The sequence below is a fragment of the Gordonia sp. LUNF6 genome (genome assembly GCF_047041125.1).
GTDB lineage: Bacteria > Actinomycetota > Actinomycetes > Mycobacteriales > Mycobacteriaceae > Gordonia > Gordonia sihwensis.
This window is the reverse complement of sequence record NZ_CP178181.1, coordinates 344,708-572,748: the sequence shown is the minus strand read 5'-3', so window position 1 is coordinate 572,748 and position 228,041 is coordinate 344,708. Positions and strand designations below refer to the sequence as shown.

The following is a 228,041-nucleotide window of genomic DNA, read 5'->3' as shown; positions in this document are numbered from 1 at the left end:
TCGGGGCGTTGCCGACGATCAGACGCTGCGTGTTCCAGGCGAGTTCGAGTGCGACGGCCGCGCCCACCACGGGCAGTCGCATCCGCGACGGCATGCACACGAGCGCGAGCAGCATGCCCGCGATCTTGATCTCACCGATCTGCGGCCGTCCCACCAGATCGGTGGCGAGGAGATCCAGCGGTCCGCGCAGGTGGTTCACCCGAGCGACGACCTCGATCAGGATGACGAACCCGACCAGGATTCCGACGACGAGCGCCCAGACACGGCCCGAGAACTCGAGACGGCGCCCCGAACGCAGCTGCGCCCACATCGACCGCAAGGAATCCTCAGCAAACATTCCTTACACGTTAGTAAACGAATACTTAACAGTAGGAATCAGAGTGACGCAATCGTCATTCAACCGAACGAACGACGTGACCCGCAGCACTCAGCCGACGCGGCGTTGCCTGGCGAACTCCGCCAGGACCACACCTGCCGCGACTGAGGCGTTGAGGCTCTCCACCTCGCCCGCGATCGGGATCGACAGGATCGAGTCGCAGTTCTCGCGAACCAGACGCGACAGCCCCTTGCCCTCCGAACCGACGACGATCACCGTGGGGCCCGTGCCGTCGTAGTCGTCGAGCGAGACGTCGCCGCCCGCGTCGAGTCCGACGATCTGGGCGCCCTTCTTGGCCCAGTCGAGCAGGGTGCGGTTCAGATTCGGCGTGGCCGCCACCGACATCCGGGCCGCAGCACCCGCGCTGGTGCGCCACGCGACGGCGGTCATCCCCGCGCTGCGCCGCTGCGGGATCACCACACCGTGTCCGCCGAACGCGGCCACACTGCGGATCACCGCACCGAGGTTGCGCGGGTCGGTGATGTTGTCGAGCGCCACCAGCAACGGCGCCTGCGGCGCGGCGAGGGCATCCGCCATGAGATCGTCCGGGTGCGCGTACTGGTACTCCGGCACCTGCAGTGCGAGCCCCTGATGCAGCCCGTTCGGCGACATCCGGTCCAGTTCCGGCTTCGCGACCTCGAGGATCGAGATCCCGCGGTCTCCCGCGGTGTGCACCGCCTCCTTGACGCGCTCGTCGGCGTCCACTGTCGTCATCACATACAGCGCGGTGGCGGGCACCCCGGCACGCAGACATTCGACGACCGGGTTGCGGCCCACGACGTACTCCGGACCGCCGTCCTCGGACTTGCGGTGATTTCGACGCCCCGCGGCCTTGGCCGCGGCCTTCGCCTTCTTGTGAGCGGGGTGGTAGGTGCGGTCGACGGCCTTCGGAGTGGCTCCGCGGCCTTCGAGACCGCGCCGGCGCTGCCCGCCGGACCCGACGACCTGGCCCTTCTTGCTTCCGGCCTTCCTGGTCGCCCCGCGACGCTGTGAGTTTCCGGCCATCAGTGTTCCTTCGATTTGAGCGCCCACTGGGCGCCGTCTGGGGTGTCGGTCACTTCGACGCCGGCTGCGGCGAGCCGGTCGCGGACCTCGTCCGCGGTGGTCCAGTCCTTGGCGGCGCGGGCCTGCGCCCGCCGGTCCAATTCTGCCTTGACGAGCACGTCGAGCGCAGCGTGAGCGTCGTCATCGACGCCCTCGGCGGCCCAGTGCGGGTCGAGCGGATCGGTCCCGAGGACCGCGGTCATGGCCCTCACCTGCGCCGCGATCTGCCTCGCGCGGCCACCGTCGCCCGACTCCAGGGCGGTGTTGCCGTCGCGGACGGCGTTGTGCACGGCCGCGAGCGCGGCCGGAACTCCGAGGTCGTCGTCCAGGGCGGCGGCGAAGTCGTCGTTCACCTCGCCGACCTCGACGTCGCCGACGCGTTCGGCGACGCGATGCACGAACGACTCGATACGCCGATAGCCGGCCGCGGCCTCGGCCAGCGCGCCGTCGGAGTACTCGAGCATGGACCGGTAGTGCGCGCTCCCGAGGTAGTAGCGCAGTTCCACGGCCCGGGCCCGCTCCAGCATCGCCGGGATGGCGACCACGTTGCCGAGCGATTTGCTCATCTTCTCGCCGCTCATCGTGACCCAGCCGTTGTGCAGCCAGTACCGAGCGAAGCCGTCGCCGGCACCGTGGCTCTGAGCGATCTCGTTCTCGTGATGCGGAAAGATCAAATCCATTCCGCCGCAATGAATGTCGAACTCGGCACCGAGCAGCGAGGTCGCCATCGCCGAGCACTCGAGGTGCCAGCCGGGACGCCCGTCGCCCCACGGCGTCGGCCACGACGGCTCCCCGGGCTTGGTGGCCTTCCACAGCGTGAAGTCACGGGGATCGCGCTTGCCGGTGCCCGCGCTCTCACCCTGGTGTACGTCCTCGAGCCGGTGGCCGGAGAGGCTTCCGTAGTCGGGCAGACTGCGCACGTCGAAGTAGACGTTGCCGTCGGCGGCGTACGCGTGACCGCGCTCGATGAGACGCTCCATGTACTGCACCATCTGGGTGATGAAGCCCGTGGCACGCGGCTCCGCCGAGGGCGGCAGCACACCGAGGGCGTCGTAGGCCCGGGTGAACTCCCTCTCGTGCGTGGCCGCCCATTCCCACCACGGACGGCCCGCTTCGGCGGCCTTGTTCAAGATCTTGTCGTCGATGTCGGTGACGTTGCGGACGAAGAGCACGTCCAACCCGCGGTAGGCGAGCCACCGCCGCAGCACGTCGAACGCGATGCCGCTCCGGACGTGACCGATGTGGGGAACGCCCTGAACCGTCGCACCGCACAGGTACACCGATGCCGTTCCGGGACGAAGGGGAACGAAGTCGCGAACCTCGCGGGCAGCCGAGTCGTAGAGGCGTAGAGTCACGGCCTGCGATTCTACTTGAGGGCCAGCAGTGCGGTGGCCACCGCCGCGATGCCCTCGCCGCGTCCTGTCAGACCCAGTCCGTCGCTGGTGGTGCCGGAGACCGAGACCGGTGCCCCCAGCAGATCGGACAGCACCCGCTGGGCCTCCGCACGACGCGGCCCGACCTTCGGCCGCTCCCCGATGATCTGCACCGAGGCGTTCACCAGAGCGAAGCCCGCCTCGTCGAGAAGGCCGCGGACGTGGCCGAGCATCGCCGCGCCGGTGACCCCGGACCACTCCGGTCGCCCCACGCCGAAGACCGCGCCGACATCGCCCAGCCCGGCGGCCGAGAGCAGTGCGTCGCAGAGTGCGTGAACGCCGACGTCGCCGTCGGAGTGCCCCGAGCAGCCGTCGGCGTCGTCGAAGAGCAGCCCCAGCATCCAGCAGGGTCGGCCGGCCTCGATCGGGTGGACGTCGGTCCCGACGCCGACGCGCATGTCCATCGCAGACACTCAGTGCTCCTGTGCGGTGATGAGCCTGGCCAGTGCCAGGTCGAACTGGGTGGTCACCTTGAACGCCATCGCGTCACCCTGGATCACTCGAACCGGGATGCCCAGGGCTTCGACCAGTCCGGCGTCGTCGGTGGCGTCTGCCTGTGCGTCGTGCGCCCGGCGCAGTACCTGTGCGGTGAAACCCTGCGGGGTCTGCACGGCACGCAACTCCGACCGGTCGGGAGTGTCCCGCACCAAGCCGTCGGCGTCGACCCGTTTGAGGGTGTCGGCGACCGCGATTCCCGGGACCACCGCGTCGGCGCCGCCCCGGAGCGCGGTGACCACCGAGGCGAAGAGTGCCGGCGGGGTTAGAGCCCGGGCCGCATCGTGCACCAGGATCAGTTCCGCGTCGGGCACGGCCGCCAGACCGGCCCGGACCGAATCGCTCCGCTCGGCTCCGCCCGGCACCACGACGGCGTCCGGGACGAGCGCCGCGGCGCGGTCGAGCAGTTCCGGAGGTGCGGCCACGACGATGACGTCGACGACGCCGGACCTGCGTGCCGCCGAGGCGCTCAGCTCGAGCAGCGTGACGCCGTCGAGCTCGACGAACGCCTTCGGCACGGTCTCACCGAGACGTGTACCTCTTCCCGCTGCCGGGATCAGTGCGGCTACCGGGCCACTGCCTGCTGTCAGGACGCCGCAGCCAGGATCTCGTCGAGCATGCTGTCGGCCTTGGCGTCGTTGGTGTGCTGTGCGAGCGAGAGCTCGTCGACCAGCACGCGCCGGGCCCGGGTCAGCATGCGCTTCTCGCCTGCCGACAGACCGCGGTCCTGCTCGCGGCGCCACAGATCGCGGACGATCTCGGCCACCTTGATGATGTCGCCGGAGATCAGCTTCTCCTGATTGGCTTTGAATCGGCGGGCCCAGTTGGTGGGCTCCTCCGTGTGCGGTGCGCGCAGCACCTGAAAGACCTGATCCAGACCCTCCTGGCCGACCACGTCGCGCACACCGACGTAATCGAGCTTGCTGGACGGGATCTGAACTGTCATGTCACCGTCGGCAACCTTCAGGACCAGGTACTCGATCTCTTCACCCTTGATGGTCCGAATGACGATGTCTTCGACTCGAGCAGCACCGTGATGGGGGTATACAACGGTGTCGCCAACTTTGAAATTCAATGTCCACTGCCCCTTTCGAATGTAACCAGTCTAACACGCGAGGGCCGACAGCCTTCTCCAACGGTGCAGGTCAACCGAGGTGCAAGCAGGTGAACGACGGTATTTGCGCCCCGCCTGCCACCTTCGGGAAGCACAGTTGCACGCCTGAACCGAACGGCCCGGCGCTAATATCATCGGGACAATCTGGCGACCCGGGCGAACTTTTCCCGGCCTCGCCAACTACGCTGCGTAGTGAGAGTTCGCATCACCGGCGGACAACGCGACGACCACCCCGGAGGAAATGGTGTCAGTGCTCAATCGGTCCACCCGCCGTCTGGCCTCGGCCGCCGCTGTCGGCGCGCTCGGCATCGCGATCGCCCTCGGCACCACGGCCTGCGGTGCGGGAAAGATCTCGCAGACCGCGAATCAGGAGCCGGCGGTCAACGGCGCGAGCGGATCCATCACTCTGACCCCGTCCGAGTACGACGGCCAGGAGATGTCGAACGGATCGATCGCGATCCGCAATGCGCATGTGCTGTACCCGGTCTCGAAGGCCGACCAGATCTTCGGCGACGGCGGACCGTTCGCCCTCGCGTTCAACATCGCCAACGACAGCCCCACTCGCGTGGTCAAGCTGCAGAGCGTCTCGGCGAAGACCGGCAACATCAAGCTGACGCCGCCGACCTCGACCACCGGCGGCGACCCCGCCTCCATCGCCCCCGGAAAGGCCCTGCTGGCCGGACAGCCGTCCGGCTCGGATCCGGATCTGGCCGCCGGAGCGGACAGCCGCTGGACGGTGGAGCTCACCAACGCCGGCGACACCGTCGCCGCCGGTCTGACCGTCCCGATCACCTTCAACTTCGCCGTCTACGACCTGGGCGGCAAGCAGGTCGAGACCGTGTCGACCACCGTCGACACCCCGGTCGACGGCGGCACGCTCAACGAGCGCCAGGACGTAGTCCGCGACGTGCAGGGCGAGAGCGAGCACTGAGCCGCACCGAACTCCTCACAGCGGCGCCCCGGTCACTCGACCCGGGGCGCCGCTCTTGTCGTACCGGTCGCCTACAGTGTCTGCGTGGCCGGACGGACCGGGTGACGAGCGCGTCGGCGGACAGGGGAAGACATGGCTAAGACCCGATCGGTGTTCCGCTGCTCCGCATGCGGTCACCAGGTGGCGAAGTGGTTCGGCAGATGCCCCGAGTGCGGCGAATGGGGAACCATCGCCGAATCGGCGCCGGCGGCCGCCGCCTCACGCACCGGCACCACGTCGGTGGCACCGTCCAGTCCGGCCGTCCGCATCACCGAGGTGGTCTCCGGAGCGGTGGGCTCATGCCCCACCGGCATCGCCGAGTTCGACCGCGTGCTCGGCCGCGGAGTGGTCCCCGGTTCGGTGATCCTGCTCGCGGGCGAGCCCGGGGTCGGCAAATCGACACTCCTGCTCGAAACCGTGAAACACTGGGCGGCGCAAGGCAAGACGGCCCTGTACGTCACCGGGGAGGAGTCGGCCGGCCAGGTCCGGCTTCGCGCCGAACGCACCGACGCGGTGCACGAGAACATCTACCTGGCGTCGGAGACCGACCTCGCGACGGTGCTCGGACACGTCGAGGCGGTGGCGCCCACCCTGCTGATCGTCGACTCCGTGCAGACGATGGTCGCGACGGGCACCGACGGCGTCACCGGCGGTGTCACGCAGATCCGGGCGGTCACCACCGCACTGGTCTCGCTCGCCAAGACGAGCGGAATCGCCGTGATCCTGGTCGGTCACGTCACCAAGGACGGCACCGTGGCCGGTCCCCGCTCACTGGAGCATCTGGTGGACGTGGTGCTGGCCTTCGAAGGCGACCGCCACTCGTCGCTGCGGATGATCCGGGGCATCAAGAACCGATTCGGCCCCTCCGACGAAGTCGGCTGCTTCGAGCAGCGGTCCGACGGCATCCATCAGGTCAGCGACCCGTCGGGCATCTTCGTACACCACCACGAGTCCGATGTCGCGGGCAGCGCCGCCCTGGTCGCGATGGACGGCCGCCGCGCCCTCGTCGGCCAGATCCAGGCGCTGCTCAACGACACCCAGATGACCTCGCCCAGGCGCGCGGTCTCCGGTCTGGACTCGGCGCGTGTGGCGATGATGCTCGCCGTCGCCGAGAAGCACGCGGGCATCAAGGCCAGCACCAAGGAGGTCTACGCCTCCACCGTCGGCGGGATGAAAGTCACCGAGCCGGCCGCCGACCTGGCGATCTTCCTGGCGCTCTACTCGTCGCACCACAACGTCGCGGTACCGTCGTCGACCGTCGCGATCGGCGAGGTCGGCCTCGCCGGCGAGGTCCGCCGTGTGTCGTCGGTGGGCCGCCGAGTCGCCGAGGCCAAACGGCTCGGGTTCGGGCACGCGATCATTCCCGCCGGAACGCAGGACGAGGATCTGCCGCGCGGAATCCGCATCAGCCGGGTCAACAACCTCCTGGAGGCACAGTCGGCGGCGACGGCGCGGTCGGACTACGCTCAGGCCCCGTTCTGATGCCCTGAGGGATGCACCGCGCGATCGCGGTATCCGGCGAAGTGCTTCTCGAGATCGATGGCGATGAACAGCCCGTGCGCCGCGGCGACGGGCTCCTGGGGATCGCCGAGATGGGCGACGGCGCGCGTGTAGACCTTGCGGCGCACGCCCCCGAGGATCTCACCGGTGAACTGCACGGTGGAGCCCAGCGGAATCGGCTTGGCGTAGTCGATCTCCAGGTGCCCGGTCACCACCGGCATGCGGAGCAGCAGCGGCGAGGTTCCCATCACCTCGTCGAAGGCGGTGGAGAGGAGTCCGCCGTGGATCACGCCGGGACCGCCCTGCATCCAGTCCTCCACCTTCATCGATGCGGACACCGTGAGCCCCTCGCCCGCGATCACGTCGATTCGCAGGCCCACCGGCGCGTCGGCGCCGCATCCGAAACACATACTGTGATGCAGGTTGATTCGACGGCCGGGCGACGTCGCCTTCGGGTCGCGGGACAGTGGCTCGATGTCTGCGGGCAGCACGAATGAGGTCTTCACGTACCGCTACCCTAGTTCAGGTGACCGACACCGTTATCCCCGAGTCCAGCCGCGCCGAGCAGATCCGTTCCGCGCTCCGCCGCGTGGCTCCGGGGACCGGGCTTCGCGACGGACTCGAACGCATCCTCCGCGGCGGCACCGGCGCGCTGATCGTCCTCGGATACGACGACGACACCGAGCGGCTCTGCGACGGCGGTTTCCACCTCGACATCGAGTTCGCCCCCACCCGTCTGCGCGAACTGTCGAAGATGGACGGCGCCGTGGTGCTCTCCGACGACGGCAAACGGATCGTGCGCGCCAACGTCCAGCTGATGCCCGATCCCACCATCCCCACCGAGGAGTCGGGCACACGGCACCGCGCCGCCGAGCGGACCGCCATCCAGACCGGGGTCCCGGTGATCTCGGTGAGTGCGTCGATGTCGATCGTGAGCGTGTACGTGGGCGGGCAGCGTCGCGTCGTCGAGAACCCGGACGCCATCCTCTCGCGCGCCAACGTCGCGCTCACCACGCTCGAACGCTACAAGTCTCGCCTCGACGAGGTCAGCAGCCAGCTCTCGCGCGCGGAGATCGAGGACTACGTGCTGCTGCGCGATGCGATGAGTGCCGCCCAGCGGATGGAGATGGTCCGACGCGTCTCGGTCGAGATCGACGAGTACGTCCTCGAACTCGGAGTCAACGGCAGGCAGGTGTCGCTGCAGTTGGAGGAGTTGATCAACGACAACGACACGATGCGCGAACTGCTGGTGCGCGACTACCACGCGAGCCCGGAGCCGGCCAGCACCGAACAGGTGCGCCAGATACTCGAAGCGGTGGAGTCGCTCTCGGACGCCGATCTGCTCGATCTGACGATGGTGGCCGGGGCCTTCGGCTACCCGACCTCGCTCGAGGCCCAGGACACCGCGATGAGCCCCCGCGGCTACCGTCTGCTGGCCCGCATCTCCCGCCTGCAGTTCGGCCACATCGACCGGCTCGTCCGTCATTTCGGCACCCTGCAGTCGCTGCTCGCGAGCAGCGCAGCCGATCTTCAGTCGGTCGAGGGCATCGGGAGCATCTGGGCCCGGCACATCCGGGAGGGGCTCTCGCGGCTCGCCGAGAGCAGCCTCGAACGGTTCGACTGACGTCGGATCGCTACTGCTGTGCGGGTGCCTGCGCCGGAGCGACGAAGTTGAACGTGATCGGCGCCGACTCGCGCTCGGCCAGCTTCGCGGTGGCCTGGTAGCCGCCCGCCGCCACCTGGACGCGCTTCTTGGTGCATCCGGGATTGCTGGTGGTGCCCGACCAGGTGATGGTGTCGGTGACCTGCTGGCCCGGCGCAAGAACCTGGATGTTCACGCCTTTGTCCGGCGCGCAGTCCTGCGCCGACCACAGCGTCCGGCTTCCGTCCAGCGTGCGGACGATGACGTTCTGGGCGGCCTTGCCCACGTCGCGCGAACAGGCGGCGAGTCCGCCGTTGGTGGTGACGATCGTGAAGACCGGCTGGTCGCCGACGGTGTATGTGGGCTTGTCCGTGTAGAGCACCACCGACAGGCTCTGGTCGGAGCATCCGGGAGCACCGGCGTCCGCGGCGGGTGCGTCGGACTGCTGCGCGGGCGCGGGGGCGGGAGCCGAGGGCGTGGCACTCGGATCGCCGCCCTGGCCGTGCTCGCCTCCGCCGCTTGGCGCCTCACTGCTCGGCGGGGCGCTCTCCACTGCGGTCGAAGGCGCCGCGGGCTCGGTCGAGGACTTCGCCGCGGCGTTCTTCGAGTCGGGGGTGCTGTCGGAACCGCCGCTGAGCCAGACGATCAGGAGGATGACCACAACGATCGCGACGACCGCCCCGACGCCGGCGACGAGGCGCCGGCGCCAATACACCTCGGGCGGCAGTGGTCCTTGCGGTTCAATCACGCCCTCAACGGTATCGCCGCTCCCCTGTCAAGAGCAGCGAGGCCGTCCGGCGTGTCGTCGATTCCGCCGACCGAGGGCTCACTCGCCGATGTCGCCGATCACCTCGACCATCTCGACCTGACCGTCTTCGAGACGGTACGTGAGGCCGACGACGGCGAGCGTCCCCTTCTCGACCCGGTCGGCGATGATCTGGCTGCGGTCCATCAGCAGATGCACCGTCTCCTTCACGTGCCTGCCGATGAACCCGTAGTAGTCGTCGATGCCCTCGGCGCGTCCGGCCAGAATGCTCGGCATCACCTTCTCGACGATCGTCCGCACGTAGCCGTTCGGGAGGGTGTTGTTGTCGAGGGACTCGAGCGTCGAGCCGACGGCACCGCAGCTGCTGTGGCCGAGCACCACGATCAGCGGAACATTCAGAACGTCGGGGCCGAACTCGATGGTTCCGAGAACCGCTTCGTCGAGCACATGGCCGGCGGTGCGGACCACGAACATGTCGCCGAGCCCCTGGTCGAAGATGATCTCCGCGGCCAGCCGCGAGTCGCCGCAGCCGAACAGAACCACGTGCGGCTTCTGGCCGGAGACCAGAGCGGCCCGCTGGTCGCTACTCTGGTTCGGATGAATCGACCCCCCACCGACGAAACGCTCGTTGCCTTCTTTGATGACCTGCCATGCTTGCGCGGGGGTTAAGTTCTCCATGAGCGCAAGTATGCCACCGCGCGATGTACTCGATTGGTTCACCCGTGCCCGTCGACCGCTGCCGTGGCGCGAACCGGGCATACCCGGCTGGCACATTCTGATCAGCGAGATCATGCTCCAGCAGACTCCAGTCGCGCGCGTCCTCGAGCCCTGGCAGGAATGGGTGCGGCGGTGGCCGGTTCCGTCCGCGATGGCCGCCGAGACCACCGGAGAAGTGGTCCGCGCGTGGGGCCGGCTGGGGTATCCCCGGCGCGCGATGCGGCTCCACGAATGCGCGGGCGTCCTGGCCGCCGAGCACGGCGACGTGGTCCCCGACGACGTCGACACCCTGCTCGCGCTGCCGGGGATCGGCGACTACACCGCCCGCGCCGTCGCGTGCTTCGCCTACGGCCGATCGGTCCCGGTGGTCGACACCAACGTGCGCAGGGTGATAGCCCGCGCGGTGCACGGCCGGGCGCAGGCCGGAAATCCCGCCAAGCGCGATCTGGCGGAGGCCGCGGCACTGTTGCCCGACGACGGCACCGCGCCGACGTTCTCGGCCGCGGTGATGGAGCTCGGGGCGCTCGTGTGCACTGCGCGCAACCCGCGGTGCGAGGAATGCCCCCTGCTCGGCAGCTGCCGCTGGGTGGCGCGCGGACGACCCGCCCACGACGGTCCCCCGCGTCGCACCCAGAAGTTCGAGGGCACCGACCGCCAGGCCCGCGGACGGCTCCTCGATGTGCTGCGCAGCGGTCGCGGCCCCGTCGAACGCGCCCGCCTCGACCTCGCGTGGACCGCCGACCCCGCCCAGCGCGACCGCGCGCTCGACTCACTGCTCGTCGACGGGCTCATCGAGGTCAACGACGACGGATTGTTCTGCCTAGCCGGCGAGGCCTGACAGGAAGGCCTCCACCGCGCCCCGGTACACGCCGGGGCGGTCGTCGTGAACCAGGTGCCCGGCGCCGGGAACTCGCAGATAGGCCGACTGCGGGTACCGCGCCTGACCGCCGCGGACGGCCATGTCTGCCATCTGCCCGGGCGGCGTCACGGAGTGCTCCGCCTCCACCAGCAGCGCGGGCACGTCGACCGCCTCCCACTGCGCCCAGAAGTCTCTGGTGCCCCACTCCTCGGCTATCGCTGCCCAGACGGGGATGCTGCCGTGGAGGCGACCGTCGTCGAAGGCCTCGTAGAAGTACCGGCCGGCGACGTCTCCGAACATCGCGACCGCCTCGTCGAGCCCGGCGAATCGTTCGGGCCAGCTGTCGAACCACGGGGCCCAGTCGCCGGTGGTGCGGCCGCGGAAATCCGGCGCCATGTCCTCGACCACGATCGCGCTCACCAGTTCGGGGAACTCGGCTGCCGCGCACCACGCGTGCAGCCCGCCCATCGAGTGACCCACGAGTACGGCGGGTCCGCGGTCGATCCAGGTGATCACCTCTCCGACGTCCGCGACGAACCGCTCGGTGGCGATGTCCTCGGGCGCGGGCGGGCGCGAATCGTCGAACCGGCCCTGATGGTAGGCGGCGTCGAAGGTGAACACTCGTCCGTAGCGGCGCAGCCAGGGAATCTGACGGCTCCAGGTGCGTCCGCGGCCCATCAGTCCGTGCAGCAGAACGATCGCCCCGAGCCCGCCCTCGTCCCTGTCGAGGCCGCCGTAGTCCAGGAGTCCATTCACGACTCTCGACCCTAATCCGGCGGGCGGTTCGTCAGTAGGCTGGACGGCATGGCAATTGTGAAGATCAACGCGATCAAGATCCCCGAAGGCGCCGGCCCCGAACTGGAGAAGCGCTTCGCCGCGCGTGCGGGAGTGGTGGACGAGGCCGAGGGATTCCTCGGTTTCCATCTGCTGCGTCCGGTCAAGGGCGAGGACCGGTACTTCGTCGTCACGCATTGGAAGGACGACGCGAGCTACCAGGCGTGGGCCGGTGGCGATGCCCGCGCCGCGCACAAGAGCGACCGCAAACCCGTCGCCACCGGAGCCGACCTCCTCGAGTTCGAGGTCGTGATCGAGGTCGAGCCGAAGTCCTGACGGATCGTCACGCACACGTCTTTCGCGCCAAGACGCTGGCAGTGATTTAGAACGTGTTCTAGTATCGAGGAAATAAGGTTTCCCGATACTAGGAGCACGTATGACCGAGCCCATCGAGACCACCCAGCTCTACATCGGCGGGAAGTGGGTCGCACCGCATTCCTCGCAGATTCTCGAGGTGTTCTCGCCCGCCACCGGCGAGAAGGTGGGCTCGGTCCCGCTGGCCGACGAGGTCGACGTTGACAACGCCGTCCGCGCCGCCCGCGAAGCGTTCGACTCCGGCGTGTGGCGCAACACGCCGCCGGCCCAGCGAGCTGCGGTGATCCGTCGGGCAGCGGAGCTGATCAATGAGCGCGGCGGCGAGATCTGCGCCCTCGTCTCGGCCGAGATGGGCGCCACTCCCGGCGACGTCGCGACCCTGCAGCAGCTGGCCGGGACCGGGGTCCTGAACGCCTATGCGGACGCCGCCGACGCATACGAATGGGAGGAGAAGCGGACCGGCCTGTTCGGCGAGAGCCTCGTGGTCCGCGAGCCCGTCGGGGTGGTCGGTGCGATCATCGCGTGGAACGTCCCGCTGTTCCTTTTCTGCAACAAGTTCGGCCCCGCTCTGGCGGCCGGCTGCTCCATCGTGCTCAAGCCCGCCCCCGAGACGCCACTGAACGCGAATCTCCTGGCTGAGATCTTCACCGAGGCGGGCATTCCGGAGGGCGTGATCTCCGTGGTACCCGGCGGCATCGAGACCGGCCAGGCGCTCGTCGATCACCCCGACGTCGACAAGATCACGTTCACCGGCTCCACCGCGGCGGGCCGCGCCATCGCCGGACGCTGCGGTGACCAGCTCAAGCGCTGCTCGCTGGAACTTGGAGGCAAGTCCGCGGCCATCGTCCTCGAAGACGCCGACATCGCCGCCAGCGCGCCGATGCTCGTCTTCTCGGGCATCCTGAACTCCGGCCAGGCCTGCGTCGCACAGACGCGCGTGCTGGTCCCCCGCAGCAAGCACGACGAGGTGGTCGACGCGATGGTCGCGGTTGCCTCCACCTTCACCCCGGGACTGCCCGACGACCCGGAGACGAAGGTCGGCCCGATCATCAACGACAAGCAGCACGCCAAGGTCACCGGCTACATCGCCAAGGGCAAGTCGGAGGGGGCCACCGCCGTTCTCGAGGTGCCCGCACCGGAGATCGGCACCGGCAACTTCGTCGGTCCCACCATCTTCACCGGCGTCACCAACGACATGACGATCGCCCGCGAAGAGATCTTCGGTCCGGTGATCAGCGTGATCGCCTACGACGATCTCGACGAGGCCATCGCCATCGCCAACGACTCCGACTACGGCCTCGCGGGCTCGGTCTGGACCACCGACATCGACAAGGGTGTCGAGGTCGCCAAGCAGATCCGCACCGGAACGATGGGCATCAACTGGTACGCGATCGACCCGTCGTCGCCCTTCGGCGGCTACAAGAAGTCCGGCATCGGCCGAGAGAACGGCCGCGAAGGACTCGAGAGCTACCTCGAGCACAAGGCCATCCTCATGCCGATGGGTTACACCTCGTAGCGCTCCCTCCCAAGAGCCGGCGCCCGCCTCCGAATCACCCCGGAGGCGGGCGCCATTTCATTCAGCGCCTGCGGCTCACACCCCGGCGAACGCCCGGACAGTCCGCTCCGCCACAGCCGCGACGTACGCGGCATCGGCGACGTCGTCAGTCATCAGGATCCGGAAGTAGAGCGGACTCGCGGCGGTCTCCAGAAACTCCCGCACATCGGTAGTCGACGGGAGTTCCCCTCGAGCGACAGCGCGCTCGACGATGACACCGCTGCGCAGGAACCGCTCATCCCAGAAGGCGGCGCGAGCGCGGCGTACGTCGTCCTCTGCCACGTCCACCATCACCGCCGCCTCCACGACCGCGCGAATCGCGCGGTCCCCCAGCGCCTCGACGATGCCCGACAGGAGCAGTTCGAGGTCGCCTCGCAACGAGCCGGTGTCGGGCGTCGCGACGTTCGTGCGAGCGAACCGAGTCAGGATGTCGCCGATGAGTGCCGCTTTCGTCGACCATCGGCGGTAGACGGTCGTCTTGTTGACACCAGCGCGATCCGCCACGTCGGTGAGTTGCAGTCCCGCGTACCCGACTTCCGCGAGGATCTCGAGCGTCGCCTGGTGAACCGCTGCGACCACCCGGGCGGAACGACCGCCCGGACGTCGACGTTCGGATACCGCATCGCCGGTCATCTCCGCTCAGTCCCTTTCATCGCCGCACTCGTCGAACCCAGACAAACGCAACTATAGTTGCTTTAGACTCCAGTGGCGACCGACGGACGGAGCTTTCGAGTGAACGAGAACGATGTGACGATCACAGCCGTGATCGATGGCCGCAGAGTCGGCCGCGACGAAGTGCTCGCCTGGGAGGCGCGCCGGATCCCGCGAGCCTCAAGGAAACTCGGCATGAAGGCTCCCTCGGGTCCGGTCGAAGATATGCGGCGCGCGTTCTGCGATGGCAAGTTCGAGCTGGGGGTCGATGAGATCCGGCGCCGCCTGGCCCGCGACATCCGACTGTCGGATGCGGTCGCACGCGTCACCGGCGGGCTGTCGGGAGGTCGCAGAGCCACCAGCGTCTGTGATCTGTATGTAGAGGGCGGGGACGCTCAGGGGTTCGTGGACTGGTTCTCGGATGCGGGCCGCGACGATTATGCGTGGAGCATGGTCGTCGCGAGTCCGGACCACTTCATCATCGACAGCACGGCGGACGGCAGGCAGGAGGTGATCGAGACGACCGGTGGCAGTCCCTTCGCAACCCGGTTCTTCGTCGACTACGACGACACCTCCCGGCTGACCACCGCGCGGGATCCGGCGTTCGCACTCGAACTCGCCGGAGTCGCTCGGACCGGCGCGGATACGGCAGTCGGCGGCGTACGTCATCAGCTTCGCGACGACAGGTACGGCTTTCACCTCCGCGCGTGCGTGGAGTTCCCGAAACTCATGGCACCGCAGATGGTTAAAGAACACCGCTGGCATCTCGCGTGCGAGTTCAGCAATTGGATCGAAGGAGCCTTCTCCGCCTGACCGGTTGGACGGGCTCGAGTGAGTGCCGCGGTGGCGGTTCGCGGATCAGCGGATGTCACGCGGTTTCGACTCGCTTCGCTCGCTCAACCAGCCTGGGGGAAAGACCGCTCAACCAGCCTGGGAAGAGCCACTGGACCAGCCTGGGATGGACCCGCTCAACCAGCCTGGGACCAGCCTGCCGAGGGCTTCAACCAGACCGGAGCCGCTCGGAGAGCGGCGCGAGGCTCAGCCCGCGGGCGTCGACTGCGGTGCCGGAGAGCTCGGGGCGCTCGGAATGGGCACGGCGTTCGACGGCGGCGTCTCGCCACCGGACTGCACGTTCTTCTGCAGACTGTCGTCGGTGAGGATGTCGATCTCGTTGATCTTCCAGTCGTCGCCCTGCTTCTCCATGCCGAAGATCAGGCGGCTCTTGTCGACCTGAACGTCTTCGGCATTGTTCCGGGTCGACGACTGGTTGATGAACAGCAGCACCTTCGCGGTGTCGCGGGTGTTCTCCATGACGCCGGAGTCCTGAACCGTCACGACGGTCGAGACCCCCTCCTGCTTGACGCCCTCGGCCACCTTCGACTCGACGATGTGCTTCTGATAGTCCTTCTGGGCCCCGCCCGTGAGCCGGCCCATCGTGGTGTTGATGTGCGCGTCGACGGTCTTCGAGTTCCACGAGAACATGTCCACGACGTACGTCTGCGCAGCCGACAGCGCGGAGTCACGCGCCCGCTCCTGCGCGGCCGCGTTCGCGTAGACGATGCCCAGCGCGATCGTCACGCCGACGACGATCACCACGATCAATCCCAGTACCGGCAGCAGCCAGCGCTGCACTCGACTCATCACGCCACCCAATCGAAGTACGTCATCTTCAGCTCACCATTGATGCGTGTCATGTCCACGCGGGCGCGGAAGGTCGTCGACTCGCTGCTCTTCGGGTCGTTCTTCGGGTGGCCCTCCCAGCCGTACACGATGAGCACCGAGCCCTCGTCCTCGTCGGCCTTCGACACCGCGTCGGCGAGAATCGTCGTCTTGGTGACCAGGTCGCCCTTGCGGACCATGTCCGCGACCTGCTTCATGTTCTCCTGGAACATCTGCTTCGCGCGGCCACTGGTCTTGTCGATCGCGTTCTTGTACATCTGGTCGGCGTTCTGCGGGTCGAGCGTGGTCATCGACACCACCATCTGCTGGGCGAAGGTGGAGTATTCGGCCCGCCACTGCCGCTGCTGCTCGATCTGGTGGTACTGGTAGCCGAACACGCCCGACAGCACCGCGCCGATCACCAGGACGAGCGACGTGAGCACCACCGCGACGATCATCAGCTTCGAGCCGTCGCCGGCCTTCTGCCGCGTGGACTTGCGCACCACACCGCGGCTGCGCCGACGCTCACGGTATCCGGCGCTGCGCTCCACCTCTTCGGGGTCGGGCTCCGGTTCCGGTTCGGCGGCCGGGGCCTCGTCGACCGGCTCGGCCGGCTGCTCGGTCTCGGTCTCCACGGCCGGTTCGGCCTCGGACTTCTTCGGCTTCTTGCGTCGTCGGCTCAGCGGACTGGAGCGGCGGACAACGTCGTCTTCGGGCGAGTTCAGGACTCCACCGTCTTCGTGATCAGGTCGTACCATTTCTGCTTCTTGCCCTGCGCCTGCTGATTCTCAGCGGTCACATAGGTCTTTCCGTCGGGTCCGATGAATTGTCCCGTCTGCGGATCGTAGGTGGTCGCGTAGACCGCCGGCGACGGATCGTAGTCGCTCGGGGTTCCCGGCACCACGCGCCCGGCCGGCTGCTTCGGCAGGTCGGTGCCCGGCAGGCCGTTCGGGAAGGCGACGTTGTCGCGCTTGGAGGGAACGAAACCGGTCTTGCACTCCTCGGGTGTCGGAGCACGGCGGCCCGGATACTCGACGCACGGGAAGTTTCGTGCGCCTCGGACCGCGGCCTGAGCGTCTTGCGGAAGCCGGCAGAGCAGGCCCGGCGGCAGGTCGCGGGCATCCTGCTCTGACGGGAAACGCCATTGGTCGGTCGGCATGAACCCGACAGTACAGGTCGGCGGATCCTGGAAGCCGAGCGTGAAGTTCACGTTGGGACCGTGCCGGTTGGAGCCGGAGTTGATCGCGGTGATCAGCGCGGAGAGCACGCGCGGATACAACACGATCGTCTGCCGCAGATTCGGCAGATACACCGCCTGCGTGTGCGCGGCCACCGACAGATTCGAGATCGCCAGCGGGAACGAGTCACTCATGTCCTCGAACAGTTTCTGCGCCTGCGACGCCACACCGGGACCCTTGGCGAGGATGTCGGTGATGTCGGGGCGGCTGGCGCGGAGCTGATCGGTCACCTTCGTCAGATCCTTGGTCCACGAGCGGATCTGGTCGGCGGTGCGGTTCTGGGTCGCCAGTATCGGCCCGGCCTGATCGACCAGATCGATGGTGGCGTCCACGTTCTTGTTCAACGCGCCGACGAAGAGCACCATCGAGTCCATCAATCGCTGAAGATCCTCACCGGTGCCGTTGAACGCGGTGAAAGCCTCGTCCATCACCGAGCGGAGCTTGGTGTCGCTGACCTGGTTGAGCAGCGCGTCGGCTTGGTCGAGCATCGAGGAGATCTCCACCGGGACATCGCTGCTCGTGACCGTCGCACCATTGCCCAGGTTGTCGCTCGACGGGTTCTTGGGCGGCTCGAAGTTCACGAACTGCTCGCCGACCGCCGAGACGCTGCGGACCGAGGCCGCGGAGTTCGCAGGGATGTCGGTGCCGGAGTCGATCGTCAGCGTCGCCGAGACGCCCGTCGGCGTCAGACGGACGCCGGTGACCTTGCCGACGTCCACCCCGCGGTAGCTGACGTTGGCGTTCTCGTAGAGGCCACCGGTCGACGGCAGTTCCAGCGTCATCGTGTAGGTGCCGATCCCGAACATCTGCGGGAGCCGGATGTAGAACACCGCCATCGCGACCATCGAGATGACCGTGACGATGCTGAAGATGATCAGCTGCACACGGACGAAATGCGTGATCTTCATCAGTTGCCGCCCTGGATCTTCGGAAGCAGGTCGAGCGGCGAGGGATTCGCCGAATTCTGCTGCTTACGCTCTGTCGGCCCCTTCTTCAAGGGCGCCGAGTACGGATTCGCACCCTGCTTGGCCCCACCCGCCGGCTTGCCGACGACGGTCTCCGGCCCGGCCGCGGTCACCGAGGCGACCATCGTCTTGCCCAGTCGGTTCCAGGTCAGGTCGAGCACGAGATCGGAGTTGACGTAGTCGCCCTTCACGATCGTCGGAATCAGATCCTCGACGAACGGGAAGGTCAGCAGGATCCGCAGTGAGTTGGTGAGCGCCGGACCCGTCATCGACAGCTGATCGAGCAACTCGCGCACATTCGGCACGATCGTCTTGATGTCGTCGCTGTTCTCGCGGAGCACCTCGTTGGCGGTGGCCGAGAGCTTGCCGACCCCGTCCATCGCGCTGGTCAGATTCTTGCGCTGATCCACGAGCAGTTGCAGAATCCTCGGGCCGCTCTCCAGCGCACGCTGGACGGTCGGCGTCTGGCGGTTGATCGTCTCCGCCAGCCGATCGAGGCCGGACATGGCGTCGATGATGTTGTCCGTCTGCGTGTTCAAGTCGGAGACCAGGGTGTTCAGCCGCGGGATGAGGCTCTTGAGCGTCCCCTCGTTACCTCCGACGATCTGGTCCAATTCGTGGACCACGTCGCCCATCTGCGACAGTCCGCCGCCGTTGAGGACCACCGACAGCGAGCTCAGCACCTGTTCGGTGGTCGGATACATGCACGGATCGACCGTCTGCGCCGAGGTGATGTCGGGGATCTTCTTGGGATCGGTCTGGGCCAGGTTCTGCTGCTCCGGGCAGTTCGGCAGCGCCAACGAGCCGCCTTCACGGAGATACTGCCCGCTCGGGTGGTCGGGCGGAACGATCGCGATGTGCGACGAGCCGAGCACGCTGGTCATCCCGATCATCGCGTGCGAACCGACCGGCACCTTGACGTCCCCGTTCAGTCGGAGCGTCACCTTCGCGGTCCAGTCGTCGATCGTGATGTCGCCGACGCTGCCGACGGTCGCGTCGTTCATCATCACCGGCGCGTTGCGCACCAGGCCCGCGGCCGACGGGATGCGAGCGGTGATCCGGTAGGCGTCCGAACCCGTTCCCGCGGCACCGACGGCCGACACCGTGGAGATGGTGCCGCTGCTGCAGCCCGCCATGACGGGGACGACGATGAGGCCCGCACACGCCACGGCGGCGACCAATTTCTTCGACCTCATCAGCCCTCACCTCCGAACGGCACCAGCAGCTTCCCCAGCGGATCGGGATTGGCGTTGCGGCTGGCCGCATCGCGCTCACGCACGCCGGCCTGGGCGCGCTGCTTCACGCTCTCGTTCTGGTAGGTGATCTGGTCCGGATTCGCCGTACGCCCGATCACCGGGTTCGCCATGAAGGGCGGGTAGTTGACCACGACGTCCTTCATCACCGGACCGATGATGTCGACGCACTGCTCGATGTCCTTCTCGGTGTCGCCGGGGCGAGCGGTGGACGCCATCGATCCGCACAGCAGCGTGATCAGGTTGTTGCCCATGCCGAGACCGAAGACGCCGTCGAGCGACCCGGTCAGCGGGTTGTAGATGTTGAAGAAGTTGGCGAGCTGGTTGGGTGCGGAGTGCAGCAGGCCGCGCAGTTGCTCGTCCTTGCGCTTGAGCGTGCCGGTCAGCTGCGCCAACTTGCTCATTGTGGAGGTGACGACGCCGCTGTTGGTCCCGAGGAAGCCTTCGAGCTCACCGACCGCCTCGTTCAGATTCGTCATCGCATCGCCGAGATCGTCGCTGCTGCCTTCGAGCACGCTGCTGACGCTGGCCATCCGCCCGTTGAACTGCACCAACTGCTCGTGGCTCGTCGAGAGTGCGTCGGTCAGCTTCTGCAGGCTCTTGATGGTGGCGAAGACATCGTCGCGGTTGTCCGACAGCGTGCCCATGACCGTCGACATCTGCTTGATCGAGTCGGCGATCGCCTGGCCGTTGCCCGACAGGTTCTTATCCATCACGTTGATGGCGTCGGCGGCGGTGCCCGGCTCGGCGCCGTGCGGGCCGACGGCCTTGGTGAGCTCGTCGAGTTGCTTCTTGACGTCGTCCCACTCCATCGGCACGGCCGTCCGCTCCATCGGGATCGAGTCGCCGTCCTGCAGCTTCGCGCCCTTGTCGTACACCGGAGTCAGCTGGATGAACCGGCCGGACACGAGCGACTGCGCGACGATCACGGCACGCGCATCGGCCGGGATCGGGGTGTCGTCGTCGATGCGCATCGTGACCTTGACATCGCCGCGACGGGTCTCGATGGACGAGACCTTGCCGATATTGACGCCGATCACGCGCACCGGGTCGCCGCTGTAGAGGCCGCTCACCGACGGGAAATAGGCGGTGATGGTCCGCGTGGTCGCCTTCTGGACGCCGAGAAACACCCCGACGGCCAGCAGCACCAGTACGACGACTCCGGCGATGATCGCCCACACTCGTTTCGAGATGCCCACGTCAGCCTCCCGTTCCGTGACGCTGGCTGGGGTTCAGGTCATTGTTGTTCTGCGGTTGCTGCGGGATGGGCGTCGGGTACTGACGCTTGGGCGAGGGACGTCCCACGTCCGGGGCGCCCGCATCCGGCCCCTGGTTCCAGTTCTTCGGGAACAGCGGGTTACCCGAGTACTGGTAGAAGTACTTCGCCGCCTCGGGGTACTTGCGCTGCAGGACCTTCAGGAACGTGCCGAAGTAGTCGCCCCACGTCGGCAGTCCGACGAGCGAGGAGAAGTACGGTCCCGAGCTGACCGCCTCACCGAGGATGTTGGCGTACGGACCGAGGTTGTCGATCGCCTTGCCGAAGTTCTCCTCGTTGTCGTTGAGGATGTCGAGCACGCCGTTGAACTTGTCGAGCACCGGCTTCAGCTGAGCGTTGTTGTCTTCGACGAACCCGGTGATCTCGGCGGTGACGTCCTTGGTCCCCTTGATCACCTGACGCAGCGCTTCGCGGCGGATGTTGAGCTCGCCGAGCAGTGCATTGGCGTCGATCAACATGTCGCGGATCTGGTTGCTGCGCTGACCGACGATCTGGGTCACCCCGCGGGCCTGCCGCAGCAGGTCGCTGAGCGCGTTGTCGCGATCCGCGATCGCCTTCGACAGCCGGCTCACCCCCTCGACGGCCCCGCTGACATTGGCCGGTGTCTTCGAGAACGTCTCGGTGAGGGTTTCCAGCGCCTTGTTGAGCTGATCGGTGTCGGTGGTCGCCAGGGTGGAGGTCGCATCCTCCAGAGCGTCCGACAGCGAGTACGGCGACACGGTCGAGTCCACCGGGATCGACCCGCCGGGCTTGATCCGGCCGGTGCCGATCGGTGTGATCGTCAGATTGCGCCGTCCCAGGACGGTCTCGGTCTTGATCGCCGCGCGGGTGCGATCGCCCATGACGACCGTGTCGTTGAGCCGGAACCTGATCTTGGCCTTGAGTCCCTGATCGGTCTCGGCCAGGCTGATGCCCTCGACGGTGCCGACGTTGACGCCGGCCACCAGCACCACGTCCCCGGTGACCAGACCACCCGCGTCGTCGAAGTAGACGTCGTAGGTGCTGATCTGCGAGAGATACGGCAGCCGGTCCATCTGCATGGCCATGATCACGACCATCGCGGTGATGAGTGCGCCGATGATTCCGACCTGATACTTGGGCCGCCCCGCACGGTGGAAGGGCTTGGTCTCGGCCTGTGTGACGTCGACGTCCGGATCCTGCGACTCTGCGGGCTCGGGATTCACGTTCTCACTCAACTCGCGCACCTCCCGCCCGCTCTGGTCTGATCGCCCATCGCGTCGATCGCCGTGAAGTAGTACTGGGTGTTGCCCGGACCGGGCAGCAGCAGCCGGATACGGCAGAAGTAGATCTGCAGCCAGGCCCCGTAACTGCCGAGGTTGGAGAGCATCTTGAAGTCGCCGGGCAGGCGACCGAGCAGATTGCGGATGAAGGGCTCGGCCTTGAGCGCCTGCTCGCTGGTCCGCCCGAGCGCCGACACCGTCTCCTTGAGATCCGGGCGGGTGGCGTTCATCAGGCTCGCCAATCCGGTGGTGGCCTGGCTCGCCTGGCTGATCGCCTCGCCGTACACACCGCGGTCCTGGGCGAGTCCGGAGATCAGCTTCTGCATCCGGTCCACGCTCTGGTCCAGGCCCTTGTGGTCGGCCTCGAGCGTGGAGAGCGTCTTGTTGAGGTTGTCGATGACGCTGCCGATCAGCTGGTCGCGGTCGGCGATCTTGTTCGTGAACTCCGAGGTGCTGGCCAGCAGCGTGTTCAGTCCCGCGCCCTGCCCCTGGAAGATCGCGATCAGCGAGGAGGTCAGCTGATTGACCTCATCGGGGTCCAGCGTCCGGAACAGCGGCTTGAATCCGCCGAGCAGGTTGTCGAGGTCCAGAGCGGGCTCGGTCTGCTTCAGCGGGATCTGATCGCCCGCCGACAGCGTCTGGCTCATGTCGCCGGTGCCCGGCTGCAGCTCCAGATAGCGGTCGCCGGTCAGATTCTGGTACCGGATCCGGGCCTGCACCGACTTCGGCAGCCGGTAGTTGTCGTTGACCGTGAACGTGACCTCGGCCTGGTTGTCGCGATTCAGTTCCACCGAACTCACGGCTCCGACGTCGACGCCCGCGATCTTGACGACGCTGCCGGACTTCATGGCGGAGGCGCTGGCGAAGACGGCGCTGTACTTGTCACTGCTTCCGCCCTGGTAACGGCTGAACACCAGCACCAGGCCGACGAGCACCAGGATCATGGCGAGGGCGAAGGCGCCGAGCTTGATGACGGTCGCACGGAATGCGCGTGCGCGACTATCCACGGGGGGTACCTCCGAACAGCAACTGGAAGAGCTTGCGCGACTCCACCTTCGGGGTGGTGCGCGGCTGATACGGCTGCGGCGCGTTGTCGATGACGTAGAACGGGATGTGTTCCTTGGACTGCACATCGGTCAGTCCGGCCTGGCAGGTCGGCGGGCCGTCGCCGTGGACCTCGGGCAGGTCCTGCGGGTAGCGGTACGGGTCCTGACCGGGGATCAGTCCGGCGTCGAGCAGCAGCATGCCGTTGCGCCCGCCGAGCAGCGGCGTGGCGATGTCGGTGGCGTCCGACGCCGCGGTGATGAAGCACCGCAGTCCCGGCGCCTGCCTGCCGAGCAGCCGGCTGACCGGGTTGAGATCGGTCAGAGTGGAGATGAGGTTCTTCTTCGACGCCGTCAGCACGCCGTTGACGGTGTTGGTCATGCCGGTGACGTTGATGAGCAGCGCGTCGAGGTTCGCCGCGTTGTCGACCAGGGTGTTCCCGACGACGGTCGCGTTGTCGAGCACGCGCATCAGATCGGGCATCGCGTCGGCGTAGACGTTGGTGGCGCCTGCACCCTCGCGGAGCAGCCGGTTGAGCTCGGGCAGGTGCGGGTTGGTCTTGCCGAGCACGTCCGTGAGCTGGACCAGCGCGTCGCCGATCTGCTTGCCGCGTCCCGAGAGGGCCTCGTCGACGGCGCCGATGGTGACGTTGAGCTTGTCCGGCTGCAGCTCGGCGAGCACGTTGACCAGCTGCTGGTACACCGTGTTCAGCTCCACGACCACGTGGTCGGCGGTGATGACCGAGCCCGCCCGCAACTGTCCCTCCGGTCCGGACTCCGGCACCACGAGGTTCACGGCCTTGGCCCCGAAGATCGTGTTCGACTTGATGTCGGCCTTGACGTTGGCCGGAACCATGCCGATCTGGTCGGAGGCCATGTCGAGCTTGAGTTCGGCTCGGTCACCGAGGGTGGTCACCGATGCGACGCGCCCGACCTCCACCCCGCGGAGCTTGACCTTCGCGTCGGGATTCATCACCAGTCCCGCGCGCGGCGCGAAGAGGGTGACCGTCTCGGTGCTGGCGAACCATCCGAGGAACTGCCCGGACGCCAGCGCGACGATGCCGGCGAGCACGCCGACCATGACGACGGCTGCGAGCTTCCGGGTGCGGTCGCTGTAGCCTCTGCTGTTCTTCTTCGCCATCCGTTCAGCCCGCCAGATTGAACTTGCCGTCGGCGCCGTAGATCGCGAGCGACGTCAGAAGGGTGATGACCACGACCACGACCAGCGAGGCGCGGACCGCGTTGCCGACCGCCACACCGACGCCGACCGGACCGCCGGACGCGTTGAATCCGTAATAGGTGTGGATGAGCATGACCGCGACGGCCATGCAGATCGCCTGTACGAACGACCACAGGATGTCCGACGGGATCAGGAACGTGGAGAAGTAGTGGTCGTACACGCCGGAGGACTGGCCGTAGAGCACCACGGTCGCGAACCGGCTGGCCAGGAACGACGCCAGCGCCGCGAGGGAGTACAGCGGAATGATCGCGACCAGTCCCGCGACGATGCGCGTGCTCACCAGGTAGGGCACGGACGCGATCGCCATCACTTCCAGGGCGTCGATCTCCTCGGACACTCGCATCGCGCCGAGCTGAGCGGTGGCCCCCGCGCCGATCGTCGCCGCCAGTGCGATGCCGGCGATCACCGGGACGGCGATTCGCACGTTGATGAACGCGGAGAAGAAGCCGGTGAGGGCCTCGACGCCGATGTTCGCGAGCGAGTTGTACCCCTGGACGGCGATCGTGCCGCCGGTGAACAGGGTCAGGAAGCCGACCACGACCACCGTGCCGCCGATCATCGCGAGCGCACCGGTACCCATGGAGATCTCCGCGATGAGGCGGAGCGTCTCCTTCTTGTAGAGCCGGACGGCACGCGGAATCGAGGCGATCGCGTCCCAGTAGAAGAGGGCCTGATCACCGATCTTGTTCCAGTCCTCGCCGGCGCGCTTGAGCGCGACACGGGCAGTGAGCAGACGGGTAGTACCTGGCAGAACCATCAATTATCCCATCGTCGCCTTGAGACCGACCGCGGTGACGACCACGTTCACGACGAACAGCGCCATGAACGAGTAGACGACGGTCTCATTGACGGCGTCACCGACGCCCTTCGCTCCGCCCTTGACGTTGAGGCCGCGGTAGCAGCCCACCAGTCCGGCGAACAGGCCGAAGAGCGCGGCCTTGATCATGGAGATCACCAGTTCCCCGAGACCGGTGAGCAGCGTGAGGTTGGCGATGAAGGCGCCGGGATTCACGTCCTGCAGATATACGGAGAAGATGAAGCCGCCCGCGATGCCGATGGTGCACACCAGGCTGTTGAGCAGCAGCGCCACCCCGGTCGAGGCGATGATGCGCGGCACCACCAGCCGGTGGACGGGGTTGATGCCGAGCACCTCGAGCGCGTCGATCTCCTCACGGATCGTGCGCGCACCGAGGTCGGCGCAGATCGCGGTGGCGCCGGCACCGGCGACGATGAGCACCGTGACGATCGGGCCGATCTGGGTGATCGTTCCGAGCGCGGCACCGGCGCCGGAGAGGTCCTGCGCACCGATCTCCCGGAGCAGGATGTTGAGCGTGAAGCTCACCAGCACCGTGAACGGGATCGCGACCAGCAGGGTGGGCACGAGTGAGACGCGGGCGATGGCCCACGACTGCTCGACGGTCTCACGCCACTGAAAAGGACGTCGAAAAAGCTCACGGGCGGATTCCACACCCAGGGAGACGAACTCTCCCACGCCGTTCATCGGGGCAGCGAGTCTGCTCGTCAAGGCCCCTCCTCCCGCTCCGATGCTGGCAACCTATCACGTACGAAAATTGTGCTCTGCGTTACAAGCCGAGCCGACACACTCTAAAGAGAGGTGTGCTAGTCCATCAAATCCGAGGCCGAGAATGTGCCGACCTTCTCCGGCTCGGCGAAGTACGCCGAGACGACGTCGCCGAGCGCCTCGGGCGACCACTGGTCGCCGTCCGCGGCGAAGACCTCTTGCACTTTGGGAGCGGCCATCAGACTGACCTTGGGGCCGTAGACCACGAAGACCTGTCCGGAGACATTCTGCGCCGAGGGACCGGCGAGGTAGCGGACCAGGGTCACCACATGCTCGGGCGACAGCGGGTCGACGGCGTCCTCGGGGGCTGCACCGAAGACGTCCGCGGTCATCGCCGTGCGCGCACGGGGACAGATCGCATTGGCGGTGGCGCCGTAGCGGGCCAGTGCGCGGCTCGCGGAGACCGTCAGCATCGAGATGCCGGCCTTCGCCGCGGAGTAGTTCGCCTGGCCGGCGCCACCGAGTAGCGCCGCTTCCGACGATGTGTTGATCAGGCGGCCGTACACGGGCGCACCGGAGGCCTTGGACTCGGCGCGCCAGTGTGCGGCGGCGTTCCGGTTGAGCAGGAAGTGACCCCGCAGGTGGACGCGCTGCACCAGATCCCACTGCTCATCGGTCATGTTGAAGAGCATGGCGTCGCGGGTGATGCCCGCGTTGTTCATGACGACGTGCAGACCGCCGAGGTCCTGCGTCGCGACACGCATGATCTCGGCCGCGGTGGCCGAGTCGGCGATGTCGCCTGCCACCGGAACCGCCTTGCCGCCCACACCGGCGATCTCGTCGAAGACGTCGCTGGAGTCGAGCGCCGACTGAAGGTCGTTCACGATGACGGTGGCCCCGTCGCGCGCGAGACCGATCGCCTCCGCACGCCCCAGACCCGCACCCGCACCGGTGACGACTGCTACCCGACCGTCCAACGACTGACTCACTTCTATCCCTTCGACGCGAAAACTAGAACTTGTTCTAACACAGATCCCTTCGAGCATCCACTCGCTCGGGAAATGAGTGTTGTCAGTCGTCGACGATGGACAGTGCCGAGCGGGGGCAGCTGGCGACCACCTGACGCATCTCCTCGCGCCGGGTCTCGGCCACGTCGTCCTGCAGAATCACCAGGTAGTCGTTGTCGTCGAGCTCGAAGACGTCGGGTGCCATACCGACGCAGACAGCGTTCGACTCGCACAGATCGAAGTCGCATTTGATGTGCATCTATTCCTCCTCCGCTTGCAGCCCGAACAGTTGACGGGCTCGCGTCCTACACGTTAGAACGTGTTTCAATACTAGGGAAGCAGTATTGCGCCCCGATTGGGAAACAGCAACGGCGGGAGAGCCATGCGGATCGCCTACACGCAGGAACAAGAGCAGCTCAGGAGCGAACTTCGCGCCTACTTCGACGCCTTGATGACGCCGGAGCGCCGAGCCGCACTCACCGGCGGTGACGGAGAACTCGGAGAAGGCGATGCCTACCGGGACGTCGTCCGCCAGATGGGGCGGGACGGCTGGCTCGCGCTGGGCTGGCCCACCGAGTACGGCGGAGCCGACCGCTCGATGATGGATCAGCTGATCTTCACCGACGAGGCGGCAATCGCGGGCGCCCCCGTCCCGTTCTTGACGATCAATTCGGTGGCGCCGACGATCATGCACTTCGGCACCGACGAACAGAAGAAGTTCTTTCTGCCGAAGATCGCGGCCGGCGACCTGCACTTCTCGATCGGCTACTCCGAGCCCGGTGCGGGCACCGACCTGGCAGCGCTGCGCACCACCGCGGTCCGGGACGGCGACGAGTACGTCATCAACGGGCAGAAGATGTGGACCTCGCTGATCCCCTACGCCGATTACGTCTGGCTGGCCTGCCGCACCGATCCGGAGGCGAGCAAGCACAAGGGGATCTCGATGGTGATCGTGCCGACCACCGCCGAGGGCTTCTCGTACACCCCGGTCCACACGATGGCGGGCGTCGACACCAGCGCCACCTATTACCAGGACGTACGCGTTCCGGTCACGAATCGCGTCGGCGAAGAGGGCGGCGGATGGAGCCTGGTGACCAACCAGCTCAACCATGAGCGGGTGGCGCTGTGCAGTGCCGCCCCCATCCAGACCGCACTGCGGGAGACGCTGGCGTTCGCCACCGCGGAGACCGACGGTCGGCGGCCGGCCGATCAAGCCTGGGTCCGGGCCAACCTCGCACGTGTCCACGCCAAGGTCGAGTTCCTCAAGCTCGTGAACTGGAAGATCGCGTCGATCGCCGCCTCGGGCGGCTCGCCGTCGCCCGCCGACGCCTCGGCGACGAAGGTGTTCGGCACCGAGTTCGCCACCGAGGCCTACCGGTTGCTGATGGAGGTGGTCGGACCCGCCGCCACACTGCGGCAGGGCAGTCCGGGAGCACATCTGCTCGGCCGGCTGGAGCGCTTCGCGCGCACCTCCCTGATCCTCACCTTCGGCGGCGGCACCAACGAGATCCAGCGCGACATCATCGGCATGCTCGCATTGAAGCTCCCGCCGGCCCGCCGCTGAACCGCCGCCGTACTCAAAGGACGAACCCATGGACTTCAACCCCACCGAAGCTGCGACCGACCTCGCCAAGCTGACGTCCGACATCGTCGACCGGCTCAGCCCCGCCGAGCGGGTCGCCGAACTCGAGAGCGATCGCGCGCCGATCGACCGGCGGCTCTGGACCGAGATCGCCGCGGCCGGCCTCCTCGGCCTGGCCGCACCCGAGGCCGTCGACGGCGCCGGTCTCACCACGTTGGAGACCACCGCGGTGGCCACCGAACTGGGCCGCGGCCTGGCCCGAGTGCCGTTCGGTCCGCACGCGGTGGCCGGCGTTCCGCTGCTCTGCGCGCACGCGAGCGACCGGCTCCGATCCGAACTGCTGCCGCGGGCCGTCTCCGGCGAGCAGGTGCTGACCGCCGCGGTCGAGGAGGACGGCGCCTACGGACCCGTCGACGGGCTCACCGCATTCGACGGCTCGGCTCTCACCGGTTCCAAAGTCAACGTCCCCTACGCGGCGGCCGCGGACACCCTCCTCGTCACCGCCGCGAGCGCGGGCGGGCCGCTGATCGCCGTCGTACCCGCGGACCGGTCCGGCGTGCGCATCACCGAGACCGTCACGACCGGTCTCACCCCGACCTATCTCGTCGAGTTCGACGCGGTGGAGGTGGCGGCCGACGAGATCCTCGACGGCGGCGCCGCCACCGTCGATCGAGCACTCGACCTGCTGCGGCTGGCCGTCAGCGCGGACCAGGCCGGCGTGATCGCCGGAGCCCTCGACGCCACCGCCCGTTACGCACGCGAACGAGAGCAGTTCGGAAGGCCGATCGGTTCGTTCCAGGCCGTGGCCGCGCGCCTCGCCGACGGTTACATCGATGTCCAGGCACTCACGCTGAGCGTGCTGCAGGCCGCCTGGCTGCTGTCGGGACTCGCCGACACCGACGCCGACGGGGCCACCGCCGCGGTCGACACCGCCAAGTTCTGGGCGGCCGAAGCCGGACACCGCGTCGCCCACACCACGGTTCACGTGCACGGTGGCGTCGGTCTGGACACCAGCCACCCGGTGCACCGGTACTTCCTGCGCGCCAAGCAGAACGAATTCACGCTGGGCAGCGCCCCGGTGGTGCTCGCCGAACTCGGCGACCTGCTGACGGCGACGCGGTGATTCGGTGACCGCGCCGCCCGCCGCCGTCACCGACGCCCGCTGCCTGTCGGACCTCTACGCCTCGCTGTCGGAGGTCACCGACCGCGGGATGCATTTCGAGGGCGGGTTCACCCCGTGGCGCGATCACTTCACTGCGACCAGGAAACGTGCTGCGGCGCTGCGCGAACGACTCGATCCCGTCCGTCCTCCGCACGTCGGCGTGCTGCTGCCGAACGTCCCCGAGTTCAGCTTCCTGTTCGGAGCGGCCGCACTAGGCGCGTTCGTCCTCGTCGGGCTCAACAGCACGCGCCGGGGTGCGGCGCTGGCCGCGGACGTGGCCCGGGCGGACTGTCAGATCGTGATCGTCTCGGACGAGACGGCCGAGCTGATTCCGGCGGATCTCCCGGTCCCGGTGCTCAACGTCGACGGCGCCGAGTGGGCCGAGACGGTCTCCGCGGCGTCGTCCGACGGGTTCGCACCGGCGCCCGTGCGACCCGACGATCTGGTGATGCTCATCTTCACCTCCGGCACTACGGGCGACCCCAAGGCCGTGCGCTGCAGTCAGCGCAAGTTCGGTGCGCCGGGAGTGATGCTGGCGCAGCGTTTCGGACTCGGACCCGACGACGTCGCCTACCTGTCGATGCCGATGTTCCACTCCAATTCGCTGATCGCCGGATGGTCGGTGGCGGTGGCCGCCGGCGCGTCGATCGTCCTTCGCAGGAAGTTCTCGGCGACCGGGTTCTGCGAGGACGTGCGTCGGTACGGTGTCACCTACGCGAACTACGTCGGCAAGCCGCTGCGCTATGTCCTGGCCACGCCCGAGCGCGACGACGACGCCCGCAGCACCCTCCGCCTGGTGTACGGAAACGAGGCCGGGGCCGCCGATCGCACCGAGTTCGCGCGCCGGTTCGGCGCGCGCGTGGTCGACGGTTTCGGGTCCACCGAGGGCGGTGTCTCGATCACCCGCACCGCGGACACCCCGGACGATGCGCTCGGGCCGCTCACCGCCCCGAACGCCGTCGTCGACCCGGACACACTCGAACCCGTCGCCGCCGGACGGATCGGCGAGATCGTCAACACCGCCGGTGCCGGACTCTTCGACGGCTATTACGGCGATGAGGAGGCGACGGCGCAGCGCCTGCGCGGCGGCGTGTACCGCACCGGAGATCTGGGATGGGTGGATGACGACGGGTACGTGCACTTCGCCGGCCGTCTCGGCGACTGGCTGCGGGTGGACGGCGAGAATCTCGGTACCCGTCCCATCGAGCAGATCCTGCTGCGCCATCGGTTGATAGCCGACGCCACCGTGCTGGGCGTCCCCGACGACATCGGCGACGCCGTCGGTGCCGTGCTGGTGGCACCGGGACTGACGCGGGAGTCGCTGGTGGAGTTCTTGAAGGCGCAGACCGATCTCGGGCCGAAGCAGTGGCCGACCCTGGTCTGGCTCACCGATTCGCAGCCCGAGACCGCGACCTTCAAGACCGCCCGCGCCGCCCTCGCCGCGTCGCTCGGCGAGCCGACCTGGCGCCTGGCCGGCTGAGCGTCAGGGCAGCAGCGCCATCTCCCGCGCATTCCGCACCGCGACCGCGAGGCGGCGTTGCTGCTGCACGGACAAGCCGGTGACCGATCGCTTCCGGATGCGGCCGCGGTCGGTCAGGAAGCGCCTGAGCGTCTGCGTGTCCTTGTAGTCGAAGGTCAGGTTCGGACCGGCGGTACGCCGTTTCACCTCACGCATCACCAGCTCGCCTTCTGAATGCCGGGCAGCTCGCCGCGGTGCGCCATCTCACGGAATCTGATGCGCGACACTCCCGCTTTGCGGAGGTAGCCGCGCGGCCGGCCGTCGACCGCGTCACGATTGCGCAGCCGGGTGGCGCTGGCGTCGCGCGGCTGCTTCGACAACTCCGCCTGAGCCGCCCGGCGGGCCGCGGGCTCGGCGCTCGCATCGACGACGATCCGCTTCAGCTCGGCCCGCCGCTCGGCGTACCGCTCGACCACCGCGCGCCGCTGCCCGTCACGGACGATCTTCGACTTCTTCGCCATCAGCGGTCCTCCTTGAAATCCACGTGCCGCCGCACGATCGGGTCGTATTTGCGCAGGACGAGACGATCGGGGTCGTTCCTGCGGTTCTTGCGCGTCACGTACGTGTATCCGGTACCGGCCGTCGACCGGAGCTTGATCACCGGCCGCAGATCAGTGCTGCTCGCCATCAGACCCGCTCCCCTCGCCGCCGGATGCGACCGACGACCGCATCGATCCCGTCCCGATCGATCTCCTTGATCCCCTTGGCGCTGACCCGCAACGTCACCCGGCGACCCAGACTGGGCACCCAGTACGTCTTCCGGAACAGATTGGGCTGCCATTGACGCGACGTCCGACGGTGCGAGTGAGACACCGACTTCCCGAATCCGGGTACCGCCCCCGTCACCTGGCATCTCGCTGACATGAAGCCTCCTTACTGACAACGATTCGCATTAATTTCGCCGATGACGGTACAGTGAAATCCGAAATTAATGAAAACCATTACAAGTAAGGAATGAGTCGAGATGCCGCAGGAACGTTCGCACAGAACACCGTTGACCCTGGTCACCGGCCTCGATCGCACTATCTCCGCCAGAATCGCCCACACCCTGGCCACTCCCGGGACCGCGGTGGTGAGCCACGATCTGCGTGACGTCGAGCGCGGCCGCGTCACGCGAACCGTGCATCGGATCGACACCGACGGCCACGACGAGTTCAGTCTCGACGACATCGACCTGGAACACGGATGCGTGTCGTGCACACTCCGACTCGATCTCCTCCCGCTCCTGCGCACCCTGCACCGCGAGACGCAGGTGTCCCGGATCGTGGTGGTTCTCGATCCGGTGGCGGAACCGGAGAACGTCGCGCTCGAGGTCCACCAGACGGTCGTGCACGTGCCGGGGCTGCCACCCGCCCCCGCGGGCGACGACGTGTGCCTGAGCCACACCGTCTGCGGCGTCGACGCGGCACGGTGGCTCGCCGACGCCACCGGCGATCTCACGCTCGCTGAGGCGGGACTCTCGGCCGCCGAGGACGAGCGCACCCTCGCACAGGTGGCCGTCGGGCAGGTGCGATTCGCCGACACCGTGATCGTGGAGCGCGCCGACTCGGCCGCGGGTGCATGGGAGCTCGCACGACTGCACGCCGTGCTCGTCCGGTTGGCGCCGGCCGCGGGAATGCGCACGCTCAACAGCAGGCAGCCGCTCGACGCCGCACTGATGGCGCGGGCGCTCGCCTCCGGCACGGCGGAGTCACCTCACGGACGCCCGCGCCGCCCGTTCGATCCCCTGCTGTCGGGACGACCGGACCTCACCGCCGACTGCGGCGTGGAGCTGATGACGATCGAAGCGACGCGCCCGTTCCACCCTGAGCGGCTGCACGTGGCGCTCGACGCCTTGCTCGACGGCGTCGTGACCGCGCAGGGTCGGCTGTGGATCGCGGCGAATCCGAACGACGTGCTGTGGCTCGACTCGGCCGGCGGCGCCCTGGGCATCCGCCGCGTCGGCACCTGGCTGGCCACCGATCCCGCGGCCGCCGCGGATCCGCAGCAGTCCGCGACGGCGGCGTTCTACTGGGACGACGTGCACGGTGATCGCCACACCAGCATCGTCGTCCTGTGCCATCGGGCCGCGCCCGACGAGATCCGCGCCGCCTTCGACGCGGCGCTCGTCACCGATGACGAACTGGCCGCTGGGCCGCGGGCCCTGGCGAACCTGCCGTCCCCGTTCGGCACCGACCATCGCGACCCGTGCGACGACCTCGAGACCACCGACCGGTCCGCCACCGTGGACCAGACCGAAGGAGAGAACCGATGAAGCCCGGAATCCACCCCGAGTACCGCCACGTCGTATTCCGCGACGCGACCACCGGCACGAGTTTCCTCACCCGATCGACGGCCGCCTCGGACGCGACCGTCGAGTGGGAGGACGGCGAGGTCTACCCGCTGATCACCGTCGATGTGACGAGCGATTCCCATCCGTTCTGGACCGGCACCCAGCGTCTGGTGGACGCCGAGGGCCGCGTCGAACGGTTCAAGCGGCGGTACGGGCTGTAGAGCCGACCCGGACGCTCAGTCCAGGGTGGCGTTCATCCTCGCGACCGCTTCGCGGTACTCCGAGACCAGTCCGTCGATCAGTTTCTCCACCGGGGTGATCTCGTTGCAGCGCCCGACGATCTGTCCGGCCGGCATCGCCACCACCTTCGGGTCGTCGGATGCCGAGATCCGCGCGTGCGCCTCGCCCACCAGGAGATTCTGCAGCGGCATCGGCAGCGGTTCCGGGGCGCCGGGAGCGTCCCACGCGTCGGTCCACGCCGTCTTGAGCAGGCGCGCCGGCTTGCCCGAGTAGATCCGACGCCGGACGGTGTCGCGCGAGGTCGCGGCCAGCAGTGCCTGCTGAACGGTCGACGGTTCGCCCGGCTTGTGCGCGCCGAGGTTGTACTCGGCGGCGGTGAGCCAATAGGTGCCCATCCACACGCCCTGCGCACCGAGCGCGATGGCGGCGGCGATCTGCCTGCCGCTGCCCACACCGCCCGCGGCGAGCACCGGAGCCTCACCGGCGGCGTCGACCAACTCCGGCCAGAGGACCATCGACGTGACCTCGCCGGTGTGCCCGCCGCCCTCATAGCCCTGCGCGATGACGATGTCGACGCCGGCGTCGAGGTGGTGCAGCGCATGCTCCCGCGCTCCCGCGAGCGCCGCGACCGCCACACCGTTGTCGTGCGCGATGCCGATGACGTCCTCGGGAGGCGAGCCGAGCGCATTGGCGATCAGCTTGATCTGCCCGTACTTGCGCGTGTGCTCCATCGCGATGTCGACATGCGAGCGTGCGACCGAGTGCAGCCAGCCGAGCACGCCGGTGTTCACCCGATCGCCGCCGTCCGGCAGCTGCGGCACTCCGAGATCGTCGAGCGTCCGCTCGACGAACGCACGGTGCTCGGGCGGGATCATCGCGTCGAGGTCCATCTTGGATCCCTCGGTGGGGATCTTGGCGGGCATCACGACGTCGACGCCGAAGGGCTTCCCGTCGGTGTTCTCGTGCATCCATTCCAGGACCGCGTCGAGTTCATCCGGCTCGTTGAACCGCACGCATCCCAGGACGCCGAGGCCGCCCGCGCGGCTGATCGCGGCGGCCACCTCCTCGCTGGGGGTGAAGCCGAAGATCGGGTATTCGATCCCGAACCGCTCGCACAATGGGGTTTTCATCGATGTCCTTGTCGTAGAAGAGATTGTGTAAAGGAGATGGTCGTAGAGGCGATGGTCGTAGAAGGGATGGGAGTCACGGGTTCAGAGAGCGTGGTCGGCTTCGCGGGAGCCGGTCACCTCGCGCGCCCACCGATAGTCGGGTTTGCCCGCGGGTGAGCGCTTCACCTCGTCGACGAACCAGACGCTCCGCGGGCACTTGTACCCCGCGAGTTCGGCGCGGACGGCCTCGTTGAGGGTCACCAGGTCCGGCCGGACCCCGTCGCGGGTCTGCAGCACGGCCGCGACCCGCTGACCGAAGCGATCGTCCGCCACGCCCACCACGACTGCGTCGAAGACGTCCGGATGACCCTTGAGCGCGGCCTCGACCTCCTCGGGGAAGACCTTCTCGCCGCCGGTGTTGATCGACATCGACCCGCGGCCGAGCATCGTGATCGTGCCGTCGGCCTCGATGGTCGCGAAGTCGCCCGGCATGGAGTAGCGGACACCGTCGTAGACGACGAAGGTCTCGGCCGATTTGACCGGATCGTTGTGGTAGCGCAGCGGAATGTGACCCGACCGCGCCAGGCGCCCCACCTCCCCGCTGCCCGGCTCCAGACGGCGACCGTCCTCGGCGAGGACGTGAGCGCTCGGGTCGGCCTTCACCGTCGGCGCACCTACCCGGCTCTGACCCTTCACCGCCACTCCCATGCCGCCGAAGCCGGTCTCCGACGATCCGATCGCGTCGACGATGACCGCGTTCGGCAGACACTCCAGGTAGCGGTCCTTGATCGACGCCGAGAACAGGGCCGCCGACGAGGCCACCGACACCACCGTCGAGGTGTCGTAGCCACCCTTCTCGAGTTCTTCGATCATCGGCCGGCCCATCGCGTCACCAGTGATGAACACGACGTTCACACCGTGCCGTTGCACCGCCTTCCACACCTCGGCGGCGTCGAAATCCGGGTAGACCACCGCCTTCCCGCCGGCGAACAGGGACTGGAACACCGCCCACTGGCTGCCGCCGTGGATGAACGGCGGAATCGGGAAGCGCACCAGCTGGCCGCCCTGCGATCCGGTCCGCGCGTGCTCCCATTCGTCCTCGACAGGCCGTCCGGTGTACCAGTCGATCCCGCCCCCGAGCACCCGCCACACGTCCTCCTGACGCCAGACGACGCCCTTCGGCTTTCCCGTCGTGCCGCCCGTGTAGAGCAGGTAGAGATCGTCGTCCGACCGCTCCTCGAAATCGCGTTCCGACGACGACTCGGCGATCGCCGCCTCGTATCCGACGACCGAGACGCCGGCCGCGTCCGAACACTCGGCAGGCGCGTCGGATCCGTCTTCGACGACGATGCGCGCGGTGATGTCGGTGGTCGCATTCGATAACACGTTGCAGACCTTCGCGGCGTACTGGCGCTCATGGATCAGCACCGTCATCTGCGAATCGGTGAAGATGTGCTTCAGCTCGTTCTCCACGTAGCGGTAGTTGACGTTCACCATCACTGCCCGCGCCTTGAAGATCGCGATCATCGACTCGACTGCTTCGATGGTGTTTCTGCTGTACAGGCCCACCGCGTCGCCGGGTGCCACGCCGAGCGACCGCAGCCGGTGCGCTAGCGCGTTGGCCCGGCGATCGAGCTCGGCGTAGGTCAGCGAGCGGTCGCCCGATTCCAGCGCCACGCGGTCGGGCATGAGGTCCACAGCGTGCTCGAAGAGGTCCGCGACAGTGAAGGCCATGCGTCAAAACTAGAACGTGTTACTGTTCGCGGCAAGGAAAACGTCGGGCCAGGAGGAAACATGTCCCCAGAAAGCGCTGCCGCCACCACCGCCGCCGCACCGGAGTGCCTCGTCGAGAAGCGCGGCCACGTGCTGATCGTGACGATGAACCGACCCGAGGCGCGCAACGCACTGTCGGGTCCGATGATGCGGATCATGGAGCAGGCGTGGGACCAGGTGGACGACGATCCGGACATCCGGGTCGCGATCCTGACCGGAGCGGGCGGCTACTTCTGCGCGGGCGCCGACCTCAAGGCCATGAACCAGTCGGCACCTGGCGACTCCTTCGCGAAAGGCGGATGGGACCTCACGCGGCTCCCCGCACTGCTCAAGGGACGCCGGCTGTCGAAGCCGTTGATCGCCGCGGTCGAGGGCCCGGCGATCGCCGGCGGAACCGAGATCCTCCAGGGCACCGACATCCGCGTCGCCGCCGAGAGCGCGAAGTTCGGCGTCTCCGAAGCCAAGTGGGGCCTGTTCCCGCTCGGCGGCAGCGCCGTCCGGCTGGTCCGCCAGATCCCCTACACCGTGGCGGCCGACATCCTCCTGACCGGCCGTCACATCACCGCCGCCGAGGCCAAGGAGTACGGACTCGTGGGCCACGTGGTTCCGGACGGCACGGCGCTGGACAAGGCTCTCGAGATCGCCGACCAGATCGCGGCCAACGGCCCGCTCGCAGTCCAGGCCATCCTCAAGACCATTCGCGACAGCGAGGGCCTGCACGAGGAGGAGGCCTTCAAGATCGACGCCGAACTCGGCGCCAAGGTCTTCGCGTCCAAGGACGCCAAGATCGGCCCGCGCGCCTTCGCCAACCGCGAGAAGCCGGTGTTCACCGGCGAGTAGGAGCGGCTGCGTTGCCCATCGGTCCGTCCCGGCCTACGGTCGTTGCCATGCCGAAAGCGAGCCGCACCGCCGTCCTGGTCTGCCAGGCGCGCGCCGTCGCGGACGGGCGCATCGCGATCGGACGGTTCAGCGATCCCATCGCCATCGACCTGCTCGACGACGACGAGCGCAGAGAGGTCGAGACGGCACGCGGGCCGGCCCCGAGACACTGGCGTGACCGTCCGGCCTATGAACTGCTGACGGCGACCGTGGAGATCCTGGCGGCGCGCACCGTCGCGATCGACGACGCCGTGCGCCAGCGGCGGCACAGCCAACTCGTCGTCCTCGGAGCGGGCCTGGACGCCCGGGCCTGGCGGATGCGAAAGCTGCCGCAGACCACCGTCTTCGAGGTGGACCGCCCCGCATCGCAGGCCGACAAGCGCAGGCGCGTCCGGAATCTGGAGCCGGTCACCGAGGAACTCACCTTCGTCCCGGTCGAGTTCGGCACCGACAGTCTCACCGGCGCCCTGGAATCAGCCGGCCATCGCTCCGAACTCCCCACCACGTGGATCTGGGAGGGCGTGCTGCCGTATCTCACGACGGACCAGGTCCGTGCCACCCTCGCGGACGTCGCCGAATGCTCGGCTCCGGGATCTCAGCTGATAGCGACCTATCCGCAACGCCACACGGTGAGCCGTCCGGCGCACTATGCGCTCAAGACGGTCTTCGCGATCGCCGGGCGGCCCGATCCGATGGGCGAGGAACGCCATGTCTCGGCCTGGAGACCGGCGGCGATGCGCGACCTGCTGGAGGATTTCGGGTTCACCGTCGTCTCCGATCGCGATCTGAAATCGATCGCCGACGACGTCGGCGTCCGGACTCGGCACCCGCGCAGACTGGCGAACGGCCACGTCGTGGTGGCCGAGGTCTCGTTCCCGTCCGACCGCGAGACCTGACGCCCGGGGCTCACCGATTCTGTGATCCGGCTAACAGATCGCCCCCTCGGCGTCGACATACCGGGTACGAAGCCACGCGACGAGCCCGCCGAGGAGAAGCTCATGCCCACCCTGCCGACACATCGTCGTTCACTCCGGACCCGTGTCCTCGCCGCGGCGGTCGCCGCCGCTGCCGTCGTCTCGTCGCTTCTCGCCGGAGCGGGAAGCGCCGGCGCCGTGACACGCGAGTACCCGCTCCACGGCTGCCTCAACGTCAGTCCGAACATCGTCGACATGCCCTACCGGCCCTTCCGCGCGATCGTCGCCGAGTACGCCGGGACCACGTATATCCAGATCGACTACGGCAGCCTCTGGATCGGGGTCGGATACGACTCGGTGGCCCGCCTGGACTGGCACAACCTGCAGACCGGGCGGAAGGGCACGATGATCGACCACAGCCAGGTGCGGCCGCCGAACACCGGGGTGCACAACTTCAGCCTCCCCCGCAGCACCTTCGGGCCCGGCAGAGTGCAGTTGCGGCTGAGCACGGTGAACCGCAACGCACTCTGGGCGATACCCGCGCGCAGCTGCGGCGGCGTGGTGGTCGCGCCCTGAACCGCTCGCCGCTGCGTCGCTAGACCAGTTCGCCGAGTGCTCGCACGGTCTGCACATCGCGCGCGGTCACCATCAGCGTGGTGACCCCTGCGGCCTCCCACAACCCGATCTGTTCGCGCACCTCGTCGGCGGTGCCGACCAGCATCGTCTCGCGGACCATCTCGTCGGGCACCGCAGCCAGAGCCTCCTCCTTGCGGCCGGACCGGAACAGCCGGCCGATGTCGTCGACCGCCTGGCCGTACCCCATACGCCGATAGAGGTCGGCGTGAAAGTTCTTCTCCGCCGCCCCCATCCCGCCGACGTAGAGCGCGGTCGACGGCCGATAGCGGTCGATCGCCGCGGCGACGTCGTCGGTGATCACACACTGAACGGTCGCCGAGATCTCGAAGTCGGCACGCGATCGGCGCGCGCCGGGACGGGCGAAGCCCTCGTCGAGCCACTCGTCGTACATGCCCGCGAGCCGCGGCGTGTAGAAGATCGCGAGCCAGCCGTCGGCGATCTCGGCGGTCTGCGCGACGTTCTTGGGACCTTCGGCTCCCAGCCAGATCGGGATGTCCGCGCGCAGCGGATGGGTGATCGGCTTGAGCGACTTCCCCAGACCGGTGACCCCCTCGCCCTCCCGCCGCGGCAGCGGGTAGTGGGGTCCGTCGCTGACCACGGCGCCCTCGCGCGCCAGCACGTCGCGGACGATCCGCACGTATTCGCGGGTGCGCGCCAACGGCTTGCCGAACGACTGCCCGTACCAGCCCTCCACCACCTGCGGCCCGGAGACGCCGAGACCGATGATGTGCCTGCCGCCCGAGAGATGGTCGAGGGTCAAGGCCGCCATGGCCAGGGTGGTGGGCGGCCGGGCCGACAGCTGGGCCACCGCCGTGCCGAGCCGCAGGGTCGCGGTGGCCGCTCCCCACCAGGCCAGCGGGGTGTACGCATCCGATCCCCAGGACTCCGCGGTGAACACCGAGTCGAATCCCGACTCCTCCGCGGCCACCAACATCTCCGGGACGCCCAGCGGCGGTTGCGCACTCCAATACCCCAGTTGTAGGCCAAGTTTCACGCGAGAACCCTTCCGTCGAACCCTTGCGACACATACTAGAACGTGTTCTACTTTGGTGGTGTCCAATAGTGCAACCCACCCGACTCCCGAGGTGCAGGTCCCCGCACCCGAGTCACGAATCCTGTCCGCGAAGCTGACCAACACCTTCGCCTACACACGCTCGCTCGGACCGGTCCTGTCGCAGTTCGCCCTCGCCCTGCGCGACGGCCGCATCGTCGGAAGCCGCGGCTCCGACGGCCGCGTCACGGTTCCTCCCGCCGAGTTCGACCCCACCTCCGGGGAGCCGACGACCTCGCTGGTGGAGGTCGCGCCGGTCGGCACGGTCGAGAGCTGGTCCTGGCAGCCGGAGCCGCTCGACGGCCAGATCCTCGACCGGCCGTTCGCCTTCGCCCTCATCAGGCTCGACGGCGCCGACACCGCGCTGCTGCACGTGGTGGACGCCGACGAGCCGTCGCAGATGAGCGTCGGCGCACGCGTCCACGCCGTGTGGCATGCGGCGCGCAGCGGAGCGATCACCGACATCGCCCACTTCAGCCTGGGTGAGACACCGGAGACCGCACCGGAGGCGACCGGCGAGATGATCGTCGACGACGCGGGCGACGTCATCATCACCACGCCGATCACCACCGACATCATGCATTCGGCCGCGGAGTCCGAGAGCTGGTACCTCGAGGGCCTCAAGGCGGGCCGTCTCATCGGCGGTCGGGTGCGTACCGGCGAGGTGTACTTCCCACCCCGGTACGTGAGCCCGGCCGACGGCAGCCCGACCGTCGAGCGGGTGGAGCTGCCCGACACCGGCACCGTCACCACTTTCTGCATCGTGAACGTGCCCTTCCTGGGGCAGCAGATCAAGCCGCCCTACGTCGCCGCCTACGTGCTGCTCGACGGCGCCGACATTCCGTTCCTGCACCTGATCCTCGACTGCCCCGCGGAAGAGGTACGCATGGGCATGCGGGTCAAGGCCGTGTGGCGTCCCGAGGGCGAATGGGACTACACCATGCGCAATATCAGCCACTTCGCCCCGAGCGGCGAACCGGACGCCGACTTCGACGCGTACCGGAATCACCTCTGAGCGGGAAGGAGCTATTCACATGAGCAACAGCACACTCCCGCGCATCGCAGTCGTGGGATTCGCGCACAGTACCAACGACCCCGCATCGACCGGCACCACCAACGGCGTCGAGATGCTGATCCCCTGTTTCCAGAAGCTGTACGCCGATCTGGGCATCAGCCGCACCGACATCGACTTCTGGTGCAGTGGATCGTCGGACTACCTGGCCGGCCGCGCGTTCTCCTTCATCTCCGCGATCGACGCCATCGGCGCCGTTCCGCCGATCAACGAGTCGCACGTCGAGATGGACGGAGCCTGGGCTCTGTACGAGGCGTGGGTCAAGATCGCGACCGGCGAGGTCGACATCGCACTGGCCTACGGATTCGGCAAGGCCTCGGCCGGCGACTCCGACCGTACGCTCGCGATGCAGACCGACCCCTACACGGTGGCTCCGCTGTGGCCGGACGCCCGGTCGCTCGCGGGCCTGCAGGCTCGCGCAGGCCTGGAGTCGGGCGCCTGGACCGAGGCCGACATGGCGGCGGTCGCCGCGCGCACCACCGGAGCCTCGGTCGAGGAACTGCTGGCCGCCGACTACGTCGCCGATCCGCTACGCGCTCACGACATCGCGCCGTACGCCGATGCCGGTGCCGCCGTGGTGTTGGCCTCCGAGGCCCGCGCCCGTGAGCTGGTCGCGAACCCGGCGTGGGTGACCGGCTGGGATCACCGCATCGACACACCCAATTTCGGTGCACGCGACCTGACGCGGTCGCCGTCCACCGAACTCGCCGCGAACACCGCGTTCGGCGACCGCTCGCGCGATGTGGACGTCGCCGAGATCCACGCCACCTACACGCATCAGGAACTGATCGTCGCGCGCGAACTCGGGCTCGGCGCCCGCACCAGAATCAACCCGTCGGGCGGCGCCCTGACCGGAAACGCCCTGTTCTCCGTGGGTCTTCAGCGCATCGGCTACGCCGCGCACGAGATCCTCGCGGGCAACGCGCGCACCGCGGTCGCTCACGCGACCAGCGGACCGCTGTTGCAGCAGAACATGGTCGTCACACTCGCAGGAGGAGAGAACTGATGGGCCGCAATCGCGTCGCCGTCCTCGGAACCGGCCAGACCAAGTACGTCGCCAAGCGCACCGACGTGACGATGGCGGGCATGGTCCGCGAGGCGATCGACCGTGCACTCGCCGACGCCCACGTCTCGATCGACGACATCGACGCCATCGTGATCGGCAAGGCACCCGATCTCTTCGAGGGCTCGATGATGCCGGAGCTGGCGATGGCCGAGGCCATCGGCGCGGTCGGCAAACGACTGATCCGCGTGCACACCGCGGGCTCGGTGGGAGCGTCCACCGCGATCGTGGGCTCCTCCCTGGTCAGCAGCGGCGTCCACGGACGCGTGCTGGCCGTCTCCTGGGAGAAGCAGTCGGAGTCGAACGCCATGTGGGCGCTCTCGATCCCGGTGCCGTTCACGATGCCGGTCGGTGCCGGCGCGGGCGGATTCTTCGCCCCGCACGTGCGCGCCTACATCAACAATTCGAAGGCGCCGGCGCACATCGGCGCGATGGTCGCCGCCAAGGACCGCCGCAACGGCGCGAAGAATCCGCTCGCGCATCTGCACCAGCCCGATATCACCGTCGAGAAGGTGATGGCCTCGCAGATGCTGTGGGATCCGATCCGTTTCGACGAGACGTGCCCGTCGTCCGACGGAGCGTGCGCGGTGGTGCTCGGCGACGAGCGATCCGCGGACGATGCGATCGCCGAAGGACGCCCCGTGGCGTGGGTGCACGCGACCGCCATGCGCACCGAGCCGCTCTCGTACTCGCACCGCAATGTGGTCAGCCCGCAGGCCGGACGCGACGCCTCGGCCGCGCTGTGGAAGGCCGCCGGGATCACCAATCCGCTGGAAGAGGTGGACACGGCCGAGATCTACGTGCCCTTCTCCTGGTTCGAGCCGATGTGGCTGGAGAACCTCGGCTTCATGCCGGAGTACGAGGGCTGGAAGCTCACCGAGGCGGGAGAGACCGAGATCGGCGGGAAGCTCCCCGTCAACGCGTCCGGCGGCGTGCTGTCGTCGAACCCGATCGGCGCCTCGGGCATGATCCGGTGCGCTGAGGCTGCGATCCAGGTGATGGGCAAGGGCGGCGATCACCAGGTGCCCGATGTCCGCAAGGCCTTCGGCCACGCCTATGGCGGCGGCTCACAGTACTTCTCGATGTGGCTTCTCGGCGCGGACAAGCCCTAGCCGCGCCGCGCGGGCGTCAGACGTACGCCTGCGCGGGCATGTTGTTCTGAACAGCCTCCACCAGGGCGCGCACCGCGCGCGCCACCTCCACCCCGGAGTCGGTCAGCGAGTACTCCGGGTGCGACGGCCTCTCGTCGGACATCGTCCGCACGACGAGGCCGTCGTTCGTCAGCGTCTTCAACGTCTGCGTCAGCATCCGGTCGCTGATGCCCTCCACCTGCTCACGCAATTCACAGAAACGCTGCGGAACGGTCTTCAGCTTGCCCAGCACGAGAGCTCCCCAGCGGCCGGTGACGTGCGAGAACACCTCCCGGGACGGGCACTGCTTCGCGAAGACGTCGAACGGGATCATACCTCGATACTAGCCCTGACCTTTTGCGCTTACGAAAAGTAAGTGATTGAATTCCGGTGACCCCACACATCTCGGTGGGCGAGAACAGAACGATCCCACAAGGAGTCACCTCGACCATGACCTACTTCAAGCAGGGCCAGGGCCTGGCCGTCAGCATCGCCCGGATCATCCTCGGCGTCATCTTCTTCGCCCACGGCTGGCAGAAGTTCTTCACGTTCGGCATGGACGGAGTCAAGGCCAACTTCGAGATGATGGGCGCGCCGGTCCCCGGTGTGAGCGCCTGGCTCGCCGCGCTGGCCGAATTGATCGGAGGCGGCCTGCTGATCGTGGGCCTCGCGGTTCCGGTGGTGTCGGTGATCCTGATCGTCGACATGATCGGCGCGATCTTCATCGCCCACATCGACGCGGGTTTCTGGGCCTCGGACGGCGGTTACGAACTGGTCCTGGCCCTGATCGCCGGCCTGCTGGCCGTCGGTTTCGTCAAGCAGGGAGTGCTGGCCGTCGACACCCACCTCCTCAAGGCGGTCTCCGCGGACAAGGCCCCCGAGAAGGTCGGCGCCGACAGCTGAACGGCCGTTGATTCCAGCAGCGCATCGAGGCGGCCTCGATACGTCCTCGGCTAGCGCCTCGTCCTACTCGGCTGCCCTGGGGCACCGCTAAGGCCAGTCGAGTAAGCGCAGGAGCGAAGCGACGAAGCGCATCGAGACGGCCCCGCGTCAGCCTCGATACGTCCTCGGCTAGCGCCTCGTCCTACTCGACTGCCCTGGGGGTCGCTCCGTCAAGCCAGCCGAGTAAGCGGGCCGTTCCGCCAGGGCAGTCGAGTAAGCGCAGGAGCGGAGCGACGGAGCGCATCGAGACGGGCGTCAGCCTCGATACGGCCTCGGCTAGCGCCTCGTCCTACTCGACTGCCCTGGGGCACCGCTCAGGGCCAGTCGAGTAAGCGCAGGAGCGGAGCGACGGAGCGCATCGAGACGGACGCGGGTCCGTCGGGCGCAGCCGCGAGGCTCGACATGAAGAAGTCCCGGCGACCATCTCGGTCGCCGGGACTTCTTCGCCCGTTACTGCATCCGCAGACCTACTGGGCCCGGAACGACTTCATCGTCGCTTCGACCTCCCAGAACGCGCGGAGCGCCTCCAGGTCTCCGTTCTCGTCCGCCTTGTAAGTGAACACGCCTTCGGCCTCGGAGATGTGGCCGCCGATCCGGGTGACGATGGTGCCGATGTAGGCCACCTCGCGACCACAGATGATCTCCTTCTCGAACTGGAAGTCGATGCTCTCGGTCGGTGCGATCGCCTTGTCCCAGAACGCCGACAGCCCGTCGGCGCCACGATGACCCCGCCCTTCCTCGTCGAACATCGACGGGCCGACCGGATCCTCGACGGATCCGTTCGCGGCGAAGTTCGCCAGCCATGCCGCCTTGTCACGAGCTTCGACGGCCTCCCGCGAGCGCCGCCCGGCGAGTACCGCCGGATGGTTCGCGCGGTCGATGTTCAGATACGCGGGAGAGTTCTGGGTGTCGGTCAAGACTTCGTCCCATAATCGACCTGCAGTTCCTTGATGCCGTTGATCCAGCCGTGACGCAGCCGGCGCGGCTGCTCGAGCTTGGTGATGTCGGGCACCAGGTCGGCGAGCGCGTTGAACATCAGGTTGATCTCCATGCGAGCCAGGTTGGCGCCGATGCAGAAGTGCGTGCCGTTGCCGCCGAAGCCGACGTGCGGGTTCGGATCGCGCAGGATGTTGAACGTGAACGGATCCTCGAAGACGTCCTCGTCGTAGTTCGCCGAACCGTAGAACATGCCCACGCGCTGACCGGCCTTGATGTCGACGCCGCCGACCTGGGTGTCGTGCTTGGCCGTGCGCTGGAAGACGTTGACCGGAGTCGCCCACCGGACGATCTCGTCCACCGCCGTGGCCGGACGCTCCTTCTTGAACAGCTCCCACTGATCCGGGTTGTCCAGGAAGGCGTTCATACCGTGCGTGATGGCGTTGCGGGTGGTCTCGTTGCCCGCGACCGTCAGCAGGATGAAGAAGAAGCCGAACTCCGCCTCGGTGAGACCGTGACCGTCGATGTCGGCCTCGATCAGCTGCGTGACGATGTCGTCGGCCGGGCACTTCTTGCGCTCCTCGGCCATGTTGTAGCCGTAGCCGAGGATCTCCATGTTCGCGGTGAGCGGGTCCGTGGTGAACTCCGGGTCATCGGCGTTCATCATCGAGTTCGACCAGTCGAATAGCTTCATCCGGTCCACTTCGGGCACGCCGAGCAGATCGGCGATCGCCAGCAGAGGCAGGTCGACGGCGACCTGGTGGACGAAGTCGCCCTTGCCCTCGTCCGCGGCCTTCTGAACGATCTCTCGCGCGGCGGCGTCGAGCTTCTCCTCCAGCGCGTGGACCGCCTTCGGCGTGAACGCACGGGAGACCACCTTGCGCAGGCGCGTGTGCTCGGGCGGATCGTGGTTGATCAGCAGGGTCTTCGTGACCTCGAGCTGCTCCGGGTCCATGTCGTCCTCGAAGCGGATGATCACGCCGTTCTCGTTCGCCGACCAGTCGTCGGCGTTCTTCGAGATCTCACGGATGTGCTCGTGCTTGGTGACGGCCCAGTAGCCGCCGTCATGGAAGCCGCCGCCCTTGCCGGGCAGCTGAGCGTTCCACCACACCGGCGCGGTCTTGCGGAGCTCGGCGAACTCCTTGACGGGAATACCCTCGACCAGGAGGTCCGGGTTCGTGAAATCCCACCCCTCCTGATGCATGAACGGACACGTGCCGGACGCTTCAACGCTCTGCGCCTGAGTCACGTCATCACCTCAATTCTCTGGCCATGTTCTCCGGTCTCGATCGGAACGAGAACCCGTTACAATTTGCGTAACTCACACTCTGCCACACTGGATAGACGCGAACAAGAACTTGTTCTAGTTTTGACGGAGAAACGTTTCTCGAACAAGGAGTTGGCATGGGTGTACCGGTGATCGTCGAAGCGGTCCGTACTCCGATCGGCAAGCGCAACGGCTGGCTGTCGGGCCTGCATGCGGCGGAGATCCTCGGTGCGGCACAGCGCGGCGTCGTCGAACGCGCGGGAATCGATCCGGGCCTGGTGGAGCAAGTGGTCGGCGGCTGCGTCATGCAGGTCGGCGAGCAGGGCAACAATGTCACACGCACCGCGTGGCTGCACTCGGGCCTGCCGTGGCAGACCGGCGCCACCACCATCGACTGCCAGTGCGGATCCGCACAACAGGCCAATCACATGGTCGCCGGCCTGATCGCGACCGGCACCATCGACATCGGCATCGCTTGCGGCGTCGAATGCATGTCACATGTGCCGCTCGGCGCCAACGTCGGCACGGATGCGGGCCCCCGCCGCCCCGATTCGTGGGACATCGACATGCCCAACCAGTTCGACGCCGCCGAGCGGATCGCCAAGCGCCGGGGCATCACCCGCGCCGACGTCGACGCACTCGGGCTCGCCTCGCAGACCAAGGCCAAGCGTGCGTGGGACGAGGGCCGCTTCGACCGCGAGGTCCTCACGGTCAAGGCGCCCGAGCGCACCAAGGAGGGCGAGCTGACCGGTCAGATCCTCGAGGTGAACCGCGATCAGGGTCTGCGCGACACCACGGCCGAGTCGCTGAACGGACTCAAGGCGGTGATCGAGGGCGGCATCCACACCGCCGGCAACTCGTCGCAGATCTCCGACGGCGCGGCGGCCGTGCTGCTGATGGACGAGGACAAGGCCAAGGCCCTCGGCCTGCGTCCGCGGGCCCGGCTGGTGAGCCAGGCGCTCGTCGGAGCCGAACCGTACTACCACCTCGACGGACCCGTTCAGGCCACCGAACGAGTCCTCTCCCGCTCGGGGATGAATCTCAACGACATCGATCTGGTCGAGATCAACGAGGCTTTCGCCTCCGTCGTCCTCAGCTGGGCCCAGGTGCACGGTGCCGACATGGACAAGGTGAACGTCAACGGCGGCGCCATCGCCCTCGGGCACCCCGTGGGCAGCACCGGCTCCCGGCTGCTCACCACCGCGTTGCACGAACTCGAGCGCAGCGACCAGCAGACCGCGCTCGTCACGATGTGCGCCGGCGGCGCGCTGGCGACCGCGACCATCATCGAACGGATCTGATTTGGAGGCGAGCTCCCGACCGGCCCAACTCGATTCGCCGGTGGTCGCGCGGATCATCAGGATCGGTTCACGGCTCAACACCCGGCTGTACCGGCTCACGCGCGGACGGCTGGGCGGGACCTGGCGAGTCGGTGCCGCGCTGCGCCGCCCCACACCCGTCTGCCTGCTCACCACGACGGGGCGCAAGTCGGGACAGGAGCGCACCGTTCCGCTCCTGTTCCTGCGCGACGGCGAGTCGATCGTGCTCGTCGCCTCGCAGGGCGGACTGCCGAACAATCCGGCCTGGTACTACAACGTGCGCGATGAGCCGAACGTCCGGATCCAGATCGGCCGGGAAGAGCGCAACTATCTGGCGCGAATCGCGGGCGACGCCGAACGCGCCGAACTCTGGCCGCGGCTGGTCGAGATGTACGCGGACTTCGACACGTACGCCGCGTGGACCGACCGCGAGATCCCGGTCGTGATCTGCGAACCGGTGTGATCGCTCACGGCGTCATCGCGGCGATCGGGCCGTCGGACATGATCACGCCGGTGTCCACCTCCGGTCGGGACGTCCGGGAGAGCGACCCGTCGGCCCCGATCCGATAGGTGGTCACCCTCGAGGTCAGCCGTGCGGTCAGCACGTCGATGTCGTACAGGTAGCGCCCGTTCGGGTGCAGGAGCACCTGCCCGGGGAGGGTTCCGGCCGGCCCCGGGTAGGGCGAGCCCGCGATCGGCGTCAGCCGCCCGTCGGCGTGGGCGTTGTACGCGGCGATCGATGTGCCGACTGCGTTCGGAACGTACAGGCGCTTGCCGTCCGGCGTCATGACGATGCCGTGCGGGACGCCTCCGGTGGGGTACGGAGACCCCGGGGTCGGTGTCACGGAGCCGTCGTCGCCGATGCGGAATCCCGACAGTCCCATGGAGAACTCGTCGCTGACGTACAGGAACCGCCCGTCGGGCGAGTAACCGGGCGCGACCGGCCCGAGCCCCACCCGCGTCACACCGAGACGGCGGATGCCGCCGCCCGGGCCGAGGGCGTAATTCGTCATCGTGTTGCCGATGTAGCTGACCACGCGCATCCGGGTGCCGCTCGGGTCGATGCCGCCCATACCGACCATGCTGAACCCGTCGACCGGAGCGGTCGGCTTCCCCGTCGCGATCAGCGCGCCGCTGCCGGTGACGCGATACGACGTCACCCGGCCGGGGACACCGCCGAGAACCACGTACAGATACTTGCCGTCGGGCGTGAGCCGGGCGGCCGTCGGCGCGCCGCCCACCTTCACATCGGCACCGGGGATCGGAGTGAGCCGGCCGCTGGCGGAGATCCGGTAACCGCTGACTCCGCCGTCGAGTGCGTGCGGAACGTAGACCTTCTCTCCATCCGGACTCACCACGAGCGACAGCACCCCGAGACCGGTGGCGAAGGGACTGCCCGGGACCGGGGTGAGCGCACCGTCGTCGTGCACGCGCAGGACGCTGATCCCCTGGGACGCGGTACCCGCGGTCAGCAGGAAGCGCGGATGCGGGGTGCCGGCGTGTGCCGTGCCCGGCGCCCCGGCGGTCAGCAGGACGAGGCCGGTGAGAAGAGCCGTCAGCCGGACGCGGACACCGTTCGGGAGAATAGCCATGTCAGGACTTTCGCTGTCGGTGGCCCCGAGAGGCGAGGCCGGTTCGGGCTCATCGTCTCCCGGCCAGCGACGCCGGAACTGTCACGATTCCTGCACACTCGTCCGGCTCCTCTCCCGCCGAACTATCCGACGGCGCGGCCGGCACCCTCCCAGAACTGCGCGCGCAGGGCCTTCTTGTCCGGCTTGCCGAGCGCCGTCAACGGCAGCGATTCGGCGAACACGACCTGTTTGGGTGCCTGCACCGCACCCTTGCGCTCCTTGACCGCGGCCTGGATGTCCGCGGCGATCTGCGCTTGCGCCGCATCCCCGGCATCGGTGTCGGGGCGCAGGACCACCACCGCGGTCACCGCCTCTCCCCATTTCTCATCGGGCACGCCGATCACCCCGACCTGTGCGACCGCGGGATGCTCGGCGACCACGTCCTCCACCTCGCGGGGGAACACGTTGAATCCGCCGGAGACGATCATGTCCTTGGTGCGGTCGACGATGAACCAGAAGCCGTCCTCGTCCTCGCGGGCGACGTCGCCGGTGTGCAGCCAGCCGTCGACGAAGGTCTCGGCGGTCTGCTCGGGCAGCCCGAGATAACCGCCGGCCAGCAGCGGACCGGACACGCAGATCTCACCCGGCTCACCCCGCGCCACGCGGTTGCCCTCCGAATCGAGCAGGGCGGTGCGCAGGAACGCCGACGGGCGTCCGCAACTGCCTAGGCGGGCCTTGTCGTGTTCGTCTTTGCGCAGGTAGCTGATGACCATCGGCGCCTCGGACTGGCCGTAGTACTGCGCGAAGATCGGCCCGAACCGCTCGATCGCCTCCGCCAGCCGGACCGGATTCATCGGCGACGCGCCGTAATAGACGGTTTCAAGGGACGAGAGATCGCGGGTGCGGGAGTCCGGGTGGTCCATCAGGGCGTACAGCATCGACGGCACGAGCATGGTGGCGGTGATCCGCTCCCGCTCGATGGTCTCGAGGACCAGCGCCGGATCGAACTTGCTCAGGACCAGCATCGTGCCGCCCTTGATGAGGGTGGGCACGAAGAAGGCCGCGCCCGCATGCGAGAGCGGAGTGCACATCAGGAACTTCGGCCGCTCGGGCCATTCCCACTCGGCCAGCTGGATCTGCGTCATCGTCGACATCGCGCGGGCGGTCCCGATGACGCCCTTGGGCTTTCCGGTGGTGCCGCCGGTGTAGGTGATCGAGACGACGTGGTCGGGGTCGAGCACCGCGGCGGTCAACTCTCGGACGGGGTACTCCTGAGCGGCGGCGACGATGTCCACGCCGATGTCGGTGAGCTCAGCGGGCACCGGGCCGAGGGTGAGGACCCGGGTGAGCCCGTCGACCCGCTTCACCAGTTCCACCGCTCGCTCGACGAACATCGGATTCGGATCGATGACCAGCGTCGACACGCCCGCGTCCGCGAGGACGTAGGCGTGATCGTCGAGCGACCCGAGCGGGTGCAGCGCCGTTCGGCGCCAGCCCTGCGTCTGGCCCGCTCCGATCACGAACAGCACCTCGGGGCGGTTCAGTGCGAGCAGCCCGACGGCTGTTCCCGTGCCTGCACCGGCCGCCTCGAAGGCCTGGATGTAGCGACTGATCTGGTCGGCCATCTCACCGCCGGTGAGTTCGGCGTCGCCGAGCTTCAGAACCGGCTTGTCCCGGTGACGGCGCAGGGCCGCGACCATCAGGTCGCCGAGGTGGACGGGGTTGCGCAGCGCGTCGGCCGCAGTCATTTCGGATCCCATGTGCGCAAATACTAGAACGTGTTCTAGCTGACTGGAAGCGCTCGATCGAAAACTGTTGCCGCACAGACTCTCTCGAGACGTCTCCGATTCGGGATCCCGTCACGAAAAGAGCGCCGAGATCGCGACCGGCGAAAAGAAGTCCAACCGTTCGGCCGGGATCGGACCTAGTATCGAGATATGACGGATCTGGACCAGGCAGCAACCCGACGAGACATCACCGACGCGCTGTTGACCGCGATGGAGCGGCGGCACGAGGTACTCGACGCGATCGTCGACGCAGAGGATCGCGATGCCGCGGCGACTGCGATCGCCGACCTTCTCGGCAAGTCGAAACTGGGCGCGGAAGCGGTCCTGAACATGTCCTTCTACCAGCTCACCAAGACCGAGCGGCGCCACAACCAGGCCGAACTCGACAATCTCAACGAGGAGATCACCTTCACGCTCGCCGAGCGGCCGGCGAGTTCGGGCGACAGCCTCGACCTCCGTCCCTTCTCCGCCGACGACGACGCCGATCTGTTCGCCGAACGCACCGCCGAACAGGGTGTCGCGGGCGACGGGTCGGGCGCGCCGGCCGGGGACGTCGCAGACGAGATCACCAAGGGCGTCGACCGCGTCGACGCCGAAGACGCCGTCTGGCTGGTGGCCGTGGAAGGCGACCAGAAGGTGGGCATCGTCTTCGGCGAACTGAACGACGGAGAGGTCGACGTCCGCATCTGGATTCGCCCGGAATCACGCAAGCGCGGCTACGGCACTGCGGCGCTGCGCAAGTCGCGCTCGGAGATGGCAGCGCTGTTCCCCGGCGTCCCGATGGTGGTGCGGGCCCCCAGCGCCTGACGCGGCACCCTGCAGACCCTCAGGCGGGCCCGGTCCACGACGGACCGGGCCCGTCGCCCATTGCGCCGGCCAGCATGGACTCGAAACCGAACCGCAGCGCGTCCAGCGAATCGACCGTCCCCATCTGGTAGCCGATGAGCAGGTACATGGCCACCTGCGCGAACTTCTCCGCCTTGTCGGCATCACCGATGACCTCGGCCGACGTCTCGCGAATCACCTCCGCGCGCTCCCGGTCGACCTCCGCCAAGTGCGCCAGCACCCCGGAATCATAGGTCGACCAGACCCGGATCGCCGCTTCGGAGGCACGGTCGAGCCCGAGGCCGACGCCGATCAGGAAGTCGATCCGCTCCCTGGGGTCGTCTACGGCGATCGCGTCTCCGATCGGTCTGCGGCTGTGTTCCTCTCGCCAGTAGTCGATCAGCGCCGACTTGTACTCGGCCCAGTCCGCGAAGGCGTGATAGAAGCTGCCCGTCGTCGTGCCGGCGACCCGGCAGACCTGCGCCAGTTTGAGACCCGCGTGCCCGTGTTCCCCCAGCACCTCCAGGCCCGCGTCCAGAAACCGCCTGCGCGCATGCTCGGACGGCACCGATTGCTTCTTCACCATGCGAACCCGCCTCCCTCACCTGCGACGTGACCCCTTGCACAAAACTATAACTCAACTTACAGTGAGCTCACCGACAGGCAGGAGCCGACCGATGACACTCAAGACGCTGGTCCAGACACCGTCCCGGACCGCGGGCATGGATCCGGAGACCGAGTTCCACGAGATCTACCGTGCCCTGGCCACGTACGAGTTCCCCTGGGACATCAATCAAGCGCTGAGCTTCGCGCTGTTCCGGACGTACGCGGTCCCGAGCATCGGCGACCTCCTTGACCGGACCGGCGAGTTCCGCGACCGACCGCAGAAGCGGTACGACGACACCGCCGTCCTGCTCGAGGTGCCGCTCCTGAAAGGCTTCGACAGCACCGACGGCAGGGCCGCGATTCGCCGGATCAACCAGATGCACAAGATGTTCGAGATCAGCAACGACGACATGCGGTATGTACTGGCCACCTTCGTCGTCGTGCCGGTCCGCTGGATCGGCGATTACGGCAGACGCCCGCTCACCGACGACGAGATCCGCGCGACCGTGCTGTACTACCGGCAACTCGGCAGACACATGGCGATCAAGGACGTACCGGAGACCTACGAGGAGTTCGCAGCTCTGATGGACTCGTACGAGGCCGCCCATTACCGGTCCGGCGGCACCGCGGGCGTCCGCCGCACCGGCGACGCCACGATCGACCTGTTCAAGACCTTCTACCCGGCGCCGCTGCGACCGTTGATCGGCGCCTTCAGTCTGTCGGTGATGGACGACGCACTGCTCGACGCCTTCGGCTACCGGCGTCCGCCCGCCGCGCTGCGGTTCGCGTCGAGGGCAGGCCTCCGAATCCGGGGCCGGCTGGTCTCACTGCTGCCCCGGCGTCGGCGGCCGCGACATGTTCACGATCTGCCCCGGATCAAGAGCTATCCGAACGGCTTCGACATCGAGCGGATGGGCACCTTCGCACCGCCCGGATGCCCGGTCAGGCACTGATCGGACCCCGATACCCGAGACCTACTCTCCGCGCCAGACCGGTTCGCGCTTCTCGGCGAACGCGCGCGGTCCCTCCCTCGCGTCAGCGGAGGCGAGGACCGTGAGCCCGGCCTCCTGATTGACGGCCCAGGGCTCTTCGGCGCCCCATTCGGGATCCCACTCCGACCGGCCCTGATGTGTCCGGTAGACGGCGCGTTTGCTGAGCTGTACCGCCAGCGGTGCGTTGGCCGCTATCCGGTGCGCCAACGCGAGCGCGGTGTCCAGGACCTCGGCGGCCGGGACGACGCGGTTGACCAGTCCCCACTCGCAGGCGGTCGCGGCGTCGACCCCGTCGCCGGTGAGGATCATCTCCAGGGCCCGCTTGAGCGGAAGCTGCCGCGCCAGGCGGATCACACCGCCGCCACCGGCGATCAGTCCGCGTTTCACCTCGGGCAGTCCGAAGACCGCGGAGTCGGCGGCGACCACGAGATCGCAGGCGAGAGCGAGTTCGGTCCCGCCGCCGAGCGCCGTTCCGTTGACCGCCGCGATGAGCGGCTTGTCGGTCCAGTGCCGCACCAGCCCCGCCAGCCCCCACTCCGGATGGGTGTCGTCGATGATCGGCTCACCGCGTGCGACGGCCTTGAGGTCGGCCCCCGCGCAGAAGGCCCGGCCCGCTCCGGTGAGCACCACCGCCCGCACCGCGCGATCGGCGGAGGCCCTCTCCAGCACCTCCCCCAGCCCGGTCGCGACGGCCCCGTCGATCGCGTTCAGCGCCTCGGGCCGGTTCAGCGTCACCACGGCGACGCCGTCGCACGCTTCGTAGCGGACCGATCCCTCCGCGGTCTCAGACATCTGCGAGCCCTCTCAGCGGGCGCCGTATGCCTTGACCTGGACCGGTGAAGCGTCGATCAGCTCGGCGACCACCGGAGTCAGCTCCGCGACCTCCCAGCGCGCGCCCTTGTCGCGCGAGGCCGCACGCTGCCAGCCGTCGAGCACCGTGACGCGGCCGCCCTCGACCTCGAAGAGCCGCCCGGTGACGGAGGCCGACGCCGGCGAGCCCAGCCACACCACCAGCGGCGAGATGTTCGCGGGATCCATCGCGTCGAAGGAGCCGTCCTCCGGCGCCGCCATCTGCGCGGCCATCGCCTCGCCCGCACCCATCGTCATCTGAGTGCGTGCGGCCGGGGCGATGCCGTTGACGGTGACCCCGTATCCGCCGAGTTCGGCGGCCGCTTGAATCGTCAGTTCGGCGATCGCGGCCTTGGCGGCGGCGTAGTTGCCCTGCCCCACCGAGCCGAAGATGCCGGCTCCCGAGCTGGTGTTGATGATCCGGGCCTGCACGCGTTCACCGGCTTTGGCCTGGGAGCGCCAGTGCGCTCCGGCATGACGCAGCATCACGAAGTGCCCCTTGAGGTGCACGCGGACCACCGAATCCCACTCGTCCTCACTCAGCGAGAGCAGCATCCGGTCCCGCAGGAATCCCGCGTTGTTGACCAGCGCGTCGAGACGGCCGAAGGCATCGATCGCAGTCGCGACGATCGCGGCGCCGGTGTCCCAGTCGGCGACGTCGCCCACCGCCGCGACGGCCTCGCCGCCGGCCGCCCTGATCTCGTCGACGACGGCCGCGGCCGATTCCGCCGCGTAGTCGTTGACCACCACCTTGGCGCCGTCGGCGGCGAAAGCGTGCGCGTGCGCACGCCCGATCCCCTGGCCGGCACCGGTGACGATGACGACGCGGCCCTCATTGGTCTTGTTGCTCAATGCTCTTCACTCTCTCTCGGAAGTCTGCGGCGGTACCCGACCGTCGCGGTTCTCAGGCGTCGTTGCCGGCGTTCGCGGCGGACAGGAAGGCCGGCTTCTCGCCGCCGCCGTGGACGGTGACGGTGGAACCGGTGATGTACTGCGACAGCGGCGACAGCAGAAAAGCCACCGCATTGCCGATGTCGGCGGGCCGGGCCATGCGGCCCATCGGGATGGTGGCGCCGACGGCGGCCACCCCCGCCTCGTCGCCGAAGTGCAGATGCGCCAGCTCGGTCTGCACCGGGCCGCAGACCACCGAGTTGACCCGCACCGACGGCGCCCATTCGACGGCGAGCGTCTCGGTGAGATTGTCCAGACCGGCCTTCGCCGCACCGTAGGCGGCGGTGCCCGGGGACGGCCGGTGCCCGCTGACGCTCGACACGTTGACGATGGCGCCGCCGCCGTCCTGGGTCGACATCACTCGGTGCGCGGCGCGCGCGACGATCAGCGGCGCGACGAGATTGAGTTCGACGATCTTCCGGGAGAAGTTGTCGGAGGCATCCGCGGCCGGCGCGAACGGCGAGCCGCCTGCGTTGTTCACCACGCCGTCGAGCCTGCCGTGCGCGGCGACGATCTGCTCGATCATCGAGGCCACCGCATCACCGTCGCGGACGTCGCAGGGATAGAACTCGCGGTCGTCGTCGCCCGGGCGTCGAGCGCAGACGACGGGCGTGGCGCCGAGGTCGTCGAGCACTTGCGCGATTCCCGCGCCCACCCCGCGGACACCGCCGGTGATCAGGACGATTCTCCCTGCCAGCCCCAGATTCACCGGGCCGTGCACTGCTTCGGTCATGGTGCTACTGTAACAAACAACCAAGCATTTGCTTGGGTGGCTCGTCAGAGCCCCACCCAGCCCAGACAAAGGAGTCGGTGTGCCGATCACCACCGCCCGCGCCGAGTCCGGCATCGTCACCGTGACGGTCGACTTTCCGCCGGTCAACGCGCTGCCCAGCGCCGCATGGTTCGAACTCGCCGACGCGATCAGTGCCGCGGGCGCCGATCCGGAGACCTCCGTGGTCATCCTGCGAGCAGAGGGACGCGGCTTCAATGCGGGCGTCGACATCAAAGAGATGCAGCAGACCACCGGTTTCGGTGCCCTGATCGACGCCAACCGCGGGTGCGCCGCGGCGTTCTCGGCCGTGTACGACTGCGAGGTCCCGGTGATCGTCGCGGTCAACGGCTTCTGCGTGGGCGGCGGCATCGGCCTGGTCGGCAACGCCGACGTGATCGTCGCCTCCGACGACGCCGTCTTCGGCCTGCCGGAGGTCGATCGCGGTGCGCTCGGCGCGGCCACGCATCTGGCACGCCTGGTGCCGCAGCACCTGATGCGGACGCTGTACTACACCGCGCAGAACGTGACCGCGCAGCAGCTGGTGCAGTTCGGCTCCTGCTACAAGGCCGTCCCGCGAGAGGAACTGCTGGAGACCGCGCTCGAGGTCGCCCGTCTGATCGACGCCAAGGACACGCGTGTCATCCGGGCGGCCAAGGCGGCGATCAACGGTATCGATCCGGTGGACGTCAAGACCAGCTATCTGCTCGAGCAGCGTTACACGTACGAACTGAATCTGGCCGGAGTGGCCGACGAGCACCGCGACGCGTTCGTCGAGACCGGTAAGACACTGAAGGGGAACTGACACCGAATGGCCACCAAGACTGACAAGACGTCGAGCCTCGACGACGTGGTCGCCGAACTGCGCGACGGCATGACGATCGGCATCGGCGGCTGGGGCTCCCGGCGCAAGCCGATGGCGCTGGTCCGCGCCATCGCCCGCTCGGATGTGAAGGATCTGACCGTGGTGACCTACGGCGGCGCCGACCTCGGGCTGCTGTGCGCGGCGGGCAAGGTGAAGCGCGCGTACTACGGCTTCGTCTCCCTCGACGCCGCACCGTTCTACGATCCCTGGTTCGCCAAGGCGCGTCTGTCCGGCGCCATCGAGGCCCGCGAGATGGACGAGGGCATGGTCAAGTGCGGCCTGGAGGCCGCCGCCGCACGCCTGCCCTTCCTGCCCATCCGCGCCGGACTCGGCTCCGCCGTCCCCGATTTCTGGGAAGGCGAGCTCAAAACCGTCGAATCCCCGTATCCGGATGCCGACGGACGCACCCAGACTCTCATCGCGATGCCCGCGCTCGAGCTCGACGCGGCATTCGTCCACCTCGACATCGCCGATCCTCACGGGAACGCCGCCTACACCGGAGTCGATCCGTACTTCGACGATCTGTACCTGGCCGCGGCGCGGCGCCGCTATCTGGAAGCCGACCAGGTGGTCCCCACCGAGGAACTGGTGGACTCCGTCGCCCGCGAACGTCTTCTGATCAACCGGATGAACGTCGACCGCGTGGTCCACACCCCGAACGGCGCACACTTCACCTTCGCGGGCGGATACGGCCGCGACAACGCGTTCCTGAAGCACTACGCGACCTCTGCGGCAGACGACGAGAGCTGGTCGGCGTTCAAGACCCGCTTCCTCGACGTCGACGAGGCCGGATACCAGACCGAGGTCGCCAAGTGGCAGGCCGAGCAGGAGGAAGCCAAGTGAGCAGTCCCGAGACCACCGCTGTCATCACCCGCGCCGAGTACTGCGTCGCGGCGTGTGCCGACATCTTCACCGGCGCGGGCGAGATCATGGCGTCGCCGATGGCCACCACTCCGCTGATCGGCGCCCGGCTGGCGCGACTGACCACCGAACCCGATCTGCTCATCACCGACGGCGAAGCGCTCATCCTGGCCGACACACCCGCGGTGGGCCAGTCGGGTCCGGTGGAAGGGTGGATGCCCTTCCGCAAGGTGTTCGACGTGGTCGCCTCCGGCCGGCGGCACGTGGTGATGGGCGCCAACCAGATCGACCGCTACGGAAACCAGAACCTCTCGGCGTTCGGTCCGCTGCAGCAGCCGACTCGCCAGATGTTCGGCGTGCGCGGCGCTCCCGGCAACACCATCAACCACCCGACCAGCTACTGGGTCGGGAACCATACGGCTCGGGTGTTCCCGGAGCGGGTCGACATCGTCTCCGGCGTCGGCTTCGACAAGGTGGACGAGCGCAATCCCGCCTTCGACGATCTGAACATCCACCGAGTGGTCACCAACCTCGGCGTTTTCGACTTCCGCGGACCCGGCCACACCATGCGGGCCCTGTCGCTGCATCCGGGCGTGACGCCGGAGGCGGTCGCCGACGCCACCGGCTTCCCGGTGGCCGACCTCGAATCGGCCCCGGCCACCGCGGACCCGACCGACGAACAGTTGCGGATCATCCGCGAGGTCCTCGACCCCAGGAATCTCCGCGACCGCGAGGTCCGGTCGTGACCGCGCCTCACAACGGACCGGCGCCCGCGGCTCCGCTGTCGACTCGCTTCACCGAACTGGTCGGCATCGACTATCCGATCGTGCAGACCGGCATGGGCTGGGTCTCCGGACCGTCACTGACGGCCGCCACCGCCGAAGCCGGCGGACTGGGCATCCTCGCATCGGCGACGATGACCTACGACGAACTCGAGTTCGCGATCAAGAAGACCAAGTCGCTGACCGACAAGCCCTTCGGGGTCAACCTGCGCGCGGACGCGACCGATGCGGCCGAGCGCGTGGATCTGATGATCCGCGAAGGCGTGAAGGTCGCCTCGTTCGCGCTGGCTCCGAAGAAGGAGCTGATCGCGAAGCTGAAGGACAACGGCCTGGTGGTGGTGCCGTCGATCGGCGCCGCCAAGCACGCGGTGAAGGTCGCGTCATGGGGCGCCGACGCCGTCATCGTGCAGGGCGGCGAGGGCGGCGGCCACACCGGCGGCGTGGCGACCACGCTGCTGCTGCCGTCGGTGATCGACGCCCTCGGCGGCGGCGACGGGCCGACGTCGATGCCGGTGATCGCCGCCGGCGGCTTCTTCGACGGTCGCGGTCTGGTGGCCGCACTCGCCTACGGCGCCGAAGGCATAGCGATGGGCACCCGGTTCCTCCTGACCAGTGACTCCGCCGTCCCGGACAGCGTCAAGCGCGAATACCTCAAACGCGGACTGAACGACACGGTGGTGTCGCTCAAGGTGGACGGCATGCCGCACCGCGTGCTGCGGACCGAGCTCGTCAACGCCCTCGAAAGCGGTTCCCGCGCGAAGGCGCTGCTGGCCGCGGCGCGCAACGCCAACGAGTTCAAGCAGCTCACCGGTATGAAGTGGACCACCATGCTGCGCGACGGTGCGTCGATGAAGAAGTCGGGCGAGCGGACCTGGCAGCAGATCATCATGGCAGGCAACACCCCGATGCTGCTCAAGGCCGGATTGGTCGACGGCAACACCGACGCCGGCGTGCTCGCGTCCGGCCAGGTGGTCGGCATGATCGACGATCTGCCGTCCTGCGCGGAACTGATCACCTCGATCATGACGCAAGCGCACGCGCGCCTGGCCGCGCTTCCCCGCTGAGCGTCTCCCACGCTCCGCAGACAACGAATCGGCCCCGGCACTCTCTCGAGTGTCGGGGCCGTTTCGGCGGACCGGAACTACTTCTCGGTCGGCGCAGCCTTCTTGGCGGGCGCGGCCTTCTTGGCCGGGGTGGCCTTCTTGGCCGGAGCCGGCTTGCGCGCGGCAGCGGTGCTCACCTTCTTGGCGGCGGCATCGGCGTCGGCCTTGGCCTTGGTGCCGGCCTTCTCGATGTCCGCCGCGGTCTCCTGCAGCTTCTCGGAGACCTCGTCGGCGGCGACAGCCGCATCCTCGACGCGGTCGGCGGCGCGGCCGGCGAGTGCGGCAGCGCGCTCGCCCACGGCACGGGTCTGGGTCGAGACGGCGCCCAGGGCGTCCTCGGTCAGGTCGACGGCGTCGTTGTAGACCTTCTCGACGCGAGCCAGGTTCTCCTCGACGTACGGGGTCTGGCGAAGACGCTCCACGGCGCTCTCGCCGCGCTCGGCGAGCGAGTTGTACAGGCCGGTGGTGGCCTCGATGTAGGGCTCGGCGACCTTGCGCAGTTCGTCAGCGGTCAGCTTGGCGCGCAGTTCCTCGATCGACGGGAACTCGGTCGGCAGATCGGTGATCCGGCTACGGGTCTCGTCCAGGCGGCTCTGGGTGCGCTCGCGCGAGGCCTGGGCGCGGTTCTTCAGCTCGGCGAGGGCGTCCTTGACTTCCTGGACGGCGACGTCGCCGGCGCCGACGACGGCGTAGACCGGGGTGGGCAGAGTACGTTCGGCGGTGCTCATGGCAACTCCTTGCTTGCTTTAACTTGCACCACCAGTGTGCGTCAATGTGCTAGCAAATGCTAGCGCTAGGAGCGTGTGAGTGGTCGATGTCACTGCTACTGAAAGTACTTCCGCCTGCAATAAACGTCGTGTTCACCGTGGTTTCTTGCGCAACTACCACCCGTCCGCTCCAGCGCAACCCTTTAGTTCGCTGCTAGCAGAATCTACGCCTTAGGCGCTTTGTCAGCGTCCATCCGACGCCGCAACCTGCGTGCTGCAGCAACCATGTTGCGGAGTGCCGGTTCCAGTTGCCAGTAGTGCCGCGTCTTCAATCCGCCGTCCGGGTTGGCCCAGAGCCGATCGATCGGAATCGCCGACGCGGCCCGGGTGAGACGGTCGTCGATCGTGTCGATGTCCGGGATCACCGCGCTGCGGCTCTCGTAAACCCCCGGCCCCACCCCGCGCTCGATGGCGGTGCCGTGCTCGGTCAGTTCGCTCAGCACCCAGTCGATGGACCGCGTCGCCACGATCGACGTGACGTCGGCGTCCATCGCGTTGAACGCCTCGACAACTTCGGCGATCGAGGAGTAGCCGAGGTGCGTGTGGATCTGCGTCTCGGGTTTCGCGCCGCCGACCGCCAGTTTGAACGCCGCGACCGCCCAGTCGAGATAGCCTTCGCGGCTCCGTTCGCGCAGAGGCAGCAACTCCCGGATCGACGGCTCGTCGACCTGGATGATCTTGATTCCCTCCCGCTCCAGATCCGCCACCTCGTCGCGGACGGCCAGCGCCAGTTGCTCGGCGGTCTCGTACAGCGGCTGGTCCTGCCGGACGAACGACCGTGCGAGCATCGTGACCGGGCCGGTGAGAATGCCCTTGACGGGCTTGTCGGTCAGCGACTGCGCGTAGGTGATCCATTCGATCGTCATCGGACCCCGCCGCTTCACATCGCCGTAGAGGATCGGCGGCCGGACGTATCGCGAGCCGTATACCTGGACCCAGCCCATGTGGGTGAAGGCGTAGCCCTCCATCAGTTCGGCGAAGTACTGGATCATGTCGTTGCGCTCGGGTTCACCGTGGACGAGGACGTCGAGCCCGATGTCCTCCTGCAACTCGATGACCCGCCGGATCTCCTCGCGGAGCCGCTCGGCGTACTCGTCCCAGGTGAGCCGACCCTGCCCGTAGTAGTACCGGGCGCGTCGGATGTCCGCGGTCTGCGGAAACGACCCCAGCGTGCACGTCGGCACCGGCGGCAGCCCGAGGACTGCGGCCTGGGCCCTCCGGCGTTCGGCGTACGGAGCTCGTTCGCGCTGGTCCGGTCGGATATTGGCGACTCGTTGACGGACCTCGTGCTTGAGCTTGAAGTGGACGGTCGCCGGACGCGTGTACCAGTGTTCGGGCGCCCCCTCGGAGATCGCCTTCGCCAGCGCGATCACCTCGGCGACCTTCTGCTTGGCGAACGAGAGCCGGTCGGCCACATCGCCGGGAAGGTCGGGTTCGATGAGCTTGTCGACCGGGACGTGCATCAGGGTGCACGACGTCGACACGACGAGATCGGGGATCACCTTCTTGATCTGGAGCAGGTAGTCGAGCTTCCCGCCCTTGGCCGCCTTCCAGACGTTGCGGCCGTCGATCACCCCCGCGTACAGCCGCTTGCGGCGGAGCCCGGCGATCTCCATCAGCATGCTCGGCGTCATGGGCGCGGACACGAGATCGAGACCGATCGCCTCGATCTTGGACGCCGCGAGAATCGGGAGCGCCGGGCCCAGATCGCCGTACTCGCCGGTGACGAGGATCCGCGGACGCAGCCCCGCGCCGCCGAGTCGGTCGTAGGCGCGGGCGAGCGCCGCGAGATCGGCGTCGGTGCGGTCGGAGGTGAAAGCGGGCTCGTCGAGCTGAACACACTTGGTGTTCTGCTTGGCCAGCTTCTCGAACAACTCGATGTACACCTCGAGCAGGTCGTCGAGCCGGTCGAGCGGACGGAACCCTTCCGGTGCGTCGGCCGCAGGCTTGCTCATCAGCAGCAGGCTGACCGGCCCCAGCATGATCGGTCGCAGTTCGATGCCCGCTTCCGCGGCGCGCGCATGCTCGTCGAGCAGGTTCTCGCTGAGCCAACTCGCTCGGCCGAGCGAGAACTCGGTGTCCGGGCCGACCTCCGGCTGCCGGTAGTAGTAGTTGGTGTCGAAGTACTTGATCAGCTCCAACGGCGGGAAGTCGGGCTTGCCGCGAGCCATCGCGAAGTAGAAGTCGATCGGATCGAGCTCGGCGTGCAGCGGCTCGAAGCGACGCGGCACCATCCCGAACGTCAGCGCGTTGTCGAGAACGTGGTCGTAGAACGAGAAGGTGTTGCCCGGAACCTGCTCGAGACCGGTGGCGGCGAGCTCACGCCACGTCGACTCGGCGAGCTCACGGCCGGCGGCGAGGAGCTTCCCGCGATCGCCGGAGCCGTGCCAGTAGTCCTCGAGCGCGAATTTCAGTTCGCGGCGCGCACCGATTCTCGGGTACCCGAGAATCGATGACCCGTACTCGATGCCGTCAGCGCGTGTCATGGCGCACGCCTACTTGGCCGCGCCGTCGCCGTACTGATAGAAACCGCGACCGGACTTCTTACCCAGACGCCCTGCCTCGACCATGCGCAGCAGCAGCGGCGGCGGCGAGTACAGCGGTTCCTTGAACTCCTCGTACATGCTGTCGGCGATCGCCTTGACGGTGTCGAGCCCGACGAGGTCCGTGAGCTTGAGCGGACCCATCGGATGTGCGCAGCCGAGCACCATCGCCTTGTCGATGTCCTCCACCGTGGCGAATCCGCTCTCCACCATGCGCACCGCCGACAGCAGGTACGGCACCAGCAGCGCGTTGACCACGAAGCCGGAACGGTCGGACGAGCGGACCACCTGCTTGCCGAGCACGTCGTGCGCGAAGGCCTCGGCGCGCTCGCTGACCTCGGTGGAGGTCATCAGCGTGGTCACCAGTTCCACGAGGGGCAGCACCGGGACCGGATTGAAGAAGTGCATGCCGATGACCCGGCTCGCGTTCTCGGTCGCCATGCCGAGCTTCATGATCGGGATCGACGAGGTATTGGAGGCCAGTACCGCGTTGGGGTCGGTCACCACCTTGTCGAGTTCCCGGAAGATCTGTGTCTTGACCTCCTCGTCCTCGATGATCGCCTCGACCACCAGCTGGCGGTCGGCGAAGTCTCCGAGGTCGGAGGTGAACCGCAGGCGCCACGAGGCCTGCTCGCGCTCGCGCTCGGTGAGTTTGCCGCTGCTGACGCCGCGGTCGAGGGAGCGGAGGATACGGGAGCGGCCGGCCGCGGCGAGTTCGCGCGTCGACTCGTAGACGAGGACGTCGGCGTTCGCGCGGGCACACACTTCGGCGATACCTGCACCCATCTGACCTGCGCCGATGATACCGACGCGTGAAATCTTCTCACCTGCCATTGTGAAGGCTCCTGAAGTGTTGTCTGACGTGTCGCGCCGCGCGAACGGCGGAGTACTACCTGTTTAGCAATGATCCCGGGGCAGTTGGGGTTCAATACCCCACTGCCCCGGGATCATCACGAGATCGTCAACCTTTCAAGCGAAGGTCGCGTCGGTTCCTAGTGGAACTGTCCCTCTTCGGTCGAGCCCTTCAGAGCCGCGGTCGAGGTGTTCGGGTCGACGGTGGTGGCGATCTTGTCGAAGTAGCCGGCACCGACCTCACGCTGGTGCTTGGTGGCGGTGTAACCGCGCTCCTCGGCAGCGAACTCGCGCTCCTGCAGGTCGACGTACGCCTTCATCTGCTCGCGAGCGTAGCCGTAGGCCAGATCGAACATCGAGTAGTTGAGGGCGTGGAAGCCGGCCAGCGTGATGAACTGGAACTTGAAGCCCATCGCGCCCAGCTCGTTCTGGAACTTGGCGATGGTGTCGTCGTCCAGGTGCTGCTTCCAGTTGAAGGAAGGCGAGCAGTTGTAGGCCAGGAGCTGGTCCGGGTACTCGGCCTTGACGGCCTCGGCGAACTGCTTCGCGAGGGCCAGGTCGGGCTTGCCGGTCTCCATCCAGATCAGGTCGGCGTACGGAGCGTAGGCCTTGGCGCGAGCGATGCAGGGCTCGATGCCGTTCTTGACGTTGTAGAAGCCCTCGGAGGTGCGCTCACCGGTGATGAACGGACGGTCGCGCTCGTCGACGTCCGAGGTGATCAGGGTGGCGGCCTCGGCGTCGGTGCGGGCGACGACGACGGTCGGGGTGTTGGCGACGTCGGCGGCCAGACGCGCCGAGGTCAGGGTGCGGATGTGCTGCTGGGTCGGGATCAGCACCTTGCCGCCGAGGTGGCCGCACTTCTTCTCCGAAGCCAGCTGATCCTCCCAGTGGGTGCCTGCGGCACCCGCGGCGATCATGGCCTTCTGCAGCTCGTAGACGTTGAGAGCGCCACCGAAGCCGGCCTCACCGTCGGCCACGATCGGCACGACCCAGTTGTCGACCGAGTCGTCGCCCTCGACGCGAGCGATCTCGTCGGCGCGCAGCATCGCATTGTTGATGCGGCGGACCACCGACGGCACCGAGTTGGCCGGGTACAGCGACTGGTCCGGGTAGGTGTGGCCCGAGAGGTTCGCGTCACCGGCGACCTGCCAGCCCGACAGGTAGATGGCCTTGAGGCCCGCGCGGACCTGCTGCACGGCCATGTTGCCGGTCAGTGCGCCGAGCGCGTTGATGTAGCTGTCGTCACCCTTGGTGACGCCTTCCCACAGGATCTCCGCGCCGCGGCGGGCGAGCGTGTGCTCCTCGACGACGTTGCCCTGGAGCTCAGCGACCTGCTCCGCGGTGTAATCGCGCTTGATGCCCTTCCAGCGGGGGTTGGTGTCCCAGTCCTGCTGGATCTCGGCGGCGGTACGCGGCTTTCCGACGTTGCTCATAGCCTTCGCTTTCGTTAGAACTGCTCGATCGCAGTGCTTTGAGGGTTTACGGCCCCATCCGATTCTTGCGAACCGGTTGACACCTTGAGGCGATGCCTGACATCAGGTTGCCATAGGGAAAACCTGCAGTTCAATCCCTACATGGATGCAAATAACGGGCATGTTACCGACGGGTTTTGCAAAGCTTGTAAATATTGATGTGTGAACCTCTCGGGCCGAATCTCAAAAAAGTACGCGCGTACTGGGAAAACTCGTCGCGGGACGCTCGGCCGCGCGACACCGACCGCGGCACTCGGCGGCGACGGGCACCGCGGCCGAAAGTGCGGCACTTCACAGACGGCGGCGGCGCGAAAGGACGGAAGATCAGCGTGCGGCACGCGTGACGGCGTCTCGAACGAGCCGCACGAACTCGTCGTCGGTCACCGGCGCCGCGACGAGCGCCGAACCCGGAACCACCGCCGCGCGCTCCTGCTCGCTGACGGCGCGTTCGTCGGTCGACAGACCCAGCTGCAGCGTGACGGTCTCGCCGCTGGGCCGCCGGACCAGGATGTTGCCCATCAGACCCGCGCGGGCGCGGACGGCGCCGCCGGGCAGCGTGGTCACCGAATCGCTGCGCACCAGGAACGACTGCTCCACGGCCGAGTCGCGGAGCGCGGGCAGTTCCACCGTCGTGGTCACGATGTGCGCCCCGGCCAGCGTGCCCTTGCTGGGAACCGCCGTCACGACCGCGCACGGGCCCGTCGTCGCACGACGGTCCGCATCGATGTCGCGGCGGACGCTAGAGAGCAGTTCACTGAAGACTCCGGTGTCCGAGCGCGCCACCAGCAGAGCCGAGTTGTCCTCGGTCAGTTGCGGATTGAACTCGGCATCAGCGGTGGGCGCGCACTCCGGCGGGGTGAAGGCCACCGTCTTCGACTGTTCCAGCGTGCTGCGATTCGACACGATCAGATCGTTGACCATCATCGGAACCGCGGTGAAGTCCGGCGGCAGCTGATCGCTGGTGAGCAGCAGGCTCGGCAACGTCGGCTCCTGCGCACTGCCGTCCCCGCATCCGGCGACGCCGATCAGACCAGCGCAGGCGGCCGCGAGTGCGGTGGTACGGGCGAGTGCGGAACGGGACAGAATGGAGCGAAGCACACCGGCACCGTACCCGGCGGAGAGCCGCGGGGAGGGAGGCACATCGCGTGAGCACTGAACACCCGGCCGGCCAGAAGATGTTCGTCGGCGGGCGGATCCGCGGGCTCCGCGCCGACCGCGGACTCTCGCAGCAGGCCCTGGCGGGCATGCTGGGCATCTCCGCGTCGTACCTGAACCAGATCGAGCACGACAACCGGCCGCTGACCGGCCCGGTCCTGGCGAAGATCACCGATCTGTTCGGACTCGACATCGACTTCTTCGACCCGCAGGACGACGTCCGGCTCGTCGCCGAACTGCGGGAGGCACTGCAGGACGAGGACCTCGACTTCGATCCCGCCGCCAGCGAGGCGGGTGAGGTGGCGTCGCTGGTCGGCAGCCACCGGGCGATCGCCGAAGCACTGGTCGGGATCTACCAGCGGTACCGCGTGGTCTCCGAGCAACTCGCGGCGGCGACGGCCGGTCGCGGCGACTCCGGCACGCGCGGAACCATCAGCGCCCCGCACGAGGAGGTCCGCAACTTCTTCTACCAACGTCGCAACTACGTGCACGAACTGGACGAGGCCGCCGAGGACCTGACCTCGCGGATGCGCATGCACTCGGCCGACATCCGCGCCGGCCTGGCCTCGCGCCTCGAGGACCGGCACGGCGTGCGGATCATCCGGCGCGTGGACCTGGGCGACGACGTGCTGCACCGGTTCGACCCCGAGCGGCGCCAGCTGGAATTCTCCGCGGCGCTCTCCGCCGGCCAGCGCACCTTCAAGATCGCCGCGGAACTGGCCTACCTCGAGCTCGGCGATCTGATCGACGAACTCGTGGCCGACGGCGGGTTCACCACAGACGACGCCTTGGCCCTCGGCCGACAGGGGCTGGCCAACTACTTCGCCGCCGCCGCGATGCTGCCCTACGGGCAGTTCCACGGTGCGGCCGAGGACTTCCGCTACGACATCGAACGGCTCTCGGCCTTCTACGCCGTCTCGTACGAGACCATCTGCCATCGGCTCTCGACGCTCCAGCGGCCGAGTCTGCGCGGAGTCCCGTGGACCTTCGTCCGCGTCGACCGCGCCGGGAACATGTCCAAGAGGCAGTCGGCCACCGGCTTCAACTTCTCCTCCAGCGGCGGCACCTGCCCGCTCTGGAACGTGTACGAGGCATTCGTCTCGCCGGGCAAGATCCTGACCCAGATCACCGAGATGCCGGACGGCCGCGAGTACTTCTGGGTGTCGCGCACCGTGGAGCGGCGCGCTGCGCGGTACGGGCAGCCCGGCAAGTCGTTCGCGATCGGCATGGGCTGCGAACTGCGCCACGCCGGACGCATCGTCTACTCCGACGGCACCGAGATCGGCACCGATGCGCGAACGACGCCGATCGGCGCCGGGTGCCGGGTCTGCGACCGTCTCAACTGCCCCCAGCGCGCCTTTCCACAACTCGGCGCCAATCTGGCGATCGACGAACACCGCAGCACGGTTTCTCCGTACATGCCGGGGTGAGCCGCGGCTGGACTACCTTGGGTCGACATGAACACACCTCGCGTCGCCCCCGGCACTCTGCTCGAACTCGGCCCGGTGAACTGGCTGGTGGTCCGCGCGATGGGCCTGGCCACCGGCACCGACGACCCGCACATCTTCGCCACGCTCGGCCGCAGCCGGGGCCTGTTCCGCGGTTGGTTGCACTACTCGTCGCGCATGATGCCGTTCGGCGAACTGTCGCGCAAAGAGACCGAGATGATCATCATCCGCGTCGCCCACCTGCGCTCCTGCGACTACGAGCTCGACCACCATCGACGTCTGGGGGCACGCGCGGGGATCACCGCTGAGGCGTTCGAGCAGATCCTCGAGGGACCCGACGCCGGCTGGGGAGACCGCGAGCGAACCCTGCTGTCGGCCGTGGACGAACTCGTCGCCGAGCGCGACCTGGGCGATCAGACCTGGCAGGCGCTGCGCCGGCACCTCGACGAGCGCCGCGCCGTCGCCTTCGTCCTGCTGGTGGAGCAGTACGACGGGCTCGCGACCACCATCACCGCGCTCCGCGTCCAGCGTGACGAGTTCCGGGGAAGCGGTCGCCGATGACCTCCGTGGCGCAACGACTCATGGGCAACCCGGCGTTCTCGCAGATCTACGAGCGCCTCTGGCGGCCGGTGTTCACCAGGGGCTTCAGCCTCGGCGGATCGCAGACTCTGGACTACGACCGCGCGCTGCGCGCCTACCTGGCCAGGCCCGGCGAACGGCTCGTCCTCGACGTCGCCTGCGGCCCCGGCAACTACAGCCGGGACGCCGCCTCGGGGCTCACGGGCGACGGCCGGTACGTCGGCCTCGACTTCTCCGCGAGCATGCTCGAACAGGCGCAGCGCGATCACCGCGACGACCGCATCGCCTACGTCCGCGGCGACGCCCACCGACTGCCGGTGCCGGACGCGTCGTTCGACACCGTGATGTGCCTCGCCGCGCTCTACCTGATCCCCGACCCGCTCCCTGTGCTCGACGAGATGGCCCGCGTGGTGAAGCCGGGCGGCGAACTGATCGTCTTCACCTCCGTGCGATCGTCGATCGCCGCAGTCCCCGGCGCCGATCTCGTCGCCGGGCTGTCGGGACTGCGGATCTTCGGGCGCCGGGAGTTGCTGGACCGGTTCGACGATCTCGGGATGACACACGTGGAGCAGACCATCACCGGCGTCGGCCAATACGTTCACGCGCGGCGACCTCGCGTCTGACCCCTAGGCAAGCGAACTAGCTTAGGCTAGCCTATTTAAAGGAAGTTATTCCGCTGAATAGGCAGGAGTGGTCATGTCCGATCCGCATACAGGAGAGCTCCCTCTGTCCGACCGCCGCGACGAGGATCTGCCCGGCCACTGGCTGCTCGCCAAGGTCGGCAAGCGCGTGCTGCGGCCCGGCGGCCGCGAGCTCACCGCCGCCTTGCTCGACGATGCCGCGCTCGCCGGCGCCGACGTGGTGGAACTGGCACCGGGCCTCGGCAAGACCGCGGTCGAGATCCTCGGCCGCCGGCCGCGGAGCTACCTCGGCGTGGAAGCCGATGAGCAGGCCGTCGCACTGACCGCGGCCGCGATCGGCGACCGCGGCCGAGTGGTTCACGCCGACGCCGACGACACCGGGCTCGATGCGGCGAGCGCCGACGTCGTGGTCGGCGAGGCGATGCTGACCATGCAGTCCGATCGAGGCAAATCCGCCATCATCGACGAGGCGTTCCGAGTGCTGCGTCCCGGAGGCCGATACGCCGTGCACGAGTTGTCGCTGCATCCCGACACCCTGCCGGACGACGCGAAGACCGAGATCCGCAAAGCGCTGGCACGCTCGATCAAGGTGAACGCCCGCCCGCTCACCGAGGCCGAGTGGCGCGAGGCTCTGGAGCGATCGGGGTTCGTCGTCGAGCGTGTGCGGTTCGCGCCGATGGCGCTCCTGGAACCCGCACGGATGATCGCCGACGAGGGTGTGGCCGGGACACTGAGGATCGCCTTCAACGTGGCCCGCAACCCGTCGGCGCGCAAGCGGATCCTGGGGATGCGCAAGGTGTTCGCGAAGTACCGTGACCAGATGGCCGCCATCGAAGTGATCGTGAGGAAACCCGATGTCGAGCAGTGAGACAGCGGGCAGAGAGACGGCGGCGGCGCCGTTCACCTATCTGACCGGACTGAACGCACCCAACACCGGGGACACCGGGTCGAAGCCGGCGGTGAAGCGGATCCACCGGAGCGATACCGAGACCGTCGTTCGGCTCTCCTTCCGCGCGGGACAGGAGATGCCCGACCACCTCGCCGCCCACCCGATCGTGGTGCTCGGCCAGTCGGGCGCCGTGGACTTCACGGTCGCGGGCGCCACCGTCCGGCTCGAACCCGGCACCGCGATCCGGGTCGACGCCCGGGTGACCCACTCGCTGCACGCGGTCACCGACGGTGCGGTAACACTGGTGATGATCCACGGAAGCTGACATCAGGAGGGGGTCGCCATGCCCGTGCGCCCTCGAGACCGAGCCCGCGCGCTCCTCGCCGACGCCCCGGACGGAATGGACGCGCATGAGGTGGCCGATGCGCTGGGCGTTCACGTCACGACCGCCCGGTTCCACCTGAACAACCTGGTCGACGAGGGTTCGGCCGTCACCGAGACCACCGAACCCCGCGGCGTCGGGCGGCCGCGCGTGGTCTACCGCATCGTGCCCGCCCCGTCCGCCGACGAACTCGTGCACCTGCTGCTGCGCCGCATCGGCGAGACCGAGGCCGAACGCGAACGGGTCGCCGCGGAGACCGGCCGACTCTGGGCACGCGGCCGGCGTGGCGCCGACATCGATGCGGTCGCTGTCCCCGACCCGGTGACGGTGGTCGAGGCGATGCTGACGCGGCTCGGCTTCCGGGTGACCGATGCGCTCAGCGCATTCGGCGAGCACCAGTTGTCGGTCTGCGGCTGCCCGCTGCAGAGCATCGCGTCACGTAACCCCGAGATCGCCCACGGCATCGTCCGCGGCGCGGTGGAGTTCGCACTCGAGCAGGCGTCGCCGGCACTGGGAGGCGCCTATGCCGTCGACGTCTCGCCCGATTCGGCCGGCGACTGCGAACTCGTGCTGCGGTTGTCCGGAGTTCACACTCCTGCAGTTCGCACCCCCTGAAGTTCGCACCCCTGCACGCTGACTCGGATGTCAGAACGAGCGGTAGTCGCGCACCGGCATCCGCGGTCCGCGACGGGCCGGCATCCCCGCACCCAGCTCGCACAACCGGATCACCCGATAGCGTTGGCCCGCATACGGTTCCAGCAACTCCAGCATCCCGTCGTCGTCGACCCGCTCGCCGATCAATGCGAGTCCGACGACCGACGGAGTGTGATAGTCGCCCACCGGGACCGCGTCCGGGTCACCGACCGCGCGTATCCGGGTGTGCGCGGCGGTCCACGGGCCGATGCCGCGAAGGGCGGTGAGGCGGTCCGCCTTCCGCTCCACGTCGACCGTCGCGGCGGCTCTGACGGTCCGAGCGCGCACCGGTTCGAGCCCGCTCCGGTGCCAGTCCGACTCGGTGATCTCCCGCCACCTCGGGCGCGGCGGCGGCACCCTCATGTCGGCCGGGACCGGACCGGGCGCGCGGTCGCCGTATCGGGTCAGCAGATAGCGCCAGGCCCGGTAGGCCTCGTCGCCCACCACCTTCTGTTCGAAGACCGCCGCCACCAGGGCCTCCCAGACGCGGTCGGTGCGCCCGATGCGGAGGTCGGGAACCCGTTCCGCCAGACGTGCGACCGCCCGATCGAGGGGGGTCAGCGCCGCGGGGTCGTCGTGCGCACCCAGCATCGCCGGCACGTTCTCGACGAGCCAGCCCGCGCCGGGCCCCCACGCCCGGGCGAGCACCGAACCGTCGGCGCGGCCCGCGACCGCGAGCGTGCCGGGACCGTCGGGCGTGTGGACCGCGCGCCACACGGATCCGTCGGTCGCCACCCGGTACGCCGGATCGGCCCGCCCCCGGCGGTGCAGTGAGAGCATCGCGCGCACCGGAACACGCCATCCGGGCGTCCACTCGCGCTGCAGCATGCCACCCATTGTGCGCGCGGACCGCAGACGCGAGGGCGCCGCACCGGGTGTCGGTGCGGCGCCCTCGCCGAGCGGATCTGAGCGGGTGTCGCTACAGGTTGATCATGTGACCGATCGCGCCGTGGAAGGTCTCCTGGAGAGCCTCGCTCATCGTCGGATGGGTGTGGACGTTGCGGGCCAGTTCACGAGCGGTGAGGTCCCACTTCTGCGCCAGCGTCAGTTCGGGCAGCATCTCGGAGACGTTGTCGCCGACCAGGTGGCCGCCGAGCAGTTCCTCGGTCTCGGCATCGGTGATGAGCTTCACGAAGCCGGCCGGGGCGGCCAGGCCCTGAGCCTTGCCGTTGGCGCTGAACGGGAACTTGGAGACGGTGATCCGGTAGCCCTCGGCCTCGGCCTGCTCCTCGGTGAGACCGAACGACGCGACCTGCGGCTGGCAGAACGTGGCGCGCGGCATCATCCGGTAGTCGCCCAGCGTCATCGTCTCGGCGCCGGCCATGGTCTCGGCGGCCACGACGCCCTGCGCCTCGGCCACGTGGGCCAGCTGCAGTTTGGCGGTCACGTCGCCGATCGCGTAGATGCCGGGAACGTTGGTGCGCATGTGGTCGTCGATCGCGATGGCGCCGCGGTCGGTGAGTGCGACACCGGTGTTCTCCAGGCCGTAGCCCTCCACCCGGGGAGCGAAGCCGACCGACATCAGGACCTTGTCGACGGTGATGCTTCCGTCGGCGCCCTTGGCGTCCTTGTACGTCACCGTGACGTTGTCGCCGTTGTCGTCGACGCTCTGCACACCGGTGCCGGTGAGAATCTTGACGCCGAGCTTCTTGTAGGCCTTCGCGATCTCCTTCGAGACGTCGGCGTCCTCGTTCGGCAGCACGCGCGGCATGAACTCGATGATGGTGACGTCGACGCCGTAGTTGGCGAGTACGTACCCGAACTCCATGCCGATGGCGCCGGCACCCACGATGACGATCGAGCCGGGCAGATCGCGGGTGAGGATCTGCGTCTCGTAGGTCACCACGTTGTCGCTCAGCGCGACGCCCGGGAGCAGCTTGACGGTGGAACCGGTGTCGATGATGACGTTGTCGAAGGTGATCTCCCGATCTCCGACGACGATCGTCTCAGCGTCGCGGAAGACGCCGTATCCGTCGATCTCGGTGATGCCGTTCTTCTTCATCAAGAAGTGAACGCCCTTCACGATGCCGTCGGACACCTTGCGGCTGCGGTCGAAGGCGGCTCCGAAGTCGAAGCTCACCTCACCGCTGATACCGAAGGTCTTGGCCTCGTGATTGAAGACGTGTGCGAGTTCGGCGTTGCGCAGCAACGCCTTCGAGGGGATGCACCCGACGTTGAGACAGACACCTCCCCACCACTTCTCTTCGATGACGGCGGTCTTCATGCCCAGCTGGGCGGACCGGATCGCGGCCACGTACCCACCGGGACCGGCTCCCAGGACAACTGTTTGAAAATGTTCAGCCACGCAGTTCAGCGTACTTCTCCCCTGTGTGCCACGCAGGTGTCCGGTCACGCTCAGTCACGCATCACAATTCAATCAGTGATTGAAACGCTGATTGAAATGTGATCTGCTCAACAGATGCCCGTCGACCCGACTGCCGCCACCACACGCTCGCGCCTGTTGGACGCGGCCGAACGACTCCTCACCGCCGTGCCCTACGACGACCTGTCGGTGCGCGCGGTGTGCGGCGAGGCCGGCGCCAACCCCGCGGCCGTGCACTACCACTTCGGATCGAAGGAGTCGCTGGTCGCCGCGCTGCTCCAAGACCGCCTCGAACCGGAATGGTCCGACCAGCTCGACACACTCCGAGCGGGTCCGCGCACCGTCACCGACATCGTCGAGGCGATTCTCGACCCGCTCATCGCGTTGCAGGCCGCCCCCGAGACCGCACCCCTGGTCCGCACCCTCGCCCAATTCGTGCTCACTCATCCGCGAGCGCCGTGGGACAGCCGGTGGTTCCAGCTCGACGTGTGGACCGAACTGCTCACCGCCACCGTGCCCGGCCTGGACCCCGACGTCGCACGACGCCGCTGGCGCTTCGCGTTCGGCCTGATGATGACCGAGTTCGCCGCACCCCGGGAGATCTCCCCCGACAACGTCGCAGCCCTGTCCGACTTCCTCATCGCCGGCCTCGCCGGCCTACCGAAAGGCATTCGATGACCACCAGCCCGAATCCGAAAGATCCCGCACCGAGAGCCGGGAACGACCCGCTGAGCCCAGCTGTGCTCGGACCGCTCACGCTCCGGAACCGGATCATCAAGTGCGCGACCTTCGAGGCCATGACGCCCGACGCACTGGTGACCGACGAGCTCATCGAGTTCCACCGCGAGGTGGCCGCGGGCGGCGCGGCGATGTCGACGGTCGCCTACTGCGCGATCGCGCCCGAAGGCCGCACCGACCGCCATCAGATCTGGATGCGGCCCGAGGCGGTCCCGGGCCTGCAGCGGCTCACCTCGGCGATCCACGCCGAAGGCGCTCTGGCCGCAGCTCAACTCGGGCACGCCGGGCCGGTCGCGAACGCCGTGTCCAACAGGCTTCCGGCGCTCGGTCCGGGCCGGATCCCCGCGCCGATGGGCATGTCGCTGACCGCGAAGGTCGCGCGCGACGACATCCCCGGACTGGTGCGCAAGTTCGCCACCGCCGCGCGGCTGGCCGTCGACAGCGGGTTCGACGGCTTGGAGATCCACTGCGGCCACAACTACCTGCTCAGCGCATTCATGTCACCGCTGCTGAACCACCGGCGCGACGAATACGGCGGCTCGGCCGTGAATCGCGCCCGGTTCGCCCGCGAAGTCCTCGAAGCGGTGCGCAACGAGGTCGGCGACGAGGCCGCTGTCTGGGCCAAGCTCAACATGTTCGACGGCCTCGGCAAACCCGCCCGCGGACGCGGTGGCAGACCTTGGAGCTGCACCAATCTCGACGATGCGATCAAATACGCCGAACTGTTCGAGAGCGACGGGTTCATCGACGCCATCGAGCCCACCGCGGGGAGTTCGCTGCTGAATCCGATGTACCTGTTCCACGGCGAGCCGCCGCTGGAATCGTTCGCCGAGGCGATGGCCGGACCGGTCAAGACCGGTATGAAGCTCGGCGGCCGTCTGTTCCTGAAGCACTATCCGTACACCGACACCTACCTGCTTCCGCTCGCCCGCGAACTCCGCAGGGCGGTGTCCCTGCCGCTGATCCTGCTCGGCGGCGTGACCGATCACGCATCGATGCGGACGGCGATGGACGAGGGCTTCGACTTCGTCGCGATGGGCCGCGCGCTGCTGCGCGAGCCGGATCTGCCGCACCTCATCGAGGCGGACCCGTCCACCCGCAGCAAGTGCGTGCATTGCAACCTCTGCATGCCGACCATCTACTCCCACACCCGCTGCCCGATCCGGACCGGAGAGGTCCCCGATCCGCTGACCGCCGCAGGCTGATTCCGGCCGTCGCGCGGACCGCGGGACCACCCGCCCCGCGGTCCGCGCGGTTTCCACTGGTCCGCGAAACGTGATAGGCAGGATTAGTCCGTTCGGGTCACTGACCCGAGAGTCGATGGGCCCTACCGGCCGGGGGAAGTGGTAGTCAGATCCGCGGCGCTCCACGTCGCCGCCGTCGAATGAATCCAGTTCGCCCGACCCGAGAAACGACTATCGACAATTCGGAGGTCAGATGACTGACTCGACCGTCTCCACCGACGCCACCTCCACGGCGACGCTCCGGAAGGCGATCGCGGCGTCCGCGATCGGCAACGCCACCGAGTGGTACGACTACGGCGTCTACGCCGCGACCACCACCTACCTCACCCAGGCGTTCTTCCCCGGCCACCTCGGCACCATCGGCACCATGCTCGGCTTCGCCGTCTCCTTCGTGCTCCGGCCGCTCGGCGGCTTCGTCTGGGGACCGATCGGCGACCGCCTCGGCCGCAAACACGTCCTGGCGCTGACGATCCTGCTGATCTCGCTGGCCACCGCGCTGATCGGCGTACTGCCGACCCACGCGTCGATCGGTATCTGGGCTCCGATCCTGCTGATCGCACTGCGAGTGGTGCAGGGCTTCTCGACCGGCGGCGAGTACGGCGGCGCGGCCACGTTCATGGCCGAGTACGCGCCGGCCGACAAGCGCGGACGGTACGGCAGCTTCCTCGAGTTCGGCACCATGGCCGGCTTCGCCTCGGGAACCGCCATCGTCCTGCTGATGAACCTCGGCCTGAGCGAGTCGCAGATGCAGGAATGGGGCTGGCGCATCCCGTTCCTGATCGCTCTCCCCCTGGGTCTGGCCGGCCTCTACCTGCGGTCGCAGCTCGACGATCCGCCGCTGTACACCGATGTGGAGAAGAAGGTCGCCGATCCGGGCGGAATCACCGGTCAGCTGCGTCAGACGCTGGTGCACTACTGGAAGCCGATCCTCATCATGTTCGGCATGGTGGTCGCGCTCAACATCGCGAACTACACCCTGCTGGCCTACCAGCCGCAGTACCTCAAGGGCACCATCGGCCTGAGCGAGGACACCGCCTCGGTGGTGGTCCTGATCGGCCAGGTGGTGATGATGCTGCTCATCCCGGTGTTCGGCATGTGGTCCGACAGCACCGGCCGCAAACCGATGTGGCGGGTCTCCCTCGTGGGTCTGTTCGTCTTCGCGCTGCCGATGTACTGGCTGATGGGCCAGGGTTTCGGATGGGCGATCGTCGGATTCGTCGTGCTCGGCGTCCTCTACATCCCGCAGCTGGCGACCATTTCGGCGACCTTCCCCGCGATGTTCCCCACTCACGTGCGCTATGCGGGCTTCGCGATCTCGTACAACCTGTCCACCGCCGCCTTCGGCGGTACGGCACCCCTGGTCAACGACGCCGTCGTCGACCAGACCGGCTGGAACCTTTTCCCGGCCGTGTACATGATGGCCGCGTGCGTGGTGGGCGGTATCGCCCTCAGCTTCCTGCGCGAGACCGCCGGTTGCTCGATCGCCGGAACCAAGACTCCGGGTGCCGAGCCGGTCGAGGACGCTGTCGAGACCTCGCGGGTGGGCGCGTAGCCCGCCACCGGAAGGCCGCCGCGCCGGCGCCGGTACGTTGGACACCGTGACCGACGACGATCCGTACCTGTGGCTCGAAGACGTGACCGGCGACGACGCCCTGCGGTGGGTGCGTGAGCACAACGCTCCCACCGTCGCCGAGCTGACCGGCTCGGAGCGCTTCGCCGAACTCGAAGCCGGCGCCCTCGAAGTGCTCGACAACGACGAACGCATTCCGTACGTGCGCCGGCGCGGCGGCTTCCTCTACAACTTCTGGCGCGATTCGGCGCACCCGAAAGGTCTCTGGCGGCGTACCACTCTCGACAGCTACCGCTCCGCCGAACCCGAATGGGACGTCCTGATCGACGTCGACGCCCTCGCCGCGGCGGAGGGTGAGAACTGGGTGTGGTCGGGCGCCACCATGAACCGGCCCGAGTACGACCGCGCGCTGATCTCGCTGTCTCGAGGCGGCGCCGACGCGGCAGTGGTGCGGGAGTTCGACGTACTCGCGCGGGACTGGGTGGACGACGGCTTCGTCCTGCCGGAGGCCAAGTCGTCCGTCAGCTGGATCGACCGCGACACGGTGTACGTCGGCACCGACTTCGTCGAGACGCCGGACGGGCTGCCCGCGCTGACCTCCTCCGGTTATCCGAGGACCGTCCGGCGCTGGTCGCGTGGCACCGACGTGGCGGACGCCCCGACGGTCTTCGCGGGCGAGGTGTCCGACGTCGCCGTCGGCGCAGCCTGCGACCGGACGCCCGGCCATGTGCGGCACTTCGTCTCCCGGTCGGTGGACTTCTTCAACGAGATCGCCTACGAACTGCGCGGCGACGAACTCCTCCGCATCGACGTGCCGACCGACTCGCACTTCGACGTCCGGCACGACTGGCTGACCGTCCTGACGCGGTCGCCGTGGACGGTCGACGGCCAGGAGCATCCGGCCGGAGCGCTGCTGCTCTTCGATTACCCCTCGTACCTGTCGGGCGACCGCACCCACCGCGTGCTGTTCACTCCCGACGCGCACACCAGCCTGCAGGACCTCGCGTACACCCGCTCGCACCTGGTGATGGTGACGCTGCACGACGTGGCCACCCGCGTCGAGCTTCTCCGCTTGGGCACCTGGGAGTCCGAGCCGCTGAACGGGCTGCCCGAACTCGCGACGATCGGCGTGCTCGACACCGACCCCGATCACAGTGACGAGATCTGGTTGTCGGCCAGCACCTTCGTCCAGGCCCCGAGCCTGCTCCAGGGTTCCACGTCCGAGGGGGTGTCGGTCATCAAATCGTCCCCCGAGTTCTACGACGCGTCCGCCGTGTCGGCGCAACAGTTCTTCGCCACGTCCGACGACGGCACGGCCATCCCCTATTTCGTCGTCAAACGCGACGACGTGGCGTCCGGTCCCACCCTGCTCTACGGATACGGCGGCTTCGAGAACTCGATGACGCCCAGCTATCTCGGTATCGCCGGGCGGAGCTGGATCAGCCGGGGCGGCATCTACGTGATCGCGAACATCCGCGGGGGCGGCGAGTACGGCCCGGCCTGGCACACGCAGGCGCAGAAGGCCGGCCGACACCTGGTGTACGAGGACTTCGCGGCGGTGGCCCGCGACCTCGTGGGGCGCGGACTGACCACCCCGGCCCGGTTGGCCGCGCAGGGTGGCTCCAACGGCGGTCTGCTGATGGGGGTCATGGCCACCACCTATCCGGACCTGTTCGGCGCGCTGGTGTGCCAGGTCCCCCTGCTCGACATGCGCCGGTACCACCTGTTGCTCGCCGGAGCGTCGTGGATGGCCGAGTACGGCGATCCGGACGATCCGGACGAGTGGGAGTTCATCTCGAGGTACTCGCCGTATCAGCGGCTGAGTGCCGACGCCGCCATGCCCGAGATGCTCGTGACCACCTCGACTCGGGACGACCGCGTGCACCCCGGCCACGCCCGGAAGTTCGCGGCGCGGATGGAGGAACAGGGTCACCCGGTCCGGTACTACGAGAACATCGAGGGAGGGCACGGCGGCGCGGCCGACAACCGCCAGGCGGCGTTCAAATCGGCGCTGGCCTACGAGTTCCTGTGGCGCACAGTCGGAGCCGCGGCTCCGGAGCGCTGACGGAGCCGGCGCACCGTCGCCTCGACGTCCAGCATCGGCCGTCCCCGGGCCATCGGATACCACGCGAAACCGATGAGCAGCGCGCTCGCGTGACCGATCGCCGTGAAGGTCACGGGAGCCACCGCCAGCGGTGCGCAGAAGGCGACCGTCGCCCCGGCGACGTACACCCACCGCCGCGGCCGCGGAAACCGGTAGGCCAGGATGCCGATCACCGATGCCATGAAGTAGCTGACCCCGACGTCGATGGCGTAAGTGAGCGACGGATTGGCGTCGCCGCGCGCGATCTCGGCGCCGACGAGCCCCTGGCTGACCAGGGTCGCGAGAATGTGTCCGCTCAGGCCGACGACGACGAACCGCCGACTGCCGAGCCAGCGTTCCGCGGGCACCAGGAAGACGGTGAATCCGACGACGTACGGAATCCAGTACGCGCCGTCGAGCCAGAACAGGCTGCCGAAGATCGCACGGACCGGATCGTGCAGCAGGTTGTCGATGTTCGTCGACCGTTTGCCCAGGATCCGGTCCAGCCGCTGCGGCGACACCCGGTGCGCCACGATGGTGGTGGCCAGCAGGATCACCAGCCACGCGTAGGTGACCGGCGCGCTCCGAATCCATCGCGCGACGGCGCCGAGGCCGCGGCGCCACCTGCTCCGAACGCTGGTCACCGTCTCACGGTAGGCCCGCCGACCACCGCGCGCCAGATCTGCCCGCGAACCGCGCGTGTTAGATTTGCGCCGTCCAGCACGCGATGCCAGACGAGGAAATCCGGTGCGATTCCGGTGCGGTCCCGCCACTGTGGTCTGCCCGGCAGGAGACGATCCCCGCGGGCGGCAGCCAGACCCTCCTGCGTCGCGCCACCGAGATCCCGGGGGCGGAGCCTCCCCGAGGGAGGTCTGCACGTGCGATCACCACGCATCGGCGCCCTGCTCGCGAGCATCGCCGTCCTCATTCCGCTCGGTGCGAGCGCTTGCTCGTCGCCGGCGCCCCGCTCCGCGGGAGCCGCACGCGACTGCATCACCGACTTCGACCCGTCGAAGGACTACTTCCCGGAGAAGTCGACGATCGAGGACGCCACCGGCCTGACCATCGAGTATCACCGCTCGTACCAGGTCGTTACCGTGGCGCATCCGGCGCAGGGAGCGCCGCCCGCGTCGTACGTTCTGGTGCGATGCGGCGCCCCCGCCCCGGAGCTGACCGGAGAACTCGCGGACGCGCCTCAGGTCGAGGTTCCCGTGCGGACCGTCTACGCGGGCTCGACGACGCATCTGCCGGGACTCGCCGCTCTCGGCGCGGCCGATGCGGTGACCGGGGTCGCGACCACCGGCTTCGTCTCCACTCCCGAGATCGTCGAGCGGATCGACGCAGGGAAGGTGCAGCAGTTCACCGACGCCGGCGCCGTCAACGCTGAGAAGGTGATCGCCGGACGCCCGGACGTGCTCGTGACCGACGGCAGCGACAGTCCGGCCTTCGGCAAGATCCGCGACGCGGGCATTCCCGTCCTCGCCGACGCCGACTGGCTGGAGGAGAGCCCACTCGGCCGCGCCGAATGGCTCAAGTTCTTCGCCGCCCTCACCGGCACCGAGAAGCAGGCCTCGAGCGTCTACCAGAACATCAAGTCCCAGTACCGCAGCGTGGCCGACCGGCTGTCGGGAGTGCCGAAGACGCCGGTCCTGCTCGGCTCGATCGCCAACGGCTCGTGGACCATGCCCTCCGGGGGCAGCTACTTCGGCAAGCTCGTCGCCGACGCCGGCGCCACCTATCCGTGGATCGACGATCGCGCCGCGGGCAGCCTGCAGTTGTCGATCGAATCGGTCATCGCCCGCGCCCGTGATTCCGCCGTGTGGCTGCTGAGCGACCCGACGGTGAACTCTGTGGCCGATCTCGACAAGCAGGATCCGCGGTACCGCGCCTTCGCCGGTCCGGCGAAACAAGCGTGGAACAGCACCAAGGCCGTCAATTCCGGTGGCGGCAACGACTACTGGGAGACTGGTGTGCTGCGCCCGGACCTCGTGTTGGCGGACATCGCCGCAATTGCGCACCCGGATCTCTTCCCGGGTCATGCCTTCGAGTTCTACCTCCATCTGCCGCAGCGATGACACCGGTCCGGACCTCGGCGGCAGCCCGGCGACCACGCGCCCGATCCGGGGTCTGGGTCGGACTCGCCGTCGCACTCCTCGCGTCGCTGCTGGTGGCCGCCGCGGTCGGATCGGTCGCGATCCCGCCCGCGGAGACGCTCCGGGTACTGACCGGCGGTCACGCGCTGGACGCGGGGAGCGACTTCATTCTGCGCGAGGTGCGGCTGCCGCGGATCGCGACTGCCGCGCTGGTCGGCGCCGCGCTCGGAGTGGCCGGGCTGCAGATGCAGACCCTGTTCCGGAACCCCCTCGCCGATCCCTATGTGCTCGGCGCCAACTCCGGCGCCAGCCTGGGCGTGGCGCTGGTCGCACTGGGCGGCGGAGTCACCGGCGCCGCGACCTTCGCCGGCGGCCTCGCGGGCTGGGGACGAGCGGGAAGCGTGGTGGCCGCCGCCTTCGGTGCCGCGGCGGTGCTGGGACTGATCCTGCTGTTCGCGGTCTGGGTCCGCAGCGCGGTGACCCTGCTGCTGATCGGCGTGATGATCGGTGCCGTCACCGGCTCGCTCGTCGCAGTCCTCATCGTCTACGCCGATCCCGACTCGGTCCAGAAGTACATGATCTGGGGCCTGGGGACCTTCTCCGCGACGTCGTGGTCCGACCTGCGCGTCGCCGCACCGGTGATCCTCGGTGCCGTCCTGCTGTCGTCGACCTCGATGCGAGCGCTCAACGCCCTGCTGCTCGGCGAGGAGTACGCGCGGTCGATGGGCGTCGACCTGCGTCTCACCCGCACCGTCACGCTGCTGTCGGCCGCGGTTCTCACCGGTGTGGTCACCGCGTACTGCGGACCCGTCGGATTCCTCGGTCTCGTGATTCCGCATCTCGCGCGCGGAGTGTTCCGCACCTCGAATCATCGGGTGATTCTGCCCGGATGCGTCCTCGTGGGAGCGCTGCTCGCGATCTGGTGCGGCATCGTCGCAGATCTGCCGGGTAAGGACAGTTCGCTGCCCCTCAACGCGGTCACCGCTCTGATCGGCGCGCCGGTGGTCATCACCGTTCTGCTGCGCGGTCGTGGGAACGGCGGTGCGGTATGACGGCCGGTCTCACCCTCGCCGGGCTGACCATCGGCTACCGGGGCCGACGGCCGGTCACCATCGCCTCCGATCTGACCGCCGAGGCGCAGGTGGGCCGGTTGACGACACTGATTGGTCCGAACGGCGCCGGAAAGTCGACACTGCTGCGGACCGTCTGCGGTCTGGAGCGACCACTGTCGGGATCGGCTCTCCTCGCCGACGGCACCGACGTCACACGCATGAGGCCGGCCCGGCTGGCTCGCCGGATCGCGACCGTCGGGACCCAGATCGTCGACCCGGGCCGGCTCACCGCGCGAGAAGTGGTGGAGCTGGGCCGGACTCCCTATCTGGGCGCCACCGGCCGGCTCGGCGCCCATGATCGCCTGCGCGTCGACTGGGCGCTGGAGGCCGTTCGCGCTGCGGCGCTGGCCGACCGCCCCTTCCACGACCTGTCCGACGGCGAGGCGCAGCGCGTCCTCGCCGCCCGCGCCCTCGCGCAGGATCCGGAACTCCTCGTGCTCGACGAGCCGACCTCACACCTGGACGCACCGTCGCGCGTCGAGTTCTTGGATCTGCTGAGTACGCTGGCCCGCGAGCAGCGTCTCACGGTCCTGGTGTCGTCCCACGAACTGGAACTGGCGATGCGCCTCTCGGACGCGATCTGGCTCCTCGCCCCCGGCGGCGTGATGCACACCGGCACCCCGCTCGACGTGGCCTCCTCCGGCGCCGTCTCCGCCGCCTTCGATCGAGGCCGGCTCCGCTTCGACCCGGAGAGGTTCGTCTTCGAGGTGAAGGACGGTTCGTCGCAGCGTCCGGCGGTCGAGCCTCCGCCCGCCGGCTGACCGAGCCTCCCGCCCGCCGGCCGAGCGAGCCTCCCACCCGCTGGTTGAGCGAGCCTCCCGCCCGCCGGCCGAGCGAGCCTCCCGCCCGCCGGCTGAGCGAGCTTCCCGCCCGCTGGTTGAGCGAGCGCAGCGAGTCGAAACCATCCGCACCCGCACGCCCACCCACCGTGACACACCCCGCCCCCTGCCCTCTCCTCCCGCCGCCTCACTCCGAATCACCACTGTTAGCCGCCCCACTCCCGACATACCGGGCTTGCCTCGCTTCCGACCCCTGCGTTTAACATCAGCAAGCACCGACGGTCACGATGTCATCGCAGATCGTCGGCATTCTTCTGCCGTTAATTCCTACGCTCCTGGATGAATCACGGGCGTTCGAACTCGTCCGACCGGAAAGGGATTGCATGCCGCCGCTCAGTCGTCTCGTGCGCACCCAGTTGATCGTCGTGCTGCTGATCGGATTGGTGGCGTCGGTCTACGGCGGCATCCGATACGCGCGCCTCGATCAGGCGGCAGGCGTCGGGGTGTACCACGTGACCGTGCGGATGCCCGACTCCGGCGGACTGTTCGAGCAAGCGCAGGTCACCTACCGCGGCGTCGAGATCGGCCGGGTGCAGAAGATGTCGATCGTCCCGGGCGGGATCGACGTCACTCTGGCCCTCGACTCGAGCGAGGCGAAGGTTCCGGCCTCGGCGGTCGCCGTCGTCGCCGACCGATCGGCGATCGGAGAACAGTTCCTGGATCTGCAGCCGCCCTCCGACGCGGGACCGTACCTGCGCGACGGCTCGGTGATCGACGAGAACCGGCTGCCGCCTCGGCTCGACGAAGTGGTGCGGTCGGCCATCGACCTGACCGACACGATCCCCGTCGATGCGCTGCGCAGAACCGTCACCGAACTGGGCGCGGCGTTCAACGGCCGCGGAGACGACACGAGCCGGCTCGTCGACTCCCTCGACCGTCTGTCGAAGGAGGGCGTCGAAAGCCTCGACGAGACGATCGGGCTCATCACCTCCGCCGACTCGGTTCTGGCGACCCAGAACGAGCAGTCCGACGAGATTCTGCGCTGGTCGAAGAATCTCGACGCGGTCACCGCGACGCTGGCGTCATCGGATCCGGCGGTCCGCCGGATCCTCACCGACGGTCCGCGCGCTGCGTCGGCGCTCTCCCGTCTCCTCGACGAGACCGGCGACGAGGCCACCGAACTGATCGGCCGGCTCGGCGGGACGGTCCACGCGATCGCTCCGGCGTCCTATGCCGCCGAGCCGACGTTCTGGATGCTCTCGGCACTGTCGGCGGGCAGCCATACGGCGGCCTCGCCCGACGGTTCGATCCGATTCGGAATCGTGCTCGAAACGGGGAACCCGCCGTCGTGCACGCGCGGCTACGAGAGCACCGCGAAGATGATCGCCGAGATCAAGCGCAAGAACCCGGATTTCGACCAGAGTTACGACGACTTCCCGTTCAACACCGATGTGCACTGCACGGTGCCGACCGGCAGCCCGACGGCGGTCCGCGGCGCGAACAACGCTGCACTCGCCGATCCCGCCTACGCGCAACCGTGGGATCACACGGCCAAGAAGGACCCGGACAAGTTGAACCTCAACCCCCTCGCCACTCAGCTCGCGCAACTCATGGGCGTGCGACCGCGATCGTGATGGGGGGTCGGGGGTTTCGACTCGCTCCGCTCGCTCAACAAGCCTGAAATAACAAAACACGACCCGCTCAACCCCATGGAAGGGATGCGGCTGGCTCGACTCGACTGACACGGGCTCGCCTTCCCGCTGGTTGAGCGAGCGGAGCGAGTCGAAACCGCCGGACCGGACCCCGGTACCGCTACGCGTAGCGTCGTCCCGCCGCGACGCGCGAGATGACGCCCACGACCGCCACCACCGCGCCGGCGACCCCGACGAACAACGACACCGTCGTGAGGTGATCGGCGATCACCCCGACCACCACCTCGATGGTGGAGCGCGCGGCCTGCTCGGTGTCGGCCAGCCGCTCGCTCACGATGTGCTTGGTGAATGCCGCCAGCCCCCAGCCGGCAACGCCCGCCAGGACCGCACCGACGCCGAGCCACGCGAGGACGGTGCTGCGGCGGTTGGCCACGAGCAGTGCGATGACCGCCGCGATCACGGCGCCGATCACCGTCACCCACGACACGACGTCGATGATCTTTCCACTGTCTTCGAGCGACCCCGCAGTGATCTGGCTCTGATCGATCGTCACGATCACCGGATGACCGATGGACACGGGCACCGGGATGGGGGCCGACGCGATCACCCGATTGATCATCGGACTGATGTCGAGTTCCATCATGTGCAGGTCGGCGTCCGGTGCCGGAGCGGTGAAGAGCCAACTGTGCTGCTGCCTCGCGACCTCGGAGAAGTCCTCGACGAAGCCGTCGCTGCGCGCGTAGTTCTTCGCGGCGGGCAGTACCAGGTCGCTCGCGACCTTGGATCCGGTGTTCTCCTCCACCGACGCCGCGACCTTCTGGGCGAAGTAGTCCTGCACTTCGGAGCTGTGCGCGGCTTCCGCCGCCGAAGAGGTGAACCCGTCCGACGACACGACTCTCTGTGACAGCCACATGCTCGGCACCGCGACGATCATGCAGATCATCGCGACCACGGTGAACAGGCCGGAAACTACGCTTCGCACGGTGCCGAGGCTACCGGGTGATCGCGGCGGACTGCCAAGCCGACGAGGCCGGGGTCATTCACCGATCACATCGCGCGCGCGGCCCACGATCGCCGGATCGGGGACTCCCACCAGCGCCTCGTCCTTGCCGTCGTACTCGTGCAGACTCAGCACGTACCGCATGGCGTTGATGCGGGCCCGCTTCTTGTCGTTGCTCTTCACGACGGTCCATGGCGCGAAATCGGTGTCGGTGTCGGCGAACATCTGCTCCTTGGCCTCGGTGTACGAGTCCCAGCGATCGAGCGACGCCAGATCCATCGGCGAGAGCTTCCACTGGCGCACCGGGTCGATCTGCCGGATCGCGAACCGGGTCCGCTGTTCCAGCGGCGTCACCGAGAACCAGAACTTCACCAGGTGGATGCCATCGTCGACCAGCATCTTCTCGAACGCGGGCGCCTGCTGCATGAACTGCGCGTACTGCGCGTCGGTGCAGAAGTTCATCACCCGCTCCACGCCGGCCCGGTTGTACCAGGAGCGGTCGAAGAAGACCATCTCTCCGGCTGCGGGCAGATGCTGGACGTACCGCTGGAAATACCACTCGGTGGCTTCGCGCTCGGTGGGCTTCTCCAGGGCGACGGTCCTGGCACCGCGGGGATTGAGGTGCTCGTTGAACCGCTTGATGGTGCCGCCCTTGCCCGCCGCGTCGCGCCCCTCGAAAACGAGCAGATGCCGCTGCCCGGTCTGCTTGGTCCACTTCTGCAGCTTCAGCAGTTCGATCTGCAGACGGCGTTTGGTGACCTCGTACTCGCGGCGGCTCATCCGCTCGTCGTACGGGTAGTCCTCGCGCCAGGTGTCCACCACGTTCCGGGTCGGGAGCGTCAGCAGGATGGGATCGTCGTCGTCATCGTCGACGACGGCGAACCCGGCGGTGTTCCGCAGGTCCACGAGGTGCTGCAGAGCCTCGCGCCCGGAGACCAGGCTGAGGTCGGGTCCCACGTGCTGAACGGGGTTGCTGTCGCCGGTGATTCCATCCACGTCCGTCAGATTAGCCCGGTTCGGCGGCTCCGGCACCAGCAGCGTGTCGGGGTCAGCCCGGCGCGCGGTGCACACCCGGCACGAAGCGGACGATCACCAGCAGGATCCAGGTGATCAGGACGTACGGCCACGTGAAGAGCGGCACCTGGGTTCCGAGCATGAGCCGCTCGAGCAGGACCGCCAGCAGTGCTCCGATCACCGCCATCACCCACGGCATCCACCGTCCAGAGAGGAACACGCACGCCATCGCGATCGCGACCAGCACCGACGAGTAGCCGTCGAGTCCGTGATAGTCGCGCAGCGGCGAGGACCCGATCGCGACGGCGAAACCGGCGGCCAGCGCGCTGCCCAGGAGCGCCGCCAGACCCACCCGCCAGCCCGCGACGGTCAGGCCGACGAGGATCAGCAGACCGGAGATCGGATCGTCGATCAGAACCACCTGCGAGATCCCGCTGAGGATCGCGTGCACGGCGACCTCGAAGCGGTTGCCGTCGATCTCCGCCAGCGCGCCCGCGGGCTCCTGCAGCGGCTCGGTGGCGTAGTGGACGGCCTCGGCCACCAGGCAGAACGGCGCCGTCGTCGCGGGCAGCGCGAACTGCGCGAATCCGCGGGCGGCGAACAGCGCGACGAAGGCGACGGTGATCGGACCGCACAGCAATCCGCCGACCACCGTGGCGATCACACCGGCCCAGCCCGCTCCGAGCATGGTGAAGGCCGCCGCACCCACGAGAACCCCGCAGAAGCCGTGCATTCCGGCGCGCAGCGCCGAACCGTCGGGCGACCCGGGTAAGCGGTCGCGCAGGGCGACCCCCGCGGCGGTCGAAGCCGCCAGCCCGATGACGCCCAGCAGCGCCATTCCCCAGTCCGCGACCGCGAATCCCGCCAGGATCAGCAGACCGCACCACACGTTCGGCTGGAAGTAGATCTGACCGATCCCGTTGAGTGCGGTGGCCGCCGCGTCGCGCGGCGACCCGAACGGTTCGGCCGGAGCGTCCGTCCGCGTCTCGACGTCACTCACTGCGGACCTCCTGCTTCCAGCGGTTCTCGATATCGCCGAAATGCCAGATCGCCAGTGCCGCGGCCCATGCGGCGACGAACACCCCGACGATCACGAATCCCGCGTAGTCCAAGTCGATTCCGGCGACCCACGCCAGCGGCCCGGACTCGACGTGAGTCTCGTCGGCGAGCACCCCGGCCAGTTCCACCGTGCCGATCCCGAGAGCCGCCGCCACGGAGATCGAGGTGATCGTGATGTTGTAGTAGACCTTCCGCACCGGCCGCGCGAAGGCCCAGCCGTATGCCGCGTTCATGAACACCCCGTCAGCGGTGTCCATCAGGCACATCCCGGCGGCGAACAGGATCGGCAGCACGAGGATCGCGTAGAACGGCAGGTAGAACGCCGCCGCACCGCCCGCGAGCACCAGCAGGCCCACCTCGGTGGCGGTGTCGAAGCCGAGACCGAACAGCACGCCGACGGGATAGATGTGCCACGGCTTGCGCACCGACTTCGCCAGCCCGCCGAGCAGCCGGTTCATGAAGCCGCGCTTGTTGAGCTGTTCCTCCAGTGCCTCCTCGTCGAACTCACCGCGCCGCATCTCGCGAAACACTCTGACGATGCCGATGAGCACCACGAGGTTGGCCGCCCCGAGGATCCACAGGAACACTCCCGACACCGACGCCCCGATCACACCGGTGATCGAATGCAGGGTCGACGAATCGTCCTCGATCTGCCCGGCGAGTGCCCGAACGCCCACCGCCAGCAGGACCGTCAGCCCGAAGACGATGGTCGAGTGCCCAGCGAGAACCAGAACCCGACCGAGAGGGGCTTCGGCCGGGCGGGCAGTCCGTCGGCCCGGCGATCGGCGTCGTCCGCCAGCAGTTTCCGGGTGGCGTTGTCGACCGCGGCGATGTGATCGGCGTCGAAGGCGTGCCGGAGGCCGAAGGTGTACGCCAGCATGCCCACGCCGACGGTGAACTCGGTGTGGGCACCCCCGAGTTGGAAGTGCTCGGGCGCCACCAGCCCCACGAGCATGCCGATGCCCACCACGTGCAGGAGCACCACCACCGCGGTCATACCGCCGAGTGACAGGCGGTCGCGCGCCGACAGTCCGCCCCAGAGGGTCTGCAGACGGCGCACCGGTCCCGGCCGGGAGTCCGTCGAGGCGGTCACGGCCGCGCCGCCGACGGATCATCCGCCCGCGCGGGCCTGAGCAGAGAGGAAGGGAGAGTGAAGGAACCGATCCGCACTACCGTCATTCGCGAAGCATAAGCCGGATCGGCCGACTTCGTCTCAGTGCACGTACAATTCGCCCCACCGGAAGCAGCCCCGGCCGGTGGTCGTGTCGTAGGTGGCGGCCATGCTGCCCAGGCACGCGACGCCGTCGCCGGTGGCGAACGCTCCGCCCGCCGCTCCGGACACCGCGACCGTGGTACCGCCGCTGCGGCCCTGCGCCACCGACGTGGAGTACGGGCCCATCGTGTACGCGTAACCGTTGCCCCGGTGGATGCCGCTCGCGAGCGCCGACGAATTGACGCCGTTGTTCTGCGCCGTCGCCGTCCCTCCGGTCGTCGCGACGGCGAGCGCCGCACCGTTGTTCGTGGTGTCCTGCGCCGAGGCGCGGCTGCCCGGACCGGCGTTCGCGATGCAATGACTCTGGCCGTTGGCGCGCTCGACGCGCTGGTTGTCGTTCGCGGTGCAGTTGGTCGACGCCGCGGCGTGACCACCGCCCAGCAACGACGTCAGTCCGAACGCCGCGGCGACGGCGGCGATCCCGAACACGACACGAAAGAACAACGACCCGATTCGCATGACTGTCCCTCTCAACAAGACGCGACTGTGCGGCCGCTCACCGGCGCACGATGCAGCCGCCACCCTACTCGCGAGTTTCGCGATTCCAGGTTCCTCACAGCCGATCGTGACCGGACTGATTCCTGCCGTGGCACCGGGCCGTGGTCGCCCCACCCGCAGGCGCGACGCGAGACGACAGAACCCCCGTCCGGGACGGGGGTTCTGTCGTCGAAGTTCGCGTCTACTGTGAGCGTCTCGAGTCCGAGTCGCGCTCAGCTGCGGCGCTTGACCTCCTCGGTGAGTCCCTTCTTGGCGGTGTCGACCGCCATTTTCTGGGCTCGCTTGACGATGAGTCCGGGGAGCTTGATCTTCAGGTCGACGGTGAGGTCGAACTTCACGTGTGTCGTATCGCCGTTCTCGGTGAGCGTGTAGACGCCGTGCTGTTCGCTGAGCTGATCGCTCTCGACCAGATCCCAGGTGCAGGTGTTGTCGGTCCAGGAGTAGTCGAGGGTCTGGTTGTCGGTCATGCCGACCGCACTCACCGAGACCTCCACGCGAGCGGGCCGCCCGTCGGCGTCCTCGGTGAGGATCTTCGCCGACTTGTGCGGGCCCGACCACTCCGGCAGGGACTCGACGTCGAGCAGCACCTCCATCACCAGCGCGAGCGGGGCCTTGAGGTCGAATTCTGTTGATGCAGAGACAGCCATGGACAGAACCTACCCCAGCCGGTGACGGTGGACCCGGCCGCCGCCGGAATCTTCACTATCCTCAGCGCGGTTCCGCATCGGTCACGGTTTCGGGAACGGGGCGTCGAACCAGCTCGTTCAGCGTGAGCACGACGCGGTCAAGCGGCTCGACGCTGCGCCGCGCTCGGCACAGAACCACCGCGCCTTCGATGCCCGACAGGACCGCATCGGCGAGTTCGTCCGCGCGCCGGTCGTCGAAGCCCTCCTCACGGAACCGGGCCGCCAGCAGATGCGTCCACTGCAGAAAGACCTCTTCGCCGGCCTGGGCCGCCTCGGGGTCGCGCTCGCGTGCCTGCGCACCCGCCGCCACCGGGCAGCCGACCTCGAAGTCGTCTTCGATCAGCCTCCGGCGCCAGATGCCGGCGACGGCGGCCACCGCGTCGGGAAGCGGCCGCCTACGGGCGCGATTCAGCTCCGCCCCGAGTACCTCGCCCGCGAAGTAGACGGCCTCGGCCATCAGCTGAGCGCGACCGCCCGGAAAGTGGTAGTAGACCGATCCGCGGGCGGCGTCGGCAGCTGCCAGTACGTCGCCGATCGAGGTACCCGCGACTCCGTGGCGGGCGATGAGGTCGGCCGCGCACCGAACCATCGCGGCCCGCGGCGAGTCCGGCTCCGGCGATCTCACAGCCTCAGGCCTCGAGGAACCGCTCTCGCAGTTCGGACTGCGCGGCGGAGTCGATTCCGAGAGCCTCGGCGAAATACGCCTCCATGCCGCCGTGAACCCGATCCACCTCGTCGAACGCCGCCTCGAGATACTCCGGCCGCACACCCAGGACCTGCCTCAGCGCATCTGCGTCGCCGCCCGCAGCCGTGAACTTCTCGAACACCGGAGCCAGGGCCGGAACCAGACGGTCGTTGGTGAGCAGATAGTCGCTGAAGACGTCGTCGCGGGCGACGCCCATCAGCGACAGGAAGGACGCCGAGGCCCAGCCGGTGCGGTCCTTGCCGGTGGTGCAGTGGAACAAGGCCGGCGATCGGTCCTCGCCGAGGAGCCCCTCGTAGAAGCGGCGGTAACCGGTCTTCGCACTGTCGAGGGTGATCATCTGGCGATACGTGCCCGCCATCGTCGAGATGGCGCCGCCGCTCTCGAGCACCCGATTGATCTCGGCGACACCCGCCGGATCGGTCAGGACGGTCGCCAGGTTGGCGGGTACGGCGGTCTGCGCATCGGCCAGGACGTCCAGGTGCACTTCGGCGACGTCGGCCCACACCGGGTCCGGCATCGCTTCGGTCTCGCCGGCCGACCGCAGATCGTAGACGGTGCGGAGGCCGAGAGTCGCGGCGATCTCGGCGACCGCCGACGAGTCGTGAACGATGGACCGGAAATCGGTGGACCGGAACAGCATTCCGTGGCGGACCGGCCGCCCGTCGACTCCGACCCATCCGCCGAGATCACGCAGATTGGGGAGCACGGGGAACGGACTGGGGGCGCCGGGGACCCGGGTCTGCTGGTCGGTCATGAAGTCTCATTATGCTCAGCCGAGGCTCGGCACGCTGTCTAACATGGCGGATGTGAGCACTCTCCCAGACGCCCACGACGGCGAGCCGCTGACCGATTCCCTCCCCGCAGACCTCGTCGCCGACGTCGACCGGATCATCGACGCCGACACCGACCGGCTGGTGGAGACGTTCAAGGACATCCACCGCAATCCCGAACTCGGATTCGCCGAAGTCCGGACCGCCCGCATCATCGAGCTGGCCCTGCAGAACCTCGGCTTCGACATCACGACCGGGATCGGTACCACGGGGGTGGCCGCCATCTACCGCAACGGCGACGGTCCGGTGGTGATGTACCGCGCCGACATGGACGCACTGGCGGTGCAGGAGGAGACGGGCGTCGAGTACGCGAGTGAGAAGCGGGTCACGCGCGAGGACGGCACCGAGGTGCCGGTGGCCCACGTCTGCGGCCACGACGCGCACGTCACCTGGATGCTGGGGATGGCGCACGCACTGATCGAACTCAAGAACCGCTGGTCCGGGACCCTGGTCCTGATCGGTCAACCCGCAGAGGAACCGATCACCGGAGCCAAGGCGATGGTGGACGACGGTCTGTACAACTTCATCCCCAAACCGGACGTGTTCATCGGCATGCACACCGCGCCCGCCCCGGTGGGGGTGGTCGTCTCGTCTCCGGGGCCGCGGCTCGCGGGCACCGATCAGCTCGACATCCTCTTCCACGGTGTCGGAGGCCACGGCTCGATGCCGCAGAAGGCGAAGGACCCGGTGCTGATGGCCGCGATGGCCATCGTGGAGTTCCAGACCATCGTGTCGCGGATGATCGATCCGCAGCAGACCGCCGTGCTCACCGTCGGCGCCGTCCACGCCGGCTCCGACAACAACGTGATCCCCACACAGGCCCTGCTCAAGGCGAATCTGCGCTGGTACGACCCCGCGGTCCGGGAGATCATGCTGTCAGCGGTCGAGTCGGTCGCCGACGGGATCGCCAGGACGTACGGGATGCCCGAGGACAAGCTGCCGGAGATCACCCTGAAGGGCGGGTCGAGTCCGCTGGTGAACGACCTCGAGTTGTCCGAACGCATGGCCCGAACGCTCGCGGCGGTCCTCGGCGACCAGCAGATCGTCACCGACATGCCGCGAGCCACCGGTTCGGAGGACGTCCAGCTGCTGAAGGGCCCGTACCCGGAGATGCCGTTCAACTACCTCCTGGTCGGCATCGCGAACCATGAGACCTTCGCGGCGGCTCAGGCGCAGGGCGAGCCGTTCCCGTTCGCTCCGCACAACCCGAACTATCTGGTGGACCTGTCGGCCATCCCCTTCGGCGCCAAGGTCGCCGCCTACTCGATGCTCGGCCTGTTGAACCGGAGCTGACCCCGCGACGCCGAAGGCCGGCCACCCTTCGGGTGACCGGCCTTCGTTCTGCGTGGAATCGCAGGGGGTTCTGAATCAGATCAGAAGCCCATGCCGCCCATCTCGTCGGCACCCGGCATGGCCGGAGCGGCCTTTTCGGGCTTGTCGGCGACGACGGCCTCGGTGGTGAGGAACAGACCGGCGATCGAAGCCGCGTTCTGCAGCGCCGAGCGGGTGACCTTGACCGGGTCGTTGATGCCCGCGGCGAGCAGGTCCTCGTAGGTGTTGGTCGACGCGTTCAGGCCGGTGCCGAGCGGCGAGTTGCGGACCTTGTCCGCGACGACGCCCGGCTCGAGGCCTGCGTTGACGGCGATCTGCTTGGCCGGAGCCTCCAGAGCGACCTTCACGATGTTGGCGCCGGTGGCCTCGTCGCCCTCGAGAGCGAGACCGTCGATGGCAGGCTCCGACTGCAGCAGGGCCACGCCGCCGCCGGCGACGATGCCCTCTTCGACGGCAGCCTTCGCGTTGCGGACGGCGTCCTCGATGCGGTGCTTGCGCTCCTTGAGCTCCACCTCGGTGGCAGCGCCGGCCTTGATGACTGCGACACCGCCGGCCAGCTTGGCCAGACGCTCCTGCAGCTTCTCACGGTCGTAGTCGCTGTCGCTGTTCTCGATCTCGCCGCGGATCTGTGCGACGCGACCCGAGATGGCGTCGGCATCGCCGGCACCGTCGACGATGGTGGTCTCGTCCTTGGTGACGACGACCTTGCGGGCGGTGCCCAGCAGCTCCAGGCCGGCGCTCTCCAGCGACAGGCCGACCTCTTCGCTGATGACCTCGCCACCGGTGAGGATGGCGATGTCGGCCAGCATGGCCTTGCGGCGGTCACCGAAGCCCGGGGCCTTGACGGCGACGGACTTGAAGGTGCCCTTGAGCTTGTTGACGATCAGGGTCGAGAGAGCCTCGCCCTCGACGTCCTCGGCGATGATCACCAGCGGCTTACCCGACTGAATGACCTTCTCCAGCAGCGGCAGGAGGTCCTTGATGGTCGACACCTTGCTCGAGACGAGCAGGATGTACGGATCCTCGAGGACGGCCTCCTGGCGGTCGGCGTCGGTGACGAAGTAGCCCGAGATGTAGCCCTTGTCGAAGCGCATGCCCTCGGTGAGCTCCAGCTGCAGACCGAAGGTCTGAGCCTCTTCGACGGTGATGACACCCTCGTTGCCGACCTTGTCCATCGCCTCGGCGATCAGGTCGCCGATCGACTGGTCGCCGGCGGAGATGCCCGCGGTGGCAGCGATCTGCTCCTTGGTCTCGACCTCCTTGGCCGACTTCAGCAGCGACTCGGTGACGGCCGCGACGGCCTTCTCGATGCCGCGCTTGAGGCCGAGCGGGTTCGCGCCGGCCGCGACGTTGCGCAGACCCTCGCGGACCAGCGCCTGTGCCAGAACGGTGGCGGTGGTGGTGCCGTCGCCGGCGATGTCGTCCGTCTTCTTCGCGACTTCCTTGACCAGCTCAGCGCCGATCTTCTCGTACGGGTCCTCGAGTTCGATCTCCTTGGCGATCGAGACACCGTCGTTGGTGATGGTGGGGGCGCCCCACTTCTTCTCCAGGACGACGTTGCGACCCTTCGGTCCAAGGGTGACCTTGACGGTGTCGGCGAGGCTGTTCAGGCCGCGCTCGAGTCCGCGACGGGCCTCTTCGTCGAAAGCAATCTGCTTTGCCATTGGTAAGTGATCCTCCGGTAGGGGGTGACACTAAGTCTTCTGGGCCGGACTCGATGCCCGCGACGGACGACCGGGGTGTCTGTTGGACCGATCTCACCGTTCCGACCTGGCACTCACACTCCGTGAGTGCCAGACTCCGTTTTAGCACTCGCATGGTGAGAGTGCAAGGTCTGGCCCCGGAGCTCGACGGCCGCCGCTTCGGCGCGTATAAGCAGGTCAGCAACCACGTCCCGGGCCGCTACCTCTTGGTGCGGTCGAGTCCCAGCTGGTCGGTGATGTAGAAGAACGGATCGGTCTGATCGCTGAGGCCGACGACGTTGGCCGCACCCGGACCGTACGCCGCGATCCGGACCTGCCCGCCGGTGTGCTGCTCCTCCCCCGGCTCGAGCGAGGTCCCGTAGTTGACCGCGATCGGGTCGCCGTCGCGACCGGTCAGCAGCCGGGTGAGTCCGGGCATCGGCAGCTCCGGATGCGGTTCCACCACCTGGCTGGTGTGCGCATGGTCGCCGGTGACGATCACCAGCGTGTTCTTGTCCTTCTTCGCGAAGTCGAGCGCCTTGCTCACCGCATCCGACAACTGCACCGTCTCGCCGATCTGACCGCACGGATCGGCGTCGTGGTTGGCCTTGTCGACCGACCCGGACTCCACCTGCAGGAAGAACCCCTTGTCGTTCTTCAGCAGGTCGATCGCCTTCTGAGTCATGTCTCCGAGCTTGGGCGTGGCCGAGGTGAACGCGGGATTGGGCGCGCACCGGACCGGCGGCTGCTCGATGCCGTCCTTGACGGCGGTCGCCTTGTCCCAGATGCGCGGCAGGTTGCCGTCGGCGAAGACACCGAGCACCGGCTTGTCCTGGTCCGCTACGGTCACATCGTGCATCTCGTCCGCCGAGCGGACGATCTGATAGCCGCGCTCCTTGGCCTGCGCCTCGAGCGTCTTCCCCTGGTATCGGCCCGCCGTGGCCGTCTGCGCGAAGGTGGCCCACCCGCCGCCGAACGTGACGTCGGGGCGGGCCGCCAGGAGCTGTTCGGTGATCGATCCCGCGCCGCCGTTCTCGAGCGCGTTCTCCGGGCACTTCTCGGTGGTCTCCTTCGGGCCGTAGCACTTGCGCTGAGTCACGTGGGCCACCTGCACGGCAGGCGTCGCATCCTGCAGCTCGGTGGTCGTGACGTCTCCGGTGCGCAGACCGTTGGCGCGGGCGATCTCCAGGATCGTGCGTTGCGGCACCCCGTTCACGTCGACGCCGACAGCGCCGTTGTACGTCTTCGTCCCCGTCGACCACGCCGTGCCGGAGGCCGCCGAGTCGGTCGTGTAATCGGGCTTGTGGGTGTCCCTGTTCAACGAGTACGTGGTGTAGTCACCGCTCAGCGGAAGCTCGTCGATACCGGGGATCGCGCCGGCCGCACCCCACTGGTAGTTGCGAGCCAGGGTCAGTTCCTGGTTCGCGGTGCCGTCACCGATGATCAGGATGACGTTCTTGGCTCCCGACTTCTGAATCGAATCGGCGATCGCCTGCGTCTGATCCTCCGCCAGCCGCCGGGCACCGCCGTGCACCGTGATGTCGCCGGTGGCCGCGCGCGAGATGTCGACGTCTGCGGCCTTGTCGCCGTCGACGCCGACCGAGCACGCGCCGAGCACTCCGGTGAGTCCGAGAGCTGCTGCCGCGAGTGCGCCCGCTCTGCGGGCCTTCTTCTCCAGGTTCTGAGCCATGAAAGGTATGCCAACAGTCGCATATGAACGGCCGTCGGCCTCGAACCGAACTCCATTCGACGAGCGGGTGCCCGCCCGAGTCGATCCGGCGTACCGGAGGCGAACGCCCGGTGAATCCGCCTGCGGCCCGGCGATCCGGCGTCGACCGCGAGACACGCTTGCTAGCGTCGATTCGTGATTGCGCATGTCGGGTGAGTTGATCGCGATCGCCGTTCTCGGCGTCGCGCTGGCGACGGTCCTGATCGTCGTCGCACTGCGCACGCGCCGAGTGGTGAGCACACCCCACGAGCGCGCCGTGCACGACACCCTGCACACGGCGGCGCTGGCCGCCCGGCCGCTCCGCCGCGGTCTCACCGCCGAGTCGGCGGCAGAGGCGGCCGGCCCGTTGCGGGCGCTCACCGGCGCCGACGGACTCGCGCTCTACGACGCCGAGGGATCGCTCCTGACCTTCGACGGCGACGAACAGCTGTGGACCCCGCCGATGCGCTCGGCGGCCGCCGCGCTGGCCGCCGACACGCTCGCGAACGGCCGCCACTGCGTGCAGCGAGATCCCGCGGACGGCGTCGGTCCCCTGCGCAGTCTCCTGGCCGCGCCGCTGATGGCCGACGGCATCGGCATCGGCGCACTGGTCGTGGCATCGGTGACCGAGCCCGGCCCCGGCCGTATCGGCGCCATCACCGAGGTCGCACGCTATGCGGCCAGCCAACTGCAGCTCGCCGAGCTCGACGCCTCCCGCGCGCGACTGGATCGCGCCGAGGTCCTCGCCCTCCGCGCACAGATCAGCCCGCATTTCATCTACAACGCACTGAACACGATCGCATCCTTCGTCCGCACCGATCCCGACCGCGCACGCGAGCTGATCCTCGACTTCGCCGACTTCACGCGCTACTCCTTCCGCGCCGCGGGCGAGTACACGGTACTGGCCGACGAACTCCGCAACATCGACCGCTACCTCACGCTCGAACGAGCGCGTTTCGGGCCCGGGCTGACGGTGAAGGTTCAGGTGGCACCCGAGGTCCTCGGCGTCGTCGTGCCCTTTCTCGCACTGCAGCCGCTGGTGGAGAACGCCGTGCGGCACGGCCTCGCCGGGCGCCGGGACGGAACCATCTCGATCGTCGCGCGCAACGCGGGACCCGACTGTCTGCTGAGCGTGGAGGACGACGGCGTCGGCATGGATCCGGAACTGCTGCGCACGGGTGCGATCGACGCGCTCGACCCGGCCGGACCGCGAGAGTCCGACGGCGCACACGTCGGACTGACGAACGTCGACCAGCGGCTGCGCGCGGCGTTCGGCAACGACTACGGCCTGGTCGTCGAGACGGCGGTGGGAGCGGGAACCAAAGTCAGCATGCGCATCCCGAAGTTCGCCGCGGGCATCCACGCCGGAGGCCCGGCCGCCGCGCTACGGTTTGACGGACGGGAGGAGAGCAGCCGATGACCGACCTCACCGTGCTCGCCGTGGACGACGAGATCCCCGCCCTCGACGAACTGACCTACCTGCTGAACCGTCACGACGCGGTGTCGGCGGTGCACAAGGCGTCCGACGCGACCCAGGCGCTGCGCGAACTCGCCGAGCGCCGGATCGACGCGGTGTTCCTCGACATCTCCATGCCGGGACTCTCGGGCATGGAGCTGGCGGCGGTCCTGGCCAACTACTCGGCGCCGCCGCCGATCGTCTTCGTCACCGCGCATGACGACCGCGCGGTCGAGGCCTTCGACGTCGGTGCCGTCGACTATCTGCTCAAACCACTGCGAGCCGAACGGCTCGATCAAGCGGTGGGCCGCATCCTCGCCTCCCTCGCCGGCGGCGAGGGTCCGGTCCGGACCGAGGAGCCGGACGAACCCGCCGACGATGTGATTCCGGTGGAGTCGGGCGGGATCACCTCGCTGGTGCAGCGCGACTCCATCTCGTGGATCGAGGCGGTCGGCGACTACGCCCGACTGCACACCGACACCGGCGCGTACCTCGTCCGAGTCACTCTCTCGACCCTCGAATCACGCTGGGGAGGAGCAGGTTTCGCACGCGTTCACCGTTCGTACCTGGTGGCGCTGCCAATGGTGACCGGCCTGCGGTCCACCGGGGCGTCGACCATGGTCCGGGTCCGGGCCAACGGCGCCTCGCCCGCGGTGGAACTGCCGGTGAGCCGCAGGCAGGTGCGCGAGTTGAAGGACCGATTGGTCCGTGACCCGATGCGGACCTTCCGTTCCGGGCGGGACGGCTGATCCGTGGCGCCCGACTCCGCCCGTGAACCGGCCCCACAGCGCGAACGCGTCGTCCTGTCCGAGCGGCGAGGCGCGCGCATGGTCCGCACCCGAGTGCAGGTGGCCGAGCAGACCGGCGTCGGCGAGCATCTGGTCCGCGGACTGGTCCGCGCCCAGTTGGCGCTGGCGCTGCGGCTCGGCGTGGCCGTCCTCGCGATCTTCGTCGCCATCCCGCTGATCGGCGCGACCGTCGAACCGTTCGCCGACGCGACGGTCTTCGGTCTGCGCCTGAACTGGCTGATCCTCGGCCTGCTGCCCCTTCCGCTCCTGTATCTGGCGGGTCGCCTGTACATCCGGCTGGCCGAGCAGGCCGAACGCGACTTCGTCCGGCTGGTGGACGCCGACTCCGACAGCGGCGACGACCCGGGCGGCGGTACGCGATGATAACCGAGCACGTCGCGGCACTGACGGTGGCCGCCGTCCTACTCGCGGCCCTCGGCACCGTCGCGGTCGGCGCCTACGGCGGACGCGGCTCGCGGTCGACGTCCGACTTCCTGGTCGCCTCGCGCAGCATCGGCGCGGGATGGAACGCCGCGGCGATCGCCGGCGAGTACCTGTCGGCGGCGTCGTTCCTCGGCGTGGCCGGATTGGTCGCCAAGTACGGTGCCGACGCGCTCTGGTATCCCATCGGATTCACCGCCGGCTACCTCTCGTTGCTGCTCTTCGCCGCCGCTCCGCTGCGCCGGTCGGGCGCGTACACCGTGCCCGACTTCGCCGAGTTCCGGCTGGCCTCGACTCGGGCGCGCAAGGCCGCGATGGTCGTGGTGATCGTGATCTGCGTGCTGTACCTGGTGCCGCAGTTGCAGGGCGCCGGGCTGACCCTGAACATCCTGCTGCACGTGCCGCCGTGGGTCGGGGTCACCGCGACCGGACTGCTGGTGATCGTGAACGTGGTCGGCGCTGGCATGCGATCGGTGACCTTCGCGCAGGCGATCCAGTACTGGCTCAAGCTCACCGCCGTCGCGATCCCCGCGCTGGTGCTGGCCGCGGTGTTTCTGAACAGCCCGCAGCGCCTCGGCGATCCGCTGCCACCGCGGGTGTCCGCGGACACCACCGTCCGGGTCGACACCCCGGTGGAGGTGACGGTGACCGACCCGGCGGGCGTTCGGGCGACCGGCGACGTGGACCGCGTCGCGGTCGTCGACCAGCCGTTGAGCGCGGGCACGCACCGTCTCGATCGCGGCGCGGTCATCGACCTCGCCGAGGGCGCCGCGACCCCGGTGGTGGCGAACGCGCCGCAGACCGGGTCGGCCTGGATGGAATCGGGCGGCGGCCTGGGCGGGGGCCATCCGCTCTATCAGGTGCTCTCGCTGATCGTGGCGACCTTCCTGGGCGCGATGGGCTTGCCGCACGTGCTCGTGCGGTTCTACACCAATCCCGACGGCCGTGCGGCGCGGCGGACGGCGTTGAACGTGATCGCGGCGCTGGCGGTCTTCTACCTCTTCCCGACCGTCCTCGGCGCACTCGCCCGCGCGTGGGTCCCGCAGGTCTTGGCGACCGGCACCGCCGACGCCGCCGTCCTGCTGCTGCCCGCCTCCGCGCTGCACGGGGCCTGGGCGATCGGGCTGTCGGCGCTCGTGGCCGCCGGCGCCATGGCCGCCTTCCTCGCCACCTCGTCCGGACTGCTGGTCAGCATCGCCGGCGTGATGTCGACCGACCTGATGCCCCCGGGAGTCCGCAGCTTCCGCATCTGCGCTCTGCTCGGCGGGGCGGTGCCGATCGTGATCGCCCTCAACGCCGGGACACTGGAGTTGTCACGGTCGGTGGGCCTGGTCTTCGCGGTCTCGGCGTCCACGCTGTGCCCACTGCTGGTGCTGGGAATCTGGTGGCGCGGACTCACCGCCGCCGGTGCGATCGCCGGACTCTGTGTGGGCGCGACCACGTCCGCGCTGGCGGTCGGAGTAGCGGTGACCGGGGCGATCGACGAGGGTGCGGGCGCCGGCTGGCTGTCGGTGATCGCCGGGTTCCCCGCGGCGGTCACCGTTCCCCTGACCTTCGCCACGATGGTCCTCGTCAGCCTGGCCACCAGGTCGCGGATCCCGGCGGTCACCGGCGCGGCCTTCGCTCGGATGCACGTGCCCGAACGGCTCGGGCTCGGGGTGGAACGGACCCCGTCGGCGCAGGACTGACCGCTACCGTTCATCGGGCGGCGGCGACCGTTCACCGCACGGCCGCCATGGCTCGTCGCTCAGGTCACAGACGACATTACCCGTGACTGTCGTCTCACTCATGCTTTGTGCAGCTACATCCCCGCAGCACACCAGCAAAGGAGTGATCGTGACCGTCACCGATCATGCCGCGCCGAAGGACGTCAGTCCTTCCCAGGACGAGTTCCTCGTCGCGCAGGCCAGCCCAGAGTTCCAGAGGTTGCGCACCGCGCTGCGCCGCTTCGTCTTCCCGATGACCGCCTTCTTCCTCCTCTGGTACGCGGGCTACGTCATCCTCGGAGCCTTCGCGCACGACTTCATGGCCACCCCGGTCTGGGGCAACATCAACGTGGGCCTCATCCTCGGACTGCTGCAGTTCGTCACCACGTTCGGCATCACATTCCTGTACGTCCGGTTCGCCAACCGCGATCTGGATCCGCAGTCGGAGGCCATCCGCGAGAACTTCGCGGACGGCACCTACTCGACGGCCGGAAAGGCGCAGCGATGAACCACGTGCTCGCCGCCGAGACCGTCGGCAACCCGGCCATCAACATCTCGATCTTCGTCGCATTCGTCGCGGTGACCATGATCGTCGTCATCCGCGCCAACCGGAAGAACGCCTCGGCCTCCGAGTTCTTCACCGCCGGCGGCGGGTTCTCCGGCCCGCAGAACGGCATCGCCATCTCGGGCGACTACCTCTCGGCCGCCAGCTTCCTCGGCATCGCCGGCGCGATCGCCGTCTACGGCTACGACGGATTCCTGTACTCCATCGGCTTCCTGGTGGCCTGGCTCGTCGCGCTGCTGCTGGTGGCCGAACTGCTGCGCAACACCGGCCGGTTCACGATGGCCGACGTGCTGAGCTTCCGGCTCAAAGAGCGGCCGGTCCGCATGGCCGCCGCACTCTCGACCCTGGTGGTGTCGCTGTTCTATCTGCTCGCGCAGATGGCGGGAGCCGGCGGCCTGGTCGCACTGCTCCTGGACATCCACGACCGCACCGGACAGTCCATCGTCATCGCCGTCGTCGGCGTGCTGATGATCGCCTACGTGCTGATCGGCGGCATGAAGGGCACCACCTGGGTGCAGATCATCAAGGCGGTCCTGTTGATCGCGGGTGCCGCGGTGATGACCTTCCTGGTCTTGGGCAAGTTCGGTTTCAACGTCTCGGAGATCCTCGGTCAGGCGCAGAACGCCATGGGCGATTCGGCGGACAAGGCCGTCGCCTCGCGCGACGTCCTCGCGCCCGGTGCCCAGTACGGCGGATCGACGATGTCGAAGGTCAACTTCCTGTCGCTGGGCCTGGCCCTCGTTCTCGGCACCGCCGGTCTGCCGCACGTGCTGATGCGCTTCTACACCGTTCCGACCGCCAAGGAGGCCCGCCGCTCGGTGGTCTGGGCGATCTCCCTCATCGGCGCCTTCTACCTGTTCACGTTGATCCTCGGCTACGGCGCCGCCGCGCTCGTGGGCCCGGACCGGATCCTGTCCGCCGCGGGCAAGGAGAACGCCGCCGCTCCGCTGCTGGCCCTCGAACTCGGCGGAACGGTGCTGCTGGGTGTGATCTCCGCCGTCGCGTTCGCGACCATCCTGGCCGTGGTGGCCGGGCTCGCGATCACCGCCTCGGCATCGTTCGCCCATGACATCTACGCGTCGGTCATCAAGCGCGGCAAGGCATCCGAGGACGATCAGGTGCGAGTCTCGCGTCGCTGCATCGTGGTGCTCGGCGTGGTCAGCATCATCCTCGGCATCCTCGCCAACGGTCAGAACATCGCCTTCCTCGTCGCGCTGGCGTTCGCGGTCGCGGCGTCGGCGAACCTGCCGACCATCGTGTACTCGCTCTACTGGAAGCGGTTCAACACCCGCGGCGCACTGTGGAGCATGTACGGCGGCCTGATCTCGTGCATCGTCCTGATCGTCTTCTCCCCCGCCGTCTCCGGCGGCGCCAAGGCGATGATCCCCGGAGCCGACTTCGCCTGGTTCCCGCTGTCGAATCCCGGCATCGTGTCGATCCCGCTGGCCTTCGTGCTCGGCATCGTCGGGACGCTGACGTCGCCCGACCGCGGCCGGCCCGGCCGCAACGCCGAGATGGAGGTCCGTTCGCTCACCGGAGTGGGCGCCGAAGGCGCACTCGCTCACTGACCCCCGATACGCACTGTGCCCCGTCCGCAAGGGCGGGGCACAGTGCGTTCGGCGTGGGCCGCGTTCGGCGTGGGCCGCGTTCGGCGTGGGCGGAGACATGGGCGGAGACGCCCGGTGGATCAGTCCTGGATGCGGGCGAACGGCCGGGCGGCCTCGAGTTCGAAGGCGAGTTCGAGCAGTGTGCGCTCGCCTCCGAGGTCGGCCGAGAAGTGCATCCCGAGCGGCAGACCGTTCGCACTCCGGCCGAGCGGCAGCGTGATGGCCGGGGTGCCGCTGCTGTTGTTCGCGGGGGTGAAGGCGACGTAGTCGACGAGCCGGGCGAAGATCTCGTCGAAGTCGCCGTCCGGCGCCAGGTAGCCGATCTCCGGCACGGCGTGCGCGAGCGTCGGCGAGAGGATGACGTCGTACCCCTCGAACGCGCTGCGGAATCTCGCCGTCGCCCGCTTGAGCCCCATCACCGACGCCGGCAGGCGGTAGAAGTGCTTGAGGAAGGCCGCCGACAACCCCTTGGTGAACGGGTCCAGTCGCGAGCGGTCGAATCCCTTGCCCACCGACCTGCCGCCCATGCGATCGATGCCGAACGCCAGCAGCGCCCAGTAGTCGGTGAACTGGGCGATGTACGAGCGGTCGACGGGCATCGGAACCGATTCCACGCGGTGCCCGAGCGATTCGAGCAGTTCGACGGTCGCCGCCAGCTCGCGATCGGTGTCGTCGTCCAGGAGCCGGCCGGTCAGAGGCGTGTTGATCAGTGCGACGCGGAGCCGCGCCCGGCCCGGACCTTCGACCAGGCCGATCGGCGGCAGCGAGGCGACCTCCCGCTGCCGTTCCAGATCCGCGTAGTAGTGCGCGGTGTCGCGAACCGACCGCGTGACGACGCCGTTGCTCACCAGGTCGATCGGCAGGCCGTGCATCTGCTTGGCCTGCGCCACCCGCCCCCGCGTGGGTTTGAGACCGACCAGCCCACACGCCGCCGCGGGGATGCGGATGGAGCCGCCGCCGTCGTTGGCGTGCGCGATCGGCACCGCCCCCGCCGCGACCAGCGCCGCGGCACCGCCCGACGACGCACCGCAGGAGTAGTCGGTGTCCCACGGATTGCGGGTCGGCGGCCGGTCGGCGAACTCGGTGGTCGCGGTGAGACCGAAGGCCGGCATCGTCGATGCACCGAGGATGTTCAGCCCCGTGCCGACGAGCTCACGCGTCACGGCCTCGTCCGCGCGCGCGGGGACGTTCGCCACCGCCGCCGAACCGTGGAGCGTCGGGATCCCTGCGAAATCGGTGTTGTTCTTGATCAGCGAGGGCACACCGGCGAACACGCCGGTGAAGTCGTCGGCCTCCGCCCGCGCCAACGCGCGTTCCCGATCGTCGACGGCCACCGCCGACAGTCGCGGCTCCACCGCGTCGATCCGGGCGAGCGCGGCACGCGCCGCCTCGGCGGCCGAGATCGCTCCGGAGGCGATGGACGCGGCCAGCCCGACCGCGTCGAGGTCACCGAGGCAGTCGTCGGCGAATGAGTGAACGTGTTTCATGCCGATCACGCTAGCCGAGGCCGCCCGCCTCCGGCCCCCGCCCGAGTCAACTCGCGCGAGCCCTTCTCCCGACCCGGCCGAGCGGGTAAGACTACAGAGATGCAGCTGCAATTCACTCCCGAGGAAGAAGCCTTCCGCCGAGAACTCCACCACTACTTCACCACCGAGATCCCCGCCGAGATCCGCCAGAGATGTGAGGCCGGTGCGCTGAACTACCCCGAAGACATCGTCACCACCACCCGGATTCTGAACAAGGCGGGCTACGCCGTGCCGCACTGGCCGGTGGAGTGGGGCGGTCGGGACTGGACGCCCATCCAGCATCACATCTGGCGCGAGGAGATGTCTCTCAACTTCGTGCCCGACCTGCTCCCCTTCAACGCGGGCATGGTGGGCCCGGTCATCGCGCAGTTCGGGTCGCAGGAGCAGAAGGAGAAGTTCCTGCCCGCCACCGCGAACCTCGACATCTGGTGGTGTCAGGGCTTCTCCGAACCCGAGGCCGGCTCCGACCTCGCATCGCTGAAGACCCGCGCGGTCCGGGACGGCGACCACTACGTCATCAACGGACAGAAGACGTGGACCACGCTGGGGCAGTACGCCGACTGGATCTTCGCTCTGGCCCGGACCGACCCGGACGTGAAGAAGCAGGCGGGCATCAGCTTCTTCCTCTTCCCCATGGACACGCCCGGTGTCGAGATCCGGCCGATCCAGTTGATCGACGGCAGCTACGAGGTCAACGAGGTCTTCTTCTCCGACGTCCGCGTCCCGGCGGAGAACCTGGTCGGCGAGGAGAACCTCGGCTGGACGATCGCGAAGTTCCTCCTCGGCAACGAGCGGTCGGGCATCGCCCGCGTCGGATGGACCAAGACCAAGGTCGCCAGGGCCAAGAAGCTCGCCGCCCGGACTCGCACCGCCGCCGGCACGCTGCTGGACGATCCGCTCTTCGCCGCGCGGCTCGCGAACCTGGAGAACGAGCTGCTGGCGCTGGAGATCACCCAGCTCCGGGTGGTCGCCGGATCGGCCGACGGGAAGCCGAATCCGGCGTCGTCGCTGCTGAAGCTCCGCGGCTCCCAGCTGCAGCAGGACGCCACCGAACTGCTCGCCGACATCGCCGGACCCGACTCGCTTCCGGTGTCGGCGATCGACTCCGCCGCGGAGGGCGACCCCGCGGAGATCCTGAGCCCCGACTGGGCCCAGCTGACCGTCCCGGCGTATCTCAACCACCGGAAGGTGACGATCTACGGCGGGTCCTCGGAGGTCCAGCGGCAGATCATCGACAAGGCCGTACTCGGCCTCTGATCGCGCAGACACCCCGACTCCGATACCACTTCACAAGGAAGACAATGGAATTCGAACTCTCTGAGGAACAGGTCCTGTTGCGCGACACCGTCCGCGACGTACTGGGCAGAAAATACGGCGACATCGAGAACCTGCGCGCGGTCACCGACACCGAACTGGGCTGGAGCCGCGACGTGTGGTCGGCGCTCGCCGAGATCGGCATCCTGGGTCTGGTATTCGACGAGGCCGACGGCGGCACCGGCGCCGGACCCGAGGAACTCGCACCGGTGATGGGCGAGTTCGGCGCGACGATCGCACCCGAACCGTTCCTCGACGCCGTCGTGGTACCCGGACTGCTGGTGACCCGCACCGCCGACCCCGAGACCCGAGCCGAACTCATCGGCGGCCTCTCGTCGGGCGAGCGGCTCTGCGCCTTCGCCCACCACGAGAACGGTGATCGCTGGCCGGCGTTCGCGATCGCCACGTCCTTCGCCGACGGCCGGTTGACGGGCACCAAGTCGCTGGTCGCCGCGGGCGACTGCGCCGACACCCTGGTGGTCTCGGCCCGCGACGAGGCCGGCCAGGTGGGTCTCTACCTGGTGGACGGGACGGCCGAGGGCCTGACGCGCACCGGCTACCGCACCCACGACCGCCGCCGTGGCGCACAGATCGAATTCGACGGTGCGCCGGCCACCCGCCTCGGTTCCGGCGACGCCACCGCCGTCATCGCCGAGGTGGAGGTGCTCGCCCAGACCGCCCTGTGCGCGGAGGCGGTCGGAGCCATGCGGGCGTCGCTGGAGATGACCACCGGATATCTGAAGACCCGCAAGCAGTTCGGAGTTCCGCTGGCGACCTTCCAGGCGCTGACCCACCGCGCCGCCGACATGTACGTCTCGCTCGAGTTGGCGACCAGCCTCAGCGTCTACGCGACGGCGGCGCTCGCGGAGGGCCGCGTGGACCCCGTCATCGCCTCCCGCGCCAAACTGCAGATCTGCCGTTCGGGCAGGCACATCGGGCAGGAGTCGATCCAGATGCACGGCGGCATCGGAATGACGGCCGAGTATCCGGTGGCGCACTACGTCAGCCGGCTCACCGCGATCGGGCACACCCTGGGCGACGCCGACAGTCATCTCCAGCGGCTTTCGGCGTCGATCGGCGAGTGGGACATGGTCACCGTGGGTTGAGCCTGCGCCCGGCCCGAACGGCGGGCCACCGAATCTGTGACCGTCGGTCACATGTACTAAGGTGACCGAAACCCCAGCGCCGAGCCGCTCGGCGCGATCGAAACGGAGGCAACAATGGCCGCACCCCTCATCGAGGACTCCATCGAGATCGACGCCAGCCCGGAGAAGGTCTGGTCCGTCGTCAGCGATCTGCGCCGCATGGGCGAATGGAGCCCCCAGTGCAAGAAGATGATCATCTTCGGCGGTGACGTGAAACTCGGCACCACCACGCTGAACGTGAACCGCCGCGGCCCGCTCGTGTGGCCCACGCGATCGAAGGTCGTCACCTTCGAGCCCAACAAGGAGCTGGCCTTCCGCGTGCTCGACAACCGGACCGTGTGGTCGTTCCGGATCGAGCCGACCGACTCGGGCGTGCGACTCACGGAGAGCCGCACGGTGCCGGGCGGGCAGACCACCAAGATCTCCTCCACCCTCGTCGACAAGGTGATGGGCGGCGAGAAGTCGTTCGAGGCGGAACTGGCCGCGGGAATCCGCGAGACCCTCGGCAAGATCAAGCGCGCTGCGCAGACCGCCTGACCACCGCCATCTGCGCGCATTCGGGCGCGCATGGACCGAACCCACAGATCCCCGCTCAGCCACCGCCCGCCGATCCCGGCGGCGGCCCGCTGAGCGGGGATCTGTGTGCGTGCTCGACGAGATGCGACCCGCGGCCCGCGGACGATTAAGCTGAAAGCACTTGCGCTGCGACCTGAACGACCCGACGCAGCGACCTCGAACTAGGAGCGCAGAACCGGTGGCCCGACGTCCCGCCCGACCCGACGACCGCGAAGGCCTCGCCCACATCGTGGACCTGATCCGCGAAACGGTTCCACCGCTGCATCCGGCGGGCGTGCCGTTCGTCGCCGCCCCGGCCGCCCTCGCGCTGCTGGGCCGCAGGCACCGCTGGATCGCGCGACCTGCGTGGGCCGCCGCGGGCGCCTCCGCGCTGTTCTTCCGGCACCCGAACCGTGTGCCTCCGACCGGCGACGGGCTGGTGGTCGCGCCCGCCGACGGCACCATCGCCCTCGTCGACGAGGCCGTGCCGCTGCCCGAACTGGGGCTCGGCGACCGGCCCGTACCGCGTGTGTGCACCTTCCTGTCGGTCTTCGACGTCCACGTCCAGCGGGTTCCGATCGCCGGCCGGGTGCTGTCCGTGCAGCACACCCCCGGCAAGTTCCTGTCCGCCGACCTCCCGGAGGCGAGCAGTGAGAACGAACGCACCGCGATGACCATCGCCACCGGCCCAGACGGAACCGGTCCGCGAGTCGGCGTGGTGCAGATCGCCGGACTTCTCGCCCGCCGCATCGTCTGCGAACCCGCCCCGGGCGAGGTCCTGAGTCTCGGCGACACCTACGGACTGATCCGGTTCGGCTCGCGTGTGGACGTCTACCTCCCCGAGGGCAGCGACGTCCGGGTCGCACTCGGCCAGCGCGCGGTCGGCGCCGAGACCGTTGTCGCGGAGCTGCCCTGATGGCCAGGAGCCGTCCGCACCGTAATCCCACCAACAAGTCCGGCAGACGACTGCGGCGCCGCACGTCGACGCCGTCGTCCGACCCCGAGGCCCGCTCGCGGGCCTCCCGTGCCGCCCGGTCGGCGCGCGCGGGACGCATGCTGGTCCCGTCCACGCTCACGATCCTCGCGATCTGCTCCGGCCTCACCGCCGTGCGTTCGGCCGATGCCGGCCAGGTCGACCTCGCGATGGGTCTGCTGGTCCTGGCCGCCGTCTTCGACGGACTCGACGGTCGCGTCGCCCGCATGATGGACGCCTCGACCAAGATCGGTGCCGAGGTCGATTCACTGGCCGACGCCATCAACTTCGGCGTCGCCCCCGCGCTGATCGTGTACTCGGTGGTCTTGCGCGACAACGCGGGCTCTGCGGCGCAGGATTTCGGCTGGGTGCTCGCGCTCCTGTTCTGCGTGGCGGTGGTCCTGCGACTGGCCCGGTTCAACACCCTTCTCGACGACGACAGCGCGCCCAGCTACACCAAGGACTACTTCGTCGGTGTGCCGGCGCCGGCGGCGGCGGTGATGGCGCTGCTGCCGATCGGGCTGCAGCAGCACTTCGGTCACGGATGGTGGGTGTCGGTGCCCGCGGTCGGCGCCTGGCTGCTGTTCATCGGGTTCCTCGCCGTCAGCCGCATCCCGACCCTGTCGCTCAAGTCGGTCAAGATCAGGCCGAGTTCACTGGCGGGTCTGCTGTTCCTGGTCGCAGCGGCCGGAGCGCTGCTGTTCACGTTCCCGTATCTGCTGATGGTGATCGGCGTGGCCGCCTACCTCATCCACATCCCGTTCGCCTGGCGCACGCAGCGCTGGGTGGCGGCGCACCCGGAGCACTGGGAGGCCCCCGCCCGCGACCGCAGGCTCCAGCGCCGAGACGAGCGCCGGCAGGCGGTCGCGGACGGCACCCGCAGGCGAGTGATCCCCGCGCGTTCCAATGCGCGGCTGGGTCTGCGCCGACCCCCGGCGCGGCGCGAGGACTGACGGTGAACCCGACGCTGACGCTCACCGCCCGGCTCAACACCTCCGCGGCCGACTCGCGCCGCGGCATCGTACGGGTGCATCCGGAGGTGCTCGCCGCCCTGTCGCTGCGTGAATGGGACGCTGTCTCGCTGGTCGGCGCGCGCACGAGCGCGGCGGTCGTCGCCGCCGCGCCGCCCGGTTCCCCCACCGGTCTGGTCCTGCTCGACGACCTGACGCTGTCGAATCTGGGGATCCGCGAGAACTCGGGGGTCGCGGTGGCACCGGTGGTGGTGCACGGCGCCGCGCGCGTGAGTGTCCGAGGCTCACGGCTGGCGAGTGCATCGGTGAGCGAGGCGACGCTGCGCCGGGCTCTGCTCGGCAAGGTCGTGAGCGTCGGCGACACCGTCTCGCTGCTGCCCCGCGATCTGGGTCCCGAACTCACCGCCGCCGAGGCCACCCGGTCCCTCGCGCGTTCGGTGGGGATCACCTGGACCAACGAGTTGCTGACCGTGACGGCCACCGCCCCCGCCGGCCCGGTGAGCGTGCAGACCAACACCGCGGTCCTGTGGGAGACGGACGCCCGGACTCCGGGCGCGGTGCCTCCGGCCCCGACCGCCGCGGCGACGCCGGCCACTCCGAGCACCCTCACTGCCCCGACCGCGACCGCCGCGGAGCCGGACGCGCACGTCCGACCGGTGTCGGAACTGGTCGGGGTCGACACGCAGGTCGCCAGGCTGAGCGAATGGCTCCAGGTGACTCTCGACAATCCGGACGTGCTGCGCGCCCTCGGCGCACAGCCTCGGCTCGGCGTCCTCGTCTCGGGGCCCGCCGGAGTCGGAAAGGCGACGGTGGTCCGGGCCGTGTGCGCCCGCCGCCCGCTGGTCGAGGTCGACGGGCCCTCCACCGGCGCTCTCGCCGCCGACGACCGACGCGCCGCCGTCACCGGCGCTCTGAGCCGGCTCACCGGCGGCGGTGTGCTGCTGGTGACCGACATCGACAAGCTCTTGCCCGCACAGGCCGACCCGGTGTCGACGCTGATCCTGCAGGACCTGCGCGCCGCCGTCGCCGACGGTGCCGTCGCGCTCGTCGCCACCACGTCCGACCCGTCCGGCCTCGACAGCCGGGTCCGCGAGCCCGATCTGTGCGACCGCGAACTCGCCATCGGTCTGCCCGACGCCGCCCAACGCGCCAAACTGCTCGGTGCGATCCTCTCGCAGGCACCCACCGACGGCCGCCTCGACCTCGACTCCGTCGCCGCACGCACTCCCGGTTTCGTGGCCGCAGACCTCGCCGCCCTGACCCGCGACGCCGCACTGCGGGCGGCCGCGCGCGCCACGCGCGACGGCTCTCCCGCCGCCTTGCGCACCGACGACCTCGATGCCGCGCTCGGCGTGATCCGCCCGGCGTCCCGACTCGAATCCCCCGACGTGGCACTCGGATCCATCACGCTCGACGACGTCGGCGACATGGTGGAGACCCGGCAGGCCCTCACCGAGGCGGTGCTCTGGCCGCTGCAGCATCCCGACACCTTCACCCGCCTGGGTGTGCAGCCGCCGCGCGGCGTCCTGCTGTACGGACCGCCCGGCTGCGGCAAGACCTTCGTCGTCCGGGCACTGGCCGCGTCGGGCCGGCTGTCGGTCCACAGCGTGAAGGGCGCCGAACTGCTCGACAAGTGGGTCGGATCGTCCGAGCGCGCCGTCCGCGACCTCTTCGACCGCGCCCGCGAGAGCGCGCCGTCGATGATCTTCCTCGACGAGGTCGACGCCCTCGCGCCCCGCCGCGGCGGGTCCACCGACTCCGGCGTCGCCGATCGGGTGGTGGCCGCGCTGCTCACCGAACTGGACGGGGCCGAGCCGCTCACCGACGTCGTCGTCCTCGGCGCCACCAATCGGCCGGACCTCGTCGACCCCGCACTGCTGCGGCCCGGACGCCTCGAACGCCTCGTCTTCGTGCCGCCGCCCGATGCCGCCGCCCGCGCCGACATCCTCCGCGCCGCCGCCCGCAGCATTCCGATGCCGGACGTCGACCTCGAGGCGCTCGCCGCCGAACTGGAGGGGTATTCGGCGGCCGATTGCGCCGCCGTCCTGCGGGAGTCGGCACTGGCCGCCATGCGCCGGGACATCGACGCGGCGACGGTGACCGCCGACGACGTCGCGACCGCCCGGCGAGCGGTCCGGCCGTCGCTGGATCCTCAGCAGGTCGCCGAACTCGAGGCCTACGCCGAGCGCCGCGATCGAGACAATTAGTAGGAAGCCCTAGTAATTCGTGTCACTTCTGGGCGACACTTACTGGGAATGCCCAGTAACCCTCCCGAGGAGTACACGTGACCACTGGTTTCAGCGTCGAGACCACGCGGGCGATCGACGTCGCCCGCTCGCACACCATCGGCGGACTGCTACGCCGCACCGCCCTGCGCAGCCCGGATAAGACCGCCGTCGTCAACGGCGACACCACGCTCACCTTCGCCGAGTTCGACGACGCGGTGAACCGCTGCGCCAACGCCCTCACCGCCCGCGGACTCGGCAAGGGCGACCGCCTCGCTCTGGTGAGTCACAATTGCTGGCAGTTCGCCGTGCTGAACTTCGCGGTGGCCCGGCTCGGCGCGATTCTGGTGCCGATCAATTTCGGCCTCGGCGTCGACGAGATCGCGTTCATCCTCTCGCACTCCGGATCCCGCATCGTCGTCTCCGAAGACGCGCTCACGGAGACCGTCGGCGCGGCGGTCGACGCCTCCTCCGGCGGCGACGCGGTGCGCGGCGTCATCAACCTCGCCGGCGGTACGACAGCCGGCTGGGAGGATGTCGCCTCCTGGATCGCCCACGACGACGCCTCGGTCCCCGACGTTCTCGTCGAAGACGATGATCCGGTGCGGATGATGTTCACCTCCGGGACCGAGTCTCGTCCCAAGGGCGTGCTCTTATCCTCGAAATCACTGGTGTCCCAGTACGTCTCGTGCATCATCGACGGCGGCATGTCCGCCGACGACATCGAGGTGCACTCCCTGCCCCTCTACCACTGCGCCCAGCTCGACTGCTTCCTGTCGGTGGACGTCTACCTCGGCGCCACGAGCATCATCCTGCCGAGCCCGGAGCCGGCGGCCCTGCTGGCCGCGATCGAGACGCACCGCGCCACCAAACTGTTCTGTCCGCCCACCGTGTGGATCTCACTGCTGCGCCATCCCGACTTCGACACCCGAGACCTCTCCTCGCTGAAGAAGGGTTACTACGGGGCCTCGCCGATGCCCGTCGAGGTCCTGCGGGAGATGAGCCGGCGCCTGCCCGACGTCCGGCTCTGGAACTTCTACGGCCAGACCGAGATGAGTCCGCTGGCCACCATCCTGCAACCACACGAGCAGATCGAGCGCGCCGGATCGGCCGGCCGCGCCTCGCTCAACGTGGAGACCCACGTGGTCGACGACGAGGACAATCCGGTGCCGACGGGCGAGGTCGGCGAGATCGTTCACCGCAGTCCGCACGCCTGTCTGGGCTACTTCAACGACGAGGAGAAGACCGCGGCCGCATTCCGAAACGGCTGGTTCCACTCCGGCGACCTCGGGATCATCGACGCCGACGGCTACCTCTCGGTGGTCGACCGCAAGAAGGACATGATCAAAACCGGCGGTGAGAACGTCGCCTCCCGCGAGGTGGAGGAGGCGATCTACCTGCTCGACGGCGTCGCCGAGGTCGCGGTGTTCGGTGTTCCCCATCCCAAGTGGATCGAGGCGGTGACGGCGGTGATCGTGAGCAAGGACGGCGTCGAGCTGACCGAGGACGACGTGAACGCCCACCTCGAAGGCGTCCTCGCCGGTTACAAGCGGCCGAAGTACGTCATCTTCGCCGACGCCCTGCCGAAGAACCCGTCGGGCAAGATCCTGAAGAAGGACCTCCGGACGGCGCATGCGGCGGTGGCCTCGCAGGACTGACGCGTCACGGCGCCGGCGTGTCGGTCTCAGGCCCGCCGCCGGTACCCGACCACCAGCGGCGCGTGATCCGACAGACGCTCATCCGGCGAGGGCTCCTTGTCGACCGTCACCCATCGCGCCCGGGACGCCAGCCCCGGTGACGCGAGTTGGTGGTCGATGCGCCATCCGACGTCCTTCACGAACGACTGCCCGGCCCAGCTCCACCAGGTGAGCGGGCCGGGCCGGTCGCCGTACAGTGTCCGGACCACGTCGATCAGCCTGCGCGGCGAGAGCTGCCGATCGAGCCACTCGCGCTCCTCCGGCAGAAACCCCTCCATCTTGCGTGCGGCGCGCCAGTTGGTGACGTCGTGCTCGCAGTGGGCGATGTTCAGGTCGCCGATCAGCAGGAACTCCCGACCGGCGCGGCGAGCGGCGAGTCGGTTGCGCTCCAGTTCGCGCGCGAAGCCGGCCAGGAACGCCATCTTGCGCCGGTACTTCGCACCGCCGTCGGGCTTCTCCCGGATGTTCCCGGGACGCTGCAGTTCCGCGGGCAAGCCGCCCTTCGGCAAGTACAGACAGGCCACCGTGATCGGCTCATCGGCGAGGTCGACTTCCAGATAGCGTCCGTGCGAGGCGTGCGCGGACAGCCCGCGGGCCCGCGGCGGGTCGGTGGCCCAGCTCCGCACCGACGCCGGCGGCTGCCGGGTCGCGATCGCCACGCCGTTGCGCCCCGGAATGGTCCCCGTGTCGAAAGACACCGTGTAGCCGGGGAATTCGCCGATCTCCTCGGGCGGGCAGCGGAGCTCCTGCAGTCCCACCACATCCGGTGCCCGATCTGCCAGCCACGTGTCGAAGCCGCGGCGTCGCGCCGCACGGATGCCGTTGACGTTGAACGAGACCACGGTCAGTTCCTCGGATGCCACGGCCCCAGAATGCCCGAGCTCTCCGCGGGCGGCATCCGCCGCCCCCGGGCGCGGAATTCTATTCGGTTGCCCGGGGCTGACAGAATGAGTCCATGAGCCGCCCCCACGTGTCGCACCAGAATCTGAACCTGCGCCCCTTGGAACAGTCCGAGAAGCTGCAGAACGTCTGTTATGAGATCCGCGGGCCAGTGCACGAGCACGCGTCCCGTCTGGAGTCCGAAGGACACCGGATCATGAAGCTGAACATCGGCAACCCCGCACTGTTCGGCTTCGAGGCGCCCGACGTCATCATGCGCGACATGATCCACGCCCTCCCGTTCTCGCAGGGCTACTCCGAATCGGCGGGCGTGCTGTCGGCACGGCGTGCGGTGGTCACGCGCTACGAGACCATTCCGGACTTCCCCTACTTCGACGTCGACGACGTCCTGCTCGGCAACGGCGTCTCCGAGCTCATCACCATGACCATGCAGGCGTTGCTCAACAACGGCGACGAGGTGCTCATCCCGGCACCGGACTATCCGCTGTGGACGGCGATGACGGCACTGTCCGGAGGCACGCCCGTGCACTACCGGTGCGACGAGGACAACGGCTGGAATCCGGACATCGAGGACATCGAGTCGAAGATCACGCCGAACACCAAGGCGATCGTCGTGATCAACCCGAACAATCCGACCGGCGCGGTCTACTCCAGAGAGGTCCTCGAGGGCCTCGTGGATCTGGCACGCCGTCATTCGCTGCTGATCCTGGCCGACGAGATCTACGACAAGATCCTGTACGACGACGCCGAGCACATCAACATCGCGAGCCTCGCCCCCGATCTGCTGGTGCTGACCTTCAACGGCCTGTCGAAGGCCTACCGGGTGTGCGGCTACCGCGCGGGATGGGTGGTTCGCACCGGCCCCAAGGACCACGCGAAGGGCTTCATCGAGGGTATGTCGATCCTCGCCTCCACCCGACTGTGCGCCAATGTCCCCGCACAGCACGCGATCCAGGTGGCGCTCGGCGGTTATCAGAGCATCGACGCGCTCACCGCCCCCGGAGGCCGGCTGTTCGAGCAGCGCAATGTGACGTGGGAGAAGCTCAACGAGATCCCGGGCGTCAGCTGCGTGAAGCCGATGGGGGCGCTGTACGCGTTCCCGCGCCTGGATCCGGAGGTGCACCAGATCCACGACGACGAGCAGTTCGTCCAGGATCTGCTGCTGCAGGAGAAGATCCTGGTGGTTCAGGGTTCGGGCTTCAATCTCCCCGACACCCATCACTTCCGAATCGTCACACTGCCGTGGGCCCAGGACCTGGCCGAGGCCATCGAACGGATCGGCAACTTCCTCTCGTCGTACCGACAATGACCGGCTCCGACGCCCTGACCAGCGGAAAAACAGACGCTAACTGCTGCTAGCAGTTAGATGTGACACCTGGTAACGTCAAATCTGTCACACCGACAGATGGAGACGCCCATGGCCGATTGGCACCGCTTCAACGTCACGAACGGCGACGTCGATCTCGCGACCTTCTCGTATGGCACGCCCGGCGAGAGCACGCCCGACAAGCCGGTCGTGCTGCTGGTGCACGGTTGGCCCGACACTCACCACCTGTGGGACCTGGTGGCGCCGCGGCTGGCGGAGCATTTCCGCGTCTACGCATACGACACGCGGGGGTTCGGCGACAGCACGCGTCCGGTAGCGGTGGAGTCGTACCGTCTCGACGCCCTGGCGCAGGACATGCTCGCGGTGTGCCACGCCGTGAACCCCGACGGCAAGACGCACATCGTCGCGCACGACTGGGGTTCGGTCCAGGCCTGGGAGACGGTCACCACCGCCGGCGCCGATGACGTGATCGCCTCGTTCACCTCCGTGTCGGGCCCGAACCTCGACTACCTCGGCGAGTGGGCTCGCGCGAAGATGGCACGGCCCACGCCGCGGGGCGTCGCACAGGCGCTCTCCCAGGTCGCCTCGTCGGCCTACACCGCGTTCTTCCAGGTCCCCGGCGCATCGGACCTGTTCTTCCGGACCTTCGGATCCGACCGCGTCTGGACGGAGTTCCTCCACCTCGTCGAGGGGACCCCGCGCGAGAACGCTCGGTTCGGCCCGACGCTGCGAGAGGACATGATCAGCGGGCTCAAGCTGTACCGAGCCAACATCCGCGGCAAGCTGGCGAATCCGGAGCCCCGGCCGACCCGAGTGCCGGTGCTGGAGGTCGTGAACGATCGCGACATCGCGCTGCGTCCGGCGATCTACGAACGCACGCACACCCACGCGGACAGGCTCTGGCGTAAGCGGACCGCCACCGGCCATTGGCTCCCGTACACCAACCCCGGTTACCTGGCGGACACGGCGATCGAGTTCATCGAGACCATCGCCGGCGGCGCACCGGTGTCCCCCAACACCATCGACCGTGCCCGCGTCGACGGGCCGGCGCGCGAACTGATCGGCAAACTCGCCGTCGTCACCGGCGCGGGCAGCGGCATCGGACGTGAGACGGCGTATGCCCTGGCCGATCTCGGCGCCGAACTGGTCCTCGCCGACATCGACCTGGATTCGGCCGAGGAGACCGCGATCGCGTGCAAGGCCAAGGGCGTCCCGGCCACCGCCTACCGGCTCGACGTCTCCGACACCGACGCGGTGACCCGCTTCGCCGACGATGTGCGCGCTGCCCACGGCGTCGCCGACATCGTCGTCAACAACGCGGGCGTGGCCCTCGCCGGATCGGCGCTGGCCGCGTCCGACGAACAGGTGGACCGGCTCCTCGCCATCAACCTGCGCGGGGTCATCAGCGGCAGCCGCGCCTTCGGCAGGCAGATGGCCGAGCGCGGCGTCGGCGGACACATCGTCAACCTGGCCTCCGCCGCGGCTTTCACCCTCTCCCGCGACCTCGGCCTGTACTCGGCGAGCAAGGCCGGTGTGCTGATGTTCTCCGAGTCGCTGCGCGCAGAACTCGCCGAGCACCGCGTCGGGGTCACCGCGATCTGCCCGGGCATCGTGCACACCAACATCACCGCGAACACCGAGTACGCCGGGGCCGCCGACGAGTCGGCGGCCCGCGAGAAGGTCGACAAGTTCTACCAGAAGCGGAACTTCACTCCCGACCGGGTCGCGCGCGACATCGTCGCCGCCATCGCGAAGAACAAGGCCGTGGTGCCGGTGACGCCCGAAGCCGAGTTCGGCTACCGCGTCTACCGCTTCTTCCCGTGGGCGGCGCGCATCGGCGCCCGTCAGAAGATCGCAGGCTGATCCACCTCGAACAGGACTCTTCTCTAGAACCGGAGGGACAGATGAACACCGGGCACACACACTCCACCGCCGACACCGATCCCGGCAAGATCGAACTCCACGCGCGCAACGTCGCATTCGATCTGTCGGAGACTCCGCTGCACTGGATCCCCGGCCACCCGATGTCGTCGAACATGATCACCGTCCTCAACCTGCTGCTGCCCGAGGGCGAACGGTGGTTCGTCGAGACCTTCAACGAGGCGCTGCCTCTGATCAAGGACGAGGCGCTCGCCGCCGACATGCGCGGATTCGTCGGGCAGGAGGCGATGCACGCCGAGGTTCACGACCGGGCCGTCGAGAACTGGCTGCGCGGACACGGCGTGGACCCCACCGGCTACCTGCAGCAGATGGAGTGGATCTTCCGGCGGGTGCTCGGACCTCGCGACGGGAACGCCGAGCAGAAGCGCAAGCACCTGATCGAACGCCTGTGGCTCATCGCCGCCATCGAGCACTACACCGCGATCCTCGGTGATTTCGCGCTGAACTGCACGTGGGCCGAGAACGGCGCCGACCCCGCGATGACCGACATGTTCACCTGGCACGGAGCCGAAGAGGTGGAGCACCGTGCGGTGGCGCACGACGCCGCCGCGTACTTCGCCGACAGTCCGCTCCGCCGCGCTCGCGCGATGGCGCTGGCCTTCCCCTTCCTGATCTGGCTGATGGCTCGCGGTTTCCGGTTCATCAACAGTCAGGATCCGACGGTCGCCGACAAGTCAGTCGTGACGAAGACCCGCCTGTACGTCCGGAGCTACGTGCGCGACTCACGCGCCGGAGTGTTCCCGAAGCTCTCGAAGCTCGCGCTCGCGACGCTCACCTACTTCAAACCGGGCTTCGCGCCGACCGACATCGGCGACACCGCCCAGGCGGTGGCCTTCCTGGCCTCCTCGCCCGGAGCTCGTCGAGCGGCATGACGATCATGACGCACGGCTCCGCACGCCCCATCTCCGACCTCTCCACCGAACCGCCGCACCTGTACGGCCGGTTCCGCCGCGACCCGCTGATGAGGCTGCTCACCGGGGTCGGCAAGGTCTGGTTCCCGTTCTGGCGGCCGATCTCGCCGCTGCGCGATCCGGCCGCGAACGACGGCGTCATGACCCTCGACATCGTCGACCGCGAGGTGGTGGCCGTCGACGAGAACGTGATCGCCTTGACCTTCGCCGCGCCGGATCGCTCGATCCTGCCCGAGTGGCATCCCGGCGCGCACCTGGATCTGCTCCTGCCGTCGGGCCGCATGCGCGAGTACTCGCTCTGCGGCGATCCCGGCGATCGGCGCACCTACCGCATCGCGGTCCGGCGCATCCCGGACGGCGGTGGCGGCTCCATCGAGGTGCACGACGGTCTGCGGGTCGGTGACTCGATCCAGATCAAGGGACCGCGCAACGCCTTCCCGCTGGTTCTGCCCGGCTACGGATCGCCGGCGCGCACGCTGCGCTTCGTCGCCGCGGGCATCGGCATCACCCCGATCCTCCCCATGATCGCGATGGCCGACCGTTACGGACTCGACTGGTCGATGATCTACTCCGGCCGCTCCGCCGACTCGATCCCGTTCATCGACGAGCTCAGCCGGTACGGCGACAAGGTGACGGTCCGGACCGACGACGTCGACGGGCTGCCGGGCATGGCCGAACTGGTGGGACCGGTCCCGGCCGGCGACGCGGGGCTGTCGGTGTACTGCTGCGGTCCGGTCCCGATGCTCGAGCGCCTGCGTACGCATCTGGCCGATCGCAGCGATATCGAGCTGCACTTCGAGCGCTTCTCGCCGCCGCCGATCCTCGACGGCACCGAGTTCACAGTCCGGATCGGTTCCACCGGACGCACAGAGACGGTCGCGGCCGACGAGTCGGTGCTCACCGCGCTGCGGCGGGTGGATCCGGCCGTCCCGTACTCCTGTCAGCAGGGATTCTGCGGCACCTGTCGGCTCAAGACGAGCGCGGGCGAGGTGGATCATCGTGACACGCTGCTGACCGGACCCGAACGGGAGGAGGGCTGGTTCCTCCCGTGCGTGTCCCGATGCCGTTCCGACTCCCTGACCGTCGAGATGTGAGGACGGCTCCGGCACCGGTCCGGGGTTTGGAACAATGCACCCCATGACCGAGTACCGAATCGATGATCTGGCACGGGCCGCGGGAACGACGACCCGCAACGTCCGCGGCTACCAGGATCGGGGACTCATCCCGCGTCCCATCCGCCGCGGCCGGATAGCGATCTACGGCGACGAGCACCTGGCGAAGCTGCGCGTCATCAACGATCTGCTGGCTCGCGGCTTCACGATGACGCACATCGGCGACTTCTTCAAGCGCGTGCAGACAGGCGACGACATCGCCGAGTCGCTCGGGCTGCGCGAGGTGGTGTCGCGGCCGTGGTCGCAGACCCCCACCGACACCGTGACCGCCGCCGAGTTGCACGCCAAGCTCAACACCAGCGATCCGAAGCTGCTGAGCCGGGTCCGCGAGTTCGGGCTCATCGAGCCGATCGGCGACGATGACCCGCCCCGCCAGTACATGATCAAGGACGTCGAGACCATCGACGCCTATCAGCGTCTGATGCAGATCGGCATACCGCTGCCGTACATCCTCGACCTGCAGCGACAGCTCGACGAGGACATGGACCGTGCCGCAAAGACGCTGATCAGCGCCGGCCGCCGCGCCATCACCGAAGGCCGCTTCGACGGCTGGATCCCGGAGAGCGGAGCAGAGTCGGACTGGGCGTCCACCTTCTTGGGCGAGCTGAAGGTCACCGGCCGGGTGGCGGCGCACAACACGCTCTACCGCGCGCTCGACCGCGAACTGGCACGACAGCTCGACGACTACCTGGCCGTCGCCCGCGAACGCCGGGACCAGCGCGAGAGCTGAAGGCGACCGTCTCGGATCGGGCCTCGTGAGACCGCGCTACCCGATCACGATCGGCGGGAGACCCGGTATCGGGTTCGGGATCGTCCGACGCCGGTTCTCCGGGGGCGGAGCCGGCGGCGCAGGGCCGGTCTGCGCCTCCGTCGGCGTGCGCAGGGTCGTCTTGGGCGGCGGTGGGGGCGGCGGAGGCGTGGTGTACCTGGCCAGCGGCGCCCGTGCCGCGGCGACGTCGCGCGGATCCACCGAGCCGGGCACCCGGACCGGCTCGGACGCGGTGTTCGAGGTCCGGGCAGTCGGCCGGGTCGCCGATTCCGCTGCGCTCCGGTCGGGCCCCGACGTCTCATGAGCATTCATCGCCAGCGCCACGCCGCCGCCCCCGATCGCGAGCAGCGCCAGCGCCGCCACCACGATCATCCGGCCCCTCATACCCGGCTGCGGTTCGACGGCCGCGTCCGCGGACGCCGGCTCCTCGGCAGGTGGTTCCTCGGCGCCCTCGGCATCGTCGTACACGTCCGGCAGCGCGTTGCCGAAGCGATCCAGTCCGTAGTCGGCCGGGTCGATCAGCCCGGGGTCGGCGGCGCCGGCATCCCACGCGCGGATCGGCGGCGGTGCGGGGACGGGAGCGAGCGTCTCGGTCGGCTCGTCGTCACCGCCGAAGGTCGCCGGGAAGTCGTCGCCCGGTGCGATCACCGAGAAGCCGCGTTCGGTGAGCGACTCGGACAACCCGGGCCAGGCGGTGTCGCCGGGCCCGAGCGCGATCGCATCGACCGGCAGGGCGCCCGCGAGCTCCACCACCATTCCGTGGGCGCGATTCGCCTCCGGGACGGTGGCCTCGACGACGTCGTCGAGCGTCAGCGTGAGCACCCGGATGTGCTCGTCTCCGAGGATGAGCGCACTGTCGCGTCCGGCGAGCGAGGCGCGGGCCCGGCCCACCAGGGTGACGAGCTCGGCGAAGACCTCCGGGGCCGCGGCGTCGACGCGACCGGTATCGCGCAGGTACGCGGCGATTCTGGCGTCGAGCACGTCGGGGTGGATGCGCTCCTCGACCTCGGACGCGATCACCGCACCGTTCTCGATGCGCGCGGCCCACAGTCCGGTGGGACGCAGATCGAGGGCGATCACCGCACCCGTCGGGTCGCCGGGCAGGTCGAAGTCCGCCAGCCAGGCCGGCGGTCGGCTGAGCGGACCCGTCACGACGACTCTCCTAGTGGTGATTCGAACCCGTCACCCGCACCGGTGCCGCCGGTGCCGGCTCCGGCTCATCTCTGGAAATTGAGGTACGCCTTCGACGGCGTCGGCCCGCGCTGCCCCTGATACTTCGACCCGACCGACGCGGAGCCGTACGGGCTCTCGGCGGGGCTGGTCAACCGGAACAGGCAGAGCTGGCCGATCTTCATTCCCGGCCACAGCGTGATCGGCAGATTCGCCACGTTCGACAGTTCGAGCGTGATGTGGCCGGAGAAGCCCGGGTCGATGAAGCCCGCGGTGGAGTGCGTGAGCAAGCCCAATCGGCCGAGCGACGACTTGCCCTCCAGACGGCCCGCGAGGAAGTCGGGCAGCGAGCACACCTCCAGGGTCGAGCCGAGGACGAACTCGCCCGGATGCAGCACGAAGGGCTCGCCCTCGGCGGGTTCGACCAAGGTGGTCAACTCGTCCTGCCGCTTCGCGGGATCGATGTGCGTGTACTTGGTGTTGTTGAAGACGCGAAACAGCGAGTCCAGTCGTACGTCCACACTCGACGGCTGGACCAGGCCCGGGTCGAACGGGTCGATGCCGAGGTTCCCGGCATCGATCTCGGCACGGATGTCGCGGTCTGATAGCAGCACGATTCCTCAGACTAGAGCATGAAGGCCGAGTTCATCGAGGGTCGGGAGTGCGGAGCGCACCGGGCGGCGGTGACGTCACTGCTCGTCCCGCTGCCGGCGCCGGTACTCGTCGAGCCGGCGACCGCCGGAGACTCGGTCGCGCACCAGGAGGCTGACGAAGCGGATACCGAGACCGAGCACGATCAAACTGCTCGCCATCTGAACCGATACGGCGATCCGCGCATTCTGCGATACCGCGACCAGGTCGCCGAATCCGGTGGTCGTGAAGACCGTCAGGCAGAAGTACAGGGCGTCGACTCTGCTCAGGGCCTCGTTGAACGAACCGGGCGCGTACTCGCTGAAGAGGTAGTAGGTCGCCGAGAACGAGACGATGTAGAAGCAGATCACGGCGGCGAGCATCTCGATCGCCGTCGCGACCGGGTGGTCGGACCGGAGGAAGTGCCGGACCTCCCATACGCAGAAGCCGCCGAGCAGCGCGACGCCGACGATCATCCCGGGCACCCGCCAGGTGCTGTCGCTGCCGATCGGCAGCAGGAAGTAGCCCGCGAGGAGGACCGCCGCGGCTCCGAGCGGCCGCAGCAACGCCGCGGCCACGTGGCTCGTTCGATGGGGCGCGGTGCCGGAATCGTTCATCGAATCAATCGCACCACGCGCGGCGGACCAGGCGCAGAGAATCGCCGAACCGCCCGGTGTCCGCGCCTGTCTCGCAGCAACTCACAGCAGCGTGACGCCCCAGAGCAGCGCCCAGATCACCGCCACCAGAGCGAAGTACACCAGCAGCGCACGCCGCGACTCCGCCGCGGTCGGCGTCGAATACAGTTGCACGCCACCGAACCGGGGGAACATGTAGGTCAGCTCCAGCAATTCGCCCGCACGGACCTCACCGGTGCACTCGGCGAGGTGCTTGCGTTCGGCGCCGCGTCGGATGAACACCCGGAAACGATGCGTTCCGGGAACCACGGGGACTTCGATCCGGCCCCACTTGACCGGTGCCAGTTCGTATCCGTCAACCTCGACGCTGATCGCCGAGGAGGCGAGCACGGGATTGAAGATCGCGAAGCCGCACATGATCGCCACCCCTTCGCCCAGGTACGGCCCCTGCGGCAGCATTCCGAATGCGAGCGGCCGCGGAAGCGGCGACGGGCCGGGTCCCCACGACGGGTGGCCGCCGGGCGGTGGTTCAGTCATCGAGTCTCCGGTGGGTAGCCGATCGCGGTGATCCGAACCTAATCGGGACGGACCTCTCGCCGCGAGAGCGACCATTCGGACGGCGTACCCGCTCGGGTTCTCCACCGTGGTCCCCACAGCCGAACGGTCAGCGGGTGAACGAGCCCTCCAGCCGATTGCGTGAGCCGGGATGGATCAGCCGGGCCACACTCACCAGTCCGTGCTCGGACCAGGTCCGGCGCCGGATAAGCAGGCACGGCTCGGACCGTTCGATCTGCAGCAGCCGGCATTCCTCGGGACTGGCCAGCACCGCCTCCACCACATGCTCTCCCCGGACCAGCGGAGCCACACGGCTGAGGTAATCGTTGGGCGTGAGTTCGGTGAAGTCCTGCGCGAGATAGTCGGGCGCCTCGGCAGGATTGACGAACCTGTCCTCGACCTGGATCGGCGTCTCGTCCTCGAAATGCACCAGCACCGAGTGGAACACCGTGGCGACCCCGACGGCTTCGCTCAACGGCGCGGACGCGGTAGTGGCCTTCTCTTCGCGCACCAGCACCACCTCGGTGCGGTGCCGGTGCCCGCGCTGCTGGATCTCGTCGGCGATGTTCTTCACCTCGAACAGCGGCGACGGCGCCTTCGTTCCCGCCACAAAGGTGCCCACGCCCATCATCCGGACGATCAGCCCCTCGCCGGTGAGTTCGCGCAGTGCCCGGTTGATCGTCATCCGGGAGAGCCCCAGCGCGTTGACGAACTGGTTCTCGGACGGCAGTTGATCGCCTTCGGACCACCGGCCCGACCGGATCTGAGCCGAGACCAACCGCTTGACGCGCTCGTAGGCGGGAAGCGACTCGCCGCCGGGCTCGTCGAACAGAGCCGCGAGGTCCGCGTCGAGTTCGACCACTGCCATCGACCGCCCCTGTTCCTCGAGATCTCACCGGCCCACGAAGTCTACCGACCTCAGCCGGCCATCCGTCGCAGTTGCCGCGACGCGACGGACAGCGCGGCCAGCCCGCGGTCGGCGGAGACCGGTATCCGGGCGACCTCGTCGAGCACGGCCCGCGCCCGGCTCAGCCGGGACCCGTTGCGCTCCTCCCAGTCCGCGATCATCCGTTCGGGGCCGTCGCCGGCCACCGAGTGCATGAGAACGTCGAGGGTCAGGACGCGCACGCTGTCGTACAACTCATCCCGCAGCGCCAGCCGCGCCAGCGTGTCCCACCGGCTCTCCGTCGGCAGCGCCGACACCCTGCCGAGCAGCGGAACCAGGCCCACGTGTTCGCACAGTCGGAAGTACAGTTCCCCCGCGACGGACAGTTCGCATCCGGACCGGTCGGCGATCTCGACGACGTCGAGCAGACCGAACCGATCCAGCACCAACTCCACGTCGCGCACCAGGTCTTCGTGCGCACCGCGGCGCGCGATCGCGCGCGTACGGTCGTGCAGGTTGGTGCGGTCGGCGCCCACCAGCCAGCCGCCGAGCAGTTCCGACGCCCTCGCGATCCGCTCGCGGAACCGCGCGATCTCGGCACCGACCGCCAGCGGCTGGGGACGACGATTCAGCATCCAGCGCGCCGCCCGGTCGAGCAGCCGCCGGGAGACCAGCACGAGTTCGTCGGCGACCGCGGCGGGGACATCGGCCGTACCGATGCGCGACCAGAGCTCCGGCAACCCGAACACCTCCGTCACCACGACGAACGCCCGCGCGGCGTCGTCCGTGGACGCCCCCACCTCCTCGGCGAGCCGGAAGACGTAGGCGAGGCCACCGCCCGCGACCACGCGGTTGGTCAGTTCGGTCGCGATGATCTCGCGGCGCAACCGATGCCGATCGATCGCGTCCGCGTGCGCGCGGTTCAGCGGCTGGGGGAAGTACTCGCGCAGGATCGGCACGCAGACGTCATGGTCGACGAGGTCGCCTGCCAGCAGTTGCTCTTTCAGTTCGAGTTTGACGTGCGCCATCAGCGTCGCGAGTTCGGGGGCGGCGAGGCCCTACCCCGCCCGCTTGCGGGCGGCGATCTCGGCACGGTCCGGCAGCACTTCCAATGCGCGGTCGAGCGCGCCTGCGGCCTCCAGTGCCGCGATCTGCCGGGCGTGCACTCCGAGTTGCGCCGGCGCCTCGGTGAGGGCGGTACCGATCACCGCGTTCTGGGAGACGTTGTCCGCCAGTACCAATGCCGCGACCTCGTCAGTCATGGCCGCGAGCAACCGCGCCCGCGCTTCGGCGTCGATCTCACCGGCGCCCACCAGGTCGTCCAGCAGGATCTTGATGTTCACCTCGTGGTCGGAGCAGTCCACGCCGGCGGAGTTGTCGAGGGCGTCGGTGCCGACCTTGCCGCCGCCGCGCGCGAACTCGATGCGGGCGGCCTGCGTCAGGCCGAGATTGCCGCCCTCCCCGATCACACGGGCGCGCAGGTCGCCGGCGTCCACGCGCACGGCGTCGGTGCCCTTGTCCCCCGCGTCGGCGTGAGACTCGGTGCCCGCCTTCACATAGGTGCCGATGCCGCCGTTCCACAGCAGGTCGACGGGTGCGCACAGGATCGCCCGGATCAGCTCCGGCGGGGTCAGTTCGGTGACGGACTCGTCGAGGCCGAGTGCCCGGCGCACCGGCGCACTGACCGGCACGGACTTCACGCCGCGCTCCCACACCCCGCCTCCCGCGCTGATGAGCGCACTGTCGTAGTCGGCCCACGACGACCGCGGCAGCTCGAACAGCCGCCGCCGCTCCGCGTACGATGACGCGGCGTCCGGGTCGGGATCGAGGAAGATGTGCCGGTGGTCGAAGGCCGCGACCAGCCGGATGTGTTCGCTGCACAGCATCCCGTTGCCGAAGACGTCGCCGCTCATGTCGCCGATCCCCGCGACCGTGAAGTCCTCGGCACCGACGTCGACGCCGAGTTCGCGGAATCGGCGGGTCACCGCCTGCCACGCCCCGCGGGCGGTGATGCCCATCTGTTTGTGGTCGTAGCCGACCGAGCCGCCGGAGGCGAAGGCGTCGCCGAGCCAGAAACCGTAGTCGGCGGCCACCTCGTTGGCGATGTCGGAGAACGACGCGGTGCCCTTGTCTGCGGCCACCACGAGGTAGGCGTCGTCACCGTCGTACCGGACCAGGCCGGCGGCCGGAATCACGGCACCGGTGGCACGGTCGACGTTGTCGGTGACGTCGAGCAGCGAGCGGATGAACAGGCGGTAACCGGAAACGCCCGCCGCGCGCAGCGCCGCACGATCGGCTTCGGCGTCACCGGTCGCGGCGGGCGGGCGGCGCAGCACGAACCCGCCTTTCGCTCCGACCGGAACGATCACCGCGTTCTTCACCGCCTGTGCCTTCACCAGACCGAGGACCTCGGTGCGGAAGTCCTCACGCCGGTCCGACCAGCGAAGCCCGCCGCGGGCGACCGCCCCGAACCGCATGTGCACACCCGCCATCGACGGTGAGTGAACGAAGATCTCGTGTCGCGGGCGCGGCTGCGGCAGTTCGGCGATGGCGCGCGGATCGAGTTTGAGTGCCAGCGCCTCGCGTTCGGGCGTGGCGAAGTAGTTGGTGCGCACGGTGTTCCGCACCACGTCGACCAATGCGCGCAGGATCCGGTCCTCGTCGAGACCGAGCACCGTCTCGATCAGCGCCGATACCTCGGCCGCCGCGGCCTCGCCCCCGTCGCCGGTCGCGGCGGCCGGGTCGAACCGGGCGGTGAAGTACCCGACGATCCCCGCGGCGATGTCCGGGTGACGGCGCAGGACGTCGGCGACGTAGGCGCTGCTGTACGGCAGTCCGCCCTGACGGAGGTATTCGGCGCAGGCGCGCAGCACGGTCACCTGTCGCCAGTGCAGTCCGGCGCGGGCCACCAGTTCGCCGAGCGCGTCCGGCTCGGTCCGTCCGTGCCACAGCGCCCGCACGGCGGCGGCGAAGCGCGCCGCGAAGGCCTCGAAACCGTCGGTCGGGGCGCTCGGGTAGCGGACCGTGAACTCGTACACCCAGCACGGCACCTCGGTCGGCGAGACCAGCGCGTACGGACGCTCGTCGAGCACTTCGACGCCGAGACTCTGCAGCAACGGCATCACGTCGCCCAGCGACGCCGGCTGTCCGCCGACGTACAGCGACAGCCGGTGCCGGTCCGCCGCGGCCGGGTCGGCGGCGAGGCGGACATCCAGGTCCCCGGCGGCGAGCCCGGCCAGAACGTCCAGGTCCACGCGAGCGCGCCGAGGCTCGAAGTCCTGCTTGTACCCGGCGGGCAGCCCGGAGACGAACCGTGCGAGTGAGTCGCGGATGTCGGTCTGTGCGCCGTCGAGGGCCGCCTCGTCCCATCGGCGGAAGACGCGGGCGAGGGCGTCGTCGATCCCGCCCGCGGCGGTGTCTCCGGCGTCCGTGTGGTCGGCGTCGGTGTGGACGAGGGCGGCGGTGTCGGTGGGAGATGCGGTGTCCATTTCAAGGGACCCTTCCGCCGGATACCACGCTGCATCCGGCTGATCGTCGTGTCCGTTCGGGTGGTCGAACTTCTCGCGTCCCGGGACCGGTTTCGGAACCGCCCCTTGACACGAATCTGTATAGACAGGAATATACAAGTCATACTTGCAGAACGTGAGCCAGTACACAACCACCGATAAACACGACGCAGAACACCAGGAGTTCTCATGGACATCACCTCGCCCGGCCACGAAGCCCGCCCCGTCCGCGCACCGCGCGGCTCCGAGCTGAACACCCTCGGGTGGCAGCAGGAGGGCGCGCTGCGGATGCTGATGAACAACCTCGACCCCGAGGTCGCCGAACGCCCGGACGACCTGGTCGTCTACGGCGGCACCGGTCGCGCCGCCCGCAGCTGGGCCGCGTTCGACGCGATGGTGGCCACGCTCAAGACCCTCAAGGACGACGAGACCATGCTGGTGCAGTCCGGCAGGCCGGTCGGCGTCTTCCGCACCAACGAGTGGGCGCCGCGCGTGCTGCTGGCCAACTCCAACCTCGTCGGCGACTGGGCCAACTGGGAGGAGTTCCGCAGGCTCGAGGAACTCGGGCTGACCATGTACGGCCAGATGACGGCCGGCTCGTGGATCTACATCGGCAGCCAGGGCATCCTGCAGGGCACCTACGAGACCTTCGGTGCCGTGGCCCGCAAGCGCTTCGGCGGCAGCTGGCCGGGACGATCACCCTCACCGCCGGCCTCGGCGGCATGGGCGGCGCGCAGCCGCTGGCGGTCACGATGAACGACGGCGTCGCGATCTGCGTGGAGTGCGACCCGGCCCGCATCGACCGCCGGATCGCGCATCGCTACCTCGACGCGAAGGCCGAGACCGTCGACGAGGCGCTCGATCTGGCGACCAGGGCCCGCGACGAGCGCCGACCGCTGTCGATCGGCCTGCTCGGCAACGCGGCCGAGATCTTCCCGCAGCTGCTGGAGATGAACGCCCCGATCGACATCGTCACCGACCAGACCTCCGCGCACGACCCGCTGTCGTACCTGCCCGTCGGGATCTCCCTCGAGGACTGGCACACGTACGCCCAGAAGGATCCGCAGTGGTTCACCACGGAGTCGCAGCGCTCGATGGCCGCGCACGTGGAGGCGATGGTCGGGTTCATGGATCGCGGCGCCGAGGTCTTCGACTACGGCAACTCGATCCGCGACGAGGCCCGCAAGGGCGGCTACGAGCGGGCGTTCGAGTTCCCGGGCTTCGTTCCGGCCTACATCCGCCCGCTGTTCGAGGAGGGCCTCGGCCCGTTCCGGTGGGCGGCGCTGTCGGGCGACCCGAAGGACATCGAGGCCACCGACAAGGCCATCCTCGAACTGTTCCCGGAGAACGAGCACCTGCGGCGCTGGATCACGATGGCCGGTGAGCGGGTGGAGTTCGAGGGACTGCCCGCCCGCATCTGCTGGCTCGGTTACGGAGAGCGGCACCGTGCCGGACTCAAGTTCAACGAGATGGTCGCCAGCGGCGAACTGTCGGCGCCGCTGGCCATCGGCCGCGACCACCTCGACTCCGGTTCGGTGGCCTCGCCCTACCGCGAGACCGAGGACATGGCCGACGGTTCGGACGCGATCGCCGACTGGCCGCTGCTCAACGCACTGGTCAACACGGCGTCCGGCGCCTCCTGGGTGTCGATCCACCACGGCGGCGGCGTCGGCATGGGACGCTCGATCCATGCCGGTCAGGTGTGCATCGCCGATGGAACCGAACTCGCCGCGCAGAAGATCGAACGGGTCCTCACCAACGACCCGGGCATGGGCGTCATCCGGCACGTGGACGCCGGCTACGACCACGCCACCGAGACCGCGCGCACCCGCGGCGTGCGCATCCCGATGGCCGAGAGCTGACCGATGACCTCAGACGGATCGGTTCTCATCACCGGCATCGGCACGTTGATCACCAACAGCCCGGAGCTCGGCGACGGTCCGCTGGGACTGCTCCACGACGCCGCGATGGTCTTCCGCGACGGCGTCGTGGAGTGGGTCGGCCCCGCCGCCCGGGTTCCGGACGGCGCCGCGCACCACCGCTACGACGTGGACGGACGCGCCGTGCTGCCGGGCGTCGTGGACAGTCACGCACATCTGGTGTTCGGCGGTGAACGCGCCGAGGAGTTCGCGGCCCGGATGACGGGCGAGCCGTACGGCGCGGGAGGTATCCGTACCACCATCGCCGCCACCCGCGGCGCCTCCGACGACCAGCTCGACGCCAACATGGCGCGGCTGGTGCGCGAGGCGCTCGCCGCCGGGAGCACCACGATCGAATGCAAGTCCGGTTACGGGCAGGACATCGACACCGAGATGCGCAGCCTTCGCGTCGCGGGCCGGCACACCGGTGAGACGACGCTGCTCGCCGCGCACGTGACGCCGCCCGAATACACCGGTCGCACCGACGATTACGTCGAGATGGTCTGCGAGCGGATGATCCCCGACTGCGCACCGCACGCGAAGTGGATCGACGTCTTCTGCGAGACCGGCGCGTTCGACCGCGACCAGTCCGAGGCGGTGCTGCGTGCCGGCATCGACGCCGGGCTGACCGCGCGAGTGCACGGCAACCAGCTCGGCCCCGGCCCCGGCGTGCAGTTGGCCGTCGAGCTCGGCGCCGCGTCGGTGGACCACGTCACGCACACCACCGCCGACGACGTCGAAGCGCTGGCCGCGAGCAGCACGGTCGCGACCCTGCTGCCCACCGCCGACTTCTGCACGCGCAGCAGCAGATACCCCGACGCTCGCGCGATGCTCGACGCCGGCGTCACCGTGGCGCTGGCCGCCGACTGCAATCCCGGCACCAGTTACACCACGAGCATCCCGCTGTGCATCGCGCTGGCCGTGCGGGAGATGCACATGAGTCCCGACGAGGCGGTCTGGGCCGCCACCGCCGGCGGAGCAGCGGCCTTGCAGCGCAACGACATCGGCCGTCTGACGGTGGGATCGCGCGCCGACGCGATCGCACTGGACGCACCGTCGCACATCCATCTGGCCTATCGGCCGGGAGTTCCGCTGGTCCGCGAGGTGTGGAAGAACGGGGCACCCGTCCCCGCCCGACACTGACAACCGAAGATTGAGAGGCACAAGCGATGTCGATGACCGGACTCGTGGATGTGACGCCCGAACCGTGGTCGGAGCGAGACGACGGCCCGGGTGCCGGGCATGTGCGGTGGCATCACGTGGTGCGCCCGCTCGTCGCCGACGATCCGCCCGCCGCCGACTCCCCCGCCCCCACCACGATCGTCGGCTTCGCCAGCGACGAAGGGGTACGCCGCAACAAGGGCCGCACCGGAGCGGCGACGGGGCCCGGTGCACTGCGGCGCGCGTTGGCGCCGATGGCCCTGTCCGGACCGATCAGCGTCTTCGACGCCGGCGACGTCGCTGTCACCGACGGCGAGCTGGAAGCCGGCCAGGAGCGGCTCGGCCGGTCCGCAATGAGCATCGTTGTAAGCGACACCCATCACGTTGTCTATACATGTATATACGTGTGCTCCCGCTCGGTCAAGACCGCCGTCGCCGCATCGCCATGTCCGTCCGTCCCATGAGGACGCGGAGGCGGGGCCGACGCTGGATGCTCGAGCCGTCACAGCAGACGGAATACTTTGCGGCGGGCGATGTACGGACCGTCCGAGGAATGGTCGGGGCAGCGGGTCGGCGCCGCGCCAGCTCGCCCGACGACGTGGCGTTGAGACCGTGCCTGATGCGCCGATCGCAGATGCACTCGTCGAGTGTCGCCATGCGGTGGACTCAGAGTCCGATCGAGACGTCCGGAGTCGGGTGCGGGCGAGCCCGCACCTACTCGCAGATGTTGACTCACAGTTGCCTCGCAACGCGAAATCCCCCGGCCAGAAATGCTCCGACCAGGGGATTTCGTGGAGCCGATGACGGGAATCGAACCCGCACTCTCAGCTTGGGAAGCTGATGTTCTACCACTAAACTACATCGGCACTGCGAGGCGATCTCGCGGCTCCAAGACTAGCAAACCGCCGTCGACTCGCAGTGACCGACGCTCCGGAAGCCGTCAGGTGTGACGGCTTCCGTCAGGCCGTCCAGTGCGGATCACGGCCCGACAACCCGACGAGCCTGTCGAGCGGCGGGGCGGTCTCAGGAACCGGCACGCTAGCCGCGAATGCCTTGCCCTCGCCCTGGAAGTCCGGGGTGAGCATCCCGGGCGCGAACTCGAGCGAAGCCTCCAGCGCGCTGTCGGCGGGCGCCCAGGGTCTCCCGGCCGCGCGAGCCAGGTCCCAACCGTGAACCTGGTACTCCCACAACATCATCGACAGAGCCATGTCTCCGGGCATCGCGGACTCTCCGATTCGGAGCGGTTCGGCGGCGGCCTCCGGCAGCACGACGTCGAGTCGTTCGGCGAGCTCCCGTACCTGGTCGCCGCCGGTGCCGGCCACAGACACCGCGCCCGGATCACTGCAGAGATGGTCGTCTGAGGTGAACCCGTCGGTGAACGCGGTCAACCACCCCACGACGTGGGCCCGCAACGTCTGAAAGTCGAACTCGCTGCATGGAGTCGGAGCGTCGAGCGGAGTGTCTGAGGCACCGTCGAGAACGTCGGCGAGGCTCTTCAGGGTCTGGTTCAGGGCAGTGGACGTTTCCATGATTCGACGGTACGACCACACACTCCCGAGGTCTTGAAGATTTCCGACATCTCCACCGCCCGCTCGCGGACCAGTTTTGTCGGACCTGAGTGATAGCGTTCAGGTAGTCAAGAAAACATGGCGTGACCAGCTGAAACACTCGGGGGAGGTGGCAGCGATGACCGATCCGATCACCGATTCGATCGCGACTGTCGTCGCCACCGGTGCGCTGCCGGAGCGGCCCGCCGAACTACTGGCACTGATCGATGCCGCGGCGGTCAAACTCGCCGAGACCTCCCTGTCGCCGGAGACCGAACCGGAACTGCTGGCCCACACGCAGACCGCCGAACGGATTCGCCGACGCTGGGACGGCATCTCCGCTGCGCTGCTGGTGGAGGTCTCCGACCGCAACGCCCACCGCACCGCGGGCTATCTGAATCCGCACCAATACCTCTCTCAAGGGCTGCGGCTCGGAACCCGCGAAGCCGGCCGGCGGCTGCGGATGGCCGAGACCATCGGCGAGTTCTCCAACTTCCAAGGGCAGACTCTGCCGCCGCGCAAGCCGGCGACCGCCGCCGCGGTCGGCAAGGGAACCATCGGCGCAGAACACGCACTGGTGATCTCGGCCGTTTTGGCGAAAGTGCCCGGCTGCATCTCGCCGGAGGTCAAAGCCCGCGCGGAGGCCGAACTCGCTCACGCTGCGGCCGGGTTGAACCCCGATGATCTGGGCAAGGTCGGTGACCGACTGCTCGCTCACCTGGACCCCGACGGGCAGGAAAGCGATCACGTCGACCGGCAACGCCAACGCGGAATCACCATCCTCCCGCAAGACCGACAACTCATGAGCAAAGTCCGCGGCGCGATGACTCCGGAGTTGCGGGCGAAGTTCGAGGTGATCTTGACCGCCTGGGCCGCACCCGGCATGAACAACCCCGCCGACCCCGACTCACCTACCGGAACCATCGACGCCGACGGCATCGACGCCGAGGCTCTGGCGGCGGCGCGGGGCCGGGATCTGCGCAGCGCCGCTCAGCGCACACACGACGCACTGCTGGCCCTGTGCGACTACGTTCTCGCCCACGGCGGACTCGGAGCACCGAACCGGATACCAGCCGAACTCGTCATCACCGTCACCGACCAGGAACTCGCCGCCCACGCCGGAATCGCCCTGACCGCCACCGGCACCCGCATCCCGATCGGTGAACTCGTCCGGCTCGCCGCCGAGGCTGTGCCGCATCTGGCCGTCTTCCGGAATCACACCAGCGAAGTCCTCTACCAGGGCCGCGCGGCACGGTTCGCCAGTAAAGCGCAGCGGTTGGCGTTGTTCGCCCGCGACCGCGGCTGCACCGCACCCGGCTGCGACCGACCCTTCGCCCAAACCCAAGCCCACCACGCACCGGACTGGATCACCCCAGCCGGACGCACCGACATCGACGCCCTCGGCGCCGCCTGCGGACGCCACAACCGCGCCGTCGGCACCAACCGCGGACAATGGGAAACCACCACCCTCACCGACGGGCCCGACGCCGGACGCACGGCCTGGCGACCAGCCACCACCGACCAACCCTGGCGCCTCAACCCCATCCACCACGCCGGACAAGCACGGCACCTGCACCCACGAGAACTCCCCCAGCCACCTCCGCAGACGCAACCCGCACAGCCGAGAGCCGGATCCCGTCCGCACCACGCGGCCTGATCGGGCGCGCGGGACCGCGAATGCAGCCACTTCCCCCGAAATGAGACTATCGTCACACTCATGGGAGGGGCTCCGTCGCGCCGTCGCGCCATGTCGGTCCGAGTCAATCCTGCTCTGCTCCTGGCTGCGGCTCTCGCCCTCGCGCTCGCGTTGAGTGCCGCACTGACCCCGGCGATTCCGTCCAGTCTCACCGCCTCCGCCGAGGCCAAGCCGGCCGGCTCACTGCCATCCACGTTCCTCTGGGGTGTCGCCTCCTCCGGTTTCCAGTCCGAAGGCGACTCCCCCGACAGCAACTGGACTCGCTACATCGCGAAGGGTGCGACGGACGATCCGATCGGGACGTCCGTCGATTTCCGGCATCGCTACGCATCAGACATAGCGCTGGCGAAGAGCCTCGGCGCCAAGGTCTACCGCATCGGCATCGAATGGGCCCGCATCGAACCGCGCCCCGGCCACCTGGCTGCACGAGAACTCGACTACTACGACGACGTCGTGCGCACCATCGTCGCCGCGGGAATGCGGCCGATGATCACCCTCGACCACTGGGTGTACCCGGGTTGGATCGCCGACCGCGGCGGATGGTCCGACCCCGGCACCCTCGACGCCTGGCTGCGGCACAACCGGATCGTCGTCGACCGCTACGCCAAGTACCACCCGCTCTGGATCACGATCAACGAACCGGCCGCGTACGTCCTGAAAGAGGTCCAATACGGCGGCATACCGAAGAAATCGGTGACGCTGATGGTCGACAGACTCGTCAAGGCCCACCAGACCATCTACCGATACATTCACGCCAAAGACCCTGGCGCCCAGGTCAGCTCCAATGTCGCCTACATTCCGACCATCGAGCCCGGCCTCGACCAGGCCTTCCTCAACCGCATCCGCAACCAGCTCGACTACGTCGGACTCGATTACTACTACTCCATCTCCCCGACCGACCCCACGGCCGTGTACGCCGCGACGAGCGAGTTCTGGAAGGCGTCGGCGGCGACCGACGGCGTGTACTACGCGCTCCGCGACATGGCGCACCGCTTCCCGGGCAAGCCGCTCTACGTCGTGGAGGCTGGCATGGCCACCGAGAACGGCAAGCCCCGGCCGGACGGGTACCGGCGCGCCGACCATCTCCGCGACCTCGTCTACTGGATCCAGCGCGCCCGCCGCGACGGACTCCCGGTGATCGGCATGAACTACTGGAGTCTCACCGACAACTACGAATGGGGCAGCTACACACCGAGATTCGGTCTCTACACCGTGAACGTCAAGACCGATCCCACGCTCCGGCGGATCCCCACCGACGCCGTGACCGCCTTCCGTGGCATCACCGCCGAGGGCGGCGTCGGGCCGCGCTACCGGCCGACCCGTCCCGCGACCGTGTGCTCACTGGTGGCAGCCCCGGCCAGCTGCCTGATGCCCGCACGATGACCGGCACTCAATCCGGCCACCGCCCGGCCTGCTTCAGTGCCAACCGAAGCGCGTACTCGAGCTGACCGTTGACGCTGCGCAGGTCGTCCGCCGCCCATTTGGCGATCGCCGCATGCACGTCCGGGTCCAGCCGCAGCAGCACCTTCTTCTGCTCGCGCTTCGCCGGACGGGAAGCGCCCGACTGCTCGGTCATCAGGCGTACAGGGTTCCCGCGTTGACCACCGGCTGCGTGGCACGGTCACCGCACAGCACCACCAGCAGATTCGAGACCATCGCCGCGCGACGCTCCTCGTCCAGCTCGACGACGCCCTGTTCGGCGAGCCGGTCGAGCGCGAGACCGACCATCCCCACCGCACCCTCGACGATCTGCTGACGCGCCGCCACCACCTGCGCGGCCTGCTGTCGGACGAGCATCGCCTGCGCGATCTCGGGCGCGTAGGCCAGGTGCGTGATCCGAGCCTCGATGATCTCGATGCCCGCCATCTGGGTGCGCTCACGCAGTTCGACGGTCATCTCCTCCGCGATGGTGGCACCGTCGCGCAGGCTGATGGTGTCGGTCTGATGCGAGTCGTACGGATAGCTCGTAGCCAGATGACGTACCGCCGCCTCCGACTGGATGGCGACGTACTCCTCGTAGTCGTCGACCGCGAACGCCGCCTTGAAACTGTCGACGACGCGATAGACCACCACCGCCGCGATCTCGACCGGATTGCCGTCCGCATCGTTGACCTTGAGCTTCTGAGTCTCGAAGTTGCGGATACGCAGCGAGATGGTCCGGCGATCGGTCAGCGGCGTCACGAGGAAGAAGCCCGCGTCGCTCACCGAACCGATGTAGCGGCCGAAGAACTGCAGCACCTTGGCCTCGTTGGGGCTGACCGTCGTCAGACCGGTCATCGTCAGCAGGGCCGCGAAGCCCACGATCACCGCGAGCACGGTGACGACGATGAGCGCGGGCGACGCCCCGTCCGACACCGCTGCGATGGTCGCGATCACCGCCACCACGCAGGCGATCACCACCACCAGCGATCCGAGCAGACCGATGAACCCGTTGGTCCGCCATGCATTCCGAAAGTCCACAGCGACACCCTCCCGTCGACGGCGGACCGGTCGTCCACCACTAGCAGGATGATATCACTGAGCTATCAGCGGCACGGCTGATCGCATGAGTCAGCTCGCCGGGCCGGAGACCTTGGTCATGCGGCGGGTTCCGGAGCGCACCTTCCACGACTGCGCGTGATACTCGCCGGTGTGCCGGTCGGCGCGGTCGTTGAGCGAGTACCAGTCCATCTGGGCCGCTGCGGGATCGACGGTCAGCACCCCGTACCCGTGGGCGTCCGTGTCGACCCAGCGGGCGTGCCGATTCGTCGCCGTGATGGCGGCCGCGGCGGCGTTCCCGACCGTGTGCTCGGGCGCCTTCACCATGTCGTCGAGATTGTTCGACGTCACCGAGGTCACCACGAACTCCGTGCCGAGTGTGCCCGCGCCCGGATAGTCGGCGGGCTTGCGCGGAATCTCATTGGCCCACGACATGTGGATGTCGCCGGTGAGGAACACCAGATTCTTCTTGCCCGCGCGGTCGGCGGCGTCGAGCAGTCGCGCCCGATCCTTCGTATAACCGTCCCACTGGTCGGTGTTGAAGGGCACGCCGTTCTCCGGAACACCGATCAGATCGGTGATCGCCTTGGTCGTGTCCGGGTTCAGCGGCGGCAACAGCACCGGCGAGATCATCACGGAGTTGCCGATGAGCTGCCATCGGGTGGTGGAGGTGACGATGCCGCCGGTGACCCACTCCATCTGCGCACGACCGGTGATCGTGGTGGCGCCGGCGTCGGACTGCTTGCTGAACCTCGACGCCTCGCGGTCCCGATAGGTCCGCAGATCGAGCATCGACAACTCGAGCAGCCTGCCGTAACGCAATCGCCGGTAGATGTGCCGGTTGTTCGCCGAGACGACCGGCCGAACCGGCATCCACTCGTAATACGCCTTGTCCGCGTTGGCCTTTCGTGCCGCCCACGACCCCTGCCTGGCGGGATCGTGATTCTCCGCCCCCGAGCGATACGAGTTGTCGGCGGTCTCGTGATCGTCCCAGGTCGCGATGAACGGGAGCGCGCGATGCAGTTGCTGCAGGTCGGGGTCGGTCTTGTACTGGCCGTGTCGGATGCGGTAGTCCGCCAGCGAGACGATGTCGTGCGCCGGGCGGTGGATCCGCACCGGGCCGTTCTTCCCGCCGTATTCGCCTGCGCCGTACTCGTAGATGTAATCACCGAGATGAATGACGGCGTCGAGCTCCGTCCGCTGGGCCAGGTGCCGATAGGCAGCGAAATAGCCCGCCTCCCAGTTGGAGCAGCTCACGACTCCGAAGCGAGCCTTCGCGACATCGGCGTCGGTGGCGGGCGCGGTCTTGGTGCGGCCGACCGGCGACACGGCGCCCGCAGCCGGCCCTCCGGTGACCCGGAACCGGTACCAGTAGACGCGGGCCGGCGCGAGTCCGCCGACGTCGACCTTCACCGTGTGATCGCGTGAGGCGTCGGTGGTGACCGAGCCCGAGGCGACCGTCGATCCGAAGTGCTCGTCCGCCGACATCTCCCAGACCAGATTCGACGACGGCCCGCGTCCGGAGCCGGGCGTCGCCTCCGCGGTCGGAGTGACGCGCGTCCAGAGGATGACACCGTTCGGCAGCGGATCGCCGGAGGCCACTCCGTGCTGGAACGCCGCCCGCGGGCCGGGCGCGCCCCGGGCGTCACCCGCCGCGACGACAGAGGGAACACCGAGGGCCAGCGCGCCGGCCCCGGCGGCGCCCATGAAGGCACGCCGGGAGACTGGGAGGGAGGTTCGTTTCTCAGACATCGCGAGAAGGCTGGCAGAGACAGGTTACTCGTCAGTAAACGCAAGTCGGCGCCGACATGGCGAATAGTGCTGGAATCGAACACCTTTCGTTCACGTAGACGTGGAACCATCACGCCCATGACCGACAACAGCCCCCAGCCGCACCGCCGCGGCCTCAATCGACGCACCTTCCTCGCGGGCGCCGCCGCCACCGGCGCGGCCGCCGGCCTCGGAGCACTGGGATCCACCGCCCGGGGAGCCGGAACCGCCTCCGCGGCGTCCCGCTTCCCCCTCCCGTCGAAGGCGTCAAGCCTCCACGTCCTGGTGACCGGCGACGCGGGCACCGGCGAGAAGCCCCAGTACGCGGTAACCGCCGCCGCTCGGAGGATCCACGCGACCACTCCGTTCGACCTCGCCCTCGGTCTCGGCGACAACATCTACGAGACCGGCCCGAAGGGCCCGGACGACCATCAATTCACCACCAAGTTCGAGAAGCCGAACGCCGGTCTCGACTTCCCGTGGCTGATGACGCTCGGCAATCACGACAACACCGCCGTGTTCCCCGGCGACGGCGGCTGGCTGCTGCGCGGCGACGCCGAGGTGGCCTACCACCGGCGCTCCCGCCGCTGGTACATGCCCGCGCGCTATTACAGCGTCCCGCTCGGCGTCGCCGACGTCTTCGTCCTCGACATGAACCCCCTCGCCGCCTACATTCCGCCCTTCCTGTCCCCCGAGTGGGAGCCCGGCGGCCACTACATGACGCGCCAGGCGGCATGGCTCGACCGCGCGCTGCGGACTTCGACTGCACCTTGGAAGATCGTCTGCACCCATCACCCGTACGCGAACAACGGACCACACGGGCCGGCAGGCGACTTCGACGGCCTCCCGGCCCCGCTGAACGGCGTGGAGATGAAGCGGTTCATCGAGAAGCACGTCGCGGGCCGCGCGCACTTCCTGTTCTCCGGACACGATCACAGCCAGCAGGTCCTCGAGAACGTCTCCGGACTCAAGGGCACGCGCCAGATCGTGTCCGGGGCCGCGGCGAAGTCGGTGAACGGCCGCTCCGCCGGCCGCTTCCGGGCCAAGTACGAGAACTACCGCGACCGCGGATTCATGACGCTCGCGATCGATTCCACATCGGTGGTTCTGACGGCCCACGAAGTGGCCGCGAACGCGTCCGGGCCGACGGAGGCCTTCACGACGACGTACCGACGCTGACGTCGAAGTACCTACACCGCACAGTCCCGATCCATCGGACTTTTCGCTGAAAACCCCTCCCCCGACCGACTGACGGCGCTAGTTTCAAGCAATCCATCTCAGTCGTTCGTCGCATCTCGTCGCGGGTCGCCGACCAGGGGAGGCTTCAGATGTCCAAGCTCACGACTCGACGGATCCTGGCCGCCTCCGCCGTGGCCATCGTCGCCGCAGGCGCGTCAGCGGCACCGGCGCACGCGGCGTCGACTCCGGGGGTATCGGCGACATGCGCACCCGGTGAATCGGCCGATGCGAGCATCCGCAATCCGATCAACGGCAACGTCCTGATCCCGATCACCGCCGACTGCAAACGGGCGGCACCGGTCACGGCGGCACTGGGTGACGGGTTGCTCCGCCTGTTCGGTCAGGAACCGATCCTGCGGGACCTCAACCAGGCGATCGCCGTCGGTCCGGCACTGCCGACCAAGGCCTCCATCGCGGGCGGCGGGATCACCGCCGCGATCGCGGTCACCGGCGGTGAGGCGCATTCGCTCGCCAATGTGCTGAGCCTCGGTGTCGCCGCCGGTCTCCTCGGCGGAAAGGCCTCGGCCAATGCGACGGTGCTCGGAGCCTCCGTGGCGGTGGCAACGGTGACGGGCGCGCGCGCCGAGGCCACCGCCCTCCCCGCGGCACTCGCCTTCAGCACCGCCGACGCCCGCGGACGCACCACGACGACCACGGCGTTCGGCGGGGTCACCTCGGCGAGCAGTGGCAAGGGGCCCGGCAACGGCGCGATCTGTACGGCGGCCTTCGGCACCGCCGAGGTCCGCTCCGGAAACTCGGTGACCGACTCCTGCACCAGCGTGGGATTCCTGTTCCAGCGGACGCAGCACGACGACGGCCCGATCGCTCTCTCGGTCAAGAACCCGCTCGACGTGAGCCTGGTGAATCCCTTCGGCGAATCACTCGGCGACCTCGTCGGTGTGGTCGGCTCGGTGGTCGACGTTCCGGACGCGGTGCACGATCTCCTCGGTGCGCGGATGGTGCCGCGCCTGAACAGCGATGTGGTCCGCGTCGTGATGGATCCCGCCCGGCCGCGACTGGAGACCGACATCCCGGCCTGGCTGCGCGGCGAGACGCGACCCAAGGGCCGTTAGCCTGCGGTGCCGTCGTCCGCCGAGTTCGCGGAGGCGGCACGCGCGCCGCGTCCCCACCGGGCGATCGCGACGCCCCAGAACGCCAGCCACAGGCTCATCCCGCCGACCTGGATCCGCTGGGCCAGTCCCAGCCGGTAGTCGCCGCCGAGCCGGTCGGCGGCCAGCATCCAGACGGTCGCGAGCACGACGACGGCGAAGACCAGACCGCCCCCGTAACGCAGCCACGCCCAGTCGCCCCGCCGCCAGGCCGCCAATGACGCCGCGACCATCGCCACGAAGATCGCGAACACCGCGAGCGAGCTCGTGAGGGCGTGAACGTGCTGCAACTGCGGCAGCAGGCCGCGTGACTCGGATGGGCACCCCGGGTCGCGACCGGCCAGACACTCGATCGGCATCAGCGCGTCGGCGATGGTCGACGCACCGAACGCGCCGATCGCCACCGCGGCGGTGATCGAGAACCTGTTGCGCACCAGCGACGGCGGCCAACCGAGGCCGAACGCGGCGAGCAGCGAGAAGACCCCGGTCAGCACGTCGCCAGTCACGTAGACATCGCGGTGCGGCATGTGGCCGCTGTCGAGCTCGGACAGGAACGAGCGCATCGGATCGAGTCCGGAATGCAGGAACAGGTCGAGCACCCACGACGAGTAGCAGACCCCCGCCAACACCAGCATCGCGCCGACGAAGGCGGATCTGGCTCGTAATCCGTGCACGACGTCGGAGTCTACCGAGGTCGGCGCCCGACCGGTTCGCGCCGAGTCCCGTCGACGGCCCCTCGAACGTTTACATCGGCTGATGGTAGCTTTCTGGACCATGTCACCTCGCGAACTCCAGAACGTCTATGTCCTGGGCGGTAACCGGATCCCCTTCGCTCGTTCCAACGGCGCCTACCTGGGCGAGACGAACCAGACGATGCTCACCGCCGCGTTGAACGGCCTCGTCGACCGCTTCGGTCTCCACGACGTACGCCTGGGCGGGGTGGCCGGCGGCGCTGTCGTCAAGCTCGCCCGCGACCACAGCCTCACCCGCGAAAGCCTTCTCGACACCCCGCTGTCGCGGGCTACTCCCACCGTGGACGTGCAGCAGCAGTGCGCCACCGGAGGCCAGGCCGTGGTTCACATCGCGAACAAGATCGCGTGCAGCCAGATCGAGTCCGGCGTCGCATGCGGTGCCGACACCACCTCCGATCCGCCGATCGGATTCGGTCCTCGGCTGCGCAACCGGCTCGTCCGGGTCAACGCTGCCCGCAGCCTCCCCGACCGCCTGCGCGAGGCCGTGCAGATCCCGCTGTCATTGGACTTCGACGTCCCCAGCCCCGCCGAGCGCCGAACCAACCTCGTTCCCGGTGCCGCCCAGGCGGTGACCGGCGCGGCGTGGAACGTCACTCGCGCCGACCAGGACCGCATCGCGCTCGACTCCCACCACAATCTGGCGCGGGCCTACGACGACGGATTCTTCGACGACCTGCTGACCCCGTTCGCCGGGCTCGCCGAGGACGACAACCTGCGACGCGGTCTGACCGCCGAACGGGTCGCGGCGCTCGCACCGTGTTTCGGCGGGCCCGACGGCACGATGACGCCGGCGAACTCGACCACGCTGACCGACGGGGCGTCGTCGGTCCTGATGGGCACGGCCGCGTGGGCGCAGAGCCGCGATCTGACCCCGCTCGCCCGGCTGGTGGACGCACAGAGCTGGGCGGTCGACTACGTGGACGGCGACCCGAAGACGCAGGGCGTGCTGATGGCGCCGGTGTACGCGGTCGACGAACTGCTGCGCCGCAACGGCCTCGCCCTGCAGGACTTCGACTTCTACGAGATCCACGAGGCATTCGCCTCTCAGGTGCTCTCGACGCTGGCCGCCTGGAACGACGATGAGTTCTGCCGGACGGCTCTGGGCCGCGACCGGGCACTCGGCGAGATCGACCGCAGCCGCCTCAATGTGTGCGGCGGCTCGCTGGCCACCGGTCATCCCTTCGGCGCCACCGGCGGCCGCATCGTCGCAACGGTCGCCAAACTCCTCGCCTCCCAACCGGGCTCGCGCGCGCTGGTCTCGATCTGCGCGGGCAGCGGCATGGCCGTCACCATGATTCTGGAATCGGCCGGCTGACCGACCGCGGTCGGCGGACGCGCTCAGCGGCTGCCCGACGGGCGGGCCTGCACGGCGGTCGCGCGACGGCGTGGCACCAGGCCGGCCCGCGCGTGCGCGACGATGATCTCGGTGAGCGCGGTCACGGCCGGCGACCGCAGCTTCCAGTACTGCCAGAACAGCGGTACGTCGACCGGCGTCTGCGACAGTTTCACCAGGTCTCGCCCGGTGTGCTCGTCGTCGAGATCCACTTCGGGAACCGCTCCCCAACCGATGCCGGCGGCGATGGCCCGCCGGTACTCCGCGGCCGCCGGAATGTAGTGGACGGGCGGTGAGATCGGTTCGGCGACGAGCTGTTTCAGCGTTTTGATCTGCAAATGGTCGTTGCTGTCGAACATCACCATCGGCGCGTAGCGCATGTCTCGGGCCCGTACGCCGTGGGGCAGCCAGTACTCGATGAACTCCGGCGAAGCGACCGCGAAGTACCGCAGGGAACCGAGTTCGATGGTCTCGCAGCCCCGCACACCGACCGGGTCGGAGGTGACGGCCCCGATCACGTCGCCCGACCGAAGCAGCGCGGTGGTGATCGACTCGTCGTCACGGTTGACGTCGATCGAGACGGCGTGCTCGCGGTGGAGTTCGGCGAGCACCGGAAGGAACCACGTCGCCAACGAGTCGGCGTTGCAGGCGATCGACAGCTCCACCCGCGGCAGATGCCTTGGGTCGCCGTCGAACTCCGGCGCGGTCCCGATCAGCGCGCCCCGGGCCTCGGCCACCAGGACCTCCCACTGTTCGCCGAGCCGGGCGAGCACCTCGCCGTCGACGGTCGGCGTCGCGGGCTTGGTGCGGCGCACCAGCACTCTCCCCACCGACTGCTCCAGCGCCTTGATCCGCTGGCTCACCGCGGACGGCGTGACGTGCAGCGATGCCGCCGCCGCCTCGAATGTGCCCTCACGGAGGACGGTGGCCAGCGTCACGAGTCCTTCAACCGGAAACTCCATATTAAGTCATTCTAATCTTTACTAAGAATCATTTGTTGGACTAATGAGGTCGACGTTCCTAGCGTGGACTCACGTGATCAGCACGTACCTTCTCGCCGCGCTCGCCGGCCTCGTGACCGGCGCCGGCCTCATCATCGCGATCGGACCGCAGAACATCTATGTCATCCGGCAAGGCGTGAGTGGTGCCTACGTACTCCCGGTGATCGCGGTCTGCGTGGTCTCCGACATCGTCCTGATCAGCGCGGGAACGGCGGGGCTCGGCGCCTTGGTCTCCGCTCATCCGAGCGCCGTCGCGATCGCTGAGTTCGTCGGCGGCGGCTACTTGCTCGTCTTGGCCGCCCTCGCCGCGCGGCGCGCTCTTCGCCCTGGCTCCGGACCCGCGCACTCCGGCTCCGGACGGACCGTGGGGCTGTGGGCTGCACTGGGCACCGCACTCGCTCTGACCTGGCTCAACCCCCACACTTACCTCGACACGGTTCTCACCCTCGGATCGATCGCCAACAGTCACGGCGGCGCCAAGTGGTCGTTCACGATCGGCGCATGCACGGCATCCCTGATCTGGTTTCTGATGCTGGGCCTCGGCGCCCGGCGGATGGCGCCGGTGTTCGCCTCTGCGCGCGCGTGGCGCGTCCTCGACACCGCGATCGCCGCCGTGATGGCCGCTCTCGGCGTGATGCTGATCGCCGGAGCCTGAGTCGCACGCAGCGCGCCAGACGACGTCGCTGTACACCTCTCCCCGCGCACCGGACGTCTCTAGACTCGGCTGTACAGGCGAAGTGAGGAGAAGTGAGATGACCGGACCGAACCGACCCTCCGACCCCGTCGTGATCATCGGCGGCGGGCTCGCCGGAGCGAAGACCGCCGAGCAATTGCGGGAGAACGGATACTCCGGCGGCGTGGTGCTGATCGCCGCCGAGCGCGTCGCACCCTATGAGCGCCCACCGCTGTCGAAGGAGTTCCTCGCCGGAAGCAAGTCGCTGCCGGAGTTCACCGTCCACGACGAGGCCTGGTACGCAGATAACGACGTCGACCTGAGGTTGGGCGTGCGCGCCGAGTCCGTCGACACCGCATCGCGGACCGTGCGTCTCAGCGACGGCGGTGCCGTCGCCTACTCCGCACTGGTGCTGGCCACCGGGTCGACGTCCGTGCATCCGCCGATCGACGGCGCCGACGCGGCGGGCGTTCACTATCTCCGCACCGTGGACGAGGCGTCCGCGCTTCTGGAGACCTTCGGCGAGGGCAAGCGGCTCGCGGTGATCGGCGGAGGCTGGATCGGCCTGGAGGTGGCGGCCGCGGCCCGGCGTCGCGACACGGAGGTGACCGTGGTGGAGGCCGCCGATCAGCCGTTGCGGGCCGCGCTCGGACCCGAGATCGGCGCTGCCTTCGCCGATCTGCATCGCGCGCACGGTGTCGACCTGCGCACCGGGCGCAAGGTCTCGTCGATCACCGTCGCCGACGGCAGGGCCACCGGCCTCGAACTCGACGACGGAACGACCGTCACGGCCGACGCGGTCCTCATCGCCGTCGGAGCCCGGGCCGAGACCGGGCTCGCCGAAGCCGCCGGGCTCACGCTCGCCGACGGCGGGGTGGCCACCGACAGCCGGCTGCGGACCAGCGCAGCGGACGTGTACGCGGCCGGCGACATCGCCGCCGCCATGCACCCGATCCTGCGGACGCGGGTCCGCACCGAGCATTGGGCCAACGCTCTCAACCAGCCAGCCGTGGTCGCGGAGAACATCGTCGGGCGCGACACCGAGTACACCCGCATGCCCTACTTCTTCACCGATCAGTACGACCTCGGAATGGAGTACCGGGGCCTCGCCGAGGGCTACCGGCGCGTGGTGACGCGCGGCGACGTCTCCGGGCTGGAGTTCCTGGCCTTCTGGCTCGACGAGGCCGGAACCGTTCTGGCCGGGATGAACGTGAACATCTGGGACGCCGGCGACGACATCGCAGCCCTGGTGCAGGCACGGCGCCCGGTGGACGCCGCCGCGCTGGCCGACCCCGAAGTACCCTTGTCGAGCCTGATCTGACACCCGTTCTGCGCTCGTCCGCAGACACATACCGAAAGGACGACGCGGTGGACGCGACCATCTACTACAACGCGAGCTGCAGCAAGTCCCGCACCGCCCTCGACGCCTTGCGCGACGCCGGCGCCGACGTCACCGTCGTGGAGTATCTGACCGACACCCCCGACAGAGACGCACTCGCCGAACTGATCGCGGCCGCGGGCCTATCGGTGCGCGACGCGGTCCGGAGCGGGGAGCCGCTGTATGCCGACCTCGGTCTCGACGGAGCCGACGACGATGCGCTGCTCGACGCGATGGTCGCGCACCCGTCGCTCATCCAGCGGCCGCTGGTCGTCACTGACGCCGGGACCGTCATGGCGAGAACGCCGGAGAGTCTCCAGCGAATCGTCGAGGGTCTGCGCGGCCGCGAGTAACGTCGGCAGTCGTGACCGCGTCGAAGCCAGAGTCGAAGCCAGAACTGATCCAGACAGCCGCCGACGTTCGTATCGCCGCCACACGCGTCGGTGAGGGCCCCACCGTTCTTCTCAACGGCGGGCTCGGCATGCCGGCGGGTGTCTGGCAGTTCACCGGCGTGCCCGCCGCACTGGTGGAGGCGGGGTTCTCCGTCATCACCTACTCGGCGCGCGGACTCGTGCCGTCGTCCGCGCCGCCCGCGCCCTACTCGGTCCCGGAGATGGCCGATGACGCCGCCGCCGTGCTCGGCCACTTCGGGGTGGACGACGCCGTCATCGCCGGCTACTCGATGGGCTGCTACATCTCCCAGGTCCTCGCGTCGTCGTGGCCGGGACGGATCCGCGGTCTCGCAATGATCGCCGGGCTTCGGTCGTCCGCCATCGGGGAGATGGTGAACGAGATGGAACTCGGGCTCATCGAGCGGCTCGGTGAGATCCCCGAAGCGGTCACCGTCTTCGAACAACTGATGACCACTCTCGGACCGGGCATGCTCGGCGACGACCTGACCGTCCGCGCCTGGCGCGAGGTGCTGACGGCGGGCGAGCCGGTGTGGGCGTCACCGGACGGCCTCAAGGGCCAGCTCTCGGCGTCTCACGGATGGATGCTGGCCAAGGAGCCGACGCCCGAACGCCTCGCCGCGATCGACGTTCCGGCGCTCGTCGTCGCCTACCAGCACGACGTCTTCTTTCCGCCGTCGGGCAGTCGCGAAGCCGCGTCGCACATGCCGATCGCCGACTTCCACGAACTCGACGGACTCGCGCACGGCGGGCTCATGCTCGACCCCGATCGCCGCGCGACGGCCCTGCTGGTCGAGTTCTGCCGCAAGGTCACGGCGTCGTAGCCGCGCGGCTCCGTTCGGGGAGTGCGGCTCTCAGACCTTGTGCCCGTCCCACTCGTGGTCGTGCATGAAAGCCTCCGCGAGGCCCACCTTGTATCGGAATCCGTGACTCAGGATCGCCATGTAGGCCGGAATCAGCATCAGCGCGGGCAGCCGGTCCTCGGAATCCCAGATCACGTCGCTCGCCGCACGGAAGTCGCGCACGAACTGCCGCAGGCTGCGCCCACCTCGGCTGGACTTGCGCCAGCCGTAGAGGGTCATGCCGACGCCGATCATCCGAGTGCGGTTCTCGGGCGGGCTGATGATCTCGGTGTTCTCGCCGAAGAACGCGCGGTCGAGGCGATTCTGCCTGGTGTACATCATGATTCCGCTGGTGCCCCGCGGATTGCATTCGATCGTGTACAGCCCCTTCTCGGGGTGGTCGATGAAGTCGAGTCCCATGTGGCCGGTGAAGTTCACCGACTTCGCGAAGCGCTGCACCCAGTCGAGGATCGGCTGGTGATCGACCTGCGTGAAGGTCAGGCACGAGCTGCCGTCGATGGCGTAGTCGACGGGATAGGTGGCGTGGGCGAAGACCTCGCCGTCACGGCACACCGAGTAGGTGCAGTACCGGTCGCCCTCCATCCACTCCTGGGCGATCCACGGGTTGGTCTCGTCGTAGGTGAGGAAGTCGAGGGATTCGCCCGGCTGCGCCTTGTAGACCTTCTGCGAGCCGCGGGAGTACGTCTGCTTGATGGCGAAGGGCGTGTCGAAGTCGAGCCCGACCGTGTCCTGCGCCGAGGCCAGCTTCTTGAACTTGAGCGTGGGAAAGCCCCGCTCCACCAGCGCCTCCTGGAAGGAGAACTTGTTGTGGAGCATGTCCTCCACCTCGAATGGCGACAGGAACAGCTCGCATGTCGGCGGGAACAGACCGGCCATCATCGAGAGGATGTCGGTCTCCTCGTGGATGGGGATCACCATGTCGATGCCCTCGGACTTGACCAGTTCGGCGATCTCGCGGCAGTACTCCTGCGGCTTGAACTTGGGCGGACTGACCCGATGGAACGACGAGACGGCGTTCGAGAAGCGGCTCACCGTGATCGGGAGGCTGTCGCACGTCGACACCGTGTGCCCGGCAGCGGCGAACTGTCGCGCCAGGTTGAGCGTCAGAAACGACCTGCCGAAGGTGATGAGGACATGTTTGCGCGTACCGGAGACCACAGATACAGAGTAGACAAGTGAACAAGCCTCACGTGTAGCGTGTTCTTACCGAGTACTCATTCACGACTCAGGGGATTCTTCGTTGTACGTAATCGGGATCATTGCGGCGTCGATGGCCGCGGTGGCCTACGGAGTCTCGACCGTGCTCCGAGCACTCGGCGCCCGCCGGGTCGCGGTGGAGCAGCGGGAAGAGGGCAAGGCCGGGGTCGGCGGCGACAACTCGCCGTCGGTCGAGTCGACCTTCTCCACGCTCGTCGATCCCGCGTTCATCCTCGGGACTGTCATGGTCATCGTCGGCTTCGCGGGCGGCGCCGTCGCCGCGCGTTTCCTGCCGCTGTTCCTGGCTCAGTCGATCGTGTCCGCCAACCTCGTCGTCACGGCACTGCTCGGAACACTCCTGCTCAATATCGTTCTGCACACCCGTGACTGGGTCGCGATCTGGCTCGTGGTGCTCTCCCTGTTCCTGCTCGGCGTGTCGTCGTCCCCGGGCGTCAAGGACAGCGCGTCGATGACCTTCCACTGGGGTCTGATGATCGCGACCATCCTGCTGTGCACCGTCTCCCTGGTCGGCGTGTACCGGGGCGGTAAGTTCGCCGCGCCGATCGGCGGTGCCGGCGCGGGGCTGCTGTTCGGCGTGATCGCGTGTTCGGTCCGGGTGCTCGACGGCCTGGAGAAGTTCGACATCCTGACCATCCTGGGTGACCCCGCGGCGTGGTCGATCGCGATCGCCGGAGCGATCGGTTTCTACGTGCAGACGGTGACGCTGCAGGTCGGTGCCGTCAGCGGCGTGACCGCGATGCTGGTGGTCGGTGAGACCGCGGGCCCCAGCATCATCGGCGTGGCCTTCCTGGGCGACAGCGCACACCCCGGTCTCGGCTGGCTCGCGGTGGTCGGCTTCATCGGCGCCGTGGTCGGCGCGGTCCTCGTCGCCTGGTACGGCACCGGCGACCCCGACCACTTCGGGGAGGCCCCGCCGGAGAAGGGCGGATGGCGCCGCGGCCGCGAGCAGGTCGACGACGCGGACCGCTGACGCGTCCTCAGCAGATCGCGGAACGGCTCGGCGAGGATGCCTGCGCCCAGAACCGCTTCGGGATCCGGCCGGCGTGCGCGGCCAGGTATCCGGCGACGACGGCGTGGCGCATGGCCGCGGCCATCGCCGCCGGGTCGTCCGCGCGCGTGACCGCCGAGGCCAGCAGGACGGCGTCGCAGCCGAGTTCCATGGCCAGTGCCGCGTCGCTCGCCGTCCCGATGCCGGCGTCGAGCACCACCGGCACCTCGGCCCGCGCGACGATCATCTCGATGTTGTGTGGATTGGAGATGCCGAGCCCGGTCCCGATCGGCGAGCCCAGCGGCATCACCGCGGCCACCCCCGCGTCTTGCAGACGCAGAGCGAGGACCGGGTCGTCGTTGGTGTACGCGAGAACCTGAAAGCCGTCGGCGACCAGCGCCGATGCGGCGTCCACCAACTCGAGCGGATCGGGCAGCAACGTGCGGTCGTCGGCCACCACTTCCAGCTTGACCAGATCCGTCTCGCACGCCTCACGGGCGAGCTGCGCGGTCAGTACCGCCTCGGCCGTGGTGTGACAGCCCGCCGTGTTCGGCAGGACCGCGATTCCGAGGCGACGCAGCAGGTCGAGCACACCGGTCCCGGACTCCGGACTGATGCGGCGCATCGCCACCGTCGTCAGCTCGGTTCCGGAGGCGATCAATGCACGTTCGAGCACAGCGAGATTCGGCGCGCCGCCGGTCCCCGTGATGAGCCGCGAACCGAACTCGCGGCCGGCCACGGACAGCGGCGGCACCTCCCCGACCGGTCCCTGTGCTGTGTCAGCCACCCTGCACCGCCGTCAGGATGTCGATCTCGGCGTACGCACCGAGCGGTCGGTCCCACTCGGCTTTGGAACGCACCACCCCGTCCACGGCCACCGCGACTCCGCAGTCGGGCAGGTCGAGGTGGGCCAGCAGCCCGGTGACGGTCGGCGCGTCATCGAAGGTGACGGTGTCGCCGTTGACGGTCAGTTCCATGTCGGCTCCCTGTTGTCGGTGTTGTCAGTTGCGATCGGATCCACCCGCGAGTCCGGTCCGCGCCGATCCGGCGGTCGGAGGAGGGCGGCCACGCGCGCCGCGGTCCACGGGGCGAGCGCGATGCCGTTGCGGCCGTGCCCGGCGGCGACGAGAATCCGCTCGTCCACCCGCCGCACCACGGGCACACCGTCCGGCGACGACGGGCGGATCCCCGCGCCCGCCTCGGCGAGTTCGTAGGTGCGCAGTCCCGGCATCAGCTCGGCGGCGTCGGCGAGCAGATCGCCCACCCCGCCCGCCAGCGGCATCCGATCACCGTCGTCGTAGGCCTCGTACTGGGTGGCGCCCACGACCACCCCGTCATCCCTCGGCACCAGGTACAGGGCGCGCCCATGCCAGCGGGCCCGGATCACATGCGTCGGCGGCGGCACCGACCAACGTGTGCGGCGCAGTCGGAGGATCTCGCCCTTCTCACCGCGGAGTTCCACGCTCGGCAGCAGCCTGCGGGAACCGAGGCCGGCCGCGACCAGCACCTGATCCCCGGGGATCGTCGACAGATCGGTCACCCGCCCGCGCTCCCAGATCACTCCGCGGCTCTTGAGCGCGCGTTGCAGCGCGGCGATCAGCCGCCGGTTGTCGAGCGACCCCTCACCGACCGCGTGAAACCCTCCGGCCACGCCGCGCACCAGCGCGGGTTCGGCTGCACGCAGCTCGGCCGGTGTCATCGCGGGCAGCCGGTCGGCGTCGCCGGGCGACGTGGACAGCCCGAACCGCACCTGTGTCCGCAGGTGCTCCAGGTCGGCCGGCGCGGCACCGATCAGCAAGCTGTCGGCGGCCGTCCGCACGGTCGGATCGCCGAGTCGTTCGAGCAGGGCGGGCCATCGCGCCACCGAGTCCCGCGAGATCGCCAGCAGCCGGTCCTCGCCGGGATGTCCTTCTGCGAAGCAGCCGAGCATGCCGCCCGCGACGTGCGCGGCCCGCTCCTGCGGTCCGGCGTCGAAGACGCGCACCCGCCATCCGCGGTCGGCGGCGGACAGGGCGCACGTGAGGCCGACGACGCCGCCCCCGATCACCGACAGCTCACCGACTCGCTCAGTGCGAGGGTCCATCGGAGAGGCGATCTGTTCGCCGGATGCGGTTTCACCAGACATGACGTCAGCCTTCCTTCGCCGGCATGACCCGGATCAGGTGTGACGGTCAGCGCCGGCGCAGCGCACTCTCAGCCCGGCGGACCTCCGGACTCCCGTGTCGATAACGCCTCACAGTCTACCGCCCGGCATCGGCGACTACGGTGTCGGTCATGGATGCCCGCACTCGTCTCGCCACCTCCCGCCTGTACCTGTGCACCGACGCGCGGCGCGAGCGCGGCGACCTGATCGACTTCGTCCGGAGCGCTCTCGCGGGCGGCGTCGACATCGTCCAGCTGCGCGACAAGAATTCGCCCGGGGAACGCGAGTTCGGCGAGCTCACCGCCGTGCAGGAGCTGGAACTGCTGCGGCGGCTGCGCGAACTGACGCACGCCGCGGGTGCGCTGCTGGCGGTCAACGACCGGGCCGACGTCGCGGTCGCGTCCGGCGCCGACGTCCTCCACGTCGGCCAGGACGATCTGCCGCCCGCCACCGCCCGGCGCATCGTCGGCCCCGACGTGGTGATCGGCCGCTCCACGCACACCGTGGAGCAGGCGCTCACCGCCGATGCCGATCCCGACGTGGACTACTTCTGTACCGGCCCGTGCTGGACGACGCCGACCAAACCGGGCCGGGCGGCCACTGGACTGGAGTTCGTCAGCGCGGTCGCCGCGGCGCGGCCCAGCAAGGCGTGGTTCGCGATCGGCGGCATCGACCTGCCCCGCGTTCGAGAGGTCACCGACGCGGGCGGCGAGCGCATCGTGGTGGTCCGGGCGATCACCGGTGCCGACGATCCCGCGACCGCCGCGCGCGACCTCCGGACGGCTTGCCTTTCCGGCACGGCGGAGTAAGCTGCTTGCCATCATGACGTGGAAGCTTCTTGTAGCCCGCCGCAGCGGGGTCTGATTCGACCGACCCCCCGCTGCGGGGTTGTCGTCTCTCCACATTCTCTGAGCTCGTCGGTCATCGAATCTTCGACCGAAATGAAGGCTCCCGATGCGTTCCATTCAGATCCTGCCGACATCCTGTACCCGTAACGGATACGACCGTCCGCAGCAGTCCCGCTCCTCTCGGCGACTGCCGAACTGGTTCCCACGGGAGGCGGCCGACATGACCACTTCGAGTTTCGACCAGACCTACGCACCCGCCGGCGACATCGCGTTGGAGGCGATCACGATCGAGCCGGGTCGCGGCGACACCGTCACCTGCCGCGCACGGATCAATCTCGGCCGACGATGCCACGACGTCAGCGCCACCGCGGTCGGCGCCATCGGCGCGATGACCGAGGTGCTGTACGCACTGGGCGCGGGCGTCGAGATCGTCTCGCTGTACCAGCATCAGGAGGACGGCGAGACCGTCACCTACCTGCTCTGCGAACGCGATCTGCACCGGAGTTGGTCGTACGGCCGGGGCCGCACCGGCGACGAGGCCACCATCAACGCGCTGATCGCGGGAGCCAATCAGCTGGCGTGAGCTCGCTCAGGTGGGCCCGAGCTCGGGCGGGCCGGACTCAGGTGAGCCGGGCCAGCAGCCCCGGCCACGCCTTCGCCAGACCGGGATGCAGCGGCAGCTCGGCCACCGACTCGGCGGGCACCCAGCGCAGTTCGGCGGACTCCCCGTTGCCGACCGTCGCGACCGGCGAATCAGCCTTGGCGATGACCGTCGTGTAACTCCACTCCGGCGCCGAGTGCGTGACGATCGACTCGATCACCGCGACGTCCGACTCAGCTATCCCGGCTTCCTCGTGCGCTTCACGCACCGCGGCCTGTTCCACGCTCTCGTGCGAGTCGCGGGCACCGCCCGGCAGCCCCCACGTACCGCCCTGATGCGACCACACGGCGCGATGCTGGAGCAGCACCACGACGCCTGAGTCGGCCGGCGCGCACAGCAGCAGACCCGCCGCCCCGAAGCGTCCCCAGTAGCGCGCACCGTCCGCACCGAACACCCAGCCGTCACCGTCACCGCGCACCCTGCGACCTCCTGCACCGACCCACCGACTTCAGATCGGCTTCTCTGACGAATCACCGTACCGGGCTGTCCGTCTACTCGCAGCCGCGCCGACTAGGGTTGAGCGCAGCACATCCGAAAGGGACAACTCGTGGCCGGCCAGGTTTACCGAGTGCGCTCGGCACTCACGCATGCGGGCCGCAGTGTGCTGCCCGACCGTGGCGCGCCGAGCCCCACTCTGCGCCAGGTGATCGCCGACCGGCGCGAGATCGCCGCCATGACCCGCGAGCGGGTCTCGTCGCCGTTGCTGACGATGCGCTTCTACGCGACCACCACGCCCGGCAAACTCGTCATCATCCTGCTCGCGATGGTCCTCGCATGCGGTCTCACCGGCTGGTACTCGTCCGTCTCGCTCACCGAGCGAAGCCAGACCCTCGAAGCACTCGTCGACCGCGCCGAGCCGCAGGCCGAGGCCGCCGAGGTCCTCTACAGTTCGCTGTCGGTGGCCGACGCCGCGGCCAACTCCGCGTTCATCTCCGGCGGCCGCGAGTCCCCCGACCTCCGCGCGGAGTACACCGACTCCATCGCGACGGCGTCCTCCGCGCTCATCGCCGCCGCGGACGGACTGTCCACGGCGGCGGAGGTGTCCGAGCGCGACAAGCCCTCGCGTGACGATCTCGACACCATCGCCACCAGCATCCCGGTGTACACGGGCCTCATCGAGACCGCACGCACCAACAACCGGCTCGCGAACCCCGTCGGATCGGCCTACCTCAGCGAGGCCTCGTCATTGATGATCGAGACCATCCTGCCCGCGGCGCAACGCCTCTACGAGGACCGGTCGTCGGCGATCTCCGACCCCCAGCGCACCCTCACCGTCCCACCGTGGGGCGTCTACGTGGCGCTGCTGATCATCATCGCGATGCTGATCGTCACCGGACGCTATCTGGCCCGGCGCACGCGGCGCCACTTCAACATCGGTCTCATCGGCGCGCTCACCGCGATGATCCTCGGCACGGTCTGGCTGCTCATCTCGGGACTGCTGTCGGTGGCCGCGGCCAACACAGCGAAGACCGCCGGTGCCGATCCGCTGCACACGCTGACCACCATGCGGATCCTCACACAGCAGGCGCGGTCGGCCGAGACGCTGTCGCTGGTCCGCCGGTCCGATCCGGGAGAACTCGACGTCGGCTTCAGCAAGGATCTCGAGGAGATCCACGATCACGCCGACCAACTCGCGAACGACCCCGAACACGCCGACGACCACGGCCTGACGCAGCCGCTCACCGACGTCCAGTCGGCGCTCGAACGTTGGCGCAGTGCCCACGAGGAGGTGGGCCGTCGGCTGGCGAGCGGTGACTACACGGCCGCGCGGGCCCTGACCATCGGCAACGGCAAGATCAGCACCGCAACCGGATACAACGAGGTCAACGACGCGCTGGTCAAGGCGATAGGCCAGGCGCGCACCACGTTCCGCGACAACATCAGCACCGCCCAGCGTCTGCTCGGCTTCACCGGCACGGGTATCGGCGTGCTGTGCGGGGTGGCCGCCGTGGCGGTCGCGATCGGCCTGTTCCCCCGGATCCGGGAGTACCGATGACAGCCTCCGCGTCCGCCCGCCGCCTGATCGTACTGCTGTGTCTCATCGCGTCCGGCCTCACCGCATGCGCCACCGTGACCAGCACCCCCAGCGAGCCGCCGTCCACCACCGCGCACGCGCCGTTCCCGCCCGACGTCGGTTTCGGCGCGCAGCCCGACGCGCCGGCGCCCGACTCCGACTGCGCCGCGATCGCCGGACTCCGGCCGGGACCGCTGTCCGAACCGCGGCAGATGCCGCCCGGATCGACGATGGACCGGATCGCCAAGCGCGGACGGCTGATCGTCGGCACCGACCTCGGCAGCAATCCGCTGAGTTTCCGCGATCCGATCACCGGCGACGTCAAAGGATTCGACATCGACGTCGCGCACTGGATCGCCGAGGCGATCTTCGGGGATCCGAATCTGATCGAGTACCGGATGATCACGAACGAGAACCGAATCCAGGCGCTGGAGAACGGCGCGGTCGACGTCGTCGTCAAAACGATGTCGATCACGTGCGATCGGCTCAAGTCGATCGACTTCTCGGTGCCCTACTACGCCGCCGCCCAGCAGATCCTCGCGTACCGCAATTCGGGTATCTCACAGGCATCCGATCTCGCCGGGAAGAACGTCTGCGCCACTCGCTCCTCCACTTCCATCGCGCGTGTGGAACGTGCTGTTCCGAGCGCGAAATATCTCACCACCGCGAGTTGGGCCGACTGCCTGGTGATGATGCAGCAGGGGCAGGTGGACGCGATCACCTCGGACGACTCCATACTCGCCGGGATCGCCGCGCAGGATCCGTGGGTCCACGTGGTCGGCGACAGCCTCGGAACGGAGTACTACGGAGTGGGGATACCCAAGGGGCAGGATGACTTCGCGCGATTCATCAACGGCGTGATCGCGGCCCGCGAGGCCGACGGCAGCTGGCAGCGGTCCTACGACGAGTGGCTGTCGATCCTCGGGCCCGGATCCCCGCCGCCGACGATGTACCGGGATTGACGTGATGAGCGATATCAAGAAGAAGCGCAACAAGAACGGCGACGCCGAGCCGGTCGCCACCGAGGCGACCGAGCTCCCGGCCGAGACACAGGCCTCGGCAGTCGAACCCACACAGACCGAGGCCTCCGAGTCGGTCCAGACACAGGCGGGCACCGTCCCCGCGCCGATGGGCACTGTCGGGGACACCGCGCCTACGGCGACCGTCACCCAGTCGACGCAGGTGCGGCGGATCCTCGACGACATCGCCGCCTCACGCAGGAAGAGCCGCAAGAGCGCCCACGTCCACGACCGCCGCCTCGGCAGTGAACTGGTCCAGCTTCCCGAGATCACCGACATCGACCCCGCGGACGCCGTCCTGGCCGACCCGGTGATCGCGCCGAGCAAGCGCAAGTGCTGGAACTGCGGCGAGCCGGTGGGCCGGAAGTCGGGCCGCGGCAAGGGACCGCTCAGCGGCACCTGCTGGAACTGCGGGTCGCGGTACTCGTTCGTCCCCGGTCTCAAACGGGGCACGATGGTCGCCGATCAGTACGAGATCGCCGGCGCGATCGCGCACGGCGGCATCGGATGGATCTACCTGGCTGTGGACCACAACGTCTCCGACCGCCCCGTCGTCCTGAAGGGCCTGCTGAACTCGTCGGACTCACAGGCTCAGGCGGTAGCCATCGCCGAACGGCAGTTCCTCGCCTCGGTGAACGATCCGGGCATCGTGAAGATCTTCAACTTCGTGGAGGGCGTCACGGAGGACGGGCGGTCCGTCGGCTACATCGTGATGGAGTACGTCGGCGGTCACACGCTCAAACAGCTGACCACCAACGAGGACGGCACCTCATCGCTGCTCCCGATCGAGCAGGCGATGGCCTACATCCTCGAAGTGCTCTCGGCCGTCGGATACCTGCATTCGGTGGGCCTGGTCTACAACGACGTGAAACCCGACAACATCATGATCACCAGCGATGAGGTCAAGCTCATCGACCTGGGTGCGGTCTCCGCGATCAACGGGACCGGGCATCTCTACGGCACGCCCGGGTTCCAGGCTCCGGAGATCGTGCAGACGGGCCCGCAGATCGTCACCGACATCTACAGCATCGGCCGCACACTGGCCGTCCTCACCGTCGACATGCCGATGGCCGACGGCCGATACCTCGACGGACTGCCCGACCCGCGAACCACTCCGCTGTTCGTGGAGAATCCGTCGTTCTACTTCCTGCTGCACCGGGCCACATCCCCCGACCCCGCCGAACGATTCTCGTCCGCGGAGGAGATGACCACGCAGGTGCTCAACGTGCTGCGGGAGACCGTGGCGCTGCACACCGGCGTCCCCCGGCCCTCCATGTCGACGGTCTTCACCCCGCAGCGCTCGACGTTCGGCACCGAACTCCTGCTGGCGCCCGTGGACGGCTTCTTCGACCCGAAGGACGCGGCGATCCACGACCCCGCCGACATCGCGCGAGCGCTGCCGGTGCCGCTCGTGGACCCGACCGATCCCGCCGCGAGCGTCCTGACCTCGGCCGCTCTCTCGTACCCGCGGCAGACGCTCGACACCATCCGCGCCGCGCGCGCCGACGGGTACAAGGCGCTCATCGCGACGGACGACGCCGACGACGGCGCCGGACCGCAGCACCCGTCGATGGAACTCGACCTCGCCGAAGCGCGCGCCCATCTGGAGCTCGGCAATCTCGACACGGCGCTGCAGTTGCTTCGGGAGGTCGCGGTCCATCACGGGGACTCGTGGCGGCTGCACTGGTATCTGGGCATCTGCTCGCTGCTCAACGCCGAGCCGGAACTCGCCTTCGACCGCTTTCACGAAGTGCTGGAGGCGATGCCCGGTGAGGTGGCGCCGAAGCTGGCGGTGGCGGGCACCGCCGAGCTGATCGGTTACTGGCTCTCCGCCGAGGAGTACACGTCCAACGACCAGATGGCGCAGGTGGAACGCTGGTACGAGATCGCGCGGCAGAACTATCACGATCTGTGGCTGACCGATCACAGCATCGTGTCCGCAGCTTTCGGGCTGGCCAGGATGATCCTGGCGGAGGGACGGTACGATGCCGCCATCGAGCCCCTCGACGAGGTACCCACCACGAGCCGGCACTACGGCACCGCGCAGATCTCGGCGATCATCACCCTCGTCCACGGTCGCCCGCCGAGCGAGGTGACGAGGTCGGAGCTGTTCGAGGCGGCCGAGCGCTTCGAAGAGATCAGCTGGGACGATCCCCGGCGCGGCCGCCTCCAGCTCATCATCCTCGGCACGGCTCTCGGGTGGATCGACGCTCACCTCGACGAGGACTATCCGGCCGACGACTTCCTCGGTTTCCCGTTCAACGAGCACGGTCTGCGGGCCGGAACCGAACGCTCTCTCCGCGAGCTGGCGAAGGCGACCCGCGACAATCGCGCCCACCGTTTCCTGCTGGTCGACCTCGCGAACCTGATCCGGCCCGCCACCCTGTTCTGACCGCCGCAACTCCCCAGGCTGGTAGAGCGCCCCCAGGCTCGTTGAGCTCCTCCCCAGGCTGGTTGAGCGAGCGAAGCGAGTCGAAACCACCGCACCCACCCACCACACCCACACCCCTCTTCGGAGGGTGGCCGCACCCGACTGTGATGTGGATCATGTGACCATGACCACGAGTACCGAGCTCTACCGCAGCAGCCGCGACCAGATGATCGAGCTGATCCACGATTACGACCGCGCCGTCCGCGAGTTCCGCTGGCCGGAGATCACCGGCACGTTCAACTGGGCCATCGACTGGTTCGACAGCTTCGCCCGCGGCAACGACCGTCTCGCTCTGTGGATCACCGAAGAGGACGGGTCGGAGGTCAAAGTCACGTTCGACGAGATGGCCACGAACTCCGATCGCGTGGCGACGTGGCTGCGGGGTCTCGGCATCACGAAGGGCGACCGCATCGTCCTGATGCTCGGCAATCAGGTGGAACTGTGGGAGCTGATGCTCGCGATCATGAAGCTCGGCGCGATCGTGATGCCGACGACCGCGGCTCTGGGCCCGGCCGATCTCACCGACCGGATCAAACGGGGCGGCGCGAGCTGTGTGATCGCGAACGCCGCGGACACCGCCAAGTTCGACACCGTCGAGGGCGACTATCGGCGCATCGTGGTCGGCGGCCACGTCGCCGGCTGGACGTCGTACTCCGCCAGCGCCGATGCCGAGTCGGCCGGACCGTTCGAGTCGACCACCCTGGTGGGCGACCCGATGCTCATCTACTTCACCTCGGGCACCACCAGCCGGCCGAAGCTGGTGGAGCACTCGCAGATCAGCTACGCCGTCGGCCATTTCACGACGATGGCGTGGATCGGCGTGAAGCCGGGCGATGTCCACCTGACCATCAGCTCGCCCGGCTGGGCCAAGCACGCGTGGAGCCTGTTCTTCGCGCCGTGGATCGCGGAGGCGACGATCTTCGTCTACAACTACTCACGGTTCGACGCCGCCGCCCTCATGGGGCAGCTGCGACGGGCCCGCGTCAACACCTTCTGCGCCCCGCCGACGGTGTGGCGCATGCTGATTCAAGCGGATCTGGGAGAACGGCCGGAGGGGCTGCGCGAACTGCTCGGTGCGGGCGAACCGTTGAACCCCGACGTGATCCGTCAGGTCGAGCAGTCGTGGGGTCTCACGATCCGCGACGGCTTCGGGCAGACCGAGACCACGCTCCAGGTCGGCAACACACCCGGCCAACCGGTGAAAGCGGGTTCGATGGGCCGTCCGATGCCGGGCGTTCCGGTCACGCTCGTCGATCCGCTGACCGGTGAGGTCTCTGACGACGGCGAGATCTGTCTGGACCTCGCCCGGCACCCGATGAACCTGATGACCGGTTATCTCGGGGATCCGGAACGCAACGAGCAGGTGATGGCCGGCGGCTACTACCACACCGGCGATGTGGCGCACCGCGACGAGGACGGCTACATCACGTACATCGGCCGCACCGACGACGTCTTCAAGTCGTCCGATTACAAGGTCTCGCCGTTCGAGTTGGAGAGCGTGCTGATCGAGCATCCCGCCGTGGTGGAGGCCGCGGTGGTTCCGCAACCGGACGACACCCGTCTCGCGGTGCCGAAGGCCTACGTCGCACTCGCGGAGGGATGGGAGCCCACCGCCGAGACCGCGAAGACGATCATGGAGTACGCCCGGGACCATCTGGCGCCGTATCTGAAAGTGCGCCGCGTCGAGTTCTTCGAACTCCCGAAGACCATCTCCGGGAAGATTCGACGTGTGGAACTGCAGCAGCGCGAAGCCGCGTCGCATGCGGCGGGAGAGGAGATCGTCACCGAGTTCCGGTACGAGGACCTGGTCGTGTGACTCTGCCGGGGTGCGGGAGTTTCGACTCGCTCCGCTCGCTCAACAGGCCTGAGGGGAGAGTCGGTCAACCAGCCTGGGGGTGGGAGTCGCTCAACCAGCCTGCGGGGGAAATCGGTCAACCGGCCTGTGAGGTAGAGCCGGCGACAGCGACGGCCTGGCGGGCGATGGCGAGTTCTTCGTTGGTCGGCACCACGAGGACCGTCACCTCGGAGGATTCGGTGGAGATGACACGCGACTCACTGCTGCGGACCGCGTTGCGTTCGGCGTCGATCTCGATGCCGAACTTCTCCAGCCCGGCCAGCGAATCGGCGCGCACCGCCGCCGCGTTCTCCCCGACTCCGGCGGTGAACACGATGGCGTCGGCGCCGCCCAATTCGATCAGATACGCCCCGATGTACCGGCGCAGTCGGTGCAGGTACACGTCGTAGGCCAGGCGCGCCGCGGCGTCGCCCGCCTCGACCCGCTCGAGAATCGCGCGGAAGTCGTTCTCCCCGCACAGCCCCTTGAGCCCGGATCGCTTGTTGACGAGCGTGTCGATCTCATCGACCGACATCCCGCCCACCCGCGCGAGTTGGAAGACGATCCCGGCGTCGATGTCTCCGGTACGGGTGCCCATCACCAGCCCCTCGAGCGGCGTCATCCCCATCGTGGTGTCGACCGGGCGCCCGCCCGCCACCGCCGACATGGAGGCGCCGTTGCCCAGATGCAGCACGATCTGGTCGACGTCGGCGTAGTCGCGCCCCAAGAACTCTGCGGCCCGGCGCGAGACGTACTCGTGGCTGGTGCCGTGGAAACCGTAACGCCGCACCGCGTACTCCTCGGCCACGGCGGCGTCGAGCGCATAGGTGGCCGCCGCATCGGGCAGGTCGTGGAAGAACGCGGTGTCGAAGACCGCAACAGCCGGCACGTCCGGCAACAGTGCCGACACCGCGTCGATGCCGACGAGATTGGCCGGATTGTGCAGCGGGGCCAGCGGGCAGATCCGCTCGATCTCCGAGCGCACCACGTCGTCGATCAGAGTCGGCTCGAAGAACGAGCGCCCGCCGTGCACCACGCGATGGCCGACCGCCGCCAACCCCGAGTCGGCGACGTCCACACCGTCGGCGGCGAAGAGTGCGAGGACCCGCGCGATCGCCGCCTCGTGGTCGGCGAGCGTCTCCTCGACCTCCACGTCGTGACCGCGGTACCAGTGCTTGATCCGCGACGCCGACTCCCCGATCCGCTCGGCGAGCCCGTCGGCGATCACCTCTTCGGTCACCGGATCGAGGACCTGGTATTTCAGCGACGACGACCCGGCGTTGACCACGAGCACCGTCCCGTCGATCGGTGTGCGGCTCATGCGTCGCTCCCGTTCTCTTCCCCGCCCGGGGTCTCGGTTCGCGGTCCCCGCTCCGTGGCGGCGAGGGCCTTCTTGATGTTCTGCGCCTGAATCGCGGTGATGGCGACGGTGTTGACGATGTCGGAGACGAGTGCGCCGCGAGACAGATCGTTCATCGGCTTGTTGAGTCCCTGCAGCACCGGGCCGATGGCGATCGCACCGGCGCTGCGCTGCACCGCCTTGTACGTGTTGTTGCCGGTGTTGAGGTCCGGGAAGATCAGCACCGTCGCGCGCCCGGCGACCGGCGAATCGGGCATCTTCGCCGCCGCGACCGAGGGTTCGATCGCCGCGTCGTATTGAATCGGCCCCTCCACCAGCAGTTCCGGCGCTCGCTCGCGAACCAGCTCGGTGGCGGTGCGGACCTTGTCGACGTCCTTGCCGGAGCCCGACCCGCCCGTCGAGTACGAGAGCATCGCGACCCGCTGCTCGATCCCGAAGGCCGCGGCCGTCTGCGCCGACGACACCGCGATGTCGGCCAGTTCCTCGGCCGTCGGGTCGGGAACCACCGCGCAGTCACCGTAGGTCAGGACCCGATCGGCCAGGCACATGAAGAAGACGCTCGACACCGTCGACACCCCGGGCACCGTCTTGATGATCTCGAATGCCGGCCGGATGGTCTGGGCGGTGGTGTGCACGGCACCGGACACCATGCCGTCGACGCGGCCGGTGTGCAGCAGCATGGTGCCGAAGTACGACTCGTCGCGCACCACCTCCGAGGCCCGTTCCAGCGTCATTCCCTTGTGCTTGCGCAGTTCGGCGTAGATCGGCGCGAACTCCTCGGCGAGCTCCGAGGTCGCCGGGTCGATGATGTCCACCTCGGACAGGTCGACGCCGAGTTCGTTGGCGCGGCGCCGCACCGAGTCCGGGTCGCCGAGCAGCGTCAACTCCGCCACACCGCGACGCACGAGCCGGTCGGTGGCCCGCAGGATCCGATCGTCGCCGCCTTCGGGCAGGACGATCCGCTGACGGTCCGACTTGGCCTGCGCCAGCAGCTGGTACTCGAACATCTGCGGGGTGACCACCTCCGGTGTGTGCAGATCGAGTTCGGCGAGCAGGTCCTGCGGGGAGACGTACCGTTCCATCAGACTCATCGCCGCGTCGATCTTGCGGACCGACCCGCTGACCATCGCGCCTCGGGTATGCGCGGCGATCCGCGCCGTCTCATAGGTTCCGTGATCGCACGCGATGATCGGCAGCGTCGGACGGAGCCCTTTGACCAGGGCGTCGATCATCGGGTGCGGTCGCAGACCGCCGTTGATGATGATCCCGGACAGCCGCGGAAAGCCTTCCGCCGCATTGGCGTTCACCAGGGCGAGCAAAACGTCCGACCGGTCCGCCGGTGCGATCACCACCATCGACTCGCTGAGCCGCTCGAGGATGTGCTCGACGGTCATGCCGCCGACCATCACCTCCAGCGCCTCGCGTTCGAGCAGGTCCGCCTCGCCGGAGTACAGAACTCCGTCGAGCGCTTCGCAGAGTTCGGCCATCGTCGGCGCCACCAGGAGCGGCTCGTCGGGCAGCGCCCACGTCCGCACGTCCACCGATCCGAGCGCGGCCGCCACCTCGAGCAACCGGTCGGGATCGCAACGGTTGGCGACCACGCCGACAGTGGTGGCGTGCGCGGCCTTGATGTCGGCCATCAGCATCTCGGCGACCGCCTTCACCTCCTGCGGCTGGCGCTCGAAGGCCTTGACCACCAGGATGATCGGCGCCGACAGATTGGCCGCGATCCGCGCGTTGAAACTCAGTTCGGACGGCGAGGCGACGTCGGTGTAGTCGGATCCGATCACCAGGACGTTGTCGCATTGCTCGGCGACGGTGTGGTACCGGTCGACGATCTCGGCGACGGCGGCGTCGGGGTCGGCGTGCACGTCGTCGTAGGTGACGCCGATGCACTGCTCGTAGGGGATGTCGACCGACGCGAACTGGTGCAGGAGGTCGAGGATGTAGTCGTGTTCGCCGGCGGCGGCCCGAGAGATCGGCCGGAAGACGCCGACCCGTCCGCCCGCAGCCGTGAGTACGGCGAGCACCCCCAGCGCGATCGTGGATTTGCCGGTATCGCCTTCCGCCGACGCGACGTAGATGCTGCGGGCGCCCGTGCCAGTCATGCATCCGAGCGTAGTCGGTCGGGACGCATTGCTCGGACCGGCCGCCTCCGGCCCGTCACCGGACGACGGCACGCACCACCATCTCGGCAATCTCGTCGTCGGACATCACGCTGTCGGGGACGAGCATGCAGGAGTACACCACGCGGACCATGAACTCGCTGCCCGCGCGGGGGTCGGGGTACAGCACCGCTGCCTCGTCGTCCTGCACATCGGGCGCCGTGGCGTCGACGATCATCTCGATCAGCGACGGCCGCTCGGAATCGTGCGTGGTGATCAGGGCCCGCACCACTTCCTCGGGTTCGTTCCGGAGGACGTACTGCAGCGCCTCGTGCTCGCGGATGTAGGCGAGGCTGCCGCGGACGCGTTCACGGATCCGCTCGCCGGGGTCGGGCTGATCGGCACCCCACACCCGCAGCTGCGTCCGGAGCTGCTCGAGTTCGCGCGCCATGATCGCGGCGACGAGCGCATCGCGCCCGCCGAACATGCGGTAGGCCGTGGCGCGTGCGACGCCGGCCTGCCGCGCCACCGAGGTCAGGCTGAGGGCTTTGGCCCCGAAGCGCGACACCAGTGCGACGCCCACTTCCACCAACCGGTCACGATCCATGGGTTGAACGGTATCGAATCCCACTACCGTTCCGGGCGGATGTCTCGTCTCGATTGGACGAGAATCACTCACTCCTCGTCGATGTAGTGCATGGCCGCCTCTTCGGCCGAAGCGCCCGCGCCGTCGACGCCGGCGTCGGTCGCGAGCAACTGGTTGTCCACATCCGGACCGACGCCCTCGTCCGGCGCGATCAATCGCCCCGCCCGCCGGTCGCCGACCTCGTCGCGCTCTGGGAAGTCCGGGTCGCCGTCCTCGTCTGCATAGCCGACGTCGGGCACCTCTTCAGCGAGTCTCTCGTCGAGACAGTCGTGCTCGTGGGATGCAGGCGCGTAGTCGGGCGGCGAGTAACCGCGGTCGAGGACGTCCGACAGTTCGCTGTCGGCGAGAGTGTCCGCCGGCTGCAACTGATCGGTGTCGTCCTGGTCGTACTCGCCACCTTCGTACGAATCACGAGCGCTCATACTTCCAGGCTAATGCTTCGGCGTCCGCGCGTGGACGTGTTCTCCGCTACCTTCGCCACGGCTCGTAGCTGCGCGGATCCTCGATCGGTTCCAGGTGAATCGTGGGTACGAGGTCCTCGACCTCATCGTGCAGCGCGGCCTCGACCTCCTCGAGCAGGTCGTGTCCGCGCTGCACGGTCCATTGGCCCGGCACCAGCATGTGCAGCTGGACGAATCGCAGATGGCCGGCCTCGCGCGTGCGTACGTCGTGGAAGTCGACGCCGTCGCCCCGGAATCGGTCGAGGACCCGGTCGATCGCCGCGCGTTCGGCATCGGGCACCGCCGAGTCCATCAGCCCGCGCGTCGACTGGCGCACCAAGCGGTAGCCGACGAAGACGATGTTGACCGCGACGGCGATCGCGATGAGCGGATCGAGGATCGTCCAGCCGGTGAGTGCCACCACCGCGACTCCGGCGATCACGCCCGCGGTGGTCCAGACGTCGGTCATCAGATGCTTGCCGTCGGCCTCGAGCGTCAGCGACCGGTGCTGTCGGCCCGCGCGGATCAGCTGCCACGCCACCGCGGCGTTGATCACCGACGCCAGCACCGAGACCGCCAGACCGACGCCCACCGATTCGAGGTCACGCGGATTGAGCAGCCGGTCGACGGCCGTCACGATGATGACGATCGCGGCCACCACGATCATCACTCCTTCGACCACCGCGGAGAAGTACTCGCTCTTGACGTGACCGAAGTTGTGCTCGTCGTCGGCCGGCTTCGCCGCGATGCGCAGGGCGATGAACGCCACCACGGCGGCCACGAGGTTCACCACCGACTCGGCGGCGTCGGAGAGCAGACCCACCGATCCGGTCATCCACCACGCGACCATCTTCAGCGCGATCACCACGATCGCCGTCACGATGCTCAGCAGTGCCCACCTGGTCAGGTCCCGTGTCTGTTCCACCACACCGGAATCATCCCGCACGCCGGCGGGTCGCGCACCATCCGACGCCACGGAAAGTCGGCATTACGCTGCGGATTCTTCCGCACAGGGGGAGCATTGAAGCATGCTCGACGAGTTGAACGACCAGGCCCGCGCCGACTACGACTCCGGCGAGTTCAGCACGGCACTCGCCGGCTTCTCGGTGCTCCGCGAGATCCGTTCACGCCGCGAGGGCCCGTATTCGGTGAAGTACCTCGAGGCACTCCACAACAGCGTCCGCTGCATGTCGATGCTGGAGATGTGGGACGACGCCGACCTCCTGTGCAGCGAGTTGCACAGCAAGTACGTGCGCACGCTCGGTCGCGGTCAGGAGGTGACGGTCGACGTCGCCAAACACTGGGCGTGGGCGATGGTGCACCGCCACGACCTGCGACCGGCCACAGCACTGTATCTGACCACCGCCGACGCCATGTGGGATGCGGACGCGCCGGGCGCGCGCCGTCTCATCGGCGCGGCGGCCGTCGTCCCCGACGCCCGACCGGCCGAGATGGTGTGGCGGGGCCGGGTGGACGGTGTCCCGATCGCGCACACCGACGAACTGCTGGCGGTGCTGGGCGCCGTCGCCGAACGGCTCGCGGAACACGCAGACGCCGAGCCGACCCTCACCCTGGACGGTTTGGCGCTCACCGGCTGAGCTCGGTCAGATCACCGGTTCCTCACGCTCGATCCTGGCGGCCAGCGCGCTGACCTTGCCCGGCACGGTGAACAGCGTGACGACGCTGACCACGATGAGCAGCACCGCGAGGATCCACAGGATGGTCGAGAGGGTCCAGACGGCGGGCAGCACGATCATCGCGATACCCGCGAGCACCGAGACCACACCCGAGAGCATCACCAACCAGCGGGGCGCCATGGTGACCGTGAAGCGCGACCCGAGCAGATCCTGCAGACCGCCGATGATCCATCCGATGCCGATGAAGACACCCAGGAGCACCAGCGACTTGGACGGGTTGATGGTGGCGAGTACGCCGACGGCGAGCACGATTCCGCCGAACACGCCGAGGAGCAGCCGGGTCCCCGCGGTCGCCCGGGTCAGCGCGAAGGCGACGAAGAGCCGGAAGAGCCCGGCGACGATGAGCGAGATGCCGAACAGCACACCGATCACGGCCAGTGTCGCGGCGGGCCAGACGAGCGCGACGATGCCCAGCGCGATTCCGACGAGCGAGGAGAAGATGACGAAGGTCCGCACGGCGCCGACCGCGTCGTTCGGGAGAACCGACGGCGATGCTTGAGTGGTCATGCACGCAGCGTAGCGTGCAGACCTATGACTGATAAGGCCTTCTTCACCGTCGACGGCGCCGGTCGGTACGACCCCACCGGGTATGCGGTGGGACTGTGGGGCCCGGACGCGCTGAACGGACCGTCGGTCTGCGCGATCGCCGCCCGCGCCGCCGAGAACGCTGGCGGCAGTGCCGATTTCACTCCCGCACGGTTCACCCTCGAGTTGTTCAAGAGCGCACGACGGCTGCCCACCGTGCCCACCACGACCGTCCTGCGCGACGGTCACCGCATCCGGGTCATCGAGGTGTCGGTACGGCAGTACGACGGCGACGCCGAGATCCTCGTCGCGCGCGGCAACGTCGTGTTCCTGAAGACGGGTTCGAATCCGCCGGGCGAGCGATGGGAGCGCCCCGCGCGGGAGCGGACCTTCACCCCGCCCGCCGACGCCGGTGACGGCTACCGGCCGTGGTTCCGGACCGAGGGCGGGACGTGGTCCAACGACATGGGCGAGTACCAGAACTCCGAGCGGCTCACGATCTGGAGCAGGCCGTTCAACGCCGTCCCCGATGAGGAGTTGACGCCCTTCCAGCGCGCGGTGATCGCCGCCGAGTCGACGAGCCTGGTCACGAACATCGGCGACGGCGGTATCGGGTTCATCAACTGCGATCTGACCGTCGCGGTCGCCCGATTGCCGGAGGGCGTCCGCGTCGGCGTGGAGGCCGACTCGCACATCGAGAACGCGGGCGTCTCCGTCGGCACCGCCAACCTGTACGACGAGCACGGACAGTTCGGGGTGGGAATGGTGACCGCCGTCGACAACACCCGCGCGATGATCGATTTCACGACCGTGAAGCCGTACACCAACCGGGCCCCCGAACTGAGCTGACCCGGGAGAACCGGCGGCGACCACACCTGGGCGAGTAGTGTTCTAAGTCACAGCGAGCTATTTCCGGAGGCTGTCGTGACGAACAGGTATCTCAGGTACGGTGATCGTCGTTTCATCATCAATCGCGAGACGGAAGCCCGCCTTCACCGCGCGCTCGACAAGGTCTACGCCGACGGGAGCGCGGGCCACGAGTGGCTCAACCTCTACCCCGACAGCGAGGCCGAGTGCCGGCTGCTGATCGCCGCGGGGGTGCCGATCACGATTGAGACGGAGCCGTATCTCGACGCTCCTGCTTAGCCGCGTCTGCTTTCTCCGCCCGCCGGCGCGCATTGCGCGGGAGGATGTACCGGGTGTCGATGAGCCAATAGGCCGCGAAGACCGCTCCGGCGAGGCCCCAGCCGAGCAGGATGTCGAAGACGTAGTGCTCGCCGCTGTAGACCAGCGCGAACGCCATGGTGAGCGCGTACCCCATGAACATCGTCTTGCCGAACCAGCGCGTTCGCGGCCACATGAACAGCGCGAGCAGCATCGTCAGTCCCGCATGCAGGGACGGGATCGCGGCGACGAGATTCGACTTCGTCTGACCGAACCGGACCGCTCGCAGCACCATGTCCAAGCCGATCACACTCCAGCCGCGGTCGGAGATCCGCTCCACGTACGGTTCGGCGCCGGGATTCTCCGGATGCACCTCACCGAGCAGGTTGCCGGGCACCTCGACGTCGGCCCGGTACATGCACGGCGGATCGTGCGGACTGTCGGCGACCTGCGCGACGGTGCAGCGGGCCGCCGCCCACGGCGGCGCCGCCGGGACCAGCGTGTAACCGACCAGGCCGAGGAAGCTCACCGCGATGAAGCACGCGGCGAACCGGCGCCACAGCGCCCGATCGCGCACCCACAGCACCGCGGCGGTCGCGTACGGAACGATGAAGTACGACATGTAGACCGCGCTGGTGATGACCTCCCACCACGGCGGCGAGGACTCCTTCAGATGCGACTGAAGCCAGACGGTCGGGTTGGTCCCGAAGATCCAGTGGTCGACGTCCGGCGCGAGTTGCCAGTGCGTCGGCATGTCGAGCCACACCGCGATGTTCCGGGTCCAGTCGTAGAGCATCAGGATCAGGACGAAGGGCAGCCAGTCGATCAGCACGGTGCTGACGCGACGGCGCCCGATGGTGGCGGCCGCCATCCCGAACGCGAGAAAGAAGATGAGACTCGTCCGGTCTGCGGCGATGCCGTACCGCCAGAAGTAGACGGCCAGGCTCACCGCCCAGATCGTCAGCAGGATCCGGCGCAGCAACCGGAAGTCGCGCACCTTCTCCTCGACGACTTCGATGGGCGCGTCGTCCGGGGGGAGATCCGGGATCGAGTCCGCACCGGCGGGAGGATCGTCTGGGTCGGGGTCGGATCCACCCGCCGTACCCGGCGACGCCGTGTCCACGCTCACGCCCGAGCCTCCTGCCCCAGTCGAGGACGGTGCCACCGTCCATGGCGAACTCTATAGAAGTTCTCCGGGAATTGGCTGTCAGTGCACCGGATGTCTTCCTTGCGGCCACCCCGGAGGCGGTCGGCCAGACGATAGGCTGGGTTCATGCGAGTCGGAGCCCATCTTCGCCAGGACGAGAACCCCGTCGCCACCGCCGAGGAACTCGGGATCGACATCTTCCAGATGTTCGTCACCGATCCGCAGAGCTGGAAGAAGCCCGAGCCGCATCCGCACGCCGAGCAGATCCGCGAGTCGCCGATCGACGTGGTCGTGCACTCGAGCTATCAGATCAACGTGGCGAGCCTGAACAACCGCCTGCGGATGCCGTCACGCAAGGCTGTGGAGCAGCAGGCCGCGGCGGCCGCCGACCTCGGCGCGATCGGCCTCGTGGTGCACGGGGGCCATCTGAAGGACGGGGAGGACGCGGCCGACGGATTCGCCAACTGGCGCAAGCTGTTCGAACGACAGGCGGACAAGGGCGGCTTCGGGGTGCCGATCCTGATCGAGAACACCGCGGGCGGCGATCACGCGATGGCCCGGACACTGGAGTCGATCGAGCGCCTGTGGGACGCCGTCGGAGACTTCCCCGAGGCCGGGTTCTGCCTCGACACCTGCCATGCCTGGGCCGGCGGTGAAGACCTCGTCGGCCTCGTGGAACGGATCAAGTCGATCACCGGCCGGATCGATCTGATCCATCTGAACAACTCGCGTGACGAGTTCGACTCGGGCCGCGACCGGCACGCCAACCTCGAGTCCGGCCAGATCGATGCGGAGGTGCTCGCCGAGTTGATGAAGACCGCCGGTGCACCCGGTGTGCTGGAGACGCCCGCCGACGGCATTCCCGACGATCTGGCGTATCTGCGATCGCTCTGACGGGCACCGGGCGCCGTCCGCTTGCATTTGTTAGCGGGGCCACACCGCACTCATATTGTCCGTCTGAACGGCTAGCGGTACGCTGTCAATAGTTACCGGCAAGTAACATAGTCGGCACCGAGTCAGCCACCGGAGCCACGCCCCCGGGAAACGAACTTCTAGAACAGCGAGTAAGGAAAACCATGGGCCATTACAAGTCCAACCTGCGCGATCTGCACTTCAACCTCTTCGAGATGTACAAGCTCGACGAGGTCCTCGCCTCCGGCGAGTTCGGCGACCTCGACCACGACACCGCGGTCGACATGCTCCGCGAAGTCAAGCACCTCGCCGAGGGCGTCATCGCCGACTCGTTCGCGGACGCCGACCGCAATCCCCCGGTCTTCAACCCGGAGGACCACAGCGTCACCATTCCCGACAGCTTCAAGAAGTCGTACAACGCCCTGATCGAGGCCGGCTGGGACAAGGTCGGCGTCGACGAGGAACTCGGCGGCCTGCCCGCACCCCGCTCGCTGTACTGGGCGATCGGCGAGATGATCCTGGGCGCCAACCCGCCGGTGTTCATGTACGCCGCCGGTTCGGGCTTCTCGAACATCTTCTACGACAACGGCACCGACGAGCAGAAGAAGTGGGCCGCCATCTGCTCCGAGCGCGGTTGGGGCGCCACCATGGTCCTGACCGAGCCGGACGCCGGCTCGGACGTCGGCGCGGGCATCACCAAGGCCACCCTTCAGGAAGACGGCACCTGGCACATCGAGGGCGTCAAGCGCTTCATCACCTCGGCCGACCAGGACATGACCGAGAACATCTTCCACCTGGTCCTGGCCCGCCCCGAGGGCGCCGGACCGGGCACCAAGGGTCTGTCGCTGTTCTTCGTTCCGAAGTTCCACTTCGACCATGAGACCGGCGAGCTGGGCGAGCGCAACGGCGCCTTCGTCACCAACGTCGAGCACAAGATGGGCATCAAGGCCTCGGCCACCTGTGAGGTCAGCTTCGGCCTGCACGGCACCCCGGCCAAGGGCTGGCTCGTCGGCGAGGTCCACAAGGGTATCGCCCAGATGTTCGACGTCATCGAGCACGCCCGCATGATGGTCGGCACCAAGGCCATCTCGACGCTGTCGACCGGCTACCTCAACGCTCTCGATTACGCCAAGCAGCGCGTGCAGGGCGCCGATCTGACGCAGATGACCGACAAGGCCGCTCCGCGCGTCACGATCACGCACCACCCGGACGTGCGCCGCGCGCTGATGACCCAGAAGGCCTACGCCGAGGGTCTGCGCGCCGTGTACCTGTACACCGCGTCGCACCAGGACGCCGTCGCCGCGAAGATCGTCTCCGGCGCGGACGCCGAGATGGCGCACAAGGTGAACGACCTGCTCCTCCCGATCGTCAAGGGCGTCGGCTCCGAGCGTGCCTACGAGAAGCTGACCGAGTCCCTGCAGACGCTGGGCGGTTCGGGCTTCCTGCAGGACTACCCGATCGAGCAGTACATCCGGGACTCGAAGATCGACTCGCTGTACGAGGGCACCACCGCCATCCAGGCGCAGGACTTCTTCTTCCGCAAGATCATCCGCGACAAGGGCCAGGCACTGGCCCACGTCGCAGGCCAGATCCAGGACTTCATCGACAACGGCCAGGGCAACGGTGGCGAACAGTTTGCGGCCGAGCGCGCACTGCTCAAGACCGCCAACGAGGACGTCCAGGCCATGGCCGCCAAGCTCACCGGCTGGCTGATGAGCGCGCAGGAGGATCCGAAGCAGCTGTACCTGATCGGCACCGCGTCGGTCCGCTTCCTGATGGCCGTCGGCGATCTGCTGATCGGCTGGCTGCTGCTGCGTCAGGCCGTCGTCGCGCAGGCCGCGCTCGACGCCGGTGCCTCCGGTGACGACAAGGCGTTCTACGAGGGCAAGGTGGCCTCGGGTGTGTTCTTCGCGAAGAACATGCTGCCGCTGCTGACCTCCGTTCGCCAGATCGTCGAGAACAACGTCGACAACGACCTGATGGAGCTCGACGAAGCCGCGTTCTGATCGGGCGGTTCAGATCCGGTCCACTCCGACCGGCGCAAGCGCAGGGACCCCGCCGGGAGCAGCCAGTTTCCCGGCGGGGTTCTCTCGTCACCGGATCCGGTCTACGGTCGGATCGGGGGAACTTCGTCCGATTGGAGCGCGAGGCAATGAAAGCACTCGTCTATCACGGGCCCGGGAACAAGTCGTGGGACGACGTGCCCGAACCTCGGATCCAGGCGCCCACCGATGTCATCGTGAAGATCGACGCGACGACGATCTGCGGCACCGACCTGCACATTCTGAAGGGCGACGTCCCCGCTGTCACGCCGGGACGCATCCTCGGCCACGAGGGCGTCGGGACGATCACCGAGGTCGGCGCGGCGGTGACCACGCTGTCTGTCGGCGATCAGGTGATCATCTCCTGCATCAGCGCGTGCGGTAAGTGCGCCTATTGCAAGCAGGGCGTGTTCTCGCACTGCCTCGGCGACGAGGGCACCTCGGGGATCGGCTGGATCTTCGGCCACCTCATCGACGGGACGCAGGCCGAGTACGTCCGTGTGCCCTACGCGGAGACCTCCGTGTACCGGCTGCCCGACACCATGCGTCCGGAACAGGGCGTCGTCCTCTCGGACATCCTTCCGACCGGTCACGAGATCGGCGTCCGCTACGGCGCGGTGAAGCCCGGGGACGTGGTCGCGGTCATCGGTGCCGGCCCCGTCGGCCTGGCCGCGATCGCCACGGCGGGACTCTACGGCCCGAGCCGCGTCATCGCCGTCGATGTGGATGCAGGCCGCGTCGAGCAGGCCCGCAGGTTCGGCGCCACGGACGGCGTCGTGTCGTCCGACGACGACTGGCGCGAGCAGATCCTCGCGATGACCGACGGCCTCGGCGTCGACGTCGCCATCGAAGCGGTCGGAGTGCCGCAGACCTGGAACATGTGCCTGGACATCGTGCGCCCGGCGGGACACGTCGCCAACGTCGGAGTGCACGGCACCGGCGTCGACCTGCCGCTGCAGGATCTCTGGATCACCAACGTGACGATGACGATGGGACTGGTGAACACCGACACCCTCGGCACCCTGCTCAAGATGGTGGCGCAGCGGAAGATCGACCCGGACGTGTTCATCAGCCACCGGTTCGCACTGCACGACATGATGGACGCCTATGACGTCTTCGAACGCGCCGCGGAGACCAAGGCGCTGAAGGTGGTGCTCACCGCGTAGCGACGATCCGCTACCGCGCGTTCGCAGCCGCGATCACCGCGGTCAGCAGTCCCGGGTAGGCGGCTTCCATCTCGGCGTCGCGCAGCACGTACTCGGCTCCCTGGCCGGCGGGTCGGCGCTCGATCACGCCCGCCTCGCGCAAGATCTTGAAGTGATGGCTCGCGGTGGCCTTCGTGACGGTGTCGTACAACCCGGCGCACGAGACGGGCGCGCCCGCGCGGCTCAACCGCCGCACCATCTCCAGACGGACCGGATCGGCCAACGCGCTCAGCACCGCGTGCAGGTCGGCGACGTCCAACCGCGCAGTCGTCCCCGTCACGGGTCCACCTCCTCGAAAACAGTTTGATGGTCGTCGAACAGTTGCGGTACTGTCGTCACTGTTCGATCTCTATCAAACATACTCGAGGACGCCATGACCAGCAGCACCGTCACCCACCGACCGGTGGAGCGGACCACGCATCCGCAGGCGTGGTCGTACCTGCTCCTGCTCGCGCTTCTCGCGCTGGCACTGGGCTGCTCCGGACTGCCGTCGCCGCTCTATCCGATCTACCAGTCGGAATGGCATATGAGCCCGCTGACGATCACCATCGTCTTCGCGGTGTACGCGATCGGCGCGCTCGGATCGGCGCTGACCGTGGGCCCGGTCTCCGACGCCGTGGGCCGCAAACCCGTGCTCATCGCCGCACTGATCTCCATCCTCGCCGGACTCGGCCTGTTCCTCATCGCTACCAATGCGTGGGAGCTGATGATCGCCCGCTTCCTGCACGGAGGCGCGATCGGTGCCATCACCGTGGTGGCGGGCGCGGCACTGCTCGACGTCCGACCGCACGACGGCGCCCGCAACGGCATGGCCAGCGGTATCGCCCTCAACGTGGGGATCACGATCACCGTCTTCGGTGCCGCCGCCGCGGCGCAGTGGGCGTCGAACCCGCTGCGGGTGCCCTTCGCGATCGTCGGCGCCGTGGTCGTGGTGATGCTCGTCGCCGTGATCGCACTCGTGGAACCGCACACCGAACGCACCGGCGGCCGCATCCGCCTGCAGCGTCCGTCGATCCCGAAGGAGATCACCTCCGACTTCTGGTTCTCCGGAATCGGCATCATGACGGCGTGGTCGGTCCTCGGCGTCTTCCTGAGCCTCTACCCCGCGCTGACCCAGCACGCCACCGGCCACACGTCGGTGATCTTCGTCGGAGTCGTCGTGGCCGTGATGGCCGCGGCCTCCGCGGCGTCCCAGTGGGTGGGCGGCCGGCTCGATCCCCGCACCGCCGCCATCACCGGCGACCTGGGGATGATCGTCGCACTGCTGTCGGCGATCTGGGCGCTGCACACCGGGTCGACGGCATTCGTGATCGTCGATTCCATCGTGCTCGGCGCGGCCTTCGGTCTGGCCTTCGGAGGGTCTCTGCGGCATCTGAACGACGTCACGCCCCCGGATGCGCGCGGCCGGGTGATGAGCGCGTACTACCTGCTCGGCTACTTGGCGATGGGCGTTCCGACCGTCATCGCCGGGGCACTGTCGTCGTCGTACGGAACCGCCGAGGTGTTCCCGTGGTTCGCCGGTGCCGTGGCCCTGGCGTGCTTCACGGCAGCGGTGCTCGGCCTCCGGGGCGGTCGGCCGGATCGGGTGCCCGCGGCCGGTGCCTAGGGCGGAAGGAACCGTCAGCCCTCGATGCCGAGATCGACGAGCAGTTCCTCCGCGATCCGCTCCAGATCGGCACGGATGCGCGCGGGGTCGACATTCGGCGGCAGCCGGACCTCCAACTCCGCCTCGAACAGCATCCCACCGGCCATCGGGGCCTCCCGGGTGCCGGTCGTCATCTTCTCGATCGAGACCCCGCCGGCGCTCAGCGCCGCCGAGAGTTCGTGAACGATGCCGGGACGATCGTTCCCGAGCAGTCCGATCGTGAGCGCCGGCCAATCGGCGGTGCTCGGTTCGGCGCCGTCCGCCGAGTGGACCGCCACCTCCAGCAGCCCGTCCAGTCCGGTGACCGCGGCGATCAGTGCGTCGGCGCGCTCGTCGGGAACCGCCACGACGACGATGCCCGCGAACTTGCCCGCGAGTTGTGCCAGCTGACTGCGCTCCCAATTGCCGCCCTGCGCGGCGACCGCATCGGCGAGCGCCGACACCAGCCCCGGACGGTCGTCCCCGATCACCGACAGCACCAGATTCCGCATGGTCGAAGCGTATCGGGGAATGCTCACGCGGGCGGTCGCACCGGCAGGTTCTCCCGGAGGAATCGGCTCAATCTCTCCACAGCCGGCGTACGGATCGTCGAGGCCCAGGCCAGCCCGATGTCGCGGCGCAGCGTCTCCGGCGCCACCGGGACCTCGGCCACGCCGGCGATCGGGCGCCCGGCCCGCGGCAGCAACGCGATGCCCAGACCTCGTTCGACGAACTCGCGGGCGGTCGCGAACTCGGTGATCTCGATCGCGACCCTCGGCGTGTATCCCGCCGCGGCGCACCACTCCTGCGTCGCGCGCCGCAGATGATACGTCTCCGGGTTCGCGATGAAGTCTTCGCCCGACAGCTCCGCGAGCGCCACCGAGGAACGCCGCGCACTCCAGTGATTCTCGGGTACCGCCACGACGATCTCCTGTGAGCCGACCATCGCGTGCTCCACCTCGTGCGCGAGCGGAATGGTGATCGCGAGATCGAGCTCCCCGGACTGCAGATCGGCCACCAACTGTGCGCCGTGAGCCTGTTTGAGCTCCAGGCGGATCCCCGGATTGCGGTGGTGGAAGGCCGCCAGCAGTTCGGGCACCTCGCCGGAACCCATCGTCAGCGGAAAGCCGAAACGAACCGATCCGGTGCTCCCGTCTCCTGCGTCGACCGCGCGCTCCACAGCGTGTTCGAGCGCGGCGAGCGGTGCGCGGATGTCGGCGACCAACGACAGCGCGGCCGGAGTCAACCGCACCTTGCGTCCGTCTTTGATCAACAACGGAACGCCCATCTGCGCTTCGAGCGCGTGCAGGCGCCTGCTCATCGAACTCTGCGAGACGCCGAGCGCAGCCGCCGCGGCGGTCATCGAACCGCCGTGGGATTCGAGTGCGGTCAGCGCGCGCAGCCGAGGGGACAGCTCCCCGGTCCATTCATGCACAATCGGATCATATTCCAGCCGAATCACATTAGACGGATCATTAGCGGCGGACGAGCATCGAATACGTCACCTCGACGCGAAGGAGAGCCCGATGAGAATCCGTACCGCAGCCGTCGACCTTCCCGACGCCGACGTCGTCCTGGTGGGCGCGGGCATCATGTCCGCCACCCTGGCCTCGATGCTCGGTCACCTGGAACCCGAGTGGTCGGTGGTGGTGCTGGAAGCCGCCGATCGCGCCGCAACCGAGAGCAGCGATCCGTGGAACAACGCGGGCACCGGCCACTCAGGCTTCTGCGAACTCAACTACATGCCCGACCCGGAGGACTCCGCGAAGGCCGAGTCGATCGCGGCGCAGTTCCTCCTGACCCGCGAATGGTGGGCACATCTGGCAGCGGCCGGCGGGCTCGACCCCGCGTCGTTCATCCACACCACCGGGCACCTGAGCGTCGTCTTCGACGGGGACACCGACTACCTGCGGCGCCGTCACGCCACACTGCGCCGGTCGCCGCTCTTCGACCGCCTCGAATTCACCGACGATCCCGCCACCGTCGGCGCATGGGCCCCACTGGTGACCGACGGTCGCGCGCCCGGACCGATCGCCGCCACGCGGCATCCGGACGGGACGGACGTCGACTTCGGGGCGCTGTCGACGGGTCTGCTCGAGACCTCCGGTGCCGAGGTCCTGTTCGGCCATCGGGTGCGCCGGATCGCCCGCGACGCTCACGGCCGGTCCACCGTCACCGGCCGCGGTCGGGCGGGCCGCTTCCGCATCCGCGCTCGGCATGTCTTCGTCGGCGCGGGCGGACAGGCCCTGCGGCAGCTGCAGAAAGCGAAGCTCGACGAGGTGAGCCGCTACGGGGTGCTGCCGGTCGGAGCGGCCTTCCTCCGGTGCGACGCGCCGGAGGTGGTCGCACGGCACGACGGCAAGGTCTACGGGCAGGCCCCGATCGGCGCCCCGCCGATGTCTGTGCCGCATCTGGATCGCCGGACTGTTCGCGGCCGCGACCATCTGATGTTCGGCCCGTACGCAACGTTCAGCACCCGGCTGCTCAAGGGCGGGCACCTGTGGGACTTCTTCGCCACACTGCATCCGCGGAATCTGTGGACCGTGATGTCGGCCGCGGCGACGAACCTGGATCTCGTCCGGTACCTCGTCTCCGAACTGCTCGCGGGGCGCGCGAAACGCTTCGCACAGCTCCAGCGGTACCTCCCCGAGGCCCGCGACGCGGACTGGACCCTGGTGCACGCCGGCCAGCGCGCGCAGCTCGTCACGCCCGGCCCGGGAGTCGCCGGAGTGCTGCAGCAGGGCACCGAGTTGATCGTGAGCGCCGACCGGCAGGTCTCCGGACTGCTCGGCGCATCGCCGGGTGCATCGACGGCCGTGCCGATCATGATCGATCTGCTCCGACGCGCCTTCCCCGCCGAATGGTCGCAGCGGTGGGCAGAGGACCTGCACGCGGCAGTGCCCGATCTGCGCGTCGAGGAGTGGACCCACGACGACGTGCGCCGCGCGACGGCCGAGACCGCCCGCGCACTGCGGCTGCGACCGCCGGCCGAGCACCGCTGAAAGACGAGCGACGGCCCCGCATTCATGCGGGGCCGTCGCAGGCGTCGATCTGGTGCGGAGACTCTACTTCGGTGGCATCCGGATGCCGCCGTCCACGCGGACCACCTCGGCGTTCATGTACGAGTTCGTGATGAGCTCCTCGACCATCGACGCGAGCTCGTCGGGCACGCCCAGACGCTTCGGGAACAGCACGCTCTCGCCGAGCTTGGCCTTGAACGCCTCCGACTCCGGACCCGAGCCGTAGATGGGGGTGTCGATCAGGCCGGGGGCGATGCAGTTCACGCGGATGCCCGCCGCCGACAGGTCGCGGGCGACCGGCAGCGTCATGCCGACCACGCCGCCCTTCGACGACGAGTACGCAGCCTGGCCGATCTGGCCGTCGAAGGCCGCGACGGATGCGAGGTTGACGATGGCGCCGCGCTCTCCGTTCGCATTCGGCTCGTTGCGGCTCATCGCGGTGGCGGCGAGGCGGACCGTGTCGAAGGTACCGATCAGGTTGATCGCGATGACCTTCTTGTAGAGGTCCAGGTTGTGCGCCGAGGCGAACTCGCCGTCGCGGCCGATGGTGCGCTGGGCCCAGCCGATACCGGCCGAGTTGACCACGGCCTTCAGCGGTCCGAGCTCGACAGCCTTGTTGACCGCCGCCTCGATCTGTGCGGTGTCGGTGACGTCGACAGCGACGAAGACGCCGTCGATCTCCTTGGCCAGGGCCTCGCCGTCCTCGGCCTTCAGGTCGGCGATGACGACCTTGGCGCCCCGCGCGGCGAGCCGGCGAGCCGTCGCGGCGCCGATGCCCGAGGCACCTCCGGTCACGATTGCACTTGCTCCATTGATATCCATGTCGGGGAGCATATCTGCCGGTGACCGGCAGCACAGCGCCGGGGCTGAAACACGTTTCAGTCCGCGGCTTCCGCAGGGCCCGATCAGCGGCAGCGGACCACCGGTTCCGGGTCGTATTTGACGGTCCGGGTGTGCCGGTAGGTCTCCTGGCCGGTCTTGAGACTGCGGATGATCCTGGTGTTGGACGCGGTGAAGCCGGGCTGACCGCTGCTGGGCACACAGCTCTGCCCCGCCGGGACCTCCACGGTCGTCGGTGAGGTCGGATCGGTGCGGTCGCCCGTCACCGATTGGACCTCGACCGTCTTGGTGCTCCACATCCGGACGGTGATGGTCGACGGCGTCCACGACGTGTCGATGACGATCCCGTACGGCGTGTTGTTCTTGAACTGCAGATCGATGGCGCCCTCGAACACCGTGGCCTCGCGCGCCTCGGGATAGCGCGAGATGTAGTAGCTGTGCTCGGTGTGGGCGACGTCCTCCAGCCCGGCGAAGTACGAGGCGTTGTACAGCGTCGTGGCGAACTGCGAGATGCCGCCGCCGACCGCCTCGGACGGACGGCCGTGATCGATGATCCCCGACTCGACGTAGCCCTGGGCCGTCCCGCGCGGTCCGGTGTAACCGTTGAGCGAGAAGGTCTGGCCGGGCAGCACCAGCGCGCCGTCCACCTCTTCGGCGACGAGCCGGATGTTCTCCCCCGACGGTCCGCTGAACCCGCCGGTGGTGAACTCGGACACAACTTCCTTCACCCCCAGCTTCTTCGCCCGCTTCGTGTCGACCTTGGGTCGGGTGATCTTGTAGGCCACCCGGCCCGACCGGGAGTCGGCGGAGACAGCCAGCTTCTCGATCTCGGCGGCTGTCCGGGTCCAGTCGACCGCGGCGCCGTCGGACGACGGCACCACGACGGGCGCGCCGCCGGTCAGCCGGAAACTCGCATCGACCGGGGTCGACTCGGTCTTGGCCGCGCGGTCGCCGAGGACTTCCAGCGCCTTCTTGGGATCCACGTGCGGGGTCAGACCGCCGCGGCCGTCGGGCACGAACGACACGAGCGCGCCCGCCTCCCGCGGTGAGACGATCACTCGCGCTCCGCGTCCGGCGAGCGGGACCGCCGACGCCGTCACGTTCTGGGCCGGCCCGTCGAGGGTGGCCTGAACCGTCTCAGCCGAGACGGTCGGCGAGAAGGGCTCCATCTCGAGGTCGATCGGGTGACCGCTGAGCCAGTTGTCGGCGATGGCCTGCTTCGCGGCCTCGCGCTTGATACGCAGTCCCTTGGACGGGAAGTCGCCGACCGGTTGCAGACCGTCGAAATGGACACCGCCCTCGACGGCCGCCTTCTCGAGCGACTCCCGATGCTCGTCGAGCGCCGCGTTGAAGTCGGCGTCGTCGAGCGAGACGACCGGGGCCACATCGCGAGAGAGGCCGATCATGCCGAGGAATCGATCCCAGGGATTGCGCGGCTGGTCCATGAGGCGCGCGAGCGTTGCTTCGACGTCGAAGTCGGCACCGAGCGCGGCCGGATCGATCTGCGCCGAGCCGGAATCAGTACGCACCGAGACCGGGCTGTGTGCGGCCACCGTCAGTCCGGTGAGCTTCGCGCGCGCCTGATCTTCGGTGAGGTCGCCCAGATCGAACTCGGCGATGTGTGCGCCGCGGGCCGTGTGGCCGTGGGTGAGGATCGCGTCGATCCCGAAGATCGCGCCGACGAGCAGCAGCGCGCCGATGAGCGCGCGGGCGACCCACCGGCGGTGATCGGAGCGATCGTCGGAAGAGGTCACAACTGTCGAATCCTAGCCGGGAACAAGAGCTCCGGCTGAACCGCCGGGTCGGGGGTCTGGCGGTTCAGCCGGAGCTATTCGGTTTATAGGTGGCGGGTGCGGGGGCGTTACACATCTGCGGGAAAAACTTCGGAGTTCTCATCGATGATCGCGAAGGCCCCGGTCAGCGCCGTGCGGCGGCCGACCGGGGCCTGCGATCCGATGCGGGGATCAGCCTTCGACGATGGCCGTGACGCCCTGGCCGCCCGCGGCGCAGATCGACACCAGCGCACGACCGCCGCCGTTCTCCTTGATCTGCTTGGCGGCCTGCGCGATGATCCGGCCGCCGGTGGCGGCGAACGGGTGCCCGGCGGCCAGCGAGGAGCCGTTGACGTTGAGCTTGCTGCGGTCGATCGAGCCCAGCGCCCCGTCCAGGCCGAGACGCTCGGTGCAGTACTCCTCCGACTCCCACGCCTGCAGGGTCGCCAGGACCACGGAGGCGAAAGCCTCGTGGATCTCGAAGAAGTCGAAGTCGGCCAGGGTGAGGCCGTTGCGCTGCAGCAGGCGGGGGACCGCGTATGTCGGTGCCATGAGCAGCCCGTCGGGGCCGTTCACGTAGTCCACCGCGGCGGTCTCGGTGTCGCGCAGGTAGGCCAGCACCGGGAGGTTCTTCTCGGCGGCCCACTCGTCGGTGGCGAGCAGGACGGCCGACGCGCCGTCGGTGAGCGGGGTGGAGTTGCCCGCGGTCATGGTGGCGTCGCCCAGGCTCACGCCGAAGACCGGCTTGAGGGTGGCCAGCTTCTCCACCGACGAGTTCGGACGGAGGTTCTCGTCGCGGGTGAGGCCCATGAACGGGGTGATGAGGTCGTCGAAGAAGCCGCGGTCGTAGGCCGCGCCCATCTTCTGGTGGCTGGCGGCGGCCAGCTCGTCCTGCTCGGCGCGGCTGATGCCGAACTCCTTGGCGGTGATGGCGGCGTGCTCGCCCATCGACAGGCCGGTGCGCGGCTCGCCGTTGCGCGGGATCTCGATGCCCAGCTTGGTCGCCAGACCGAGTGCGGCCTTGATCCGGTCCACGGTGCTCTTGGCCCGGTTCACCTCGAGCATCTGCCTGCGCATGTCCTCGGAGACGCCGATCGGGGCGTCGGAGGTGGTGTCGACGCCGCCGCCGATCGCGACGTCGTAGCGGCCTGCGGCGATACCGTCGGCCACGATCTGAATGGCCTGGAGACCGGTGCCGCACGCCTGCTGGACGTCCACCGCCGGGGTGTAGGGCGACAACGACGAACCGAGCACCGACTCGCGGATGAGGTTGAAGTCACGCGAATGCTTGAGCACCGCGCCGCCGGCGACCATGCCGAGTTGCTCGCCCTGCAGGCTGAAACGGCTGACCAGCCCCTGGAGTGCGGCGGTGAACATGTCCTGATTGCTCGCGGTCGCGTACGCGCGGTCTTGACGCGCGAAGGGAATGCGATTGCCGCCGAGGATGGCGACCGGGCGCTGCTGACGGGTTTCCGGCTGGCGGGGCGTGTACGAGGCCACAACTTCTCCTGGAGAGTCTCGGATGTCGACAGATCGACCTTGAGAGTATTCTTACTCCCGAGTAAGTTAATTGTCGACTCCTGAACCTGCGGTACATGTCACAGACGAGCGGGCTACTGCTCGTCTGCGGCATCCGCTTAGGGTCTCCGGCAGGACCGGTACCCGACACGGGACACGGATTCGTTTCACAGACATCGAAGGAGATAGTCGTGGCAGGCAACACCGACCTGTATTCGTCCATCGTCAACAGCGGCCCGGGCGCTTTCATCGCTTCGCGCGTCGGTCTTCCGCAGCCGCCGGCACTGCGTCGGTACTCGCCGTCTCAGCCCGCTCTCGCCGGTCCGGTCCTGCTCGGCGGCGCCGGACGTCTGGTGGAGCCGGTGCGGGAGATCCTCAGCGCGGGCGACGACTACACACTGGTCGAGAACAACGCCGGCGGACGCAGCGCCGACAAGCTCGGCGCCGCGGTCTTCGACGCCACCGGCATCTCCAAGCCCGCCGATCTCGAACAGCTCTTCGAGTTCTTCACGCCGATCATGCGTTCGGTGGGCAACTCGGCGCGCTTCGTGGTGCTGGGCACCACACCCGAGCTGACCGCTGAGCCCGACGAGCACGTCGCGCAGCGCGCACTCGAGGGCTTCACCCGCTCGCTCGGCAAGGAGCTCCGCAACGGCGCCACCGCCCAGCTGGTCTACGTCTCGCCCGAGGCCAAGACCGGCCTGTCCGGTCTCGAGTCGACCCTCCGCTTTCTGCTGTCGGCCAAGTCGACCTACGTCGACGCCCAGGTGATCCGGGTCGGCGCCGCCGACGCCGCTTCGGTGGAGAGCTGGGACAAGCCCCTCGCCGGCAAGGTGGCCCTGGTCACCGGTGCCGCACGCGGCATCGGCGCCACGATCGCCGAGGTGCTGGCGCGCGACGGCGCCCATGTCATCGCCGCCGACGTCCCGGCCGCGGGCGAGGCCCTCAGCGAGACGGCGAACAAGGTGGGCGGCACCGCGCTGCCGCTCGACGTGACCGCCGAGGACGCGGGAGCCAAGGTCGCCGAGCACGTTCTCGAGCGTCACGGCGGCCTGGACATCATCGTCAACAATGCGGGCATCACGCGCGACAAGCTGCTCGCGAACATGGACGCCGGCCGCTGGAACTCGGTCATCAGCGTGAACCTGATCGCACCGCAGACGCTGGTGAACGAGTTGGTCGAGCGCAAGGCCCTCCGGTCGGGCGGCGCCGTGGTCGACGTCTCCTCCATCGCGGGCATCGCGGGCAACCGCGGCCAGACCAACTACGGCGCGTCGAAGGCCGGCGTGATCGGCCTCGTCGACACCTACGCCCCGATCCTGGCTGAGAAGGGCATCACCATCAACGCCGTCGCCCCGGGCTTCATCGAGACCGCGATGACCGCCGCCATCCCGCTCGCCACGCGCGAGGTGGGCCGTCGCATGAATTCGCTGCAGCAGGGCGGACAGACCGTCGACGTCGCCGAGACCGTGGCGTACTTCGCCAACCCGGCGTCCAACGCGGTCACCGGCAACGTCGTCCGCGTGTGCGGTCAGAGCCTCCTCGGCGCCTGACGGGACCCTGCCATGACCAAGACCGTCACTCTGACGTCCCTGCCGGGCGCGGGCCAGATCTACCCGAAAGCCGTGAGCGCCATGCTCCCGGTGATCGGCAAGCCGGCCCGCGTCAGCGCGGACGCGTCACTGCCCGACACCGTCTACCGGATCGAGAACCTGCGCGTCGACGAGGCGCAGCTCAAGGAGTACTGCCGCACCACGGGTCTGCAGTTCGGTGCGCAGGTGCCGTTGACATACCTGTTCGTTCTGCAGTTCCCGCTCGCGATGACCGTGATGGTCTCGCCGGACTTCCCGTTCGGCGCGGTCGGCGCGGTGCATCTGGAGAACCGGATCGAGCGGATCCGGGCCATCGGCGTCGACGAGCCGCTGACCGTCTCGACTCACGCCGAGAACCTCCGGGAGCACCGCAAGGGCATGCTGGTGGACGTGGTATCGGAGTTCCGCGTCGGCCGCGAACTGGTCGCCGTCCAGACCGGCACGTTCCTCAAGCAGCAGCGCACGAGCCTGTCGGACGCCGAACGAGGCCCGGCGCCCAAGGACGTCGCACCGCCGCCGCCCGATCGCGTGGTCAGCGTCGACCTCGGTCTGATCCGCCAGTACGCGAACGCCTCGGGCGACCGGAATCCGATCCACATGGCCGACCTGACGGCGAAGGCCTTCGGCTTCAGCCGCGCCATCGCCCACGGCATGTGGAGTGCGGCCGCCGTGCTCGCGAACGTCGAGGCTCAGCTCCCCGAATCGGTCGTGTACTCGGTCCGCTTCGGGAAGCCGATCCTGTTGCCCGCGAAGGTGAACATGTACACCGACCGGGTGGCCGACGGATACGACCTGTCGATCCTGAACCGCCGCAAGGGCTATCCGCATCTGACCGTCACGACGCGCCCGCGCGTCTGACCGCTTGCCCGCGCTCGGTGAGTCCTCCCCCAGGCTCGCCGAGTCCTCCCCCAGGCTTGTTGAGCGAGCGCAGCGAGTCGAAACGTGTGCATGTCTGTTTCGACTCGCTCCGCTCGCTCAACAGGCCTAAGGAAGAACCCACGCAACTGGCCGAAGGTAGAACCCGCACGACACGCCGCAAGGGCAACTCACCGAGTCCTCCCCCAGGCTCGCTGAGTCCTCTCCCAGGCTTGTTGAGCGAGCGCAGCGAGTCGAAACATGTGCATGTCTGTTTCGACTCGCTCCGCTCGCTCAACTGGCCTAAGGAAGAACCCACGCAACTGGCCGAAGGTAGAACCCGCACGACACGCCGCAAGGGCAACTCACCGAGTCCTCCCCCAGGCTCGCTGAGTCCTCTCTCAGGCTTGTTGAGCGAGCGCAGCGAGTCGAAACATGTGCGCGTCTGTTTCGACTCGCTCCGCTCGCTCAACTGGCCTAAGGAAGAACCCGCTCAACTGGCCTAAGGAAGAACCCACGCAACAGGCCTCAGGAAGAACTCGCTCAACAAGCTTGGGAAGAGTTCGCTCAACTGGCCTGGAAGGCTCACTCAAACCGGGCCCGGCCGGCGTGAGGGATCCGACTATGTCTCGTCGCCGACGGCGTCCTCCGACACTCCGACACCGCGCAGACCGCGCCAGGTGATGCCGAGCAGCAGGTCGGTGGCCGTTTCGAGGTCGATGTCGCCTTCGGCGATCCGGTCGGCGACGGCCTCGCCGGCGCCGACGAGGGCCACCGCCGTCAATTCGAAATCGACGTCGCTCGCACCCTCGGTGGTGGTGCCGCGGCGGATGAGATCAGTGATCATCGAGGTGATTCCCTCGCGGCTCTCGGTGACGATGTGTGCGAACGTCGCGGTCCCGACCGCGACCCGGTAGAGCACTCGCCACGAATCGGAGTTCTGATAGACGAACCGGAGGAACTCACGCACCAGCGTGCGCGCCTGGTCCTTCTGCCTCATCGTGGGATCAAAACCCGCCGACATGGCTTCCATGAACCGGCCGGACTCGCGCGCGATACAGGCGCTGAACAGTTCGTCCTTGGAGCCGTAGTAGAGGTAGAGCATCGGCTTGGATATCTTGGCCTCGGCGGCGATGGCGTCCATCGAGGTATCCGCGAAGCCGTTCGCGGCGAACGCTGAAATCGCAGCATCGAGCATCTGCTGCTCTCGAACTGCCCGCGGCAGCCGCTTGGTTCCGCTAGCCATGACTACAAACTTACCATCGAGTAAGAACGTGTCAGGAGCAGTTCACCACGTGCTTGGCCTTCAGGATCCGGAGCACGGAGCGGTCGATCCGGCGCTGCGACAGCTTCCCGTCCGCGACCGCCTTCTCCAAGGTGTCCAGCACCGAGGTCACGTGATCGGTGGAAAGCCACAGGCCGATGTCCGAGCCGGCGGTGATCGCCTTCAGCACCGCCTGTTCGATCGTGTACTTGTCGGTGATCGCCTTCATGCCGGACAGATCGTCGGAGAAGACGACGCCGTCGAACGCCGGTCCGTTGTACTTCTTGCCGGTGCGCAACATGCCGATCGCCGCCGGACTGATGCTCGCGGGCGTCTCCGGCCCGGTCAGACCCGGAACGATCAGGTGCCCGACCATCACGCCCGCGGTCCCGGGACTGCGCAGCAGAGTCCGGTACGGAACGAGATCGGTGTTCTGCATGTCCGCCAGCGGAGGCGTGGTGACGGCGCCGGTGTGCGAATCCCCCGATGCGTGCCCGTGGCCGGGGAAGTGCTTGTACACGGGCATGATGCCCGCGTCCTGGAGCCCGCGCGCATAGGCACCGGCGTACTCGGTGACCACCTCGGGATCGTTCGAGAACGACCGGTCGCCGATCACCTCGTCGTCGGGCTCGGCACTGACGTCCGCCGACGGAGCGAAGTCGACGGTGACACCGAGCTTCGCCATCTTCTCGCCGGCCGCCTTGGCGAGCTGCCGGACCTGCTCGGGCGTCTTGGTGCGCGCCAGCACACGCGCCGACGGCATGTCGATCCCCAGCGACTTGAGCCGGCTCACTCGGCCACCCTCCTGATCCACGGTCACCATCAGCGGGACCTTCTGGCTCTTCGAGAGCGTGGCGACGGTGCCGTCGCTCAGCATCGACAGGTCGGTCCAACTGCCGACGAACACTCCGCCGATGTGCTCCTTCGCGACCACCCGCCGCGCGTCGGCCCCGTTCTGCACCCCGACCACCAGCAGCTGAGCGAGCTTGTCGCGCAGCTTCATCCCGGCCAGTTCCTCGGAGCCGCACGCGGCGGGAACCGTCGGAGCACTGCTCGAGGCGGAAACGGTCCGCGAACTAGTCGTCGTGTGCGACGACGGTGCGGCCTGATCGCCGGTCGAGTCCGAGCACGCCGCGGAGGCGAAGAGGCCTGCCGTTGCGACGAGGGCGACGAGAGCACGGCTGGGACGTAGATGCGTGAGCGGGCTCATTCACCCAGTGTTTCATGCTCGCTCGCGACGGCCGGATCGGCGCGGCGGACGAAGCCCGGGCGGCGCCGACTGAACTGGTACCTTGGAATCCATGCTGCGTGAACGCCTGATCTATGGTGCCGTCGCCGGAGTGGCCGGCGTGCTCGTCGGCATCGGCGCCGTCTTCCTCGGCGGGCAGCTCGCCTCCGAAACCAAGCCGTCGACCGACGTGAACAGCTTCAACGCCGACAACGGTTTCGTTCAGGGATCGGTGGACTACGGATCCCGCGGCGGCGGAGACGCCAACAACTGACTCGCGCACTCCTCCGCCGGTCCGCTCGGTCGAGTCCCGCAGCAACTGAGCCGGGCGGCCCGGGCCGGATTCTGACGCGGGCGCAGGCACTCATCGTCGCTGTCGTGGCGCTGGCGGTCTGTCTACTCCAGCGCCCCGGCCGCATCTCGCCCGACACCAAGCTGGACCTGACCGCCGATCCGATCGGGTTCCTCACCCGCGCCGCGCACCTGTGGTCGCCGGATGCCCCGATGGGCCAGATCCAGAACCAGGCCTACGGATACTTCTTCCCGCACGGCCTGTTCTTCGCCGTCGGCGAGATCCTGCACGTGCCGCCGTGGATCACTCAGCGATTCTGGTGGGCGATTCTGCTGACCGTCGGCTTCCTGGGCGTGGTCCGTCTCGCCGAGGCGCTGCGCGTCGGGTCGTTCACATCGCGGCTGATCGCCGGTTGGGTCTTCGTACTGGCCCCCCGCGTGATGACCACGCTGGGCACCATCTCCTCGGAGACGCTGCCGATGATGCTGGCGCCCTGGGTGCTGCTCCCGGTGGTCCGGGCTCTCGACGCGTCCGACCCCCGTCCGCTGTGGCGCAACGCGGCCCGGTCCGCATGCGCGGTGGCGCTGATGGGTGCGGTGAACGCCGTCGCCACGGCTGCGGCCGTGGCGGTGTCGGCGATCTGGTGGCTGCTGGCGACTGCGCGGCGCGACCGGGGACGCCGCCGTCGCGGACTGGTCTTCGGCGCATGGTGGGCGGCGGGTCTGGCGATGGCGTGCCTGTGGTGGGTGGTGCCGCTGCTGATCCTCTCGCGGGTCTCCCCGCCCTTCCTCGACTTCATCGAGTCGGCGAGCGTCACCACCGAATGGACCTCCCTCACCGAAGTGCTGCGCGGCACCGACTCGTGGACGCCGTTCGTCTCCCCGGAACGCGCTGTGGGCGCCGTTCTGGTCTCCGAGCCGGCCGCGGTGGTCGCGACCGGCATCCTCGCCGCCGCCGGGTTGGCCGGTCTCACGATGCGGGCGATGCCGCACCGCCGCCGCTTCCTGACCATCCTGGTGATCGGCCTTCTCGCCCTGTGTCTCGGATATCCGGGAGCACTCGGCTCGCCCGTGCGTGAGACGGTCATCGCTTTCCTCGACGGTCCGGGCGCCGCGCTGCGCAACATCCACAAGTTCGATCCGCTGGTCCGGCTCCCCCTCGCGATGGGAATCGCGCATCTGCTCGCGCGTGTCCGTGTCCCGATCCGCAGCCGCGGTGCCGAACGAGGGGTGGCCGCCGCACTGGTGGTGGTGATCGCCGCGTTCGGCTCCGGGTCGTTGCTGTGGACCGGCGGGCTGGCACCGGCCAAGAGCTACCGCGCGGTCCCCGACTACTGGCAGCAGACGGCCGACTGGCTCGACGCCGCGCAGGCCGGCTCCTCGACTCCGTCGCGCGCCCTGGTGGTCCCGGGAGCGCCCTTCGCCGACCAGATCTGGGGTCTCACGCGCGACGAACCGCTGCAGGCGCTGGCGCACTCGCCGTGGGCCGTCCGCGACGCGATTCCCCTGACGCCTCCGGGCGCCATCCGCGCGATGGACTCGGTGCAACGGGCGCTGAGCTCGGGCCGCGGATCACCCGGACTGGCCGCGACACTCGCCGAACAGGGTGTCGGATACCTGGTGCTGCGGGCCGATCTGGACGCGGTGACGTCACGGTCGGCACGACCGCTGCTGGTGGCGCAGGCGATCCGCAACTCACCCGGACTGTCGGAGGCGGCCCGGTTCGGTCCCGACGTCTCACCGCCGACGCTCGACGGCGTGGTCGTGGACGACGGACTGCGTCCGCCGATGCCGGCGGTGACGGTCTACCGGGTCGGACCTCCCGACGGCACCGGTGCCACGACCGCCGGCGCGCCCGGACTGGTGGACGTCGGCGCGATGACGCGGGTGACCGGCGGACCGGAGGCCCTCGCCGCGGTGGAGGACGCCCGCAGCCGAGCCGGAGAGGAACCGCTGGGTCCGGCGCTGCTGACCGCGGACGCGAGGCGCGCGGGCCTGCCCGACGCTCCGGCGGTGGTGACCGACTCCCCCGTCGACCGGGAGACCGACTTCGGGCGGGTCGACGACCATTCCTCGGCTATTCGCGGCCCCGACGATCCCCGGCTGACCAAGAACGCGGCGCCGGACTACCCGGTGCCGGGCCAGCCGCTGGTCCGCGCGCAATGGCTGCTCGACAACCAGCCGGGCATGGTGCGCGTGACCAGTTCGGGCTCGGCCGCCGACGCGACGCAGCCCGGCCGGACGTCGCCTGCCAATTCCACCGCCGCCGCCTTCGACGGCGATCCGGACACCGCCTGGGTCAGTCGCGGTCTGGAGTCGGCGGTCGGCAGGTGGCTCTCGATCGACTTCACCCATCCGCAGGACGACCTCGCGGTGACCGTCACGACGGCCAAGGCGCTCGGGCCGGACGTCTCGACGCTGCTGGTCTCGTCCGATTCCGGCAGCACCGTGGCTCAGGGAGTGAAACCCGGAGTGCCGACCCGGATCCTGGTGCCGTCGGGGCCCACGTCGAGCGTCCAGGTCCGCGCCATCGACACCGCCGACGGCTCGGCCGGTAATCAGTTCGCGATCGCCGAACTGTCGGTCGCCGACGCGAACACCGGTGTCCCGCTGTCGATCCGGCAGCGCACGGTGCTGCCGACACTCGACGCCGCAGACGACGTGTCCGGCTGGGTGCTCTCCCCCGAACTCGGTCCGATCCCGGATTGCGTCACCGCGGCGGACGGCCGGGTGCGCTGCTCGCCGGCGGTGGGGTTGAGTCCGGAGACGCCGGGCGTGTTCTCCCGGACCCTGTCGGTGCCGTCGCAGACCGACGCCGATGTGCATGTCACGCTGCGACCGAAGGCCGGCGGTGAACTCTCGGATCTGCTGGCCCGCACCGGCGTGATCCGCGCGGAGGCGCAGTCGTCGGTGGCCGATCCGCGCGGCAACGCATCGGCCGCCGTCGACGGTGATCCGAACACCACGTGGACCGCACCGGATCCGGACACGTTCCCGAAGGGAAGGAAACCCGTTCTGACCCTTCATCTGCCCGCCCCTCGCGAAGTGTCCGGGATCCGTCTCCAGACGCCCGCGGACTATCCGGCGCACCCGACCCGCGTGGCCGTGGAGTTGCGGGACGGTGATCGGACGGTGGTGCGGACGACAGCGCGGGTCGGCACGGACGGGGTGCTGTCGGTTCCCGCCGCCCGGGCCGACACCGTGGTGCTGACGATCGAGGAGCAGAGCGATCTGATCGACGTCAACGATCTCGGTTTCGCGAAGGACGCACCGGTCGGCATCAGCGAGGCCCAAGTGCTGCCGGGCGGCCCGAACGTACCCGACGACGACCATCGCATCATCGAGATCGGCTGCGCCACAGACCCGTCCGGCCCGTACGGCATGGGTGTCACGGCAGCCGGCCAGATGCTCCGACTGCATGTCCGCACCACGGTGGGCGCGCTGCGCCTCGGCGAGAGCGTATCGGCGACCGCGTGCCCCGGCCCGTCGCTGCGACTGCCGGCGGGTGAGCAGGAGGTCGCGGTGAATCCGGGACGCGCCTTCACCGTCGACGCGGTGACCCTCCGGCGTCCCGGCGCGGAGGCCTCCTCGCCTGCGGTGACACACCCGCAGGTGACCGAATGGGCGCCCACGGACCGGAGGCTGACGGTGGACGCCGCCGACACCGACCGCATCCTGTTCGTTCCGGAGAGCACGAATCCCGCCTGGCATGCACGCGCCGACGGCCGAGAACTGAAGCCGGTCGTGGTGAACGGCTGGCAGCAGGGCTGGATCGTGCCGGCGGGAACGGGCGGCACCGTCGCGCTCACCGTCGACCTCGACTCGCCGTACCGGTGGGCGCTGGGCGCCGGTCTGGCGCTGGTGGTGGTTCTGTTCGCCGTCGCCTTCGGTCCGAGGTTCGGACGGCGCCGCTGCGAGCCGGCCGTGCGGCCGGACGACGGCGTGCGCGCCGGACGAGGCGCGGTCGCCGCGGCGTCCGCCGCGGCCCTCGCGGCGGCGTTCCTGCTGACCGGCTGGCCGGGGGCGCTGATCGCGGCGGCGACCGGGGCCGTCACCTGGCGGCTCTCCGCCCGCCTACGACCGGCGCTGACGTTCACGGCGATGCTCGCGGCGACGGTGGTGCTGGCCGCGGGGCCATGGCATTCGGGCACCGCCTACACCGGCTACAGCGGCTGGGCCCAGGCGTTCGCGCTGATCGCCGTCAGCGCGGCGGTGGCGGCGGCGCTGTTCGGCCGGCCGCGGTGACGCCGGCGCGTTCCGGCGTCGGTTCGTCGGCGGGCACCTCCGCGGCCCGTCGCTTCTCCCGCGCCGCCAACCGCGCCCGGAGCGGTTCCTCGACGAACGCGTAGCTGGCGGCCGAGAGCGCGACGGTGATGATCACCGTCAGCAGCCACACAGATACGAAGTGACCGTCGAACATCGGAATGCCGAACAGCCCGAAGACCACGCTCAGCACCGCGAGATGCCAGATGAAGATGCCGTACGACCATCGGCCGAGCGCGTTCATCAACCGAGAGTCGAGGAAGACGAACGGGCCGTCGGACAGCACCAGCGGCGCCAGCACCGCGAATGCGGCGACGGCGCCGAGCACCATCTTGGCCACGTAGGCCAGGTGAGTCATGTCGCCGAGCCCGACCGGTCCGGCGATCGGCGTGCACGCGAGTCCGTACGCGACGACGAACACCACGAGCATCACCCGGCGGTCGGCGCCGAGCCGCACTGCGCGCGATCGGCGGTCGAGCCGGCCGATGGCGAGGGCGGCCGCGATCTCCGACAGCACCAGACCCACGGCGAACCACGGCAGGTACCCGAGCACCCAGTTGCGCGCCTCGACACCGGCGGGAAGCGCGAACAGTCGCGTCGCCCAGGTCCACCCGAGGCTGACGATCGCGACCCCGACGATGATCGGGATGCGGCGGCGGGCGGCGGCACCCCGTACCCGGTACAGCGCGAAGCCGATCACCGGCAGAAGCAGGTAGAACGCGACCTCCACCGACAGACTCCACATCTGGGTGAGGCCGGGCGCGAGAGTGAGGGGGACGAACACCTGGGTGAGGGTGAGATTGGCCAGCCAGACCGTCGCCGAGGCGCCGCGCGCCTGCGGCAGCAGAGCCAGCACCGCGACCACCACCAGCGCGTACGCCGGCCAGATGCGGACGAAGCGATGTCGGAGATAGCGGCGCACGGCGGGCCGAGGAGCCCCGTCGTCGCGGGCCGCCGCGGCATACGGGCGCCACAGCAGGAATCCGCTGAGCGCGAAGAACAATGCGACGGCGAGGTCTAGGCGGCCGAGGATCTCTCCGAGCACCGGCCACTGCGTCACCCGAGTCTGGAAGGCGACGTGCGTCGTCAGCACGCCGAGCGAGGCCACGGCGCGCAGGCCCTCCAGTTGGGGGTAGAAACGCCGGGCCGGTGCCGGCTGCGAGTCAGACATGTCCTGCCCAGGGTAAGCCGAGCGAGGGCGGCGGCGGGAGCCCGGACGAGCGGCCGGCCCCCTCACATACAGTCGACGCTGTGTCTGACGCCGCTCCCGACAGCCCCCGGACCGGGCCGCGCTGGTCGACCCGGGACCTCATCGCCCCGACCGCGTTCTTCCTCGGCGCACTGTTGCTGGCGGCGGCGGTCGCGATGGGCCCGATCATCGGTCCCGGCCTGAGGAAGCTGCCGCTGAGCGTCGACCAGACATGGATCGCCGACTCCTCCGACGACACGACGGTCCTCGACCGCTGCTCCATCGACTCGCCCGCGGCGAGAGTGCTCGAGGCGCATCTGCAGCAGCGCCGCCGGACGGTCGCGGTGAGGCCGTCGGACTCCGACGTGGTCACACTGCAGGCGGCCACGGCGCTGGGCGTGGACTCGTACCTCGTCGACGGCAGGGCCCAGGACGCCGAGCGAGTCTGCGCAGAGCCCACGTTGGCCGCGACCATCGACCGGGTGACGGTGAACCGGGTGACGGCGTCGCCGACCGGGCGGTCGGAGATCCAGTACGACGACAAGCACGCCGCCGTCGCCGTCCCCGACCGCCGGGGTCGCACTTACGCACTGCCGTACGGCTTCGACGATCCCGGCGACTACTTCGACGTCACCACCAGGCAGACGGTTCCTCTGCAGGCCGCTGGTGAGACCGAGATCGACGGCCGCAGGGTGGTCCGGCTGCGCGCGGTGATCCCCGACACCGACCTGGGCGCGCTGGGAACCGATCCGCGCGGAGTGATCACCCGCCCGGCCTCGTGGTTCGGCACCTTCCCCGGAGTGGCGCCGAGCCGACGACTGACCGCCAGCCTCCATCACCGCGCCACTCGGGACCTGTTCGTCGACACGGCGACCGGCGTGGTGGTGGACGAGCGGATCGAGATCGAGGAGGAGTACCGGTTCGCGCCGGGCGAAGCCGGGTCGAATCCGGCGCTGACGGGATTTCGCCTGCCCAATCTGAGCACCGTCCTCACCGGTGATCGGCAGAGCCGGATCGACGGGGCCGACGCCGCCCGGCACCGCGCCCGCCCGGTGACGCTGGTGACGCGGACCCTGCCCGTCGCACTCGGCGCCGTGGGCGTGCTGGCGCTGATCGGCGGAGCGGTGTACGTCTACCGCACCGGCGTGCGGAACGGGCGAGAAGACGACGGCGTCAGGAAGCGGTGAGCCAGGCGCCGGTCGCGGCCACCGCGCAGGCCGCCGCCCCGGCGGCGACGGCGACGAGTCCGGCCACCGAATCGACCGCGGTCAGGATCACCGACACCTCCACCACGAGGACTACGAGCGCCGGGATCGCACCCCGCGCGCGGTCGCGAGCGATCGCGGTCAACAGCATCAGCTGCAGCACCGCGAGCAGGGCTCCGGTGAGCGCGAACAACCACATCAACCCCGCCACCGGCCGGTAGTCGTCGGAGATCACCACGGGCACCAATCCGCCGCCGACTGCGGCGATCAGGGTGGTGACCAGACCCGTCAGCGCGAGGACGCCGACCGCGCCGCGGAGAGCGGCGGCCGAACGCACCGGGTCGGCCAGCCTCGGGTACACCACCACGCCGATGGCCTGCGGCAGCCAGAACGCCGCCTTGGTGGCGACGGCGCCGAGCGCGTAGACGCCCGCGTCCCCGGCGGTCAGCACCGATCGGGACAGCAGCAGATCCACCGACACCGCGACGATCATCACGAACTGCACGCCCGACGCGGCGACCACCGCCGACAGCGTGAGCCGCGACCCGGGAACTGCCGCGCCTCGGGAGCGTCCGGCCGGACCGATCGCGGCTGCGGCGACCGCGGCCACCAGCGCCGCCGCGACGGCCGTTCCCAGCGTCCCCGCCGCGAGCGCGCCGGCCGCGTCCGCCCCCGCGTACACCGCGCCCACCACGGGCACCGACCGCAGGAGCCCGACGCCGGCGAGCACCGCCCCGAGCAACCGGAACCGCCCCGCCCCCTGAAGCAGCCCCTGGCCGCCCGAGACCACCGCGAGCGGTGCGGCACCGGCGAGCGCTGCCGCGGTGGGTCCGAGATCGGTGTGCGCGATCCTCATCATCGCGGCCACCGCGAGCACCGACACCAGGGCGACGACGCCGAAGACCACGCCGATCAGCCTCCACAGCCGACGCGACGGCGTTCCCCGCACCACCTCGCGCGCCACCACCGCCTGCAGAGCCAGCGCCGGCACCGAGGCGATGAGCATGGCCGCGTTGAGAACCGAGAACTCGCCGAAGGCGTCCGGCCCCAGCACACGGCTCGCCGGAACCTGCACCACGTACGCCAGCAGATTGGCCAGGAGAGAACCCGCGGTGACCCAGCCGACCGACCGCACGGTGGACCCGCGGCGGGGCGTGGCGGCGTCGACCATGCTGACCAGTGTGCCCGGCCGCTGCGCGATAGACTGCATCGGCAGTATCCGTAGCTGATCGAGACGAGCGCTAAGAGTCGATGTACGACACCGAACCATTCAACGAGCCCGACCCCTCCGATGTCGGGTCCCGCATCGACCCGGTACTGGCCCGCAGTTGGCTCCTGGTGAACGGGGCGCAGTACGACCGGTTCGAGGCCGCGTCGCGCTCCCGCGCCGACATCGTCATCCTCGACATCGAGGACGCCGTCGCACCGAAGGACAAGGACTCCGCCCGCGACAACGTGGTCCGCTGGCTCGCCGACGGTCACTCCGACTGGGTTCGCATCAACGGCTTCGGAACCCCGTGGTGGGCGGCGGATCTCGCCGCGCTGGCCGGGACGTCCATCGGCGGGATCATGCTGGCGATGGTGGAATCGGTCGATCACGTGACCGAGACGGCCCAGCGTGTCCCGGGCGTGCCGATCGTCGCGCTGGTCGAGACCGCCCGGGGCCTGGAACGGATCAACGAGATCGCCTCGGCCAAGGGCACCTTCCGCCTGGCGTTCGGCATCGGCGACTTCCGCCGCGACACCGGTTTCGGTGAGCAGCCGACCACGCTGGCCTATGCGCGGTCACGGTTCACCATCGCGGCCAAGGCCGCCAACCTGCCGTCGGCCATCGACGGCCCGACCGTCGGTTCCAGCGCCCTGAAGCTGTCGGAGGCGACGGCCGTCAGCGCGGAGTTCGGGATGACGGGCAAGATCTGCCTCACCCCCGACCAGTGCGCGTCGGTCAACGAGGGGCTGTCGCCGTCGCACGACGAGATCAAGTGGGCGCGTGAGTTCTTCACCGAGTTCGAGGCGGACGGCGGCGAGATCCGCAACGGCTCCGACCTGCCTCGGATCGCCCGTGCCACCAAGATTCTGGAACTGGCCCGCGCATACGAGATCGTCCCGAGCGACTACGGGATCAACGACCACATGCCCGCACCGACCGACACGTACCACTTCTGATCCGACGGCAGTGCGGTGACCGCCACCTCCACGCGCACGCCCGCGCAGACCGGGGCGGCGGTCTACGCGGTCAGCGCTCTGCTCACCGCCCTGATCTGCGCGCCCCTGGTCGGGAACCACCTGCTCTACCGGGACGCGGTCGCGACTCCGCAGTCGCCGCTGACGGCCGCCGCGCTCGGCATCGACGGCACGGCGCCGCGAGCGGTCCCGCAGGACGCGCTGCTCGCCCTCGGCTCGCGTCTCGTGGACGGCGGCCTCCTGGTGGCCGGCCTGACGATCCTGGCCGTCTTCGCGGCCGGAGCGGGCTACGGGCGGCTGGCCCGCAGGCTCGTCCCGCGCGCCGCCACCGCCGGTGCGGTGGCCGCCGCCGTCGTCGGGATCTGGAATCCCTACGTGGCAGAGCGCCTGCTGCAAGGGCATTGGAGTCTGCTGGCCGGCTACGCCGCCCTCGGGTGGACGGTGTGCGCGGTGCTCGACCTGGCCGACGGCCGGCGGTCGTGGCGCCAATGGGCCGGTCTCGCCGGGATATTCGCGGCAGCCGGCCTGACGCCCACCGGTTCGCTTCTGGCCGGGATCGTGGCGGTGGCCACCGCGGCGGCGGTGCGGCTGCCGATCCGGACGGCGGGACTCGCCGCGGGATGCTGGCTCATCACCGCCTCTCCCTGGCTGGTGGCCTCCGCGGTCGCGTCGGACGTCGGGTCCTCCGGCGGCGCCGCGGTGTTCGCGCTGCGTGCCGAGCCGGGGCTCGGGCTGCTCGGCACCGCCCTCGGGCTCGGCGGCATCTGGAACGCCGACGCCGTCCCCGCCAGCCGCACCACCCCCTGGGCCCTGGTCGCGACACTGATGCTGCTGGCGGTGGTGGCGGTCGGCACCGGCGCCCTGGTCCGGATGCGCCGGGAACTGAGCCCCGCGGTCGCCGGGCAGGCACTCCTGGCGGCGGTCGCGATCGCGGCGGTGGTGGTCGCTGCGACACCGCCCGGACTGGCGGTGATGGACGTCCTGTTGGCGCATGTGCCCGGTGCCGGGCTGCTGCGCGACACGCAGAAATACCTCGCGCTCGCCGTCCCGTTCGTCGCGGTCGCGGCGGCGGCCGCCGTGACCGCACTGCGCGCACTCGTACCGGCCGGCTTCGCCGCAGCGGCGGTGATCGCACTGATCGTGGCACCGCTCCCCGACCTCGCCTGGGGTGTGGGCGGCAAGATCCGGCCGGTGATCTACCCCGACGACTATGCCCGGGTGACGGCGCTCGTCGGCCACGACACGGACGGCGCCCGCGGCTCAGTGGCCCTGTGGCCCGGCGACGCCGTGCGACGGCTGTCGTGGGCCCGGGGGCCGTCGCTGTCTCCGCTCCCGCGCATGCTGGACGCACCGGTGATCGGTTCGGGCGAATTGACCGTGGACGGGACGACGGTGGACTCCCCCACCGGCCGGACGGCGCAGGTCCTCGACGTTCTCCGAGACGGAGGCGACCCGCAGCGGTTGGCACGGCTCGGCGTCGGCTGGGTGGTGGCCGAGGAGTCGGACCCGCCCGCCCGGCTGGCCGCAACCGCTCCGGCCTACTCGGGCGAGCATCTGACCGTGTACCGGATTCCCGGTGCCGTGGCCGCGCCCGTTCCGGCGACCGCCGCGCGGGCGGCGGCATTCGCGGCCCTGGTCCTCTGGATCTGTTCGGTGGCCGCCGGTCTCGCCGCGGCCGTCGTCCGTCGAAGGGCCCCGGAGACCGAGGAAGACGAAGCGGCTCAACGGAAGTGACGCGGCGAGCATGCCGCAGAAACACGCCAGTGCGCCACCCTCGCGTTCGGATCGAGCGCGGGGGTCGCGCACTGGCGTCGGTGCACCCGGTCCGGCACGTCGCTGAAGCACCCCTCGGTCAGTCGGCGGAAATCCTCCGTGTCCCAGCCGATGTCGCAGCTCCAGTTGTCGTGTCCGGCTAAACCGGTCCACCGGTATGTAACCGTATACTCTGAAGTAATATCGCGCAAGCGCGCTCGGTTACCATATGTGCCGAATACGACCACATCAGAGCGCATTTCTCATACACCGAGGGGGCGGCGATGGCCCAGCAGGCCAGGGCTGTGGAGACACGTCGTCAGATCGTGGTCGCCGCCGCGAATCTCTTCAGTCGCGTCGGCTACGAACGGGCGCGACTGAACGACATCGTCGGCGAATCCGGCCTCACCCGCGGCGCGATCTACTTCCACTTCCAGTCGAAGGACGACCTCGCGGCGATCGTCGTCGACGAATTCCAGGCCACCTCGATGAGGGCGGTCGGAACCATCGCGCAGACCGACACCTACGGCATGCGACAGCTCGTGATGCTGTGCCGGGAGATGGGCCGCCTGCTGGTGGACGACCCGGTGGTCCGCGCGGGCATCCGCCTCATCATCGAACTGCATTCCGGCGAGGCCCCGATCCCCGTGTACCTCGCGTGGATCGAAGCGATCAAGTACTTCGTCACGAAGGCCGTCGAAGACGGCGACGTGCCGCCGGACACCGACGCCGAGGAGGCCGCCGTATTCGTCACCGAGTCGTTCGTCGGCGCCCACGTCCTCTCCTACGCTGTGTCGGGCCACGACGATCTGCCCGCACGCATCGACCGGCTCGCCGACTACCTGGTGACGGCGCTGATGCCCGACGAACGCATCGCCGCGCGCTCCGATCTGCTCGGGGCACGCTGGACTCCGCCGACCGAACCCGGCGCCTGAGTCAGCCGCACACCTCGTCGAAGACCGCCGCGAACCCGTCCGCGGTTCCCGCCCAGGAGAACTGCTCTGCACGGTCCCGTGCGGCCTCCCCCAACGCGCGCCGCCGATCCGGGTCGGCCGCGAGGGCCGCGGCGGCCCGGGCGAGTTGGACGGCGTCGTCCACCAACACGCCGGTGACCCCGTCGACGATGGAGTCGGCCAGCCCCGCCGAACTGCGATAGCCGATCGTCGGAACCGCGTGCTGTGCGGCTTCGATCACCGCCAGCCCCCATCCCTCCTTCCGCGACGGCATCAGATGGACGTCGGCGGCGGCGAGCAACTCGTGCTTGCGCCGATCGCTCACGTGCCCGTGAAAGCTGACCTGGTCGACGACTCCCAGAGACTGCGCCTGCGCGCGCAGCCGGCCCGCCCACCATCCGTCCCCGACGACGTCCAGGTGCACGTCCGCGCCCGCGGCGGACAGCGTGGCCACCACCTCGAGCGCGTCCTCGATCTGCTTGTGCGGCACCAGCCTCGAGACGGCGATCAGGCGGAGACCGCCCGACCGCCCGGTCACATCGATACCGTTCGGCACCGGGTCGACTCCGCCGCGCACGACGGTGATGCGGTGCCGGTCCACACCGAGACCGGTGAGTTCGGCCGCGGATGGTTCGGAGACCGTGATGTAGCGGTTCCGGCGGTGGATCCGCGGCGCGATCCTCGACTCGATCCACCAACCCACCCGGGCCAGGACCGGCCCCGCCACCGGCCACTGCTCCCGATGACAGTGGTGGACCAGGACCACGGTCGGCGCGGGAGCGACGAGGCGCGCGAAGAAGGGAACGCCGTTCTGGGTGTCGACGACGACGTCGGGCCGATACCCGGCCAGCCGTCCCCGTCCCCAGCGGGCCGCGGCGACGGTGGCCAGAGCCCGCGGGTACACGGTGAGCCGACCCCCCGCGCGGACGATGCGCACCCCGTCGACCGTCTGCTTCCTCGCAGCACCGGGATAGTGGGCGGTGAGCAGGGTGACGCGCGAACCCCGGGCGGCGAACTCGGCGCCCACGCGTTCGAGGTAGCGTTCGCTGCCCCCGCCCTGGGGATGGCCGGTGTCACGCCAGCACAGCAGCAGGACATCGGTCGGGACGCTCATTCGTTCCAGCGTATGCGAACCTGGCTGCATGCCGCGTTCCCGGTTCCCCGCTCCCGCCGCCGCCTTCGGTCGGCACGCCACGATCCGTCGTTCGGTGCGGCTCCTCGACGCCTTCCGGTACGAGCAGTCCGACCCGGCCCGGTTCTATTCGGCGCTCGCACACGACACCGCCGTGATGATCGACTCTCTCCACCCCGGCCCGCTGCGGGGCGCCACCGTGCTCGACGTCGGGGGCGGGCCCGGGTTCTTCGCCGACGCCTTCCGCGATCGCGGTGCCGCCTATCTGTCGGTGGAACCGGACGCGGGAGAGATGGCGGCCGCCGGGATCGACCAACGGTCGGCGGTCCGCGCGCAGGGCGAGCATCTCCCGTTCCGGACCGGAAGCGTCGATGTCTGCTACTCGTCGAACGTCGCCGAGCACACTCGGACCCCGTGGGCGATGGCCGACGAGATGGTCCGGGTCACCCGGCCGGGCGGAACGATCGTCCTCAGCTACACCCTCTGGTGGGGTCCGTTCGGCGGCCACGAGATGGGACTGACTCACTACCTCGGCGGCCACCGCGCCGCGCGCTGGTACACGCGGCGCACCGGTCACCTGCCGAAGAACCTCTACGGAGTGTCGCTGTTTCCGATCACCGCTGCCGCGGGACTGCGCTGGGCACGATCCACAGCCGACGCCGAACTGCTGGCCGCCATTCCGCGCTATCTCCCCAGGTTCGCATGGCCAGTTGTGCACATCCCCGTGGTCCGCGAGGCGGCAGCGACCAACCTGGTCCTCGTGCTCCGGAAAAACTGAGGTCAGGGGCGGTTTCGGGACACGCTTCCCACACCTGAATCCATCCACACTGTGGAAATTACATGTGTGTAATTCATGCACATTGTGGATGAAGGTTGTGGATAACTGTGGATAACATATCCCGAACAGGTGTTTGAGCACAATACGAAACGAGGCACGCCGCGTAACGCGGCGTGCCTCGCAGGCAGACGGACCGGTCTAGCGCGGCAACCGTCCCGCGCAGCGGAGCGGACCGCCGCGGCTGGTGCTCGACGAGATCATGTCGTCGCCCTGCAGAATCGTGCACGTGACCGGACCGCGCACCACGATCGCTGTCATCTCGACCTCGCGGTCGGGCACGACCGTCTTGGCCGACCACGGAGTCCCCGTCGCGGCGACCACCACCCGACCGCCGGAATCGCGATAGGCCAGAGCCACCACGTCGCCGTCTCCGGTGAGCTGATAGGTGACCGAGCCGGGCTCCACCCGCGGGGTGGTCCGGGTCGGCGTCGGCTTCGGCGACGAGATCGTCTCACTCTCCTCGCTGGTGGTCGTGACGGTGGTCGGCGTCGCCGAGGGCCGGTCGGTTCCCGAGTTCGGCGAACCCGACCGGAACACCAGGAACCCGACGGCCGCCAGGATGATCACCGCGAGGACGACGATCAACGACAGGACCACCGTGCGGCCGCGGCCCGAGGGCGAGGGGCTAGTCATGCCGACCACCGTATACCCGGTGCGAGAAGCCCCTCATTCTGCGGTGATGGCCTCGAGCGGGCGGGTGCGAGCGGCGGTCACCGCAGGCCACAGCGCTGCGATCACCCCGACCACCGCGGCTCCGACCAGCGTCCCGCCGATCAGCGCCCACGGGATCACCACGCCTTCCAGACCCCAGTACGCCAGCGTCCGCACCAGCGGGATGCCGATCGCGAGACCCAGCACGGTGCCCAGCAGCGCCCCGAACACCGCGATGTACGTCGACTCGAGGTAGATCGTGCGGCGCACCTGCGCCCGGCTCATGCCCACCGCACGCAGCATGCCGATCTCCTGTCTGCGCTCCACCACCGACAGCGCGAGCGTGTTCACGATGCCGAGCACCGCGATCACCAGTGACAGGGCCAGCAGCGCGTACAGCGTCGCCATCATCTGGTCGATCTGCGAGGAGATCGAGTTCTTGAACTGATCGCGATCCTGCACCTGGGCGGTGAGGTACTCAGCGGTGGCGTCCTCGAGTTGCTTACGCAGGTCGGCCGCCCTCACCCCGGGCTTCGCGGTCACCAGCACCGGGCCCGCGATCCGCTTCATCGCGACCGGCATGAGCTGCTCGTACGTCGGCCAGCCCACCATCGACGACGCGATCGCCTGGTTGTCCTCGAAGATCCCCGTCACCTCGGTGGCGACCTCGTCGCCGGTACCGCTGGTGAAGGTGACCGTCTGCCCCAGTTTCCAACCGTTGTCGCGCGCTTGCGAGGAACTGATGAGGAGCCCGTCGTCCGGCAGATCCAGGCTGCCCTCGAGCACGTTGATGGACGCGACGTCACCGATCGAACCACCGTACGGGGAGGTCACGTAGGTGTCCTTCCCGTCGTAGCGGGCCTCGCCGTATGCCTGCGCGACCACCTTGTCCGCTCCCGGAGCCTCCTTGACCGCGTCCACCACCGAGAGCGGCAGCGGCATGTTGTTGGTGCCGGTGACGATGAAGTCGGCGCGGATGCCCTTGTCGACCGACGAGTCGACGGTGCCCTTGAACGACCATCCGAGAGTGCCGATCACCACCACGAGCATCAGGCCGAGGGTGAGTGCGAACGCGGTGGCCGCGGTACGCCGGGGGTTGCGGACCGCGTTGGTCCTGGCCAGTTTGCCGACGGTGCCGAAGGGCTTCTGGAAGAGGGCGCCGAACGCGCCCACGACGGGCTGGGAGATGGCGGGTGCCCCCAGCACCACGGCGATCACCGCAAGGAGCGCCCCGATTCCGACGATGGTGGCCGAGCCGGCCCCCTCCCCGAGTCCGCCGATCACCAGCGCGATGACGCCGAGGACACCGAAGACGGCCGCCAGCAGGGTCCGGACGCGGAGCGAGCCGGCGCCGGGTTCCACGGTGCTCTCGCGCATGGCCTCCACCGGCGGGATGCGCGAGGCTCGGCGTGCCGGAATCCATGCGCTGAGCAGGGTGACGACGACTCCGACGAACACCGCGGAGATGATCGCGGCCGCGCCGACCTGGATGCCGTTGGACGGCAGGCCCTGCGATTGGGTGTACGCGAGCAGGCCTGCGGCGATCGCGACACCCAGCGCCAGACCGATCAGCCCGCCGATGACGCCGACGATCAGCGCTTCGAGCAGCACCGACCGGGAGACGTTCTCCCGGCTCGCGCCGATCGCGCGCAGCAGCGCGAGCTCACGGTTCCGCTGGGCGACGATCATCGAGAAGGTGTTGTAGATGATGAAGGTGCCGACCAGCAGGCCGATCGCGGCGAAAGCCAGCAGGATGGCCCGGAAGATCGTCAGGAACTGCTGGATGCTCTCCTTCTGGTCCTCGCGCACCTGTTCGCCGGTGCGGACCTTGTACAGCTGATCGAAGTCGGTCTTCCCCGATCGGGCGACCACGTCGGCCAGATGGGCGTGGACGGCGTCGCGCAGTTGGTCGTCGGACACCCCGGGACGGGCCGCGAGGTCGACGGTCGAGACGTACTTGCCATCCGAGAACAGCTTGGCGGCGGTCGCCTGGTCGAAGAGCACCCCGACATAACCGCCGGTGGACGACGGCATGTCGGTGAGACCGACCACGGTGACGTCCATCGGCGGGGCCAGCCCGGCTCCGACGACCACCTTCGTCCGGCTCCCGACCTTGAGCCCGCCCTTGTCGGCGGCCTGGGAGTTGACCGCGATCTCATCGGACTTCTCCGGTGCGCGGCCCTCGCTGAACTTCATGTCCTCGCCGACCGCCTCGTCGGGCGGGAGGTAGCTCATGCCGACGCTCGGCGCTCCGCCGGTCTGGACGGCCCGGCCGGACGAATCGGCGAGCGTCACCGGCCCGGAGTTCGAGGCGGCCACCCGTTCGATTCCGAGCTTCTGCTCGTTCTTCTTCAGATCGTCGACGATCGTCACGGGCACGCCGGGTGCTTCGTTGCCCGCCGCGGTGATCTCGACCGCGACTCCCTGCGCGACGTTGTCGAAGATCGAGTTGAAAGCGGTGGCCACGGTCGAGGTGAAGATGACCGCGCCCGCGACGAAGCTGGTGCCCAGCACCACCGAGAACACCGTCAGGATCAACCTGATCTTGTGAGACGCAAGGCTTCTCAGAGAAACCTTGCGCATGACGTTGGCAGCCATCGGTTCAGTTCACCTCGCCGGATCCGGCGGGACGCGCCGACTGCCCGTGGTCGTCCTGTCCCGGTGCCGAGTCGTCGAGATTGCGCATCACCTCGAAGACGTCGTCGGCGGACGGGCGCTGCAGTTCCCGGACGATCTGGCCGTCGGCCAGGAAGACGACGCGGTCGGCGTACGACGCCGCGCGCGGATCGTGGGTCACGATCACCACGGTCTGGTTGAACTCGTCGGTCGCGGCGCGCAGGATGGCGAGCACTTCACCGGACGAGCGGGAGTCGAGGTTGCCGGTGGGTTCGTCGCCGAAGATGATGTCCGGACGTCCGACGAGTGCGCGGGCGCAGGCCACGCGCTGCTGCTGGCCGCCGGAGAGTTCACTGGGACGGTGGTTCAGTCGCGGCCGGATGCCGAGGCGGTCGATCACCGTGTCGAACCACGGGCGGTCGACCTCGCGGCCGGCGATCCCCTGCGGCAGGGTGATGTTCTCCTCGGCCGTCAGCGTCGGCACCAGGTTGAACGCCTGGAAGACGAATCCGATGCGGTCGCGCCGCAACTTGGTCATCTCCTTGTCGGACAGACCGGCCAGACCGACGTCACCGATGTGCACCTCGCCCTCGGTGACCGTGTCGAGTCCGGCCAGGCAGTGCATCAGGGTCGACTTGCCGGAGCCCGACGGCCCCATGATCGCGGTGAACTCTCCCGCACGGAATCCGATCGACACGCCCCGAAGCGCGTGCACGGCGGTGTCGCCGCTGCCGTACGTCTTCACCACGTCGTCCGCACGCGCCGCGATCATTGCATGCTTGCCTGCCGGTGCTGTTTCTGTCATGCAGACAAAGGTGTCAGAATTGCGCCGCCCGCGCATCAGGGACCACCCGGAATCACCGCCTCGCCCGACGATTCGCCGCGCGATCCGGACCTATCGGGCTTCGGCCTGCCGGGTTCCGGCGTAGTAGCGGCGCAGGAACTCGTCGCGGTACTCGACGTAGTCGCCTTCGTCGATCGCGCGCCGGGCGCGATCGACCAGGGTGATCGTGAACGAGAGGTTGTGCAGGGTCGCGAGCGTGGACGCCAGACCTTCCTTCGCCTTGAACAGATGGTGCAGGTAGGCACGGGTGTACTGCGTCGAGTAGTTGTCCAGCTCTTCATCGAGGGACCGGAAGTCGTTGCGGTACTTGGCATTCGTGATGTTGTACCGGCCGTCGAACGAGTAGATCGCACCGTTGCGCGCCACCCGGGTCGGCGAGACGCAGTCGAAGGTGTCGGCGCCGTTCTCGATGGCGGTGAAGATGTCGTCCGGCTCGCTGATCCCGAGCAGATGCCGCGGGGCGTCGTCCGGGAGCTCGTCGGTGACCCATCCGACGATGGTGCCGAGATTGGCCTTCTCCAGCGCGCCGCCGATGCCGTAACCGCCGAAACCCTTGCCGCCGTTCTCACGATCGATGCGGCTCAGCTCGACGAGGTCGCGAGTCGCCTTCCGCCGCAGGTCCTCGTACTGCGCCCCCTGCACCACACCCCACAGCGCCTGCTGCGGACGATGCGAGCGCTCGACGGAGAGCCGGTTGTGTTCGGCGAGGCACCGAATGGCCCACTGCCGAGTGCGTTCGAGTGACCGCTCCTGGTACCCGCGCGTATTCATCAGCGTGGTGAGCTCGTCGAAGGCGAAGATGATGTCGGCGCCGAGCCGGTGCTGGATCTGCATCGACACCTCGGGGGTGAACCGGTGCATCGACCCGTCGAGGTGCGATTTGAAGGTGACTCCGTCGTCGTCGACGTTGGCCAGCCGCTCCTTGCCGTCGGCGATCTTGTGGTCGTCCTGCTCGCCGACCAGGTCCATCGCGATGACCTTCTTGAAGCCCGCGCCCAGCGACATCACCTGGAAGCCGCCGCTGTCGGTGTACGTGGGTCCGGGCCAGTTCATGAACCGGCCGAGACCGCCGGCCTGATCGACGATCTCCGGCCCCGGCTGCAGATAGAGGTGATAGGCGTTGGCGAGCACGGCCTGCGCGCCGAGCGCGGCGACCGACTCCGGCAGGACCGTCTTGACGGTGGCCTTGGTTCCCACCGGGATGAACGCAGGGGTCTGGATCTCGCCGTGCGGTGTGGTGATGGTCCCGGTGCGCCCGGTGGTGCCTTCGAGGCGGGTTCGCGGAGCGAAGTGGCTGGTGGTCACGCAGGCCATCATCCCAGCCGTGCGCTCGGCCGCTCAAATTCGTTAGCGTTGTGCCCATGACTCGCACGATGAAACTGGCCGCGACCGCACTCCTCGTCTGTTCGATCGCCCTGGCCGCCACCGCCTGCGGTTCGGAGAACGAGGCGTCGTCCGGCGCCGACAAGTCCGGGGCCTCCGCGGTCACCGGTTCCAGCGACACCAGCGTCCCGGTGGTCGGCGGACCGAAGCCCCAGAGCACCGCCGCCACGGACGAGAGCACCGGCGAGGCGACGTCGTCGTCCGGGGACAAGACCTGCGGCCCCACCAAGGGGCCCGACGGCGCCCTCCAGATCCACATCGTCGCGGGCGACCTGTCGTGCTCGTCCGCCAAGGACATCGCGAAGCAGTACGGACCCCTGATCGCGACCGGCGCACCGCAGACCGTGTCGGGCTGGGACTGCGGACCGTCGACGACCGTCGGCGAACTCGCCCGCTGCACCAAGGGCGGCCAGGCCTTCGCGCTGATGCCCAACTGAGGCTCGCAGGCCAACACGCGCAGTCGAGCGCGCAGTAGACCGCTCAGTAAACGCGACATTCGGCGACAGAACCCCCGTCCGGGACGGGGGTTCTGTCGCCGAATGTCGCGTTTGTGTGTGGTGACGCGGTGCGACGCTCAGCCGAGCGCCTGCACCACTCGTTCGAGGGCGGCGACCCGGCTGCCCTTGACCAGCACAGCGTCGCCGCTGCGGAGTCCGCTCAGTGCGTCGACGGCGCCCTCGATGCCCGAGACATGCGCCACGCCGTCGCCGTAGGCGGGCTCGTCCACCGCGATCACCGTCACGCCCAGTTCACGGGCCTGCTCGGCGACGGCGCGGTGGGCGGCGTCGCTGTCGTCTCCGAGTTCAGCCATCGTGCCGAGCACCGCGAACCGGCGTCCGGCCTCGACGCGGGCCAGTGCCGACAGGCCCGCCGCCATCGACGTCGGGTTGGCGTTGTAGGCGTCGTTGATGACGACGACTCCCGCGGCCGTGGTGCTCATCTCCATCCGCAGTCCGGACAGACCCGCGCGCAGCAGACCGTCGGCGATCCGCTCGACCGACACCCCCACGCCGCCGCCGGCAGCGGCCGCGGCCAGGGCGTTGCCGACTTGGTGCTCGCCGCGTGCCCCGAGCCGCACCGGCACGCTGCCCCACGGGCTGTGCAGAGTGAAGGCCGCACGCAACTGGTCGTCGAGCACGATGTCGGTGGCGCGCACGTCCGCGGCGGGATCGACACCGTAGGTCACGACCCGCGCGCTGGTCCGCGACGCCATCGCCGCGACCACCGGGTGGTCGGCATTGAGAACGGCGAGCCCGTCGGCAGGCAGAGCCTCGACGAGTTCACCCTTCGCCCGTGCCACATCCTCGATGCTGCCGAACATCTCCAGATGCACCGCCTCGACGCGGGTGAGCACTCCGACCGTCGGGGAGGCGATGGAGCACAGCTGTGCGATGTGACCGACACCGCGCGCGCCCATCTCCAGGACGACGGCCTCGGTGTCGTCGGGTGCGCCGAGCAGGGTCAGCGGCAGCCCGAGTTCGTTGTTGAACGACTTCTCGCTCGCGGCGGTGCGGAAGGTGGTCGACAGCACGCCGGCGAGCAGGTCCTTGGTCGACGTCTTGCCGACCGAGCCGGTGACGCCGACGACGCTGCCGGTGAGTCCGGCGCGGACGAAGCGACCGAGATCGGCGAGCGCCTCGGCGGTGTCCGCGACCTGGACGGCCGTCGCGGCGAGGGCCGGATCCGGCGTCCGATCGGTCAGGTACACGGGAGCGCCGGCCTGCACCGCCGCCGGGATGTAGTCGTGGCCGTCACGCGCGGCGACGATCGGCACGAACAGCTGACCGGGCCGCGCGGACCGCGAGTCGATGCTCGCGGAATCGACCGTCACATCCGGTCCGTGAAGGGTGCCGCCGGTCGCGGCGGCGATCTGACTGGCGAGGAGATGCACGACAGACCACGGTACAAGCAAGCACGTATGGTTGCATCCATGAGCACCCCCCTCATCCGCCTGGTCGTCCTCTACGGCGGAGTGTCCGCCGAACACGACGTCTCCCGTGTGAGCGCCGCCCATGTACTGGCCGCCGCGGACCGCTCCAAGTACCGCCTGATCCCGGTCGGCATCGACAAGCGCGGCGGATGGCACCGCAACGACGCCGCGGCCGAAGCCCTGGCCGCCGGCGCGGAACTGCCGAACAGTCTCGACGTCGAAGGCCCCGAGGTGAATCCGCTTCAGGTGCTGGCCGGCCGTCCCGAAGACCTCACCGTGGTGTTCCCGCTGCTGCACGGGCCGCACGGCGAGGACGGCACCGTGCAGGGCATGCTCGAGCTGTTCAAGCTGCCGTACATCGGCTGCGGAGTGCTGGCATCGGCGGTCTGCATGGACAAGGCGATGGCGAAGGAGATCGCCGCTCGCGCGGGCATCCCGCAGTGCAAGTGGATCACCTTCCGCGACGGTGTGGACGACGCCCGCCAGGTGCTGGCCGACGCGACCGAGCAACTCGGTCTGCCGGTGTTCGTGAAGCCGGCGAACATGGGCTCGTCCGTCGGCGTCAGCCGCGCCGACTCGATCGAGGAACTCGACGCGGCGATCAACCACGCCCTCCGTTACGACGACGTGGTCGTCATCGAGGAGACGGTGACCGGCCGCGAGGTCGAGGTGGCCGTCCTCGGCAACGCCGCCCCCGACGCGTCCCTCCCCGGAGAGATCAAGCCCGGCAGTGACTTCTACGACTACGAGGACAAGTACGTCACCGGTGCCGCCGAGCTGATGATTCCCGCACCGCTGTCGGACGAGGCGATCGCGCAGGTGCGCGAGCTGGCCGCCGACGCCTTCGTGGCGTTGCGCTGCGCGGGTCTGGCGCGCGTCGACTTCTTCTACGAGGAGGACGGTCGCGGCTGGCTCCTCAACGAGGTCAACACGATTCCCGGTTTCACCCCCGCATCGATGTACCCCAAGATGTGGGAGGCCACCGGGATCACCTATCCCGACCTGATCGACCGCCTCGTGACGCTGGCGCTCGAAGTGCATCGCCGACGGAGCTCGTTCTCCACCGAGCACTGAGCGTCATCGGTCGGTGCCGATCACCTCACCGGTGGCGGCGTCGACGACCACTTCGGTGTCGTCGCCGGCTGTGCCGACGTTGATCTCGTACACCCGGCGGCCGTTCTCGCTATGGAGCTTCCACTCGGACACCGGTCCGGCGACTCGCGCCTGCGCGGCCCTCATGGCGCGATCGGGTTCGACGGTGACTTCACCCGCCTCGAACCGCTCCGCGCCGGCGTGGGCTGCGTCGTCGCCGTGGAGATCGTCGGTCGTCTTCGCGACCACGCCGCCGTTCGCGGCGTCGATCGTGATGTCGGATTCCTGTGTGGCGGAGGCCAGCTCGATCTCGTACACGGTCCGGCCGTGCTCGGTCTCGAGCTTGACCGCGGTGGGCGACCCGGTGAACTGCGCGCCGGCGGTCCGCAGTGCGTCGCGCCAGGAGACGGCGGGCGCAGTCGCGGCGAGATCGACACCGCTTCGCGACGGCGCGGCCGACGACGCCGCCGGCGACTGCGACCCGGCGGTCTGGGTGATCGTCTCGGTCTTCGTCTCCGGCGTCGCGTCGTCGGTTCCGCACCCGGCGAGCAGACCTGCGCCCGCGGCCAGTACCGCGGCTGCCGAGAGTCTGATGTTCAGCGCATGTGTGTTCAAGGCGTGTCCTCCCAGAAGAGAAGTCTCGTCACGTGTGACTCACACCGTACGGACATTCTCCGGGCCGGACATTGGAAAAGGCCCCTGACCTGCTCTGCAGATCAGGGGCCCTCGGCGGTGGCGGAGGGATTTGAACCCCCGGTGCGGGGTTACCGCACACGACATTTCGAGTGTCGCACCTTCGGCCGCTCGGACACGCCACCGCGAAGAACTGTACCGCAGCCCGTCACCAGCACGAAATCGGCAGGTCAGACCCAGTTTCTCGACGATTCAGTGTCCGGAGCGCTTGTTGACGAGATCGTCGAACTTCTCCTTGGCCGTCTCGACCGCGCCGGTGACCTGCTCGCTGTTCGCGATCTCGGCCAGCTTTCCCTTCGCCGTCTCCACCGCGCTCACGACGTGCTCGTTGCTCGCGATCTCGGCCAGCTTGTCCTTGGCCGTCTCCACGGCGCCGGCGACGTGCTCGTTGGCGGCCAACTCGGTCAACGCGGACTTCGCGTTCTCCACGGCACCGGTGACCTGCTCGCTGCTGGCGAATTCGTCGACCTTGCGCACCACCGTGTCGACGACCTCGGTGAGCTTGTCGATGGGATCGGACATCTCATTCCCCTTCTCGCGATGTCTGCGCGGGCTGCGCCCACCTCCTCAATCTGCCACAGGCGCACGCGCGCGGCGAGAGCCCGGAAGCGAATTCAGGGATAGTTCAGGGCTGACCCCGACGGCCGGCGAAGAAGTCGCGGACCAGGGCGGCGCACTCGTCCTCACGGACCCCGCCGAGCACCTCCGGGCGATGCAGCTGCCGCTCATCGCGCAGCACGTCCCAGAGTGACCCGACGGCGCCGGTCTTCGGCTCCCAGGCACCGAAGATCAGCCGCGAGACGCGCGACAGTCCGATCGCGCCGGCGCACATCGTGCACGGCTCCACGGTGACGACCAGGGTGCAGCCCGACAGCCGCCATCCGTCGCCGTGGCGGGCGGTGGCCGCCCGCAGCGCCAGGATCTCGGCATGAGCGGTCGGATCGCTATCGGCTTCGCGGCGGTTGGCGGCACGGGCCAGCTCGGTCCCGTCCGGCCCGAAGACGACTGCCCCGATCGGGACGTCGCGGGAGTCCGCATCCCGTGCCGCTTCGAGTGCGACGGACATCAGGGCCGCCGCGTCCCGGTCCACCGCTCCCCGATGCGGTCGCGGGCTGGGGTCCACCGGCATGGACCCGGTCAGCGACCGAGCTTGTCGAGTTCCGCGGCGAGCTCGTCGGCGAAGCCGAGGCGCGCGGCGATCATGCCGATCTGCTCGTCGGCGTACAGATCGGTGTCACCGACGATGATGCTGAGCACGGCGTCCGGCAGACCGAGGTCGGCCAGGATCGAGAGGTCACCCTCCTCCCACGGATCCACGTCGTCGAGCTCGTCGGGATCGATGTCGGGGATGTCGACGTGCAGCGCGTCGAGGGCGTCGGCGGCGATGTCGTACTCCACCGCCGCGGTGGCGTCCGAGAGGAGCACGTGGGCTCCGGCGGGAGCCGGCCGGACGATGAGGAAGAACTCGTCGTCCACGTCCAGGAGGCCGAACACGGCTCCGGTGGCCCGCAGTTCCCGCAGCTGCAGTTCGGCGTCGTCGAGACTGTCGAGAGCGGACGGCTTCAGCGTCGTGAGCTTCCACCCCGACTCCTCGCGGACGACCGCGACAGCGAATCCTTCGACCTCGTCGTATTCGCTCTGCGCACCGGGCTTCGCCATGACCGCCACCGTAGTCGGTTTTCGGGACTCTCCCAAGTCGAACCGACCCCGATGTGCCACGCTGGAACCGTGTCTGCTGCACCGTCTCGCCCCGTCTGCATCCTCGGTCTCGGCCTCATCGGCGGGTCCCTGCTCCGCCGCCTCTCCGACACGGGCGGTCCCGCGTTCGGCTACAACCGCTCGGCGGGCACCGTCGAGGCCGCGGCGGCCGACGGCTACGACGCCTCCACGGACCTGTCCGCGGTCCTCGAGCGCGCCCGGAACGACGACGCGATCGTCGTTCTGGCGACTCCCTTCACCGCACTCGAACCGATGATCACCGCGGTCCGGGAGCTGGCGCCGGACTGTCTTCTCACCGATGTGGTGAGCGTGAAGGAGCAGGTCTCCGACCTCGTCCGACGGCTCCATCCGCGGGCCCGGTACATCGGCGGGCATCCGATGACCGGCACCACCGCGTCGGGTTGGCCGGCCACCGATCCGGGGCTCTTCGAGGGCGCGATGTGGATGGTCGCGACGCACGACGACACCGTCGCCGACGACTGGCTCGACGTCGCGGGGATCGCCCTGGCCGCAGGCTCGTACGTGGTACCCGCCGCGGACGACGCGCACGACCGCGCGGCGGCGGCGATCTCCCACAACCCGCATCTGACCGCCGCGGTGACCGCTACGGTCGGCGCGGGTGAGAGCGACCTCGCGCTCCGGCTGGCCGCAGGCAGCTTCCGGGACGGCACTCGGGTGGCGGGTACCGCCCCCGACCTGCAGCGGGCGATGCTCGAAGCCAACTCGGTGGCCCTGCTCAACACGCTGAGCGAGACGATCGACCGGTTGATCACCGCGCGCGACGCACTGCGCGAGCACGGCGACGTCGCGGTGATCGTCGACGACGGCCACCGCGCGCGGCGCAAGTACGAGCGGATCGCCGGATCGCCGCCGGAGCCGATCACCGGCGTCCGGATCGGCGATGCCCGGTGGCAGGAGGAATTGCGCAGGCAGGCCCACCTGGCCCGGGTGTGGATGGGCTGAGCGGCCCGGATCAGATCAGCGTCGCGATACCCGCGTAGTCGCGCACGATGCCTGCGTCGTCGACCGTCAGATCGCGACGTCCCTTGGGACCGATCACCGTGACGCGGCCTTCCGGGCCGCCGACGTAGCTCTTCTGCACCGAGTCGATCTCACAGTCGGGCAGCCGGAGCCTGACGACCGGGACGTCGTCGCGGCGGACGCCGTCGGCGATCCCGAAGCGCCGGATCGGCAGTCCCTTGAAGAAGGGCGAGAGCTCCAAGTCGATCATCTCGGCCCCGTCGAAGTCACTGCGCACGGTGCTGGTCGGCGACTGGACCATCCAACGACCGTCCATGTCACGGCTGATGTCGAGCGAGCTCTCGCCGCCGGCGCGCAGCAGGCGCACCGACAGCCGCCGCGTCACCCCGCTGTCGTTGGTGACGAGTTCGTACGATGCGGAGTAGGCCTCGGTGGTGTCGGTGGCGGCGGCCACGATGCGGCCGTACGCGCGGACCCGGGCACCGCTCAGATTCAGCCGCACTTGCTCGAACCGATCGCCGTCGGCGCTACGCCAGGTCAGCATCGCTTTCACGCCGGCATCGGCGGACGACGCGTCGAAGGAAGTCATTCTCTAACGGTAGCGTCATCCCTCGTATCGACAGGTGAGCATGCCCGAAGACTGCGCGTCCTGCGTCGTCTGACGGTCGACCACCTTGCCGTCGACCGTGATGCTGCATGACGCCGGATCGGTGTCCGAGAGGATCACGCTGACCCGCAGCAGCGCGTTCTGGCTGCCGCGCACGGTGTGCCGCCACGTGCCGCCGGCGTTGCGTTCGATCTTCACCGACGTGTCGTCGACGTACAGGATGGTCGCGCGCCCGGAGTCGACCTGGTACTCCACCGTCGCGGCGCCGGAGTGGACCGGCGGCTGTGCGCTGTCGGGATCGCGCGGCACCGACTGTTCGGGTTGGTCGGGCAGGCCCCGCAGATAGGGATCGTCGGTCGACTGCGCGTCGGGCGGATCGGCTCGCCGCACCGGGTCGTCGTCGCCGGTCGGAAACATCCGGAAGGCGAGCGCAAGGCACAGCACCCCGACGGCGACGACGGCGACGCCGACGGCGAGACCGCGACGTCGATCCGGAGGTGGCTGCGGCGCGGGCGCGGGTGGGGTGGGATCGGGCGGCGCGGCCGCGGGCGGCGGCCCGGCGAGAGCGCGTTCCCGGTCGTCGTAGGTGAACAACGGAGCGCCGTGCTCGCTGTAGCCGAGCGGTGGGTACGACTGCCCGGGAGCCAGCGGCGGCCAGTATCCCGGCGCCGGCTGCGATGACCGGTCCACGGCGGCTCCTCCCGACGACGTCCTCCCTTCGATGGTGCCAGAGGCGACGGCCCGGGCACGCCGACGGCCCGGATCCCCGATCGGGAATCCGGGCGGTCGCGGCCGGATCGGTCAGGCCTTGACGTCGGACGGATGCGTCGCCAGCGGAGTCACCGTGATGTCCATGTACGGGAACAGCGGCAGCCCCGACAGGATCTCGTGCAACTCGTCGTTCGACTCGACGTCGAAGATCGAGTAATTGGAGTACTCGCCGACGATGCGCCAGATCTGCGGCCACTTGCCCGACCGCTGAAGCTCCTGCGAGTACGCCTTCTCCCGCGCGACGGTCTCCTCACGGACCGTCAGGTCCATGTCGTGCGGAATCCGCACATCCATCCGGACGTGGAACAGCATCGGCTCAGCCCTCCACCGGATCGAGCACGAAGCCGTAATCGATCGTGTAGCCGCCGTGACCGTCCGGCTTCGGGTCGAGAATCAGTTCCGGCTTCACGGCGTCGGCGATGTCGTCGCCGTTGTGCGGATCGCCCGGGAAGTACAGCTGGGCGGTCAGCAGTTCGTGCCCCGGAGCCGAGACCTTGACGTGCAGGTGAGCCGGGCGCCACGCGTGCCAGCCGGCGGCGGCGATCAGCTTGCCGCACGAGCCGTCCGTCGGGATCTGGTAGGGGGCGGGACGGATCGTGGTGATCTTGAACTTGCCGTCGGGGCCGGTCGAGAAGGTGCCGCGCAGATTCCACTCCGGGATGCCCGGGGCGAACTGCGAGTAGTAGCCGTCGGCGTCGGCGTGCCACAGCTCCACCTTGCCCTGCAGCGGGGTGCCGTCGGTGGAGGTGATCTGCGCCTCCCAGACCAGCGGATCGCCCGCCTCGCCGTCGCGCATCGGGATGGTGCCCTCGGCGCCCTGCTCGGGCGCATCCGGGACGTAGTACGGCCCTTCGATCGAGCCCTTGTTGCCATGGCGGTGCGCGGTGTTGACGTCCTCGACGACGTGCTCCACCCACACGTCCAGGAACAGCGGCCACTCGCCGTCGAGGCCCACCTGGATCATCCACGCCTTGAGGGCGTTGTACTCGTCGTAGGTGACCTGGTTGTCGCGGATCGTCTGGTGGACCCCGGCCAGCACCTGGCGGGCGAGCTTGTCGACGCGCTCGGGGCTGACGTTCTTGACGGCGTCGTACGGCGACTTGTCCTGCTGGAAGCGCTCGGTGGCGGATGCGCCTGACGCCGCGGCGGACGGGCTGTGCTCGGTGGTGGTCATGACTGTCTCCTTTGATCTTCAGTTCGTCGTCTCGCCCATGGGCTGTGCGAGGAGTCGTTCACTTGTCGGTGCGGTAGCGGTCGAGTTTGTCGGGGTCGATGTCGATTCCGAGTCCGGCGCGGGATGAGGTCTGCAGGCAGCCGTCACGGATCTGGAGCGGTTCGGCGAGCAGGTCGTCGCTCATGTCGAGGAAGTTCGACAGTTCGCCCGCATAGCGCGAGGTCGCTTCGAACGCCGCACCGAAGGCCAGCGCGCAGGCCGTGCCTATCTGGCCGTCGATCTGATTGCCCATCACCATCTCCAGGCCGAGGCCCTCCGCCAGGTGATGCACACGCCGCGACTGCGTGAATCCGGTGCGGGCGGTCTTGATGTTGATCGCCGTGGCCGATCCCGCGAGGATCTCGCGAGTCACGTCGGCCGGCGTGGGCACCGATTCGTCCGCGATGAACGGGATGTCGAGCTTGCCGACCAGCCAGCGACGCCCGAGGACGTCGTCGGCGGGGCAGAGTTCCTCGGCGAACAGCAGGTCGAGGTCGGCCATCTCCTTCATGGCGCGGGCCGATTCGGCGGCGGTCCAGCCGCGATTGCCGTCGATGTACAGCTCGACGCTGTCGCCGAAGTGTTCGCGCAGCGCCCGGACGACGGCGATGTCGAGCTCGGCCGGGCGCCGCCCGACCTTCACCTTGAACGTCGAGATACCGTGCCGCTCGCGCACCTTCTGAGCTTCGGCGACCATCTTCGCCGGGTCGTCGAAGCCGAGCATGTGGCTCACCCGCATGCGGTCGGTGTATCCGCCGAGAAGTTCGGAGACCGGCTGCCCGAGGGTCTTGCCCAAGGCGTCCCACAGGGCCATGTCGATCGCCGACTTGGCGGTGGGATTGCCGACGGTCCGTGCCAGCCTCGCCCCCACCTGTTCGCGTTCGAGCAGGGTGAGACCGTGCAGTTGTTCGGCGAAGACGTCCTCGATGACGGCGACGATGCCGCGCTGGGTCTCACCGTAGGTGTAGGGCCGCGGCGGCGCCTCGGCGACGCCGATCACCCCGTCGTCGGTGTGCACGCGGACCAGGACGTGCTCGGCCGCGTGCACCTCGCCCGAGGCGAAGTGAAGGGGTTTGAGGTAGGGAATCGAGAAGGGAATCGATTCCACCCGGGTGATCTTCAACGTATCTCTCCCATCGAGGAGTCCAGGGCCCGCGCGGACGCGGACGCGAATGCAGCGGCGGCGACGGCGGCCACGGCGTCGACCACCGGGTTGTCGTCGCCCGCGCGCCGGGCGAGAGCCACCGGCATGGTTCCGGTGTCGGGCAGGTCGCGCACCACGACGTTCTCCAGCGGCAGTGCGCGGACGGAGGCGGGCAGCAGGGCCACGCCGAGTCCGGCGGCGACCAGCGCCAGGAGCACCGGGGTACCGGAGGCGTCGTGGGCGCGGTGCGGGACGAAGCCCGCGGTGCGGCAGGTGCGGACGGCGGCCTCGTTGACCGCCGAGTCGCGGCTGTCGTACATGACGAACGATTCGCTGCGCAGATCGTCCACCGAGACCACCGGTTCCACCGCGAGACGGTGGTCGGAGGCGACCGCCAGGACGAGTGGCTCCACGTCGATCGTCCGGACCTCGATCCCCTCTCCGACCACCGGCGGCCGGAGTACGCCGAGGTCGATGGCGCCGTCGCGGAGCCGATCGCACTGGTCGGGGGTCAGCAGATCGGAGACGATCCGCAACTCCACGTGCGGCAGTTCGCTGCGGACGGCCCGGGCGATGCGCGGCAGATGCGAGAACACGGCGATGCCGGTGAGTCCCAGGCGGACCACACCGCTGCGGCCGGCCGCGACGCGCTGCACGCCGTCGACGGCCGCGTCGATGCCCACCAGAATCCGGTCCACCTCGCCCTTGAGGAACTCACCCGCCGCGGTCAGCGTCACCTGACGGGTGGTGCGGGCGAACAGCGAGACCCCCAGCTCGGCCTCCAGTTGGCGGATCGCGTACGACAACGCCGGCTGCGCGATGTGCAACCGGTCCGCCGCCCGCCCGAAATGACAGGTGTCGGCGACGGCGGCGAAATATCGCAGATGCCGTAGCTCCATGTCGCGCTCCTGTCGGTGTGTCGATTCACCGGCCGGGACGCATCGTCATAGTCGCCCCGCTGTGTGATCCGGATCATCCGTACGACCACGGTAAGCACAAGATCCATACGACACCAGGACTCATTTTCGCCTTATTGATCTGTCCTGTTTATGAATCTACGCCTGGGTCAACACTGGGGTTCTACTGGTGTGAGTGCCATCACGAGATGGGACCGTCGAGGGACAACGCACACAGGAGGTTCTCAATGACTGCGACCAGTTCTCGCCCCAGCGCGTCGATTCCCGGTACGGCGATCACCGCGGACACCCGCGAGCACGTCCGCGAAGTACTCCGGGACGCCGTCATCGACGACCGCGAGGCCGGGGTGTTCCGCGCCAACCGCCGGATCTTCACCGACGAGGACATCTTCGAACTGGAGATGCGGCACATCTTCGAGGGGAACTGGATCTACCTCGCGCACGAGAGCCAGGTCGCGAACCCGGGCGACTACTTCACCACCTACATCGGCCGCCAGCCGGTGGTCATCACCCGCGGCCGCGACGGCGAACTCAACTGCCTGATCAACGCCTGCGCGCACCGCGGAGCGATGATCTGCCGCCGCAAGACCGACAACCGGATGACGCTCACCTGCCCGTTCCACGGCTGGACCTTCCGCAACGACGGCACCCTGCTCAAGGTGAAGGACCCCGACGGCGCCGGATACCCGTCCACCTTCGACTGCGAGGGATCGCACAACCTCACCAAGGTCGCGCGGTTCGACAGCTATCGCGGGTTCCTCTTCGGCAGCCTCAACGCCGACGTCCTCCCCCTCGAGGAACACCTGGGCGACACCCGCCGGGTGATCGACATGCTCGTCGACCAGTCGCCGGACGGCCTGGAGGTGCTGCGCGGCGCGTCGACCTACACCTACGACGGCAACTGGAAGGTCCAGGCGGAGAACGGCGCCGACGGCTACCACGTGACCGCGACGCACTGGAACTACGCCGCCACCACCTCCCGGCGCACCACCGGGGAGTCGAAGAACGACGCGAAGGTGCTCGACGCCGGCGGATGGGGCAAGTCCGGCGGCGGCTACTGGTCGTACCCGCACGGTCACCTGTGCCTGTGGACCTGGGCGGCCAACCCGCAGGACCGGCCGCTGTGGGACCGGATGGACGAACTCAAGGCCCAGTTCGGCGAGGCCAAGGGCGAGTTCATGGTGAAGGGCTCACGCAATCTGTGCCTGTATCCGAATGTCTACCTGATGGACCAGTTCTCCACCCAGATCCGGCACTTCCGCCCGATCGCACCGGACAAGACCGAGGTCACGATCTACTGCATCGCGCCGAAGGGTGAGAGCGACGCCGCCCGTGCCCACCGCATCCGCCAGTACGAGGACTTCTTCAACGCGTCGGGAATGGCGACGCCGGACGACCTCGAGGAGTTCCGGTCGTGCCAGCTGACCTTCCGCGCGACCGCCGCGCCCTGGAACGACATGAGCCGCGGCGCCGAACACTGGCTCACCGGTCCGGACGAGGTCGCCACCGCGCTCGACATGCCGAACGTGATCTCCGCCGGCCTGAAGAACGAGGACGAGGGTCTCTACCCCGTGCAGCACGGCTACTGGCTCAAGACCATGCGCCGCGCCGTCGATGCCGAGGACGTCGAGACCGCCGTCGGCTGAGCGCGATCGGACCACCACTTCGTACCCGAGATCGGACAGGACTCATGACTACCGCCCAGACCACTCCGGCCGACACCGACGGCCGCAAGCTCATCACCCAGAACGCCATCGAACAGTTCCTCTACCGCGAGGCACGGTACCTCGACGACCGCGAGTTCGAGAAGTGGCTCGACTGCTACGCCGACGACGTCGTCTACTGGATGCCGTCGTGGGCCGACGACGATCGCCTCACCGAAGACCCCCGACGGGAGATCTCGCTGATCTACTACGGCAACAAGGGCGGGCTCGAGGACCGGGTGTTCCGGATCCGTACCGAACGGTCGTCGGCGACGTCGCTTCCCGAGCCGCGCACCAGCCACAACATCACCAACGTGGAGGTGATCGAACGGCGCGGCGACATGGTTGACGTCCGGTTCAACTGGCACACCATGTACTTCCGCTATCACACCGTCGACCCGTACTACGGCACGTCGTTCTACACGATCGACTTCTCCGGCGAGGCACCGCTGATCCGCCGCAAGACCGTGGTCCTCAAGAACGACTACATCCACCACGTGGTGGACGTCTACCACTTCTAGGGACTCACCATGACTGTCACTTCCGGCCCCGCATCCGGACGCACCGCGGCACCCGCCGAGGCGCCGACGCACCGCGTCGCACTCGCCTTCGAGGACGGGGTCACCAAGTTCATCGACTGCCGCGAGGACCAGACGGTGGCAGACGCGTCGTACCGGCAGCGGATCAACATCCCGCTCGACTGCCGCGACGGCGCCTGCGGCACCTGCAAGGCCATGTGCGAATCGGGCGACTACGACGGCGGCACGTACATCGACGACGCCCTGTCGCCCGCGGAGTCGGCCGACGGCTACGCCCTGCCGTGCTGCATGAAGCCGCGGTCGGACCTGGTGCTGCAGATCGCGGCCACGTCGGACGTCGCCAAGACCCAGGCCGCCGAGTTCAGCGCCACCGTGGTCGGGCTCGAGCGCCTCTCGCCCACCACGATGCGCCTGTCCGTCGAGATCCCGAACCGCTCCGAGCTGGCGTTCCTGCCCGGTCAGTACGTCAACATCGACGTTCCGGGCACGGACGACGGCAGCGGGAGTCCGGTGCGCCGCTCGTATTCCTTCGCGAACGGACCGCACGAGGACACTCTCGTCTTCCTGGTGAAGCTGACTCCCGGCGGCGCGATGTCGACCTATCTCACCGACCGGGCGTCGACCGGCGATCTGCTGACGCTGCGCGGGCCGCACGGATCGTTCTTCCTGCGCGAATCGATGCGGCCGGCACTGCTGCTCGCCGGCGGCACGGGCCTCGCGCCGATCCTCGCGATCCTGCGGAAGCTGCGCCACGACGGCAGCGCGCGCCGCATCCATCTCATCTACGGCGTCTCCACCGACGACGACCTCGTGGAGACCGAGACGCTCGACCGGATGCAGTCGGAGGTCGCCGGATTCACCTGGGACCACTGCGTCTCCGATCCCGGCAGCAGCGCCGCGAACAAGGGCTACGTCACCTCGCTGATCGCTCCCCGTCACCTCTACGGCGGCGACGTCGCGACCTACCTGTGCGGGCCGCCGCCGATGGTCGAATCGGTGCGCAGACACTTCGTCGAGGCGGGGATCGAACTGACTGGGTTCTACTACGAGAAGTTCGCCCTCGCTGCGGGCCCGTCGCCCGCCGAGCCGGTGACCGACGCAGTCGCGGCATCGGCGTCGGCGAACGCCGAGGCGCCCGTCGACGTGCCGATCGCGCCCGCCCTCGACGCCCGCGCCGTCGCGGGGCAGCCGGTGCTTCCGGCGATCAGCCTGCCCGGTCTCGAACCGCGGTCCGCGCCGGGCGCGGACGAGTCCCGGGCCCGCATCGCCGGGCAGCGGATCTGGCCGGAGCCGACCGCCGCCGAACCGTCTGCTCTGCTCGACGCCGACACCGGAGTCCTGGAACCCGGTGCGGCCAGGTCGATCGCCGGGCAGGAGGTGTTCCCCGGCTCGGCTGCCGCCCCCGTGGCGGACGTCGACGCGGCCGCCGAATCGGTGGCGACCCAGCCCGGGACCACGGCGGACGAGCCCGCGAGCATTGCACCCGCAGAGGTCCCGACGGTCGGTTCCGAGGGTTATGAGATCGGCGAAGAGCATCCCGAGATCCACGAATCCGATGCGCTCTTCGAAGCCCGAGCCGCGCTGGAACTCGGTGCTCTCGAGTTGATGATCGGCCGGATGACCTCGCAGCAACTCGCCGGGTATCGCCTCCTCGCGGAGGCCACCGTCCCGTACGTGGACGGCGATCGCTTCGTCGACTCAGCCGAGTACACGGCCACCAACGCCGCTTTCCACGACTACCTGTTCCACGTCACCGGCAACACCCACCTGCTGGAGGCGTACACCGCGCTCGGGGTCAAGGGCCGGATGAGCGAAGTACTGCGGACCGCCACCTGGTGCCATCCCCTGTGCACCCAGGACCATCTCGACATCGTCGCCGCGTTCGAAGCCGGAGACCGCGACACCGCCCGCGCCCTCATCAGCGCACACGGCGAACGATCCAAGCAGACGATGCGGCGAGCGATGGCCGACGAACTCGCCGCTCGCAAGCCACGGTTCGTGACTCCGGGACGGTTCGCCGGGAAGGTCGTCGTCGTGACGGGCGCCGGGCAGGGCATCGGCGAGGCCACGGCCCGCCGGATCAGCGCCGAGGGCGGACGCGTGGTGGTGGCCGACCGGTCCGAGTACGCGCGCACGGTCGCGTCTGATCTGTCGGCGAGCGGACCCGGCGCGATCGCGGTGAACGCCGATCTGGAGTCGTATGCCGGCGCCGCGGAGGTGATCGATCGCGCGCTGGCCGCCTACGGGCGGGTGGACGTGCTGGTCAACAACGTGGGCGGCGCCATCAACTTCAAACCCTTCACCGAGTTCACCGACGAGGAGATCCGCGCCGAGGTGGACCGTTCGTTGATGACCACGCTCTACGCTTGCCGCGCGGTGCTGCCCACGATGGTGGAGCGAGGCGGCGGCGTCATCGTCAACGTCTCCTCGGCGGCCACCCGGGGCATCCATCGGATTCCGTACTCCGCGGCCAAGGGCGGGGTCAACGCGATCACCGCCTCCCTGGCGATGGAGTACGCACCGGCCGGTGTGCGAGTGGTGGCCACTGCCCCCGGCGGAACCGACGCCCCGCCGCGCCGTGTTTCACGGGGAACACCGGTGCCGGCCGACGACACGCAGCGCGAATGGTTCCAGGCACACATCGACCAGACGCTCGACGCCTCCCTGATGAACAGGTACGGAACCCTCGACGAACAGGCCGCGGCGATCTGCTTCCTGGCCTCCGACGAGGCCTCGTACATCACCGGTTCGGTGCTTCCGGTCGCCGGCGGCGACCAGGGGTGAGCCCCATGCGTGCCCGTCGTTCGCGGCAGTCGACCGCGAGCGACGCCACGCGTCCGCCCCCGACAGGAATAACCTCGACAACCATGATCATCGAGGCCGCCTGCGTCGGCCGGGAGAACGAACTGTCGGAGCTGACCGGCCGCGTCGCCGACGCCGCCGGTCCCGGCTTCGTGCTGATCACAGCCCCGCACGGTGCCGGGAAGTCGACGTTGCTGCGGCGCCTGTCGGAGATCCTGCGGGGTCGCCGGGTCCGGGTCGCCGCCGCACCCGAGCTCGGCGATCCGGCCGAGCTCTTCGGTGACGACCCCGCAGCGCTGCTGATCGACGACGCCGATCATGCGGACGACGCGGCTCTGCGCCGGCTCGGGCGGCTCGCCGCCGCGCGTCCGCAGGCCCACGTCACGGTGATCCTGGCCGCGGAGCGGTCCACGCCCGCCATCGCCGACCTGCTGCCGGACACCTTGCGACTTCCAGGTCTGGACCGCAGCGCCGTGGCGGAGATCGCCGCGGCCCGCGGGCGGTCGGTGCACCCGTCTCTTCTCGACGAACTGACCAGGCACACGATGGGCCGACCGCGCGAGATCGTCGAACTGCTCGACGAGTTGCCCGACCGTCTGTGGTCGCGGGCCGACGCAGCCCTGCCCGCACCGGCCCGTGAGGTGGAACGGGTCCAGACCGCCCTGGCGGCGTGCCGACCGGAGACGCGGCGGCTCATCGAGGCGATCGCGATTCTGAACGATCCGGACTCACTCGGCACGGCCGTGGAACTCTCGGCGGTCGGCGACGTGCTGTCCGCCGTCGACGAGGCGGTCGGAACCGGGCTCGTGGAGCCGGCCGCCGCCGTCGGTCCGGCCGCCTCGGCCCTGGCCGTGCCGACTCCGGTCACCCGTGCCGCGGTACTCGAAGTGCTGGGGCCCAAGCGGACTGGGTTGCTGCACCGCCGAGCCTCGGAGCTGGTGGCGGATCCGGCACGCAGACTGCATCATCGCGTCGCCGCCGCACCGGTGCCGGACGCCGAACTCGCGGACGAGGTCGCCGCACTGGCGGCCGATCGGGGCGGCGCGGGCGAATGGGCGGAGGCCGCCGAGCTCTACCGTGAGGCCGGGCGGCTGACCGACGAGCCGCTCCGGCATGCCGAACGAGTGACGCTCTCGGTGGACGCGCTCTTGGCCGACGGTGACTGCCTCACCGCCGGTTCCATGGTGCCGACGGTGGAGAGCCTTCGCGAGACTCCGCTGCGCAATGCGACACTCGCTTATCTGGCGATCCTGCGCGGACGATCGGCCGAGGCCCGGATCCGGCTCGACAGAGCGTGGGGCATCGTCAGCGTGGAGCGCGAACCCGCGATCGCGGCCCTCATCGCGCAGCGTTACGTACTGCACTGCCTGGTCCGCTGTCAGGGCGAGCGCCTCGTCGGCTGGGCGGACCGCGCGATCGACATGGCCGGAACCGCCTCGCCCGCCGGTGTGGAGGCCGCCGCGATCCGCGGGCTCGGCCTGGCATGGTCCGGCCGCACGGCCGACGCCGTCGCGTCGTACGACGCGCTGGGCCGCGACGTCCGGTTCGGAGCGCAGACGCAGCGGGTCGCCATCGGCCACGGCTGGCTGCAGCTGGGGCTGGACGAGGTGGACTCCGCGCGCACCAGTCTCGAGACGGCGGTGTCGATGGCGAATCTGGGCGGCTCCAAACGCATCACGCTGTGGGCACTGGGCTGGCTGGCCCGTCTGCGGTTCGTGACCGGCGACTGGGACGGGGCACTGCTCACCGTCGCGCAGTCGCGCGAGCTCGCGACCACCAGCGGCATCACCCTCGCCACCCCGCTCGCCGACTGGACCGCGGCTCAGGTCCACTGCCTCCGAGGCGACCGGGAGGCCGCGGACGCCGCGGTCGCGCATTCGGCCCGACTGGCGGGCGACTACGAGATCATGCAGATTCCGCTGCTGCTGGCACAGGCGCAGATCGCCGAGGCGGCCGCCGATTACAACAAGGTCACCCGAGTTCTCTCCCCGCTGAGGCTCCTCGCCGAGGACACTCCGGCTCTCACCGAACCGGGCTGGTGGCCGTGGGTGGACGTGCTGGCCAACGCGCTGGTACTCGACGGCCGGCTCGAGGCCGCCGACAGTCTGCTCCGCCCGCACGAGGAACTGGCCGACCTGCGCGGGCATCGTTCGGCCGGTGCCCGGCTCCGCTACGCCCGCGGCCGCTATCTCGGTGCCATCGGCGACATCGCCTCCGCGCGAAGGAAGTTCGAGGAGGCCCTCGAGCTTCTCGACGGTCTGCCCCTGCGGCACGACCAAGCGCGCGTCAACTTCGCCTACGGGCAGACTCTCCGCCGGGCGGGCAAGCGGCGCGCCGCCGATGCGGTGATGGGCAACGCCCGCGACATCTACCGGTCGCTCGGAGCCACGGCGTACGTCGACCGCTGCGACCGCGAGTTGAAGGCCGGCGGCCTGCACGCGGTTCGCGGCGACCGCAGTTCTGCGGAGCTGACACCGCAGGAGGAGTCGGTGACCGCGCTGGTGGCCTCCGGGATGAGCAACCGGGAGGTGGCCGCCGAGCTCTACATCTCACCGAAGACGGTGCAGTACCACCTGACCCGCATCTACGCGAAACTCGGCGTCCGGTCGCGTTCGGAGCTGGCCGCGCTGCGCCGGTGATCTCGGCAGCGGCTACTGCGCCAGCAGATGGTCCAGCAATGCCGGATTCACGATCTGCGGTTGCTGAGCACAGGCCAGGTGGGCCGACTCGGGAACCACCAGCAGCCGACCGTCCTGGACGCCGTCGACGATCTCGGCCAGGACCGACGGTCCGGTCGCGGTGTCGTCGCGGCCGGCGATCGCCAGGGTCGGCGCGGAGATCGACGGCAGATCGGCGCGCTGATCCATCGCGGCGATCGCCTCGCAGCAGCCCGCGTACCCCTCTGCGGGCGTGCCCGCGACCATCGCCTCGTAGTAGCGCTTCCGCTCGGCGTCGGCGGACAGGTACTCGGGGGTGAACCAGCGGCTCACCACCGCCTCGGCGATCGGCGCGACACCGTCCGCACGCACGGCGGCCGCCCGTTCCGCGTACGACTCGGCGTTGGCCAGCCGGGCCCCGGTGCACAGCAGCGCCAGGCGCCGAACGCGGTGCGGTGCGCGGACCGCGACCCGCATCGCGGTCATGCCGCCGAGCGAGAGCCCCACCAGGTGGGCGCGGTCGACGCCGAAACCGTCGAGGAGCGCCAGCACGTCATCGGCGAGGTCGTCGATGCTGTACGGCCCGTCCGGCACCGGGCTCTGCCCGTGACCGCGGGTGTCGTAGCGGATCACCATGAAGTGCTGTTCCAGATCGGCGATCTGCGCGTCCCACATCCGGTGCGTGGAGCCGAGCGAGTTGGAGAGCACGACGGCGGGTCCGTCGGGCCGGCCGCTGACCACCGCGTGGACGTCGACGGCGCTCATCGGATCGCCTCGAACACGGCCGCGAGTCCCTGGCCACCGCCGATGCACATCGTGACCAGCACGTTTCGGGCGCGTTGTCGCCTCGCCTCATGGGCAGCGGTGACCACCAGCCGCGCGCCGGTCGCTCCGATCGGGTGGCCCAGCGAGATGCCCGAGCCGTTGGGATTGAGCCGCTCGTCGCCGGGCTCGACTCCCCATTCGGCCAGGACGGCCAGCACCTGCGCGGCGAAGGCCTCGTTGAGTTCGATGAGGTCGATGTCGTCGAGTGTCAGTCCGGCGCGCGCGAGTGCCTTGGCGGTGGCACCGACCGGCCCGATCCCCATCTCCTCGGGTGCGCATCCGGTGACGGCCCACGAACGCAGTGCGAGCATCGGATCGAGATCGCGCCGCTCCGCTTCGGCGAGTGTGGTGACCACCATCATCGCGGCGCCGTCGTTCTGGCCCGAGGCGTTTCCGGCGGTGACGGTCGAGTCGGGGTCGACGGCCAGGCGGATCGGCCGCAGTCGGGCCAGCGATTCGGCCGTGGTGCCGGGACGTGGATGCTCGTCCCGGTCGACGACGACGTCGGGGTCGCGGCGGCCGCCCGGGACGGTGACCGGAACGATCTCGTCGGTGAATCGGCCGGCCTCGATGGCGGCGAGGGCACGGCGATGCGATTCGGCGGACAGCCGATCCTGTTGCTCTCGGGTGAGTCCGTAGCGGGCGCGCAGATTCTCGGCGGTCTCGATCATCCCTCCCGGTACCGGATGCGACTGCCCGCCCGCCGTCAACCGAGCACGATCGAGGCGATCGCGCAGTTCCACGCCACCCTGCCCGACCCCGGTGCGCAGGCCGAGCGCGTAGTGCTCGACGGTGGACATCGACTCGGCGCCGCCCGCGACGATCAGATCGGCCCCTCCCCCGGCGATCTGCGCCGCCCCGGACAGGACGGCCTGCAGACCCGAGCCGCAGCGGCGGTCGAGCTGCATTCCGGGCACCCCGGCGCCGAGTCCGGCGTCGAGGGCGGCGATCCGGCCGAGAGCCGGCGACTCGCCGCTCGGATATCCCTGTCCCAGCACGACGTCGTCGACCTCGTTCTCTCCGAGACCGGTCCGGGCGACGAGCTCGCTGAGCAGATCCGTCGCGAGGCGGTCGACCGTCAGCTTCGCCAGCGCTCCGCCCATGCGGCCGACCGGTGTCCGCAGCGGGGAACAGATCACGATGTCGTCGTGGGTGCGAATGCCGGACGCAGTAGCCATGCGTCCAGCCTAGAAAGCCGAGACCCATATCGTGAAGTACATGTTCTACGATCGCTGAAACAGGAGGGGTATCAATCATGGAACTGCGGCATCTCCGGTATTTTCGCGTGGTCGCCGAGGAGCTGCACTTCCGTCGCGCCGCCGAACGTCTGCACATCGCGCAGCCGCCGCTGTCTTCGCAGATCAGACAGCTCGAAGAAGAGCTCGGCGTCCAGTTGCTGACCCGATCGACCCGTCGCGTGGAACTGACTCCGGCCGGGGAGGTGTATCTGGACCGGGTCCGCGAGATCCTCGACGCCGTCGATGCGGCCGGCGAGCAGGCGCACCGGGTGGCCGAGGGCATGCAGGGCGCGTTGACGATCGGGTGCGTCGGATCGGCCACCTATTCACTCTTCCCGCGTCTGGTGCGAGCGCTGCGCGACGAACTGCCCGGCGTCGATGTGAGCGTGCGCGGCGAGATGCTGGCCCCCGACCAGGTGACGGCGCTCGAGGCCGGCCGGATCGATCTGGCGCTCCTGCGGCCCCCGGTCACCAGTGCGCGCGTGGTGGTGGAGCCGGTGCGCCACGATCGACTGATCGCGCTGGTTCCCGACAGTCACCGGCTCGCCGGATGCGGCGAGGTGGATCTGGCCGACCTGCGCGACGACGACTTCGTGATGCACGCGGGCCACGGCCGCTCGGCGCTCAACGGACTGGTCACCGGCCTGTGCGCCGACGCCGGGTTCGTTCCGCGGATCCGGCACGAGGTGACCGAGACCTCGACTCTCGTCACGCTCGTGGCCGCCGGGCTCGGAGTGTCGGTGGTTCCCGAG

The 228,041-nt window shown here is 68.7% G+C and carries 212 protein-coding genes, 2 tRNA genes, 3 pseudogenes and 2 riboswitches (2 of these 219 running past the window's edge); of the genes and pseudogenes, 104 read left to right on the top strand and 113 right to left on the bottom strand.

The window, feature by feature from the left end:
- The 6 genes from ACK8HH_RS02670 to ACK8HH_RS02645 all read right to left on the bottom strand — a co-directional run.
- Positions 1-337, bottom strand: partial view of a DUF5933 domain-containing protein gene (locus ACK8HH_RS02670; protein WP_412475521.1) — the start only. 1,103 nt of this gene lie to the left of the window's left edge; the window shows 337 of its 1,440 coding nt (coding positions 1-337); its start codon is at positions 335-337; its stop codon lies beyond the left edge, outside the window.
- 90 nt (positions 338-427) lie between these two features.
- On the bottom strand, positions 428-1,381 hold the full coding sequence (gene rlmB / locus ACK8HH_RS02665; protein WP_062366286.1) for a 23S rRNA (guanosine(2251)-2'-O)-methyltransferase RlmB: 954 nt from the start codon (positions 1,379-1,381) through the stop codon (positions 428-430).
- A complete protein-coding gene (gene cysS, locus ACK8HH_RS02660; protein ID WP_412475520.1) occupies positions 1,381-2,775 on the bottom strand; it encodes a cysteine--tRNA ligase in 1,395 nt (464 codons plus the stop codon). The genes rlmB and cysS overlap by 1 nt, the downstream gene beginning before the upstream one ends.
- An 11-nt stretch (positions 2,776-2,786) precedes the next feature.
- Complete coding sequence (ispF, locus tag ACK8HH_RS02655) at positions 2,787-3,251, bottom strand: 2-C-methyl-D-erythritol 2,4-cyclodiphosphate synthase (protein WP_412475709.1); 465 nt, start codon at positions 3,249-3,251, stop codon at positions 2,787-2,789.
- 15 nt (positions 3,252-3,266) lie between these two features.
- Positions 3,267-3,938, bottom strand: a complete 672-nt coding sequence (gene ispD / locus ACK8HH_RS02650) for a 2-C-methyl-D-erythritol 4-phosphate cytidylyltransferase (protein ID WP_375004172.1) — start codon at positions 3,936-3,938, stop codon at positions 3,267-3,269.
- Positions 3,935-4,423, bottom strand: coding sequence for a CarD family transcriptional regulator (locus ACK8HH_RS02645; RefSeq protein WP_006894267.1), 489 nt, complete (start codon positions 4,421-4,423; stop codon positions 3,935-3,937). The genes ispD and ACK8HH_RS02645 overlap by 4 nt, the downstream gene beginning before the upstream one ends.
- A 280-nt stretch (positions 4,424-4,703) precedes the next feature.
- On the opposite strand from ACK8HH_RS02645, the gene ACK8HH_RS02640 reads away from it, so the two are divergent.
- Entirely contained in the window at positions 4,704-5,393 is a 690-nt protein-coding gene (locus tag ACK8HH_RS02640) for a hypothetical protein (protein ID WP_062366282.1), read from the top strand.
- 132 nt (positions 5,394-5,525) lie between these two features.
- Complete coding sequence (gene radA / locus ACK8HH_RS02635) at positions 5,526-6,914, top strand: DNA repair protein RadA (RefSeq protein WP_006894264.1); 1,389 nt, start codon at positions 5,526-5,528, stop codon at positions 6,912-6,914.
- On the opposite strand, the gene ACK8HH_RS02630 is transcribed toward radA, so the two are convergent.
- Complete coding sequence (locus ACK8HH_RS02630; RefSeq protein ID WP_006894262.1) at positions 6,899-7,438, bottom strand: PaaI family thioesterase; 540 nt, start codon at positions 7,436-7,438, stop codon at positions 6,899-6,901. The genes radA and ACK8HH_RS02630 overlap by 16 nt on opposite strands.
- Positions 7,439-7,458: 20 nt before the next feature.
- Here ACK8HH_RS02630 and disA point away from each other — a divergent pair, with 20 nt between their 5' ends.
- On the top strand, positions 7,459-8,556 hold the full coding sequence (disA, locus tag ACK8HH_RS02625; RefSeq protein WP_006894261.1) for a DNA integrity scanning diadenylate cyclase DisA: 1,098 nt from the start codon (positions 7,459-7,461) through the stop codon (positions 8,554-8,556).
- A gap of 10 nt (positions 8,557-8,566) precedes the next feature.
- Here disA and ACK8HH_RS02620 read toward each other — a convergent pair whose 3' ends face one another.
- Positions 8,567-9,322 carry a hypothetical protein gene (locus ACK8HH_RS02620; protein ID WP_045536848.1) on the bottom strand — a complete coding sequence of 252 codons (756 nt, stop codon included), beginning with the start codon at positions 9,320-9,322 and terminating at the stop codon, positions 8,567-8,569.
- A 78-nt stretch (positions 9,323-9,400) separates the two neighbouring features.
- Positions 9,401-10,018, bottom strand: a complete 618-nt coding sequence (locus tag ACK8HH_RS02615; protein WP_006894259.1) for a carbonic anhydrase — start codon at positions 10,016-10,018, stop codon at positions 9,401-9,403.
- On the opposite strand from ACK8HH_RS02615, the gene ACK8HH_RS02610 reads away from it, so the two are divergent.
- Positions 10,017-10,895: an A/G-specific adenine glycosylase gene (locus tag ACK8HH_RS02610; RefSeq protein ID WP_045536846.1), complete on the top strand. Its 879-nt coding sequence runs from the start codon at positions 10,017-10,019 to the stop codon at positions 10,893-10,895. The genes ACK8HH_RS02615 and ACK8HH_RS02610 overlap by 2 nt on opposite strands.
- Here the strand turns inward: ACK8HH_RS02610 and ACK8HH_RS02605 are convergent.
- Positions 10,878-11,672 (bottom strand): alpha/beta fold hydrolase, encoded by a 795-nt coding sequence (locus ACK8HH_RS02605; protein ID WP_045536844.1) that lies wholly within the window; start codon positions 11,670-11,672, stop codon positions 10,878-10,880. The genes ACK8HH_RS02610 and ACK8HH_RS02605 overlap by 18 nt on opposite strands.
- A 48-nt stretch (positions 11,673-11,720) precedes the next feature.
- Between ACK8HH_RS02605 and ACK8HH_RS02600 the strand changes: the two genes are divergently transcribed.
- A complete protein-coding gene (locus ACK8HH_RS02600) occupies positions 11,721-12,026 on the top strand; it encodes an antibiotic biosynthesis monooxygenase family protein (protein WP_045536843.1) in 306 nt (101 codons plus the stop codon).
- A 100-nt stretch (positions 12,027-12,126) separates the two neighbouring features.
- A complete protein-coding gene (locus ACK8HH_RS02595; protein WP_412475519.1) occupies positions 12,127-13,581 on the top strand; it encodes an aldehyde dehydrogenase in 1,455 nt (484 codons plus the stop codon).
- Positions 13,582-13,656: 75 nt separating this feature from the next.
- Here the strand turns inward: ACK8HH_RS02595 and ACK8HH_RS02590 are convergent, their stop codons facing one another.
- The gene (locus ACK8HH_RS02590) at positions 13,657-14,253 is read right to left on the bottom strand and encodes a TetR/AcrR family transcriptional regulator (RefSeq protein ID WP_278126039.1); all 597 of its coding nucleotides are present in this window, start codon (positions 14,251-14,253) and stop codon (positions 13,657-13,659) included.
- A 114-nt stretch (positions 14,254-14,367) separates the two neighbouring features.
- Here ACK8HH_RS02590 and ACK8HH_RS02585 point away from each other — a divergent pair, with 114 nt between their 5' ends.
- Entirely contained in the window at positions 14,368-15,084 is a 717-nt protein-coding gene (locus ACK8HH_RS02585) for a hypothetical protein (RefSeq protein WP_039866630.1), read from the top strand.
- 225 nt (positions 15,085-15,309) lie between these two features.
- On the opposite strand, the gene ACK8HH_RS02580 is transcribed toward ACK8HH_RS02585, so the two are convergent.
- The 12 genes from ACK8HH_RS02580 to ACK8HH_RS02525 all read right to left on the bottom strand — a co-directional run bounded on the left by ACK8HH_RS02580 (position 15,310) and on the right by ACK8HH_RS02525 (position 26,974).
- The gene (locus tag ACK8HH_RS02580; RefSeq protein ID WP_006894251.1) at positions 15,310-15,912 is read right to left on the bottom strand and encodes a hypothetical protein; all 603 of its coding nucleotides are present in this window, start codon (positions 15,910-15,912) and stop codon (positions 15,310-15,312) included.
- On the bottom strand, positions 15,912-16,688 hold the full coding sequence (locus ACK8HH_RS02575; RefSeq protein ID WP_006894249.1) for a hypothetical protein: 777 nt from the start codon (positions 16,686-16,688) through the stop codon (positions 15,912-15,914). Before ACK8HH_RS02575 ends, ACK8HH_RS02580 begins: the two co-directional genes overlap by 1 nt.
- Positions 16,652-18,076: an MCE family protein gene (locus ACK8HH_RS02570; RefSeq protein WP_006894248.1), complete on the bottom strand. Its 1,425-nt coding sequence runs from the start codon at positions 18,074-18,076 to the stop codon at positions 16,652-16,654. Before ACK8HH_RS02570 ends, ACK8HH_RS02575 begins: the two co-directional genes overlap by 37 nt.
- The gene (locus ACK8HH_RS02565) at positions 18,076-19,329 is read right to left on the bottom strand and encodes an MCE family protein (protein WP_062366274.1); all 1,254 of its coding nucleotides are present in this window, start codon (positions 19,327-19,329) and stop codon (positions 18,076-18,078) included. The genes ACK8HH_RS02570 and ACK8HH_RS02565 overlap by 1 nt, the downstream gene beginning before the upstream one ends.
- Positions 19,329-20,585, bottom strand: coding sequence for an MCE family protein (locus tag ACK8HH_RS02560; protein WP_006894246.1), 1,257 nt, complete (start codon positions 20,583-20,585; stop codon positions 19,329-19,331). The genes ACK8HH_RS02565 and ACK8HH_RS02560 overlap by 1 nt, the downstream gene beginning before the upstream one ends.
- A gap of 1 nt (position 20,586) precedes the next feature.
- On the bottom strand, positions 20,587-21,858 hold the full coding sequence (locus ACK8HH_RS02555; protein WP_006894245.1) for an MCE family protein: 1,272 nt from the start codon (positions 21,856-21,858) through the stop codon (positions 20,587-20,589).
- A complete protein-coding gene (locus tag ACK8HH_RS02550) occupies positions 21,855-22,910 on the bottom strand; it encodes an MCE family protein (protein ID WP_006894244.1) in 1,056 nt (351 codons plus the stop codon). The genes ACK8HH_RS02555 and ACK8HH_RS02550 overlap by 4 nt, the downstream gene beginning before the upstream one ends.
- A complete protein-coding gene (locus ACK8HH_RS02545; RefSeq protein WP_412475518.1) occupies positions 22,903-24,087 on the bottom strand; it encodes an MCE family protein in 1,185 nt (394 codons plus the stop codon). Before ACK8HH_RS02545 ends, ACK8HH_RS02550 begins: the two co-directional genes overlap by 8 nt.
- 4 nt (positions 24,088-24,091) lie before the next feature.
- Entirely contained in the window at positions 24,092-24,943 is an 852-nt protein-coding gene (locus tag ACK8HH_RS02540) for an MlaE family ABC transporter permease (protein ID WP_006894242.1), read from the bottom strand.
- Positions 24,944-24,946: 3 nt separating this feature from the next.
- Positions 24,947-25,711 (bottom strand): MlaE family ABC transporter permease, encoded by a 765-nt coding sequence (locus ACK8HH_RS02535; RefSeq protein ID WP_006894241.1) that lies wholly within the window; start codon positions 25,709-25,711, stop codon positions 24,947-24,949.
- Between the two features lie 95 nt (positions 25,712-25,806).
- On the bottom strand, positions 25,807-26,697 hold the full coding sequence (locus ACK8HH_RS02530; RefSeq protein ID WP_006894240.1) for a 3-oxoacyl-ACP reductase: 891 nt from the start codon (positions 26,695-26,697) through the stop codon (positions 25,807-25,809).
- Between the two features lie 82 nt (positions 26,698-26,779).
- Complete coding sequence (locus ACK8HH_RS02525; protein WP_006894238.1) at positions 26,780-26,974, bottom strand: ferredoxin; 195 nt, start codon at positions 26,972-26,974, stop codon at positions 26,780-26,782.
- 123 nt (positions 26,975-27,097) lie between these two features.
- On the opposite strand from ACK8HH_RS02525, the gene ACK8HH_RS02520 reads away from it, so the two are divergent.
- Genes ACK8HH_RS02520 through ACK8HH_RS02510 form a run of 3 tightly spaced genes read left to right on the top strand, consistent with a single transcriptional unit; the run spans position 27,098 to position 30,939 of the window.
- Entirely contained in the window at positions 27,098-28,279 is a 1,182-nt protein-coding gene (locus ACK8HH_RS02520) for an acyl-CoA dehydrogenase family protein (RefSeq protein WP_006894237.1), read from the top strand.
- Positions 28,280-28,307: 28 nt separating this feature from the next.
- The gene (locus ACK8HH_RS02515; RefSeq protein ID WP_412475517.1) at positions 28,308-29,420 is read left to right on the top strand and encodes an acyl-CoA dehydrogenase family protein; all 1,113 of its coding nucleotides are present in this window, start codon (positions 28,308-28,310) and stop codon (positions 29,418-29,420) included.
- 4 nt (positions 29,421-29,424) lie between these two features.
- A complete protein-coding gene (locus ACK8HH_RS02510) occupies positions 29,425-30,939 on the top strand; it encodes an AMP-binding protein (RefSeq protein WP_062366268.1) in 1,515 nt (504 codons plus the stop codon).
- A 3-nt stretch (positions 30,940-30,942) separates the two neighbouring features.
- Here ACK8HH_RS02510 and rpsR read toward each other — a convergent pair whose 3' ends face one another.
- From rpsR to rpmB, 4 genes are read right to left on the bottom strand one after another with little or no spacing between them, the layout of a single operon-like run.
- Positions 30,943-31,134 carry a 30S ribosomal protein S18 gene (rpsR, locus tag ACK8HH_RS02505; RefSeq protein WP_062366267.1) on the bottom strand — a complete coding sequence of 64 codons (192 nt, stop codon included), beginning with the start codon at positions 31,132-31,134 and terminating at the stop codon, positions 30,943-30,945.
- On the bottom strand, positions 31,134-31,439 hold the full coding sequence (gene rpsN / locus ACK8HH_RS02500; RefSeq protein ID WP_062366260.1) for a 30S ribosomal protein S14: 306 nt from the start codon (positions 31,437-31,439) through the stop codon (positions 31,134-31,136). The genes rpsR and rpsN overlap by 1 nt, the downstream gene beginning before the upstream one ends.
- Positions 31,439-31,606 (bottom strand): 50S ribosomal protein L33, encoded by a 168-nt coding sequence (rpmG, locus tag ACK8HH_RS02495; protein WP_006894231.1) that lies wholly within the window; start codon positions 31,604-31,606, stop codon positions 31,439-31,441. The genes rpsN and rpmG overlap by 1 nt, the downstream gene beginning before the upstream one ends.
- Complete coding sequence (rpmB, locus tag ACK8HH_RS02490; protein ID WP_062366258.1) at positions 31,606-31,842, bottom strand: 50S ribosomal protein L28; 237 nt, start codon at positions 31,840-31,842, stop codon at positions 31,606-31,608. Before rpmB ends, rpmG begins: the two co-directional genes overlap by 1 nt.
- A 100-nt stretch (positions 31,843-31,942) precedes the next feature.
- Between rpmB and mrf the strand changes: the two genes are divergently transcribed.
- Complete coding sequence (mrf, locus tag ACK8HH_RS02485; protein ID WP_375002992.1) at positions 31,943-33,232, top strand: ribosome hibernation factor-recruiting GTPase MRF; 1,290 nt, start codon at positions 31,943-31,945, stop codon at positions 33,230-33,232.
- A complete protein-coding gene (locus ACK8HH_RS02480; RefSeq protein WP_062366254.1) occupies positions 33,229-33,471 on the top strand; it encodes a type B 50S ribosomal protein L31 in 243 nt (80 codons plus the stop codon). Before mrf ends, ACK8HH_RS02480 begins: the two co-directional genes overlap by 4 nt.
- Positions 33,472-33,486: 15 nt before the next feature.
- On the opposite strand, the gene ACK8HH_RS02475 is transcribed toward ACK8HH_RS02480, so the two are convergent.
- On the bottom strand, positions 33,487-34,620 hold the full coding sequence (locus ACK8HH_RS02475; protein ID WP_006894226.1) for an NAD(P)H-dependent flavin oxidoreductase: 1,134 nt from the start codon (positions 34,618-34,620) through the stop codon (positions 33,487-33,489).
- Positions 34,621-34,701: 81 nt separating this feature from the next.
- Positions 34,702-36,333 carry an acyl-CoA synthetase gene (locus tag ACK8HH_RS02470; RefSeq protein ID WP_412475516.1) on the bottom strand — a complete coding sequence of 544 codons (1,632 nt, stop codon included), beginning with the start codon at positions 36,331-36,333 and terminating at the stop codon, positions 34,702-34,704.
- Positions 36,334-36,393: 60 nt separating this feature from the next.
- Between ACK8HH_RS02470 and ACK8HH_RS02465 the strand changes: the two genes are divergently transcribed.
- The 3 genes from ACK8HH_RS02465 (at position 36,394) to ACK8HH_RS02455 (ending at position 38,741) form a co-directional block, all read left to right on the top strand.
- Entirely contained in the window at positions 36,394-37,212 is an 819-nt protein-coding gene (locus ACK8HH_RS02465) for a crotonase/enoyl-CoA hydratase family protein (protein ID WP_006894224.1), read from the top strand.
- A 47-nt stretch (positions 37,213-37,259) separates the two neighbouring features.
- Positions 37,260-38,147: a class I SAM-dependent methyltransferase gene (locus ACK8HH_RS02460; protein ID WP_412475515.1), complete on the top strand. Its 888-nt coding sequence runs from the start codon at positions 37,260-37,262 to the stop codon at positions 38,145-38,147.
- 102 nt (positions 38,148-38,249) lie between these two features.
- A complete protein-coding gene (locus tag ACK8HH_RS02455; protein ID WP_045537561.1) occupies positions 38,250-38,741 on the top strand; it encodes a hypothetical protein in 492 nt (163 codons plus the stop codon).
- A 19-nt stretch (positions 38,742-38,760) separates the two neighbouring features.
- Here ACK8HH_RS02455 and ACK8HH_RS02450 read toward each other — a convergent pair whose 3' ends face one another.
- Complete coding sequence (locus ACK8HH_RS02450; protein WP_412475514.1) at positions 38,761-39,795, bottom strand: LLM class F420-dependent oxidoreductase; 1,035 nt, start codon at positions 39,793-39,795, stop codon at positions 38,761-38,763.
- A 55-nt stretch (positions 39,796-39,850) separates the two neighbouring features.
- Here ACK8HH_RS02450 and ACK8HH_RS02445 point away from each other — a divergent pair, with 55 nt between their 5' ends.
- From ACK8HH_RS02445 to ACK8HH_RS02435, 3 genes are read left to right on the top strand one after another with little or no spacing between them, the layout of a single operon-like run.
- On the top strand, positions 39,851-40,867 hold the full coding sequence (locus ACK8HH_RS02445) for a Zn-ribbon domain-containing OB-fold protein (RefSeq protein ID WP_412475513.1): 1,017 nt from the start codon (positions 39,851-39,853) through the stop codon (positions 40,865-40,867).
- 19 nt (positions 40,868-40,886) lie between these two features.
- Positions 40,887-41,930 (top strand): thiolase domain-containing protein, encoded by a 1,044-nt coding sequence (locus ACK8HH_RS02440; protein ID WP_062366244.1) that lies wholly within the window; start codon positions 40,887-40,889, stop codon positions 41,928-41,930.
- Positions 41,930-43,099, top strand: coding sequence for a thiolase domain-containing protein (locus ACK8HH_RS02435; protein ID WP_006894216.1), 1,170 nt, complete (start codon positions 41,930-41,932; stop codon positions 43,097-43,099). The genes ACK8HH_RS02440 and ACK8HH_RS02435 overlap by 1 nt, the downstream gene beginning before the upstream one ends.
- Before the next feature lie 16 nt (positions 43,100-43,115).
- Here the strand turns inward: ACK8HH_RS02435 and ACK8HH_RS02430 are convergent, their stop codons facing one another.
- Positions 43,116-43,451: a winged helix-turn-helix transcriptional regulator gene (locus ACK8HH_RS02430; RefSeq protein ID WP_006894215.1), complete on the bottom strand. Its 336-nt coding sequence runs from the start codon at positions 43,449-43,451 to the stop codon at positions 43,116-43,118.
- 116 nt (positions 43,452-43,567) lie between these two features.
- Between ACK8HH_RS02430 and ACK8HH_RS02425 the strand changes: the two genes are divergently transcribed.
- Positions 43,568-44,020: a DoxX family protein gene (locus ACK8HH_RS02425; RefSeq protein WP_062366242.1), complete on the top strand. Its 453-nt coding sequence runs from the start codon at positions 43,568-43,570 to the stop codon at positions 44,018-44,020.
- 506 nt (positions 44,021-44,526) lie between these two features.
- On the opposite strand, the gene ACK8HH_RS02420 is transcribed toward ACK8HH_RS02425, so the two are convergent.
- Both ACK8HH_RS02420 and ACK8HH_RS02415 read right to left on the bottom strand, forming a co-directional pair.
- Positions 44,527-44,976: a nuclear transport factor 2 family protein gene (locus ACK8HH_RS02420; RefSeq protein ID WP_045537559.1), complete on the bottom strand. Its 450-nt coding sequence runs from the start codon at positions 44,974-44,976 to the stop codon at positions 44,527-44,529.
- Positions 44,973-46,199 (bottom strand): cytochrome P450, encoded by a 1,227-nt coding sequence (locus ACK8HH_RS02415; protein WP_081598037.1) that lies wholly within the window; start codon positions 46,197-46,199, stop codon positions 44,973-44,975. Before ACK8HH_RS02415 ends, ACK8HH_RS02420 begins: the two co-directional genes overlap by 4 nt.
- A 200-nt stretch (positions 46,200-46,399) precedes the next feature.
- Here ACK8HH_RS02415 and ACK8HH_RS02410 point away from each other — a divergent pair, with 200 nt between their 5' ends.
- The gene (locus tag ACK8HH_RS02410; protein WP_006894210.1) at positions 46,400-47,563 is read left to right on the top strand and encodes a steroid 3-ketoacyl-CoA thiolase; all 1,164 of its coding nucleotides are present in this window, start codon (positions 46,400-46,402) and stop codon (positions 47,561-47,563) included.
- Position 47,564: 1 nt separating this feature from the next.
- The gene (locus ACK8HH_RS02405; RefSeq protein WP_062366238.1) at positions 47,565-48,044 is read left to right on the top strand and encodes a nitroreductase family deazaflavin-dependent oxidoreductase; all 480 of its coding nucleotides are present in this window, start codon (positions 47,565-47,567) and stop codon (positions 48,042-48,044) included.
- Positions 48,045-48,048: 4 nt separating this feature from the next.
- On the opposite strand, the gene ACK8HH_RS02400 is transcribed toward ACK8HH_RS02405, so the two are convergent.
- Positions 48,049-49,173: a lactonase family protein gene (locus ACK8HH_RS02400; RefSeq protein ID WP_412475512.1), complete on the bottom strand. Its 1,125-nt coding sequence runs from the start codon at positions 49,171-49,173 to the stop codon at positions 48,049-48,051.
- 122 nt (positions 49,174-49,295) lie between these two features.
- A complete protein-coding gene (gene fadD8, locus ACK8HH_RS02395) occupies positions 49,296-50,900 on the bottom strand; it encodes a fatty-acid--CoA ligase FadD8 (RefSeq protein ID WP_412475708.1) in 1,605 nt (534 codons plus the stop codon).
- Positions 50,901-51,089: 189 nt separating this feature from the next.
- On the opposite strand from fadD8, the gene ACK8HH_RS02390 reads away from it, so the two are divergent.
- Entirely contained in the window at positions 51,090-51,746 is a 657-nt protein-coding gene (locus ACK8HH_RS02390) for a GNAT family N-acetyltransferase (RefSeq protein ID WP_006894206.1), read from the top strand.
- Positions 51,747-51,765: 19 nt separating this feature from the next.
- Here the strand turns inward: ACK8HH_RS02390 and ACK8HH_RS02385 are convergent, their stop codons facing one another.
- Positions 51,766-52,350 carry a TetR/AcrR family transcriptional regulator gene (locus tag ACK8HH_RS02385; RefSeq protein WP_412475511.1) on the bottom strand — a complete coding sequence of 195 codons (585 nt, stop codon included), beginning with the start codon at positions 52,348-52,350 and terminating at the stop codon, positions 51,766-51,768.
- Positions 52,351-52,441: 91 nt separating this feature from the next.
- Here ACK8HH_RS02385 and ACK8HH_RS02380 point away from each other — a divergent pair, with 91 nt between their 5' ends.
- Positions 52,442-53,323: an oxygenase MpaB family protein gene (locus tag ACK8HH_RS02380; protein ID WP_412475510.1), complete on the top strand. Its 882-nt coding sequence runs from the start codon at positions 52,442-52,444 to the stop codon at positions 53,321-53,323.
- Positions 53,324-53,344: 21 nt separating this feature from the next.
- Here the strand turns inward: ACK8HH_RS02380 and ACK8HH_RS02375 are convergent, their stop codons facing one another.
- From ACK8HH_RS02375 to ACK8HH_RS02365, 3 genes are read right to left on the bottom strand one after another with little or no spacing between them, the layout of a single operon-like run.
- The gene (locus tag ACK8HH_RS02375; protein WP_412475509.1) at positions 53,345-54,154 is read right to left on the bottom strand and encodes a crotonase/enoyl-CoA hydratase family protein; all 810 of its coding nucleotides are present in this window, start codon (positions 54,152-54,154) and stop codon (positions 53,345-53,347) included.
- Positions 54,155-54,166: 12 nt separating this feature from the next.
- Positions 54,167-55,063 carry an SDR family oxidoreductase gene (locus tag ACK8HH_RS02370; protein ID WP_412475508.1) on the bottom strand — a complete coding sequence of 299 codons (897 nt, stop codon included), beginning with the start codon at positions 55,061-55,063 and terminating at the stop codon, positions 54,167-54,169.
- A 52-nt stretch (positions 55,064-55,115) separates the two neighbouring features.
- Complete coding sequence (locus ACK8HH_RS02365) at positions 55,116-55,895, bottom strand: SDR family oxidoreductase (protein WP_006894200.1); 780 nt, start codon at positions 55,893-55,895, stop codon at positions 55,116-55,118.
- A gap of 79 nt (positions 55,896-55,974) precedes the next feature.
- On the opposite strand from ACK8HH_RS02365, the gene echA20 reads away from it, so the two are divergent.
- From echA20 to ACK8HH_RS02345, 4 genes are read left to right on the top strand one after another with little or no spacing between them, the layout of a single operon-like run.
- Complete coding sequence (gene echA20, locus ACK8HH_RS02360; protein WP_006894199.1) at positions 55,975-56,736, top strand: (7aS)-7a-methyl-1,5-dioxo-2,3,5,6,7,7a-hexahydro-1H-indene-carboxyl-CoA hydrolase; 762 nt, start codon at positions 55,975-55,977, stop codon at positions 56,734-56,736.
- Between the two features lie 6 nt (positions 56,737-56,742).
- Positions 56,743-57,639: a CoA transferase subunit A gene (locus tag ACK8HH_RS02355; protein WP_006894198.1), complete on the top strand. Its 897-nt coding sequence runs from the start codon at positions 56,743-56,745 to the stop codon at positions 57,637-57,639.
- The gene (locus tag ACK8HH_RS02350) at positions 57,636-58,403 is read left to right on the top strand and encodes a CoA-transferase subunit beta (protein WP_006894197.1); all 768 of its coding nucleotides are present in this window, start codon (positions 57,636-57,638) and stop codon (positions 58,401-58,403) included. Before ACK8HH_RS02355 ends, ACK8HH_RS02350 begins: the two co-directional genes overlap by 4 nt.
- Positions 58,400-59,503, top strand: coding sequence for an NAD(P)H-dependent flavin oxidoreductase (locus tag ACK8HH_RS02345; RefSeq protein ID WP_412475507.1), 1,104 nt, complete (start codon positions 58,400-58,402; stop codon positions 59,501-59,503). The genes ACK8HH_RS02350 and ACK8HH_RS02345 overlap by 4 nt, the downstream gene beginning before the upstream one ends.
- Before the next feature lie 77 nt (positions 59,504-59,580).
- Here the strand turns inward: ACK8HH_RS02345 and ACK8HH_RS02340 are convergent, their stop codons facing one another.
- From ACK8HH_RS02340 to ACK8HH_RS02320, 5 genes are all read right to left on the bottom strand, one after another.
- Positions 59,581-60,270, bottom strand: coding sequence for a hypothetical protein (locus ACK8HH_RS02340; protein WP_006894195.1), 690 nt, complete (start codon positions 60,268-60,270; stop codon positions 59,581-59,583).
- A 203-nt stretch (positions 60,271-60,473) separates the two neighbouring features.
- A complete protein-coding gene (gene metE, locus ACK8HH_RS02335; RefSeq protein WP_412475506.1) occupies positions 60,474-62,795 on the bottom strand; it encodes a 5-methyltetrahydropteroyltriglutamate--homocysteine S-methyltransferase in 2,322 nt (773 codons plus the stop codon).
- 9 nt (positions 62,796-62,804) lie between these two features.
- On the bottom strand, positions 62,805-63,686 hold the full coding sequence (locus ACK8HH_RS02330; RefSeq protein ID WP_006894193.1) for a 3-hydroxybutyryl-CoA dehydrogenase: 882 nt from the start codon (positions 63,684-63,686) through the stop codon (positions 62,805-62,807).
- A gap of 158 nt (positions 63,687-63,844) precedes the next feature.
- Complete coding sequence (gene aceA, locus ACK8HH_RS02325; RefSeq protein WP_006894192.1) at positions 63,845-65,137, bottom strand: isocitrate lyase; 1,293 nt, start codon at positions 65,135-65,137, stop codon at positions 63,845-63,847.
- 363 nt (positions 65,138-65,500) lie between these two features.
- On the bottom strand, positions 65,501-66,274 hold the full coding sequence (locus tag ACK8HH_RS02320; protein WP_052692381.1) for a hypothetical protein: 774 nt from the start codon (positions 66,272-66,274) through the stop codon (positions 65,501-65,503).
- A 77-nt stretch (positions 66,275-66,351) separates the two neighbouring features.
- Between ACK8HH_RS02320 and ramB the strand changes: the two genes are divergently transcribed.
- The 6 genes from ramB (at position 66,352) to ACK8HH_RS02290 (ending at position 70,885) form a co-directional block, all read left to right on the top strand.
- Positions 66,352-67,761, top strand: a complete 1,410-nt coding sequence (gene ramB / locus ACK8HH_RS02315) for an acetate metabolism transcriptional regulator RamB (protein ID WP_062366224.1) — start codon at positions 66,352-66,354, stop codon at positions 67,759-67,761.
- Positions 67,762-67,788: 27 nt separating this feature from the next.
- Entirely contained in the window at positions 67,789-68,340 is a 552-nt protein-coding gene (locus ACK8HH_RS02310) for a carboxymuconolactone decarboxylase family protein (protein ID WP_006894189.1), read from the top strand.
- Positions 68,337-68,981 (top strand): class I SAM-dependent methyltransferase, encoded by a 645-nt coding sequence (locus ACK8HH_RS02305; protein ID WP_006894188.1) that lies wholly within the window; start codon positions 68,337-68,339, stop codon positions 68,979-68,981. The genes ACK8HH_RS02310 and ACK8HH_RS02305 overlap by 4 nt, the downstream gene beginning before the upstream one ends.
- 73 nt (positions 68,982-69,054) lie before the next feature.
- On the top strand, positions 69,055-69,867 hold the full coding sequence (locus ACK8HH_RS02300) for a class I SAM-dependent methyltransferase (protein WP_006894187.1): 813 nt from the start codon (positions 69,055-69,057) through the stop codon (positions 69,865-69,867).
- Positions 69,854-70,213 carry a cupin domain-containing protein gene (locus ACK8HH_RS02295; RefSeq protein ID WP_006894186.1) on the top strand — a complete coding sequence of 120 codons (360 nt, stop codon included), beginning with the start codon at positions 69,854-69,856 and terminating at the stop codon, positions 70,211-70,213. Before ACK8HH_RS02300 ends, ACK8HH_RS02295 begins: the two co-directional genes overlap by 14 nt.
- A gap of 18 nt (positions 70,214-70,231) precedes the next feature.
- Positions 70,232-70,885, top strand: a complete 654-nt coding sequence (locus tag ACK8HH_RS02290; protein ID WP_045537540.1) for a hypothetical protein — start codon at positions 70,232-70,234, stop codon at positions 70,883-70,885.
- Between the two features lie 30 nt (positions 70,886-70,915).
- On the opposite strand, the gene ACK8HH_RS02285 is transcribed toward ACK8HH_RS02290, so the two are convergent.
- Positions 70,916-71,791, bottom strand: a complete 876-nt coding sequence (locus ACK8HH_RS02285; protein WP_006894184.1) for a DNA-3-methyladenine glycosylase family protein — start codon at positions 71,789-71,791, stop codon at positions 70,916-70,918.
- A 91-nt stretch (positions 71,792-71,882) separates the two neighbouring features.
- Positions 71,883-73,268 carry a dihydrolipoyl dehydrogenase gene (lpdA, locus tag ACK8HH_RS02280; RefSeq protein WP_006894183.1) on the bottom strand — a complete coding sequence of 462 codons (1,386 nt, stop codon included), beginning with the start codon at positions 73,266-73,268 and terminating at the stop codon, positions 71,883-71,885.
- A 114-nt stretch (positions 73,269-73,382) separates the two neighbouring features.
- On the opposite strand from lpdA, the gene ACK8HH_RS02275 reads away from it, so the two are divergent.
- The 4 genes from ACK8HH_RS02275 (at position 73,383) to ACK8HH_RS02260 (ending at position 78,903) form a co-directional block, all read left to right on the top strand.
- Positions 73,383-73,964, top strand: coding sequence for a TetR/AcrR family transcriptional regulator (locus ACK8HH_RS02275; protein ID WP_412475505.1), 582 nt, complete (start codon positions 73,383-73,385; stop codon positions 73,962-73,964).
- Complete coding sequence (locus ACK8HH_RS02270) at positions 73,961-75,229, top strand: NADH:flavin oxidoreductase (protein WP_006894179.1); 1,269 nt, start codon at positions 73,961-73,963, stop codon at positions 75,227-75,229. Before ACK8HH_RS02275 ends, ACK8HH_RS02270 begins: the two co-directional genes overlap by 4 nt.
- 232 nt (positions 75,230-75,461) lie before the next feature.
- The gene (locus ACK8HH_RS02265; RefSeq protein WP_006894178.1) at positions 75,462-76,820 is read left to right on the top strand and encodes an MFS transporter; all 1,359 of its coding nucleotides are present in this window, start codon (positions 75,462-75,464) and stop codon (positions 76,818-76,820) included.
- A gap of 37 nt (positions 76,821-76,857) precedes the next feature.
- Positions 76,858-78,903: a prolyl oligopeptidase family serine peptidase gene (locus ACK8HH_RS02260; protein WP_006894177.1), complete on the top strand. Its 2,046-nt coding sequence runs from the start codon at positions 76,858-76,860 to the stop codon at positions 78,901-78,903.
- Here the strand turns inward: ACK8HH_RS02260 and ACK8HH_RS02255 are convergent.
- Positions 78,855-79,565, bottom strand: coding sequence for a rhomboid-like protein (locus ACK8HH_RS02255; protein WP_006894176.1), 711 nt, complete (start codon positions 79,563-79,565; stop codon positions 78,855-78,857). The two genes, ACK8HH_RS02260 and ACK8HH_RS02255, sit on opposite strands and share 49 nt — an antisense overlap.
- A 94-nt stretch (positions 79,566-79,659) precedes the next feature.
- A riboswitch (cobalamin riboswitch) is annotated at positions 79,660-79,716 on the top strand.
- 83 nt (positions 79,717-79,799) lie between these two features.
- On the opposite strand from ACK8HH_RS02255, the gene ACK8HH_RS02250 reads away from it, so the two are divergent.
- The 4 genes from ACK8HH_RS02250 to ACK8HH_RS02235 all read left to right on the top strand — a co-directional run bounded on the left by ACK8HH_RS02250 (position 79,800) and on the right by ACK8HH_RS02235 (position 84,539).
- On the top strand, positions 79,800-80,996 hold the full coding sequence (locus ACK8HH_RS02250) for an ABC transporter substrate-binding protein (protein ID WP_006894175.1): 1,197 nt from the start codon (positions 79,800-79,802) through the stop codon (positions 80,994-80,996).
- Positions 80,993-82,066 (top strand): FecCD family ABC transporter permease, encoded by a 1,074-nt coding sequence (locus tag ACK8HH_RS02245; RefSeq protein ID WP_006894174.1) that lies wholly within the window; start codon positions 80,993-80,995, stop codon positions 82,064-82,066. Before ACK8HH_RS02250 ends, ACK8HH_RS02245 begins: the two co-directional genes overlap by 4 nt.
- Positions 82,063-82,887, top strand: coding sequence for an ABC transporter ATP-binding protein (locus ACK8HH_RS02240; protein WP_006894173.1), 825 nt, complete (start codon positions 82,063-82,065; stop codon positions 82,885-82,887). Before ACK8HH_RS02245 ends, ACK8HH_RS02240 begins: the two co-directional genes overlap by 4 nt.
- Before the next feature lie 401 nt (positions 82,888-83,288).
- Positions 83,289-84,539 carry an MCE family protein gene (locus tag ACK8HH_RS02235; protein ID WP_412475504.1) on the top strand — a complete coding sequence of 417 codons (1,251 nt, stop codon included), beginning with the start codon at positions 83,289-83,291 and terminating at the stop codon, positions 84,537-84,539.
- Between the two features lie 178 nt (positions 84,540-84,717).
- Here ACK8HH_RS02235 and ACK8HH_RS02230 read toward each other — a convergent pair whose 3' ends face one another.
- The 8 genes and pseudogenes from ACK8HH_RS02230 to ACK8HH_RS02195 all read right to left on the bottom strand — a co-directional run bounded on the left by ACK8HH_RS02230 (position 84,718) and on the right by ACK8HH_RS02195 (position 91,547).
- Positions 84,718-85,539, bottom strand: a complete 822-nt coding sequence (locus ACK8HH_RS02230) for a hypothetical protein (RefSeq protein WP_412475503.1) — start codon at positions 85,537-85,539, stop codon at positions 84,718-84,720.
- Between the two features lie 54 nt (positions 85,540-85,593).
- A complete protein-coding gene (ppk2, locus tag ACK8HH_RS02225; RefSeq protein ID WP_039867673.1) occupies positions 85,594-86,544 on the bottom strand; it encodes a polyphosphate kinase 2 in 951 nt (316 codons plus the stop codon).
- A gap of 61 nt (positions 86,545-86,605) precedes the next feature.
- On the bottom strand, positions 86,606-87,571 hold the full coding sequence (locus ACK8HH_RS02220; protein ID WP_412475502.1) for an urea transporter: 966 nt from the start codon (positions 87,569-87,571) through the stop codon (positions 86,606-86,608).
- Positions 87,564-88,627, bottom strand: a pseudogene (locus ACK8HH_RS02215) (HoxN/HupN/NixA family nickel/cobalt transporter). Before ACK8HH_RS02215 ends, ACK8HH_RS02220 begins: the two are co-directional and overlap by 8 nt.
- Before the next feature lie 216 nt (positions 88,628-88,843).
- A complete protein-coding gene (locus ACK8HH_RS02210; RefSeq protein ID WP_231650280.1) occupies positions 88,844-89,347 on the bottom strand; it encodes a DUF6764 family protein in 504 nt (167 codons plus the stop codon).
- 266 nt (positions 89,348-89,613) lie between these two features.
- Positions 89,614-90,048, bottom strand: coding sequence for an SRPBCC family protein (locus ACK8HH_RS02205; RefSeq protein ID WP_006896945.1), 435 nt, complete (start codon positions 90,046-90,048; stop codon positions 89,614-89,616).
- A gap of 61 nt (positions 90,049-90,109) precedes the next feature.
- A complete protein-coding gene (locus tag ACK8HH_RS02200) occupies positions 90,110-90,712 on the bottom strand; it encodes a TetR/AcrR family transcriptional regulator (RefSeq protein WP_045539312.1) in 603 nt (200 codons plus the stop codon).
- Positions 90,713-90,716: 4 nt separating this feature from the next.
- On the bottom strand, positions 90,717-91,547 hold the full coding sequence (locus ACK8HH_RS02195; RefSeq protein ID WP_006896947.1) for a tyrosine-protein phosphatase: 831 nt from the start codon (positions 91,545-91,547) through the stop codon (positions 90,717-90,719).
- Positions 91,548-91,590: 43 nt separating this feature from the next.
- Here ACK8HH_RS02195 and ACK8HH_RS02190 point away from each other — a divergent pair, with 43 nt between their 5' ends.
- On the top strand, positions 91,591-92,916 hold the full coding sequence (locus ACK8HH_RS02190; RefSeq protein WP_231650281.1) for an amidohydrolase: 1,326 nt from the start codon (positions 91,591-91,593) through the stop codon (positions 92,914-92,916).
- Between the two features lie 80 nt (positions 92,917-92,996).
- On the opposite strand, the gene groL is transcribed toward ACK8HH_RS02190, so the two are convergent.
- The gene (groL, locus tag ACK8HH_RS02185; RefSeq protein WP_006896949.1) at positions 92,997-94,619 is read right to left on the bottom strand and encodes a chaperonin GroEL; all 1,623 of its coding nucleotides are present in this window, start codon (positions 94,617-94,619) and stop codon (positions 92,997-92,999) included.
- 238 nt (positions 94,620-94,857) lie between these two features.
- Positions 94,858-96,327 carry an alkaline phosphatase gene (gene phoA, locus ACK8HH_RS02180; protein ID WP_346076642.1) on the bottom strand — a complete coding sequence of 490 codons (1,470 nt, stop codon included), beginning with the start codon at positions 96,325-96,327 and terminating at the stop codon, positions 94,858-94,860.
- Between the two features lie 184 nt (positions 96,328-96,511).
- Between phoA and ACK8HH_RS02175 the strand changes: the two genes are divergently transcribed.
- The 6 genes from ACK8HH_RS02175 (at position 96,512) to ACK8HH_RS02150 (ending at position 102,869) form a co-directional block, all read left to right on the top strand.
- On the top strand, positions 96,512-97,765 hold the full coding sequence (locus ACK8HH_RS02175) for a sensor histidine kinase (RefSeq protein WP_278125972.1): 1,254 nt from the start codon (positions 96,512-96,514) through the stop codon (positions 97,763-97,765).
- Complete coding sequence (locus ACK8HH_RS02170; RefSeq protein ID WP_006896952.1) at positions 97,762-98,550, top strand: LytR/AlgR family response regulator transcription factor; 789 nt, start codon at positions 97,762-97,764, stop codon at positions 98,548-98,550. The genes ACK8HH_RS02175 and ACK8HH_RS02170 overlap by 4 nt, the downstream gene beginning before the upstream one ends.
- A gap of 78 nt (positions 98,551-98,628) precedes the next feature.
- A complete protein-coding gene (locus ACK8HH_RS02165; RefSeq protein ID WP_169317719.1) occupies positions 98,629-98,973 on the top strand; it encodes a hypothetical protein in 345 nt (114 codons plus the stop codon).
- Positions 98,970-100,718 (top strand): cation acetate symporter, encoded by a 1,749-nt coding sequence (locus ACK8HH_RS02160; RefSeq protein ID WP_278125970.1) that lies wholly within the window; start codon positions 98,970-98,972, stop codon positions 100,716-100,718. The genes ACK8HH_RS02165 and ACK8HH_RS02160 overlap by 4 nt, the downstream gene beginning before the upstream one ends.
- Positions 100,719-100,866: 148 nt before the next feature.
- The gene (locus tag ACK8HH_RS02155; protein ID WP_006896955.1) at positions 100,867-101,244 is read left to right on the top strand and encodes a DUF485 domain-containing protein; all 378 of its coding nucleotides are present in this window, start codon (positions 100,867-100,869) and stop codon (positions 101,242-101,244) included.
- Positions 101,241-102,869 (top strand): cation acetate symporter, encoded by a 1,629-nt coding sequence (locus ACK8HH_RS02150; protein ID WP_006896956.1) that lies wholly within the window; start codon positions 101,241-101,243, stop codon positions 102,867-102,869. The genes ACK8HH_RS02155 and ACK8HH_RS02150 overlap by 4 nt, the downstream gene beginning before the upstream one ends.
- A gap of 119 nt (positions 102,870-102,988) precedes the next feature.
- Here ACK8HH_RS02150 and ACK8HH_RS02145 read toward each other — a convergent pair whose 3' ends face one another.
- Positions 102,989-104,395, bottom strand: a complete 1,407-nt coding sequence (locus ACK8HH_RS02145; RefSeq protein WP_006896957.1) for an amidase — start codon at positions 104,393-104,395, stop codon at positions 102,989-102,991.
- A 99-nt stretch (positions 104,396-104,494) separates the two neighbouring features.
- Between ACK8HH_RS02145 and ACK8HH_RS02140 the strand changes: the two genes are divergently transcribed.
- The 7 genes from ACK8HH_RS02140 (at position 104,495) to ACK8HH_RS02110 (ending at position 113,275) form a co-directional block, all read left to right on the top strand.
- A complete protein-coding gene (locus ACK8HH_RS02140) occupies positions 104,495-105,691 on the top strand; it encodes an acyl-CoA dehydrogenase family protein (protein ID WP_006896958.1) in 1,197 nt (398 codons plus the stop codon).
- 44 nt (positions 105,692-105,735) lie between these two features.
- Positions 105,736-106,854, top strand: a complete 1,119-nt coding sequence (locus tag ACK8HH_RS02135) for an acyl-CoA dehydrogenase family protein (RefSeq protein WP_222110932.1) — start codon at positions 105,736-105,738, stop codon at positions 106,852-106,854.
- 114 nt (positions 106,855-106,968) lie between these two features.
- On the top strand, positions 106,969-107,430 hold the full coding sequence (locus ACK8HH_RS02130) for an SRPBCC family protein (RefSeq protein WP_006896960.1): 462 nt from the start codon (positions 106,969-106,971) through the stop codon (positions 107,428-107,430).
- Positions 107,431-107,647: 217 nt separating this feature from the next.
- The gene (locus ACK8HH_RS02125) at positions 107,648-108,364 is read left to right on the top strand and encodes a phosphatidylserine decarboxylase (protein ID WP_006896961.1); all 717 of its coding nucleotides are present in this window, start codon (positions 107,648-107,650) and stop codon (positions 108,362-108,364) included.
- Complete coding sequence (locus ACK8HH_RS02120) at positions 108,364-109,374, top strand: CDP-alcohol phosphatidyltransferase family protein (RefSeq protein WP_006896962.1); 1,011 nt, start codon at positions 108,364-108,366, stop codon at positions 109,372-109,374. The genes ACK8HH_RS02125 and ACK8HH_RS02120 overlap by 1 nt, the downstream gene beginning before the upstream one ends.
- Before the next feature lie 2 nt (positions 109,375-109,376).
- Complete coding sequence (locus ACK8HH_RS02115; RefSeq protein WP_006896963.1) at positions 109,377-111,599, top strand: AAA family ATPase; 2,223 nt, start codon at positions 109,377-109,379, stop codon at positions 111,597-111,599.
- 77 nt (positions 111,600-111,676) lie between these two features.
- Positions 111,677-113,275, top strand: a complete 1,599-nt coding sequence (locus ACK8HH_RS02110) for an acyl-CoA synthetase (protein WP_412475501.1) — start codon at positions 111,677-111,679, stop codon at positions 113,273-113,275.
- Positions 113,276-113,301: 26 nt separating this feature from the next.
- Here the strand turns inward: ACK8HH_RS02110 and ACK8HH_RS02105 are convergent, their stop codons facing one another.
- On the bottom strand, positions 113,302-114,177 hold the full coding sequence (locus ACK8HH_RS02105; protein ID WP_006896965.1) for an exodeoxyribonuclease III: 876 nt from the start codon (positions 114,175-114,177) through the stop codon (positions 113,302-113,304).
- 92 nt (positions 114,178-114,269) lie between these two features.
- On the opposite strand from ACK8HH_RS02105, the gene ACK8HH_RS02100 reads away from it, so the two are divergent.
- The 5 genes from ACK8HH_RS02100 to ACK8HH_RS02080 all read left to right on the top strand — a co-directional run bounded on the left by ACK8HH_RS02100 (position 114,270) and on the right by ACK8HH_RS02080 (position 120,295).
- Complete coding sequence (locus ACK8HH_RS02100) at positions 114,270-115,523, top strand: pyridoxal phosphate-dependent aminotransferase (RefSeq protein ID WP_006896966.1); 1,254 nt, start codon at positions 114,270-114,272, stop codon at positions 115,521-115,523.
- A 108-nt stretch (positions 115,524-115,631) separates the two neighbouring features.
- Complete coding sequence (locus ACK8HH_RS02095; protein WP_006896967.1) at positions 115,632-117,404, top strand: SDR family oxidoreductase; 1,773 nt, start codon at positions 115,632-115,634, stop codon at positions 117,402-117,404.
- Between the two features lie 41 nt (positions 117,405-117,445).
- Entirely contained in the window at positions 117,446-118,354 is a 909-nt protein-coding gene (locus tag ACK8HH_RS02090) for a metal-dependent hydrolase (protein ID WP_412475500.1), read from the top strand.
- A 5-nt stretch (positions 118,355-118,359) separates the two neighbouring features.
- The gene (locus ACK8HH_RS02085) at positions 118,360-119,487 is read left to right on the top strand and encodes a PDR/VanB family oxidoreductase (protein ID WP_045540302.1); all 1,128 of its coding nucleotides are present in this window, start codon (positions 118,360-118,362) and stop codon (positions 119,485-119,487) included.
- A gap of 43 nt (positions 119,488-119,530) precedes the next feature.
- The gene (locus ACK8HH_RS02080) at positions 119,531-120,295 is read left to right on the top strand and encodes a MerR family transcriptional regulator (RefSeq protein ID WP_039867658.1); all 765 of its coding nucleotides are present in this window, start codon (positions 119,531-119,533) and stop codon (positions 120,293-120,295) included.
- A gap of 36 nt (positions 120,296-120,331) precedes the next feature.
- Here the strand turns inward: ACK8HH_RS02080 and ACK8HH_RS02075 are convergent, their stop codons facing one another.
- The 6 genes and pseudogenes from ACK8HH_RS02075 to ACK8HH_RS02050 all read right to left on the bottom strand — a co-directional run bounded on the left by ACK8HH_RS02075 (position 120,332) and on the right by ACK8HH_RS02050 (position 127,611).
- Positions 120,332-121,486, bottom strand: a complete 1,155-nt coding sequence (locus tag ACK8HH_RS02075) for a hypothetical protein (protein ID WP_412475499.1) — start codon at positions 121,484-121,486, stop codon at positions 120,332-120,334.
- Between the two features lie 65 nt (positions 121,487-121,551).
- Positions 121,552-122,118 carry a dCTP deaminase gene (gene dcd, locus ACK8HH_RS02070; protein WP_006896972.1) on the bottom strand — a complete coding sequence of 189 codons (567 nt, stop codon included), beginning with the start codon at positions 122,116-122,118 and terminating at the stop codon, positions 121,552-121,554.
- Between the two features lie 75 nt (positions 122,119-122,193).
- The gene (locus tag ACK8HH_RS02065) at positions 122,194-122,751 is read right to left on the bottom strand and encodes a potassium channel family protein (protein ID WP_375003047.1); all 558 of its coding nucleotides are present in this window, start codon (positions 122,749-122,751) and stop codon (positions 122,194-122,196) included.
- An 81-nt stretch (positions 122,752-122,832) separates the two neighbouring features.
- Positions 122,833-123,306: a hypothetical protein gene (locus tag ACK8HH_RS02060; protein WP_412475498.1), complete on the bottom strand. Its 474-nt coding sequence runs from the start codon at positions 123,304-123,306 to the stop codon at positions 122,833-122,835.
- Positions 123,307-123,433: 127 nt separating this feature from the next.
- The gene (gene hutC / locus ACK8HH_RS02055; RefSeq protein WP_278125953.1) at positions 123,434-124,192 is read right to left on the bottom strand and encodes a histidine utilization repressor; all 759 of its coding nucleotides are present in this window, start codon (positions 124,190-124,192) and stop codon (positions 123,434-123,436) included.
- A 50-nt stretch (positions 124,193-124,242) separates the two neighbouring features.
- Positions 124,243-127,611 (bottom strand): annotated as a pseudogene (locus ACK8HH_RS02050) (NAD-glutamate dehydrogenase domain-containing protein).
- 294 nt (positions 127,612-127,905) lie between these two features.
- Between ACK8HH_RS02050 and hutU the strand changes: the two are divergent.
- The 3 genes and pseudogenes from hutU (at position 127,906) to ACK8HH_RS02035 (ending at position 131,260) form a co-directional block, all read left to right on the top strand.
- A pseudogene (hutU, locus tag ACK8HH_RS02045) lies at positions 127,906-129,578 on the top strand (urocanate hydratase).
- Between the two features lie 3 nt (positions 129,579-129,581).
- The gene (gene hutI, locus ACK8HH_RS02040) at positions 129,582-130,778 is read left to right on the top strand and encodes an imidazolonepropionase (protein WP_412475497.1); all 1,197 of its coding nucleotides are present in this window, start codon (positions 129,582-129,584) and stop codon (positions 130,776-130,778) included.
- A 32-nt stretch (positions 130,779-130,810) separates the two neighbouring features.
- On the top strand, positions 130,811-131,260 hold the full coding sequence (locus tag ACK8HH_RS02035) for a hypothetical protein (RefSeq protein ID WP_412475496.1): 450 nt from the start codon (positions 130,811-130,813) through the stop codon (positions 131,258-131,260).
- Between the two features lie 328 nt (positions 131,261-131,588).
- Here the strand turns inward: ACK8HH_RS02035 and ACK8HH_RS02030 are convergent.
- A tRNA-Gly gene (locus ACK8HH_RS02030) sits at positions 131,589-131,662 on the bottom strand.
- 93 nt (positions 131,663-131,755) lie between these two features.
- Positions 131,756-132,325: a TIGR03086 family metal-binding protein gene (locus tag ACK8HH_RS02025; protein WP_039867662.1), complete on the bottom strand. Its 570-nt coding sequence runs from the start codon at positions 132,323-132,325 to the stop codon at positions 131,756-131,758.
- A 157-nt stretch (positions 132,326-132,482) separates the two neighbouring features.
- Here ACK8HH_RS02025 and ACK8HH_RS02020 point away from each other — a divergent pair, with 157 nt between their 5' ends.
- Together ACK8HH_RS02020 and ACK8HH_RS02015 are read left to right on the top strand one after the other, a co-directional pair.
- Positions 132,483-134,000 carry a DUF222 domain-containing protein gene (locus ACK8HH_RS02020; RefSeq protein ID WP_412475495.1) on the top strand — a complete coding sequence of 506 codons (1,518 nt, stop codon included), beginning with the start codon at positions 132,483-132,485 and terminating at the stop codon, positions 133,998-134,000.
- A 90-nt stretch (positions 134,001-134,090) separates the two neighbouring features.
- Complete coding sequence (locus tag ACK8HH_RS02015) at positions 134,091-135,422, top strand: family 1 glycosylhydrolase (protein WP_412475707.1); 1,332 nt, start codon at positions 134,091-134,093, stop codon at positions 135,420-135,422.
- A 7-nt stretch (positions 135,423-135,429) separates the two neighbouring features.
- Here ACK8HH_RS02015 and ACK8HH_RS02010 read toward each other — a convergent pair whose 3' ends face one another.
- The 3 genes from ACK8HH_RS02010 to ACK8HH_RS02000 form a co-directional block, all read right to left on the bottom strand.
- Positions 135,430-135,615 (bottom strand): toxin-antitoxin system HicB family antitoxin, encoded by a 186-nt coding sequence (locus tag ACK8HH_RS02010; RefSeq protein WP_006896996.1) that lies wholly within the window; start codon positions 135,613-135,615, stop codon positions 135,430-135,432.
- The gene (locus tag ACK8HH_RS02005) at positions 135,615-136,499 is read right to left on the bottom strand and encodes an SPFH domain-containing protein (RefSeq protein ID WP_006896997.1); all 885 of its coding nucleotides are present in this window, start codon (positions 136,497-136,499) and stop codon (positions 135,615-135,617) included. The genes ACK8HH_RS02010 and ACK8HH_RS02005 overlap by 1 nt, the downstream gene beginning before the upstream one ends.
- Positions 136,500-136,589: 90 nt before the next feature.
- Positions 136,590-138,224 (bottom strand): alkaline phosphatase D family protein, encoded by a 1,635-nt coding sequence (locus ACK8HH_RS02000; RefSeq protein WP_006896998.1) that lies wholly within the window; start codon positions 138,222-138,224, stop codon positions 136,590-136,592.
- A 162-nt stretch (positions 138,225-138,386) separates the two neighbouring features.
- On the opposite strand from ACK8HH_RS02000, the gene ACK8HH_RS01995 reads away from it, so the two are divergent.
- On the top strand, positions 138,387-139,466 hold the full coding sequence (locus ACK8HH_RS01995) for a metallophosphoesterase (protein WP_006896999.1): 1,080 nt from the start codon (positions 138,387-138,389) through the stop codon (positions 139,464-139,466).
- Between the two features lie 149 nt (positions 139,467-139,615).
- The gene (locus tag ACK8HH_RS01990; RefSeq protein WP_006897000.1) at positions 139,616-140,599 is read left to right on the top strand and encodes a hypothetical protein; all 984 of its coding nucleotides are present in this window, start codon (positions 139,616-139,618) and stop codon (positions 140,597-140,599) included.
- Here the strand turns inward: ACK8HH_RS01990 and ACK8HH_RS01985 are convergent.
- The gene (locus tag ACK8HH_RS01985) at positions 140,596-141,270 is read right to left on the bottom strand and encodes a DUF998 domain-containing protein (RefSeq protein WP_062366204.1); all 675 of its coding nucleotides are present in this window, start codon (positions 141,268-141,270) and stop codon (positions 140,596-140,598) included. The genes ACK8HH_RS01990 and ACK8HH_RS01985 overlap by 4 nt on opposite strands.
- 139 nt (positions 141,271-141,409) lie before the next feature.
- Here ACK8HH_RS01985 and ACK8HH_RS01980 point away from each other — a divergent pair, with 139 nt between their 5' ends.
- Complete coding sequence (locus tag ACK8HH_RS01980) at positions 141,410-142,702, top strand: acetyl-CoA C-acetyltransferase (RefSeq protein WP_006897002.1); 1,293 nt, start codon at positions 141,410-141,412, stop codon at positions 142,700-142,702.
- 23 nt (positions 142,703-142,725) lie between these two features.
- Here the strand turns inward: ACK8HH_RS01980 and ACK8HH_RS01975 are convergent, their stop codons facing one another.
- Positions 142,726-143,682 (bottom strand): LysR family transcriptional regulator ArgP, encoded by a 957-nt coding sequence (locus ACK8HH_RS01975; RefSeq protein ID WP_006897003.1) that lies wholly within the window; start codon positions 143,680-143,682, stop codon positions 142,726-142,728.
- Between the two features lie 43 nt (positions 143,683-143,725).
- Between ACK8HH_RS01975 and ACK8HH_RS01970 the strand changes: the two genes are divergently transcribed.
- From ACK8HH_RS01970 to ACK8HH_RS01955, 4 genes are all read left to right on the top strand, one after another.
- A complete protein-coding gene (locus ACK8HH_RS01970) occupies positions 143,726-144,376 on the top strand; it encodes a LysE/ArgO family amino acid transporter (RefSeq protein WP_006897004.1) in 651 nt (216 codons plus the stop codon).
- 97 nt (positions 144,377-144,473) lie between these two features.
- Positions 144,474-145,715, top strand: coding sequence for an NAD(P)/FAD-dependent oxidoreductase (locus tag ACK8HH_RS01965; protein WP_006897005.1), 1,242 nt, complete (start codon positions 144,474-144,476; stop codon positions 145,713-145,715).
- A gap of 47 nt (positions 145,716-145,762) precedes the next feature.
- Positions 145,763-146,125, top strand: a complete 363-nt coding sequence (gene arsC / locus ACK8HH_RS01960; protein ID WP_006897006.1) for an arsenate reductase (glutaredoxin) — start codon at positions 145,763-145,765, stop codon at positions 146,123-146,125.
- Positions 146,126-146,136: 11 nt separating this feature from the next.
- The gene (locus ACK8HH_RS01955) at positions 146,137-147,006 is read left to right on the top strand and encodes an alpha/beta fold hydrolase (protein ID WP_006897007.1); all 870 of its coding nucleotides are present in this window, start codon (positions 146,137-146,139) and stop codon (positions 147,004-147,006) included.
- A gap of 30 nt (positions 147,007-147,036) precedes the next feature.
- Here ACK8HH_RS01955 and ACK8HH_RS01950 read toward each other — a convergent pair whose 3' ends face one another.
- Entirely contained in the window at positions 147,037-148,203 is a 1,167-nt protein-coding gene (locus ACK8HH_RS01950; RefSeq protein ID WP_278125930.1) for an ATP-grasp domain-containing protein, read from the bottom strand.
- 82 nt (positions 148,204-148,285) lie between these two features.
- Between ACK8HH_RS01950 and ACK8HH_RS01945 the strand changes: the two genes are divergently transcribed.
- Positions 148,286-149,233 (top strand): EamA/RhaT family transporter, encoded by a 948-nt coding sequence (locus tag ACK8HH_RS01945; protein ID WP_278125928.1) that lies wholly within the window; start codon positions 148,286-148,288, stop codon positions 149,231-149,233.
- A 7-nt stretch (positions 149,234-149,240) separates the two neighbouring features.
- Here ACK8HH_RS01945 and ACK8HH_RS01940 read toward each other — a convergent pair whose 3' ends face one another.
- The 3 genes from ACK8HH_RS01940 to ACK8HH_RS01930 all read right to left on the bottom strand — a co-directional run bounded on the left by ACK8HH_RS01940 (position 149,241) and on the right by ACK8HH_RS01930 (position 151,376).
- Positions 149,241-150,038 carry a thiazole synthase gene (locus ACK8HH_RS01940; protein WP_006897010.1) on the bottom strand — a complete coding sequence of 266 codons (798 nt, stop codon included), beginning with the start codon at positions 150,036-150,038 and terminating at the stop codon, positions 149,241-149,243.
- Positions 150,031-150,228, bottom strand: a complete 198-nt coding sequence (gene thiS / locus ACK8HH_RS01935; protein WP_006897011.1) for a sulfur carrier protein ThiS — start codon at positions 150,226-150,228, stop codon at positions 150,031-150,033. The genes ACK8HH_RS01940 and thiS overlap by 8 nt, the downstream gene beginning before the upstream one ends.
- A complete protein-coding gene (locus tag ACK8HH_RS01930) occupies positions 150,219-151,376 on the bottom strand; it encodes an FAD-dependent oxidoreductase (RefSeq protein ID WP_411815726.1) in 1,158 nt (385 codons plus the stop codon). Before ACK8HH_RS01930 ends, thiS begins: the two co-directional genes overlap by 10 nt.
- Positions 151,369-151,482, bottom strand: a riboswitch (TPP riboswitch). (Overlaps the previous gene by 8 nt.)
- A gap of 43 nt (positions 151,483-151,525) precedes the next feature.
- Between ACK8HH_RS01930 and thiE the strand changes: the two genes are divergently transcribed.
- Positions 151,526-152,203 (top strand): thiamine phosphate synthase, encoded by a 678-nt coding sequence (gene thiE, locus ACK8HH_RS01925; protein ID WP_222110867.1) that lies wholly within the window; start codon positions 151,526-151,528, stop codon positions 152,201-152,203.
- 259 nt (positions 152,204-152,462) lie between these two features.
- A complete protein-coding gene (locus tag ACK8HH_RS01920; protein ID WP_039867667.1) occupies positions 152,463-152,825 on the top strand; it encodes a hypothetical protein in 363 nt (120 codons plus the stop codon).
- Positions 152,826-152,862: 37 nt separating this feature from the next.
- On the opposite strand, the gene ACK8HH_RS01915 is transcribed toward ACK8HH_RS01920, so the two are convergent.
- Complete coding sequence (locus tag ACK8HH_RS01915; RefSeq protein ID WP_006897015.1) at positions 152,863-153,321, bottom strand: NUDIX hydrolase; 459 nt, start codon at positions 153,319-153,321, stop codon at positions 152,863-152,865.
- Between the two features lie 129 nt (positions 153,322-153,450).
- Between ACK8HH_RS01915 and ACK8HH_RS01910 the strand changes: the two genes are divergently transcribed.
- The 4 genes from ACK8HH_RS01910 (at position 153,451) to ACK8HH_RS01895 (ending at position 160,183) form a co-directional block, all read left to right on the top strand.
- Complete coding sequence (locus tag ACK8HH_RS01910) at positions 153,451-154,899, top strand: hypothetical protein (RefSeq protein ID WP_278125924.1); 1,449 nt, start codon at positions 153,451-153,453, stop codon at positions 154,897-154,899.
- Positions 154,896-155,879 (top strand): glutamate ABC transporter substrate-binding protein, encoded by a 984-nt coding sequence (locus ACK8HH_RS01905; RefSeq protein WP_278125922.1) that lies wholly within the window; start codon positions 154,896-154,898, stop codon positions 155,877-155,879. The genes ACK8HH_RS01910 and ACK8HH_RS01905 overlap by 4 nt, the downstream gene beginning before the upstream one ends.
- A 4-nt stretch (positions 155,880-155,883) precedes the next feature.
- Positions 155,884-158,328 carry a serine/threonine-protein kinase gene (locus ACK8HH_RS01900; protein WP_278125921.1) on the top strand — a complete coding sequence of 815 codons (2,445 nt, stop codon included), beginning with the start codon at positions 155,884-155,886 and terminating at the stop codon, positions 158,326-158,328.
- 163 nt (positions 158,329-158,491) lie between these two features.
- Complete coding sequence (locus tag ACK8HH_RS01895) at positions 158,492-160,183, top strand: AMP-binding protein (protein WP_278125919.1); 1,692 nt, start codon at positions 158,492-158,494, stop codon at positions 160,181-160,183.
- Between the two features lie 115 nt (positions 160,184-160,298).
- On the opposite strand, the gene ACK8HH_RS01890 is transcribed toward ACK8HH_RS01895, so the two are convergent.
- The 5 genes from ACK8HH_RS01890 to ACK8HH_RS01870 all read right to left on the bottom strand — a co-directional run bounded on the left by ACK8HH_RS01890 (position 160,299) and on the right by ACK8HH_RS01870 (position 165,680).
- On the bottom strand, positions 160,299-161,522 hold the full coding sequence (locus ACK8HH_RS01890) for an acetate kinase (protein ID WP_006897020.1): 1,224 nt from the start codon (positions 161,520-161,522) through the stop codon (positions 160,299-160,301).
- Entirely contained in the window at positions 161,519-163,669 is a 2,151-nt protein-coding gene (gene pta, locus ACK8HH_RS01885; RefSeq protein WP_222110869.1) for a phosphate acetyltransferase, read from the bottom strand. The genes ACK8HH_RS01890 and pta overlap by 4 nt, the downstream gene beginning before the upstream one ends.
- 55 nt (positions 163,670-163,724) lie before the next feature.
- Positions 163,725-164,273 carry a TetR/AcrR family transcriptional regulator gene (locus tag ACK8HH_RS01880; RefSeq protein WP_006897022.1) on the bottom strand — a complete coding sequence of 183 codons (549 nt, stop codon included), beginning with the start codon at positions 164,271-164,273 and terminating at the stop codon, positions 163,725-163,727.
- Between the two features lie 68 nt (positions 164,274-164,341).
- Positions 164,342-164,734, bottom strand: coding sequence for a DUF5709 domain-containing protein (locus ACK8HH_RS01875; RefSeq protein ID WP_045537234.1), 393 nt, complete (start codon positions 164,732-164,734; stop codon positions 164,342-164,344).
- Between the two features lie 46 nt (positions 164,735-164,780).
- Positions 164,781-165,680 carry a cation diffusion facilitator family transporter gene (locus tag ACK8HH_RS01870; RefSeq protein WP_006897024.1) on the bottom strand — a complete coding sequence of 300 codons (900 nt, stop codon included), beginning with the start codon at positions 165,678-165,680 and terminating at the stop codon, positions 164,781-164,783.
- A 100-nt stretch (positions 165,681-165,780) separates the two neighbouring features.
- Between ACK8HH_RS01870 and ACK8HH_RS01865 the strand changes: the two genes are divergently transcribed.
- Positions 165,781-166,350, top strand: a complete 570-nt coding sequence (locus ACK8HH_RS01865; protein ID WP_045537233.1) for a hypothetical protein — start codon at positions 165,781-165,783, stop codon at positions 166,348-166,350.
- Positions 166,351-166,356: 6 nt separating this feature from the next.
- Here ACK8HH_RS01865 and ACK8HH_RS01860 read toward each other — a convergent pair whose 3' ends face one another.
- Positions 166,357-166,956 carry an HdeD family acid-resistance protein gene (locus ACK8HH_RS01860; protein ID WP_045537231.1) on the bottom strand — a complete coding sequence of 200 codons (600 nt, stop codon included), beginning with the start codon at positions 166,954-166,956 and terminating at the stop codon, positions 166,357-166,359.
- Between the two features lie 24 nt (positions 166,957-166,980).
- Here ACK8HH_RS01860 and ACK8HH_RS01855 point away from each other — a divergent pair, with 24 nt between their 5' ends.
- Positions 166,981-167,823 (top strand): acyl-CoA thioesterase domain-containing protein, encoded by an 843-nt coding sequence (locus ACK8HH_RS01855; RefSeq protein ID WP_045537229.1) that lies wholly within the window; start codon positions 166,981-166,983, stop codon positions 167,821-167,823.
- A 75-nt stretch (positions 167,824-167,898) separates the two neighbouring features.
- Positions 167,899-168,120, top strand: a complete 222-nt coding sequence (locus ACK8HH_RS01850; RefSeq protein ID WP_006897028.1) for a hypothetical protein — start codon at positions 167,899-167,901, stop codon at positions 168,118-168,120.
- Here the strand turns inward: ACK8HH_RS01850 and ACK8HH_RS01845 are convergent.
- Positions 168,080-169,267, bottom strand: coding sequence for a phosphatase PAP2 family protein (locus tag ACK8HH_RS01845; protein ID WP_045537226.1), 1,188 nt, complete (start codon positions 169,265-169,267; stop codon positions 168,080-168,082). The two genes, ACK8HH_RS01850 and ACK8HH_RS01845, sit on opposite strands and share 41 nt — an antisense overlap.
- 144 nt (positions 169,268-169,411) lie before the next feature.
- Here ACK8HH_RS01845 and ACK8HH_RS01840 point away from each other — a divergent pair, with 144 nt between their 5' ends.
- The 3 genes from ACK8HH_RS01840 to ACK8HH_RS01830 all read left to right on the top strand — a co-directional run bounded on the left by ACK8HH_RS01840 (position 169,412) and on the right by ACK8HH_RS01830 (position 173,405).
- On the top strand, positions 169,412-170,179 hold the full coding sequence (locus tag ACK8HH_RS01840) for a deoxyribonuclease IV (RefSeq protein ID WP_006897030.1): 768 nt from the start codon (positions 169,412-169,414) through the stop codon (positions 170,177-170,179).
- A 182-nt stretch (positions 170,180-170,361) separates the two neighbouring features.
- Positions 170,362-172,203, top strand: coding sequence for an acyl-CoA dehydrogenase (locus ACK8HH_RS01835; protein ID WP_006897031.1), 1,842 nt, complete (start codon positions 170,362-170,364; stop codon positions 172,201-172,203).
- Positions 172,204-172,349: 146 nt separating this feature from the next.
- Positions 172,350-173,405: a zinc-dependent alcohol dehydrogenase family protein gene (locus ACK8HH_RS01830; protein ID WP_006897032.1), complete on the top strand. Its 1,056-nt coding sequence runs from the start codon at positions 172,350-172,352 to the stop codon at positions 173,403-173,405.
- Between the two features lie 10 nt (positions 173,406-173,415).
- Here the strand turns inward: ACK8HH_RS01830 and ACK8HH_RS01825 are convergent, their stop codons facing one another.
- A complete protein-coding gene (locus ACK8HH_RS01825; protein WP_006897033.1) occupies positions 173,416-173,724 on the bottom strand; it encodes an ArsR/SmtB family transcription factor in 309 nt (102 codons plus the stop codon).
- Between the two features lie 93 nt (positions 173,725-173,817).
- Between ACK8HH_RS01825 and ACK8HH_RS01820 the strand changes: the two genes are divergently transcribed.
- Entirely contained in the window at positions 173,818-175,050 is a 1,233-nt protein-coding gene (locus ACK8HH_RS01820) for an MFS transporter (protein ID WP_006897034.1), read from the top strand.
- A 14-nt stretch (positions 175,051-175,064) separates the two neighbouring features.
- On the opposite strand, the gene ACK8HH_RS01815 is transcribed toward ACK8HH_RS01820, so the two are convergent.
- The gene (locus ACK8HH_RS01815) at positions 175,065-175,580 is read right to left on the bottom strand and encodes a glycine cleavage system protein R (protein WP_006897035.1); all 516 of its coding nucleotides are present in this window, start codon (positions 175,578-175,580) and stop codon (positions 175,065-175,067) included.
- 23 nt (positions 175,581-175,603) lie between these two features.
- On the bottom strand, positions 175,604-176,503 hold the full coding sequence (locus ACK8HH_RS01810; RefSeq protein WP_006897036.1) for a LysR family transcriptional regulator: 900 nt from the start codon (positions 176,501-176,503) through the stop codon (positions 175,604-175,606).
- A gap of 91 nt (positions 176,504-176,594) precedes the next feature.
- Here ACK8HH_RS01810 and ACK8HH_RS01805 point away from each other — a divergent pair, with 91 nt between their 5' ends.
- Entirely contained in the window at positions 176,595-178,070 is a 1,476-nt protein-coding gene (locus ACK8HH_RS01805; RefSeq protein WP_006897037.1) for a malate:quinone oxidoreductase, read from the top strand.
- Positions 178,071-178,133: 63 nt separating this feature from the next.
- Here ACK8HH_RS01805 and ACK8HH_RS01800 read toward each other — a convergent pair whose 3' ends face one another.
- The 3 genes from ACK8HH_RS01800 to ACK8HH_RS01790 form a co-directional block, all read right to left on the bottom strand.
- Positions 178,134-178,910: an SDR family NAD(P)-dependent oxidoreductase gene (locus ACK8HH_RS01800; protein WP_039867696.1), complete on the bottom strand. Its 777-nt coding sequence runs from the start codon at positions 178,908-178,910 to the stop codon at positions 178,134-178,136.
- An 83-nt stretch (positions 178,911-178,993) separates the two neighbouring features.
- A complete protein-coding gene (locus ACK8HH_RS01795; RefSeq protein WP_278125910.1) occupies positions 178,994-180,682 on the bottom strand; it encodes a VanW family protein in 1,689 nt (562 codons plus the stop codon).
- A 210-nt stretch (positions 180,683-180,892) separates the two neighbouring features.
- Positions 180,893-182,200, bottom strand: coding sequence for an acetyl-CoA C-acetyltransferase (locus tag ACK8HH_RS01790; RefSeq protein WP_006897040.1), 1,308 nt, complete (start codon positions 182,198-182,200; stop codon positions 180,893-180,895).
- 203 nt (positions 182,201-182,403) lie between these two features.
- Between ACK8HH_RS01790 and ACK8HH_RS01785 the strand changes: the two genes are divergently transcribed.
- On the top strand, positions 182,404-183,771 hold the full coding sequence (locus ACK8HH_RS01785; RefSeq protein WP_174302296.1) for a 3-oxoacyl-ACP reductase: 1,368 nt from the start codon (positions 182,404-182,406) through the stop codon (positions 183,769-183,771).
- Between the two features lie 12 nt (positions 183,772-183,783).
- A complete protein-coding gene (locus ACK8HH_RS01780) occupies positions 183,784-184,668 on the top strand; it encodes a MaoC/PaaZ C-terminal domain-containing protein (protein ID WP_412475494.1) in 885 nt (294 codons plus the stop codon).
- A gap of 619 nt (positions 184,669-185,287) precedes the next feature.
- On the opposite strand, the gene ACK8HH_RS01775 is transcribed toward ACK8HH_RS01780, so the two are convergent.
- Positions 185,288-185,911, bottom strand: coding sequence for a TetR/AcrR family transcriptional regulator (locus ACK8HH_RS01775; protein ID WP_006897043.1), 624 nt, complete (start codon positions 185,909-185,911; stop codon positions 185,288-185,290).
- Positions 185,912-185,942: 31 nt separating this feature from the next.
- Positions 185,943-187,139, bottom strand: a complete 1,197-nt coding sequence (locus ACK8HH_RS01770) for a glycoside hydrolase family 3 N-terminal domain-containing protein (protein ID WP_412475493.1) — start codon at positions 187,137-187,139, stop codon at positions 185,943-185,945.
- 91 nt (positions 187,140-187,230) lie between these two features.
- Here ACK8HH_RS01770 and ACK8HH_RS01765 point away from each other — a divergent pair, with 91 nt between their 5' ends.
- Both ACK8HH_RS01765 and ACK8HH_RS01760 read left to right on the top strand, forming a co-directional pair.
- Positions 187,231-187,431 carry a DUF2613 domain-containing protein gene (locus tag ACK8HH_RS01765; protein ID WP_006897045.1) on the top strand — a complete coding sequence of 67 codons (201 nt, stop codon included), beginning with the start codon at positions 187,231-187,233 and terminating at the stop codon, positions 187,429-187,431.
- Positions 187,432-187,535: 104 nt separating this feature from the next.
- Positions 187,536-191,693: an alpha-(1->3)-arabinofuranosyltransferase family protein gene (locus ACK8HH_RS01760; protein WP_412475492.1), complete on the top strand. Its 4,158-nt coding sequence runs from the start codon at positions 187,536-187,538 to the stop codon at positions 191,691-191,693.
- Here ACK8HH_RS01760 and ACK8HH_RS01755 read toward each other — a convergent pair.
- Positions 191,650-192,882, bottom strand: a complete 1,233-nt coding sequence (locus tag ACK8HH_RS01755; protein ID WP_412475491.1) for an acyltransferase family protein — start codon at positions 192,880-192,882, stop codon at positions 191,650-191,652. The two genes, ACK8HH_RS01760 and ACK8HH_RS01755, sit on opposite strands and share 44 nt — an antisense overlap.
- Before the next feature lie 80 nt (positions 192,883-192,962).
- Between ACK8HH_RS01755 and ACK8HH_RS01750 the strand changes: the two genes are divergently transcribed.
- The gene (locus tag ACK8HH_RS01750) at positions 192,963-194,087 is read left to right on the top strand and encodes a porin PorA family protein (protein ID WP_346076829.1); all 1,125 of its coding nucleotides are present in this window, start codon (positions 192,963-192,965) and stop codon (positions 194,085-194,087) included.
- Here ACK8HH_RS01750 and ACK8HH_RS01745 read toward each other — a convergent pair.
- The gene (locus tag ACK8HH_RS01745) at positions 194,074-195,315 is read right to left on the bottom strand and encodes a polysaccharide biosynthesis protein (protein WP_412475490.1); all 1,242 of its coding nucleotides are present in this window, start codon (positions 195,313-195,315) and stop codon (positions 194,074-194,076) included. The two genes, ACK8HH_RS01750 and ACK8HH_RS01745, sit on opposite strands and share 14 nt — an antisense overlap.
- 41 nt (positions 195,316-195,356) lie before the next feature.
- Here ACK8HH_RS01745 and ACK8HH_RS01740 point away from each other — a divergent pair, with 41 nt between their 5' ends.
- The 3 genes from ACK8HH_RS01740 to ACK8HH_RS01730 all read left to right on the top strand — a co-directional run bounded on the left by ACK8HH_RS01740 (position 195,357) and on the right by ACK8HH_RS01730 (position 198,976).
- Complete coding sequence (locus ACK8HH_RS01740; protein WP_006897435.1) at positions 195,357-196,271, top strand: HpcH/HpaI aldolase/citrate lyase family protein; 915 nt, start codon at positions 195,357-195,359, stop codon at positions 196,269-196,271.
- A 15-nt stretch (positions 196,272-196,286) separates the two neighbouring features.
- A complete protein-coding gene (locus ACK8HH_RS01735) occupies positions 196,287-198,023 on the top strand; it encodes a hypothetical protein (protein ID WP_006897436.1) in 1,737 nt (578 codons plus the stop codon).
- A gap of 302 nt (positions 198,024-198,325) precedes the next feature.
- Positions 198,326-198,976, top strand: coding sequence for a ScbR family autoregulator-binding transcription factor (locus ACK8HH_RS01730; RefSeq protein WP_045539052.1), 651 nt, complete (start codon positions 198,326-198,328; stop codon positions 198,974-198,976).
- 1 nt (position 198,977) lies between these two features.
- On the opposite strand, the gene ACK8HH_RS01725 is transcribed toward ACK8HH_RS01730, so the two are convergent.
- Positions 198,978-200,108, bottom strand: a complete 1,131-nt coding sequence (locus ACK8HH_RS01725) for a glycosyltransferase family 4 protein (protein WP_045539056.1) — start codon at positions 200,106-200,108, stop codon at positions 198,978-198,980.
- A 28-nt stretch (positions 200,109-200,136) separates the two neighbouring features.
- Between ACK8HH_RS01725 and ACK8HH_RS01720 the strand changes: the two genes are divergently transcribed.
- Entirely contained in the window at positions 200,137-200,904 is a 768-nt protein-coding gene (locus ACK8HH_RS01720; protein ID WP_006897440.1) for a class I SAM-dependent methyltransferase, read from the top strand.
- 198 nt (positions 200,905-201,102) lie between these two features.
- Here the strand turns inward: ACK8HH_RS01720 and ACK8HH_RS01715 are convergent, their stop codons facing one another.
- The 4 genes from ACK8HH_RS01715 to tgt form a co-directional block, all read right to left on the bottom strand.
- Positions 201,103-201,597 carry a hypothetical protein gene (locus ACK8HH_RS01715; RefSeq protein WP_062366338.1) on the bottom strand — a complete coding sequence of 165 codons (495 nt, stop codon included), beginning with the start codon at positions 201,595-201,597 and terminating at the stop codon, positions 201,103-201,105.
- Positions 201,598-201,630: 33 nt separating this feature from the next.
- A complete protein-coding gene (locus ACK8HH_RS01710) occupies positions 201,631-204,213 on the bottom strand; it encodes an ABC transporter permease (RefSeq protein WP_006897442.1) in 2,583 nt (860 codons plus the stop codon).
- A 4-nt stretch (positions 204,214-204,217) separates the two neighbouring features.
- Positions 204,218-205,036, bottom strand: coding sequence for an ABC transporter ATP-binding protein (locus ACK8HH_RS01705; protein WP_346076837.1), 819 nt, complete (start codon positions 205,034-205,036; stop codon positions 204,218-204,220).
- Positions 205,037-205,126: 90 nt separating this feature from the next.
- Positions 205,127-206,392: a tRNA guanosine(34) transglycosylase Tgt gene (gene tgt, locus ACK8HH_RS01700; RefSeq protein WP_006897444.1), complete on the bottom strand. Its 1,266-nt coding sequence runs from the start codon at positions 206,390-206,392 to the stop codon at positions 205,127-205,129.
- Positions 206,393-206,436: 44 nt separating this feature from the next.
- Here tgt and ACK8HH_RS01695 point away from each other — a divergent pair, with 44 nt between their 5' ends.
- Complete coding sequence (locus ACK8HH_RS01695; RefSeq protein ID WP_006897445.1) at positions 206,437-206,895, top strand: hypothetical protein; 459 nt, start codon at positions 206,437-206,439, stop codon at positions 206,893-206,895.
- Positions 206,896-207,032: 137 nt separating this feature from the next.
- On the opposite strand, the gene ACK8HH_RS01690 is transcribed toward ACK8HH_RS01695, so the two are convergent.
- Positions 207,033-208,349: a UDP-N-acetylmuramoyl-tripeptide--D-alanyl-D-alanine ligase gene (locus tag ACK8HH_RS01690; protein ID WP_045539048.1), complete on the bottom strand. Its 1,317-nt coding sequence runs from the start codon at positions 208,347-208,349 to the stop codon at positions 207,033-207,035.
- A gap of 39 nt (positions 208,350-208,388) precedes the next feature.
- Between ACK8HH_RS01690 and ACK8HH_RS01685 the strand changes: the two genes are divergently transcribed.
- A complete protein-coding gene (locus ACK8HH_RS01685) occupies positions 208,389-209,462 on the top strand; it encodes a D-alanine--D-alanine ligase family protein (RefSeq protein ID WP_006897447.1) in 1,074 nt (357 codons plus the stop codon).
- A 3-nt stretch (positions 209,463-209,465) separates the two neighbouring features.
- On the opposite strand, the gene ACK8HH_RS01680 is transcribed toward ACK8HH_RS01685, so the two are convergent.
- The 5 genes from ACK8HH_RS01680 to ACK8HH_RS01660 all read right to left on the bottom strand — a co-directional run bounded on the left by ACK8HH_RS01680 (position 209,466) and on the right by ACK8HH_RS01660 (position 211,832).
- Complete coding sequence (locus ACK8HH_RS01680; RefSeq protein WP_412475489.1) at positions 209,466-210,095, bottom strand: PepSY domain-containing protein; 630 nt, start codon at positions 210,093-210,095, stop codon at positions 209,466-209,468.
- A gap of 115 nt (positions 210,096-210,210) precedes the next feature.
- Positions 210,211-210,298 (bottom strand) — tRNA-Ser (locus tag ACK8HH_RS01675).
- A 67-nt stretch (positions 210,299-210,365) separates the two neighbouring features.
- The gene (locus ACK8HH_RS01670) at positions 210,366-210,695 is read right to left on the bottom strand and encodes a mannosyltransferase (protein ID WP_412475488.1); all 330 of its coding nucleotides are present in this window, start codon (positions 210,693-210,695) and stop codon (positions 210,366-210,368) included.
- A gap of 103 nt (positions 210,696-210,798) precedes the next feature.
- Positions 210,799-211,302: a nucleoside deaminase gene (locus tag ACK8HH_RS01665; RefSeq protein WP_412475487.1), complete on the bottom strand. Its 504-nt coding sequence runs from the start codon at positions 211,300-211,302 to the stop codon at positions 210,799-210,801.
- 8 nt (positions 211,303-211,310) lie between these two features.
- Complete coding sequence (locus tag ACK8HH_RS01660; protein WP_006897451.1) at positions 211,311-211,832, bottom strand: tRNA adenosine deaminase-associated protein; 522 nt, start codon at positions 211,830-211,832, stop codon at positions 211,311-211,313.
- A 69-nt stretch (positions 211,833-211,901) separates the two neighbouring features.
- Between ACK8HH_RS01660 and ACK8HH_RS01655 the strand changes: the two genes are divergently transcribed.
- Positions 211,902-212,855, top strand: coding sequence for a prephenate dehydrogenase (locus ACK8HH_RS01655; RefSeq protein WP_412475486.1), 954 nt, complete (start codon positions 211,902-211,904; stop codon positions 212,853-212,855).
- A gap of 10 nt (positions 212,856-212,865) precedes the next feature.
- Here the strand turns inward: ACK8HH_RS01655 and ACK8HH_RS01650 are convergent, their stop codons facing one another.
- The 6 genes from ACK8HH_RS01650 to ACK8HH_RS01625 all read right to left on the bottom strand — a co-directional run bounded on the left by ACK8HH_RS01650 (position 212,866) and on the right by ACK8HH_RS01625 (position 217,507).
- Positions 212,866-213,462 (bottom strand): putative glycolipid-binding domain-containing protein, encoded by a 597-nt coding sequence (locus tag ACK8HH_RS01650; RefSeq protein ID WP_006897453.1) that lies wholly within the window; start codon positions 213,460-213,462, stop codon positions 212,866-212,868.
- Positions 213,463-213,477: 15 nt separating this feature from the next.
- Complete coding sequence (locus ACK8HH_RS01645) at positions 213,478-214,170, bottom strand: hypothetical protein (RefSeq protein WP_412475485.1); 693 nt, start codon at positions 214,168-214,170, stop codon at positions 213,478-213,480.
- Positions 214,171-214,281: 111 nt separating this feature from the next.
- Entirely contained in the window at positions 214,282-214,563 is a 282-nt protein-coding gene (catC, locus tag ACK8HH_RS01640; protein WP_006897455.1) for a muconolactone Delta-isomerase, read from the bottom strand.
- A 4-nt stretch (positions 214,564-214,567) separates the two neighbouring features.
- The gene (catA, locus tag ACK8HH_RS01635) at positions 214,568-215,425 is read right to left on the bottom strand and encodes a catechol 1,2-dioxygenase (protein WP_006897456.1); all 858 of its coding nucleotides are present in this window, start codon (positions 215,423-215,425) and stop codon (positions 214,568-214,570) included.
- A 58-nt stretch (positions 215,426-215,483) separates the two neighbouring features.
- Complete coding sequence (locus tag ACK8HH_RS01630) at positions 215,484-216,587, bottom strand: mandelate racemase/muconate lactonizing enzyme family protein (RefSeq protein ID WP_006897457.1); 1,104 nt, start codon at positions 216,585-216,587, stop codon at positions 215,484-215,486.
- Positions 216,584-217,507: a LysR family transcriptional regulator gene (locus ACK8HH_RS01625; RefSeq protein WP_006897458.1), complete on the bottom strand. Its 924-nt coding sequence runs from the start codon at positions 217,505-217,507 to the stop codon at positions 216,584-216,586. Before ACK8HH_RS01625 ends, ACK8HH_RS01630 begins: the two co-directional genes overlap by 4 nt.
- Positions 217,508-217,752: 245 nt before the next feature.
- Between ACK8HH_RS01625 and benA the strand changes: the two genes are divergently transcribed.
- The 4 genes from benA (at position 217,753) to ACK8HH_RS01605 (ending at position 225,208) form a co-directional block, all read left to right on the top strand.
- Entirely contained in the window at positions 217,753-219,171 is a 1,419-nt protein-coding gene (benA, locus tag ACK8HH_RS01620; RefSeq protein ID WP_062366167.1) for a benzoate 1,2-dioxygenase large subunit, read from the top strand.
- 44 nt (positions 219,172-219,215) lie between these two features.
- Entirely contained in the window at positions 219,216-219,749 is a 534-nt protein-coding gene (gene benB, locus ACK8HH_RS01615; protein ID WP_062366166.1) for a benzoate 1,2-dioxygenase small subunit, read from the top strand.
- Positions 219,750-219,758: 9 nt separating this feature from the next.
- A complete protein-coding gene (gene benC / locus ACK8HH_RS01610) occupies positions 219,759-222,551 on the top strand; it encodes a benzoate 1,2-dioxygenase electron transfer component BenC (protein WP_062366163.1) in 2,793 nt (930 codons plus the stop codon).
- 83 nt (positions 222,552-222,634) lie between these two features.
- Positions 222,635-225,208, top strand: a complete 2,574-nt coding sequence (locus ACK8HH_RS01605) for a helix-turn-helix transcriptional regulator (protein WP_006897461.1) — start codon at positions 222,635-222,637, stop codon at positions 225,206-225,208.
- Positions 225,209-225,220: 12 nt separating this feature from the next.
- On the opposite strand, the gene pcaD is transcribed toward ACK8HH_RS01605, so the two are convergent.
- Complete coding sequence (gene pcaD, locus ACK8HH_RS01600; protein ID WP_006897462.1) at positions 225,221-225,991, bottom strand: 3-oxoadipate enol-lactonase; 771 nt, start codon at positions 225,989-225,991, stop codon at positions 225,221-225,223.
- Complete coding sequence (locus tag ACK8HH_RS01595; RefSeq protein WP_006897463.1) at positions 225,988-227,229, bottom strand: acetyl-CoA C-acetyltransferase; 1,242 nt, start codon at positions 227,227-227,229, stop codon at positions 225,988-225,990. Before ACK8HH_RS01595 ends, pcaD begins: the two co-directional genes overlap by 4 nt.
- Before the next feature lie 77 nt (positions 227,230-227,306).
- Between ACK8HH_RS01595 and ACK8HH_RS01590 the strand changes: the two genes are divergently transcribed.
- Positions 227,307-228,041 carry the 5' portion of a LysR substrate-binding domain-containing protein gene (locus ACK8HH_RS01590; protein ID WP_006897464.1) on the top strand. 150 nt of this gene lie beyond the right edge of the window, so only the first 735 of its 885 coding nucleotides appear in the window; the start codon lies at positions 227,307-227,309; the stop codon falls past the right edge of the window.

Coding starts and splice junctions, on each gene's coding strand:
- ACK8HH_RS02000 (WP_006896998.1), bottom strand. CDS start 138,224: ATGGGCGCCGCCGGGGCCGGCGCGCTGGCCCTCGGTGTTCCCTCTGTC.
- ACK8HH_RS02195 (WP_006896947.1), bottom strand. CDS start 91,547: ATGACCGACCAGCAGACCCGGGTCCCCGGCGCCCCCAGTCCGTTCCCC.
- ACK8HH_RS01975 (WP_006897003.1), bottom strand. CDS start 143,682: ATGGAGTTTCCGGTTGAAGGACTCGTGACGCTGGCCACCGTCCTCCGT.
- ACK8HH_RS01970 (WP_006897004.1), top strand. CDS start 143,726: ATGAGGTCGACGTTCCTAGCGTGGACTCACGTGATCAGCACGTACCTT.
- ACK8HH_RS02035 (WP_412475496.1), top strand. CDS start 130,811: ATGACCGGACTCGTGGATGTGACGCCCGAACCGTGGTCGGAGCGAGAC.
- phoA (WP_346076642.1), bottom strand. CDS start 96,327: ATGGCTCAGAACCTGGAGAAGAAGGCCCGCAGAGCGGGCGCACTCGCG.
- metE (WP_412475506.1), bottom strand. CDS start 62,795: ATGACACGCGCTGACGGCATCGAGTACGGGTCATCGATTCTCGGGTAC.
- ACK8HH_RS01830 (WP_006897032.1), top strand. CDS start 172,350: ATGAAAGCACTCGTCTATCACGGGCCCGGGAACAAGTCGTGGGACGAC.
- rpsR (WP_062366267.1), bottom strand. CDS start 31,134: ATGCGTGAGGTGAAACGGCGTACCGCCGGTCCGAACCTGACCTTCGAC.
- hutI (WP_412475497.1), top strand. CDS start 129,582: ATGACCTCAGACGGATCGGTTCTCATCACCGGCATCGGCACGTTGATC.
- catC (WP_006897455.1), bottom strand. CDS start 214,563: ATGCTGTTCCACGTCCGGATGGATGTGCGGATTCCGCACGACATGGAC.
- pta (WP_222110869.1), bottom strand. CDS start 163,669: ATGACTGGCACGGGCGCCCGCAGCATCTACGTCGCGTCGGCGGAAGGC.
- ACK8HH_RS01860 (WP_045537231.1), bottom strand. CDS start 166,956: ATGACCACTCAAGCATCGCCGTCGGTTCTCCCGAACGACGCGGTCGGC.
- ACK8HH_RS01710 (WP_006897442.1), bottom strand. CDS start 204,213: ATGGCTGCCAACGTCATGCGCAAGGTTTCTCTGAGAAGCCTTGCGTCT.
- pcaD (WP_006897462.1), bottom strand. CDS start 225,991: ATGAGCGCCGTCGACGTCCACGCGGTGGTCAGCGGCCGGCCCGACGGA.
- ACK8HH_RS01980 (WP_006897002.1), top strand. CDS start 141,410: ATGTCACCTCGCGAACTCCAGAACGTCTATGTCCTGGGCGGTAACCGG.
- ACK8HH_RS02190 (WP_231650281.1), top strand. CDS start 91,591: ATGGCGGATGTGAGCACTCTCCCAGACGCCCACGACGGCGAGCCGCTG.
- ACK8HH_RS01595 (WP_006897463.1), bottom strand. CDS start 227,229: ATGGCTACTGCGTCCGGCATTCGCACCCACGACGACATCGTGATCTGT.
- ACK8HH_RS02545 (WP_412475518.1), bottom strand. CDS start 24,087: ATGGCGAAGAAGAACAGCAGAGGCTACAGCGACCGCACCCGGAAGCTC.
- ACK8HH_RS02060 (WP_412475498.1), bottom strand. CDS start 123,306: ATGACTGAACCACCGCCCGGCGGCCACCCGTCGTGGGGACCCGGCCCG.
- ACK8HH_RS02340 (WP_006894195.1), bottom strand. CDS start 60,270: ATGAGCACCGCCGAACGTACTCTGCCCACCCCGGTCTACGCCGTCGTC.
- ACK8HH_RS01890 (WP_006897020.1), bottom strand. CDS start 161,522: ATGAGCCGCACACCGATCGACGGGACGGTGCTCGTGGTCAACGCCGGG.
- ACK8HH_RS01740 (WP_006897435.1), top strand. CDS start 195,357: ATGTACGACACCGAACCATTCAACGAGCCCGACCCCTCCGATGTCGGG.
- ACK8HH_RS01775 (WP_006897043.1), bottom strand. CDS start 185,911: ATGGCTAGCGGAACCAAGCGGCTGCCGCGGGCAGTTCGAGAGCAGCAG.
- ACK8HH_RS01660 (WP_006897451.1), bottom strand. CDS start 211,832: ATGGCGAAGCCCGGTGCGCAGAGCGAATACGACGAGGTCGAAGGATTC.
- radA (WP_006894264.1), top strand. CDS start 5,526: ATGGCTAAGACCCGATCGGTGTTCCGCTGCTCCGCATGCGGTCACCAG.
- ACK8HH_RS01695 (WP_006897445.1), top strand. CDS start 206,437: ATGACTCGCACGATGAAACTGGCCGCGACCGCACTCCTCGTCTGTTCG.
- ACK8HH_RS01665 (WP_412475487.1), bottom strand. CDS start 211,302: ATGCCGGTGGACCCCAGCCCGCGACCGCATCGGGGAGCGGTGGACCGG.
- ACK8HH_RS02580 (WP_006894251.1), bottom strand. CDS start 15,912: ATGAGTCGAGTGCAGCGCTGGCTGCTGCCGGTACTGGGATTGATCGTG.
- ACK8HH_RS02095 (WP_006896967.1), top strand. CDS start 115,632: ATGGCCGATTGGCACCGCTTCAACGTCACGAACGGCGACGTCGATCTC.
- ACK8HH_RS01765 (WP_006897045.1), top strand. CDS start 187,231: ATGCTGCGTGAACGCCTGATCTATGGTGCCGTCGCCGGAGTGGCCGGC.
- fadD8 (WP_412475708.1), bottom strand. CDS start 50,900: ATGACTGCGGCCGACGCGCTGCGCAACCCCGTCCACCTCGGCGACCTG.
- ACK8HH_RS02275 (WP_412475505.1), top strand. CDS start 73,383: ATGCCCGTCGACCCGACTGCCGCCACCACACGCTCGCGCCTGTTGGAC.
- ACK8HH_RS01815 (WP_006897035.1), bottom strand. CDS start 175,580: ATGCGGAATCTGGTGCTGTCGGTGATCGGGGACGACCGTCCGGGGCTG.
- ACK8HH_RS02300 (WP_006894187.1), top strand. CDS start 69,055: ATGTCCGATCCGCATACAGGAGAGCTCCCTCTGTCCGACCGCCGCGAC.
- tgt (WP_006897444.1), bottom strand. CDS start 206,392: ATGATGGCCTGCGTGACCACCAGCCACTTCGCTCCGCGAACCCGCCTC.
- thiS (WP_006897011.1), bottom strand. CDS start 150,228: ATGGAACTGACCGTCAACGGCGACACCGTCACCTTCGATGACGCGCCG.
- ACK8HH_RS01820 (WP_006897034.1), top strand. CDS start 173,818: ATGACCAGCAGCACCGTCACCCACCGACCGGTGGAGCGGACCACGCAT.
- ACK8HH_RS01840 (WP_006897030.1), top strand. CDS start 169,412: ATGCGAGTCGGAGCCCATCTTCGCCAGGACGAGAACCCCGTCGCCACC.
- ACK8HH_RS02165 (WP_169317719.1), top strand. CDS start 98,629: ATGGTCCGCACCCGAGTGCAGGTGGCCGAGCAGACCGGCGTCGGCGAG.
- ACK8HH_RS01725 (WP_045539056.1), bottom strand. CDS start 200,108: ATGAGCGTCCCGACCGATGTCCTGCTGCTGTGCTGGCGTGACACCGGC.
- ACK8HH_RS02090 (WP_412475500.1), top strand. CDS start 117,446: ATGAACACCGGGCACACACACTCCACCGCCGACACCGATCCCGGCAAG.
- rpmB (WP_062366258.1), bottom strand. CDS start 31,842: ATGTCAGCGAGATGCCAGGTGACGGGGGCGGTACCCGGATTCGGGAAG.
- ACK8HH_RS02415 (WP_081598037.1), bottom strand. CDS start 46,199: ATGCATCAGGAGGGGTGGGATTTCACGAACCCGGACCTCCTGGTCGAG.
- ACK8HH_RS02640 (WP_062366282.1), top strand. CDS start 4,704: ATGGTGTCAGTGCTCAATCGGTCCACCCGCCGTCTGGCCTCGGCCGCC.
- ACK8HH_RS02295 (WP_006894186.1), top strand. CDS start 69,854: ATGTCGAGCAGTGAGACAGCGGGCAGAGAGACGGCGGCGGCGCCGTTC.
- ACK8HH_RS02615 (WP_006894259.1), bottom strand. CDS start 10,018: ATGGAGAACTTAACCCCCGCGCAAGCATGGCAGGTCATCAAAGAAGGC.
- thiE (WP_222110867.1), top strand. CDS start 151,526: ATGGATGCCCGCACTCGTCTCGCCACCTCCCGCCTGTACCTGTGCACC.
- ACK8HH_RS02270 (WP_006894179.1), top strand. CDS start 73,961: ATGACCACCAGCCCGAATCCGAAAGATCCCGCACCGAGAGCCGGGAAC.
- ispF (WP_412475709.1), bottom strand. CDS start 3,251: ATGCGCGTCGGCGTCGGGACCGACGTCCACCCGATCGAGGCCGGCCGA.
- ACK8HH_RS02375 (WP_412475509.1), bottom strand. CDS start 54,154: ATGTCTGAGACCGCGGAGGGATCGGTCCGCTACGAAGCGTGCGACGGC.
- ACK8HH_RS02365 (WP_006894200.1), bottom strand. CDS start 55,895: ATGACCGAAGCAGTGCACGGCCCGGTGAATCTGGGGCTGGCAGGGAGA.
- ACK8HH_RS02130 (WP_006896960.1), top strand. CDS start 106,969: ATGGCCGCACCCCTCATCGAGGACTCCATCGAGATCGACGCCAGCCCG.
- ACK8HH_RS01715 (WP_062366338.1), bottom strand. CDS start 201,597: ATGACTAGCCCCTCGCCCTCGGGCCGCGGCCGCACGGTGGTCCTGTCG.
- ACK8HH_RS02570 (WP_006894248.1), bottom strand. CDS start 18,076: ATGAAGATCACGCATTTCGTCCGTGTGCAGCTGATCATCTTCAGCATC.
- ACK8HH_RS02100 (WP_006896966.1), top strand. CDS start 114,270: ATGAGCCGCCCCCACGTGTCGCACCAGAATCTGAACCTGCGCCCCTTG.
- ACK8HH_RS01895 (WP_278125919.1), top strand. CDS start 158,492: ATGACCACGAGTACCGAGCTCTACCGCAGCAGCCGCGACCAGATGATC.
- ACK8HH_RS02170 (WP_006896952.1), top strand. CDS start 97,762: ATGACCGACCTCACCGTGCTCGCCGTGGACGACGAGATCCCCGCCCTC.
- groL (WP_006896949.1), bottom strand. CDS start 94,619: ATGGCAAAGCAGATTGCTTTCGACGAAGAGGCCCGTCGCGGACTCGAG.
- ACK8HH_RS02470 (WP_412475516.1), bottom strand. CDS start 36,333: ATGGCCTTCACTGTCGCGGACCTCTTCGAGCACGCTGTGGACCTCATG.
- ACK8HH_RS02455 (WP_045537561.1), top strand. CDS start 38,250: ATGCCCACCCTGCCGACACATCGTCGTTCACTCCGGACCCGTGTCCTC.
- ACK8HH_RS01730 (WP_045539052.1), top strand. CDS start 198,326: ATGGCCCAGCAGGCCAGGGCTGTGGAGACACGTCGTCAGATCGTGGTC.
- ramB (WP_062366224.1), top strand. CDS start 66,352: ATGTTCGTCGGCGGGCGGATCCGCGGGCTCCGCGCCGACCGCGGACTC.
- rpsN (WP_062366260.1), bottom strand. CDS start 31,439: ATGGCGAAGAAGTCGAAGATCGTCCGTGACGGGCAGCGGCGCGCGGTG.
- ACK8HH_RS02135 (WP_222110932.1), top strand. CDS start 105,736: ATGGAATTCGAACTCTCTGAGGAACAGGTCCTGTTGCGCGACACCGTC.
- ACK8HH_RS02425 (WP_062366242.1), top strand. CDS start 43,568: ATGACCTACTTCAAGCAGGGCCAGGGCCTGGCCGTCAGCATCGCCCGG.
- ACK8HH_RS01965 (WP_006897005.1), top strand. CDS start 144,474: ATGACCGGACCGAACCGACCCTCCGACCCCGTCGTGATCATCGGCGGC.
- ACK8HH_RS01920 (WP_039867667.1), top strand. CDS start 152,463: ATGACCACTTCGAGTTTCGACCAGACCTACGCACCCGCCGGCGACATC.
- ACK8HH_RS01720 (WP_006897440.1), top strand. CDS start 200,137: ATGCCGCGTTCCCGGTTCCCCGCTCCCGCCGCCGCCTTCGGTCGGCAC.
- ACK8HH_RS01780 (WP_412475494.1), top strand. CDS start 183,784: ATGACCAAGACCGTCACTCTGACGTCCCTGCCGGGCGCGGGCCAGATC.
- ACK8HH_RS02015 (WP_412475707.1), top strand. CDS start 134,091: ATGTCGGTCCGAGTCAATCCTGCTCTGCTCCTGGCTGCGGCTCTCGCC.
- ACK8HH_RS01605 (WP_006897461.1), top strand. CDS start 222,635: ATGATCATCGAGGCCGCCTGCGTCGGCCGGGAGAACGAACTGTCGGAG.
- ACK8HH_RS02600 (WP_045536843.1), top strand. CDS start 11,721: ATGGCAATTGTGAAGATCAACGCGATCAAGATCCCCGAAGGCGCCGGC.
- ACK8HH_RS01995 (WP_006896999.1), top strand. CDS start 138,387: ATGACCGACAACAGCCCCCAGCCGCACCGCCGCGGCCTCAATCGACGC.
- ACK8HH_RS01855 (WP_045537229.1), top strand. CDS start 166,981: ATGACTGATAAGGCCTTCTTCACCGTCGACGGCGCCGGTCGGTACGAC.
- ACK8HH_RS01930 (WP_411815726.1), bottom strand. CDS start 151,376: ATGTCTGGTGAAACCGCATCCGGCGAACAGATCGCCTCTCCGATGGAC.
- ACK8HH_RS02400 (WP_412475512.1), bottom strand. CDS start 49,173: ATGGCTATTCTCCCGAACGGTGTCCGCGTCCGGCTGACGGCTCTTCTC.
- ACK8HH_RS02085 (WP_045540302.1), top strand. CDS start 118,360: ATGACGCACGGCTCCGCACGCCCCATCTCCGACCTCTCCACCGAACCG.
- ACK8HH_RS02065 (WP_375003047.1), bottom strand. CDS start 122,751: ATGAACGATTCCGGCACCGCGCCCCATCGAACGAGCCACGTGGCCGCG.
- ACK8HH_RS02235 (WP_412475504.1), top strand. CDS start 83,289: ATGCCGCCGCTCAGTCGTCTCGTGCGCACCCAGTTGATCGTCGTGCTG.
- ACK8HH_RS02140 (WP_006896958.1), top strand. CDS start 104,495: ATGCAGCTGCAATTCACTCCCGAGGAAGAAGCCTTCCGCCGAGAACTC.
- ACK8HH_RS02145 (WP_006896957.1), bottom strand. CDS start 104,395: ATGAAACACGTTCACTCATTCGCCGACGACTGCCTCGGTGACCTCGAC.
- rlmB (WP_062366286.1), bottom strand. CDS start 1,381: ATGGCCGGAAACTCACAGCGTCGCGGGGCGACCAGGAAGGCCGGAAGC.
- ACK8HH_RS01770 (WP_412475493.1), bottom strand. CDS start 187,139: ATGAGCCCGCTCACGCATCTACGTCCCAGCCGTGCTCTCGTCGCCCTC.
- ACK8HH_RS02240 (WP_006894173.1), top strand. CDS start 82,063: ATGACGGCCGGTCTCACCCTCGCCGGGCTGACCATCGGCTACCGGGGC.
- ACK8HH_RS01865 (WP_045537233.1), top strand. CDS start 165,781: ATGCTCGACGAGTTGAACGACCAGGCCCGCGCCGACTACGACTCCGGC.
- ACK8HH_RS02305 (WP_006894188.1), top strand. CDS start 68,337: ATGACCTCCGTGGCGCAACGACTCATGGGCAACCCGGCGTTCTCGCAG.
- hutC (WP_278125953.1), bottom strand. CDS start 124,192: ATGGCAGTGGTCGAACTCGACGCGGACCTCGCGGCTCTGTTCGACGAG.
- ACK8HH_RS02025 (WP_039867662.1), bottom strand. CDS start 132,325: ATGGAAACGTCCACTGCCCTGAACCAGACCCTGAAGAGCCTCGCCGAC.
- ACK8HH_RS02480 (WP_062366254.1), top strand. CDS start 33,229: ATGAAGCCCGGAATCCACCCCGAGTACCGCCACGTCGTATTCCGCGAC.
- ACK8HH_RS02410 (WP_006894210.1), top strand. CDS start 46,400: ATGGGTGTACCGGTGATCGTCGAAGCGGTCCGTACTCCGATCGGCAAG.
- ACK8HH_RS02475 (WP_006894226.1), bottom strand. CDS start 34,620: ATGAAAACCCCATTGTGCGAGCGGTTCGGGATCGAATACCCGATCTTC.
- ACK8HH_RS01905 (WP_278125922.1), top strand. CDS start 154,896: ATGACAGCCTCCGCGTCCGCCCGCCGCCTGATCGTACTGCTGTGTCTC.
- ACK8HH_RS02390 (WP_006894206.1), top strand. CDS start 51,090: ATGACGGATCTGGACCAGGCAGCAACCCGACGAGACATCACCGACGCG.
- ACK8HH_RS01705 (WP_346076837.1), bottom strand. CDS start 205,036: ATGACAGAAACAGCACCGGCAGGCAAGCATGCAATGATCGCGGCGCGT.
- ACK8HH_RS02515 (WP_412475517.1), top strand. CDS start 28,308: ATGGACTTCAACCCCACCGAAGCTGCGACCGACCTCGCCAAGCTGACG.
- ACK8HH_RS02355 (WP_006894198.1), top strand. CDS start 56,743: ATGGCCACCAAGACTGACAAGACGTCGAGCCTCGACGACGTGGTCGCC.
- ACK8HH_RS02540 (WP_006894242.1), bottom strand. CDS start 24,943: ATGGTTCTGCCAGGTACTACCCGTCTGCTCACTGCCCGTGTCGCGCTC.
- ACK8HH_RS01745 (WP_412475490.1), bottom strand. CDS start 195,315: ATGCAGTCTATCGCGCAGCGGCCGGGCACACTGGTCAGCATGGTCGAC.
- ACK8HH_RS01880 (WP_006897022.1), bottom strand. CDS start 164,273: ATGGATCGTGACCGGTTGGTGGAAGTGGGCGTCGCACTGGTGTCGCGC.
- ACK8HH_RS02245 (WP_006894174.1), top strand. CDS start 80,993: ATGACACCGGTCCGGACCTCGGCGGCAGCCCGGCGACCACGCGCCCGA.
- ACK8HH_RS02285 (WP_006894184.1), bottom strand. CDS start 71,791: ATGCTGCAGCGCGAGTGGACGCCCGGATGGCGTGTTCCGGTGCGCGCG.
- ACK8HH_RS02465 (WP_006894224.1), top strand. CDS start 36,394: ATGTCCCCAGAAAGCGCTGCCGCCACCACCGCCGCCGCACCGGAGTGC.
- benA (WP_062366167.1), top strand. CDS start 217,753: ATGACTGCGACCAGTTCTCGCCCCAGCGCGTCGATTCCCGGTACGGCG.
- ACK8HH_RS01985 (WP_062366204.1), bottom strand. CDS start 141,270: ATGCTGGTGTTGGCGGGGGTCTGCTACTCGTCGTGGGTGCTCGACCTG.
- ACK8HH_RS02120 (WP_006896962.1), top strand. CDS start 108,364: ATGGCCAGGAGCCGTCCGCACCGTAATCCCACCAACAAGTCCGGCAGA.
- ACK8HH_RS02020 (WP_412475495.1), top strand. CDS start 132,483: ATGACCGATCCGATCACCGATTCGATCGCGACTGTCGTCGCCACCGGT.
- ACK8HH_RS02010 (WP_006896996.1), bottom strand. CDS start 135,615: ATGACCGAGCAGTCGGGCGCTTCCCGTCCGGCGAAGCGCGAGCAGAAG.
- ACK8HH_RS01685 (WP_006897447.1), top strand. CDS start 208,389: ATGAGCACCCCCCTCATCCGCCTGGTCGTCCTCTACGGCGGAGTGTCC.
- ACK8HH_RS02435 (WP_006894216.1), top strand. CDS start 41,930: ATGGGCCGCAATCGCGTCGCCGTCCTCGGAACCGGCCAGACCAAGTAC.
- ACK8HH_RS02160 (WP_278125970.1), top strand. CDS start 98,970: ATGATAACCGAGCACGTCGCGGCACTGACGGTGGCCGCCGTCCTACTC.
- ACK8HH_RS02205 (WP_006896945.1), bottom strand. CDS start 90,048: ATGGCTGTCTCTGCATCAACAGAATTCGACCTCAAGGCCCCGCTCGCG.
- ACK8HH_RS02575 (WP_006894249.1), bottom strand. CDS start 16,688: ATGGTACGACCTGATCACGAAGACGGTGGAGTCCTGAACTCGCCCGAA.
- ACK8HH_RS02525 (WP_006894238.1), bottom strand. CDS start 26,974: ATGCACATCAAATGCGACTTCGATCTGTGCGAGTCGAACGCTGTCTGC.
- ACK8HH_RS02440 (WP_062366244.1), top strand. CDS start 40,887: ATGAGCAACAGCACACTCCCGCGCATCGCAGTCGTGGGATTCGCGCAC.
- rpmG (WP_006894231.1), bottom strand. CDS start 31,606: ATGGCGAGCAGCACTGATCTGCGGCCGGTGATCAAGCTCCGGTCGACG.
- ACK8HH_RS02385 (WP_412475511.1), bottom strand. CDS start 52,350: ATGGTGAAGAAGCAATCGGTGCCGTCCGAGCATGCGCGCAGGCGGTTT.
- ACK8HH_RS02150 (WP_006896956.1), top strand. CDS start 101,241: ATGAACCACGTGCTCGCCGCCGAGACCGTCGGCAACCCGGCCATCAAC.
- ACK8HH_RS02430 (WP_006894215.1), bottom strand. CDS start 43,451: ATGATCCCGTTCGACGTCTTCGCGAAGCAGTGCCCGTCCCGGGAGGTG.
- ACK8HH_RS01835 (WP_006897031.1), top strand. CDS start 170,362: ATGGGCCATTACAAGTCCAACCTGCGCGATCTGCACTTCAACCTCTTC.
- ACK8HH_RS01900 (WP_278125921.1), top strand. CDS start 155,884: ATGAGCGATATCAAGAAGAAGCGCAACAAGAACGGCGACGCCGAGCCG.
- ACK8HH_RS02330 (WP_006894193.1), bottom strand. CDS start 63,686: ATGGCAGGTGAGAAGATTTCACGCGTCGGTATCATCGGCGCAGGTCAG.
- ACK8HH_RS01625 (WP_006897458.1), bottom strand. CDS start 217,507: ATGGAGCTACGGCATCTGCGATATTTCGCCGCCGTCGCCGACACCTGT.
- ACK8HH_RS02590 (WP_278126039.1), bottom strand. CDS start 14,253: ATGACCGGCGATGCGGTATCCGAACGTCGACGTCCGGGCGGTCGTTCC.
- ACK8HH_RS01875 (WP_045537234.1), bottom strand. CDS start 164,734: ATGAGCGCTCGTGATTCGTACGAAGGTGGCGAGTACGACCAGGACGAC.
- ACK8HH_RS02610 (WP_045536846.1), top strand. CDS start 10,017: ATGAGCGCAAGTATGCCACCGCGCGATGTACTCGATTGGTTCACCCGT.
- benC (WP_062366163.1), top strand. CDS start 219,759: ATGACTGTCACTTCCGGCCCCGCATCCGGACGCACCGCGGCACCCGCC.
- ACK8HH_RS02175 (WP_278125972.1), top strand. CDS start 96,512: ATGTCGGGTGAGTTGATCGCGATCGCCGTTCTCGGCGTCGCGCTGGCG.
- ACK8HH_RS02290 (WP_045537540.1), top strand. CDS start 70,232: ATGCCCGTGCGCCCTCGAGACCGAGCCCGCGCGCTCCTCGCCGACGCC.
- ACK8HH_RS02310 (WP_006894189.1), top strand. CDS start 67,789: ATGAACACACCTCGCGTCGCCCCCGGCACTCTGCTCGAACTCGGCCCG.
- ACK8HH_RS02080 (WP_039867658.1), top strand. CDS start 119,531: ATGACCGAGTACCGAATCGATGATCTGGCACGGGCCGCGGGAACGACG.
- ACK8HH_RS02380 (WP_412475510.1), top strand. CDS start 52,442: ATGACACTCAAGACGCTGGTCCAGACACCGTCCCGGACCGCGGGCATG.
- ACK8HH_RS01755 (WP_412475491.1), bottom strand. CDS start 192,882: ATGTCTGACTCGCAGCCGGCACCGGCCCGGCGTTTCTACCCCCAACTG.
- ACK8HH_RS01650 (WP_006897453.1), bottom strand. CDS start 213,462: ATGACTTCCTTCGACGCGTCGTCCGCCGATGCCGGCGTGAAAGCGATG.
- catA (WP_006897456.1), bottom strand. CDS start 215,425: ATGACCACCACCGAGCACAGCCCGTCCGCCGCGGCGTCAGGCGCATCC.
- ACK8HH_RS01670 (WP_412475488.1), bottom strand. CDS start 210,695: ATGTCCGATCCCATCGACAAGCTCACCGAGGTCGTCGACACGGTGGTG.
- ACK8HH_RS02265 (WP_006894178.1), top strand. CDS start 75,462: ATGACTGACTCGACCGTCTCCACCGACGCCACCTCCACGGCGACGCTC.
- ACK8HH_RS02595 (WP_412475519.1), top strand. CDS start 12,127: ATGACCGAGCCCATCGAGACCACCCAGCTCTACATCGGCGGGAAGTGG.
- ACK8HH_RS01990 (WP_006897000.1), top strand. CDS start 139,616: ATGTCCAAGCTCACGACTCGACGGATCCTGGCCGCCTCCGCCGTGGCC.
- ACK8HH_RS01805 (WP_006897037.1), top strand. CDS start 176,595: ATGAGAATCCGTACCGCAGCCGTCGACCTTCCCGACGCCGACGTCGTC.
- ACK8HH_RS01800 (WP_039867696.1), bottom strand. CDS start 178,910: ATGGATATCAATGGAGCAAGTGCAATCGTGACCGGAGGTGCCTCGGGC.
- benB (WP_062366166.1), top strand. CDS start 219,216: ATGACTACCGCCCAGACCACTCCGGCCGACACCGACGGCCGCAAGCTC.
- ACK8HH_RS02460 (WP_412475515.1), top strand. CDS start 37,260: ATGCCGAAAGCGAGCCGCACCGCCGTCCTGGTCTGCCAGGCGCGCGCC.
- mrf (WP_375002992.1), top strand. CDS start 31,943: ATGCCGCAGGAACGTTCGCACAGAACACCGTTGACCCTGGTCACCGGC.
- aceA (WP_006894192.1), bottom strand. CDS start 65,137: ATGAGCAACGTCGGAAAGCCGCGTACCGCCGCCGAGATCCAGCAGGAC.
- ACK8HH_RS02520 (WP_006894237.1), top strand. CDS start 27,098: ATGCGGATCGCCTACACGCAGGAACAAGAGCAGCTCAGGAGCGAACTT.
- ACK8HH_RS02565 (WP_062366274.1), bottom strand. CDS start 19,329: ATGAGGTCGAAGAAATTGGTCGCCGCCGTGGCGTGTGCGGGCCTCATC.